Genomic DNA, 230,686 nt, shown 5'->3' on the forward strand with positions numbered 1-230,686 from the left:
TGCACTTTCTGGATCAGTTACAGCGTTAAAAATAATTGGAATTTCCTTTTCGCCATTTTTTGCACCTTGTGCTGCTGGAGTTGCTATTGCATAAATCAAATCAACTTTTTTATCTTGAAAAGACTTTATAATTGACGGAACAACTGTAAGATCTCCATTTGCATTTTTAGAAATAATTTCCACATCTGGATTTGTCTTCTCAAGTTCATCAACAAATCCCTCTCTTGCTCTTTCAAGGGCAATGTGGTCGGCAATTTGAATTATTCCAACTTTTTTTGCACCTTCTGCACTTTCTGTCGTAGTTTCTTCTGCTGGCTTTCCATTTTTCGCACCTGAGCAAGAAACCAAAAATAGTGACAATAAAACTAAAACAAATACTCTTCTAAATTTCATAAAAACCTCCATAAAATAAAAAAAATCTTTCATCCACATTGGGACGAAAGACTGACTTCGCGGTACCACCCGATTTTATAATCTAAAAAGATTACCTCATTTTAAGGTCTAACAACCTCTAGCCTCAGTTAACGGTGGCTTCCGTACTTGCCTACTAAATTCAACAAATAAGCTTTAGAGTGTATATTAAACTTCTGTGTATTGCCTCGCACCAAGCGGCAACTCTCTTAAATCATCAAAAATTCTTTTTTCTCTTTCAACGCTTTTTTTTAAATTAATATGATTATAATTTAGTAGCACAACAAAGTCAAGCCTTTTTTTATTTTTATCCCAAAATTTTTATTTAGTTTTAAATTTTTCTGTTATGAAAATTATTTTATAATCTCTGCATCCTTTAAATTTTCATTATTAAGGTCAAGTCCAAGTGCCTTAGCAGTTTTTTCATTTACTTTTTTCTTTGCAGTCTTATTGTCTTCCGCGTGAACATCTTTAATGTCTTCGCCCTTTAAAATTCTTATTGCAAGATCCGCTGCTTGTCTTCCATGCTCATAGTAGTCCACGCCTTCACTCATTAAAAGTCCCTTTGAAACTTGTCCTTCTTCCGCAGAAATTGATGGAATTTTAACCTTTAATAAGTTTTCAGCAACTATTGGTCCAGCTGAAGCAACAGTATTATCAGTAAGTGCATAATAAGCATCAATCTTTCCAGTTAAAGTTGAAAGAGCTTGACCAATGTCGTTAATATTATTTATTCCAACACTTTCAAGTTTAAGCCCAAGCTCATTGCAAGCACTTTCTAAAGCTTCAACTTGTACCTTTGAATTTGCTTCGTTAGTAGAAAAAATTGTACCAATAGTTTTTATATTTGGATAAATCCTTAGGAAGGATTCGATTTGATTCTTTGCAGAAACTGCATCATTTACTCCCGTGATATTTGTAATTTTATCTGGCGCTTCAATTAAACCAGCTTCCACTGGGTCTGTAACTGCAGAATAAATAATATTTTTATTTGGAAGAGCTGTCTTTGCTCCCTGTGCAGCTGGTGTTGAAATCGCATAAACTAATTTGTATTCGTCCTTTTCAAATTTTTTTGGCGCAGTAGTTGTTAAAGCTTGGTCTCCTTGCAAATTCTCCACTTCAACTTCTGCATCAATTCCCTCTTCTTTTAGTCTATCTTCAAAACCCTTAAGTGCATTGTCAAGAGACACGTGTTCAATATATTGGATAGCTCCAATTTTTATTTTTTCATCATTTTTTTCCGCCTTTTTATCTGTACTGCAAGCAACAAGAGATGCAGCAAGGGCACCTACCAAAACAATTTTAACCATTTTCTTTAAATTCTTCATTTTTATCCTCCAAAAAAAATTATTTAAAATAATAAAAAAATCCCTCGCCCAACATAGGGCGAAGGATTCGCGGTACCACCTAAATTCGAAATAAAAATATTTCCTCTTTAAAGATCTGACAATCTCTAGTCTATGATAACGGTGACTGCCGTAAAGATCTACTCGTGTTCAATCTTCATGCTTAAGAGTGAATATATGATACTAACTTATCTATGGGCTCTCACCATCCCCACTCTCTTTAAGACTCATTAAATATCTTTTTCTCTTTCATGGCATTTATTATTTTATAAATACTATTATAACTATACAAAAATTTAAAGTCAAGTGTTTTTTTCAAATTAATAAATATTTCATTATTTTCAGAATCTACCCTTTAAATTTATATAAAAATAGTGAGAATATAACGTATACTAACAGTATAAAAATATCATGTTTTATTAGGCTTATATTCAAAAAATCATTTCTATAAAAATAATAAATATTAAATATTAGCATTAATAAAGCTAAAAGGCTAAAAGTTTTAAATATTTTTCTCATTAACAATCACAATAATCTGTTATGCCTATTAATTCCTTTCTATTTGAATCTGAATAAAAGTATGTTTTATACCTATATTTATCACCTGAAATCCAACTTGGATAGATAGGACTGGTATCTCTAAAATTAAATGTCCATAATTTTTGAGTCCAATAAACTCTCGGCCAATGTTCCAAACTATTCTTTCTGCTACATACGCTATCCTGTAACTATTGTGCTACCTGTAGCTGCTCCCAACGAAATTTTTTACATAATATCATACTTATTTATTAAACAATATAATATTTAAGTCAAATCGCATTAAAAATAGTAGTAAATTTTTTGTAAATTTTAATAATTCAAATCCCTTAGCAGTTAATACCAGTTAATACTATTAAGAAAAATTTTAAATTTCTTTTTTATTTTTCTACTCCAAAGTAGGTTAAAAGGTACAAGGCAAAGACTATTAGGGTAACTACAAGTTTTTGTCCATCATAAGTACCAAATTTATAAATATAAAATTTCCTAACTAGAATTAATTAAACAAAAAAACTAAGAAACCTTTGATGTAATCTTTTAAATTAACCATTTCTCCTTGAAATTACATAAATGATAAAGCAAGTGATTAAGAATACTCCTATGACAAAAATATACTTGTAAATTAAATCTGAAACCACTATTCCAGAAGTAAAATATTTATAAATATCAAAAATCGCCATTATAATTAATAAAATTGACAAATTTCTAAGTTGATGATTTCCCATAAATAATCTCTCTTATAAAATTTTTAAAATTTAAAACTTGGAGCCATAGATCTTTTGTGAGCTGAATTTCTGTGCATTCTATCAATTTTTTCTTTTACTTCTTTTTCAGGAATTTTTTCTCCCCTTATATAGGAATCGAGAACTTCATAAGTAAAACCCATTTCATCTTCGTCAGTTTGTCCCACCCAAAGTCCTGCTGATGGTTTTTTATTTATTACAAATTCTGGAAGTCCAAGTTCCTTTGCGATTTCAAAAATATCTGTCTTTAAAATATTTGCAATAGGCATTAAATCTGCACCAGAGTCGCCGTATTTTGTCGAATAGCCCAGATACCATTCACTTGCATTTGATGGCCCAAGGACTAAATATCCAAGGTCTTGTGCATAATAATATAATGTTGTCATCCTAAGTCTTGGCTTAATATTTGATCTTGCCATCTTATTTTCTGATGTGAAGGATGCCTTCATTAGTTCATAAAAAGTGCTTGTAAGATCAACTGTCTTTGTTTCAAGATCAATTGCCTTTGCAACTTTTAGGGCGTCTTCTCTATCCTTATCAATGCTATCGCAGGGCATAATCAGTCCAAGAGAATCTTCTGGAAAAACTCTTTTTGCTATTGCCGCCACAACTGCCGAGTCAATTCCACCTGAAAGCCCAAAGACAAATCCCTTTGCGCCAACTTTTTTTGCATAATTTTCTGTCCACTTTACTAAATCTTCTGTAACTTTTTTATAATCCATAGTTTCTCCTAATAAATAATTTTTCCACCAATTGTTGGGAGTTCTATTTCTTTTAAGATTTCAATTTTAAAGTTTGCACTTGTCATATCTCTTATCTTATCTAAAATACTTTTATCTTCTCCAATGTCAATTGTAACTTCAACTTTATCTGTATAATTTTCTTCAATGATTTTATAGTTTTCATTGGCAAGTAAATTTATTATAGCACCGTGAAAAGTATAGTCGTAAATTATTTTTGTCCTTGTGAAAATTTTTCTCACAACTCTTTCCGATTCATCAAGTGCCTTTACAACTGCATCAGTGTAGGCACGGACAAGTCCACCTGCGCCAAGTTTTGTTCCGCCAAAATAACGAGTTACAATTACAAGTACATTTTTCATTTCTTCTTTTTTTAATACTTCAAGCATAGGAATGCCTGCTGTGCCACTAGGCTCACCGTCGTCAGAGTATCTCTGTGTAAGTCCATCTTCTCCAATAATGTAAGCGTGGCAATTATGCGTTGCAGATCTCTCTAATTCTTTAATATCTTTTAAAATTTCAAGGGCTTCATCTTCACTTTTTACAAAAAAAGCTCGTCCAATGAAAATAGATTTTTTTATTTCTATTTCAGCTTTGCCATTTTTTAAAATCGAATTATACATTTGCAACATAATCCTTTACTTTTTCATATTCGCCTTTATTAAGCCTTAATTCCAAATAAATAGCATCCTCTTCATAGATAGGCTTTGCATCAAATTTTTCTACTAGCTTATATAAAAGACCTGTATCGCCATAAGTAAATTTTAATTTTACATCAAAATATTTTTCCTCGAGATTTTTTTCTATAATTTTTAGCAGTTTATCCATGTTTTCATCTTTTTTTGCAGAAATATACACTTTTTTATCTGGAAGAACTCGAAGAGGTAAATTTATGTCATATACATTTACCTTGTCCACCTTGTTAAAAACCGTGATTATATTTTTATCCAATACGTCAATATCCTTTAATATATCCATAGTAGTTTTGTACTGAATTTCTAAATCTTCACTTGATGCGTCAATGACATGAAGAATTAAATCCGAATATTTTATTTCTTCAAGAGTTGATTTAAAAGCTTCAACGAGTTTTGTCGGAAGTTTTGAAACAAAACCAACGGTATCAGATATTATAAATTCACGTCCAGACAAAAGTCTCGCCTTTCTTGAAGATGGATCTAGAGTTTCAAAAAGCATATTTCTTACAGAAACCTCTCCAGAGTCTTCTTCCTTTAATCTATTTAAGATCGTGGACTTTCCTGCATTTGTATAGCCAACAAGTGACACAATGGGAGTGTTGCTATCAAGTCTTCTAGTTCTAGTAGTATCTCTAGTCTTTTTTGCCTTATCAAGTTTTTCCTTAATCTTGTCGATTTCTCTTCTTAACCTTCTTCTATCGGTTTCAATAATTTGCTCACCAGGACCTCTTGTACCAATTCCACCACCAGTTCTTGACCATCCGTCGATGCCAAGAAGTCTAGGTAATTGATACTCTAGCATTGCAAGTTCAACTTGAAGCTTTGCCTCGTAAGTTGTGGCTCGAAGTCCAAAAATATCTAATATTAGATTTGTCCTGTCGATTACCTTCTTTTTTATTCTCTTTTCCAAATTTCTTACTTGAATCCCAGAGAGTTCATCGTTAAAAACAACGGCATCGACTTCCAGGAGTTTAACCATTTCCTTTATCTCGTCAACCTTTCCAGATCCAATTAAATATTTTGGATTAAATTTATAAATATTTTGCGTAACTTCACCTACGACCTCTGCACCATCTGCAAAGACAAGATCGGACAACTCCTTCATTGACGTCTCTAAGCTGTGAGGGTAAGCGCCAATATTAGTACCCACAATAATTACTCTCTCTAATTTTTTATTTGAATTTAAATTCTCTAAATAAACATTATCCATATTTATATTATACTACATAATGCTAAGATTAAAAAACTCCCATAATAGTATTTGGCTCGCTAAAATGATATAATTAAAAAAAGGAGTAATTATGAAAAATTTTGCAATCTTAAAATATAATTTTAAAACTTTAAATAAAACTCAAAAAATTAAAATTGCACTTCTAATCCTGCTTTTAGTTTTTGTTTTATTTATTTCACTTTTTTCAGCACTTATTGTTTCAATAATTTCAAAAACTCCTACCACAAATTTAAATAATTTGAGTTCTTCCTTTAATCAGAGCTCCTATATTTATTCTAAGGATGGAAATTTAATTGAAAAAATTGAATCACTTGAATATAGAACTCTCGTGGATATAGATGACATCCCCGACAATGTAAAGAATGCCTTTATAGCAATTGAAGACCACAGGTTTTATAAACACAAAGGTCTAGACCCAATTGGCATTGCATCTTCTATTGCCGCAAATATAAAGTCAAGGTCCCTTATGCGTGGTGGCTCTACTATTACACAACAACTCGTTCGTTCAGTTTATTTAACAAATCAAAAAACTCTTGGCAGAAAAATTCAAGAAGCTTATTTGTCCTTAAGAGTGGAAGATGTGCTAGATAAAAATGAAATTTTAGAAGCTTACTTAAATAGAATAAATTTAGGACAAGGCGCCTATGGCATTGAAGCCGCTGCGCAAACTTATTTTTCAAAGGATGCCGTTGATTTAAACATTGCTGAGGCTGCACTACTTGCTGGAATACCAAAGTCCCCAACTAATTATTCTCCCTTTAAATCTGTTCCAGAAGAATACTTAAAGGACGATTTTAAAGTAATTGGCACTAGAGAAATCGACGGAAAAGATCTCTACATGGTACTAAACGACGATGCCTTCAAAAGGCAAAAAATTGTCTTAATGAGAATGCACGATTTAAGTTATATTAATGATAAAGAATATGAACGTGCTAAAAATTATGACATTGTAAGTGCCCTTAACCCTCGAAATTTTAAAAATCACACAATGAGTACCTACTCCACTGACTACATAAAAAAGGAAGCTTCAAGGTACTTAGCTGATTTTTACAAGACAACATTAGAAGAAGGCGAGCATAAACTTTTCACTGGCGGTTACAAAGTTTATTCTACAATTGATGAAGACATTCAAAAAGATTTAGAAGATAAATACGAAAATTTTAAGAACTTTTTGCTCAACAGATCATCGAGTGGCGGCAGCAGAATGTTGAATTTAAGTTTCGACAGCGTAAATAATATTGTTTTTGGCGACGAAATTTTATATTTTGCAAAAAATAATATTTTAGATGAAAATTTTAATTTTATAATTCCAAAATCATCTTATAGCATCTCCTCTCATGGTGATTTAAAAATAAAGAGCCTTTATTTTAAAGAATTGGGCCAAAAAATCGACATAATTGATGCCTATGTTCTTGACGAAAATAAAATTTTAAACACTTATGATATCGGTGCTCTAAAAATCGAAGAAGGTTCTTGTGAACTAAAAAATAATTATTTGATTATCGATGGTTCTTACTTAAAGGCCTTTCCCGATTTTTATAAAATTGAAAATGACAATTTAATTATTTCAAATAAATATTTTAACTTCAATCCAAATCCTGTAATGCAACCTCAATCTGCAATGATTGTAGTGAACAACAAAAGTGGTTTTGTCGAGGGAATAATTGGCGGACTAGATGTTAGGACTAAAAACGCAAAAATTTTAAATCGTGCAACAGAATCTTACAGACAACCTGGCTCTGCTCTTACTCCTTTTAGCGTATACCTCCCTGCTCTTATAGATGGTAAAACTCTTGGAGATGTCTATGACGATGTGCCAACTACCTATGATGGATTGTTCTGGCCACATAATTATTACAATTCCTTTAAGGGCTTAATGACTCTTCGACTTGCAATGGAAAATTCTTCCAATGTTATAGCGGCAAAAGTTCTAGATGAAATTGGAAAAGACAAGGCTATTGATGTATTAAAAAAATTTGAAATTATAAAAGATAATGGCGATGACTACTTTATAAATCACAGCGAAAATAAAAAGAAACATGACGAGAATTTAGAATCCCTTGCCCTTGGAAATATGCAAGTTGGCATAACACTTTCTGATTTATCAAAAATGTATCAAACAATTTCAAATGACGGAATATACAAAGAAGAAACTGCCATTTTAAAAATAGAAGATCCAAGTGGCAATATAATCATTGACAATAGTAACAAGGAGAAAAGACTTTTTGACGAAAAGGCATCTCATCTTTTAAAGGATGTATTTATTTCAAATAAAAATAGAGGTAACGCAATTGGCGCTCACATTGGTTCGTCGGAAACTGGAGCATATCTTGGTCAAAACAAAACTAATTCAGATTATTTTGTAAATGGCTTTACAAATAGCCATACAATTTCCCTTTGGATTGGTGCAGACTCGCCAAAAATTTCCCTCTCATCTGACAAGTCTTCTGCAATAGAATTATTTAATAGAATGGTAAAAAATTTAGGCAAGGGCGAAACTTTTAAAGAAGATCCATCCTATATTGTTACACGATCTATTTCATCAAAGAGCGGAAAACTTGCCACAAAAATGAGTGACTATGCCAACGCATCTTATAGAGAAAAATTTATTTCTGGTACAGAACCAACAGAACAAGACAATTTATTTAAGAAGTATTTAATCTGCAAAGACTCAAATAAACTTGCAACACAATTTTGTCCAAGTGAGTCCGTGCTATATTCAGTTCGCTTTGAAAGAGAAAAACCTTATGATGCAAAGGCTCACTATGGAATTTATCCAGATGATTACATGACTGTTCCAAAAGAACACTGTGATGTCCACACTAGAGAATGGTACAATGAATTTGGAGAGAATGAGGACAATTCATCAAATGTAAAATCAAAAAAACAAGCTAAAGAAAAAGTAAAAAAATCTACAGATATAACAAAGAAAAGTAAGAAAAAATAGGAGCAAATATGAAAAATTTATCAAGTTTAATAAAATTAATAGTTTTTATAAAATTAATAAAGCCAAAAAGAAGGAAGAGAAGAAAGCTAAAATTAATACCCCTCTTAAACCCAAAGAGAGCAGGAAAAGTTGCCTACCATGCGAGCAAAATACGAATGAGAAACGAAATAAAAAGATTGTTCTACTAAAATAAAAGATAGCTTGTCACAATGACGGCTATCTTTTATTTTGCCTTTAATTTTAAAGGATCTTATTCATAAGGCTCTTAATATGCTAAAATAAAACTTCTAATATAATAATGTGTTTGTAACCTTTCAAAATATAATTAATTAATAATATAGCAAAAGATATTAATAAAATTATATTTCTTATGTATGCAAAATCTCTCGTCTTAAAATATATAAGCTTTAGTAAAATAAAAATGCAGAGTTTATATACATCTCAAAAATAATACAAAATATTTTTATTTAACCTTCCAAAAAATTAATAAAAGTAATTTATAATAATTTTATTTTAAAACTCCATCAATTCTTTTCCAGTCTACATCTTCACATATACAATAAATTTACTATCTTTTAAATCACAAAAGCTAATCAATTTATTTTTCTAACCACTCTTTATTTTTCTTTTTTAAAACTTTTAAAACATTGTCATTGAGTACTGAAATGGAAACGTCTAAATCATGATTTTTCAAAAAATCCCTTATTGTAAATACTGCGACTTCTGCTGCTTCATCTAATGGATATCCATAAACTCCTGATGATAAAAGTGGAAATACTACACTCTCTAAATTCTTTTCCACAGCAAGCTCAAGTGCAGATCTATATGCAGCTTCAAGAATTTTCCTTTCATTTTGGTTTCCATCAAAATAAATTGGTCCAACAGCGTGAATAATATATTTTGCCTTTAAATTATAACCCTTTGTAATCACAGATTCACCAGGGTTTATAGGCGCAAGTTTATTGCATTCTTTTTCTAATTCTTCATCCCTTGCCTTTGCAAATATTTGTCCACATACTCCACCGCCTCTTTTAAGTTCTTTATTTGCTGCATTTACTATTGCGTCAACTTCGTAATCTAAAATATTTTTCTTTTCAATTTGAAAGCTCATAATGCACCCCTTGTATTTCTTATTTAAAATATATACCACATTAAAGAAATTTTTAAAGGATAAAATAAAAATTTTTCACAAAAATTAAGCCTTTATAAAACTAAATAAAAAAGACTAACTTCCCAGTTAGCCCTAAAAATTAATTTTCATTTTTTAAATATTTTTTTATCGTCATTTTTCTCAATACAAATACAATCACTGCAAGAACTAAAATTCCCATTGGAAGTGTAAGTGCTGGCTTTCCTATTATTCCTGATATTAAAAAGGCAAGTGCTGAGGATACACCAACGCTAATTGCGTAAGGTAATTGACTTGATACATGGGCGATGTGATCGCAACCCGCTCCTGCTGAGGACAAAATTGTTGTATCCGATATTGGCGAACAGTGATCTCCAAATACTGAACCAGAGAAAATTGCCGCAAGTACAATTGTCAAATAGTGCATGTGATTTGTGTGCATCAAAATTGGCACCATTATTGGAATTAAAATTCCAAAAGTTCCCCATGCTGTTCCTGTTGAAAATGATAAAAATGCTCCCACTACAAAAATTATTGCAGGCAAAAGCCACATAGGCATAGTTGAATTAGAAATAAGCGATGCTATATAAGATCCAGTATTTAAAAATTCATCACTTGTGATTCCTCCAATAGTCCATGCAAGAGAAAGAATTACTATTGCAGAAACCATTGTCTTCATTCCATCTACTATTGCCTTCATAAATTCTTCAAATTTTAAAAGTTTCCTTGGAATATATAGTAAAAAAGAAATTACTATTGCAAAAAAAGCTCCTATTACAAGAGACAAATTTACATTTGCATCTCCAAAGGCAGCTGCCGCTCCTACCCCATCAGTGAAAAATCCGCCAGTCTTTAGCATCATCATTATAGTTACAAAAATCAAAACTAAAATTGGAACCACAAGATCGTAAACTTTTCCATTTTTTGAATATTTATATCCAACATCTTCATTTTCAACAAGTCTTGATGTATCGTTAAGTTCATATTTTTCCATCACTCCAATTTCTATATCAGATGTGCAAAAATATAAAATTAAAAGAAGTGTAAGTATTGGATATACATTCATAGGGATTGTGCTAAGAAATACGCTCATGGGATTTTTTACTCCAGTATCTCCTATTACTGCAACAACAGATGCTGCCCAAGATGAAACTGGTGCAAGTATACATACAGGTGCTGCAGTCGAGTCAATAATATGTGCAAGTTTTGCCCTTGACACTTTATTTTCATCAATAATTGGTTTCATTACTGCGCCAACTGTTAGGCAGTTAAAATAATCATCGATAAAAATTAAAATTCCAAGAAAAGATGTTGCAAGCTTTGCCATTTTCTTGCTTTTAATTTTTTTACTAGCCCACTTACCATAGGCAAAGGATCCACCTGCCATGTTCATTACCATTACAAGGGATCCAAGCATAGCCAAAAAAACTAACATAAGCGCATTGTCGCCTAACTTTGTCCCCATTAAATCAAAAACTGTTTCTAAGGCGGCAACAATATTTCCACCAGTGTAGATAAGTCCTCCAGATAAAATTCCAATTAATAAAGAAGTGATTACTTCTTTAGTTATAAGTGCCAAAGCAATGGCAACTATTGGAGGAACTATCGATAAAATTCCAAATTCCATTTTTTCTCCTTATTATTGCTCCTTCTCTTTCATGTTAAGTCTATATTTTTCCATGACTTCTGAGAAAATTTCAGCACTCGACATAGGCGTGTAGGTTATTGCATTTGCACCTGCATCTATGGTTTCAAGAATATGCTCATCAGTGTGACCACCTGTTGCAATAATTGGAAACTCATCTCCAACTATCTGCCTTGTATACTTTACTAGTTCTGCAGTTTTTTTGCCACCTGCAATATTTAAAATTCTAGCTCCTGCATCTACTTTTCCCTTAATGTCGTCATATTCAGTAATAACAGTTGCTATGACAGCAATGTCTAACGCCCTTGAAATTACCTTTATATTATCATTGGACATAGGCGCATTAACTACTACTCCAGCTGCACCCATAAGTTCTGCCTGCAATCCAATATTCACTACTCTTAATCCAGATGTTGTTCCGCCACCTATACCAACAAATACTGGAACTGATGCAACTTCCATTATAGCAGATACTATTTTAAGTTGTGGAGTAAAGGGATACACAGACATAATTGCTTGAGCATTGTTGTTAACAATAATAGGGATATCATTAGTAAAAATGAGCGATTTTATTCTCTTTCCCATAAAATTTATTCCACTAGCCCTATAAGTTACTTCAGGAACAGATACTTGTCTTCTCCTAAGTTCTGTCTCAATACTTGGGACAAATTTCTTTTTCTTTTCAGAATTATCAAAATTTTCCATAATTCCTCCTTAATATAATATTATTATTTACATTTATTTAATAAAAAATTGCTTATAAAGTCAATTCAAATTTTATTAATTTATAAAAATAATTAGTATGCCTATACTTTCTTTAATATAAAATATTTTAATGGTATTATATAATGAACATATTTGTTGAGAGCTGCAAAAAAGATGCTCCTTAAAAAGGGTACAACCTATTTTATTAAATAAATTGTTAAAAAAATTCCAATAATATTTGCTATATAAAATTTTCTCTCGCGAGTTTTGTGATTAAAAATTTCCATCCCAAGAAAACCTCCAACTCCTGCAAAAATTGAAAGAGTTAACAAAGTTTTTTCTCTAATCCTCCACGAATTATTTTTCGCCCTGAACTTATCTACTCCATAGAGAATAAAATTTATAATATTGGCAAAAATTATTAAACGATTAATTTCCATCTTATCATCCCTGTATAATATTTGAGAATTATAACATAAAAAAGAAGTTATTTGTCTAAAATTTTATTTAATTTTCATCAATAAAAATCTGCCAAGTTTTCCTGGCAGAATTTTTTAAAATACTGAAACGTAAGCATCCTTTTTATCTAAGATTAACATATGCCCTGGAGCGTGAGTAATCATAATTTCTGGTTTAGATGCCATTGCAACTGCTTGAGGTGTTACTCCACAAGCCCAAAATACTGGCACTTCCCCTTCTTTAATTATACTTTTTTCACCAAAGTCCGGCTTGTCAATATCTTTTATTCCAATAATAGAAGGATCTCCAATGTGAATAGGTGCACCATGAGTTGCTGGGAATCTTGCTGTAACAGTTGTAGCTCTAACAATATCCTTGTAAGGAATTGGTCTCATAGATACAACTGTATTTCCGTGAAAAATTCCTGCAGGCAAAGTGGCAATATTTGTAATATACATTGGAACATTATGCTCGTCCTCAATATGTCTTACAGGTACATCTGCTTCTAGCATCGCCTTTTCAAAAGAGAAAGAGCATCCAATTACAAAAGTAACGAAATCATCTCGCCACAAATCCTTTAAATCTTTGACTTCTTTGACGTATTCTCCATCTTTATAAATCCTATATCTCGGGATATCAGTCCTAATGTCTGCCCCATCAGCCATAATTTTTGTAATGGGACTTCCTTCATCTAGTACTTCAAGAATTGGGCATGGCTTAGGATTTCTCTGTGCAAAAAGTAAAAAGTCATAGGCGTATTTTTTTGGGAGTATTGCGAGGTTAGCTTGCAAATATCCTTCACTTATTCCAGAAGTTGGAAGATCAACTTCACCCTTTCTTATGAGTTCTCTTACCTTCTTTGGATGCATCTTTGCAAGTTCACTTAATTTCATATTATTGACTCCTTCTTTATTACATCAAATTTATTTTTGTAATCAACAGTTAATTTTTGAGCTTCCTCAATTGTAACTTGTTGGAAAAGAACTTTGTCCAAGAAAGCCATTTGTGCAAGCTTGTAAAGATCTGGTGTAATCACATTTCCAATTTTTGTGTATCCGCCAGTAGTTTGTCTGTCCGCTAAAAGTATAATTGGTTGCCCATTTGCTGGCACTTGAATTGAACCAAAAGTTGTTCCGTCAGAAATAATATCTGCAGTTTCTTTATGTTCAATTTCTTCTCCCTTTAGTCTAATTCCCATTCTGTCAAAATCTTTAGTAACTTGATATCCACCTGATCTAAATAAATCGTGAATACCCTTTTCTGTGAAATAATCATCTTGAGGCCCAAGTACAACTCTTAAAATATTACAGTGAGAAAACTTTGGAAGATACTTTTCAGGAATCCTCCTCATAGTTTTTTCCTTAGACTTTTTAATATTAAGTTGGTCCTTAGGTTTTAAAGCTCTACCATTTAACCCTCCCATTTTTGTCTTTATATGAGTTGATTTAGACCCATTTACAACAGGTACATCAATTGAACCACCAAAGGCAATATAAGATCTTATTCCCTCATCAACTCTTCCAAATTGGAGAGTTTCTCCTGCTTTGACTTTTATAGTTTCAAACATTGGAACAGCTTTGCCATTTATCTTTGGACTCATATTAGAACCTGTTATTGCAATTGTTATTTCTTCATTAAATTTCAAAGTTGGCCCAAAATAAGTCATTTCAAGCACAGCTTCATCAAGCTTATTTCCAACTAATATATTTGAAAGTTTATAGTTATAATCGTCCATGACACCCGATGTAGGAATACCTAATTCTTGATAGCCATATCTACCACTATCTTGAATTGTCGTAAGAATTCCACCATTTATTACATCGATACTACTCATGAAGATCACCTCTCTTTACTTTCTTAATGGAAATTTTGTAAGAATCCTTTTCAACTTCTTTTTCTATTTCGTCATATTCTTCTTTAGTAATAGGTACATATCTAATATAGTCGCCTGCTTGAATGAAAACCGGCGGCTCTTTAGTGTCGTCATAAAGCTTAAGTGGTGTTCTTCCGATTAATTGCCATCCTCCCGGTGATTCTAGTGGATACATTCCCGTTTGATTTGCTGCAATACCTACAGAACCTGCTTCGATCTTAAGCCTTGGACTTTTAAGTCTTGGAGTGACAATTCTTTCATCAAGTCCACCTAAATAAGTGAAACCTGGCATAAAGCCCATCATATAAACTAAATAATCCGTACCCGAATGAATTTTTATAACTTCATCTACGCTAAGATTTGCGTTTTCAGCTACAAATTCAATATCCGGTCCATATTCTCTACCATAAAGAGTAGGGATCTCAATAAGTCTAACTTCGTCACTCTTGTTGTCTTTGTTTGACTTGTTAAGTCCCTTTAAAATCTCAACCATTTCGCCATAAGAAATTTTTACAGGATCGTAATTAATTAAAATAGATCTGTAAGTTGGCAAAATGTCTAAAATACCATCTATTTTTTTCTCTTTTAAATTTTCAACAACTGCGGAAATCTTTGCATTGATTTTCTTTTCAATTGTGTTGCCAAATTCCATGACAATGGCGGAATCGCCAGCCGTTAAAAACTTTATTTTATCATACATTTTTTACTCCTAACTTATCCTAATAGTTTGCCAACATTTGCTATTACAGTTTGAATTCCCATAAATGCAGTAACTGCAACTACTATCCATCCAAGGATAAAAAGTATATTTGAGTGTATATAATCTCCAACAATTTTTTTGTTTTTAGATGCAAACAAAATTACTGCAAGAGTTATTGGAAGAATGAAGCCATTTAAAGTTCCAACTAATACTAATAGAGTTTGAGGTTGTCCTATAAAGATAAACATAATTGTAGATAATACTATAAAAGCAATTGTAACCATGTTTTCGTGATCAGCTACAAATTTAAATAATGTTTTTAAAAATGATACTGATGTATAAGCTGCACCCACTACTGAAGTAAAAGCTGCTGCCGCAAATACGAAACCAAAAATCTTATATCCAACTACACCAGAAGCTGCTAAGAATGAAGAAGCTGCAATATTATCAGGATCTATCTCTGCTCCTTGCATTTTTGTAACTCCAAGAATTGCTAAAAATAGTAAAACTCTTACGATAAAAGCAACACCAATACCAAGTGATGCAGATTTCGTTACTTGCGAAAGATTTTCTTCGCCAGTAATTCCAGCATCAATAAGTCTATGTCCACCTGAGAATATAATGTATCCACCAACAGTTCCACCGATTAATGTAAGAGTGGGTTGTAAAATACTATTAAATCCACCTGCAGGTTCAACAGCAGATTTTAGAGCTTCGCCAACTGGTGGTTGTGTCTTAATTGCTACATAGGCAATTAGGATAATCATAAGTGCCCCGAGAATTTGTGTAACTTTATCCATAAGTGAACTTGCAGATTTAGAAGAGAAAAGAATAATTCCAATTACTCCACCTATTGCTGCCCCAATTTTTACATCAATTCCAAAAATTACATTAAGTCCAAGTCCTGCTCCACCAACATTACCAATGTTAAATGCCAAACCACCAATTGCAACTAAAAATGCAATTACATATCCAAGTCCTGGGAGTACATTATTTGCAATGTCCTGGCCTCTCATTTTTGATACTGCAATAACTCTCCACACATTAAGTTGTGCAATGTATGAAAAGATAATTGAAATTAGAATTACTGCTGCAAAATCTGCTCCAATTTTTGTAGTAAAGGTAGCAGTTTGTGTCATAAACCCTGGTCCAATAGCAGATGTTGCCATTAAAAAGGCTGCTCCTAAAAGAACAGATAAATTATTTTTATTTTTTTCCATATATTCCTCCTTATTTTAGGAAACTAGATAAAGATTTAATTTCAATACCTTCAGCTTTTAATCCCTCTCTAATGTTTTTTACAAATTCGAGAGCTTCTGGGTTATCGCCGTGAACACAAATTGAATCTGCAACTATGTCAATTTCCTTGCCATTAGCAGTTGTAACTTTGTTTTCTTTAATCATTTTTACAACCCTTGGAATTGCCTCCTTAGGATCTTTGACAAAAGCACCTGGAAGCGATCTATTTACTAGAGTTCCATCTTCGTTATATCCTCTGTCTGCAAAAACTTCTTGAGCTACTTTAAGTCCTCTTCTTTTGCCTTCTTTAGCTATGTAAGATCCACTTAATACCATAAGGATTAAATCTTTATCGTATTCTTCAATAGCATCTAAAACTGCATTTGCAAGCTTTTCATCGTTACAAGCAGTGTTGTAAAATGCTCCGTGAAGTTTCATGTGTTGAAGCTTTTTGCCATGTGCCTTTGCAAAAGCAGTAAGTGCTCCAACTTGATAAAGCATGTATGCTCTAGCTTCTTCTGGTTTAACGTCTATTTTTCTTCTGCCAAATCCCATTAAATCAGGATATCCTGGATGAGCCCCAATTTCTACTCCATTTTCCGCAGCTGCCTTGCAAGTTGCATCCATAATTAGTGGATCACCTGCGTGATAACCACAAGCACAGTTAATACTAGTTACATATTTTACAATTTCTGAATCCATACCTAATTTATAGGCACCAAAGGATTCACCAATATCGCTGTTTAAATCTACAAAGTATTGCATTAATTTCCTCCTTCTTTCTAAACAAACAATAGCAATAACTTAATATAATTATAATAAAAAGCAGCATAATATGCAAACATTATCAAAGCTACTTTAACCTCTCTTCATTAGTATTTTGTACAAAAAAACTCTATAAAATCTGTTTGGGAGTAAAATCTCTAAAAGATATTTTTATGTGAAAAATATTGCACTTATACTCACCAAGTCCTAAACTTTAAATAAAAAAACGGTCTAAGATGCATATAAGTGCAAAGAAATAATAATATAAATCTTTTTGCTTTTAAAGATGTACTTGTAAATAAGATAAAAGAAAATGATAAATTTGTCACTTAAAAGAAATTGTTCTAGTATGAGAAATTTTCAAAAATTTAGAAAAAGGATAATGCTTTCTTGTAAATGATTTTTATAGTAAAAAGAGACCCTATATTATCGAGTCTCCCCAAAATTTGACATAAAGCCAAAATTAATTTAGTTTTATTATGGGAAGGGTTAAAAATAGCGAATTATAGCAGCATAAATTTATTCACAAAATATTGATTTTATGACTCCTATGATAAAGCAAACCTTATTTTTATAATTTAATTAGTTTTTTATAGATATTTCCACTTTTAATTAACTCTTCATGACTTCCTCGTTCAACTATTTCTCCATTTTGTAATACTATTATTTTATCTACAATATTCACAATATTTAAAAATCTATGAGCGATAATTATACCAATTTTATTTTCTAAGATATCTTTATATAAATTTGAAATTTCTTTTTCTGTAATAGCATCCATTGCAGCATTTGGTTCGTCTAAAATATACATACTACTGTTTTTGGCAAAGGCTCTGGCAAGAGCAACTTTTTGCCACTGCCGCATAGATAGGTTAATTCCATCGTCAAACCACATTCCTAATTGAGTATCTAGTTTTTTATCATAAGAATTGATCAAATCTAAAAAATTAAATTTATTTGCTATGTTTTTTATTTTTTCATCTTCATTCATAATATCTAGATTACTATAAGATATATTTTCTCTAAAGCTTGCCTCATATTTAACAAAATCTTGAAATAGAGTTGAAATTTCTTTTAGCAAAGATTCTTTATCAATATCCCTAACTTCAATGCCGTTAATTAATATATTTCCCTCATAATTTCTATAAAATCCCATAATTAATTTTATTAAAGTTGTCTTTCCACTTCCATTCATTCCTAAAATCGCAATTTTTTCATTCTTACCTATATGTAAATTAATATTTCTAAGTACATATTCTCTTGAAGAAGTATATTTGTAATATAAATTTTTTATTTCTATTTCTTTTATTTTATCTATTTTTATCTTATTAGAAACGTCCTCTTCTTTCAAATCAAAAAACTCAAATAATTGACCTATAAATAAACTTTGATTGACCATATTTGATAGTCCTAAAAGAACCGAAGTTATATTAGATTTAGAATTTGAAATGGCCCTAATATAAGTAATAACATCTCCAATTAAAATGTGACCAAGAAATCCCAATGAAATTGTGAAATAAAAAATAAATCCATCTACTAGTGTTTCAACTATACTAATTAAGCTTGACCATTTTATTTGAGTTTTATTTATATCTAAATCTTCCTTATTAAATCTTTTAATAAGGTTTTTATATTTATTTATAAAATAAGAAAAAAGATTATATGTTTTAAGTTCTTTATAAAAATTTCCATAAGACAATAAATATGTTAAATACCAACTTTTTCTACTATCATTTGTCCTCCCTTTTATTATCTCAAATCTTTTTAAATTAAACTTATTATTTATAAAATACTTAAATATGGGAATAATCATAATAACTACTACAAGCCAAACTCTAAAATTTATTAAAATAAAAATATAAGAAGAAAGAGTAATCAGCTGAGTTATTACAGACATAAAATCACCATAATAAGACAAAAGATTATTTCCTCCTTGATTCTGTGCCCTATTCATTATGTCATAGGTCTTTGAATTTTCATAATCAGATAGAGATAATCTAGATGCCTTTAAATATATTTTTTCAGAAAAATATAAATTAAATTTCATGGTATATTTAGTATTATAGTACCCTAGAATGCTTGAATATATCGAGTTAAATAAGTCTATAGAAATATAAATTATAATATAAAAAATTATATTATTTAAGTTTTTTTCTACTTGAACTCCATTTATAATCTTCTGCATAATTACAAGAGAAATGGGAGAAATAATACCATTTATTATAGTAGATAGTATAGATATGAAAATATATTTATTATCTATTACCCTTATATTATGAACAATCCAAATTATATTTTTAAATATATTTTTATCATATTTTTTTCTTTCATTTTTAGTCCTAATATTTATCCTAGTTAAAAATTAAATAAACTAATCTTTTTAATCTATCATTATCAATTTTCCAAAATTGGAAATATAATTCATACTATTGTTGAGAGTTAAGTATACTCCAGTAAATCCTTGCAAGAAACTAATATCGCCAAAATATATATCATCTATATAAGAATTAAGCCCTTTTTTAGTTATTTCATTTATGATTAGCTCAATAAACTTATCTTTTATATCTAATTTTTCTTGTAAATATAATTTCCTAAAATATTTATCTGAAAAAGAATAATCAATTATTGATATTACAGAAGAATATCCATGGCACAAATTAGAAATGTTCAAGTTTAAGTCATCTTTACATAAAAGATTTATAAGTTCTCTTATGTAAAAATTTTTTTCTTCTTCATATCCTAAATATGAATAAGTTTTTATTAAGCCTCTTAAAATTCCCAAGTTACCATTACACCAACTCGACTTATAATTTTCTAAATCTAATTTATATTTTTTGTTGTATAAATCATCAAGATTTAATTTTACAGGCCAATAAAGTACATTATTTATTTTCCTACAAAAATTTTTGTAATAAGCTAATATTTTTTCTATAGCATTGTCTAAATCTTTAATATTATATCCTTTGCTTTTTGCTTTTGCTAACACTATAGCAATTGAAATAATTCCGTGGGCCATTCCAAAATTTAAATGTCCATGTGGAAAATTTATAGTTTCTAAATCATTTTTTTGCATTTCTCTTTTTATAAAAAATTTATTATCTTCAATTGTTATTGATACTAAATATTTAATTATATTTTCTATTCCTTTTTGTTCAAAATTATTATCTAGAAAATAGTACAAATCTCCTGATAATCCACCTGTAATATCATAAAAATTATAATGAATGCTTTTATATCCTTCATAATTTTTAAGTAAGTTCAGTGTGATTTTAAAAAATAAATTATCAACACTTTTTGAAAAATCTTTTAATAATCCTGTTATAATCGAAAATTCTTTCAACACAAAAGCAAATTGTCCTAATCCTCCAATCATACCACAATTATATATTATATTTCCTTTATTGAATTCATCTCTTATATCCTTATAATAATCATAAACTTTCCTTATATAAATTTCATTATAATTATTCAATAATAATTGATTTATTATCATAATATCATTTGAATCTATTATTTTATCTCTATTTATAAAATAATTTGACATTCTATCATTAATATTAGTAATCTTTTGCTCATAATTCTTAATCATAATAGGCACCCTTATTTTAATTCAAGTTAAAATTCAATTATACTTTTTATTTAATAAAAATGGAGTATATACAAGTATAGCTGTTATTACAGATACAAGTAAAAATTCTTTTGTAAAAATAAAATCTTGATTGTAATCTGCACTCGTTACATTAGTCATAAACATATTGTGCAAAAGATGAATGAAAGTTACCGCAAGAACACTTCTACTCTCCATATAAATGAGTCCAAGCACTATCCCAATAGTAATGCAAAATACAGTAATATCTATACCTGCATAAAGGCCTTCTATTCCAGAATAAAATACAAAAAAATACAAGGGCAAATGAGATAAGCCCCACATAATGCCAGTTAATAAAACTCCTATTCTATTACCATACAATGATTGAAATCTTGTCTGTAAAAAATATCTCCAACCATATTCTTCACCCATAGTAAATATTAAATTAATGATTGTGCTAAATAATCCTATGGTAAATGTACCTATTACTCTCGTTAAAAGATCAGTAACATCTACATCTGATTGAAAGTAAAAATTTAATATTCCCATTCTAAATGTATCTATTAAAATTACAACAAAAGCCCATTTAAGAAATAAAGCAAAATTAAATTTTCCTCTTAATCTTTTATCATCTATAGTTAATACATAAAGACTAATTAGCCAACCTAAATACACGACATAATCAATCTTATTTAAAACTTTTTCTGAAAAGAATGATAATATGTAAAAAAATATAAATATTATGAAGTATAAAGAATATATCAAGTTGAATTTATCCTTAAATAAATCTTTTAACTTAAAATCTTTTCTAATAATATAGCAATAAAAGCAGGAACTAAACTCGTAATAAGGGTTATAACCCCTGTATTATCTACTTTATAAAAATATTTACATGTAATTCCCAGTAAAAAATCTAGAAAAAAAACTATAAATAAGAAGTATTTTGTTTCTTTTTCTATACTCATATTAACCCTCCCTCTTTTACCATTTTTTAACTCATTGATTTATTTATACTCATGAAATATCTTATAATTAACAAAATCACTACCACTTTAAAGAATATAAATTGTTTTAAAATGGTAGTGTACATAAATATACGAAAAATGTAATCTTTATACCTTTATATTTTTTTTATTGAGAATTTAATCTATCTAGCAAATCTTATAATCTACAAAAATTAATTATGTGTAGACAAATTAATATGTGTTTATATAAAATTTAAATCATAATTAATATGTTTACTTTTTAAACTTATAAATTTTTATTTTGTAATCAATTTTTTTGATACTTCTAGTATAAAATCACTAACATTGTTATCAACTTTTCTATAAATATAGTTATCTAAATTTTTAATTCTCATTGATGTTTGTACTTGTTTTAAATACTCTGATACTTTTTGACCTCCTGTTTCAGATGTAGAAGTTATAGTAAATCCTAATTTTCCACCTAATTCTAAAGTGTGGCAATATAGTACACATCGACCTATTAGATTTTTCATTAACCCTGAAACAGACAAAACATAAACTGATGAGTACAATATTATTATATCTGCTGATTTTAATGTGTTTTTTATAAATGATAAATCATCTACTGAATCTAATGGGCATAATCCTGTGTTAAAACACGAACCACATCCAAGACAAAACCGTGTGTTTAAATTCTTTAAATCTAAAATTTCGTATGTATAATTATGCCCTAACGATTTTACTATATTTAAAATTATTTGTGCTCCAATTGATTTATCGTAATTACTTCCAATTACACAAACTATATGCATAATACCTCCTTTATATATTAATAAACTAATTGTAAATACTTTTTGTATTTAAATAAAAAATCTAAAAAACAGTACCATATTAAGTGGAAAAGTTTTTATAAGTTCAGGTAAATATTTAATCTGTTGCAATACCTTTTTTAGAAGTTCTTTTTCTTTTTGTCTAAAAGAATAAATATAATTACCTTTTAGTAGCAATTGTACAAGCATTAAAACAACTCCCAATAATAAACTTATAAATCCAGTAGTGTTATTTAATCCGTCTAATTCTACATTGGTTGCCATAAAAAAATTCTGTAAAAATACTACAATTCTTAATGATAATGTTGAGTTCAAAAAATAGTGAATTATGACGGTATATGTAATGTTTTCTGTCATTATGTAAACAATTCCTAATACTATTCCAAATAAAAAACCTGATTTATATTTTCCATAATGAAAGAATCCAAAAACTATTGCCATAAATAATATCCCATAGTCATTACAAACGTTCATTAATTTTGTTTGTATTAAATACCTAAAAATATATTCTTCAAATAAAACAAATAATATCATCATAATAATTAAATACAAATCAATAAATTCACTTGTTTCATTATTCGATTCTTGTAAAAAATTTAAATTTGTTGTTAAAATAATAATCCCTTGATAAATAAAAACATATTTGAAAAATAATATTAATTCTTTAATTTTTATATTTTTCATTCCTTTGATCAAATCTTTAAAAAAATCTGCAACATGAATGCCAAATAAACAACTAAATCCAATAAATATAGAAATAGGATTTAGAAGTGACCTAAATACTAAAAAAGAATCCGATGCCTCTTTAAACTTAATCGATGATAGAAAAATAAATATTATAAAAGAAACTATCATTGCCATTCCAATTTTCTCTAAAATTTTCTTTCCTTCTGCTTTCATTGTACCCCTCAATTATTTAATAAATTTTTTTATTATTCAAATTAATTTATTTTAACAGTATAAGGCTTTATTTTCTATTTAATTAGAACTGTTATTTTTACTTCTGAATTAACATCTTAAAGCATTGTCCATTCTTCCGTTGCAAACAGTTGTCATATCTCCAGGTGAACAGTCAGTAGACGGACAAGCTAAAGTTTTACATTTTTGTGTCATACAACCATCTCCTGTATTGATAAATGATTCAACTATCCAAGAACATACTGGAGTTGTCCCCATAGTTGATTCACTTTTTTCATCTTGCTTTATTTTAGTTAAATCTAAATCAAAATCTTTAAATCCACTCATAAGTTTCTCCTTTCTATGTTTGTGCCCTTATTTTTCTAAATTTATTTATATAAATATTTAAAGAATTTTTTATAAATTCCAATAAATTTTTTCTTATAAAAAATTTTTATGAAATATATTAATATTAATATAATAAATATGTTTATTATTCCTGTTATATTGTTATTATGTTTCATAATAAAGTTAATGTCTGGCGTATCCTTTAAAATAACATAGTAATATAACGCCGATGACATAGACAGTAAATTACTAAACCCATGAGTCAAAATCGAATATCTTAGTTTGCCAGTTACTATATAAAGTAATCCAGTGATAAAACCTATTAAAAATGAATATATTAAGGAACTAAGAATTGTAAAATGAAATAGTCCAAAAGAAAACGCAGATAATAAAATTGCATAGTTATTATTAAGACCCTTAGACTTTAAAAAAGTTATTCCTATTTTTCTAAAATATAATTCTTCCCCTATTGGTACTAAAATAATAGATGTAGAAATTATCTCTAATAGGGCAATTATATTTATATCATTTATTTGTAATTTTTCATTGAAATTCTTTAAATATCTTTGGTAATAAATAAAATTTAATTTATTTTCAATATTATAAATTAAAATGAAAAATATTGTTGATATTAAGATGTTTGAGAGAATAAATACATAAATATCAATTGTTTTTATATTTAAATCTTTAAAACAAGATTTTTTTATATCTCTTCTAGTTATTAAGTATGTTACTATAATAAATACAATAGAAGCTAATAAGTTTATATGATTTATATCAATTAAATTTAAATTTTTTAAAAATACAAAAATAATGTTAAAGATTATATTAAAAATCAAAAAATTTACGAAACAAAAAGAGATACAAAAGGCAATATTTTTTAAAAATTTTCCCATATTTCAATTATCCACCCCTTATATTAAAGCATTGTTTTTTTAATATCTTTATATAAAATTCAAAACCAATCCGAATTTACATATATAAAATTTATCTATATAAAACCATTAAACTTAAAATAAATGTATTTAAATAAATTCTAATTAATAGGTTTATTATAAAATAATCTAGTCAATACAAAATAAATAGCAAACCATATTAATGCTTCGTAAAATAAATTTAGATTTACAAATGTATCTATTACTATAACTATTAGCCAAGTAATCAAAGCAATTAATAACTCATTCTTCTTCATATTAGTTTTCCTCCTCATAAACTTAAATTAGCAAACTATATTATCTTAAAAATTTTTTTAATAATTTTTACTTATTTAGCATCCACTTAACTCCCTGATAGAATCTTTTTCATTGTTAACATTAATACAATTTCTAGCATCTGTAACTGAACATACTGCTGATGGACAAGTACAGGAATTACACTTTGTTAAAAAAGCACTTTCAAAAAGTTTAGACGATATATATGTGCAAACTGGTCCAAGAGAAAATTCCAAAGTCTCGCTACCACTATTTTCCTTTATCTTGTTTAAATCGAGATCAAAATCCTTATATTGTTTCATTTTATAATCCTCCTTTGAAATATAGTTTGCTAAATATCTAAATTATAATTTGCTAGCTATTTAATGTTTTTTGTATTCTAGTCTATTTATATCTCATATCACCAATCAGTATATCTAACAAAACCAAAAAGATTCCTCCAATCCCACATAAAAACTAAAGTCATTTTTATATCCCTGTATTTCAGTTATTCCTTTATTTGATTTTAAATCTATTTTATCTAAATCTAAAAAATGAAGTAAAATAAATCATTATATTTTATAAAATCTTTAGACTTGTCTTTAACTAAGCCTACAAGATTTGCAAATCTAATGCTACTTTCTTTAATTTCTTCTGTACTTTCTTTTAAATTTCCTCTATTTGTAAAATAAGGATTTTTCAGTCTATCTCCACTGACATAACAAATATCATTGAATTTTAAGGATAAGCTTTTAAGTATAGTTGAGTCATCTTCTAATTTTTTTATTAACCCATTTGCCCAATCTGTGTCTACTTTAGTATCTATTATTTCATCTTCTTTTTCGATATTTGTATTTAGCCCAAATTCTACAATGGATACGTTTGCAAAACATTCATAAGGAGTTGCCCTAGAGCTTGCTCGTATAAAATATTTTAGTAAGCCTTGACATAAATTTCTATATTTTTTTCTTCTTTAGGTTTATTAATATATGAATAATAGAGTGATTTAGAAGATACCAAGAGAGCATTTTTTAAAAAATTATCCAAAGTCTCATTTTCTGATATAAATGAATATATGTCTTTGTTTGAATTTCTATATTCTTCTAAGTAATAAAATGGTAAAGCTGGAGTTCTAATCATAAAATAATCCCAGATATTATAATCCATAACAACATCACTCCTTTATATAATAACGATATCATTTATATTTAATCTTTTCAAATTTATTTTGTGTGTTTGGCTGTAAAATAAAATGTGGAATTGCTAGCAACTAAAAACTCATACTAATTTTATATAAAATATTAATTACCAAAAAACAAATAGGTCTATTAATATGAGTTATAAAGATATTACATTAAATGAAGAAATTAAAAAATAGAAATAAGCTTCCAAATTTACCAACCAATATTAACTTTACAAATGAATAGTAAAGAAAATTTAAATGAATTACTTATTAAGTATTATCCAAAGAAATAGGTTTGACTAAAATCAAAGGATAATTGTAAAATTAAATGCGACACCAAATAAAAAACGAGGTATTTACCTCGTTTAAATAATTTTATCAAGTTTTTCAATAATGTGTTTTTTGTACTCAATAAATTTTTTATCTTCAAAAAAATTTTCTTTAAAATCTTCTTTTATTTCTATTTCATCAATTATTGTTCCTGGATTTTTCCCCAAAATATAAATCCTATCTGAAATTTTTACTGCCTCTTCAATATCATGAGTTATAAAAATCGTAGAAATTTTCATCTCTCCAATAATTTTTTTATACCACTTGTGAATCGACGCCTTAGTTATTGCATCAAGAGCAGAAAAGGGTTCATCAAGTAGTGCTACTTCATTTGAGAATACATAAGTTCTAAGAAGTGCTGCACGCTGTGCCATTCCTCCTGAAAGCTGTGAAGGGAACTTTTCCTGAGTTCCTTCAAGACCAAAATCTTTAAATAATCCGCTGACTTTTTCTCTTGCGACTTTTTTCTTGTTGCCTCGCAAAATTAATGGTAGAGATACATTGTCGATAATGGTCATATAAGGAAGTAGCAAATCCTTTTGCAACATATAGGAAACCTTGCCAGACCTTCCAGTGATATCCTCACCTTTTAAAAAAACTTTGCCCCTATCTGGCTTTAAAAGTCCCGCAATTATATTAAATAAAGTCGTCTTCCCACTTCCAGAAACGCCAACTAGCGAAACTAATTCTCCCTTATTCAATACGATGTTTATGCCCTTTAGGACTTCTTTGTCGCCAAAGGACTTATCTACATCACTTACTCTTAAAATCTCTAGTTTTTCACTCATTTTAATTTTTCAGGATTTACAAAATCATTAGTGAAACCAAAGTCCTTAGGAATTTCTCTATCAATTAATTTATTTTCCCACAACCAAGAGTAAAAATTATTCCATCTATCTGCATTTATTTCACCAAAATATTCAGCATCATCTTTGTATTTGTCATGGATATAATCCATTGCTTTAATTGTGTACTCTTTATCAAGTTCTGGATTTAATTTAACTAGAATTTCTGCAGCTTCCTTTGGGTTTTTTGCTGCGTATTCATATCCCTTAGAGAAAGCACGCATAAATCTCTTTGCTAAATCTTCTTTGTTTTTTAAAAAATCGTTATTTGCAATTAAAATTGGAGTGTAATAGTCAAAAGTTTTATTAATATCTTTAAAAGCAAAATAATTAATTGGCACATTTTCCATTTCAGCTCTAACTCCATCTACTGGATAGAAAATCCATACTGTGTCAATGTCTTTACCTTGAATTGCTGCAAGTGTGTTTGTAACATCACCAGGAATTAATTTTACTTTGGAAAAATCTCCTCCATCGTCTTCAACAACTTGTTTTAAAATTGCCTGTTCAATTGGAAGTCCCCAAGTTGAGTGATTGTGATTTTCCATATCCTTAGGCCTTGTGATGTTTTTGTCTTTAATTGATACAATACCAGAAGTATTGTGATTTATAATAGCAGCAACTGCTGTAACGGGAAGTGGCTTTTCACTTGCAAAGGCAGGAGCAATTGTATCTTGAAAAGATACTCCAAAATCAGCCTTGCCTGATGCAACAAGAGCTTCAGCTCCATTTGCCGGTGGTTGATTTACTTCAACTTCAATTCCTTCCTCTGCAAAAAATCCCTTGTCCATTGCCACATAAAGGCCTGCGTGATTAACATTTGGATCCCAGTCAAGTAAAAAGCTAACTTTTTCCATTGGCTTATCCTTTTCTTCTTCAACTTTTTTATTTTCAGTTTTACCACAAGCTGTAAGCATAATTCCCGCTAAAATTAAAACTAATAATTTTTTTAAACTTTTCATTCTTCCTCCATCCACGGCATCACCTTTTTTTGAATATAACTTACGAGTTTCATCAAAATAAGAGAAATAGCCGAAATTAAAAATATAACAGCAAACATTTTATCAAAGGAGTAATTTTTTTGGACTCTGATCATATATACTCCAAGCCCCTTAAAACCTCCAAGCCATTCAGCAATTACCGCACCTACAACAGAATATGAAACTGCAATTTTTAAAGCAGAGAAAAAGTTTCCCATGCTCTCAGGCAATTTAATGTATTTATAAATTTCAAACCTTCTTGCACCCATTGCCTTTAATAGTTTTATTTTATCTTGATCCACTTGTTTAAATGCCTCGAGAAGAGAAATTGCAACTGGAAAAAATGTTACAATTACAATAAGGGCAATTTTGGGAGCAATTCCATATCCCATCCACAATACAAGTAGTGGTGCAATTGCAACCGTTGGCACAGTTTGCGTCAAAACCAAAATGGGATACAGAGCAGAATAAACAAACTCTGACAAATCCATTAATAAAGCTGCAACAAAACCTAAACTAACTCCTACAAATAAGCCTAAAAAAGCTTCTATGAGAGTTGTGCCAAGATGAGATGCAATAGTAGAAAAATCTGTAACAAATGCCTTTATGACATCAAAGGGTTTAGGAAGCAAATAGGGTCCTACAATTCCCTTTGTAGTTACAAAATGCCAAATAGCTAAAATAATTATTATCAAGGAAGCTGCTGAGATATTATCCTTGATACTTGCCGATTTTTTCATCGATGGTCAATATTCCCTTCTCAGAATAAAATGTCTTAGAATAACAAGCAACTTGTTCTGAAATTTCTCCAGCTATTTTTACACAATTTTTCAAAATTTCAAAAGCCCTGTCGAAGTTATCTAATTCTATAACTGTTTCAAAGGGAGTTACAACATAGTTTACTTTCTCGCTCTTTATATATTCAATTACTTTGTCTACAACTTCTACAACAGATTCTGAAGTACCTTCTTTAGTTGTAGGAAGTATTTGTATTGCTACTGAAATCTTCATAAAACCTCCTCATTAAAAAATAAAATAAAATAAAAAAAACCTCTTCAAAGAGAGGCATTGTTCCCGTGACAGCATTACCTGTCCTGGTCCAAAGGGTTTAAGGATTAACCTAATCTCAGCAAAAGCTCCCCTGATACTCTTATTATAGTCATAAGAGATTTTTATTACAAGTATAAGTTAATAAAGAAAAGTAGACTCTCGCCTACTTTTCTTTATTTACTCAATAACTTTTAAAATTTCATCAATTGATTTTTTGTCTATTTTCTCCGGTTCTTCTTGGATTTTTCCAAAGGGGATTTCTGCAATGAGTTCCCATGAATCTGGTATTTCATATAAATCCTTAACCCATGAGTCAATATGTGGATTGTAATGTTGGTTACTTGCACCAATTTCTTCATCACGAAGTGCTTGCCAAATATTTAGCTGTACCATTGCTGCCGAATGTTGTCCCCAAGTTTCAAAATATTCTTTATATAATGGAATATTCTTTTCTTGCTCTTTAATTTCATCTTTGTCGATAAAAATTAGAGCTGTACCCTTTGCATGATAAAATCCGTGAAATTTTTCTTCATTTATTTTATTGTCATAAGTTTCATTTACTCTCTTCCAAAAGTCCTTTGATTTTTCATCAAAAAGCAATACTACTCTCGTAGTTTGCGAGTTCATATGAGATGGAGTTGTGTTTAAAACATCTTCTATCAAATATTTTATTTCTTCATTAGAAAGTGGTACATCTTCAGATAAATCGTAATAAGATCTTCTTTTTTTTATAATTTCTATATAATCTTGCATAATACACCTCTCAAAGTTTCTTTCTTGTTATGATATACCCTAAAATAAATTTATTATTCTAATCTGCCACCCTTTGTATAGAGGTTGTAATAATAACCTTTCTTTTCCATAAGTTCGCTGTGCTTTCCTCTTTCCACAATGCCCTCCTTTGTCATTACAATAATTAGATCTGCATTTTGTACAGTTGTAAGTCTATGAGCAATGGTAATAGTTGTCCTTCCCTTTGAAAGTTTTTCAATAGAATCCTGCACAACAATTTCACTTTTGTTGTCGAGAGCTGAAGTTGCTTCATCTAAAATTAAAATTGGTGGGTTTTTCAAAAAACTCTAGCAATGGAAATTCTCTGTTTTTGTCCTCCAGATAATTTTACTCCACGCTCGCCTACATAGGTATCAAAACCATCTGGTAGATTTCTGATGAATTCATAAGCTCCAGCCAACTTTGCAGCTTCAATAATTTCTTTATCACTTGCATCACTTTTTCCATAGCCAATGTTGTCCTTAACTGTTCCAGAAAATAAATACACATCTTGTTGAACTATGCCAATATTTTCTCTTAACGATTTTATTTTTATATCTCGCACATCAATTCCGTCTACTTTAACAGAACCGCTGTCCACATCGTAAAATCTTGGGATCAAATTACAAATTGTAGTCTTTCCTGCACCACTTGGTCCTACTATTGCAAGTTTTTCGCCTGGAATAATATCCACGCTAAAATTATTTAGGACCTTTTCTTCGCTCTTTCCGTAACTAAAGTCCACATTATTAAAGGAAATTTCTCCCCTTACATTTTTTATTTCAATTGCATTCTCTTTGTCCTTTATATCTGATTCAACAGACATAATTTCTGCAAATCTTTCGATACCTGTCATTCCCTTTTGAAACTGCTCTGTAAATTCAATAATTCTTCTAACCGTTGCAAGAAGTGACTGAATAAACATTACATAGACTATTAAATCTTCTGGACCAATTTCTCTTTTCATGAGAAAATAGCCGCCACTTGCAATTAAAATAAGATACATCAATCCGTCAAAAATTCTATTAATTGTATTAAAACCAGCCATTGACTTGTAGTATCTCTTTTTTATTCCTAAAAATTTATTGTTCTCATAGGTAAATTTTTCGCTCTCCACATCTTCATTGGCAAAAGACTTTACAACTTTTATCCCTAACAGAGAATCTTCAATGGCAGAATTTAGATTGCCAATATGAACTCTTTGATCCTTTTGTGCTTCTCGCATTTTATTTCTAAAATGACCAGAAAAATAAATCATTAGCGGAATCATAATATAAATTAAAAGAGTCATTTTTACATTAATAGTAAGAAGTATTATTAATGAAATAATAATTTTTAACACGCCGATAAAATATTCTTCAGGACAGTGATGTGCAAACTCCGTTATGTCAAAGAGGTCATTGGTAATTCGTGACATAATTACACCCACTTTTGTTTCATTATAAAAAGTGTCAGAAAGACTTTGAAGATGATAATAAAGATCCCTTCTCATGTCCGTTTCTATGCGTGCACCCATTATGTGACCAATGCTCGTCATAAAATATTGTGCAAAGACCTCAATAACCTTTATTGCAAAATATATCAATGAAAGTTTTAGCACAAATTCAAAGGTAATAGATGACAAATCTTTCATACCAAGATTTGTTAGTTTGCGGAGAATTAGTGGCAAAACCATTTCACTTGCAGTAGTAAGTCCTGCACAAAATAAATCTAAGAAAAGTGTAAATCTGTATTTATAAAAATAGGGCAAAACTTTTTTTATTAAATTTCTATTTTTCATTTTTCCTCCTTTGTTATTATTATAAAACAATAATAACACATAATTAAATTTCTTTAAAATAATAGATTTTAACCTCACTTGACATAAATTTTTAAACAAATTATAATTTGATAAGACTTATAAAGGAGATAATAAATTGGAAAATAAAGATAACGCAGGCTCACGAATTGCAAAGTCAACTCTCGCCATTACAGTATTTTTGTTAATAGGAAAGGTTTTTGGGTTTTTTAGAGAATCACTCACTGCCTATGTCTTTGGTGCAGGAACAGAAATGGACGCCTTTTCCCTTGCACAAGCTGCAACAGCAATGATATCTAGTTTTGTAACTCAAGCGATAGCGACAACCTATATACCTTCTGTACAAAAGGCTGAAATGGATCATGGAAAGAGCAGAAAGAATTATTTCACCAATAATTTACTACTTATATCATCTTTGGCATCCCTTGTTCTAATTGCACTAGGAATCCTTTTTCCAAATCAAATTGCACTATTGTCTGCATCACAAGCTGATCCAGAAACCTATGCAATTGTTGTTAAACTTATACAAGTTGGAATGCCCGTAGTTTTATTTTCATCGTGGGTTGGAGTAATGGAAGGATATCTTCAACATGGCGGCAAATTCGCAGCCACTGGTGCCATTGCCATTCCACTAAACTTAACTTATATAATTTACTTAGCACTATTTTCTAAACATGTTGGGATAATGGGGCTAACTATTGCATCAGTTCTTGGAATACTTGCAGAATTTTTATTTTTACTACCAAATGCAATAAAAATTGGCTACCGACCAAAATTTATTGCCGACTTTAAAGATCAATATGTAAGAGAGGCAATTCTCCTCGCCCTACCAGTTTTTGTATCAGTTTCTGTAAATGACATAAACACAATCGTAAATAGAAACTTAGCATCAGGCATGGGCAAAGGTGCTGCATCAATCTTATATTATTCAAACAAAATGAATACAATGATAATTGGAATTTTTATAACTGCAATAACTGCCATAGTATTTCCAATACTTACAAAAACTTTAGGTTCAGGAGATATGAAACTAGGCAAAAAAGTTATGAACGCTTCAATTAAAACAGTTTTATTTATAACAGTACCAGCAACTATTGGACTAATAATTTTAGCAAGACCAATTATAGAAATTGCCTTTGTACGTGGATCCTTTACTGCAACAGATGGTATTGCGGCTACATCTACACTTAGATGCTACTCTCTATCTTTAATTTCAATTTCTGTAATAAATGTGTTAAATAGAATTTATTATTCTATTAAAGATACAAAGACGCCTTTCTACGTAGGCGTAACTAATGTAATAATAAATGTTGGACTTAATCTTTTAGTCGCAAGACATTATGGAACTAATGGACTTGCTGCATCAGTTTCCATTGCAACGACAATTGCACTTCTCATTTCCTTTATACTTCTTAGAAGAAAAATTGGAAATCTCGGAACAAAGTCTTACATTAAGGCACTAATAAAAACATTGATGGCTTCCCTTGCCATGGGACTTGTTGCATTATCTTACTTCCCTTACGAAAAATTAATTATGTCCTTTACATCAGGTGCTTTTCAAACACTTTTAAGACTAACCCTTTTAATGATAATAGTTTTAATCGCAGCTTGCGTATACCTATTGTCTTTATATAAATTAGGTGTGCGTGAAGTGCGTGACGTTGTCGATATAATAAAAAATAAAAGAGAATCAAGAAAGAAATTAGCATAACAAATGAAAATAAAGGCTCAATAAGAACTGATCTCCCATAGTTAGACTTAGAACTAATTTAAGGAGATCAGTTTTTAATTGAGTATATTTATAGTATAATTTTATGCAAATAATTTTCCATTACATAAAATTATATTAACTAAAATAATGGTTTTTATTTGCTAAACTATTATTAAATAAAAATTCTAGAGGATTTTGACAAGATAAAAATTAATTTAAGCAAAAACTATCTATAAAGTGGTTATAAAATGAACATCAGTAAAGAACTTAAAGGTATTTTTCAAGCAATATTTTCGGCTATATTGTTTGGCTTAATGCCTCTTTTTACTAAAGTTATCTATAGCTTTGGCTCAAATTTTACTTCAACAGCATTTTACAGAACTAGCCTCTCTTTAATTTTAGTTTTTATATTATGTATTCTAGAGGATAAAAGTATCAGAATTAATTTTAAAGAATTTATTTATCTAATAATTGGCTCTATATTTTTTGTTGCAACATCATTAACTTTATATAGCTCTTATAATTACATATCTTCAGGCGTTGCAACTACTATTCACTTTGCATATCCAATTATTATTTTCATCATTAATACAATTATTTCTAAAAGTCGACCAAATAAAATTGACGTATTTTGCATTTTATCAGTTAGCCTTGGATTAGTTTTAATAATAGATTTAAAAAGTGGACATATAGATTTAAGAGGAGTAGTTTTAGCTGCTATCTCATCCTTTACTTATTCTTTCTACTCAATCTTTTTGGAAAGGAGTGTTTTAAAAAACTTAAATTCAATAAGAATTTTATTTTATATAAATTTAATTTCAAGTTTTTTAATATTTGTATTTGTCCATATAACGGGCAATAAACTAGTTTTATCCTATAACCCATTTCAATGGATATTTATATTTCTTTATTCCATTGTTATTACCATAGGAGCTACACTTTTGTATCAAAAATCACTTAGAAATATTGGAGCAACCTACACTTCCATTCTTTCTTGTCTAGAACCTGTAACTAGTGTAGTGTTTGGAATATTATTATTATTGTCAGAACTAATATTTTCTAAACAAGTATTGGCAATTATACTCATACTTTCATCCACTATAATTATCGTTATAAATCAAATTAAAAAATATAAAATAAATTAAAATATTAAAATCATTATTCTAAAGCCTTATATTTAATCTATTTCCCTGAGAAACACTTTAAAGGTCTCATAAAATTTAATTATAGAAGGGATGTTTGCCGATTCAGATGGACTGTGAAGTCCTGTGTGATTTGGACCAACGCTAATTATATCTAAATTAGGATTTTTTTCTAGCAAATAACCTGACTCCAATCCTGCTGCTGAAACCTTTACTTCTATTTTCTCGCCAAGTTCTCTTTCAAATATTTCTTTATAATCCCTTCTTAGTTTGCTTTCTGGGTCATATCTCCAGCCTGGATATTTTGCATATCCTTCTAAACTGCCTTTATATATATTGGCTATTTTCGAAATTTTATTAAGTGTATATTCAACTTGTGTTTTTTCTATAGCTCTTATTTCATTGACAAATTTAACAGTATTGTTTTCAATTCTCAATTCCCCTAGATTATTTGATGAAATAACTACATGCTTTATTGGATCAACTTCGAAGATTCCATTGGGATATAATTTAATAATATTAATTATTTTATTTAAATCTTCTGGGGATATTGCTTCTTTATCTAATTTAAAATCTTCAGAATTGACGTAGATAATATCTGAAAAGGCACTGTATTCGAAGTGAAGTTCTTCTTCAAACTCTTTAAGAATATTATCTAATTTATTTTTGTCTAGGTTAGTACTTATTATTGCATAAGCCTCTCTAGGAATTGCAAGTCTAAATGTTCCACCCTCTATATCTAAAATCTCAATTTCATCTTCCAATTTTTCTAATAATCTAGATAGTAGTATAATGGCATTTCCTCTACCTTTTTCTATGTCTTCGCCAGAGTGACCGCCTAGTAAACCTCCAATTTTAATTTTAAAAGTATTAAAAAGTTTCCTTTCTCGCCTATTTATATCTAATGAAAAAGTAACTCCCATTCCACCATTACTTCCAGCAATAATTTCATTATCCTTGCTATTGTCTATGTTGATAGCTCTATTGCCTATTAGCCAATCTTTTGAAAGATTTTTAACCCCACTGAAGTCATCTTCTTCAACAGTGGTAAATATTGCAGTTATTGGCGGATGTGAAATTTCTTTATCCTCTAACACAGACATTATTATGGCTACCCCTAGTCCATTATCTGCACCTAGTGTAGTTTTTCCACCTGTATTGAGTTCATCTCCATCAATTTGTACAGGTATAGGATCATTGTCAAAATCAAAATCAAAACCATCTTTTTTCTGACAAACCATATCCATATGAGCTTGTAAAATTAAGGGCTCTTTTTTTTCTCCGCTCTTTTGACCATCTTTCATTATTACTAAATTATATTTACCATCTTGTTTAACTTCTAAATTGTTTTTTTCAGCCCAATTTTTTAAAAAATCTGAAACCTTTTTTTCTTTAAAGGATGGTCTAGGTATTTCTGTAAGCATTAAAAAATTTCTTAAAACTTGCACTTCTTTTAGATCATCAATTGAATTAAATTTATTCATATCTCCTCCTAGAATGGTCCAAATCCAATATTTACTGCTATAATACAAGCAATTATTCCTATTAAATACCATAGTAAAACTAACTTCCAAAACCATTTAATCCACTTGCCATAGGATATTTTCATTAATCCCAAGGCTACCATTATTGTAGCTTCTGCTGGTGAAAGTAAATTAGTTATGCCATCTCCCATGTGATATGCAAGAGCAACAGTTTGCCTTGTTATTCCTAAAACATCTGCCATAGGAACTAAGATAGGCATTACAATTACAGCTTTGCCTGATCCTGATGGAACAAATAGATTTATTATTGATATTACAATAAAAGATAATGGTGCAGATACTATTGATGGTAGTTTTCCTAAAACTCCCGTTAAAGAATGAACTATAACATCAAGTATATGTCCTTCCATCATTATAATAGTTAAACCTCTTGCAAATCCTACACATAGACAAGGATAAAGTAAGTCAGCTGCTCCATTTACAAAAGCATTTACTGTTTCATTGACAGGCTTATCAGAAATACAAGCCATGACTATTGTTAATAAAATAAATACAGCTGCCATTTCTCCTAAATAAAATTGAAATACTATTACTCCATATACTATGCCTATAACTGCAAGTACAAAAGATATTAGAACTAATTTATGTCTAATTGAAAACTCGATATTTGAAGAAATTTCTTCTCTGTATTTACTAGTCTTATCCACTTCATAAGATAAAGATAATTGAGGATTTTTATGAATTTTGTCAGCATATCTGTATATGTAAACAATTGTTACAGTGAGAGTTGCAAGCCATAAAACTAATCTAAATCCAATGCCTGAATAGGGCGGTAGTTGTGCTATTTGTTGTGATATTCCTAAAGTAAAAGGATTCATTACACCACCTATGTAACCAACAGCAACACCACAAATTCCAATTACAACACCTGTTATTGAGTCAAAGCCTAAGGCAAGACATAGGGTTATTTGCATAGGTAAAAATGCAAGGCATTCTTCAAAATTTCCTAAGAAAGCACCTCCCAATGCCCACAATGTTACAAAAAATATAACTACTAGTTTTTCTTTTCCCTTTAATCTAGTAGCTGTTCTTGAAATTAATGCTTCTAAAGCTCCTGTAGAGTTGAGTACTCCAAAAGCTCCTCCTATAATAAATAGAAAGGAAGTAATTTCAGCTGATTCTACAAGCCCTTGATGAACTGAAGATAATACTTTCCAAGGTCCTACTGGAGTGTTTTCAATATAGTGGAATGAATTTGGATCAACCATTTCCTTGCCAGTCTCAGGGTCTAAGAATCTAGTATATTCTCCTGCTGGAATCAAATAAGTAAGTATTGATACCATTGCCATTAAAATGCATATTAATAGCAAAGCATCTGGTGCTTTAAAATTTTTTAGTCTTTTTTTAATCTTTCCCATAATAACCTCCCAAAAAAATATAGCATTTTGTGAAAACATTGTTAATCATGCTTCATATATTTAATATAATTTTAAAATTTAACAATTACTTTTCCCAATAGTCTAGTATAAATTATTCTAAGTATCAATTTAATAGATTTATAAGCTAAAATTAGTTTTTCTATAACTATTTACCAATATAGTTTTTCTCTTTATCTTGGTAATGAATAAATAACATTATATAACTAGCCTACTTTAAATTCAACTTTATTATTTAAACTAATAGCAAATAATTTTTTATTTTTTTAAAAATTAATGAATTAAAGTAGTTATTTTGTATTTAAGTGGTATAATATAAATAAATCGGAGGTGTTATTATGGGTGGCTTAATAATTGTTGTTGCCATTATTGTAATCGTTTGCTATATTATGTGGAGAAAAAATCAAAATAAAAATACTCCCACTGCTAAAAAATCTATTGAAACTAAAGAAAAACCTTCTGTTGAAAAAGTACATAAGACAGAAGAAATTAAAAATGATGATGTTATAAGAAAAGATGATTCTGTAAGGAATTCTAAAGTTAAGGAAGAAAATAAATACGATGCTTCCAGAAAAAAAGACCGTGCTAAAAAGAGAAGAGAAAAAAGAAATTCAGAATCAAAAGAAATATTTGAAGTTCCTTCTGAAAAAACTGAAGATAATAAAGTTGAACCTAAAGCTAACGTAACTAAAGATAAAGCTAAGGAACCAGTTAAAAAAGTTGAAACTAAGGCTGATGATTCTAATAATAAAACTAGTGAACCTGCTAAAAAGGTAGAGCCTAAAGATGATGATTCTATTAATAAAATTAGTAAACCTGCTAAAAAAGTAGAGCCTAAGGCTGATGATTCTAATAATAAAACTAATGAACCTGCTAAAAAAGTTGAAACTAAAGCTGAAAAAGTAAATTCTATAAATGAAAAATACTCACACATAATCAATGCTCTTGGTGAAAATCCATGGGACATAGATAAAGGTAAAATTAGCGTTAAGGTTGAAGATGTTAAAACTAAAAAATCTTTAGATGCCGAAGAATTTGAAAATATGGACTTTAAGGAATCACTTACAGTAGAAAAACTAATTGAATTTTTAAATTGTGTAAGTACAAATCCAACTATTTTAAAAAGAAAAGAAAATATTATTTACGATTTTACAACTAAAAAAGAAGATGAAATCAAAAAAATTGCCAAAAGATATTCTCTCGAAAATTATAATTTTGAAAAGGCAACTTCTGTATTAACTGTCCATAAGGAAAGTTCAAAGATTTTAGAAATCACAGATATTTTAACTTCAGAGGAAAAGAGAATTTACTTTGAAACAAAATTTTAGTAAAATATAAAAGTCATAGAAATATGGCTTTTATTTTTTTGCGAATTTTATGTTAAAAAATAAAATTTTAAACTCCTTTGCAATAGAAATATAAGATTTGCAATGTATTAAAAATTTAACACAAACTTTGAATTTTTTTTACTTTTATATAATAGAATAATACTCAGGAGATTATATGAATAACCAAAAAAAACTTGAAGAAATCATCGCTTTCTTAAATGAAAACACGAGATTTAAAGAAACAAAAAATTTCATACAACATGGAAATACTTCTGTCTATTATCACGTTATTTCTGTTGCAAAAAAATCAATTGAAATTGTAGAAAAATACAATTTAAATGTGGACATGGACTCCCTTATAAGGGGTGCCCTACTTCACGATTACTTTCTATACGATTGGCATGATGGCAAGAAAGAACGCTGGATCCATGGTTTCACTCATCCAATGAAGGCATACTTAAATGCAAAGAGTGAATTAAAGATAAATAGAATTGAAAAGGACATTATAATCAAGCACATGTTTCCTCTAACTATTCTTCCGCCAAAGTATTTGGAGTCTTGGATTGTAACTTATTCTGACAAATATGTTTCCATAGTGGAAACTGTTAGGAGAAAATCTATGAAAGTGGGTTTTGAAAATTTATGAAAATTGCAGAACTATACCTAATATTTTTTATCTACTCCTTTATAGGTTGGTTGTGGGAAAGTTTCCCTTGTTCCAAAATTGAGCTAGATAAAATTTATAACAGAGGCTTTTTAATTGGTCCTTTTTGTCCAATCTATGGCATTGGTGCAACTGTATCCTACTTAATATTAAAAAACTTTGACTCAAGCTTTTACATTTTTATTTATTCTGCACTTTTGTCCTGCACAATTGAGTATGTCATTGGTTACTTATTGGAAAGATTTTTTCACCAAAGATGGTGGGATTACGGTGCCTATCCTTTTCAAATTAAAAGAAGAGTGTGCCTTTACGGTTTAATAGTTTTTGGAATGGCAAATATAATTATTGTAAAATACTTAACACCAGTTATGTTATTATTTTTCTCTGCAGCTGAAGATAAAATTATTAACTCAGTAGCCTTTTTATTAACTTTCATCTTCGTAATAGATCTTCTTTTAACTCTAAACAATTTGCTTGGGCTTTCAAAGAGCCTCGACAAGATTTATTGTGCATTAGATGCGAGAAGCAAAATTTATTTTAATTATTTAAATGAATCTGACAGGATTTCAAATTTAAAATTAATGTCGGAGTCAAAAAAGTTTAAAGTAAAATTCGAAAACTTCAATTCAAATTTAAAGGAACGTGAAGAAATTTTAAAGAAAATCGATTATACAAAAATAAAAGACCTTTTTAGTGATAATTTTTAATCACAAAGGTCTTTTTTATAGTTTATAATTATCTTCTCACAGTTGCATCTATTGGATCAATTGTTATAATATCTCCTGTTTTTATCTTTTCTGTGATGTTTTTTACACCAACAATTGCAGTTTTGCCAAGAGAAATTGCCGCTACAGCCCCATTTGATGTAAAACCTGCTTCTTCTGTAATAAATCCTGAAGACTTTTCCATATAAGAAATCATTCTGCCATCAGTTCCATTGCAGACTATTATGTCCTTAGTTTTAAAGTTTTTTTCTAAATCTTCAATTCTATTAGCTACAACTGCTCGTGCCTTCTTTTTCTTTTTCCCAAGGGCAGTTCCTCGTCCCAAAATTTCTGAAACATTTTCGATCTTCAATAAATTTGTGGAACCAGCAATGCCTGCCGGTACTCCTGCTGTCAACACAACTAAGTCGCCAGATTTTATAAATCCCTTTGCAACTGCTACATCAATGGATGCATCTATTAAATTGTCCGTGTCTTTGAAGTTCAAAACTTTTACTGGCATAATGCCCCACACAATGCTCAATTGATTTTTAATTTTTTCGAAGGGTGTTGATGCGATTATTGGCGTCTCTGGTCTAAATTTTGCAATAGCTCTCGAAGTATTCCCTGAAGTTGTAGCAGTAATAATTGCCTCTGCGTGAAGATCTCTTGCAATTACACAGGCACTCTTGCCAATGGAGTTAGTCATAGAGTTTTCCACATCTCTTATTCTGTTTTTCAAAATTTCGTCGTGATCAATTGTATTTTCTGTGTACTCCAAAATTTTTCTCATTGTAACAACTGCTTCAATGGGATATTTTCCACTTGCAGTTTCTCCAGAAAGCATAACTGCACTTGTTCCATCTAAGACTGCATTTGCAACATCATTTGTCTCTGCACGAGTTGGCCTTGGATTTCTAATCATGGAATCAAGCATTTGCGTGGCAGTAATTACAGTTTTGCCGACGATATTGCATTTTTTTATAATTTCTTTTTGCACAATTGGAACGGCTTCTGTTTCAATTTCTACGCCAAGATCTCCCCTTGCCACCATTATCCCGTCAGAAACTTCGATTATTTCGTCGATTAATTCTACCGCCCTTTGGGACTCAATTTTTGAAATAATTTTTGTAGTGTAATCTTTTTCCTCTTCTAGAACCCTTCTTATTGCAAGTACATCTTCTCTACTTCTAATAAAAGATGCTGCAATAAAGTCAATATCTTCCCTTATTCCAAATTTTATATCTTCAATATCTCTTTCTGTTAGAGCAGGAAGATTTAAATTTGCTCCCGGCACATTTACTCCCTTGTGAGATGAAATTGCTCCAGAGTTTTTTACTTCTGTAATAATCTCTTCGCCTTGAATTTTTTTTACCTGTAGCTCCACAAGTCCGTCGTCAATTAATATTTTTTCGCCCTCTTTTAAATCTTTGTAAAGCTCCTTGTAGGAAATACTTGCAATCTTTTTGTCGCCTAATAGATCCTTTGTAGTTAAAATAAATTCATCGCCTGATTCTAGACTTACTTCTCCATCTATATCGCCTAGTCTAATTTCTGGTCCCTTTGTGTCAAGCATTATTCCAATGGGAAGATCCATTTCTCGCCTTATTTTTTTTATTCTGTCAATTTTTATTTTATGTTCTTCGTGGCTTCCGTGAGAAAAATTTAATCTCGCTACATTTACGCCTTCTGTGAATAATTTTTTTAAAATCTCTTCACTTTCACTTGAAGGTCCAATTGTAGCAACAATCTTTGTCCTTTTCATATTCACCTCATATTGAAACTATTTTTAGTATATCCAGTAGATCATGTCTAAAAACTTTTTTTATTTTAAAAATTTCCTCAAAACTCATTTTTATTGCAATTCCATCTTTAAAACCAAGGGCAAGAGAATTTCCAAGTTTTGCTTCTTTTACTGCCAAGTATCCAAGTTCTGATGCCAAAATTCTATCGAAAATACTTGGTGCTCCCCCTCTTTGGATGTAACCAAGAACAGTTACCCTTGTATCTATGCCCGTAAATTTTTCAAACTCTTTTGCAAAATCAAAAGCCGATCCACAGCCTTCAGCCATAATAATTATGTGATGCTTTTTGCCTCTGTTCTTTCCCATAATTGCCTTCTCTGCAATTTCATTCATATCTAGAGGTATTTCTGGCACAATAATTGATTCTGCACCAGAAGAAACTCCAGAATAAAGTGCGATATCGCCGCATTCTCTTCCCATTACTTCAACTATATTTGCACGACAATGTGCTTCTGTTGTGTCTCTAATATGACTTATCGCTTCAGTTACAGTTTCCACTGCGGTCATAAATCCAATAGTAAAATCCGTATAGGCAAGATCATTGTCAATAGAACAAGGAATTCCAATTACATTTATTCCACGATCTCTTAACATCTTTGCCCCTCTTAAACTCCCATCTCCTCCAAGTACAATAAGTGCATCTATTTCAAAAATTTTTAGAGAATTTATCGCCTTCTCCAAACCTTCTTCAGTCATAAATCTTTCAGACCTTGAAGTTGATAAAATTGTTCCTCCCCTTTGAATGATGTCGGCAACTGAAGACTGAACTAATTTTTCAAATTTTGCATCAATTAAACCTTCATAACCTCCACTTATGCCAAAAACTTCTATACCCTCGTAAATACAAGTCCTAGTAACTGCTCTTATTGTGGCATTCATGCCAGGAGCATCGCCTCCACTTGTTAAAATTGCAATTCTCATACACACCTACTTTAAAATAATTTTCTCTCTGCTCTTAGTATACACTGACAATTTATTTTGAATCTCATCAAAGGATGTAGAATCAACCCACATGTTTGAATCAGTTCCAAAGGCTCTTCTGCTTTTTTCTTCAAAAAATATTACTGGAGTGTTGCCTTCATAATCCCTTAATATTTTTTTTATTTCGCCTACATTTTCATTTTTTATGGAATCAACGGAAATATATAATTTATTTTTAGTCGGCATCTTTATCTTTGAGATGCTGTCCACTAAAATTTTTGGCTCTTCAACTTCTGATTCTTGGAAATGTCCTTCCACAAAAACTACATTTTCATCTTCGATTAAATCCCTGTATTTTGAAAAAACATTTGGGAAAATTACAAGTTCAATTGTGCCAAAGAGGTCTTCTAAAGCTGCAAAAGCCATCATTTTGTTGTTCTTTGTAATCATAGTCTTTTTTGATTTTAAAATTCCGCCAACTTTTACTTTACTTGATTTCAAAAGATTTTCTCTATACTTTTCAAAAATTTGATTTGTATTAATATTTGTGTTTTTCTCAATTAATTCTCTATAAGGATCAAGAGGATGACCGGAAATATACATTCCTATAACTTCTTTTTCCATGTCGAGTTTATCCTTTTGCTTAAAATCTTTTAGCTCAGGAAGATCCTCACTCACCTTTGTGTTTTCAAAAATAGAAAATTGTCCAAGTACATTGTTTTTCGCCGTGCTTGATGAAGAGGAGAGTACCGATTCATAAATTGCAAGGTACTGCGCTCTATTGCCTTCAAAGTCATCCATAGCACCACATCTTATTAATGACTCCACAGCTCTTTTGTTTAACACTGATTTATCAATTGCATTGATTCTATCTACGAAGTCTTTAAGTGATTTATATTCGCCCTTTTCACGTCCCTTAACTATTACATCTATTAAACTGTTTCCCACATTTTTTACTGCCTTTAGTCCAAACCTGATTTTATCATTTTCAACAGTGAAATTCTTGAAAGAATAGTTTATATTAGGTGGCAAAATTTCTATTCCCAGTCTTTTTATTTCTTCAATGTAAAGGCTAACTTGCTTTATATCATTTGTATAAGTTGAGATTTGTGCTGCCATAAATTCCCTTGGATAATAATATTTTAGCCAAGCAGTCCTATAAGCAACCACTGAATATGCAACTGAGTGAGATTTGTTAAAGGCATAATCTGCAAAATCTATTATTAAATCATAAATTTCATTTGCAGATTTTTCATCAACGCCATTTGCAATCGCACCGCAAACTCCTTCTTTTTCGTTGCCATAAATAAAGTTTTGCCTTTCCTCTTCCATTACCTTCATTTTTTTCTTAGAGATAGCACGTCTTACAATGTCGGCTCTACCTAGTGAATATCCACCAATTTGTTGTACAATTTGCATTACCTGTTCTTGATAAACTATACAACCATAAGTGGATTTTAGTATTGGCTCAAGTTTTGGGTGAATGTAAGAAATTTTGCTCTTGTCGTGTTTTGATGCCACGAATTTTGGAATTTGCTTCATTGGTCCTGGTCTAAAAAGCGCATTTGCTGCAACTAAATCAGAAAATTCATCAGGTTTTAATTCCTTTAAAAAAGCTCTCATTCCACTTGATTCAAATTGAAAAACGCCAAGAGTTTCCGATTTTGCAAACATCTCTAACACATTTGAGTCTTTATAATCTAGTTTTTCAAAGGAAATAGTCCTACCCTCATTTTCTTTTATTAAATTTATCGCATCTCTTATTACAGTCAAAGTTCTTAATCCCAAGAAGTCCATCTTTAATAGACCTAACTCTTCAAGCTCAATCATGTTAAATTGAGTTGCAATTATTTTGTCGTTTCGAGTTAGAGGAACATATTCAGTAAGTTCATCCTTTGAAATTACGACTCCAGCTGCATGAGTGGAAGTATGCCTTGGTAGACCTTCTAGCTTTAATGCCATGTCAATTAAAACTCTTGAATCCTCTTCACTTTCGTAAATTTCCTTAAATGTTTCAGAAATTTCCAGTGCCTTATCTATTGTCATATTTAATGCTTGTGGAACTTGTTTTGCAATATAGTCCACCTTTGCATAGCTCATGTCGAGGGCACGCCCAACATCCCTTATAGCATTTCTTGCAGCCATAGTTCCAAAAGTTACAATTTGTGCAACATGGGATTCACCATACTTTCTATTTACATACTCAATAACTTCTTCACGTCTTTCATAACAAAAGTCGATATCAATATCTGGCATGGAAACTCTCTCTGGATTTAAAAATCTTTCAAATAGAAGATCAAACTCTAGTGGATCCACATCTGTTATTCCAAGGCAATAAGAAATCATGCTACCTGCAGCTGAGCCTCTTCCCGGTCCAACCTGAATTTCATGTTTTCGTGCATATCTAATAAAATCCCATACTATTAAAAAATAATCCACATAACCCATGTTTTTTATTGTATTAAATTCAAATTCAAACCTTTTTTTTATTTCCTCTGTTATATTTTCGTAGCGAGAATACATCCCTTCGACTGCAAGCTTTTTTAAATACTCTTCGTGAGTGTATTCACTAGGCACATTAAATTCGGGAAGATGGAGGTCGTGGAATTTTATTTCAACATTGCATCTATTGGCGATTTTTACTGTGTTCTCAAGTGCAGACCTGTTTTCAGGGAAAAGTGCTGCCATTTCATCAGGTGATTTTAAATAAAATTCATCTGATGGGAATTTCATTCGATCTTCTTCATTAATTGTCTTTCCAGTTTGAATGCATAAAAGCACATCGTGACTCTTTGCATCATCTTTATCTAGGTAGTGAACATCATTTGAAGCAATAAGAGGAATATCTAGCTCCTCTGATATTTTCACAAGTTCACGGTTTACTCGAGCTTGCTCTGGCATTCCATGGTCTTGAAGTTCCAAGAAAAAATTATTTTCGCCAAAAATTTCTCTGTACTCCATTGCAGCAGATTTTGCAGCTTCCAAATTTCTGTCTAAAATAAATCTTTGAACTTCGCCTCCAAGGCAAGCTGAAGTTGCAATTACACCCTTGGAATATTTTTTTAAAACACCCTTGTCAACCCTTGGCTTGTAATAATATCCATCAACAAACCCAATGGAGACGATTTTCATAATATTTTTAAAACCCTCATTATTTTCTGCCAAAAGTATCAAGTGGTATCTCTTGTTGGACTTATCCTTAATGTTCAAATCCTTTTCTGAGATATAAACCTCACAGCCCAAAATTGGTTTTATGCCCACATCTTTACAAGCTTTATAAAAGGCAATGGCACCATACATATTTCCGTGATCAGTTAAGGCAACGGAATCCATTCCCAAATCCTTTACCCTCTTTGGCAAAAGACTTATTCTTGTGGAGCCATCAAGAAGAGAATACTCGCTGTGCAAATGCAAATGCACAAATTTATTCATAAAATCATCCTTTAATCTTTATACAAACATCAAATTATTTTAGAAATTTAAAATAATTTTTTCAACTTATTTTAAAAAATTATCTAACTATATTTTATCAAAGCCTTAGTTTAATTAAAAGGATATGAAAAAGGTTCTATAATATAGTGCCAATAATTTATCAACAAAAATATTTTACAAATTGCCGAATTTTCTTGTACTTTACTTATTTTTCATCAATACTGTTTAACAATTTGCATTCTTAGTCAAATAAATTCTAATACACATCTCTCTTTGCATCCTTACACTTTGTTCGCAGTCTAAAGCTGTATCTTACTACCTATAACTCACTATCCTTAGTCCTTAGAGCATAAAAACCCCTGAAGATATTATCTCCAAGGCTTATTTCATTATTCTTTTTCTATTATAACTATACTACAATTACTTACTTTCATTCTTTCAACTTTACTCTCCTTGACTTTTTAGAGGATAATGGAAAGATTGTTCTTATTCCAGTTGCCATTTATCCAAAGCATATCATAAAAAATTTAAAATCTGAAGTTAAAGAAATTAAAGAATCTATAAAAATAGAAAACAGTCTGTCTTTAATTCTATTGATTCTATCTTTATGGTCTAGGCAATAAACCATATCACTTTTATCTACCAACACTATTGACAAAGAGGCGAAAAAAAGAGCTTCGCCAAAGCAAAACTCTAAAAAGCATATTAAAGATTTATAAATTCTTTTTCAACTATGTTAGATAATCTCTCAACGGCTTCTTCTTCGTCAGCACCTTCAGCTTCAATGATAATCTCTTCACCACTAAAAGCTCCAAGAGACATAATTCCAATTATACTCTTGCCATTAACCCTGTCGCCATGCGCTTCTAAATTTATGTCAGAAGCAAATTTATTTGCTTCTCTCACAAAAAGTGCAGCCGCTCTTGCGTGAAGCCCTTCGCTATTATTAAGTACAACCTTTTTATTTATCATTTCATACACCCCTCAAATTGTTAGCAATTTTTCTAAGTTTTTTAAATCTATAATTAACAGTGGACTTTGAGACTTTAGGATCTATTGAATTAGCAATGTCATTTAAACTCATGGACCTATTATTAAGTCTTAATGTTGCAACCTTTTTAAGATCATCATCTATATTCTCCAAACCAATTTCTCTATCAATTAATTTAATGTCCTCCACTTGATCATAGGACGATTTAACAGTTTTATTTAAATTTGCAGTTTCGCAATTTACAATTCTGTTGACATTATTTCTCATTTCTTTTATAACCCTAATGTTTTCGTATTTCAAAACAGAGTTATAAGCACCAATAAGAGATAGAATATCCGAAATTTGTTCAGAATCCTTAATGTAGACTATGTATTTTTCCTTTCTCATAATAATCTTTGAAGTGAATCCAAATTCATTAATTACATCCATCAAAAAATATGCATTAGATTCGTTTTCAGAAACAAATTCCAAATGATATCCTTTTTTTGGATCTGTAATAGAACCTGCACCCAAAAAAGCACCGCGTATATATGCCTTCTTCTCATTCACAGTTTTTATGAGATCAGTGGGCACATAACTAATCATAAATACGCTTGCACCTTTTATATATTTTAACTCATCAAGCAATAACCTGCAAGACTCATCTTGAGAGATATATATAATAAATGCATTTTTTTTAAGTTGAGTGGATTTTGCATTTTTTACTTCCACATCAAAGCCAAAAGATCTTCTCAAAAAAGTAAAAACTCTTCTAGCCACTGATGCATTTTCTGTTATATACTCCATAGAAATCTTATTGTTTTTAAAATTTAAAACTCCACACATTGGCGTTATACCTGCAAGTTCAGAAAGAATGATTTCATAATTGTCAACTTTTATCTTCGCAACCTCATTCTTGACTTCAGATGAAAAGCTCATGACTTCACCTCACTATTGAAATAACTTTATTTTATTATAACAGATTTATAAAATTATATTTAATTATAAAGGATTAATTCTATATTTTTTTTAATTTACAAAAACTTAATAAAAGAAAAAACCTGAATGAGACTAGCTAAACTTTATTAGAATTTCTCAACACAGGTTTTTTAATTATAAATTAAAACTTATTAAATTTCAATAATTATTTAGTTTTATTTTCTACTTTAGCATTTTCCTTTTCTACAGTTTTATTTTCTGCCTTGGCATTTTCTTTTCCTGTAGTCTTGTTGTCTGCATTTGTCTTTGTATTTTCTGCACTATTAGCTTTTGAATTTTCTTCTTTTTCTATTTTTCCAAAGTTTTTAAATTCATCAGGAAGTTCAACTTCTTTTTTAGTATTAACATAAACTTTTATTTTTGCATCTTTCTTAACCTTATCTACATATTCTTTAAATTTTTCTTGTTGAAGTGTAGCCTTAACTTGATCTTTTACTGCGTCAAATTCAAGGGGAGTTTTTTCATCAAGTTTAATAATATGGTAGCCAAATTGAGTTTTAATTGGTTCAGAAATATCTCTTGCCTTCATCTTTGCAATTTCTTCGTCAAATTCTTTTACCATTTGACCACTTGTAAATTCGCCAAGTGATCCTCCATTTTTAGCACTTCCAGTATCCTTTGAATTTTCTTTTGCCACTTTAGCAAAATCTTCTCCCTTTAGGATTTGTTTTCTAAGAACATTAGCTTCTTTTAAATCATTAACTAAAATGTGAGATGCCTTAGCTTTAAAGTATTTATCTTTGTTGTCTTCATAATATTTTTTAACTTCATCATCACTTGGAGTTAATTCTTTAGTTTTTTCTTGAGTCCATTTTCCCACTAACATTTGATTTTTCATATTTTCAGCAACATAATCTCTTGGGAGTCCATTTTGTTTTAAAAATGTATCAAAAGCTTCTTTTCCACCAAGTTGTGTTTCAATTTCATTAATCTTTTCATTAACTTCATCATCACTTACTGTTATTTTTGATTTTTCAGCATCTTGCTTTAATGCTTCAGTAGTAGTTAAGTCAGTAATAGCTTGTTCTCTTAAAAGTTCATCAGTAGATTTTTGACCATCTTCTTTATTTTTAAGAATTTCTTCGCCATACATTGAAGTAAGTTGATTTACTCTTGCTGCATAAGATTTATAATATGCTTCCATTGGAATATCAACTCCGCCAACATTTGCTGCTACTCCTTTTTTTGCACCACAAGCTACTAGTGAACTTGCAAGTGTAATAGCCACTGCTATTTTACCTAATTTTTTAAAATTCATATTTCTCTCCTCATTTATATTTTAAATTAATAGTTTTATTATACACTACTTTTTAGATGATTTTGTGTCCTTTTTGTGTAAATGCAAAATAGTTACAAGTTTCTTTAACTCATCAAGGGGATATTTTAAATTGGTTAAAATAATCTCATTTTCATCTCCCATGGAATAGGAAATATTTTTAAATTCATTGTTGAGCTCCATGATTGCTTCAAGGGAAACTTCGCCTTCAACTTTTATTCTGTACTCGCCATTTTTTTCTATAATGGACTTTATATTTGCCTTTTGTGCCTTATTCTTCAAAAGTGCAATGTCCATTAAATTTGAAACTTCATCTGGAAAATCAGAAAATCTGTCGATTAATTCTTCAACTAAATCTGAATAAGCATCTTCATTATCAATTACGGAAATCTTTTTGTAAATTTCAAGCCTTGTTTTATCGTCTTCAATGTATTCCTTCGGTATAAAGGAATCTAATTTTAAATCAATTGTCGTGTCAATTTTTTCTTCCACTTCAAGCCCTCTCAACTTCATAATTGCTTCTCTTAAATACTTCATATAAAGGTCGTAACCAATTTTTTCCATATGACCCGATTGCCTTGATCCCAATATTGAACCTGAGCCCCTTATTTCCAAATCTCTTTCTGCAATTTTATGTCCAGAGCCAAATTCTGTAAATTCCTTTATAGCTTGAAGCCTCTTTTGTGCAACTTCAGAAATTGATGAAGATCTATCGTAGGTAAAATATGCATAGGCAATTCTAGAGGACCTTCCAATTCTTCCACGAAGCTGATAAAGTTGTGAAAGTCCAAGGCGATTCGAGTCTGTAATTATCATTGTATTTGCATTTTGAACGTCCATTCCCGTTTCTATAATAGTCGAGCATACTAAAACATCTATATTGCCTTCTATAAAATCAATCATTGTATCTTCTAAGGCTTTTTCACTCATCTGACCATTTGCCATAGCAAAAGTTACCTCTGGTACAAGTTTTCTAAGTTCTAATAATTTACTTTCCATATTTGAAACTTTATTGTATAAAAAGTAAACTTGTCCCCCTCTTTCAATTTCTTTTAAAATTGCTTCTCTAACCATTAAATTGTTGTATTCCAAGACATAAGTTTCTACGGGAAATCTCTCCTCAGGTGGCTCTTCAATTATAGACATATCCCTTATTCCAATCATGGACATTTGTAGCGTTCTAGGTATTGGAGTTGCAGTAAGAGTAAGTGTATCCACATTTTCCTTTAGCATTCTAAGCTTTTCTTTGTGTCGAACTCCAAATCTTTGCTCTTCATCTATTATCAAAAGTCCCAAGTCCTTAAAATGTACATCCTTTGATAAAAGCCTATGAGTTCCCACTATAATGTCAATATTTCCATTTTTTAAGCCTTCAAGATCTGCTTTTTGATCTTTTTTACTTCTAAATCTCGACAAAAGTCCAACGCCCACTGGAAAATTTTTAAATCTCTCTTTAATTGTATTGTAATGTTGTTGTGCTAAAATTGTAGTAGGCACAAGTAAGGCAACTTGTTTTCCATCGAGTATTGCCTTAAAGGCAGCTCGAAGTGCTACCTCAGTCTTGCCATAACCAACATCTGCACAAAGAAGTCTATCCATGGGAACTGGCTTTTCCATATCTTTTTTAATTTCTTCAGAAGAAGTTAGCTGCCCACTTGTCTCTTCGTAAATAAATGCATCTTCAAACTCTCTTTGATACTGACTGTCTTCGCTAAAGGCATAGCCCTTAGTGTTTTCACGAGTTGCATAGAGTTTTATTAACTCCTCTGCCATGTCGTCAATGGATTTTTTTGCGTGAGCTTTTTTCTTTTTCCACTCAAGAGAATTTAATTTATTTACTTTTGGTGCTCTTTTGCCCTCTTGCACATATTTATAAATCGAGTCTAAAGACTCAATTGGCAAAAATAATTTATCCTCTCCACCATATTCTATGACGATGTAATCCCTTTGTATTCCCGATACCGAAAGTCTTGTCGTGCCAATATACTTGCCAACGCCATGGGCCTCGTGAACTACATAATCGCCAATTTTTAAATCCTCAAAGTTAAGGGATTTTTTCTTAGAAACCTTAGCTTTTTTCTTTTTAGAAAATGTTCCATAAATTTCAGAATAATTTATAAAAACTGTTTTTGAATCAGAAAATTCAATTCCATCATTTAATGCACCCGTTGTAACAACTAAATCAGCATATTTTCTAAAATCTCCATGTTCCTTTGCAAACTCTGGCGAGTATCCAAGTTCCACTAAATGATCAAAAAGCCTCTTTGCTCTTTTTTCAGTAGCTCCAAGTAAAATTACCTTAAAATTATTTTTAGAATAATAGTCCAAGTCATCTTTAAATAACTTTATCTTTGACATATAATTTGTAACGCTCTTCACCTTGATGTTCACAATGTCCTTTGGATTAAACATCTTTGGAGGTTTTAAAAGTGCATTAAAGGTTATAATTTCATTTTCATTTAGCTTGTATACAATCTCTTTGTAATCGTAAAAAGTTTTTTCGTGAGACTTTGTAACTTCGCCATTTTCTATTAAAACCGCAAATTTTTCTCCATTTGCTACAACAAGTTCATCTTCTCTTTCAACAATTCTACTTGGTTCGTCAATTAGAAATATAAAATCATCTAAGTAATCTAAAAAAGATGAAAGTTCCTCTTCATCTACATAGGGCAAGATCAGATCTTTATTTAGTATATTTTCATCATTTTCAAGTCTGTCGACATATTTTAAAAACTTTTCTGTAAGTCTATCTTTATCTTTACCTATAAGCTTTGTCTTTGCAATATCTTTTTTGATCTTATCGGCAATTTTTTTCTTCTCGTCCCTTTTTAAAATCAAATCTTCTATGGGAAAGATATTTATCTCTTCGCACTTTTCAATGGACCTCTGGCTATCAATTTCAAAACTTCTTATGGAATCAACTTCATCGTCAAAAAGTTCAATTCTATAATTTGCATCAGAAGTCGCAATGTCAATTATAGAACCTCTTATGGAAAATTGTCCCACTCCTTCAACGCTTGGAAATCTTTCATATCCCATTTCTGTAAGCTTGTCCTTCAAGTCCTCTAAAGAAACTTGGGACTGAGACTTAATATTTATTTTATAACTTGAAAAAATTTCTTTTTTAGTGATCTTTGCTGTAAGTGCATTTAGCGTAGTTACGACAATACTTGCACTGCCCTTTGAAACTTCAGCCATTGCCTCTAGCCTTTTCTTTGTATTTTCCTTTGACTTTGAGTCTTTATCGTAGAAAAACACATCCTTTTCTGGATATAAAACGCAATTTTCACTAGAAATACTTGAAATATCTTCATAAGTTTTTCTCGCAGTCACTCTATTTTGTGAAATTACACATACTTTTTTGCCAATATCATTAAATGCAGGCGCAAAAAGAGAGAGCACCGCTTCCTCTGAACCAAAGACTGCAGTGTTCTTTGAGTTTTTTATTGAACTACTTAGCTCCTTAAAGGATTTTAAATTTTTAACACTATCTATTAAAAAATTCAACTTCCACCTCAATAAATATTGTTGTTATAAGAATTCATAGAAGCATCAATGCCTCTATCCACAGCCTCAATAATTGCATCGGCACAGGCATCTATTGCGTCTTCAATATGTTTTTTATCCTTTGAAGGGAAAGTGGACAGTACAAAACTTGCCAAATCCTCGTTGGGATGCTTTTTACCAACTCCAACTTTAAACCTGGCAAAATTTTTACTTCCTGTTAAATTTACAATTGACTTGAGCCCATTGTGTGTGCCAGCAGATCCATTCTTTTTTATTTTCAACTGTGCAAACTCAATGTCTATGTCGTCTACTACTACTATTAAATCCTCTGGTTTTAATTTGTAAAAATTTAAAATTTCAACTATTGACTCACCGGAATTGTTCATAAAAGTATGGGGCTTTAGGAGAATAACTCTCTCTGCTGCTATTCTCCCTTCACCCACAAGCCCCTTAAATTTAATCTTATTAACTTTTATATTTAATTTATCGGCAAGTGCATCAATAGTCTTAAATCCAATATTGTGTCTTGTATCCTCGTATTTTTTTCCAGGATTTCCAAGACCTGCTATTATATACACTAAATCACCCTATTCAAACATTTCACTAACTGATGTTGAAGTGTTAATTCTCCTAATTGCTGATGCAAAAATTGGAGCAACAGACACAACATCAATTTTGTCAATTTTCTTTTCTTCTGGAATTTCAATTGTATCAGTGATTACAAATTTTTCAAGAGATGAATTTTTAATCCTTTCAATTGCAGGACCAGATAATACGCCGTGAGTTGCAGCACCGTAAACATACTTTGCTCCTCTTGATTTTAATGCATCAGCTGCCTTAGTAATAGTTCCTGCAGTATCTGCTATATCGTCTACTAAAATAACAGATTTTCCATCAACATCGCCGATGATGTTCATAACTTCGGATACATTTGCCTTTGGTCTTCTCTTTTCTATAATTGCAATTGGAAGATTTAATTCATTTGCAAATTTTCTAGTTCTAGTAACTCCACCTAAATCTGGAGAAACGACAACAAAATCATCTTCTTTTACAATATCTTTAAAATATCTTGCAAGATAAGGAATTGCTGTCAAGTGGTCAACAGGAATATCAAAGTAACCTTGGATTTGTCCTGCGTGAAGGTCCATTGCAACAACTCTATCTGCTCCAGCCTTAGTCAATAGATCTGCAACAAGTTTTGACGTAATAGGTTCTCTCGCCTTAGTCTTTCTATCTTGTCTTGCATAACCATAATAAGGAATAACTGCATTAATTCTTCCAGCAGATGCTCTCTTTAATGCATCAATTAAAATTAAAAGTTCCATTAAATTAGTATTAACTGGTGAAGAAGTAGATTGTATAACAAAAATATCCTTACCCCTTACAGAAATACCAATATCAATAGAAATTTCTCCATCAGAAAAAGTTGAAACAGTGCAAGCACCCTTTTCAATTCCCAAGTTTTCACAAATTTTATCTACAAGACTCAAATTAGAATTGCCTGTAAATACTACAATATCTCCATTAACAGTACTCATTATTATGTCCTCCTATTTGACAAATCCCTTTCTTTTAACCCATCCATCTATATTTCTTTGAGTTGCCCTCTCTAGTGAAAGCTGACCCTTCAAAACATCTTTAGTTATTGTTGAACCCGCAGCAATATAGGCATTGTCTTCCACAACTATTGGCGCAACTAAATTAGAATTAGAACCTATAAAGGCATTGTCACCAACCTTTGTTCTAAACTTTTCCCTTCCATTGTAATTTACAAAAACAACACCACAACCAATATTTACACCACTGCCAATATCAGCATCACCTATATAAGCAAGGTGACTCATCTTAGAACCATTCCCAATATTTGAATTTTTAACTTCAACAAAATTTCCAATTTTACAAATTTCTCCAACCCTAGAATTTGGCCTAAGGTGAGCGTAAGGACCTACAGTAGTTCCTCTTCCAATAGTTGAATCCTCAATTTCAGAAGATCTAATAATTACATCTTCGCCAATTTCAGAATTTTTTATTGTAGAAGAATAAATTTCTACCCCTTCCCTTATTACAGAATATCTGTCAATATGAGTTCCAGGATAAATCATCACATCTCTTTCAATTTCTGCACCCCATTCAATATATGTAGACTTAGGATCAACTATCCCAACGCCCTTTAACATATATTCCTTGTTTATTTTTTCTTGCAGAATTTCCGTAGCAATGGAAAGTTCATATCTCGAGTTTACCCCAAGAATTTCTCTAGTATCCCTTAACTTAAAGGAATCAACCTTTCTGCCATCTTCTACTAAAATTTCAAGAGTCTTTGTAATATACATTTCATTTGCCGCATTATTTGTATCGATTTTTGAAAGAGCAAATTTAAGAGACGCACCTTTAAAGGCAAAAATTCCCGAATTAATTTCACGAATTAACTTTTGCTTTTCATTTGCATCCTTTTCTTCTACTATCGCAACAACATTTACATTTTCATCTCTTACGATTCTTCCATAATTTTTAGGATCCTTCATGTCTGCCGACAAAACTGTAACATCATTATTTCTCTCTTCATGGAATTTCAAAAAACAAGAAATAGTTGAACTAGAAATTATGGGAGTATCACCATTTAAAATAATAACTGTATCTTCGTCTTCTATTTTATCAAGAGCATTTAACACAGCAAAACCTGTTCCATAGGGTACATTATCGCCAATGGGTTGCTCAATAAATTCTACATCTTTATCTTCTTTAAAAGCGTCACATACCTTTTCCTTATTGTGTCCAACAACTATAAGATTCTTTTCTATTTGCGAATTCTTACAAGAATTTAGAACATAAAAAAGCATGGGTCTTCCAAGAATTTCATGAAGTACCTTTGGCTCTTTGGACTTCATTCTCGTTCCCTCTCCCGCTGCCAGGATTACTGAAACTTTCATAAAACACCTCTTTTTATTTACTTATTACATTATAACTAAGTTGTCCTATTATATTCAAGAAAATTCGAGAATTTATTTAATTTTAAAAATTTTTAGCATAAATATAAATTTAAAATCACATTTTACGTGAATCACTTTAAAATTAAAAAATTTTTCAGCTTGACAAAATAAATTTTTAATAGTATAGTTAACGCATATTGATGAGGCGATAAAAATGAAAAACTTTAAAAATTTTAAAAATTTCAAAAGCCAAACATTCTGTTGTTGTTCTATAAAAAATTTTATAGGACTTATTTGAATGTGAATCAATATATTAAAATTTTTAATTTTTAAGAAGATTTTGAGAGTATATGAATTCATGTACTCTCTTTTTTTATTTGTTTTTTAGGAGGAAAAAATGACAAAATTATTAGAAACAATTGGTAAATCAAAATTAGTACAGTTAGAAAAAATTGGCGATGGCAAAATTTTTGTCAAAATAGAAAAATCTAACCCTGCAGGTTCAATTAAAGATAGAGCTGCTCTTTATATGATAAAAGGAGCAATTAAAGATGGATCCTTAAAAGAAGGAATGGAAATAGTTGAGCCAACTAGCGGCAACACTGGAATTGCCCTTGCAATGATAGGACGAGCACTTGGCTACAAAGTAAATATTGTAATGCCTTCTTCCATGTCCATAGAAAGAAGAAAATTAATTGAAGCTTTTGGTGCAAACTTAATTTTAACTGGAGAAGGAGCGATGCAAGCAGCCGTTGATAAAGCAAAGGAACTAGTCGCAACAGGAAATTATTTTATGCCAAACCAATTTGAAAACAAATACAATGCCCTTGCTCACGAAGAAACTACTGGTCCTGAAATTTATAGTGAACTAAAAGAAATCAATGGCTTCGTAGCAGGAATTGGAACTGGCGGAACTGTAACTGGCGTTGGAAGATTTTTAAAATCAAAGGATGAATCTATAAAAATATGGGGACTTGAACCAGAAGAATCTCCAATGATTACAAAGGGAGAATCTGGCGGACACAAAATTCAAGGTATTGGGGCAAACTTTATTCCAAAAGTTTTAGACCAAAAAATCCTCGACAAAACTATTAGAGTAAAATCAGAAGAAGCAATTGAAATGGCAAAGAGGCTTTCCCGTGACGAGGGACTTTTAGTAGGTATATCTTCTGGAGCAAATGTCGTTGGTGCATTAAAAATGCAAAAAGAAATTGGCGGCAACATTGTAACCGTTGCACCTGACACCGCAGAAAGATATATGTCTACAGACTTATTTAAAAATGAATAACTTTTTTAAAGAATTAAAATCTTATGGTGAATTTATTTTAAAGAAAGACCCAGCCTGTAAAAGTTTATTTGAAGCAATATTTATGTATCCCATTGTCCCCGCAATGATCACCCACAGGATTGCTCATTATTTTTACGAAAAAAATCATACCACTCTAGCTAGATGGCTTTCACAAAAGGCAAGGAAAAAAACTGGAATCGAAATTCATCCCGGCGCAAAAATTGGCAAAAATCTCTTCATTGACCATGGCATGGCTGTGGTCATAGGAGAAACTGCAGAAATTGGCGACAACTGTCATATGTATCACAATATAACTCTTGGCGGAACAGGAAATGAAAAAGAAAAAAAGAGACATCCCACAGTCGGCAACAATGTTATAATAGGAACAGGTGCAACTGTCCTTGGACCAGTTGTCATTGGCGACGGTGCAAAGATCGGCGCAGGTGCCCTTGTTTTAGATAGCATCCCGCCGAACTCAACCGCAGTTGGAGTACCCGCCAAAGTTGTAAAATACCACGATCCCAGTGAAATAAATTTCACTAATTTTATTTAAGAGAGGTAATATGTTTAAAATAGGTCCCCATCTTTCCACATCAAAGGGTTATGCAAGCATGGGAGAAATAGCACTTTCAATTTCTGCCAACACTTTTCAATTTTTTTCACGAAACCCTAGAGGTTCCAAGATGAAAAAATTAGACAAAAATGACATAGATAAATTGATGACTATTGCAGGAGAAAATAATTTTGGTCCCCTGCTTGCCCATGCACCCTACACATTAAATCCATGTTCATCTAAAGAATCTGTGCGAGAATTTGCAAACCTAGTTTTAGCAGAAGATTTAGAAAGGCTAAAATATTTTAAAAACACTTATTACAATTTTCATCCCGGTTCGCACACTGGAATGGGAATTGAAAAAGCAATAGAAATAATTTCTGCACAGCTTAATTTTGTACTGAGAGAAGACCAAGAGACCATAGTCTTGCTAGAAACTATGTCTGGAAAGGGCACAGAAGTTGGTTCAAAATTTGAAGAAATCGCAAAAATAATCGAAGGAGTACATCTAAAAGAAAAAGTTGGAGTTTGTATGGACACTTGTCATATTCACGAAGCAGGTTACGACATAGTAAACAATTTAGATGACGTCCTCGATGAATTTGATAAAACAATTGGACTAGACAAACTCTATGCAATTCACTTAAACGATAGCAAAAACCAAAGATTTGCTCACAAAGATAGACATGAAAAAATTGGAGAAGGAAAAATTGGTCTTGAAGCAATAAAAAGAATAATAAATCATGAAAAGCTAAGAGATCTACCCTTCTATCTCGAAACACCAACAGATGTAGAAGGTCATAAAAGAGAAATAACACTTTTAAAATCCCTTAGAGAATAAATTTCATAGAATAAGAAACATGAAAATATTGATGCTATTTTAACAGCAAATGATTTGCAAGCTATGGGAGTTCTACGTGCTGCAAAAGATTGCGAATATGAAATTCCTGATGAACTAAAAATTCTAAGCCTTACTGGTTATTCAATGGGAGATCTTTTAGAAACACGAATATCTTCAATGGAAATGCCTCTTGAAGATATAGCAAATAAATCTCTTGAACTATTAATAAATAAAATCAAATGTAAATCTGATTATACTCAAGTTGAACACATAACTTTTAATACCTCATTAAATATTAGAGAAACTACTTGATGATAAATATTTAATTAATTTTTTGCATAAAAAAACTGCCACTAAGGCAGTTTTTATGATTAAAATTTAAATTACTTAACTTCTACAGTTGCTCCAACTTCTTCAAGTTTAGCTTTGATTTCTTCAGCTTCATCTTTTGAAACGCCTTCTTTAACAGCTTTAGGAGCTCCGTCAACTACAGCTTTTGCTTCTTTAAGTCCAAGTCCAGTAATATCTTTAACAACTTTGATTACTTTAACTTTTTCTTGTCCTGCTTCAGTAATTACTACATCAAATTCAGTTTTTTCTTCTTCTGCTGCTGGTGCTGCTCCGCCTGCTACTGGTGCTGCTACTACTGCTGCTGGTGCTGCTGCTGAAACTCCGAATTCTTCTTCAAGAGCTTTAACTACTTCTGATAGTTCTAATACTGTAAGTCCTTTAACTTCTTCAATTAATTTTTCTACTTTTTCTGACATTTTATTCCTCCGTAATTTTATTGTTTTAATTTTCTTTGCATAATTATGCTGCTTCATTTTCTTTCTTATCAGCTATTTGAGCAATAACTCTTGCAAATCCTGATAATGTTCCATTCAATACATTAGCAAATCCTTGGATTGGAGCATTCAAGCCGCCAAGTACTTGTGCAACAAGAACTTCCTTAGATGGTAATTTAGCAAGGGCATCAACTTCAGTTAAAGATAATACCTTTCCATCAACATAACCTGCTTTAATTTCTAATGCATTATGACTTTCTGCAAACTCTGATGAAATTTTTGCTGCAGATGCTGGATCTTCCATTCCGAAAGCTACAGCACTTGGTCCCTTTAAATATTCTTCAAGACCTTCAATGCCTAATTCTTCAAAAGCACGTCTCATCATTGTGTTTTTATAAACTTTATAGTCAACATTTGCTTCTCTGAATTTACTTCTAAGTTCAGTTGCTTCTTCAACTGTTAAGCCTCTATAATTTACAAGTACAATTGATTGTGCTCCTTGAATTCTTTCTTTAATTTCATCAACAAGGGCTTGTTTTGATTGTAATTTTTCTTCTTTCAATTTGTCACCCCCCAAATAAAAAAATCTCACGCCGCCGTGAGATGTGAAAATCAAATAAATCCGAATTTCAAACCTCGGTAGGACTTATGGCAATGCCACCTACTGTCTGCGGCTTAATAACATTAATATTATATACAGTCCTATCTAGTTTGTCAACATTTTCTTTTGATTTTTTAATTAAAATATGACCACAGATTTCTTTAAAAAGTCTGCGGTCAAAGGTGTTTTTATTTTTCCATTAATCTTGATCCGTTGATTTTAATTCCAGGACCCATTGTCGATGCAACTGTTACTGATTTTAAATAGCGACCCTTTGCAGCTGCCGGTTTTGCTTTTATAATGGCATCTGCAATTGTCTTAAAGTTTTCAGCAAGTTTTTCAACTCCAAAAGAAACTTTTCCAATTGGAACATTAATAATTGCAGCTTTGTCTACTCTATATTCAACTTTACCTGCTTTAGTTTCTTTTACGGCTTGTCCTACATCAAATGTAACTGTACCTGATTTTGGGTTTGGCATAAGTCCCTTAGGTCCAAGAACTCTACCGATTTTACCAACTACGCCCATCATGTCCGGTGTTGCAATAATTACGTCAAAGTCAAACCAGTTTTCATTTTGAATTTTTTCTACTAATTCTTCTCCACCTGCGTAGTCAGCCCCTGCTGCTTCAGCTTCTTTAATTTTTTCTCCCTTTGCAAGAACAAGTACTTTAATTTCTTTACCAGTTCCATTTGGAAGTACTACGGTACCTCTAACTTGTTGGTCAGCATGTCTTGGATCAACGCCAAGTCTTACTGCAAGTTCAACTGTTTCGTCAAAGTTTGCCTTAGCAGTTTTTGTAACTAAGTCAAGAGCTTCATTTACATCATATAAATTTGATCTATCTACTAGCTTTGCGCTATCTTGATATTTTTTACCTCTTTTTGGCATATTTACCTCCTTCGTGGTACTTGCGGCTTAGCCTCCCACTTATCTTTCTACTTCTATACCCATACTTCTAGCTGTGCCTGCGATCATTTCCATAGCAGCTTCTACACTTGCTGCGTTAAGATCTGGCATCTTTGTTTTAGCTATTTCTTCTACTTGAGACTTTGTCAATTTTCCAACTTTTTTCTTGTTAGGTTCACCACTTGCTTTAGCCATATTAAGAGCTTTCTTAATAAGAACTGCTGCTGGCGGAGTCTTTGTGATAAAAGTGAAAGAACGATCTTGATAAACTGTTAGAACAACAGGAATAATCATACCTGCTTGATCTTGAGTCTTTGCGTTAAATTCCTTTGTGAACTGCATGATGTTTACACCATGTGGTCCTAGTGCAGTACCAACTGGTGGAGCTGGTGTAGCTTTTCCTGCAGGAATTTGTAATTTTACTAATGCTATGACTTTTTTTGCCATTTTATTTCCTCCTTGTGGTAATGCGGGTTTACCCTCCCACACATTTCTTACTCTTTAATAATTTGATTGAAATCCAATTCAACGATTGTATCTCTTCCAAACATTGAGATACATACCTTAACTTTAGCTTTGTCGTAATTAAAGTCGTCAATTTTCCCCACCAAATTTTGGAAAGGTCCATTAATAACTTTTACAACTTCTCCAACTTCGTAGTTGTCGAATAACTCTTTGCTATCTGTAACTCCAAGTAGTAACACTTCTTCATCGGAAAGTGGCACAGGTTTTGAAGCTGGCCCAACGAAACCGGTAACTCCCCTTGTATTTCTAACAAGGTACCATGTTTCGTCATTCATAATCATGTTGACAAGGACATAGGAGGGAAACATCTTTCTTTCCTTTGCCTTTGATACGCCATCTTTATTTTCAACATATTCTTCCATAGGAATTCTAATATCGAAGATAAGATCCTCCATACCTCGATTGTGAACCATTGCTTCCATGTTTGCCTTTACTTTTTTTTCATAACCTGAATAAGTGTGTATCACATACCATTTTGAAGCTTCATTACTATTAAGTTCTTGTGTATCCAACTATAACACTCCAATCAATAAATAAAACCAAATAAAAACATTATGATTTTATCATATGCTAATAATAGTAATGAAGACAAAATAACTGCTATAATTACTATTATAGAATATTTGATTACAGTATCCTTAGTAGGCCATACAACTTTCTTGAATTCAGATTTCACACCTCTAAAGTATCTACCTAGACCGCCTTTTTTCTCTTCAGTCTTAGGTGTCGTTTTAGTAGCCATAAATCCTCCTTACTTAGTTTCTTTGTGAGTTGTATGTTCTCTACAAAATTTACAATACTTCTTTAGTTCCAATCTTTCAGTAGTGTTTTTCTTGTTTTTATATGTCACATAATTTCTGTTTTTACATTGTGTGCATTCAAGTACTACTCTATCTGCCATAAAAACACCTCCAGTGCTAAAAAAAAGAGCCGCCCTTGGCTCCTTCTAATTTACTAAGTAATACTACCATATAATAGCCTTTTTGTAAAGCTTTTAGTGATAAATTTTCTCTATTTTTTCTTAACTGTAAAGACCTATGTTACACTTTTTGTACTTTGATACAATTACTTCAAAAGCTTTATCTGCTTATTAAGATTTAATAAAGCTTTTTGAAGATTATATTATTTTATTATTTCATTTGGACTCTTGAAATTCAGTACATATTTTGCTGTGCTATTATATTTTATTTCATGTTCTTTTATTTCTTTTTTTAATTGTTTTTCGCTGGTAAATACTTCTCTTCCATATATTATTTTTTCATCTGTATTTTTTAACTGTCTATATACAAATTGACGATTAGTATGATATCTTCTTGCGGCTTTAGTAACGCCATGTTTAAGTGCATATTCACATAATATTTGACGAAATCTCATTTCTTCTGTTCTTATTGACATAGAGAGGACTTCTTTCGATACTTTTTATTCTTATTTATATTGTATCAAAAGTACCTCTCTATTTTTTTATTTCTGTAACATATGTCTTATCACATTACAAAAATATATAAATAATTATTGTAAATAACTTGTAATTTTTTGCAATCTTTGCTATACTATTGTTGTTATGGCGACATAGCCAAGTGGTAAGGCACGGGTCTGCAACACCCTTATCACCGGTTCAAATCCGGTTGTCGCCTCCAAAGCAGTCTACTGATCTTATTAGTGGTCAGTAGATTTTTTTATCAAAAAGAAAAAGCTTAGCTTTTGAAATCCTTAATTAAGATTTCTTAAAGTTAAGCTTTTTCTTTTTTACTTATTTTCCTCCAAAACCTCAATTGCCTTTTGAAGTTGTGTATCTGTATCCTTATAGTCTATGCCTATTCCTTTAATGTTTTCTGGCAAATCTACTTCTATATCTGGTTTTATTCCCTTTTTATTTATGGATTTGCCACTTGGTGTAAAATATTCTGATGTCGTTAATTTTAGTCCATCACCTTCTGGAAGTGCAATAACATTTTGCACGACACCCTTTCCGTAAGTTTTCTTTCCAATAATTTTTGCACGATCAAGATCTCTTATTGCTCCTGCCAAAATTTCTGATGCAGATGCTGAGCCTTCATTTACAAGTACGACCATTTTTATGTCATTGTACTTGTCGTCTAATTTATAATCGTCAATTATTTCGCCCTTGTTATTTTTTAATGTTACAAAACTTGTTTTAGGTAGAATTGCATCGCCTATTTCAACTGCTGCATCTACAACTCCTCCTGGATTTCCTCTCATGTCTAAAATTATTCCCTTGACACCTTCTCTTGTAAGTTCGTTTAAAGCCTTGAGGAAGTCCTTCCCTGTTTCTTCATCAAACATTGTTATTCCAATGTAGCCAAAATTTCCGATTTTATTTTTTATTATAGAGTCGATTTTAATCTCATCTCTTTTTATTTCAACTTCTTCTGTCTTTAAGTTTTTCTTTTTAAGAAGTAGAATTTTTACTTTTGTCCCCTTTTCTCCACGCATTTCCTTTGATGCTTCGTCAATTTTTTCTGCACTAAAATCCTTTCCATTAATTTTTAAGATTTTATCTCCTGACTGTACACCAGCTCTGTCTGCAGGTGAGCCTTTTATTGGCGAAATTACAGTTACACTTCCATCTTCGTCAGGTGAAATTAAAACTCCAATACCTTGGAATTTGCCAGTCGTAGTTTCAGATAATTTTTCCATCTCATCTTTTGTCAAATATTGTGAATAGGGATCGCCCAATCCTGCAACTAGACCTTTTAATAGACCTGATTCTAGATTTTCATCTTTAATATCTTTATTGTAAAGATAATTTTCTCTCAAGTATTTTTCTAATACTATTACTTTTCCAAAATTTTCATTGGAACTTACAACTTGTCTTATTGTTAGTATTCTAGTAACAAAAGCAGTTGTAATTACCAATAATACAACTGCTATAATTTTTAAAAATTTTTTCTTTTTCATTAAACATAACCTAATGGATTTACAGTAGCTCCATTTACTCTCACTTCGAAATGCAAATGCGGTCCTGTTGAAAGACCTGTTGTGCCAACAAAGGAAACTACATCTCCAGCATTTACAGCATCACCAACAGACACATTTATTGCTGAACAGTGAGCATAAACTGTAACAGTTTCGCCATGGTCAATCATTACTACATTTCCATAACCGCTCATCGCTTTTGCCATAATTACTGTGCCAGACTTTGCGGCAACTATTGGAGTTCCACTTGGTGCTGGTATATCGATGCCAGAGTGGAATTTTGTATATCCAAGGATTGGATGCACTCTATACCCATAAGGAGACGAAATAGAATAGTGTCCCGGAACTGGCCATGTATAACTTTGCCCATTTCTTGGCGCAGAAGACACAGAAATATCTGAATGAACTCTTGCTTCACTTGCCCTTTTTGCTCTTTCTTTTGCGGCTTCTTCAGCTTTTTTTTGAATAGCAATTTCTTTTTGAAGTCTCAATATTTCTAAATCCAAACTTTCCCAATTTGATTGAGCTTCTTCAAATTCAGCCTTATATAAATCTAAGTTTGACTCCAATACTTTCATATATTCATTTTTTGCATCTACTGCAGCTTGGTATGATTGTCTTTCATTTTCTACTGCTTCCTTATTTGCCGAAACTTTTGCTCTGTCAATTTTAAGTCTTTCTTCAGTATCTTTTATTGTGTCAATTTGTTCTTGTATAAATTCAATTAATTCTCTATCAGCCTTTGCAATAGATGAGATAATTTCGTTATTTCTAAGTAGTTCTTCTATATCTTTAGAGTTTAATATAACTTCAACATAATTTATATTGCCTCTCTTATACATTTCTCTAAGTCTAAGTCTAAGAATATCTGTGTTTTCAGCTAAATTTGCCTGAGCTTCTTCTAATTTAGCTTGATTTTCTTTTATGTCCTTGTTTAAATCTGAAATTTCCTTTTCTAAAGCTGAAATTTTAGAAGAAGTAACTTGAATTTTTTGATCTAAATTTTCAATTTCACTAGTTACTGACTTTTTTTCAGTTTGAGTATTTGAAATATTAGATTTTTGTTCCTTCATCTTATTATTTAATTGTATTTGCTCTTGCTTTTTTTTATCTCTTTCAATAGTTAAGCTTTTTGAACTCTTTGCAATAGTGCCTGTGGGCATGGCCATAGTGGCTATAAGACACATTGCAAGAATTTTTTTCTTACTATCCATTTCTATAATCACCTACACATCCAAAAATTTCTTAGTTGAAAATAAACTTCCAAAAAATCCTATTCCAACGCCAATGCATACAAATATTATATATAAATCCACTCTAATGGACAAGGCAGATATCATATCTACATTTATAATGTCGCAAATCTGAGGATTTAATCTATCAAATAAAATTTCATAAAGCTTTAAAGTTATAAATCCTGCTATAAGTGCCCCCATAATTCCAAAAATTATTCCATTAATCAAAAAAGGCCCTCTAATATAAGTGTTTGTAGCACCAAGATATTTCATAATGCTAATTTCTTTTCTTCTATTGGAAATCGCAATTCTAATAGTGTTGTGAATAATTAATACAGACACTAGCACTAGAATTAAAACAATGCCGGCTCCAACATATTTAACACCATTTTGTACCTTCATCATTTGAGTTACAAAGTCATAATAATAATTGCAGTCTTCAACTATTGGAAGGCTCTTATACTTATCTTCAACTTCCTTGCCATAGGATAACTCTTTCATTTCTACAGTTATTGAAGCAGGTAGAGGATTTCCTCCAGGAATATTTTCTAAAATTTTAGATTTTTCTCCAAAGTCTTCTTTAAATTCTTTTAAAGCTTCCTCTCTTGAAACATAGGAAACTTTTTTTACCTTTTTGTTGTTGTGAAGTTCATCAATAAAAGCATTTACGTCGATGGGACTTGCATCGTCCTTTAGGAAAAATACAACCTTATCTAACTTTTCTCCAGTTTGATAGACCATTCCATTCAAATTTAAAATCATTAGCATCACCACGCCAAAAAGTGTAAGCATGGCAGCAATGGAAATAATTGAAGTAAAGGACATAGTTCTATTTCTCCAGATACCTGAAAAAGATTCTTTAACAATATTAAAGAACTGTCGTATTATTTTCATAATAACCCCCCTCTTTAACATCAGAAACTATTTCTCCATTATCTAAAGTTACAACTCTTTTGTTAAATTTATTTACGATGTTAACTGCGTGAGTTGCCATAATAACAGTTTTACCATCATCGTTAATGTTTTTTAGTGCCTGCATAATATCCCATGCTGTGCTTTCATCAAGATTTCCCGTAGGTTCATCGCATACAAGATAGGGTGCTTTGTTTACTATGGCTCTCGCAATGGAAACTCTCTGTGATTCTCCTCCTGATAACTCAGACGGATAGTCCTTCTTCCTATCCCCTAAATTTACAAGATCAAGTGCATAATCAACTTTTTCATTTATTTTTCTTTTTGACTCCCCTAAAATTTCTAGGGCAAATGCTACATTTTCATATACAGTCTTTTTTTCCAATAATCTGTAATCTTGAAAGACAACAGAAATATTTCTTCTAAGTTTGGGTATCATATATTTAGATAATTTTGTTATTTCATTTTCAGCAATGTAAATTTTTCCACCACTAACTTTTTCTTCTCGAATAAGAAGTTTAATCATAGTTGATTTTCCAGCTCCTGATGGACCAACTAAAAACACGAAGTCACCACGAGGTATCTCTATATTTACATTTGAAAGTGCTATAACACCATTGTCATATTTCTTAAATACATTTTCAAATTTAATCATATCTAAACCTTTCTATCATCTTTAACATTATATTACAAAGTGGTTACAAATGTACAGTGAATTTATTAAAATTCTCTATTTTTTCAAATTTTCTGAATATTTTTAAAATAAAATAAAAAATTTTAAAAAATATTTTACATTTTGAAGGACTTCGTGTATAATTTTGAAGTAAAAAAGTAATTTATTCAAATGTAGTTTAATGTAGGAGGAATTATGCAAAGATACATTGGAACAGTAGTACGTGGAATCCGTACACCGATTGTAAAAAGTGGAGACAATTTAGTAGATATTGTCGTTGATTCCCTAGGAAAGGCTCTTGAATCAGAAAATATTTCCATGAGAGATAGAGATGTGGTAGCAGTTACTGAATCTTTAGTTGCAAGAGCTCAAAACAATTATGTTACTGTGGATGACATAGCAGAAGATATTAATAAAAAATATACTGGAGAAATTGGAATAGTTTTTCCTATTTTAAGTCGTAACAGATTTTCAACTATCTTAAGAGGAATCGCAAAATCAGGAAAGAAAATCCATTTTCTATTCTCCTACCCTTCTGATGAAGTTGGAAACTCATTAATGGATCCAAACCTTCTTTATGAAGCTAAGATCAATCCTTTCACAGATGTTTTAGAAGAAAAAGATTATAGAAGAATTTTTGGAGAAGTTGTTAAACACGAATTCACAGGAATTGACTATGTGAGCCTTTACAAAGAAATTTGTGATGGTAATTGTGAAATTCACTTCTCAAATGATCCTAAAACAATTTTAAATTATACAGACGAAATTCTTGTTGGATCAACTCACACAAGATTTAGCATCAAAAGAATCTTAAAAGACCAAGGAGCAAAAATTGTTCTAGGGCTTGACGATATTTTGACTGAATCTATTGATGGAAGTGGTTACAACCAAGAGTTTGGACTTCTTGGATCAAACTTTGCCTCTGAAACGAAATTAAAATTATTCCCAAGAGATGGCGAAAAATTTGTAAATGATGTTCAAAAAAAATTAATAGACAAGTATCACAAAGATATCGAAGTAATGATTTATGGCGACGGTGCTTTCAAAGATCCAGTTGGAAAAATTTGGGAACTTGCTGACCCAGTAGTTTCACCTGCTCACACTAAGGGACTTACTGGCACACCAAGTGAACTTAAAATAAAATATATTGCAGACACTGACCTTAAAGACATGGACTCTGAACACGCAACTGCTGCAATGAAAGAGAAAATTTCTCACAAAAATAAAGATCTAGTTGGAACTAATGAAACTCTTGGAACTACTCCAAGAATAATTACTGACTTACTTGGAAGTCTTTGCGACTTAACAAGTGGTTCAGGTGACAAAGGAACTCCAGTAATCTTAATTCAAGGCTACTTCGACAACTTTGCAACAGAATAAAAACTCAAGGGGCTTCGGCTCCTTTTTTTTTACTATTTTTTTATTTAGTTTCCCTTAATATTAAGTTTATTATTTATAAAATTTTGATAATCTAAAAATTGCATTATATAGCATTCACTTTTTATGCAAAAAATTCAAATAAACTAGCCTTTCAATGTTTATCTATATATAAAAAACCGCAACAAAAGTTGCGGCTTTTGTAATTTATTTAATTGTGTAGATTAATACCATCCTCTAAGTTTCATAGCTTTGTCGATAGATTGAATAGCGTACATGTAAACTCCTTCTCTAGGAACTACATCATATTCATCACAAACACCGAATACGCCTTTGATAGCTTTCATCATGTCAGCTTCTTGTTTCTCTTCAACTTCAGCTTCAGTCCAATACATTCCGTATTGGTTTTGAACCCATTCATAATAAGAAACAAGAACTCCACCAGAGTTAGTTAAAATATCTGGAGTTAGAGGAATTCCTCTTTCCATAAGAACTTTATCTCCTTCTGGAGTAGTAGGACCATTAGCAGCTTCACAAACTAATTTAACATTAAGTTTTTGAGCTACATCGCCAGTAATTACATTTTCAAGAGCAGCTGGAATTAAGATATCCCATTCGCCAGTCCAGAAATCATCAGAAGAAATTTGTTTTGCGTCTGGATAACCAATTAATGTGTGATGTTCGTTCTTATATTCAATAAGTTTTTTGAAATCTAGTCCATTTTCATTGTATAGAGCGTAGTTTCCTTCTTTTTTGTCCCATTCAGCTAGAGCGTAAACTTTTCCGCCTTGTCTTTCAATATTTTTAACTGTGAAAGATCCAACATTACCAAAGCCTTGAACTGCTATTTTAGCATGTTTGAAATCAATTCCTTCACGTTTAGCAGCTTCTCTAGTTACTACAGCAACACCAAAACCTGTTGCTTCGTTTCTTCCTTCAGATCCACCAAGTCCAACTGGCTTGCCTGTGAAAGTTCCTATATCTTGTCTGTCTCCGTTTAATTTGATGTATTCATCAATAAACCAAGACATAACTTGTCCATTAGTGTTAACGTCTGGTGCTGGAATATCAATTCTTTCACCAAGATATTTATAAAGTCCTCTTACCCAACCTCTTGAAAGTTGTTCTAATTCTCTATCAGATAATTCAGATGGATCTACACAAATTCCACCTTTTCCTCCACCATATGGAAGACCAAGTGCTCCACCTTTGAAAGTCATCCAAAGAGAAAGAGCTTTAACTTCATCAAGGTTTACATTTGGATGGAATCTAACTCCACCTTTTGCTGGACCAACTGCCGTTGAGTGAGCTGATCTCCAACCTTTAAAAGTTTTAACTGAACCATCATCCATTTTTACTGGAATAGAAATTTCAATAACTCTTTCAGGTTCTTTTAGAATTTCATAAACTGCTGGGTCGCAACCTAACTTGTCGCATGCAGCCTTAACTTTTTGTTGAGCTGCTACTAACGGATTTAAAGTATCTGTCATTTTTTTAACACTCTCCTTATGTATAATCATGGTAACCATTTCTTACAGTCTTAATTATATCAAATAGAAATATTAAGTTCAAGAAGTGGGGTTAAGTTTAACTATTTGTTTGGATTTGTACTTTTAGTTTTATGAATTATTTTTTTTTCGTAAAAAATAATCTAAATTGTAAACAATAGTAAATGTTTTTTTTTATTTTTTTATTTGATTATTTTTTTTTTGCATAACTTTCTTAAATATAATAAGATATTTTTGTCTGTAATCATTTTCACTAGTTCAAAAAGTATAAAATATAAATTTCAAAATCCTACTATAATCTGAATTTATAAAATTTTATTTTATTTTTAGCTTAATTTTCTCTTTGATATAGTGTATTATACCTTAAGAGGTGTTTTTATGAACTCAAGCATAATAAGTCTTAAAAAATGGATTTTTTCAAAAACTTTTGGTAGGAAACTTCTATCAGTCATAGTATGCAATATAATTCTTGCTTTTTCCGTAGTTTACATAATAAAACCAAATTTACTAATATCTGGAGGTCTAACAGGTACAAGTATATTGATTTCAAATGTTACAGGGCTAAGTCTTCCAATGTTAATATTTTTGCTAAATATACCTACTTCAATATTAAGCATGTTTTTCTTGGATAGAGACTTTACATTTTTCTCTACACTTTCAATTTTGTTGCTATCTATATTTGCATCCTTTTACCAAAAAATCGCTCCAGGGTTTTATTTAACTAAGGAGCCTATACTCGCTTGTGTCTTTGGCGGCATTTTAAACGGAGCTGGCATGGGTATTGCCTTCAGAAATGGAGCTTCAACTGGCGGTCTTGATATTGTCGCTGCAATTTTAAAGAAAAAATTTAACATCACTATTGGAAATGTCCTTATGGGAATTAATTTTATAATAGTTAGTTCCTTAGGTTATTTCTTTACCTTTGACAAAGTGCTCTTCACTTTGATTTTAATGTTTATAAATTACAATGTTGTAGATAAAATTCAACTTGGCGTTGGAAAACAAAAACAAATCTTCATAATTTCTGAAAAAAATGAAGATATTGCAAAAGAAATTCACAAAGAAATACATAGAGGATCAACTTTTATCAATGGTATAACTTCTTACAAGAAAAAGAATGTCTACATCTTATATGTTGTTTGCTCCTCGAGACAACTTGTGAGGGTTCGTCAAATTATTAAAGAACATGATCCCGAAGCCTTTGTTTCAGTTTCCGACACATCAGAAATTTTAGGCAATGGCTTTAAAGAACTTTCGATTTAAAATTTAATTTTGTAACGCTAAAAACTTTGTAATAAAAACCACGACAATGGAAATAAATCCAAAATCGTGGTTTATTTATTTTATCATTTGCCCCGCTGCCATATATATTCCGATTAAGCTCCAATCGTAAATTATATGGATAAGATAGGTTACTGTAAGATTTTTAGAAATAACATAGGACATAGATAACCCCGTTCTTATAATTGAAATAATCAAAACTGCTTGTAAAATATTATAATTATATGTGGAAAGGTGCATTGCTCCAAAAATCACCGATGAAAGTACTATTGCAAAAATTGTTTTTAAAATATTATTTTCAGATTTTATTTTATTTATCACAAATAAAAAGGGAATTATAAAAATTATTTCTTCTGCAATAAATTGTATTAGCGTCGATATAAAAAAACTCTTAAAATTGTCTGGAGTCAATACGTCAAAAATCGGATTAATATCTGCCTTTATTCCCAGCTTTTCTACTACAATTGATGATATTATAACTGCGATAATAGAAAAACCAAGCCCAATAATTATATAAAATAAGTCCCTCATTTTTAATCGCAAAAATATTTTAACTATAAAGTATTTATCTACAATTACTAGTGAAAGTAGAGAAATTATGCTAACTGCAAGAGCCATTATTATTTCATTTTTAATATCAAAAATATAAAATAAAAGACTTACTCCATAAAAAGAGCCTATGGAAATCATAAGTGCAAGTATCCACTTCCATGTCTTTGCTTCTATTTTAGGATATTCTCTTTTCATTTAGCACCAAACCTTATAAAACCCTCATCTGTCAAAAGATAATTTAGCGGTATATCATATTCTTCATGTGCTAATTTCCCTAAAATTTGCTCAGAATAACCAATACCCATTCTTATTGTTTCAACCTTTGCAAAAAATTTGTCGTAAAATCCTCCTCCATAGCCTAGTCTATAACCATCTTTGTCAAAGGCAAGTCCTGGTGTAATAGTTAAATCTACATCTACTACCTCTTTGCCCTCCTTAGGTTCCAAAATTCCCATTTTGTTTGGCTCTAAGTCATCTATCCCCTTAACTTCAACTGCAATCATCTCCCTATTCTTTACAAGTGGCACCAAAAGCTTTTTACCATCCTTTAAAATCATGTTTATAATTTCTTTTGTGTCAACTTCACTTTTATAAGATATAAAAATAAATACAGATTTTGCATTTTTATAAATTTCTAAATTTTTAAGACTTTCTCTAATCTTTTTATCTTTTTCATCTCTATTTTTAATTCCTTCTCTAAGTTTTGAATATTTTTTCCTAAGTTCCCCTTTATCCATTTAAATCTCCTTATTTTCACAAATTTCTGTATAATCACAATTTTTGCAGTCGCTCCTAGAATTATAATCACCAGAGGTAATACTATTTGTCATTGCAATTATTTCAGCTTCAACTTTTTTTAGAAGTTCACATAGTTCATCTTCTGTAAAGTAATTCCTCCTTTTGTCATCTCTCGGCAAAATGTCAGAATTTTTTATCACAGTTGTAAGTTCTGCTTTTTTTACAGATCCATAAATTGCACTTGCTATTTTTTTACCCACTTTTATTCTAGAAATAGCATAAATTGGCATTTGAAAAGATTTTAAATCTTCTATTTCCTTTTTAGTCCTAATATTTGACCTCTTATAGTCAATTAAAATCTCACTCTCGCCCAAGGAATCAATCCTATCAATTCTTCCCTTTATTTTTATTCCAGAAATATCTGTATCTATTTTTTCTTCAAAATATTTTGGCATAAAACCATATTTTTTTTGCTCCTCTAAATCACTTTTAATATATTCACTTAAAGTATTGAAGGAATTTATAACAGAAATTTTTTCTAAAAAAGAAAGATTATTAAAATCCCCCAAATTTTCTTCTTCTAAAATCAATTCCTTTAGAGTTTCAATCTTTAAATCCCTTTCCCTCTTGAAATATTTTTCTAAAATATGATGATACTTATCGCCAGTCCTCTGATAATATTTTTCATCATAGTCCTTTTCAAGTTTTTCAATTTTATAAACTTTCTCAAATAAAAATCTCCTTGGACACTCCTTTAAAGTGTCAAAATCTGTAACATAATAATTTCTCTCCCTTATTTTTTTGTTAATTCCAGCAAGTTCTTCCCTTGAAACATTATAATTTAACTCCTCACGTGAATTGTTAAAGTCAATATTTGAAGTAGAATAAATTTTTTCATGCTCTTGTATTTTTAACCCTAAATCAAAAATTAATTTGTTTAAAAGCTTTGAAAGGCCTTTATCATAATCATCTATTAAAATAAAAACTTTCTCTGACATAATTAAATCGTAGATGAGATAGATGTAATCCCTCGTAAAATTATCTTTGATTAGTCCAATTTCCCTCATGTCCTCTTCAGATTCTCTATTGTAAAGGAAGTTGTTTTTTACATTTCTCTCAAAATTTTGATCAAATCCAATTAAAAATAAATTTTTAAATTCTCTATAATAATTTGATGAATAGTTTGAAATTTCAATTCCCTCTAAGTTTTGAATCGCATCTGTCTTTGATTTTTCAATGTACTTTTTTGTGATCAACACAAAATCAAAGAGTGAAATCTCACTATAAAGCGAAGAAAGTTTTTTCATTTTTGAGAAACTTTCTTCCATTTTTTCGAGAAACCTTAAATCTCTAATTGCAAAAGTTTCGGGATTTGTTTCTACCTCATCTGCAATTTTTATTTTTACACAATCTAAATATTCGCCGAAAAAATTTAGGTAGTAATCTATATTTGCAGTCTCTTTTATGACTTCATCCTGTAAAATTTCAACTCCCCTTAAAAAATTATCTATTGAGTTAGAATTTACTGTAATACTTTTTACCTTGGAAAAATCTATATCATATAAATTATTAAAATCATAGGACAAAAAGGCCTTTTCAAGGTCGATCAAGTCGCATTCAAGGGGAAAATATGAAAGTCTCACGCGTTTTATTGTGTTTTCCCTGCTTTTATCTTTAAAATATTCCAACAAAGTCATAAATTCGCTTTCTAAAAGAGATCTCTCACTGCATTTCACATTAAACTCCAGATTTTCAAAATTTTCACGAGATTTTATTTTATAGGCAAGTCCTCTTGAACCAGTTAAAACTCCTATGTCCTCAACTTTTTTATTTTTAAGCGTCATTTTTATTTTAGAAAAAAATAAATTGTAGAAATCGCCCTTTGACGAAATTGCATATATTTCCTTGGCCTTTAAATACTCTTTATAGTCCAAAAATGTCTTTTCTTCTAAAATAAAATCAAGATCCTTTAAACTTTTTATAGTAGAAGAAACTAATTCTGACTTAAAAAAGTTAAAAGGAATATCAATGTAAATATTTTTATTGGAAATTTTAGATAATTTCTTTATAATTTCTTCTTCACTTTTTCTAAATTCCAAAAATCCTGAGATGATAAAAGTATCAAAAAGAGTTCCTTCCATTGACTGATCCTTTATCCTGCCATAAATATCATATCCTCTTTTTTCAAAATAATCTTTGTAAATTCGAAAAACTTTCCCAAGATTTTTAAAAATTTCACCATCTATCGTTAAAATATCTTCACTGCATAAATTATTTTCTACTATGTCGTCGAAAAAATCCAAGATGATATCCACAGTTTCAGGGAAAATTAACCTATCGCCAAAATTATCTTTTAAAATTTTAGAAAGAATTATGTATTTTAAAATTGAATCGGGTTTGTACCTGCGTATTTTCTTGCCAATGCCATCAAAAGTATCAAACTCGGTCTTTGTGATATCTACTTTATTTTCTAGCATATCTCTTATATAAAAATTTATTGCAGATTGAGAGGGCAAGATTATCAAAGTTTTCTTGCCCTTTAAATTTGCAAAATCAAATTTTTCCCTTGGATTTCTAAAAATTATTTTTTTCATTTAAAATCTCACCTAAATTCACGTCAAAAATTTCTTCTGCAATATGCATCATTTTTTCTCCCGGAAGGTAAATAAATTTCTTTCCTAACAAATTTTTTAGCTTATCGCTCTCAAAGACAAGAGCGTAATTGTGCAAAAATTGACTGTTCAATCCCTTTTCTATAAAAATTTTATTAGCTTTATCATCTCCATACTTTCTATCGCCAATAATAAACAAGTTTTTTTCCTTTAATGAAGCCCTAATCTGATGCGTCCTTCCCGTAATTAAATTCACAGAAAGAAGAGAATAACCACCTCTATTTTTTAGCACGTGGAATTTTGTAATTGACCTCTTGCCTTGGTCGCTAGATTTTTTCATCACATTGTTTTTTGTCTTAACTAAGTTTATATCCACATCAAAATCACTTTTCACATTTCCAGAAACAATGGTGATATAATACTTTTTTATCTCGCGATTTTTTATAGCTTCATTTAAAATTTGTAAAGTTTTTAAATTTTTAGCTCCAATTAAAATTCCAGAAGTATTTCTATCAAGTCTATTCACAAAGGCAGGTCTAAAGGATTTTTCAAGTCTTGGACTGTATTCCCCCTTTTCAATTAAATAGTCCACCATTCTGTCGAGAGCATTATCTTGATAGATGCTGATATCGTTGTGAGTTAGCATATTCACTGGCTTTTTTACCAATATTATATCCTCATCTTCATATAAAATATTGGGAAGCTTTGAATTCTTAGATTTTTTTATATCTTTTTTAAATTTATTAATTGTATCTTCTGACAAGAATAATTTTATCCTGTCCCCTTCATCAATAATATCCTCTGGTTTTGCCCTTTTGCCATTTAACACAATATTTTTCTTCCTTAAATTTTTATATATAAAGGAAAGTGGCGCCTTCTCAAAATAAATTTTAAGAAACCTATCTAGCCTTCTTCCACCATCATTTTTATTTACAATAATTTCTCTCATAATTTCTCCAACTTTTATTTTTTCAACTTTACTGTTATAATTATATCAAAACAAGATGAAAAGAGGTTTATTTTGAATAATTTTAATAGAGGCAAGCTCTTTTTTATTAAATTTTTACAAATTTTATTGTCAATTTTGTTTTTCTTAGCCTTGGTTTTCATAATCAAGTGGAGAATTGACTCTCTTTATCTAAACTCAATTTCAAGTCGCAAGGTACGAATAAGCATTATAGACGAGTTTACAAATACCGCAAATGAAATTTTCATTGCAACTGGACTTAAAGATGAAAAATCTGTAAAGCCAATTGTTGCTTTAGACGAGAGCAAAGAAAAAGAAAAGAAAGAATCTGACAATACCACAACAAAAATCACAGTTCCTGAAGGCACAAATGTTGATGAACTTGGCGAAATTTTAATGTCAAAGGGTTTAATAAAAGATTTGAATGCTTATAAAACATTAGTTGACGATATGCAAATTGGAAATAAAATTGTTCCCGGCACTTACGATTTAAACAAAGGATTAAAGGTAAGGGAAGTTCTTGCTAAAATTTCTAACACAAATTTAAAGACCTACAACATAAATATTGACACAGGCGCAACTCCAGCCGATGTTGCAAAAACACTTATGGAAAATGGAGTAATAGTTTCACAACAAGCCTTTGTAGATTCCTGCAACAACCTTGGCGTAACTGCCTTTGCACCTGGAACACACGAAATTTTAATGCCATCAAAAGTGGCAAATATAATTAAATCACTTACTAAAAATTAATCTGCGGGAAACTGCAGATTAATTTATTTTTACCAATGGATATTATAGATAAGTTGTGATATATTTTAAAAAAGAATGGAGGATATTATGCACAAAAGTAGAATTAATAGACTAATAAAAAATATGGAAGAAAATAATCTGGCTCACATGATAATAAGCGACCCTTATGCAATTTTTTATTTTTTAGGCAAAAAAATTGAACCTGGAGAAAGAGCCCTTGCACTTTACATTCATAAAGACGGAGACATTGAGCTTTTAATAAACGAATTATTTCCACAAGATGACGAAATTGGAGCACATCTAATTTGGTATAACGACATTGAAGATGGTATCGAAAAGCTTTCAAAATACATTAAAGACGACAAGACAATTGGCATAGACAAGTTTTGGTCTGCTAAATTTTTGCTTCGCCTTCAAGAAATTTTCCCCGACAAAAAATACATTAACGGTTCAAACATTGTAGACGCAGTAAGACGCATTAAGGACAAAGAAGAAATAAAATTGATGCGTGAATCTTCTATGATAAATGACAAGGTTATGGAAGAACTTATACCTTGGGTTTCAAAGGGACTTAACGAAAGACAACTTAGTGCAAAGCTAAAAGAAATATATAAATCACATGGAATTGAAGAAGTTTCCTTTGAACCAATCACAGCTTACGGAAGATCAGCTGCAGACCCTCACCACTCCACAGATGACACTTATGGCAAGCTTGGCGACTGCGTAGTTTTAGATATTGGCGGAATGTATAAAAATTACGCATCTGACATGACGCGCACAGTTTTCATAGGAGAGGTAAGTGACAGAGCAAGAGAAATCTATGAAATCGTGAAAGAAGCCAATCTTCGTGGTATTGCAGCGGCAAAACCTGGCAACAAAATGTCTGATGTGGACAAAGCTGCAAGAAATTATATCGAAGAAAGGGGTTACGGAAAATATTTCACTCACAGAACTGGTCACTCCATTGGACTTGAAACTCACGAAGCTGGCGATGTTTCATCTGTAAATGATAGCATAATAGAAATTGGACAAATTTTTTCTGTTGAACCTGGAATATATTTATTAGACGAAGGCATTGGTGTACGAATCGAAGACTTGGTGCTAATAACAGAAGATGGTTGCGAAGTTTTAAACCACGTTTCAAAGGATTTAAAAGTAGTACCAGTAGAATAAACTTTATATAAATAGGCTCTATAATATCTGTTAGAGATTACTCACAGCAAATATTATAGAGCCTTTATTTTAAGTCTACTCAATGTTTAACATAAAGTCTTTTAGAATGGTGACCCATGCGCGATTCGAACGCGCGACACCTTGATTAAAAGTCAAGTGCTCTGCCGACTGAGCTAATGGGTCTAAAAAATATTAAATTTTCAACAAAAAATCTGTGATAATCACAGATTAAAAAATGGCGGAGAGGAAGGGATTCGAACCCTTGTGGGCTTGCACCCTAACGGTTTTCAAGACCGCCCCGTTATGACCACTTCGGTACCTCTCCATAAATATAAATTTTTAAAATGGTGACCCATGCGCGATTCGAACGCGCGACACCTTGATTAAAAGTCAAGTGCTCTGCCGACTGAGCTAATGGGTCTAACTAATTTGGCTGGGGTGGCAGGACTCGAACCTACGCATGCCAGAGTCAAAGTCTGGTGCCTTACCGACTTGGCTACACCCCAATATCATTGGGTTTGGCGCACCTAGGAGGATTCGAACCCCCGGCACACGGATTAGAAGTCCGTTGCTCTATCCTACTGAGCTATAGGTGCTTATATGGAGCGGGTGAAGGGAATCGAACCCTCGCAACCAGCTTGGAAGGCTGGGGCTCTACCACTGAGCTACACCCGCATAGGATTTTTAGTTTTATTGGTGGAGGAGAGTGGATTTGAACCACTGAAAGCTAAGCTAACGGATTTACAGTCCGTCCCCTTTGGCCAACTCGGGAACTCCTCCATGAAATCCCCTACAAGTCTTTTGGAGCTGGTGGGAGGACTTGAACCCCTAACCTACTGATTACAAGTCAGTTGCTCTACCAATTGAGCTACACCAGCATCTCTTGCTTACATAATATATTTATACTATATTGGCGACCTGGATCGGGCTCGAACCGACGACCTCCAGCGTGACAGGCTGGCATTCTAACCAACTGAACTACCAGGCCATTTTGGTGGACACAATAGGGCTCGAACCTATGACCCCCTGCTTGTAAGGCAGATGCTCTCCCAACTGAGCTATGCGTCCATCTGGTGACCCTGCCGAGAATCGAACTCGGGATACCACCGTGAAAGGGTGGTGTCTTAACCGCTTGACCACAGGGCCTTATATGGTAGCGGTTTATGTAACACAAACCGTATTTTAAAATGGTAGCGGCGAAGAGATTTGAACTCCTGACACTACGGGTATGAACCGTATGCTCTAGCCAACTGAGCTACGCCGCCATATGTTTTTATGGTAGCGGGAGAAGGATTTGAACCTCCGGCCTTCGGGTTATGAGCCCGACGAGCTACCAGACTGCTCCATCCCGCGTCATTTTTTACCCGGCTACTATTCTTCTTTTTGGTGCCGAGAATCGGAATCGAACCGATACGGTGTTTTACCACCGCAGGATTTTAAGTCCTGTGCGTCTGCCAGTTCCGCCACCCCGGCTTATCTTTTTTACTGGCTCTCAGGGTGGGACTCGAACCCACAGCCTACCGGTTAACAGCCGGTTGCTCCACCATTGAGCTACCTAAGACTATTGGGACTTTTGTCCCTTTCTGGCGATAACTTACTCTCCCAGGTCGTTGCCAACCAAGTACCATCAGCGGACTAATGCTTAACTTCTGTGTTCGGCATGGTTACAGGTGTGTCCATTGTCCTATTCTCACCAGATTTCCTTAAAACTAATCGCCTTTCTTTTTTGGTCAAGTCTTCGACCTATTAGTACTCGCTAGCTTAATGTATTGCTACACTTACACTTTGAGCCTATCTACCTCGTTTTCTTCAAGGGGTCTTATCTTTCGAGGGAAATCTCATCTCGAGGGGGGCTTCGTGCTTAGATGCCTTCAGCTCTTATCCCTTCCAAACTTAGCTTCCCAGCTATGCACTTGGCAGTACAACTGGTTCACCAGCGGTTTGTCCATCCCGGTCCTCTCGTACTAAGGACAGCTCCTCTCAAATTTCCTACGCCCACGACGGATAGGGACCGAACTGTCTCGCGACGTTCTGAACCCAGCTCGCGTGCCTCTTTAATGGGCGAACAGCCCAACCCTTGGGACCTACTTCAGCCCCAGGATGAGACGAGCCGACATCGAGGTGCCAAACCTCCCCGTCGATGTGGACTCTTGGGGGAGATAAGCCTGTTATCCCCGGGGTAGCTTTTATCCGTTGAGCGATGGCCCTTCCACTCGGTACCACCGGATCACTAAGTCCTGCTTTCGCATCTGCTCGACTTGTTGGTCTCGCAGTTAAGCTCCCTTCTGCCTTTATACTCTTCGCACGATTTCCATCCGTGCTGAGGGAACCTTTGAACGCCTCCGTTACTCTTTCGGAGGCGACCGCCCCAGTCAAACTGTCCAACTGAGAGTGTCCCTTCCCCAGATTCATGGGGTTAGGTTAGAATTCTAGCATTAAAAGAGTGGTATCCCAACGGCGGCTCCTAAGATACTGGCGTACCTTATTCTTTGCCTCCCACCTATTCTGTACATTTAATCCCAAAATTCAATCTCAGCCTACAGTAAAGCTCCACGGGGTCTTTCCGTCCTGTCGTGGGTAAGCGGCATCTTTACCGCTACTACAATTTCACCGGATCCTTTGTTGAGACAGTGCCCAAATCGTTACACCTTTCGTGCGGGTCGGAACTTACCCGACAAGGAATTTCGCTACCTTAGGACCGTTATAGTTACGGCCGCCGTTTACTGGGGCTTCAGTTCTAAGCTTCGCTTGCGCTTACTCTTTCCCTTAACCTTCCAGCACCGGGCAGGTGTCAGCTCCTATACTTCGTTTTTCAACTTAGCAGAAACTTGTGTTTTTGGTAAACAGTCGCTTGGGCCTTTTCACTGCGACCCCCTTTTACAGGGGTTCCCCTTCTCCCGAAGTTACGGGGTCATTTTGCCGAGTTCCTTAACAAAGGTTTTTCCGCTCGTCTTAGGATTCTCTCCTCACCTACCTGTGTCGGTTTGCGGTACGGGCGATACTTCTCTTGTAGTGGCTTTTCTTGGCAGTGTGGAGTCTTAAGCTTCTCTACTTGTTTTCGATCCGCATCACGCTTCATCTTTTTCGAAAAGCGGTTTTGCCTACTTTTCAGACTTTGCGCTTGCACGCCTCACCAACTGGGCGCTCTTATTATCCTCCTGCGTCCCCACTTCCTTTTTGACGATTGTATCGGTACAGGATTTTCCACCTGTTGTCCATCGACTACGCTTTTCAGCCTCGCCTTAGGTCCCGACTTACCCTGAGTGGACGAGCCTTGCTCAGGAATCCTTAGGTTTTCGACGGGTGAGATTCTCACTCACCTCTCGCTACTCATGCCAGCATTCTCTCTTGTATGTTGTCCACAATGGCTTTCGCCTTTTGCTTCTTCCTTCATACATTGCTCCTCTACCAACGTTTGACGTTCCATAGCTTCGGTATATAGTTTAGCCCCGGTTATCTTCGGCGCAGAGTCACTTGACTAGTGAGCTATTACGCACTCTTTAAATGAGTGGCTGCTTCTAAGCCAACATCCTAGTTGTCTCAGTAACTCCACATCCTTTCCCACTTAACTATTATTTTGGGACCTTAGCTGATGGTCTGGGCTCTTTCCCTTTCGACTATGAAGCTCATCCCACATAGTCTGACTCCCTAGTTTGTGATATGGTATTCGGAGTTTGATAGGTCTTGGTAACATATGCATGCCCCTTGACCATTCAGTGCTCTACCCCCTTTTCACTTATCTAGAGGCTAGCCCTAAAGCTATTTCGAGGAGAACCAGCTATCTCCGTGTTCGTTTGGCTTTTCACCCCTATCCACAGGTCATCCGATAGCTTTTAAACGCTACCCGGTTCGAGCCTCCATTGAATTTTACTTCAACTTCACTCTGCCCATGGATAGATCACACGGTTTCGGGTCTACGACTACTAACTTTTGCCCTCTTTAGACTCGCTTTCGCTTCGGCTCCACATCTGTAATGTTTAACCTTGCTAATAATCGTAACTCGCTGGCCCGTTCTACAAAAAGTACGCGATCGTAGTTCTTGTCTACTTTCGCTGCTTGTAAACACTAGGTTTCAGATTCTTTTTCACTCCCCTCTCGGGGTTCTTTTCACCTTTCCCTCACGGTACTTGTTCGCTATCGGTCACCAAGTAGTATTTAGCCTTAGGGGGTGGTCCCCCATATTCCCACGGAATTCCTCGTGTTCTGTGGTACTCTTTTGTGCTAGATATCTTCGCTTTCGTCTACGGGACTTTTACCCTCTTTGGTTCTTCTTCCCAGATGATTCGACTGGCTATTTTTTCTTTCTGCACTTTGGGCTCTTCCCTGTTCGCTCGCCGCTACTTTGGGAATCGAGTTTTCTTTCTTTTCCTCAGGTTACTTAGATGTTTCAGTTCACCTGGTTCGCTTCCTATACTTATTTATTGGGTATGGGATACCTCTTACGAGGTGGGTTTCCCCATTCGGATATCTACGGTTCTTAGGATATTTGCTCCTACCCGTAGCTTTTCGCAGCTTGTCACGTCCTTCTTCGCCTCTTGGTGCCTAGGCATTCTCCTAGTGCTCTTCTTAACTTGACCTTTGTTTTAAACATTTCTGTTTTTCCAGTTCATTGTTTTTTTTGAAATTTTGATTAGTTTTAAGTTGTTATGGTTCAAAACTTAGTAAAACTAAGTTGTGGTGGACCTGGGTGGACTCGAACCACCGACCTCACGCTTATCAGGCGTGCGCTCTAACCAGCTGAGCTACAGGTCCATATATAATTAAAATAGTGTGAAGCTTTTTCCTTAGAAAGGAGGTGATCCAGCCGCACCTTCCGATACGGCTACCTTGTTACGACTTCACCCCAGTCACTTATCCTACCTTCGACTGCTGCTCCCTTGCGGTTTGCTCACAGGCTTCGGGTATTACAAGCTCCCATGGTGTGACGGGCGGTGTGTACAAGACCCGGGAACGCATTCACCGCAGCATTCTGATCTGCGATTACTAGCAACTCCATCTTCATGTACTCGAGTTGCAGAGTACAATCCGAACTGAGAGAGGCTTTTTGAGGTTTGCTTAATATCTCTATTTCGCTTCCCTTTGTACCTCCCATTGTAGCACGTGTGTAGCCCAGGACATATAGGGCATGATGATTTGACGTCATCCCCACCTTCCTCCGATTTGTCATCGGCAGTCTCTTTAGAGTCCCCATCCTAAATGCTGGCAACTAAAGATAAGGGTTGCGCTCGTTGCGGGACTTAACCCAACATCTCACGACACGAGCTGACGACAACCATGCACCACCTGTATTGAGGCTTCCGAAGAAGACGGTATATCTCTATACTTGTCCTCAGTATGTCAAGCCCTGGTAAGGTTCTTCGCGTTGCTTCGAATTAAACCACATGCTCCGCTGCTTGTGCGGGTCCCCGTCAATTCCTTTGAGTTTCATGCTTGCGCACGTACTCCCCAGGCGGAGTGCTTATTGTGTTAACTGCGGCACCGACTTCTGCCGACACCTAGCACTCATCGTTTACAGCGTGGACTACCAGGGTATCTAATCCTGTTTGCTACCCACGCTTTCGTTCCTCAGCGTCAGAATGAGCCCAGTAAGTCGCCTTCGCCACCGGTATTCTTTTTAATATCTACGCATTTCACCGCTACACTAAAAATTCCACTTACCTCTACTCTTCTCAAGATATGCAGTTTCAAATGCTTACAGTAGTTAAGCTACTGCCTTTTACACCTGACTTGCATTTCCGCCTGCGAACCCTTTACGCCCAGTGATTCCGGACAACGCTAGCCCCCTACGTATTACCGCGGCTGCTGGCACGTAGTTAGCCGGGGCTTTTTCTTATGGTACCGTCATTATCTTCCCATATAAAAGAACTTTACGACTCGAAAGCCTTCTTCGTTCACGCGGCGTCGCTGCATCAGAGTTCCCTCCATTGTGCAATATTCCCCACTGCTGCCTCCCGTAGGAGTTTGGACCGTTTCTCAGTTCCAATGTGGCCGTTCACCCTCTCAGGCCGGCTACCCATCGTCGCCTTGGTAAGCCTTTACCTTACCAACTAGCTAATGGGACGCGAGTCCATCTTAGACCACCGGAGTTTTGATCATTGTTGCATGTGCTTCTATGATTTTATTTGGTATTAATCCCAGTTTCCCGAGGCTATCCCAATGTCTAAGGTAGGTTACTCACGTGTTACTCACCCGTCCGCCGCTAATCCATTTTTGCTTCTCCCCGAAGAAAGTTGCTAAAATTTCATCGCTCGACTTGCATGTGTTAAGCGCGCCGCCAGCGTTCGTCCTGAGCCAGGATCAAACTCTCAATTAAAATTTGTATGACTCATTTGTTTTTTCAACTAAACGAATTTCTGGTTTGCTTTGTGATTCTTTTACGAATCTTGATTCTTTATGAATCTTTTATCTTCACACTATTTAATTATCATGTTTCTCGCTACTCTTTTGAAGTAGCTTATTTATTGTACTCTTGTAAGATTTTTTTGTCAAGTATTTTTTTACATTTTTTCAAATTCTTTTTTACTCAACTTTTACAAAAGTTTGCTGTATTGCGATACAACTATTATAGTTTAGCATCTTATTTTTTTAATGTCAACTGTTTTTTGGTTTTTTATTTTAATTTTTTTTAAAAAATAACAGCTGAATTGATTACAGCTGTTATATGTTACTACTTTTATTTTTTTATGTCAAGTATTTTCTTATAAATATTTACTGATTTCTTTTACACTGCTTTTACATTATAGTTTAGTTCTTTAAATCTTTCCATGTCTTCTTCTATGCTTATTCCCTTTGTTGTTAGAAGTACTCCAGATATTGCAGCATTTGCTCCTGATTTTAATGTTGATGTGCCAAAGTCTTCCATTAAAGCTCTTCCTCCAGCTAGTCTAATTAAAGCTTTAGGGAGAATAAATCTAAATGTGGCACAAGTTCTATTTACTTCTTCCATAGAAAGTGGTTGATTGTTTTCTAAGGGTGTGTTTTTTATTGGATTAAGTAAGTTTACTGGAAGGGAGTGTACCTTTAATTTTCTTAGTTCTAATGCCATGTCTATTCTGTCTTCATAATCTTCTCCAAGTCCTATTAATCCACCTGAACATATTTCCATTCCCGCTTTTTGCGCTGCTTTTATTGTCTCAATCTTTTGATCATAAGTATGTGTTGTGCATATTTCCGGGAAAAATTTCCTTGATGTTTCAAGGTTATTGTGTATTCTTTTTATTCCTGCATCTTTTAGTTTTTCAAAGGATTCTTCAGAAATTATACCTCCTGACAGGCATATTTTAATGTCTGGTGCTTTTTCATATATTTTTCTAGTAATGCTGCATACTTTGTCTATGTCTTTTGGAGTTAGTCCCTTTCCACTTGCTACCATTGAGTATCTTGGAATACCTCTGTTGTATTTATCTAGAGCGTCCTTTACAATTGTTTCTTCATCTAATAGATCATATTCTTTTATATTTGTGTTGTAATGTGCTGATTGTGCACAAAATTTGCAATTCTCAGAACATCTGCCACTCTTTGCATTTATTATGGTACAAACATCAAAGTCGTTACCACAGAAGTACTCTCTAATTTCGTCTGCAGCTTCTGTCAACTTAACATAATCGCTATTATAAACTTCAATAGCTTCATCCCTTGTTATAACATATCCTTTTTTTACTTTTTCTTTTAATTCAATAATATCCATCTCTTCAGCTCCTGAAGTAATTATATGTTTTACATGGTTTATTGTCAATTAAAAATAAATACTAGTTAACATAATGCTCGAATACGCCAAATTTTATTTTTTGATTTAATTTTCTAAATTTTCTTTCATATTCTGTCACTATATTTTGTGGATATTCATCGAGTTTCATATCAAAATCTTCTACTAATGTAGAAAAGCCACAGTCCTTAAAGTAATCGAGACTCTCTTCAAATAGCTCTAGGTCATCTGTCTTAAAATATATCTGTGATTTTGGCCTTAATATTATTTTATATTTTTCCAAAAATCTCGGATAAGTTAATCTTCTCTTTTTATGTTTTAGTTTTGGCCAAGGATTGCAAAAATTTATATAGATTCTACTTATCTCTTCTTTGTCAAAATAATCTAAAATATTTTCCGCATTTATCGGCATTGCCCTTACATTTGTTAAATCTTCATCTAAAATTTTTCTAGTTGCGTAAATAAGGGCATTAGTTTCAATGTCCACCATTATATAATTTATATCTTTATTTCTCTTTGCTGACTCTATAGTAAATGTACCCTTTCCTGCGCCTATTTCAAGATAAATTGGATTGTCGTTGCCAAAAACTTCACTCCATTTTCCTTTATTTTTTTGTCCGTCAAAAAATACATAAGGATTTTCACGCATTTCAGGGATTGCAAAATGTTTTTTTCTAAGTCTCATAATACTCTCCTTTTTTTGCTTTAAGCATTATAACACAAGTTATACAACTGTCAATAAGTCTTATGATTTTTATCAAACTTTATTATTTTGCAAAAATCAACTATTATAAATACATAAAAATAAAAGCCACAGTGGGCTTTTTAAAATTTTTCTTATTATTTAATAATATTATTTTTATCAATTTTTGTCCTTCCAGTTTTATAGTCTATTTTTACGCCTTCTTCAATATTTCTTACAAAAACTCTGAAGTTAATTTTTTTGCCTCCATCTTCAATGCTATAGGCTTCCATAATTACACCACGTGCCACTAATTCGTCATCGACAAAAATCGGCGTTACTCTATATCTAACCTTTTTCCCAGTGTCTCTTATATAATTTGCAACAGAGTTTTCAAAGGGAAGCATTCCTTTAGTATTAAATGATCTCGTACCCGTCATTAGATTTTTCCAATTGTCATTTTCTCCCGTTAACTGATATGCGATTAAGTGACATCTATTGTAAACTGCTCCACCATCCACAAATTTATAAAATTTTTGATGCCAACCAGTTGGATAAACTTTTGAAATATCTCCTCTTGGAGCCTTTGGCATGGAGTCTGGCCCAATAAGGGCATTGGCTTGTCCAACTCTATTGAGTTCATCTAATTCCGAGTAATTTGAAAAATCAGGACTCATTTTTAAATCGTCTTCTGAAAACTGTGGTGGATTCTTGTCTATTTTATAGTAGGGACTATTAGCAGTTACTTCATATTCATTCCCAAAAATATCCAGAAATTCTTCAATTTTATTTAAAAAACTTTCATTATAGTTACTATCATGTTGAATAAAATTTTCGTCAACAAATAAAAATCCAACAAATAGGAAAAGTATAGTAGCAATAAATTTTAAGTTTTTGTTTTTCTTCAATAGCTACACTCCCAAAATTCAATATAAATGCCGCCTTTGCTTTAAACAACAGCTTTTCTATAATGTATGCTAGGTTCAAAATTTTTAAGGTCGGTTTAAAAAAGTAAAACCCTCTACTAAACTATTTGTTAAGAGGGTCTTGGTCATCAAATTAAATATTAAATTAAAATTCACAAATTATAATTTTTCCTATTCCCTTTATCTCAACTTTTTCCCCTTCAAGATATATTGCAGAAAATTTCTCAAAAGCTTTTTCATCTACTTTTAAATTTGCGTCATAATTAAATATTACTGCTCGAGCTCTTGTGGTAAATTCAAAGTTGTTGATGTTTAGGGCATACATTTTTGCTTCAAGTCCTTTTTTATAAATTAAGTTAAAATCTCTAACATCGCCTGATGATTTTGTATCATCATCTCCATTAAAGAATAAAACTTCAAAGGGGTTTAATTTGAACTTTTCACCAGCAGTTTCTATGTTCATCACATTATCTATTGGCGTGATATATCTGTTAAATCCTTTGTAAGGTGTGTAATTTGAAACTTTTTCATTACAAGTTGCACTGGATATTCTAAAATCAAAATTTTTTTCGCCAACACTTGCATTTTCTGGGTATATAAAAACTTCTGTAGTAACTCCCGCAGACCATTTTGAATCTTTGAATTCTTCTTTTTTTAGAAATTTCATTTAGCCCTCCAATAATTCTTTTAGCTTTCCAGTAACTTTATAGTCAACTTTTTGTAATTCAGCTATGTTTTTTGCACCTGAAAGCATCATTAACATCTTTGTTTTTTCGATTATTCCGTCGACATATTTTAATGTATATTCATAACCGCCACGAACGATATAAGAAAGTACTTCTCCACTAATTGCAGCCATAGAAGCTCCTGCTACTATACTTTTTACTATGTCCATAGAATTTTTTAATCCACCTGCAGAAATTATACATAAATCTTTTAGGTTAAGTCTTTTTGCTTCTATTAGCGACAAAGCAGTAGGTATTCCCCATGAAAATAAATCTGATATATCGGAGTTTGGGTCTCTTAGGTTTTCTATTTCAAAAAAGTTTGTACCTCCATAGCCAGATATGTCCACATATCTAACTCCTATGTCATATAATTTTTTTACAGTTTTTGGAGACATACCAAATCCAACTTCTTTTACTATAACTGGTACTTCAGATTTTTTTACGATTTCTTCAACATTTTTAAGTATTCCACAAAAATTTCTTTCCCCTTCTGTTTGAACCAATTCTTGTGCAGGGTTTAAATGAATTTGAATTGCATCTGCTCGCAAAAGTTCTATAGCTTTTTTAGCGTCTTCAACACTTGAAAAACCACTTAAATTTGAGATTACAATCCCGTCTTTTATAATTTCTCTTACTATTTCAAAGGATTTTCTAGAATCCTCATCTTCTAGTGCAATTGTCTGTGAACCAACAGCCATTGGCAAGTCAAATTCTAATGCAACATTTGCAAGATTTCTATTTATTTCCTCTGAAAGATTGCTGCCACCTGTCATGGCATTAATCATTAATGGGAATTTTACTCTTTTATTTAAAAAATCAACACTTGTATCAATTTCGTCGTAATTTATCTCTGGAATAGAGTCATTATACAAAAAGATATCAGAAAAAAGTGCATCGCCGACATAAGTGGAGCGAAGAAAGTTTTCTATATGTTCTGTCTTTCTATATTTCCTCATTGTATCCTCCTTTAACAAATAAATCATATCATTTTATAATTTTTTTTACAACAATGAAGCTTTAAAAATACTGGCTCCTATTTTGTTTCCATCATGTCTAATAAATCCATCCTTTATTTCGATAAAGTCTCCCTCAGTTAACTCTACATTTTTCTCTTTGAAATAAGTCCTGTCATCATCTGTTGCAAAAATTGGCGTGGATTCTTCTTTAGTATAATAATACTGATATACATCATTAGTTGCTCTAAAGTCGTTGGCAATTACTTCGTCTATAAATTCATAATTTGAATGTTTTAAAATTGCATCGAAATGATCCTTTAATGAATAATTTTTTGTCTCTCCCCTTTGTGTCATTGCATTGGCAATATAAATTACATGAGCCTTTGTATCTCTTAATGCTTCATCTATTCCTGCAATCAAAAAATTTGGAATAATAGATGTGTAAAGTGAACCGGGTCCAATAATTACTATGTCGGCATCTAAAATCGCCCTTAAAGCCTCTTTGTTTGCCCTTGGGTAATGAGGAATCATGCTCATTTTTTCGATTTTAGTATTAAGTCTATAACACATTTTCGGGATATAAGACTCACCAACAACTTTGTCTTTAGAAAGAAATTCTGCCACTAGATGAGTTTCGTCTAAGGTAACAGGTATAATTTTCCCAGTAACATTAAATACACTGCTCATTTCGATAAGAGCCCTATCAAAGGATCCAAAAATATCAGTCAAGGCTGCAATCAAAATATTTCCAACATTTTGATTTTTTAAAGTTCCTGAATTAAATCTATAATTTAATAAGTCTTTTAAAGTTTCATCGGTGTTTGAAAGTGCTATGAGGCATCTCCTTACATCACCTGGTGGCAAAATATTAAGTTCTTCTCTCAAAATTCCACTTCCGCCTCCGTCATCAGACATAGATACAATTGCAGAAATGTTTTTTGTATGATGTTTTAGTCCACGCAAAATAGTGGAGATTCCTGTACCTCCACCAAGAACTGCTATCTTTTTTTCCATAAATTTTTCTCCATATCTCTGTGAGATATATAAGTAGATTTATATTCCTCTTTCAAAATTCTTCCAATTTCTTCAGCAATTACTACTGATCTATGAAAGCCACCAGTACAACCAATTCCAATTGTAAGGACCCTCTTTTGCTCCGCCATATAATTTGGAATCAAAAATTCAAGTAAATCAATAGTCTTTTTGATAAACTCTTTTGTAACATCCCTTTTCATTACATAATTTTTTACTTCTTCGCTTTTGCCATTTAAACTTTTTAGTTCTTCGACATAAAAAGGATTTGGCAAAAATCTAACATCTAAAACAATGTCAGCATCTTTTAAAATTCCTCTTTTATAACCAAAACTAGAAACTTCAATAGCAAAATTATCCTTTTCATCATAAGATATAAATGCCATAAGTTGTGTTCTCAAATTTTTAGTAGAAAGACCCGTTGTATCAATTACAAAATCGGCATCTTTTTTTACTTTTTCAAGGGTCTTTTCTTCAAATTTATAACCTTGGACAATGGAACTACTCATTGGATGAGGTCTTCTAAGTTCCTTATATCTTGCAATAATAGTTTCCATGTCTGCGTAGAGGAATAAAAGCTTAGTCTTTACATTCATTCCCTTTAAATCTTCACAGGCAGAGAAAAAAGAATTAAAAAACTCCCCGCTTCTAAGATCGACAACAGCAGCAACTTTATCAAAGTTTTTGTTCTTTGCATCTAGAGCCATTTCACAAAATTTTGGAAGTAGCGCTGGCGCTAGATTATCCATTGCATAATATCCCAAATCTTCAAAAACATCTAGAGCATAGGACTTGCCCGATCCACTCATCCCAGTAATAATTATAAGTTCCATTTAATCACCAAAATTCAAATCAATCACCAATGATTTTAACTTCTCGCTCCATCTTTACGCCGAATTTATCCTGCACAACTTTTTGCACAATTTCAATAGTTTCAAGGACATCTTTTGCACTTGCATTGTCTTTATTCACAACAAATCCACAGTGTTTTTCACTAATACCTGCACCATTGTGAGTAAATCCTCTGAGACCAGAATCATCAATTAGTTTCCCGGCAAAATATCCCTTTGGCCTCTTAAAAGTTGAACCCGCTGAAGGCTTGTCGAGAGGTTGTTTCTCTGCACGCCTTCTGTCAAATTCCTCATACTTTTCTTTTATCTCATCTTTGTCGCCATGGGAAAGAGCAAAGGTTGCTCCTAGAACAATTAAATCCCTTTCTTGTACTAAAGAATGCCTATAAGAAAAATTCATGTCTTCGCCTGAGAGTTCAATAATCCTTAAATTTTCATCAAGAAGTCTCACGCTTTTAATCACATTTTTCATCTCGCCATCGTAGGCACCAGCATTCATGACAACACCACCGCCTAGAGAACCAGGTATGCCATGTGCAAATTCAAGACCCGTTAAAGAATTTTCCATTGCAAATTCACTCACTTTTTTTAGGCTCACTCCAGCACCTGCATAAATTTCTGTATTTCCAACTTTTTTTATATCCCTTAACTTGTTTTTAAGTTTAATAATAATGCCATCAAATCCATTGTCCTTTACAATTACATTTGTGCAATTTCCAAGAATATAAAATTTATAATTATTTCTTTTAATTTCCTTTATAATTTCAACCAGGGAATCCTCGTCCTTTGGCTTTATCAACAACTTAGCAGGCCCACCAACACAAAAGGATGTATGATTTAGCATTGGCTCGTCATAAAAAAAATCTCCCAAATCTTCATTTATATTAAAATCCATAAAACACCTCAAAGTATTATTAAATTCATTATATCATTAAAGAAGATAAATAATAAACCTTAAAGGAACATGGAGTTTAAATTTATCTCAAAATAATATTTCTTTTCTTTTATAAACTATGGATTTTGCTACAATCTTTCTAATTATTGAATTAAATAGAGAGATTAAAATTTTATTTTTCCATTAATTTTTCAAATTCTTTTTTCAAAGAAATTTTCGTTTTAATGCCAAGTTCTTTAAACACTTCATCTAGCTTTTCATAAAGTTCCAAGAAATTTTCATAAGAGATATTATTTCCCATATGCCCTATTCTAAAAACTTTTTCAAAGATATTTCCTGCTCCCTTTGATATTAGTATTCCCCTTTTTCTCAATGCTTCTAATATGTCTTCTGCTATAAAACCTTCTGGCACCATTACTGCCGTTAATGTATTAGCTCTTGAATCCTTTGCATAAAGTTCAAAACCTGCATCTTCAAATATTTTTCTAGTTACTTCTGCGTATTTTTGTGTAACGCTACAGAGTCCCTTTCAAAGAGCTTATCAAGCGCAAGATCTAATGCATAAGTTAGATTTTCATTCATTGTATAGGGAAAGGCAAACCCGTCGGAATAATCATAATAGTTTAAAAAATTCATGTAGTAGCTTGGCACTGGTTTTTTTCTATTTGCTATCACCTTTTTTGCATCTTTAGATATTGTTACAAGTGTTAGCCCAGTAGGTGCTGATATACATTTTTGACTTCCGCCAATTGCTATGTCCACTTTATAATCGTCAAAATCAAAATCTTCTCCACCCATGCCTGATACCGTGTCTACAACTGTGAGTATTCCGTAGGAATTTAGTAGGTTGCAAATGCTCTTTACATCATTTGTTATCCCTGATGGAGTTTCACAATGCACCATTGTAGCAACTTTAAAGTCGTGATCCTTTGCTAAAAAATTTTTTAATTTTTCTATATCAAAACCACGCCTAAAGTCATCTTCATAAATTTGTGCTACACCATCATAAAATTTTACGAAATCGGCAAAACCTGCTCCAAAAACTCCATTGTTTAGCACAAGCACTCTATCTCCTGCTTCCACTAGGTTGCATATAGCTGCTTCAAGTCCAATCATGCCTTCTCCAAGCATTATAAAAGAAGTTGCTTCCGTCTTTAAAAGTTTAGATATCTTTCTTTCCACTCTCCTATGTATTTTTTCATACTCGGGATCGATGTCTGGGTTTGTAAAAGATTTTCCCATTAATGCCATTACTTCATCGTCGATTGATGTTGGACCTGCACATAAAATTTTCATTTTTATACCTCTCCTTTTCCTTTTGATTAAATTATATTATATGAAGACAAAAAAACAAGTTGTCAAAAGACAACTTGCATAAACTTTATTAAAAACCAATTAGTTTTTAAATAATGGGCTAACTTTTTTATAAACTAACATCATCACAGCTGATGTTGTAAATCCCTTAATTAAATTAAAAGGTAGCACAGAATAAATCATCATTGTAAAAAGTCCTGTGATTTTCGATGTTATGGCTGAACCCATTGCTATTATAGCTTCCATTGGCATTACCTTGCCATAAAGTGGAAATACTATAAAGTAATTTGACATCATGGCAAGTACTGTCATAAAAAGAACTCCTACTGTTAGTGAGACAACTGCCCAATTATATGTTTTATGTTTTCTATAAATATAGCTTGATACAAAAGCAAAAGTTGCTGAAACTATAAAGTTTGATAGTTCGCCAACGCCCGCTGTAATTGTTCCCTTAAATATTAATGCAAGAATGTTTTTCAATGCTGCAATTATTATTCCAAAAACTGGTCCCATAGTAAAGGCACCAAGGAGAACTGGCAAATCTGATATATCTAGCTTCATAAATGGTGGTGCTACAAAGGTAAGTGGCAATTGAAAATACATTAATATAAAACCAATTACAGATAACATTCCAATTTTTGTCATGTCTTTCGTTCTTATCATTGTGCTTGAGTTTACTTTATTCATTTTACCTCCTGTTGGGGCATAAAAAAACCCCGAACCTTCGGGGTGTGAAAGTTTAAATCATTCTCTCATCCAGACTCTACTGTCGGTATTGGAATCTCACCAATTCGGCTTTCGCTCGCGGACTTTACCGCCGGTTGGGATTTGCACCCTTCCCTGAAGATTTAAAATTATTATTTATTTCTTAAATTAATTATAACACTTGTTAAATTTTTTGCAAGGATTTTATGTTCAATCTATATTAATTATCAATTGACTTTTATAATTGTCATTGTACCTGTCCTTGATTTGTTTGTGTCCCTTCCTGTGTAGCTATTGTATCAGGAACTTTTTGCGTTGCTGAATTATAAACTATAACTGGCATTCCATTAAAAGTTTTGTCAAAAAGATTTTTCATAACTGCTGGTGGAATATTTATACAGCCATGAGATCCACTAGATAAATAAATATTTCCTCCAAAGTTTGATCTCCATGTCGCATCGTGAAGTCCTATTCCAGACCAATTTATTGGAAGCCAATAATTTACCTTAGAACGATAATTTTCTCCCGTTAGAAATCTGTCTCTTTCACGAGACCAAATTCTATCTGTACCCGTTGGCGTTCCATTTCCAAGAGTTGGATTTCCCGAAACTATATTAGTTTCTAACTCAAGATTGCCCTTGTTGTAATACCATAACTTTTGTCTCGCAAGATCCACTTCAATATAAGTGTTTCCTATATCGTTTACTGTTCTTGAAACTGCATCTTGTCTATAAATTGGTTTTATTGTAACAACTTCATCTTTATTCAGTGCCGCAATAACTTCAGCTCTTGTCTTTGGCCTATCTGTCAACCAACCATAAATTCCCCCATCGACTTTTACCTTGCCAATGCCAGTTGTGTTAAAAATTCTTGAAGTTCTAAAAGTGTCGTACTTTGCTGCAAGATTTTCCACAAATTTCGCAACTTTGTTTTCATCAATAACAAGTGTTCCATCATCAGATTTTGAGTACATTGCTATAATACTCTGTCCCGTAACTTCCTCTTTCCTATCGTCAAAGTCAAAAATTATTTTCTTTGTAAAAAGATTTTTATAGGATTCCAATTGATTTTTGATGTACTGGCTATCAGCTATAATGCTTGGTTCTATATAAAGATTTTCTTTTTCAAGATTTAACTTTTCTTTTTTGTCTGCGAAATGAGATATTATTGCCCTTCTTAATTCAGCCTGCTTTACGAAATCTCCATGAACTTCTTTCTCTACCTTAAATTCACCCTTGTCAAAAACAACTTTCGCATCTTTAGAATGAATTGATTCGTTTTTAACTGGATTTAAATTATTTAGTCTTTCAGTAAGTGCCACATCATCATATTTTAAATTTGTGTCCAACTGATATTTTTTGTCGACTAAAGATGCCACTGGCCAATAAAGCGGAGTTTGTTTTATAGATCCACCGCCAATATTATCTTCAAATTTTATTTCTTCTGCTGTGATTTTGTCGTTATTTTTCTTGTCCTTTGCGACAATATCTAACACAAAATTTTTAGAAAGTTCGCTATAATTTTTCTCAAATTCAGAAATTTTCGTAAGTCCAAAATCGTATCCATTGATGTAAGTTCTCGGCATAAATCTATCTCTAAAAAAATACAATCCCGAAATATATATGAAAATTAAAATTATAATTATAAATGCAAAAAATATTTTAAATGTCTTCCTCATGATTCCTCCCATTACCTTTATATTATACTCCATAGAAAATTTTAAAAAAGATATTTTAGTAGATTGTTATAAATGTAATTGAATTGTAAATATTTATAATTATATGTTTTCGCCAACTTTCTCAATATTTTAAAAGATTTTATCGACAAAATAATCTATAAAGACAAAAAAATAACAGTCCAACTAAAAATGTTAGACTGTGTGGATATTGATGGTGCGGGAAAGAGGACTTGAACCCCCACTCCGTTGGAACTAGATCCTAAGTCTAGCGCGTCTGCCAATTCCGCCATTCCCGCATGAAGTTTTAACAACAAAATATATTATACGCACCAAATAAAATTTTGTCAATACTTTTTTATAAAAATTTTATAAACTTTTTACAATTTACATAAATTTTAATTTTATTTTTATTTTTAATGTATTATAATATGAAATTAAAAGATAAGCGGATTTATTAAGATTAAATGGATTTTTTTAAATTTAGATAAATTTTGTATGATTTTTAAAAATCTAAAATCTGTAATCCAAAGGAACTGATAAGGAAGGAAAAAGATGAAACTAGGAATAATTGGAGCGGGATCTGTTGGAGAAATTGTTGCTTATACTTCTGCTTTAAGAGGGATAGCAACTGATGTTATTTTAAATGATATAATAAAAGAAAAAGCCATTTCTCAAGCAATTGATCTTAATGACGGAAGACCTTTTTACCCAAAGGATGTGAAATTTAGAGCTGGAGAATATGAAGATATGAAAGACAGGGATGTTGTCGTAGTATGTACTGGCAAAATTCCAGAAAAAGACAGACTTCAAGAACTTGAGGGAAATAAAAGGGAAGTTGCAAATTTTACAAAGAGGATTGTTAATGCAGGTTTCAAAGGAATTTTTGTAGTTGTTACAAATCCCGTCGATATTATTACTTATGAAATTTATAAAGTTTCCGGTTTTGATGAAAAAAGAGTAATTGGATCTGGTACTGCTCTTGACAGTGCAAGATTAGAAGTTATAATTGCAAATAAACTTGGCATCTCTCCAAAATCTATAAATGCAACTGTCTTAGGCGAACATGGTGAAAGTCAGTTTGTCCCATGGTCCCAAGTAAAAATAGATTCCCTTACTATTGATATGTACGAAGAAATACATCCAGAACTTTTTGAAAATTTCAATAGAGATGAAATTGAAGATGAAACTCGCCGTCGTGGTTGGGATATTTTTACAGGAAAGGGTTCAACACAATATGGTATAGCAAATACAGTTAATAACATTATCCAAGCAATAGCAAATGATGAGAAAATTGTTCTAAAGGGTTCTTGTCTTCTAAGTGGTGAATATGGGTTAAAAGATCTTTATATTTCAACTCCAATAAAAATTGGAAAAGATGGAATCGAAGAAAAGCTAGAATTAAGTTTAACCGATAAAGAAATGGGTAGATTAAAGGAAACGGCAGATGTAATTAAAAAACATATAAAAGTTTTAGATTTGTGATTTAGAAAGAGTGATTTTTTGAATTTTAAAGAAAAGATTAGAAGTTTTATGCTTGGGAGATATGGTCAAGATGAGTTGGGCAAATTTATTTTGTTTCTATCCTTAATTCTTCTAATAATTAATCTCTTTACAAAAACTGCTGCCCTTTCCTTTGCAGCTTTGATTTTAATATCATATTCCTATTATAGAGCTTTTTCACGTGATATAAGTGCAAGATACTCTGAAAATAAAAAGTTTTTGGACAGCACCTATCCTTTAAGAAGAAAGTTTTTTTCATCAAAAAGTAAATATGATAATAGAAAAATTTACAAGTACATAAAATGTCCAAATTGTAAATTAGAAATGAAAGTTCCAAAGGGAAAGGGCAAAATTAGAGTTACTTGTAAAGAATGTGGCAATAAATTTGTCGTAAAAAGTTAAAGCTTCCCGAGATCTTCTCAGGAAGCTTTTTATTACATATTTGATTTGTATTCTTTGAAATCTTCAATCGATTTTTCAATCAATTTTGGATCTTCAATTAAATCATAAACTGTTGTTGCAATAATTTTTGCACCATATTCTATACAATCATGGGCTTCTTTAGCCTTCCCTAAGTCTAAAAATTCTTGTGAATGTGATGATGTGCCTTCTGGTACAAAGGCAATTCTCGCACAGGATCCCGGCATTAGATATGTTACATTTCCAAAATCTGTAGACCCTGTTTTTTCTCTTGCACCTTTTATTCTTGGTGCTCCAAGTTCTTCTGCATTTTTCATTATCAAGTCATTTAAAATATAGGCTGGTATTTTTGATTCAAGTCTTCTATCTTCTTTTATTTCATAAGTTGTTCCCGTCATAAGAGCTGCCCCTTTTACTATATTGTCAAATCTTTCTACAACTTCATCTAAATATTTTGAATTATAAGATCTCAAAGAGAAGTGCCCTTCTGCTTCACTTGGAACTACATTTGCAGGTCCTGGAAGTGTTTGTACTGTGTAGTGCATTCTAGTATCCTCTTTTACATGCTCTCTTAAAAATTCTAATCCTTGAAATGTCAGTAACAATGCATCAAAGGCTGATCTACCATCTTCTGGTTTCAATGCTGCGTGAGATGATTTCCCAAAAAATTTTACAAATCTTGATGACAATGCCATTGACTTTACATCTACTTGCGTAGCTGGCCCAGCATGCATCATAAGAGCTATGTCGATGTCTTTTATATATCCTTCCTTTAACATTATCATCTTTCCGCCGCCACCTTCTTCGGCTGGAGTTCCATAGACGATTAAATTAAAGGGGAGATTTTTTACAGCATTTTTTATAGCTACTGCGGCACCAATTATTGAAGGTCCTTGCATTTGATGTCCACAACCATGACCCATGGGAAGTGCATCGTATTCACATAAAAGTCCAATATTGTATTTTGCATCGCCCTTAGAATATTTTGCTCTAAAAGCTGTGTCAAGGCTTCCCAAGCCTCTTTCTACAACAAAGCCCTTTTCTTCAAGATAATCTTCTAGTAGATTGCTTGCAAAGTGTTCTTCAAAACATAATTCTGGCTTGTCGTAGATTTCATCTGACATTTCAAATAATTTTTCTTTTATTTTATCTATTTCTTCTACTACTAAATTTTTCATTTTTCTCCTTTACATAGGTCCTAAATGAATGACTTGAGCTCCAATCATCAATATCGATCCTACTAAAACCCAAATTCCAAATAATTTGCCCATAAATATCATCCACTTGTCGTATGGAATATCTGTTGCACCTAAAATTCCCATTAAAGCCGTTGATGTTGGAAGGATATAATTACAGAATCCATCGCCAAAGTTGAAAGCTAAAACTGCCGCTTGTCTTGTAATTCCAATTGTGTCTGCAAGTGGTGCAAATATTGGCATAATTGCTGCTGCTTGTCCACTACCTGATGTTATAAACATATTTACTATTATATTTACAATAAACATAACAGGTCCCTTTAATAGTTGTGGGAAAAAGTTAAGCCAACCTGTCATTGCGTGGATACTTGTATCCATAATATTGCCTGCATCAAGAACTCCTGAAACTGTTCTTGCAAGCCCGATTATAAGAGCAGCTCCCACCATTTTTTTAGCACCTTCAACAAAGTATTTTGCTATTTGTGATGGATTAAATCCTGCCACAAGTCCTGCGATAATAGATAGCCAAATAAATACTACTGCCGTTTCTTCTAACTTCCACTCTAATTTTACTCCGCCATAAACTATGACTCCTAATGCAGCAAATAAAGTTAAAATAACTAGCCACTTTCTTCCATTCATTGGAGAATTAAATTCGTCATGAGAATCAGTGTCTTTGATTCTTATTTTGTCTATTTCATACATAGGACTTAGTTCTGGACTCTTTTTAACTTTTAGGGCATATTTTACTAAATACAAATTTGTTACTATATAAAAAACTAGAAAACAAAATGCTCTGTAACTTAATCCTGAATAAGGCGGAAGCCCTGCAATTTCTTGTGCAACTATTGTCGTGTTTACATTTAATGTACCCGTTGAAAATCCAACTGCTCCTCCAAGTAAAATTATTGAAGCTCCCACAATTGAATCAAATCCCATTGCCAAGGAAATCATGACCATTATTGGAGCAAATCCTATAAAAGTATTAACACCTTGAGTCGTACATATAAGTCCAAATATAAAAGTTAAGATTGGAATAAATAGATATTCTTTGCTTTCAGTCTTCTTTGATACTACCCCTATAAGAGATTGTAATGCTCCACTTCTTGTAATGATGTTAAAAGACGCTCCTGAAAATAATATTAAATATATCAAAGTTGCAGCTTTTTTAAATCCATCTAATCCAATATTAAAAATCTTCAAAGGATTTACTGGACTTTTTTCTATGTAGTGAAAAGTTTCGGGATCGATTACTTTTACACCTTGAGCATTTTCCACCCTTTCATAAGCACCAGCTGGAATAATCCAAGTTAATGCAACTGCACACAGTATAATTACTAAAAGAATTACCAATGTGTGGGGAACTTTCTTTTTCTTTACTTTTTCCATAAAACACCTCATTAATAATAAAATATAAAACCAATTACAGCTAGATATGAAAATAATAAGTAAACATTTTCATTATCCTTAAATTGATATTATCACGCCTTGCTTTAATACAGCAAATACATAATATGCTATAGTTATTATATAATTTATGATATAATATCCATGGTGATATAATGCTAGATAATAAAAAAATTAATATTTTAAAAACTATTGAAAAATACAATAACATAAGCAAAGCCTCTGAAATATTATACACTGCTCAACCTAATTTAAGCAGGTCACTAAAACAAATCGAAGATGAACTTGGCTTTAAAGTTTTTGAAAGATCAAGATCCCCCCTTTATTTAACTAAGGAAGGTAAAATTTTATTTGAATACATAGAAAAGTTTGAAGACCTTGAAAAAGAAATGAAGGAAAAAATCAAAGAATCAAATAATTTAAAAGATTCTTATCTTCGCATAGGTGCACTAACTTTTATGTCTCAATATATTATTCCAAATATCCTTCCAAAGTTAACGCAGCTCTATCCAAATTTAGAATTAAGCCTTACAAAATATGATTCTACTTCCTTTGAAGATGCACTAATAAAAAATGAAATTGATTTATTTATAACTAATAGAAATATAAATAATAGCAAGCTAAGTTCCATTTATTCACTAAATGACAAGATCTACCTCATGATACCAAAGGCAATTTACTACAAAGGCAAGGATAAACTAGAAGATTATTCTAATGAAACTTTTTTCCTGTTAAAACCTCAAAAAAATTTGCGAAAATCTGTTGAAGATATTTTTAAATTTACTAATTTTTATCCACAAAAAATTAAGCTAACATCAAGCATTATGGATTCTGTCAGTTTTGTAAGGGCAAACAAGGGCGTAACTTTTATTTATGGTTCATCTATTAAAATGATAAACTCAACTTCTTGTTGTGAATTTATAGAAATAGAGGGGAATTATGCAACTATAAACGTAATTTATAAAGACTTGTCTTTTAAGTCAATTGCAGAAAATTTAAGCACTATTATTAAAAATTATATATCAAATTCATTGGTAAATTTAATCTAGATAAGTGAAATTGTCGATAAAACTTATATTTTACTAATGTTTTACCAATAATTAATATTACAAACTTATTAAGAATATAAAAATAAATCTAGATTTAACAGATTGTAATTGAATTGTAATTGATTTCCAATAGATTTCTTGTATAATAAATTTAACTTATATTTTTAGGAGGAATAAAAATGAATAAGAAAATTATATCACTATCTTTAGCAGGAGTTATGCTTCTATCTACAGCAAGCCCTGTTTTTGCAACTACTGAAGCTAAGGCTGAAGTTAAAGAACCTACTAAGGCAGAAAAAATTGTAAAAGATGCTAAAGAAGCTACGACTGAAGCTAAGGCTGAAGTTAAAGAAGAAAAAGTTGCTCTTACACTTGAAGAAACAAAGGAAGCTATTAAAAAAGAAATAGCTCAAGAAAAGACTGTTCGTGAATCTGAAGCATACAAAAATGCAAAAGATGATGTAATTACTAATTACGAAAATGCAATTGCAGCTGGAAAATCACTTCTTGATGACGACAAAGCTACTAAAGAACAATTTGAAAACGAGCTTTTCAATCTTAAAGATGCAGTTAAACAACTTGGTCTTAAAGCAGATAAAAAAGTAGAAGAAACTAAAACTGTTGACGTTAAAGCTACTACACAAAAAGTTAAACTTGACGGTAAAGATGTTGTTATCTACGGATACAATATTGAGGGTTACAATTACTTCAAATTAAGAGATTTAGCTAGCGTATTAAAAGACACTAAAGCAAAATTTGGCGTTGAATACAAAGATGATGTTGTTACTTTAACTAAAGGCGGCGACTACAAAGTTACTGAATCTGATCAAAAAGAAGTTAAAGCTGAATCTAAGGGTATGCTTACTAATGATAAAGTTTTAGTTGGAGATAAAGCTCTTACTGCTACTGCTTACAAAATTGATGATAGCAATTATTACAAATTGAGAGATCTTGGTGAAGCTCTTGGATTTGGTGTTGACTTTGACAAAACAAATAACACTGTTCTACTAGTTTCAGAAAAAGAAGAAAAAGCTGCTCTTACACTTGAAGAAACAAAGGAAGCTATTAAAAAAGAAATAGCTCAAGAAAAGACTGTTCGTGAATCTGAAGCATACAAAAATGCAAAAGAAGATGTAATTACTAATTACGAAAATGCAATTGCAGCTGGAAAATCACTTCTTGATGACGATAAAGCTACTAAAGAACAATTTGAAAATGAACTTTCTAATCTTAAAGACGCAGTAGCAAAACTTGGCTTTAAAGCAGATAAAAAAGTAGAAGAAAAAGCTGAAGAAAGCAAAAAAGACACTAAAGAAACAAAAGAAGAAGTTAAAGAAACAAAAGAAGAAGTTAAAGAAACAAAATAATTTTAATATTTTGCAAAAAAGCCATGGATTCTCTTTGAATTCACGGCTTTTTTTATGCTGTTTTCAGTAAGTTTCAATATCATATGTGCCTTTGTTTGAAAAATTCTATGTTCTCAATCCTTGTTATCTGCTTATTGCATACCTATAATTAGTTTTCCAATAATTAGCAAATAAAATTATATCCATTGTTTTATTCTTTGCTAACAGCCCATGCTCCTTTTATCTGCTTTTTTATTTTTTCATAATTCCATTTATTTATTGAATTATAAACTGAATTTGGATCATTTAAAATCATCCTACCTGCATCATCTAACCCACATGCCAAGAGTATATGCCCCTTATCTGTAAAATATCCTGGTCCTAGAGACAAAATTACATAATTTCCCTTTTCAAGTTCCTTTAATATTTCACTTTTCATAATTCCATATACATTTACACCTTGATCCTTAAGATAATCACAAACAAGACTCCAGGAGCTCATGCCACTATCCACATATCCATTTTCCTCAGCATACTTTGCAATTTCTTTTGGGCTTTTATCTATCCCACATCCACTTAGAACCATTGATAGAGTAGTTGGCATACAACCTCTTGTGCCGATTATTCCGCCTGCATATTTATAATATCCCCAACGTTCATCATATTGAAGATAAAATTTTACAGGATTATCGACACCAAATTCCTCGCTTTTCTTTGCAAGGCTCTTATCGTCTTTTAAATACCCAATAATAAAACTCTGTGCCTCTTCTCTTTTTGATGCAAGCTTGACTAAATCATCTGGCAATTTATCTATATTTTCATAGATATATTCATAATCTTTATTGTCCTTTGCCTTGTCTTTTATCACTTCAATGTTACTAGAAAGGTCATAATACCTTTCAAAATTCTCATCTTTCTCTAAATTAACTTCATTTGAATTGTTTTCTTTTAGATGAACAAATCCCCTAGCAAAAAAATTATTAAAAAAATAATGATTACAGTTCTAATCTTTTTCATATCATCACCATAATCATTATATAAAATCATTTATACAACTTTATTTCAAATTTCTTACAAATTTTCTAAATACTATATTCATAATTTAAAATTTTTGCTCTTGCCTCGCTTACAAAGTAAAGAGATCCTGTTATTAAAATTAAATCGCCCTCTTCATATTTTTCTTTGTAATAATTTATTGCATCTTCCACTTTCATTGTTTCTGCTTTTAGTCCATAATTCAATGCCTCTTTTTTAAGTTCCTCTGGATTTGTTCCCCTTTTGTAATCTAAATTCACAAAAATAACTTCATCTGTAAAATTTGAAATTTCCTCAAGCATTTTTTTATGCTCCTTGTCAGATAAAATTGACATTATGAGAAAAAGTTTTTTGAATTTAAAATTGTCAATTGCTTCTACTAGCTTTCTTATTCCGTCAAAGTTATGCGCACCGTCTAAAATAATTAGTGGGTCTTTTGATACAATTTCCATTCTTCCCTTCCATCTTGAAGATTTTATTCTCTCCCTAATTTTTTCTGTGGAAATTTTTAAAATTCCCCTTTTATTTAAAAGGTAGAGGGCATAAATTGCTCCAAGGGCATTTTCAACTTGGTAATCGCCAATTTGTGTGAGGGAAAAGTCTTCCCAATTATCTAATTTTACCTTGAAATCTATTCCTTTTAAATCAGATTTTAAAATCTCACTCTCTAAATCCTTTGTGTAATAAATTTCTGCTGACCTTTCTTTTGCTTCCTTATCTATCACGCTGAGGATTCTTTCGTCTTTATTTGTAGTTACTACAAGCCCCTTTTCTGTAATTATTCCTGCCTTTGCCTTTGCAATTTCCTCTATGCTGTTGCCAAGGTATTCCATATGGTCCATGGAAATTGATGTGATTATGGAAATTAATTTTTCACGACTTGTAAAAATATTTGTGGAGTCGGCACGACCTCCCATGCCAACTTCCAAAACTGCTACATCAACCTTTTCTCTTTCAAAATAAATTATTGCCATAATTGTCAAGAATTCAAATAGGTTTAACTCGCCATACTCATCGATTATTTCTGGCTCTCTATCAATTATAAATTCTCCAATTTCTGCAAAATCTTCTCGTGAAATTTCCTCGTCGCCAATTTTTATTCTGTCGCAATAGCTTATCAAATGAGGCGAAACAAAAGAGCCAATTTTATAATCTTCCTTTAAGATGTCCTTTATAAAATTAACTGTAGATCCCTTGCCATTTGTACCTGCAACGTGAATTACTTTTAAATTCTTATGGGGCGAGTCATTTTTTTCTAAGAACTTTTTTATTCTAACATTGCCCTTAGACTTAAATTTGCCAATTCTATGCTCAATATTCTTTACAACTTCAAGATATGTCATAGATTTTTTTCTACCTTTGCAATTTGTGCTTCCACTGTCTTTAATATTTCTTCGTACTTTGTAACTTTTTCTTTTTCTTCTTCAATTAATTTTTCTGGAGCTTTTGAAACAAATCCTTCATTTGAAAGCTTGCCCTTTGCTCTTTTTAATTCAGCCTCTGCTTCTTTTTTATCCTTTTGAAGCCTCTTTAATTCTTTTTCAAAATCCACAAGTTCCTTTAGTGGAAGTTGTATTTCTGCTTTATCTAAAACAATGGCGATATTTTCTGAATTTTTTCTTCCTTCATCATCAGTTATCTCAACAGAATTTGAATAGCCAAGATTTAGTAAAATTCCCTTCATTTCCTCAAAGATTTTTTTCACTTCATCGTCCTTTGTGTAGACAATGGTATTAGATTTCTTTGAATTTTCGATATTCATTTCACTTCTTGCATTTCTAATTTCCCTAATTGCATTTTCAATATATTCCGTTGCTGCCTCTTCCTCTTCAAATACAAATTTTTCATTGTACTCTGGCCATCTAGAAACAATTAAAGCATCCTCTCTATTAGGAAGTGCCTGCCAAATTTCTTCTGTAATATATGGCATAAAGGGATGAAGAAGTTTCAAAATATTTTCTAGTACATATAATAAAACCTTTACTGTATTAGTTTTTTCACAAACATCCTCAGAATATAAAACTGGCTTTACAATTTCAATATACCAGTCACAGAAGTCAGACCAAATAAAGTCATAAATATCACTTGCAGCAAGTCCAATTTCGTATTTTTCTATTTTATCAGTAATTTTTCTTATAACCTTTTGTAATTTTGAAATTATCCACTTGTCTTCATAGCGAAGTTTTTCTAGATCAAATTTTGAATCCTCAATTTCATCAGACATATTCATCATCAAAAATCTTGTAGCATTCCACAATTTATTGGCAAAGTTTCTATTTGCCTCAACTCTTTTTGTATAGAACCTCATGTCATTACCTGGAGTATTTCCAGTTACAAGTGTAAATCTTAAAGCATCTGCACCATAATCTCTTATAATGTCAAGAGGATCAATTCCATTGCCAAGAGATTTTGACATTTTTCTTCCTTGAGAATCTCTTACGAGCCCATTTAAAAGAACATCTTTAAAGGGAAGTTTTCCCGTTTGTTCAAGTGCAGAGAATACCATTCTAATTACCCAGAAGAAAATTATGTCGTAACCCGTTACAAGTACATTTGTTGGATAAAAATAATTGTATTCAGGAGTGTCCTCTGGCCAACCCATAGTCGAGAAAGGCCATAGTGCAGATGAAAACCATGTATCCAATGTGTCTTGATCTTGCGTGTAAGTTTTGTTTTCATGTCCCTTAGTATTTGATGGATCTTCTCTAGAAATTACAATTTCATCGTCAGAATCAGAATACCAAACTGGAAGTCTGTGTCCCCACCAAAGTTGCCTTGAAATATTCCAGTCACGAATATTTTCTAGCCAATTCTCATAAATTTTTCCAAATCTTTCAGGAATAATATTTAAATTTCCCTTTCTATACTCTTCAAGAGCTGGCTTTGCAAGTGGTTCCATTTTTACAAACCATTGCTTTGATATAAGCGGCTCTATTACAGTTTTACATCTTTCACAATGACCAACCGCATTGTGATGATGTTTCTTGCCAATGTAGAAGCCAAGTTTTTCAAAATCTTCAATTATTTTCTCTCTCGCTTCATATCTCTCCATGCCTGCATAAGCACCTGCATTTTCATTTAGATAACCCTTGCCATCCATAATGACTAATTGACCAAGATCATGGCGAGCTCCAACTTCAAAGTCGTTGGGATCGTGAGATGGAGTGATTTTTACTGCACCAGAACCAAAGTCCATTTCAACATATTCATCGGCGATAATTGGAATCTTTTTATTTTCCATTACTGGAATCATTACATATTCACCAATTAAGTCAGTGTATCTTTCGTCCTTAGGATTTACTGCAATGGCAAGATCTCCCGGTATTGTCTCCGGTCTTGTAGTTGCAATTTCAATTCCACCTTCTCTATTTGCAAAAGGATATTTGAAATACCAAATATTTGAATCTGTTTCAATATGCTCCACTTCCGCATCGGAAATTGAAGTTTCACAAGATGGGCACCAGTTTATAATTCTATTTCCTCGATAAATAAGTCCCTTTTCGTAAAGTTCAATAAAAACTTCTTCCACTGCATGAGATAAATTGTCATCAAGCGTAAAACTTTGTCTCGACCAGTCGCAAGAAATTCCCAACTTCTTGAGTTGATTTACAATATTTCCGCCGTATTCACGAGTCCATTCCCATGCACGCTCCAAAAATTTTTCTCTACCAATATCTTCCTTATTAATTCCTTCAGACCTTAATTTTTCTACAACTTTTGCTTCTGTGGAAATAGACGCGTGGTCAGTTCCCGGAATCCAAAGTGTAGAATAGCCTTGCATTCTCTTTGTTCTAATTAAAACATCTTGAATTGTATTGTTTAGCGCATGACCCATGTGAAGATTTCCCGTTACATTTGGAGGTGGCATTACTATTGAATAAGGTTTTTTATTCTCGTCTACCTCTGCCCTAAAATAATTATTTTCCATCCAATAATCGTAGATCTTTTCTTCAAAATCCTTTGGATCATAAGTTTTATTTAACTCTTTCATCTTTCCTCCTAAATTATTTTTATTTATTATTTATATTTTAAAAATAAAAAAGCGTCCTCCATCCATAAGGACGAAAGACGCGGTACCACCTTAATTTTTATTTTTCAATAAACACTTTAAAATCTTTAACGAGATAAGTCGTCTCTGGCTACTAAATTCACCAAAGAAGCAAAAAAGCTACAATCGTAAAGTTTATAAAGACCTTCCAGCAAATGGTCTCTCTCTAAATATAAATTTTTACAATCCTCTTTTTTATTGCTTGTTTTCTATTATCAAATTTTGTATAGGAGTGAGGTAACTTGTACAATCATTGTCTTCTACAACTTCTACTTGCTTGAAAAATATGATTACCTTTTCGTACTTATCAATCCCACCAATTTCCTCTCTTACATTTTGATGATCTTCTGGCTCTGAAGAATTTATTCTCACCTTTAGTTCTTTGATTTCTTTTCCATTTTCATCTTCAAATCCTAAAATGTAAGTAGATTTCATTAAACTTTTAACATTGGAATAGGTGTTAATATCTAAGACTAATTTGTCACCACTAAACCCCTTTGAGTTTATGACTGCTCCAATAATTGTCGCATCTTCTATCTTGTCAGCCTCTTCTGGTTCTTTGGATTCACTTCCAAAGCCAAAAGCTCTTGCTGCATTGTCATAATTTTTTTCAAGGTCACTTTTTACTGATGAAGATTCAAAAATAAAATCCTTGACCCTTAAAAAATCAGAAGCTTGGAAGGTAAGTTCAGTATCTGGATCCACCTTTGGATATAAGACCTTAGAATCGTCAGCTCCACCAATTATTCCTATAGCACTTGCTTGGTCTGCTTTTTGATTATTATCTTTTTCTCCATCTTTATCTTTGTCTGTCTTTTTATTCTTTGTGGTAAAAATAGCTGTCGGTCCATCTGCCCTGCCAATAATTTCTACTCCAGGGTTTTGCCTCTTAAATTCTGCTTCTAGCATTTTGTTTCGAATCTGTGGATAGGCAAAAATTCCTCCCACAATAAGGACTCCCAATAAGATTATAATTTTCTTCTTCATTGAGCACCTCCCAATTAATATAAAAGATACCACAAAAATCCTTTGAAATCAATAAAAATTCGATTATCTAGGGATAAAGCCAACCTTTTTATAAACTTTTCTTAGAGTTTTGTTGGCAAGGTAGGATGCCTTTTCTGCTCCTTCCTTGTAGACAGATTCAAGATAAGCCTTGTCATCTCTAATTTCTTTAAATCTCTCTCTAAGTGGTCTTAGTCCTTCAACTACAACTTCCCCCAAGTCTTCCTTAAATTCTCCGTAACCAAGATTTTCGTATTTCTTGACAATTTCTTCTGGACTCATGCCGGAGAAGGAAGCGTGAATGTTGATGAGGTTCTTTAGTCCAGCTTGCTCGTCAGAATATCTAAATTCGCCAGAGGAATCTGTAACTGCTCTTTTTATTTTCTTTCTAGTGTTCTCTTCTGAATCTAAAATTAAAATAAAGGCGTCCTTATTTGAATCTGACTTAGACATTTTTGATGAGGGATCTTTAAGGGACATAATTCTAGCACCAACTTTTGGCGTCAAAATTTCTGGAATAGTAAAAGTTTCAGAATATCTTGAGTTAAATCTTTGTGCCAAATCTCTCGTAATCTCAATATGTTGCCTTTGATCTTCTCCCACTGGCACATAAGATGCTTGGTATAATAAAATATCTGCAGCCATAAGCACAGGATAATTCAAAAGACCTGCTTGCACATCAGTATATTTTTTTGCCTTGTCCTTAAATTGTGTCATCCTTTGAAGTTGTCCAAGCCCTGTCATTGTGTTTAATACCCAACCAAGTTCAGCATGAGCTGGCACATGAGATTGAATGTAAATTATGCTCTTCTTAGGATCAAGCCCTGCTGCAAGATAAAGTGCAAGAACATCTAGGGTATTTTTCCTAAGTTCCTTTGGCTCTTGTGCCACAGTTATTGCGTGCATATCAACTATACAGTATAAACAATTGTATTCATCTTGAAGCTCGATAAAGTTTTTAAGTGCTCCAATATAATTTCCAATTGTTAGAGAACCAGAAGGTTGAATTCCAGAATAAACTATTTTTTTCTCATCCATTTTTAACTCCCTTTCTTTTTTCTAAATAAAATATAATAAAAATGCTTATGATTTCAATAAAAGTTACTACTATGCTGCCCTCTGGCCCATAGGTTTTGTCGTACAAGTTATAACTTAAAATTTTAAAATTAAGTAGGCTGTCAAAGCCACTAAAGCCACTTACATTTAAGCCGTAAATCATTGCCATGGAAAAGTTCCAGCCTGCGTGGGCTCCAGAGGTCACCATGATATTGTCTGTGTAAAATAATAGTTTTGCAAAAAATATTCCCACTAATATTGTATTTAAGGTAGATAAAACTGTCACGCCCTCATTGCCAAGATGCAAAAGTCCAAAGAAAATTGATGGCAAAATTATTGCAATTTTCTTTCCAAATTTATCAAATAAGGCTCTTGTTAAAAGACCTCTCACCAAAACTTCTTCTGATGTTGATTGGATGAAAAAGGCTATGAAGTAGGCTAAGAAAAACAAGTTAAGATTTCCCAGATTCATGCCTTGGTAGCCAAGGACTCCCCTTCCTAAATCTACTAATACATAGATGGAAATTTGCAAAAATCCAAAAAATAAGCCAAGAGCAATGTTTTTTGCAAGCTTATCTCTTTTGAAAAAGATGTAATCAAGCCTCTTCTTTAAAATAAATCTCACAAATAATATTGCTGCAAACAACTGACCCGTAGTTCCCATTAACATTACTAGGTTTGCATTCTTATAGTCGCTGTTAAAGTAGGTCTGTCTATAAAAAAATAATGACAGGGCAAGCATAATGCCACCAGTGAAGATGGCAATCATCACAATCAGAATCAAAAGCTTTAAAATAATTTTAAAAAAATTTTTTACCTTATCTTTTTCTTCCATAATTTATCTGCTTTTTATATCTTCCCATCTCTTATTTACAATTTCTCTAACCTTTTTTTCATCTACATTTACAAGCTTTCTATCTTTCATAATAAATTTTCCGTCACAAATTACTGACTCAACATCATATGAATTTGCTGAGTAGACAAGCGCTGAAATTAAATTGTTTTTAGGTGTAAAGGAATTTGATTCTAAATCAAAAATCGTCAAATCGGCGATGTAATCTTCCTTTACTAGCCCAAGTTTTTCAAAGCCAAGGGCTTTTGCACCATTTACAGTTGCCATTTTTAAAATTTCAATTGCTGGAACAGCTTTTTCCTTCATGGTAACAGCTTTATTTACAATCCCACCAAGGTGCATTTCTTCTACAAAGTCTTGATTATTATTTGATGAATCACCATCAGTTCCCATTGCCAATTTCATATTATTTTTTAGCATCTTATCCACTGGCGTAAATCCACTTGCAAGTTTTAAATTTGATGATGGATTGTAAACTGGGTAAAATTTTTTATTTTTTACAATTTCTATTTCTTCATCGGTTATGTGCACACAGTGGGCTGCAATTACTTGACTGTCCAAAAGTCCCAGCGTGTTTACATATTCAATTGGCGTCATGCCGTATTCTTTTTTTGAATTTTCTACTTCAGTTATTGTTTCCGACAAGTGAATGTGAATTAAACTGTCGTAATTTTCCCTTGCTCTTTTTGCAATTTCTTTTAAAAATTCTGTAGAACAAGTGTATATTGCGTGAGGTGCAGGCACGACTTTTATTCTACCGCCACATTTATTTTGATAGTTTTTGTAAAGGTCGTCAAATTCCTTTAACTTTTCTTCGCCCTTGCCATCCACATCTGTCATTCCACGAGTTAAAACTCCACGAATTCCAGATTCAATTGCCGCATCTCCAACTCTATCCATTTCATAATACATGTCACAAAAAGTTGTAACCCCTGACTTTATATTTTCTATAATAGAAAGCATTGACGACCAATAGATGTCTTCTCTATTTAATTTTGCTTCAATGGGCCAAATTTTATTTTCAAGCCAGTCCATCAGCGCCAAGTCGTCGGCATAATTTCTAAAATAGCTCATGCCGAGATGAGTGTGTGCATTGACAAATCCAGGTGTCAAAAGTTTATCCTCGCCATTAATTATTTCATCTGAATCTAAATTTAGATTTTCGCCGATTTTTTTTATTTTATTGCCTTCAATAAAAACATCTGCATTATCTACTATTTTTTCCTCTTCTAGATCTAAATAGGAAATATTTTTTATTAATACGCTCATAATTCCTCCAATAGTATTATTATAACAAAGATTAAAAAAAATTTTTAATTTATTGAAATTTATGCCCTATAAAAATAAACTTTGATATAATAATTTCATGAATGGAAATTATTTAGAATTTAATGTGTTTTTCGACATCATTGGCACAATTGCCTTTGCAATTTCAGGCGCCATACTTGGATGCAAAAAGAAAATGGACATTCTTGGTGTAATCGTTTTGGGACTTGTTACGGCACTTGGAGGTGGATTTATTCGTGACCTTGTCCTTGGAATAACGCCGCCAAAGATGTTTCAAAACTCCACTAACGCTATTATATCCACCTTATTTTCAATTTTAGTTTTTATTTTTTATTTACAAAAATCTGGATTTAAAAACAAAAACTGGATTAAAATAATGAATAAATTTATGATTATTACAGATACCATTGGACTTGCCTCCTTTACCATAACGGGAATGGCTACGGCAATCTCCCTTGGCCACCATCAAAAATTTCTTTTGATTTTTGTAGGATCAATAACTGGCGTTGGTGGCGGAATGATTCGCGATGTATTAGCAGGGACTATTCCCTTTATCTTTCGTGAACAAATTTATGCCGGTGCCTGCATATTAGGTGCCACAGTTTTTTTAATAGCAAGGCATTTTTTAAGTTATCAAATTTCAATGATAATTTGTTTTTTCACAGTTTTAATATTTAGACTTTTAGCCGTGAAGAAAAATTGGAATTTGCCCAGAATAGTAGATTAGGAGGAAAAAATGGCAGTAGCAGAATTAACCCTTGTACCTATAGGAACAAATACCACATCTGTTAGTAAGTACATTGCAAATGCCCTTGATTCAATTGGTGAAATTAAAGGGCTTACTTATGAACTTAACCCAATGGGAACAGTTATATCTCATAGCGATCTATCAGTTCTTTATGATGTTATAAGAAGAATGCAAGAATCAGTTTTTGAAGCTGGAGCAAATAGAGTTTACTCTGTTATTAAAATTGACGACAGACGTGATAAAAATTATACCTTTAAAGATAAAGTAAAGTCTGTAAATGAAAAGAGAAGAAATTAGATTATGTACTTTAAAAAAGTGTTGGCAAAAGACCAACACTTTTCGGTTTTATATATTTCTTATTATAATTTTTACTTAGAATATCATTTTTCACGTATTTTTTTTACTAAAAAAATTATTATTAACACTATTACAATTATTTTTAATATTAAAAGAATAATTGGTATGTAGAAAATAAACAACTTAGAGTCCTCCTCTTGTTTCAGTCCATATTCTATTTCCATTTACATGTGCTCGTACCCACATAAGTAAGATATAATAAAAATTTTTTATCTAATTATAATTTTAATATATTAAAGTTTATTTTTCAAATAAAAAATTAATTATTATTAAACTAAGAAGAGAACTCATATAAATAAAATCATTAATTTTTATAACTTCATTTCTATGTTAAAATATTTTATAATATTTATAATTTTTAGGAGGAAAAATATGTACGATGGATTTTTAACTGATGTCAAGGGAATAAAACTTGGTCACGCAGAAGATTCTCATGCTCTTACTGGCACAAGCGTGGTCTTGTGTGAAGATGGTTTTACTGCAGGAGTAGATGTTCGTGGCGCTGGGCCAGGCACTCGTGAAACTGATCTTTTGCGTGCAGAAAATTTAGTGCAACAAGTTCACGCAGTTTTTTTAACTGGTGGCTCTGCCTACGGACTTGATGTTGGCGGCGGTATTATGAAATTTTTAGAAGAAAAAAATTGTGGCTTTGATGTTGGAGTAGGTGTCGTGCCCATAGTTCCCGGTGCAGTTTTATTTGATCTTGCAATAGGTGATGCAAAAGTCCGCCCTGACTTTAATATGGGTTATATTGCAGCAAAAAAGGCAAGGGATAAAGATAAAACAATGGGCAACTTTGGTGCAGGTTGTGGTGCAAGCGTTGGAAAAATCTTAGGCAATGATTTTGCAATGAAATCGGGCATAGGTCAATCCTCTGTAAAAGTTGGCGAGCTTGTCGTATCCTCCATAGTCGCACTAAATGCCTTGGGAGATATTTTTGACTATGAAGTGGGAAAAAGAATTGGAGGAGTTTACGACAAAGAAAATAAAAAATTTTTAGACACAAATACCCTTTACGAAAGCAAATTTAAAGACTATAATCTATTTAGCCCAGCCAATACAACAATATCTGTAATTGCAACAAATGCAAAACTCACTAAAGCAAATTGTAATAAGATCTCACAAATGGCTCATGACGGCTATGCAAGGAGCATAAATCCAGTGCATACAATGAACGATGGAGATACTATTTTTACACTTTCTAATGGTGAAATCGAAGCAGATATAAATTTAGTTGGCATACTTGCTGCAAAAACTATTTCAAGATCTATTGCAAATGCAATTTATTCTACAAAGGATGCAGGCGGGCTTGTAAGTTATAATAGCATCAAATGATGCGTGAAGGGTATCTTTTTGAACCCTATCTGGAGGTAAAAATGAATAAAAGTATTGAACGTAACAGAAAGCTAGTAATAGCTGCTATGCTCGGTGCAATAACTGTTGTGCTTAGTATGACACCACTTGGACTAATTCCCCTTGGCGTTATCAACGCAACGACTATGCACATACCAGTAATTATTGCAGCTATCGCAGAAGGACCTGTTGTTGGTGCACTTGTTGGACTTATCTTTGGAGTTTCTTCACTATTAAATGCAATTTTAAGAAATGCCAGTCCCGTTGCCTTTGTCTTCTACAATCCACTCATCTCAGTTGTACCTAGAGTTTTAATTGGGATAACTTCTTATTACAGTTACACTGCAATGAAAAAACTTGAAGACAAAAATTTGAGAACTCTTACAAAAGTTTTGTGGGGACTTGTTACCCTATTCTTGGCATATCTACTTTATAAAAATATTAAAACTGGTGGAACAACTCTTAACATTACTTTTGTAATAATACTACTTGTATTATGTCTAGGATTTTTAATCTATTCCTTTAAGTCAAGCGAAAAAGACTTTCCTATCGCCATAGGAGCCTTTGTAGGTTCAATGACTAACACAATTTTAGTGCTTGGCGGAATTTATTTAATCTATGCAAAAAAATATGTAGAAGCACTAAACATTCCAATGGAAAGTGCAAAATCAGCAATACTTGGAGTATCTGTAACATCAGGAATACCTGAAGCAATTCTATCTGTTATAATCACTACAGCAGTTATAAAAGCATTAAAATCAAGAAGGGGTTAATATGTTACTTGCAATTGATATAGATAATAAAAATACTGACTTTGGCATATTCGATGAAGATAAACTTGTTACGAAATTTTCCATAATGACTGACAAAAATAGATCTGCTGAAGAAATTAAACTAACTATTAAACTTATATTAATGGACAAAAAAATTGAATTATCTGATATAAAGGACATGATTCTTTCGACAGTAGTTCCTGAACTCAACTCAAACTACGAAAATATTTCCATGGACCTACTTGGCAAAAGTCCAATAGTTATTTCTGCCGGAGTAAAAACTGGCTTAAATATAAAATGTGAAAGTCCAAGAGAAGTTGGCACAGACAGAATTATAAAAGCAGTGGCTGCTACTAATAAGTATAAAGAAAATATTATAATTATTTCTGCCTCATCAGTTACTACGATCGACTATATCAATTCAAAAAAAGAATTTCTCGGCGGACTAATTCTCCCAGGTATAAATCTTCTTCAAGAATCACTAGTTAAGGGCAGCGCAAAACTACCTCATGTAGAAATAAAACAACCCCAAGACATAATTGGCAAAAACACAGAAAAAGCCATCCAAAGAGGAATTTATTTTGGATATAAAAAGGCTGTGCTTGGAATAGTCGACGAAATTGTAAACAACTATTCCCTAAAAAAAGAAAACACAAAATTTTTAATCACAGGTTCCTTTGCCAGTCTATTAAAAAATGAAACTTATATCTTTGAAGAAGATCAGACTCTTGGAATTGTTGGATTAAAAATAATTTATGACCTTAACAAAAAAAGGGCTTCCTAACAAAGGGAAGCCTATTTTTTATACTTTTCTAAATCTTCAATTTTAACATGATGAAAACTAACATCGAAATCACTTAAATCTGCTATTTTATCCATTGTGAAGTGAAACTTGTCGACATCACCAGTAATATAGAAATCAATAGTCCTATTTTGAATTTCTTCCTTATCATTATCTATATTTAAAATATTAGTAGCATCTAAAACAGTTTTGTAAGCTGGGTCCACCACAAAAACCTCTCTGCCTTGCCTTTTAAAAATCCTATTAAAAGAATCTTCAACAATGGGATAATGAGTACAGCCAAGGATCATAGTATCAAAATCATAATCTCCAAACTCCCTTAAATAACTTTTAACAATTTCATCTATATGATCCTCTTCCAACTCCCCTCTTTCAATAGCAAGGGTAAGATCTGGGCAGTAGACTGACTTTAGTTCAATAGATGGATCTATATTTTTTAAAACCCTATCATAAATTCCACTTTGTACACAAGACTTTGTAGCCACTAAAGCAACCTTCTTGTTCTTAGTCCTTTCAATAGCATTCACGCTTCCAGGTTCAACCACACCAATAATTGGATAATTATAAATAGAATTTGCCTCTTTAAGTCCATAACTTGTAGCAGTGTTGCAAGCGATGATAGAAAGATCCACGCCTAAATTTTCAAAGAAACCCATAACTTCAATCGTGTATTCTCTTATTTCCTCATCTTTTCTCGCACCATAGGGCATTCTCAAGGTATCGCCAAAAAAGACAAAATTTTTATTTTTTATTTTATTTAAAGCAACTTTTAAAACAGAAAGACCACCTACGCCACTATCATAAAAGCCAATCAAATCTTTTTTCATTGAATCACCAACTCTTTTATTATAATACTATAAATGATGAAAAACAAAAATAATATAATAATTGCTAAAATATATAATTCTTCTTTAAAAAAAGTCTGTAAACATTGAATTTACAGACTTCTAAGTGGTGCACCTTTACGGACTCGAACCGTAGGCCCACTGATTAAGAGTCAGTTGCTCTACCAACTGAGCTAAAGGTGCAAAATTTACAATTCAACTATGGAATTTTTACATTGCCGATGCAACAGAAATAATTATAAATAAAAAAATTTACATTGTCAAGTGTTTTTTTAATTTCTAAACATTTTGTAATCTGCTTGTTCTTCAAACATGCAATATAAATTCTCAATAGTTTTTTCACTTGCCCTTTTCGCCTCAGCAGGCTTCTTTTCCTCTATTAGTTTATAAATTTTTTGTAAATTATCATAATGCTTTCTATAATTTTTATTTTCCTTAAATATGAAATTTCCAAATCTATAAAGTCGCTTGTTAATCATATTCATGACTTCAATTAAAACTTCATTGTTGAGAGAACTAACAAGTGCCATATTCCACTCGATAATTAATTTTTGAGCTAGCTCATCATCTTCATTGTCAATTGCAATTCTAAGATCCTCATTAACCTTTTGAAAATACTCAGTTTTTTCATTAAAACCCTTACTCGCAAGAAGTTCCACTGCAAGAGGTTCCAATGACTTTCTGACAATATAAAGATTTTTTGCCTCTTTCACAGAAATTTTAGAAACAATAAAAGACTTTCTCGGAAAACTTGTTACAAGGCCATCTTCCTCTAATTTTTTTAACGCTTCTCTAACTGGAGTCCTGCTGACACCAAGATTAGAAGCAATTTCCATTTCTATTAACTTATCACCTGGAAGTAATATATTTTTTAAAATTTTTTCCTTTAAATTTCTATAGACCAAATTGCTAAGAGATTTTTTATTGTTTCGAAGATCCAAAAAATTCACTCTCCCATTCCTTAAAATGCTTTTCTTTATGTCGATATAACTTTTTTTAATTATATCACAAAAATGTATTTTTAAACTAAAATAATTATAAAATTTACAAAAAGTTTACTAATTTACTTATTGGGTAAAATAAAAATATTAACAATAGGAGGAAATTTAATAATATGAAAAAGAAATTTTTAGTTACAACTTTAGGACTTGCCTTATTGCTCATGTTATCAGCATGTTCTGGCGGAAAAAATAAAACTACAGGAGAAACAAAAAATAACGCAACAGTAAACACTAATAATAAATTAGAAAAAAATGAAAAAGCAGAAGATGCTAATAAAAATAACACAAAAGCAGCTCCAAACAATAGCAAAATGAAATCTCTTTCAGATGCAATAATGACAAAGGAAGAAGCCTTTGACGAATTTAAAAAATTGCACGCTGACGCAAAAATTGAATCTCTAAAATTAAAAACTGAAGGTACAAATTTATATTATGAAATTGACGGATACGATGCAGAAAAAGAATACGAAGTTACAATTAATGCAGAAACTAAAGAAATCATTAAAGACGAATTTGAAGCAGAAAAGAAACATGACAATGTATCTGACCTTCAAAAAAACCTATTATCATCAGTTGACGGATTAATAGAAAAATCAGCAGCAGAAGCAGGCGAAGGCTATATTTCAAAAGAGTATTCAGTTGATTACGACGATGGTAGATATGTAGTTGAAGTTGAAGTTGAAAAAGATGGCAATGATATTTCCTACAAGTATGACATAGCATCTGGCGAATTAATTGAAAAAGATATGTAAAATAAAAAGAGGGGTTGCCCTCTTTTTTACTTTAAATAATAGGATGTAAAAACCCTCCACAAAAAGTAGAGGGCAATACATTACTTTAACTTTTTATATCTCTGCAAGGCATCTTTATAAGCTGTAATTATTGCCTTAGTAGAAGACGCATTATATCTTTTTAAAATTTCATCCGTAATTAAATCTTCATCAGCAATATTTTTGCCAATGAAAATTCCCCTTATAAAATCACGAGTAAGTCTAAGAGTAGCATTACTGTCCATATTGACAATAACTCCATTTTTTTCTATTTCAAAAGCCATATAAAAAGTTCCGTATATCTTTGTAATGGCATTGTCTAAATTTGTCCTAGCTTCTCCTGTGAGATACAATGTGTTTTTCATTTTATACTCCAATACTATTATAAATTTTTAGAGAAATTTTACCAATTAATTCTTTTGCAAGAATATTGGATTTTGCTTGGTTTACCAAAACTACGAGAATATAATTTTTATTTTCTGTAAAAAATATACCTCCATCATTTTCCAAATTATCTAAATCTCCAGTCTTATTTGCAATTTTTAGATCTTCTTTTAGATACCTTTGTAGTCGATCTCTTTCCTGTTGTTTCAAAAGAATATCAATAGCAAGCTTAGACATGTCTTCACCTAAAAAATTTTTTTCATAAATACTTTTTAGGATTTTCAAAATATCATCTGAAGATGTATAATTATCAAGTCCTCTTTCTTTGGCATCTAAATCCATCATATTTCTTTGAAGTATTGTTTTTTTTAGTCCAAAATCTTTTGCAGTTCTGTTTATTTCGTCCATTCCAATTTTTCCAATCAAAATATTTGTGGCAAAGTTGTCGCTTATTATTATCATAAGCGTCAAAAGCTCTCTTATAGAAAATAAATGATCGTAGGAAAGTTCCTTTAATATTCCAGATCCTTCTACTCTTTTTTCTTTTTCAAGTTTTATCTTTTCGTCAAGAGAAATTTCCCCTTCTTCAACCTTTTTCAAAAGAGTAAGCATTATCAAAAGTTTTATCATGCTTGCTGATTGCATTCTTTTATCTCCTTCAACAGAAAAATGCTCTCCATTATCCAAGTCACAAAAACTTATAGATACATTAAAAAAACTTTCATTTATAATATTTTTTACTTCATCTTTTAATTTATTATAGTTTATCATATCATTTCTTTCTTTTCTATTAAACTTAGCTTAAAAGCTTTAATATTTGTCCCATTCCTATCCCAAAGAAGTTTCCAATTGCCGCTCCCAGTACTCCCATTAGTACTCCTATACCTGCATAAGATGCGTCATAAGCACTGGCAACTATTGGAGCTGATGCTGAACCGCCTATGTTTGCAAGTGACGCTGTGGATACCATACATAGATCCCAGTGGAAAATTTTTGAAAGTATATACATAAGTATTACGTGAATTGTTAGGATAAATAATCCGTACACTACCCACATTGGAGCAGAAATCAAATCTACAACTGATGCTGTTGATGCTAATAGTGATACTACTGCGTATAGATATACGTTTGATAATTCTTCTACTGCGGGTAATTTTCCTATTGGCGATAATGCACAAATAAGCCCTAATATTGTTACAAACAATGTTGTTATTGTCCCTTTGTCGAACATTGCTAACCCAATATTTGTAAAAGAATCTGATAATTTTTCTCCAACTAATTGAGATAGTGCTGATACCATTAGCGATAACCCTATTAAAAAAATCCAATCTGCTGAGTTAGCAGTTTTTCTGTCCTTTGATACTTCTTCTGCTGCTGCATCTGCTACTGCTTGTAATTTTGTTGTGTCTGCTTTTGTTGATTTATTCCACTTTGGTGCATATCTTACTGCAAGTAATAGTAATGCAATCCATAGTGAATAACATACTGTATCAAGTGCTAATGCACAAGAATAAGCTCCTGCATCTACTGGTAGTGCGGCTTGCATAGCTGCCATGTTTGCTGATCCTCCCACCCATGATGCAAATAATGCTGCTACTGCTGCCCATGTGTCCGTTCCCAATGTATGCTTAAATATTGGATATCCAATTACAAATCCTACAAATAGCGTTAGTGAACATCCTAAAAATATTGTTATCATTCTTCCGCCAAGTTTTGCTAATTTTCTAAAATCGCAACGAAGTAACATTACGAAAATCATTGCATAAAGTAAGTTGTTTTTTAATGCTGAGTATGCGTTGGAACATTCTTCTGATGCATATAGTCCAATTGTACAGAAAATCATATTTAATACGTAAATGAATACTAGTGGTGGAATTACGTTAAATATTTTCCATTTTGTGTATTTTTCTAATGCTAGTAATGATCCTGCAATGAACATTAGAAATGCTATATAAGTAAATCCATTAGTTATTACCATAATTTTCCCCCTTCAATTTTATTCTTAAACATTTTAAATATCTAAATACTTTATACCCTTTACAGATTTTATTCCTAGTCCAATGTCCTTTGAAACTGTGATTTCTTTTTCATTGAAAATTGCTCCGCCTTCTATTGGATCTTCCGAACAAAGCACTGGTCCATCCAAGTCTATCTTTGTTATTATCTGTTTTGCACATGCTAGATGAACCGCTGCATTCACTGATATTTTTGCTTCTAACATACATCCTATCATGCATTCTATTCCGCAAAGTTCTGCTATGCTAATTATTTTTAACGCATTGTAGAGTCCTCCGCACTTCATCAATTTTATGTTTATTAAATCTGCTGCCTTCATATTTAGTATTGTCATTGCATCTTCTGGTGAAAATACGCTTTCATCTGCCAATACTGGCACTATTGAGTGATCTGTTACATATTTTAATCCTTCATAATCATGTGCCTTTACTGGTTGTTCTACTAATTCTATATCTAGTTGTTTTTCTTGCATTGAGTCTAAAATTCTAACTGCTTCTTTAGGCTTCCATGCTTGATTTGCATCAATTCTTATTCTAACATTTGGTCCAACTGCTTTTCTTATGGCTTCAAGTCTTTTTACATCAAGTGTTGAATCTATCCCCACTTTTACTTTTAAAGTATCATACTTCCTTTTTACTGCATCTATAGCATCTCTTGCCATTTCTTCGGGATCGTTTACAGAAATTGTTATGTCTGTTACTATTTTATTTCTTGATCCACCCATTAATTTATAAACTGGTATTTTATAAAGTTGTCCATATAAATCCCAAAGTGCCATATCACAAGCTGCTTTTGCACTTGTGTTTTTTACTATGCATGAATTTAAATCTTTCATCAAATTTTCAAAATCATCTACATCTCTTCCAACTATTGCTTTTATTATGTGATCTTTAAAAGCACCAATAATTGAATCTTGTGTTTCGCCTGTTACTGCTCCTGTTGGAGGTGCTTCTCCATATCCTACTTCCCCAGTATCTGTATGTATCTCCACTATTATGTCTTCAACACTATTTACAGATCTTAGTGCTGTCTTAAAGGGTACTCGTAGTGGTACTGATAAAATCCCCAATTTTACTTTCGTTATTTTCATTTTTACCTCCTTCTAAATTTTCATCTTAAATTTAAAAAATTATACTTCTAAATAAAAAGACCCAGCAAAATAAAAGTTATTTATTTACTGGGTCTCAAATTGTTTCTTGAGCTACTGTAATAGCTCATGCAAAATGAAGCAGTTGTTATTTATTTGTGAAAACATTTTATAATATATAAAATATTTTGTCAATATATTATCGTGTTAAAGTTAAGAAAGCAAAATAAATAAAAATTTGCCAACAAAAAGACTCTGGCATTATAGCAGAGCCAGAGCAAAGATAAAACTACGGAACAATCCATTATTTTAATTTTTCCTAAATCAATAATCTATTTTTTCAAGTATACCCTTAAAATATGCAATGGCAATGCCATAATTTGTGATGGGAATACTTTTTTCTTTTGCAATTTTTATCCTATTTCTTATATTTTTCGCATTTAACATACAGCCGCCGCACTGAATAATCAAATCATAGTCTGAAATATTTTCAGGGAAAGCCGATCCGCTACTTACATCAACTTTTAAATTTTCTCCAACTTTTTTACGAATCATATTTGGTATTTTTATCCTTCCAATATCTTCTTCTGCTGGAGCATGAGTGCAACATTCGGCGATTAAAATTTTTGAATTTTCATCTAAAGTTTTAAGGGCTTCTACTCCCCTTAAATACTCCTCAATGTCGCCCTTTAACTTTGCAAATAAAACTGAAAATGAAGTGAGTTTTACATCCTCAGGTTTCTTTTCATAAACTTCCAAGAAAACGGAAGAATCAGCAATGATTAAGTCCGGTTTTTTATTTAAAATTAAAAGTACATCGGAAAGTTCCTCTAGCTTTACCATCATTACAATCGCATTTCTGTCCAAAAGTTCACGAATTGATTGCACTTGTGGCAAAATCAATCTATTTTTTGGTGCTGCAATATCCTGAGGAATTACAAGTAGTACTAAATCTTTTTCCTTCACCCTTCCATCAAAAAGTTTTTCTTCTTTTTTTGGTTTGAATTTTAAAAGTTCTTCTAAAAATATATCAAAGCCAATTTTCGCAGTTGCAGAAACTTCCACCACGGGAAAATCCCTAAAATTTTCTCTAATTTTTTTAACTTCACTTTCACGCAAAATATCAATTTTATTTATCAATATAATAACGGGCGTGTCCTTAAATTTTTTTATCAGCTCTTTTTCCCTTGAATTATCGGTATCAGTCACTACCACAACTGCTATATCAGTCTTTAAAATTACCTCTTCAGTCCTCTTTAGCCTTTTTTCTCCAAGCTCCGTTGTATCAGTTATGCCAGCTGTGTCCATTAAAAGACAAGGCCCTAAAGATTTTATTTCCATAGATTTGTACACAGGATCAGTTGTAGTTCCCTCTTTATTTGACACAATAGATATATCTCTATTTGCAAAGGCATTTATTACAGAACTCTTCCCCGCATTTACTTTCCCAAAAAAACCAATGTGAATTCTATTTCCAGAATTAGTTTTGTTAAGCTCCATTAAAATCTAAAATCTCTCTTTCCCACAGTTTCCATTTCATTGATGTATTCTGTCGCCCTTTTCTTCACAACTTCATTGGGAATTTTTTTAAGCTCTTCCTCGATTAACTTCTCGCTAAGCCCTTTAGTCCTTTCATTTCCGTAATCTAGCATATATTCCTTTAAAGTCATAAGAGCATTAGGTTGACAACAATTTAAAATTTGACCTGACTTGCAAAGTTTCATAAATCTGTCGCCAGTCCTTCCCTCTCTATAACAAGCTGTACAAAAACTTGGAATGTAACCAAGTTCAATTAACCAGTCTATAACCTCCTCCAAAGTTCTATTGTCGGAAACATCAAATTGTTGTGAATTATCCTCTTCTTTTTCCTCTTCAACATAACCACCAACAGAAGTTTTTGAACCGCCAGAAATTTGACTTACCCCTAGTTGAAGCACACGCTCCCTTACCCTTTTTGACTCTCTTGTAGATATAATCATTCCAGTGTAGGGAACGGAAACCCTTATAAGTGCAACTATTTTTTCAAAAATATCATCAGAAAGTTGATTTTTAAACTCATGAGGGTCGATGTCGTCAGCTGGTTGTATCCTTGGCACAGAAATAGTATGAGGTCCCACTCCAAAAGTCGCTTCCAAATGTTCCGCATGCATTAAAAGTCCCACGAGTTCATATTTATAAGTTTCAAGCCCAAATAAAACTCCCATGCCAACATCGTCTATGCCAGCTTCCATAGCTCTATCCATTGCCTCAGTATGATAATCGTAATTGTGTTTAGGTCCCGTTGGGTGCAGCTCTTCGTAGGATTTTTTGTTGTAAGTTTCTTGGAACAAAATATAAGTTCCAATTCCAGCATCCTTAAGCTTCTTATAATTTTCCACAGTAGTCGCTGCAATATTGACATTGACTCTTCTTATTTGACCATTTTTATGCTTAATAGAATAAATAGTTTTTATAGAATCTAAAACATATTCTATGGGATTGTTCACAGGGTCTTCTCCAAGTTCAATGGCAAGTCTTTTGTGTCCCATGTCTTGAAGAGCAATTACTTCTTTTTTTATCTCTTCTTGAGTTAATTTTTTTCTTCTAATATTTTTATTTTTTGAGTGATAGGGACAATAAGTGCAACCATTTATGCAATAATTTGAAAGATAAAGTGGCGCAAAAAGTACAATTCTATTGCCATAATGGTCTTCCTTTATTTTCTTTGCCAATTTATAAATTTCATCTTGTATAGCATCATCTTCACTTAGAAGAAGGACAGCCGCCTCTCTATGACTTAACCCCTTTTCCTTTTTTGCCTTCTCTAGAATTTTTTCAAGCACCTCTCTATTGTTTTTGTTTTCTTCAGCAAAAGCAATAGTGTCCATAATCTCATCGTGATTAATAAATTCTTCTGCAACTCTTGAATCTACCTTATACATTTCTGCCTTCTTTCTTTTCTACCTATAATCTCCCCTTGAAGAAGAGATCTTATAACCAATCCTCTTTAATTTATCCTCTAAACCTTTAAAATCATCAGAGTTTTCAACTTGTGTCCCAATTTTATTGTCATAAAGTTTATAATTTTTCCTGAGCTTTTCTGCCCCTACATTTGGCATCAAGACATTTGCCCCTGCTAGTATTCCCTTTTCTCTGCCAAAATCATCAATGCTTCCAAGAGCAGTAGTCGCTGGCAAAAGCAATTTTTCATCTGAAATTCTAATAATAGCGAGCATTTTTAAAACATCGGAAAGCTTTCCCCTCTCATAATTTCTAAAGGGAGTGTCCTGCTGTGGTATGAAAGGCCCAATACCAACCATTTGAGGTTTTAACTTTAAAATAAAATTTAAGTCGTCATATAAATTTTCTAAAATTTGAAAGGGCGAACCAATCATCATTCCACAACCCGTTTGAAATCCCAGTTCCTTTAATTTAAAAATAGAGCTAATCCTATTTTCAAAACTCATGGACTTTGGATGCAGCTTTTCATAATGACTTTTAGAAAAAGTTTCGTGACGAAGAAGATACCTATCAGCACCCATGTCCTTGAGTTCTTCAAAATCGCAAAAATCTCTCTCTCCAAGGGAAAGAGTAATTGCAACATCTCCAAACCTGTCCTTGATTTCTCCAATAATTTTCTTTAGATAGCTAAGAGTATAAAAATCATCCTCGCCACCTTGCATGACAATGGTCTTAATGCCAAGAGAAACAGAATGCTGTGCCAAATTTAAAATTTCTTCCTTGGACAATCTAATTCTCGTAGCATTTTTATTTGCATTTCTAAGGCCACAATAAAAGCAATTATTTTTGCAATAAGTGCTTATCTCTATTAGACCTCTTATGTAGATTTCCCTGCCAAAGTTTTTTACTGCCAAATTTCTCGCAAAGGCATAAAGCTCTTCTGCATCTTCATCCTTTAAATTCATCAAAAAAGAAAAATCATCAAAGGAAATATTTTTAGTTTTATAAAAGTTTTTGCAAATTTCTTGTATTTTTTCCATAATATCCTATCTTGGTTAAAAAGTTCACAATCTATTATAATACTTATAAAATTAATATCAAGTAAATAGCACAAATTTATTAAATTACATTTTTTTGATGTATTATAAAAAAATTTTTGAAATAAAAAATTAAAAAATAAAAATTGTAAAGCATTGCATAAAAAAACATTGATTGAATTCAACCAATGTTTTTTCTATTATTTATTTTCTTTAAAACCTTCGTATAAGTTTCCTTCTTCTTCGTCAATGTATTTTTGAGCATTCATAGCGGCAACAGCACCGTCGCCCGCAGCATTTACAACTTGTCGAACGCTTTTCTTTCTAATGTCGCCTGCCGCAAAAACTCCCTTCACATTTGTCCTCATCTCATCGTCAGTCTTAATGTATCCATCATCAGTGATTTCAAGCTTTCCCTTAAACATTTCAGTCTTGGGAATATATCCTATAAACACAAAAATTCCAAAGGGGTCATGAGACTTAATTGACCTTTCTTCACCAGTTTTAGTATCCTTTAAAATCATTTCCTCGACAATTTTGTCGCCCTTGATTTCCTTAACAGTTGAATTCCAAATAAAATCAATTTTATCATTATTAAATGCCTTTTCTTGAAGAGCCTTTGTCGCTCTAAGTTCATCCCTTCTGTGAATGATGTAAACTTTTTTTGCAAAATTAGCAATAAAAAGTGCCTCTTGAATAGCAGAGTCCCCTCCACCAACTACATAAACAGTTTCATCTTCATAAAAAGCAGCATCACAAGTAGAACAATAGCTTACACCACGTCCCTTGTATTCTTTTTCACCAGGTGCACCAATTTCTCGTGGAGAAGCACCTGTCGCAATAATAATTGCCTTTGCTTCATAAGTATCGATGTAACCCTTAATCTTTTTAACTTCGCCTTCTAGTTCAATATCTACAACTTCATCCATGACAATTTTTGCACCAAACTTTTTAGCTTGGTCTGCCATTTTCTTTCCAAGTTCAACACCAGTAATAGAATCAATGCCGGGATAATTTTCCACATTAGTAGTTTCAGCTATTTGACCGCCTTCGATTCCCTTTTCTATAATTAAAGTTTTCTTTTTACTTCTCGCTGCATAAAGACCCGCAGATAAACCTGCTGGACCTCCGCCAATTATAATAATATCGTACATTGTATCCCTCCATTACATTTATTATACCCAAAATATTTTTTTTGTATATAATATAAATAGGTGATCACATGGATTTTAAAATAAATTTATCAAGCACATACTTTTTACTAACAAATATCTTACTAATAATTTTATCCTTTATCATGAGCTATCTCCTCATGAAAAAAAAGCCAAAGTCCCAGAAAACAAAAACATCGACTTAAAATTTTACGAGAAGGGCTACCTCTACAAAGGACCTAATTTTATTTACAACACAATTATTGCCATGATACTAAAAGTCTATGAAAAGGGAAATTTAGAAATCGAAAAAAATTTTTACAAAAATAAAAAAAATGAAGAAAAAGTAGAATTTAAACTTAAAAATATAAACTTTCCTGCCCTTGATATTGCAGAAAAAAAACTTTTTGACATACTTTTATCCTTTGGCAAGGATGAAATCTCAACGAGAACCCTCGACAAAGTAAGAAGAAGAGAACCAGACGATTACAACAAAAAATTTAACGACTTTATTTGCTTTTTAGAAGATGAAATGATTGCAAAAAAACTTTTTACAAGAGAAAAGAAGACCTTCAAAATTCTACTTTCCTTTGTCATCTTTTCCCTACTATTTTTCCTTGGAATTATCACAGTCTATAATAAAAACTTTTTTGGAATTGCAAGCATAATTCTATCACTATTTTTTTACGCAACATTAATAACAAGCTTTTCCAAAATGACTGAACTTGGCAATGAAAAATTTAGAGAACTAGAAAAAATAGAAAATAAACTTTTAAAATCCTGTGGAGATACAGAAGAAGAATTTCTCCTCGCAATATGCTTTGGACTAAAAAAAGAAAATATAAAAATAATTTATAAAAATTTTATAGCAAAAACCAAGGACGAAAACTGCTATAAAATATTTTTTGACCCCGACTTTTACAAAACCTTTAAAGTAGCACTAGTTGGCGACCATCTATTAATTAGAAACTAAATAAAAAAGCCTTATATTTGCACAAAAAAATAAGGCTTTCGCCTATGTAAAAATTTAATTAAATAAATCAATTAAATTAAATAGCATTACTTGCTAAACTTTTCAATAGCATTACTTAACTTCACAATAACTTCCCTTAGTTCCTCCATTTTTTTCTCTAACCTAACTAAAAGGTAACAAGAAATAGCAATGGGAAAACCAATATTTGAAATACTAGTCAATAGATCTTCCATAATTAAAGATCTCTTTCAGTTCTAGTAATCATAGTAGCACCATTGAAAGTTTTCACAAAACCTTGCTTGCCATTGATGAGATCATTATTAGTGATAACATCTCCAACCTTCTTTGCTTCCTCTCTTGTAACCTCAGCTTTAGGATTTAAAATAGAAAGATTGTAAGGATTGCCACCCTCATCAGCAAAAGCAATTCTTAGTGTATTTGTACTTTTCATTGACCTTCTCCTTTCTCAATAAATAAAATTATACTTGCTCTTCAAAAACTTCTTCAGTAACCTTAGAAGCAGAAGCAAATACACCATCAACTAAATTGCCAATACCCTTGGATAAGTCATAAAGAACCTCATTAGCAGCATCAGCATTAATATTTCTAATAGTAACACTTCTCTTCTTCATACTACCGTCATCATTAGTCTTAGTAGTAACAGTCTTTAACATTGCCTTCTTTTCGCTAACTCCAACTGCCATTATTTTCACCTCCTACTATATATATAGAAAAAATAGTCAAAAGTTGCTATGACAAAAATAAAAAATTTTAAACTACAAACTTTCCTTGAATTCCCACCACTTTTTCCAATTATTATCACTCATAGAACGAGGACAAATCTTGTGGGAAGCATCAAAATGCCTTACCACTCCTCGCCACAGGAATATTATAAAAAGCTATGAGAAACCTAATGACAATGCGTGCATTCTCAAGAGCTTTCTCATAATTGCCGTCACTATTCACGCAGATTTCCACACCAATGGAATTAGAATTAGTGATGCCGTACTTGCCATAGCCATCGCCACAATGCCACGAAGCATTAGTAGTCTCCACAGTTTCCACAATCCTCTTGTCGTCCACAAAATAATGAGCAGAGGCCTTTCTATTGCCACCATTAAAATACCTATAATGAGCCATGGCATCAGCACCAGCGTTGACATTACCAGTATCGTGCACCACAATATAGATAGGCTTTACCATGCCCCTTCTCTTAGAATAATTAAAACTAATAAGTCGCTTTTCAATTAACATAATTCACCTCCTAGAATATAATCCTAATAAAACTAAAATATCCCTACTTATAATAACAAGAAATAAAATTACGCATATTATTAATAGCATTTCTCTTGAGATTTATCACAGTCCATTTAGAAATACCTAGAAAATTTGCAATCTCAGAAAGACCAAATCCCTCGTAGAAAAAAAGCCTAACCACAGTCTCCTGCCTTGGAGTAAGAGAATCCATAGCTTTCTTCAAAATTCCAAGCCTCTCACCCTCCAAATAGTCGCCCTCAATATCCACACCAGCATCAATAGAATCGAAAATATTTAAACTCTCTTCCTCATCATATGTAACACCCTCGTGGACATCGCTATTCACCTTCAAAAGATATTTATAAGTGTCGAGATAATAATATCTGAGATAGGACTCTACATATCTTAAAAAAGATCTCTTGTTGTCAAAACTTTCGATGCAAGAAAGCACAATTGCCCTCCCATCAGAATAAAGATCCTCAAACTCATTAAACACTGGACAATACCTTTTAATAGAAGATCTAATTAGAGGATCAAGCATATCAAGAAGCTTTACCTTTGACCTCTCTTCACCCACAAGGGCAGACCTCAAAACTCTATTAAAATCTTTATAATCATTCATCATAGCTCCCTCCTATTTAATCTATGATGTAATTATAATTCTTTTCTTACACTTTGTCAAACGAATATTTAAACTTTTTTTTAATTTTCCCCGTTTTTTACTAAAAAAATTTTTGTTGGAATAGAGATAATAGAATAAAAAAATTTTTTCAAAAAGATAAAGACAGGTACATGCAAAGGATTTATGTTAATTAAATGTGTAAAATATTGAAAATAATGTGTAATACTTATATAATTACATTGAGAGGTGATGAAATGAGCAAAGTTAATTTAACAATAAGCATTGACGATAAAGATAAAGAGTCCTTTAACAAATTAGTTGCAGAAATTGGGATAAATACATCTTCGGCAATAAATATGTTTATAAAACAAGCTATAAGAGAACAAAGACTGCCCTTAAATTTATCGCTAAATGAGAAAGAGAAAAATTTTATAGACACAGAAAAAGTTTCTGAAAAAATTATGGATAAGTATGATTTTGCCTTTAAGGAATTAGCAAAATGAGGTATATAAGTGCAAAAGAAGTTATAAAAATCCAAGAAAAATTAATTAAAAGATATGGGGGTTCTTATGGCATTAGAGAAATGAATTTATTAAATTCATCAATAGAAAGTGTATTTCAAACCTTTGACGGAGAAGAATTATATCCAAACATATTAGATAAAATAATACAAATTTCTTATTCTCTTATAAAAAATCACTGTTTTATAGATGGAAATAAGAGAATTGGAATAATGATTTTATTGTATTTATTAGAAATAAATGAAGTAAAACATAACTTAACTAATGAAGATCTGATTGAGATAGGTTTGAAAGTTGCAAGTGGTGAAATGGACAAAACAAATTTTAAAAAGATTATTGAAGATAATATTAGGTAAAAATAAAATTATTAATTTTTACAAAAATGAAAAAAGTAAAAGAGCAAAATATGTAAAAAAAGAAAACCCGAGGTTTCCCTCGAGTTTTTTCTTTTATTTAACATTTAGACTAATTATTTAAAATTAACAGTATAAATGTCAGTTGCTGTAGCTTTATCTGTTGCAAGATAAACTTTTACACTAATAGTTTTACCTTTAAGATCAGATAGAGTATCTAAGTTTCCATCATCAGCTTTAAGGGCTTCAGCAGCAAATAATGTGATAGCTTCTTTAAGTTCATCAGTTGATCTTCCTGCAGTTTCAACTTTTTTACCATTTACTTCAAATGCAGTAAGATTCTTAGCAGTTGCTAACTCTTGTAAAGCAACCATAGCTCCAGTATTTTTGATTTCGCTAATTTTAGCATTTCCATCAAGAACTGTTACTGTTAATGTTTTATTATCTTTATTATAGTCTTTTTCAGCTAATTGTTGTAAATTAATTCTTTCAATTGCTGGTTCAACTGAATCAGCTAGTTTATCTCTTAAAAGTTGTGCGTCAACTCTTGGTTGATCAACACTGTTGATGTGGAAATCATAAGCATAGTCTTTGTTTTGGTATTTATTTAAATCTACTTTGAAAGTAACATCCATACCAGCTTTTAATTGTTCAAGATCTGCCTTATCAACTTCAAAGAATCTAACTGTGTGAGCTAAACCTTCATCCCAGTTAGCTTCTTCAACTCTAACTTCGATACTGCTATCTTTAACTGCAAGAATTGTACCTGTTACAGTTTTTCCTTCAATTCCTTTTACTACGTTTAGTAAAGAACCAGATTCATCAAATAGATTTCTTGTATCTTTTGTATCATCAAGAATTGAAACTATGTCCATTATTCTAGACATTTTTTCTGCTGGTTTGAATTGTAGATAATCACCCTTAGCTAAATCTTTGTATTGTTTAGCATTAAAGATGTCTGCATCGCCAAAGTATAGAAGTGTTTCATTATTAAATCTATCTTCTACTCTAACTTCATCATTGTCAAATATTTCAACAACTCTAACTACAGGGAATGCTCTCTTATCGCTGTGGTCAAGAAGTCTTTCAATAACATCTCCACGAATTTCGATAACGTCAAGTAGGTCACCATAGTTTAGTGGGAATTTAGCTTTATTAAGAACATTGTCTCTGTCATAAAGTTTTCCATCAGTATCTTCTAATGTAGTAGAGAACTTTGAAGAAGAAGAGTTAATTACTCTGTAACGATCTCCATCATTATCTTTAGATACTACATTAAATACGATAACTTTAGCAGTATTTCTTTCAGAATCAAATCCTTTAACAGCTGATTTGTGATCATCTGTGTCAAATCCTGCATATACATTAGGAATCTTGTATCCATTATAGTTGTGGAAACCGATTAATGAAAGTGCTTCGTTAATGTCTTTTACTTCTCTCATAATGTTGTTATAAGGGTTAGCAACATAAACTTCAGTTTTGTCATTAATCTTAAGAGTTACATCTTTTTGACCATCAAGGTTTCTGAAAATGATAGAGTCACCTTTAGTGTTTGTAGAATTTAATTTAACTTCAGCATAAGCTTTGTTAACTTCTTTTTGATCAACATCCTTTAAAGATTTGATATTTCCATAGTAGTTTGTTTCTACTGTAGCATCAGCAACGCCTTCCCAAACTGAGTTGTCAACTGCTCTTGCATATGGGTTGTTCATAGCAAGTTCTTCTGGATTACCTAGTTCGATAATGTGAGTAACTTCGTTTTTGTCGTTAGTAAGAATTCTTACTAGAGATCCTTTGTAAAGATTAAGGTTGTTAAGGCTGCTAACTTTAACAATTTGTCTTCTTTCGTTGATACCATCAACGATAACTGTAGAGTTAGTTATATCATAAACTTTGTCGTTGTCTTGGTTAAGAGTAAGTTTTCCGCTAGTTAAGTTAGAAACAATACCTCTAGTTTCGTTAGCAGGTACTCTCTTGAATTCTTGCATTTTGTATAGAGCATTGTAAACCATTGTGAATGCATCTGCTCTGTTAGCTGCTTTGTTAGAATCAGTGATTGTTACATCGTCAAGAATTCCAAGTTCAGCTGCCCAAGTCATCCAAGAAGATGCCCAAACTGCATTTTTAACCATGTCAGCAGTTAAATCTTTTTTAGCAAGAACTACTAACATTTTTGCTAATTCAGCGTAAGTTACGTCGTTTTCAGGTTTGAAAGATCCATCTGGATATCCTGCTAACATAGCAATTCCGTTAGCATCAGAAGGAACTGTTGTACCTACTGTGATAACTCCGTTAGCCCAGTGTTTAGCATCTACGTCAGAGTAGATTTTCATTGAACCTTGAAGTTTTTTAGATAGTTCTTCATTACCATTAGCTAATACAAGTAATCTTGTAATTTCGGATCTCTTGATGTTTTTATCAAGTCCGTAGCTTCCATCTTCGTAGCCTTCAACAAGTTTTTTGTCGATAACGTATTGGATTTTATTATCTTTTCCAACTACTTTTTCAACTTTTTCAGAAGCTTCTGGTTTTTTAGCTTCTTCTTTCTTTGTTGGTTCAGCCGCGAAGACACTTGTGAATGTTCCTAGTACCATTACTAGTGCTAGTACTAAGGAAATAATTTTTTTGTTCATTTGTCTTTCGACCTCCTTAAAAATTTTGTAGATTCTACAAAAGTCTCAAACTTTTGTCGCCGAGACTGAACAATCTCGACTCAGAGGTGACAAATAAATATCGCCTTACTTTTGGTTTTATTTAATTGTCATGTTCCTCTTATGTTTCTATTATACACTAGAAACTTCCTTTGTAAAATTACAATTACATTACATAAATTTAGTGCGTGATATTGTTCTGAAATATTTATGTAATATTGATTTTACTTTAGTTGTTTTTAGCGATAATAAAAAGGGTCCTTCGACCGTAAGTAAAATTATAACAAAAGGGTTACTTTTTTGCAATTTCTTTTTTGTAAAGGGGTAATTTTAAGGATTTTTTTAATATTTAGTCTTTATTTTTAATAAAATGCTCTATAAAAATAATAAAAAAAGATACCCTAGGGTACCTTTTAATTTCAAATTATTTATATTATTATCTTCTGCCAAGTTCTCCATCGTAGATATATAGTCCTGCCCAACTTTCGCCAATTCTTTCAAGTCTTTCGATAATTCCTCTAAAGTTATCTTCTTCTTCAACTTGTTCGTCGACATACCATTGTAGGAGTGATGTTACTCTGTGGTCCTTTTCTTCTGCTGCTAAGTCTACAAGTTCATTGATTCTTCTTGTTACTTCTTGTTCATGCTCATAGGCTGTCTTGAAAGTTTCTGTGAAGTTTCCAAATTCTACTTGAGGTTTTTCTATACTTTCAAGTTCTGGTCTTACATCTACTTCAAATAAGAATTGTCTTAATTTTTCTGCGTGTTCAAATTCTTCTTCTGCTTGTTTGTTGAAGAAGTGAGCAAAGCCGTCCATGCCCTTGTCCTTCATGTAATTAGCCATTGAATAATAAATATATCCTGAAGATATTTCAAAATTGTATTGTTCGTTTAATTTTTTTAATAGTTTTCCCATATTAAAACCTCCTATGTTTATATTGTTTTAGTTTCAACTCTATTACTCATGCTTTTATATTACCCTTTTTTTCCCTTTTTAAACAATTAGTTGGAAATACCCAAGTTATCTATTGATATTTTTGCATTGTCTTTAATTTGAAATTCTATTTTATTTATTTCATCTAATTTTATGTTGCTATTTTGCTTTTTAAAATCTTCCATTGGGATTAATACTGTTTGTGGGCTATATCTCTTTAGATAGTCATCTGTGAGATAATCTGTCTTGTAGATAAAGGCTTTTGTCATTGGTGTAATATTTTTGTATTTTGATAGGTTTAGCAAGGCACTGCTGCCCCAAGTGTCCTGAATTTCTATGTCAATTGACTCAGAATTCTCTATTAGGTTTAAATTTTCTATGTCAAATTGCAAAAACTTTCCAGTTGGTATTTTTTCTGTAAATCTTATTCCATAGGTTGATTTTTCTTTGCCCTCTAAAAAAACTGCCGTTGTATTGGATTTGCTTTCGCCATATTCGTGGCTGTGTTCATAGATATCCTTTAAGTTGTCAAAATTTATTATTCCGCCCCTTATTGATGTTGTGGTCAAGTCATAGTCTTCTTCAAAATCTGCGATTTTCAAAAAGGTTGAGTCCATGTATCTATTGTAGTAATTTGTTTTTGGCAAATCTCCGTAATCCTTTGGTCCTTCTCTAAAAATTTCTCTGTTGTAACTTTGTTCAAAGACATTTTCTAAAAAGTTTAGAGTATATATTGAAAGAATTTCTCTTTGGTCATCTCCGTCTAAGAGTTCTCTTCGATTTAAGAAAAATCCCTCAACTGGGTCTATGTCGTAGTCGCCCCAAAGTGAATTGAAGTTGCCGTGATTGCCATAGCCGAGATATATTGCCGCCTTAAATTTGTCCTTTTCTCCCGAAAAAAACACATTGTCGTAGAGTAACATACCTTCAAAGCCATCTACGTCAGCATCGTTGCTGCCGCCAATTGTGAGATAGTCCACATCCTTTAAGATTATGCTCTTGTCTGATGGTTCGTATTGGTCGTAAGTTGGCGAAACTGTTATTATTCCCTTGATGTTAAAGTTATATTTGTGGGAAATGCTTCCATCGTCAGGGTGAAAATGGAGCTGGTTAAAATTATAGGCTATTGCTGCTGCTTCTCCGCCACGAGAATGTCCAAGTAATGCAATATTTTCTGGGTCAAATCTATTGTAGAGGATGCTATCTTCTCTTTTATTTCTCGTCAAAATATTTTTTATGTTTTCAAGTAATAGGACTGCTCTTGCGTCATTTTCGTTGGAAAGTCCAAATTTTAAAAATCCATTTAACATATTTTCGTCCACTGATACTACTGCAATACCTCTCTGTGCGAGATAATGACCAAGATAATCGTAGCCCAAATAATTTTTTGTTGTAAATCTGTGATTGCCGTGAAGGACAAATAAAAGTGGTGCTCTCTTTAAATCCTTTGGTGCATAAATTCTGCCCTTGACTTCTGTTTCTTTTAAAGTTTTGCCAAAAAATCTATCTCTAACTTTTTTTGTGTTGCCGCTATAATTTACAAAGTCACGTAAATTTACGGGCTTGCCTTCATAATCTATTACTTCTACTTTGTATTTTTCTGGTTCTGATGCAATTTTATTTTTTTCGCCCTTTATTTCATATATTTCTCCGCTGTCAAATCCTGGAAAAAACATAAAGTAAAGGGATGCAAGAATTATTATTGTGCTAGGCATTAGAAATAGTAGTGCTTTTTTCTTTTTGTTTTTTGTTAAGCTAATTAGGGACTTTGAAAAGGCAAGGATTGTTAAAAAAGTCCCTAGTGTGAATATTATTTCAAAGTGTTTTAGGTCTACATAGTATAGGCATTGGTCGTAAAAATATTTTATTCCGTAAATTAATATTGCATAAAGAGCTAGATTTTTGGCTCTAATTCTTTTTATCAAGATAATTATAATTTTTAGCAAAAATTCTGCTATGGTGTAATTTATAAAAAATAATGCTATAAAGATAAGAAGAGCTAGCACCCTTGGTACATTAAAGTCCTCTATGTAGTAATAAAAAAACATTGCTGAAAAGAAAGACATTATCGCCAATACTATTAGGCTAAATCCCCTCGCCCTTCCAAAATGTTTTTTGAAAAAATTATTTATTTTGTTTGATATTTTTATTAAAAAATTATTTATTTTCATAATAATAGGATAAGCTCTCACTTATCCTTAATCCCTCTCTAATTCTACAAGTTCACTCTCGTCATATTCTTCGACATTAAGTGATATTGATTCAGCTATAAAAGTTTTGTTAAACTCACGAGTTCGCTTTATTTCATCAAGTTCTAAATAGGCTATTTCTTTTTCTTCTTCAAATTCATACATGACTTTTACAAGTTCTTGTATTGTGTAAGTTGAAACTACTGTCGCCTTGCCTCTATTTGTCTTTACAATTTCGCCGGCTCTTGGCATTTTCTTGTTAATACATTCGTAACCCTCTTGTTCGTATTTTAGACAACACATAAGCCTGCCACAAATGCCAGAAATTTTTGTGGGATTTAAGCTTAAATTTTGGTCCTTTGCCATTTTTATTGAAACTGGTGAAAATTCGCTTAAAAATGTGGAGCAACAAGTTTGTCTGCCACAGCATCCAAGTCCACCCACGAATTTTGCTTGGTCACGAACTCCAATTTGTCTAAGTTCAATTCTTGTTTTAAAAATTGCGGCTAGATCTCTTACTAATTCTCTAAAGTCCACTCTGCCCTCTGATGTGAAATAAAACAATAGTTTTGAGCGGTCAAAGGTGTATTCGCAGGAGATTAGTTTCATATCAAGTCCATGTTCTTTTACCTTTTGCTCGCAAATTATAATTGCTTCTTTTGCTTTATTTCTATTTTCCACATTGATATTTTCGTCTTCTTGATTTGCAATTCGTATTACTGGTTTAAGCTCGCCCTTAATGCTTTCTTCTTCTACTTTTTTTAAAAGTTTTACTGTGCCAAATTCAAGTCCACGCACAGTTTCTACTATTACATAATCGTCAATTTTTAAATCTATATCAATGGGATCAAAATAATAGATTTTGCCAGTTCTTTTAAATCTAATTCCAGCTATTTCTATCATCTAATTCCCCCTAATTCCATTAAAAGTGTTTCTACATTTAAGTCAAAATTTATATTATTTTCATTGCGTTTAAGTGCATTTATAATTGCGTCATAGGATTTTATTATTTGCGATACATTGACATCTTCTATTTTTAATAAGTCTATTTTATCTATATTTGCAATTTTTTCTTCTCTGCCACTTTTTATATATATTAAGTCCATGTACCATGTGAGCATAAAATTCAAAATATTTTCAAATTCATTTTTATTATCCTTGAAAAATTTTATTTCGTCAAAAATAAATTCTGTCTTTCTTATAATTTTGTCAATTAATTTTATTACATCTTCTCTCTTGGACAGAAGTTCAGGATCTTCGTAATATCTAAGGGCAAGGCTTACACTCCCCTTGGAAAGTCGTGAGAAAAGTTTTGCATTTTTTTCTGTAATATTTTTTTTAATCAAAAAGTCTTCTATTCTATCTCTTGTTACATCTGCAAATTTTAAAATTCTGCATCTTGAAATAATTGTGGGAAGAATTTTTTTCATGTTGCTTGAAATTAATATTAAAATCAAGTAATCCATTGGCTCTTCCAAGGTTTTTAAAAGTGCATTTTGTCCTTCTACTGTTACTTTGTCAAAATCGTCTATGATTACAACTTTGTGGCTACTGTTATAGGGTTTTGAGAAGGAATTTTCGATGATTTCTTCGATTTCTTCTTTTTTTATTATGCCTCCTCCCTTTACTATGAAAAGGTCGGAGTCTTCGTATTGATTTATTCCACTAAAAAATCTGAGGGATTCGCTATTGTCCTTTAAGATTGCTCTTGCAAAATTTTTTGCATGTGAAAATTTCCCTATTCCCTTTGAGCCGCAAAAAAGATAGGCGTGGCTATAAGATTTCTCTTGTAAATCTCTTTCTAAGCTATTTATTATTTCTGGGTTTTCTAAAAACATTAAATTCTCTTTGAGTCTTCCAAGTCAACTACAAATATTGTGGCTCCAGAAACCTTGAAGTCCCCTTCCTTTATGTGAATGTCTTCGGGTTTAGTGAGTTCCTTAAAAATTGCGTAAATCCTATCTAGTTCCCTTTCTTCGCAGCCTAACAAAAGTGTGGTATTTCCCGATTTGAAAAAACCACCTGTTGAACTTAGCCTTGTAACATATATATCTTCGTCTAAAAATTTATCTATTAGTGCATCTGTGTATTTTTCTTGCACTATTGCTATTATCATTTTCATAATATCACCTAAAACTTTTTAAAATCAAATACTTCAACTACAAAAATTGTCGCTCCACCAACTTTTACGCTTATTGGCACTGGAATCATGGCTTGACCAGGAATATTAATTGGTTGGATAGTTCTTTTTACTTCTCTTGTTTTTGAGTTTTCTTCTAAAATCTTCATGAACTTATCTTTGTCTTCATCGTCAATCCCTGAAAGGATTGTAACATTTCCCGATTTTAAAAATCCACCAGTGGAACTTATTTTTGTAACTTTAAAATTATTCTCGTTAAGAGTTTTTATTAAATTTTCGCTATCTTCATCTTGAATTATTGCGATTACAAGTTTCACACAACCATCCTCTCTTTTAGAACTTTCATGCAGTCGCAAAAAACTTCTTCTATACTTTTATTTACATCTATAAAATAATAATTGTCTTCTTTTTCTAAATTATTGTAGTAGTCTCGAACTTTTTTGTGAAATTCGTCTGGTTCTCTCTCTAATCTGTCATAGCAGGATTTATCTTTTCTGTGAAGAGTTACGCCACTGCTTCTAAAGATAAATACAATGTCGGGTTTAATCCTTCCCGTTGCAAAATTATTTATGCTTAAAATGTCTTCTATTTTTTGTCCCCTTGCATATCCTTGGTAGGCAAGAGATGAGAGTACGTACCTCTCACAGAGAACTGTGATTCCCCTTTCTAAAGCGGGAATTATTTTTTCGTAAGTATGCTGGGCTCGTGATGCAGAGTATAAAAGTGCTTCTGTCCTCATGTCCATTTCCCTTAAATCTTCGTCTAAGATAATTTCTCTTATTTTTTCAGAAATTCTCGTGCCACCGGGTTCTCTTGTCTTTATTGTATTTACTTTCTTCTTTAAAAGTTCTTCATAAATTAAATTGCAAATTGTTGATTTTCCAGACCCGTCTGGTCCTTCAAATGTAATAAATGCACTCATTTAACTACCTCAATTTTATCTTCGTGAAGTCCTATTATTTCAATTCCTTCATTTAAAAACCTATCTATACTTTCTATAATTTTATCGTCAATAATCTCGCCAAAACTCACTAGGGGTACTCCTGGTGGATAGGCTGCTATTATCTCTTTGGAAATTCTGCCCTTTGCATCCTTATATGCAAGGTATTCGCCCCTTGCTAAAAAAGCTTTTTTTGGCATCATTTTTCTTTTTGGGATTTCAATTTTTAAGGGCGAAATCTCCTTGTATTCATTGTTTTTGTAACTTAAAATTGCATCTTTTAATTTTTCTATTTCAGCTTTAGAATTTATTGGAGAAATTAGGGCAAGAGCATAGTATAAATCGCCCATTTCAAGCCTAATGTTTTTGTTTTTTAAAAAGTCCTTTAGGACTTCTTCGCCACTCATGTTGCCAATTCTAAATATAAATTTCATTGGATCTAGTGCTATTATAGAGTCGTGGCTTAAGTCTAGGTTATAATTTATTTCTCTTTTTAGGCTCTCAATATCTTCTATTCTATTTTTTAACTCAAATCGTCCAACTTCGTCCATGTATTTTAGCCCCGCTTCGATGGAAAGCATAAATAAATAGGAGGGCGATGTGCTATTATAAATATTTATAAATTTTAAAAGTTCATCGTGAGAAAATCTATTTGTACCTCTGTGAATTAATGCAGTCTGCGTAAGCGAAGGTATCATCTTATGCGTTGAGTTTATAACTAAGTCGGCACCTACTTCTATTGCTGAATATTTTTTTAAGTCTGAAAAATATAAATGTGCTCCATGGGCTTCATCGACAATCACTGCAATGTCATTGTCATGCAAAATTTTTACGATTTCCTTTAATTTTAAAATTCCGCCAAAATAATTTGGGCTTACTAGTACGCAAGCTTTTATATTATTTTTTTTGATTTTATATTTTAGTTCTTCTTGGTCTATGCCAAAATACATGGCACGATTTTCATCGTAAATTGTATTTAAGTAAATTGGGTCTAAGTCATTTAAAAGAAGGGCGTTGTAAATGGACTTGTGTGCGTTTCTCTGTATTAAAATTTTGTCGCCCGAGGATGTAGCCATGGAAATTGCAATGTGAAGTGCTCCCGTAGATCCATTTGTCGTCATAAAGGATTCTTTTGAGCCAAATATTTTTTTTATCTCTAAGTGCAAGTCCTTTATTGCTCCCCTTGGATTTAGGAGATTGTCTGTGTCTAATATCTCAGTCAAATCACTTTTTATATCCAAATCAAAAAAGTTCTTGCCTTTGTGAGCGGGCATTCCAAAAGAGATTACATCTTTAATTTTATTGATTTCATTTTTTAAAGGGCTCTTCATATTTTCCTCAACTTCCTTTAATTATACTATAATTTATAATCATTTAAAAGTTAGGCCTTTTCATAAAAATCTCCCTTAATTGAAACTTCGCCACTTGAAATGGTGATCTTTTCTTCTCCAGTATCCACTATTAAATTGCCCTTTTCGTTTATGTCGATCCCCTTTGCCGAATATTTTTTGCCATTTAATTCAAAGGAAAGTTCCCTTCCAATTACTAGTGAATGTTTTTTGTAATAGTCTATAATTTCGTGGTCTTTTTTTCTATAATTATTTTCATAAAAGGCATTTAAGATGCTAGATAAAATTTCATTTCTTATGGTATCAGTTTCAATATATCCTGCAATGTCCTTTAATTCTTTGAAACTATCGTCCTCTGGTTTGTTGACATTTATCCCAATGCCAACAATTACGGACTTCACGCTCCTTGATTCAAAGTCTGCATCAAGTTCTGATAAAATTCCACAAATCTTTTTGCCCTTTAAAAATAAATCGTTGACCCATTTTATTTGAGGTTCTTTCCCCGTAGACTCTTTTATACCTTGAAGAACGGAAACTGCCGCCTTCACTGTGATTAAATCAAAAAAAGAAAAATCAAAAAATTCCTTTGGATGTAAAATTATGCTAAAGTAAACTCCGCTTCCCTTTGGCGATTTAAAAGTTTTGCCCGTTCTTCCACGTCCTCCCCTTTGCATATCAGATACAATTACTGTAAAATCCTTGACCTCGCTAGAATATAGCCTTCGCTTTGCTTCGGTATTAGTTGAATCAATTTCATCAAATACAATTATGTCAATGTCCTTTAATTCTTCACGAAGTCCCTTTCTTATTCCTTCTTCAGATAATTTATCGTCTGTTTCTAAAAGTTTATAGCCAAGTTTTGTTTGAGCTTCAATTTGAAATCCGCTTTCCTTTAAGCTATTTATTGCCTTCCAAATTGCCGTTCTTGAAATATTTAATTTTTCTGCCAATTCTTGACCAGAAATATAATTTGCTCTGTTTTTTTCTAATTCTCTTAATACAATATCCTTTGTTTTCAATATATCACCTTCTTGACATTTTTATAAATCTACTGTAAAATGATTTTCTAGGCTATGGAGAGATGTCCGAGTGGCTGAAGGAGCCCGCCTGGAAAGCGAGTATACATGAAAGTGTATCGGGGGTTCGAATCCCCCTCTCTCCGCCATCGCCATGCTAAGCGGGAAATTAGCGATGTCCTGTACCTGCAATTCGCTACAGCAGGGCTGAATTCCCTATCTAGGATTTTAATTTTATCGCCTGCCCCATATAAGTGGTGTTGATGATTGGGTCCTGCGCAACAGAAACTTATGAACCGTGTCAGATCTTGATCGAAGCAGCACTAAGTAAGATCTTTTGTGTGCCGCAAGGGTCGCCTGATTTGAGCTAACTGTATGGGTAACGGATGAGGTTAACTTTCGACATAGGGTGCATGGCTACATATTAGTCCCATTTATTTAGGACTTTTTTCTTTTTTAATTTTGATACATTTAAGATTTCTTTATCCTTCAAAACCCCTTTTTCTCTCAAGTATTTTTCACTTCTAGAATAAAAGCCTCTCTTTGAATTTGTTACATAGAAATAATCTCTTATGTAATTTTCCTTTTTATACTTATAATCCTCTAAAAGGGCATCTGTGTTTGAAAAAATTTCTATTCCCTTAAAATATTTTTTGAAAAAATCTTTTTTTAGGTGAAGTCCACTTGACGCCAGAAAAATTAAATCGTAGCCATTAAAATCAAAATCTTGGAAATATTCATCGCAAATTTTTTTTATAATTTCATCTGCTATTGTGTCATTACATGCGTTTATAAGTAGTGGAGCGTTAAAGTATTTTACATAGGATTTTGTGAAATTATCTAGAGTTTTTTCTTCTAAGGTAAGCTTTGATGAAAGACACAAAATTTTTCTGTGGGCAAGTTTATTTTTTAAAGATTTTTCTCCAAATTCCGCATTTTTAAAATCTTTAAAATAATTTATGGCGTCAAAGTCCATGACATAGACTTTTTTGTCCTTTTTAAAAAATTTTTTTATATATTCAATTCGTTCATTTACGGCGTCCCTTTTGTAAAGCCCGTAGTATTCAAACTTGTCGTCAATATAATAGTTTAAAAAGTCACGATGTTCTTGGTATAGACCTACTATGCCAGGCCCCGTGTCAAAAACTGCCAAATTCTTCACCTACTCTCACTTTGTATACTTGTTTATAAATTTTACTAAAATAAAAATATGCTTCCTCTAAAGATTTTTTGTCTTCAAATATTCCAAAAATTGTTGCGCCGCTTCCACTCATTAATGCCGCAGATTTAAAGTCAATTAATTTGTTTTTAATCTCCAATAAATCTCTGTGCATATTAAAAACTACATCTTCCATTTTATTTCTCAGAAGAAAATTTAGTTTTTCTATGTCTAATTTATAAATTGCATCTAAAATTTTTTGAAAATCTATTCGCTCATCATCTATCTTTGCTTTTTTGTAGACCTCCTGTGTTGAGATGCCATATCCGGGATTTATGATTAAAATATTTTCAAGATATATTGGCCTTACATCTTCTAAAATATCGCCAATGCCACTGGCAATTTTTGTCCCACTAGTCATCATATATGTAAAATCTGCTCCAAGATCCTTTGCCATTTCTATTAGCTCCTCCCTTTGAAAATTTAAGTCATAAAGTTCATTTAGTGCGTAAAAAGTAGCTGCTCCATTGGAAGTACCGCCAGCAAGCCCTGCTGCAATTGGAATTTTTTTATTTATTTGAACTTTAAAGGGAAGGTCATGTCCAGCTTTATTTTTTAAGGTTTCATAAGCTTTGTAAATTAAATTGTCCTTTATGTCAAAGTTAAAGTCTTGTGAGATTTCTACTTTATTGCTTTTTGAAAAATTCATCTCATCGTAAAGATCTGTCATTACCATTAGGGTTTTTATGTCGTGGTATCCATTTTCCCTTTTGCCAATTATATCCAGTGATAAATTTAATTTTGCGTGGGCATTTTTTTTAATCATAATACACCTCAAATTAATTATAATTCATAATTTATTTTTTTGCATCAATGTATATTAAGGCTTCTTGCTTTATTTTTCTTTTATTATAAAATTTAATCTTCTCTTAAAATTTTTCGATAAATTTAGGCAAAAAAATAAGCTGCCTAAGCAGCTAATATTTTATGAAATCATCTTTGCATCTTTATAGCTTACATCTTCGTCTAAAACTGTAACTTTCACAGTTGATGTCAGTACATCAGAATATGTGTAGCTTGCAGTTACAAGTTCCTCTCCGTTAAAAACTTCAAGTACAAAAAGACTTGGATAAATTGCTTTTAATACTCCTTTGCGAGTAACAATTTTTTTTCTGCCCTTGTTGGCTTGTACAATAACTTTCTTTCCAATATGATTTTCAAGTTCTTTCTTGATTAATTGCATTTGATTCATTTGATATCCATTCCTTCCAAATACTTTTAATACTAATTTATTATATTATAAAAGTCTAACTATGTCAAATAAATTTATTATTTTACTCCATAAAAAATTTTTTGTCAATGAATATTTCAACAATTTTGAAATATTTTTTTTCCCTAATTTTTATTCTATAACAATAATTTTTATTTCAAAGTTATTTTATAATTTTTTTATTTCTTATTCAAAAAGCCCCTAGAACTTGTATTTTTTAAATAAGTCTAGATTTTTCAACTCAACTATTGTATAATTATGTATTGTTATTAAGTGGATTGGAGGTATTGATGCAAAAAAACAAAAAAGTCATTCTAGGAATGAGTGGCGGCGTAGATTCGTCTGTTTCTGCAATTCTCTTAAAAGAAGCTGGCTACGATGTTACAGCTGTTTTTATGAGAAACTGGGCTGAAGATGACGGAATGTGCACGGCAAGAGAAGATTACATTGATGTAGTTTCTGTATGTTCTCAACTTGATATAAAATACTTTACTGTCAATTTTGAAAAAGAATATAGAGATAGAGTTTTTTCTTACTTCCTTAGTGAATACAAAAAGGGCAGAACTCCCAATCCAGATGTAATGTGCAATACTGAAATTAAGTTCAAGGCATTTCTCGACTATGCAATGGATTTTGATGCTGATTATATTGCAATGGGTCATTATGCTCGTACAAAAAATATCCATGGTAAAACTTATCTTTTAAGGGGAGCCGATCCTAATAAGGATCAGTCTTATTTTTTGTCAAGGGTTAGGTCTGATGCACTTGCAAAGACTCTCTTTCCCGTTGGCGAGTTAAAAAAGGACGAGGTAAGGAGCATTGCAAAAAAGTATAATCTTTCTACTGCTTCAAAAAAGGATTCTACTGGAATCTGTTTTATTGGCGAAAGAGATTTTAATGAATTTTTAGACCAATTCCTTTTTACTAAACCTGGCAAGATTGTGGACGAAAGGGGCAATGTAATTGGAGAACATTCTGGTCTTATGCACTACACAATTGGTCAAAGGCGTGGAATTGGCATAGGTGGCGTTGGAAGTGGTGAACCCTTCTTCGTTGCCGACAAAGATTTGAAAAATAATCTTTTAATTGTAGCACAGGGAATTAATAACCCTGCACTCTATAAAGATGAGTTTGAAGTTGAAGATGTTTTTTGGATTACAGAAATTCCTTCTCTTCCCGTTGATTTATCTGTTAAAATAAGATATAGAGCAAGCGATGAAGATGCGATGCTTGAAAATAATAATGGTAAATATATTGTTAAATTGAAAAAATCACTCAAGGGTGTTACGCCTGGTCAAGTATGTGTTTTTTATCAAGGCGATGTATGTCTTGGTTCAGGTATTATAAAATAATTTTGGAGGTATATATGAAATTAGTTTTAAACAAAAGAGATGCAAAGGGCAAAAACAAAGTTGATAAACTTAGAGTTAAGGGTGAAGTTCCTGGAGTTCTTTATTCAAAGGGAGAGGAAGCAAAGTTAGTATCTGGTCTTGAAAAAGATTTACTTAAGGTTTTTTCTGATGAGGGATTTTCAAATATTTTTGAAATCGAAGTTGATGGAGAAACTGTTTCCGTTCTTTTTAAAGAAGTTCAAATGCACCATATTAAAAATGCAATGGTTCACTTTGACCTATTTGAAGTTGATATGAACACTGAACTTACTGTTGCAGTTCCTGTTGTTCTTGAAGGTAGAGAAGAAGTTAAGGTTCAACCATCTTCATTAATCCAAGTATTAAACGAAGTTGAAGTAACTTGCCTTCCAAAATATCTTCCTTCTGAAGCTATTGTAAATGTTGTTGAAATGCAAATTGGCGATGTTAAAACTGTTGCTGACCTTGACATTTATGGCGACGAAAATATTAAAATTGACATTGATGCTGAAGAAACTGTTGCAACTCTTGTTGAACCAACAGAAGAAAAAGAACCTGAAGAAGGTGAGGAAGAAGTTTCTGCAGAAGTTCCTACTGTTTCTGAAACTGAAGAGGACGCTGAATAATAATTTGTATTTTAAAAGGGCTCGAGAAGCCCTTGTTTTTTTGTCAATTTTTAGTTTTTTACTCTATAAAAATTTTAAGACTCCCCTTGGATCTTCTAAAATATTTTCAGTGTATTTTTCTAACATCTCTCTGGAGCCAGTGCCACATAGTACGCCTAATTTTAGGGTGTCCCTTCCAAAAATCATATCTACTTTTGAATCTCCAACAATTATAATTTCATCATCTTTAAGGGAATACTTGTCCTTAAAAATTTCTAGGCTTTCTGTACTAGGTTTCTTTTCATATAAATCTGCTGCTGCATAAAAGTCAATAAATTTGTCAAGTTCTAAATACTCCATAGAAAATTTCGCCTGCCTATAATTATCGGAAGTGAAAAGTCCTATAAGAATTCCTCTTTCTTTTAAGTCCGCAAATAAACTTTTTAGGTCGCAAGTTTCCTTTATTCCATCTTTATTGTTTTTTAAAAATTCTAGCAGAAAATCGTCAATTTCTTTGTAAATTTCCTCTATGCTTTCCTCCATAAATTCTGAAAATATAATCGCCAAATCCTTTACAGTTTCAGAAGAAAGAATAGAGTTTTCATCTACTTTTTTATTTTCTTTTACTCCTATTTTTTTTAAAAGTTTTTTCTTTGAATCTTCGCTTAAATTTTTCACCTTTAAAAATTCTACAATTGATTCCACCCAAATTTTAGAAAATTTAAGTAGAGTTCCATCTTTATCAAATAAAATTGCCTTGATCATACTAATTTTTGAAGTTCCTTCCACCTTTTTATCTTTTTAACACTTTTTTCTAAATTATAGAAGTAGGGATTAGTGAATCCGTAGAGTTCTCCATCCTCACATCTTACATTTGCCCTCACATAGTGATAATTTTTATCTAATTTTAGCTTTACATGCAAATTATCTTCGTAAGTTTCATAAATTTCTCCATCTACTATTAATTCTATATGAATTTTTTTATTGTGAAAAGTGTTTTCTTCCAATTTCATAGTAAATTCATATTTGCCTATTTTTTTTAGTTCAATTAATTTTTCACGAGATACAGAAATTTTTCCTTGGAGCATGGCTTTTTTTATTTCATCTTTTGAAAGATTTTTTGCAAATATAAAGGTCTTTGGATCTCCAAGAAGCGATGGATAATTTGAATTTTCATATTTTTCATAGGGATAAAGGTGTGAATCACTGCCGCCAATTCCATAAACTACGTAGCCATTTTTTAGAAGAATGTCCCAAGCAAGAAGTGCTTTTTCCATTGCGTCAATTGAAGTCAAATATGTTGGGTCATTTATAATTTCCATAAATTTTAAGTCAGACAAATTATAATCAGAAACTAAAAATTCAAAGGTTTCCATAAAGGGATGATTTATAGAGTAAATTTCCCCTTTAATATTTTTTAAAACTTCCTTTAGCCAATCTTCTGTATTTAAACCTTTAACTGAAAATTTAGAAAAAATAGATTCATTTGTGAAAAATAAATTTATATGCCCAAACTTTGACGTGATTTCCGTTCCTTCGATAATTAGCAAATCACTTTTTGGAAATTTGCTATGATTAAAATTGTGATCCGTTGGAGCAAAAAAGGAAAGTCCTCTATCCTTTGCAATTTTTATATTTTCTTCTCTTGAAAGTTTTCCGTCAGAGTAAAAAGTGTGGGTGTGAAAATCTCCTGCGTACCATTTTTCCTCTTCACACTTAACTTCATCTTCTGTGATTGAAATTTCATCCTTTGAATTTAGGTCGCTATTTTTTTCTTCAATTTTTAAAATTACGTCACTTTTTTTATGAAGAATATAGGCTATTTTGTAGTCGCCACTTTTTAAGGCTTTAAAGCCATTTGAAGATTTTAAAATATTTTTCGACATATATCTTTCGGTATCTCTATTTGTAGTGATGCTACCCACAATTTCATCTTCTGCATATACAAATAAAGTTATAAAAAAATCTTCTCCTTTTATGCTAAGCTTTAGTGAATTTTCTTTTAAATCTTCTAAATTTATTCTTAAAATCAATTCATTGTAGCCATCTTTTAAATTTTTTGTAATGTTTTTCATTTTTCTCCTTAAAAAAGCTCTGGGCTTTAACCCAAAGCTTTTTTTTAATTTTATTATTTGTTAATTTCATCAAGTGCTGCTTGTGCAGTCTTTGCTGCTTCATCAAGAGCAGTTTTTGCATCTACATTTTGAAGTTCGACTTTATCCGCTGCAATTGAAAGTGCGTCTGTGATTTTTCCATCTGTTGGGTCAATAAAGGCAGGTGAAGCGTGCATTGCTTGTTCATAGGGAACTCTTGCATAAGGATTTTCTTCTATAAATTTCTTGTATTCATCGACATCTTTTGCAGACTTTCTTACAGGAATATATCCAATTTTTTCTGACCATTTTGCTGAAACTTCTGGGCTTGTGAAGTATGCAATCCATTCGTAAGCTGCCTTCTTTTGTTCTTCACTTGCAGCTTCTGGCACAAGAAGTGAGTGAGCTCCTGCAACTGGTCTTGCTGGATTTCCATTTAAGCCCGGTTGTGGAAGTGATGCAATTTTTGTAAAGTCAAGGTCTCCCTTATCTCCCGATGAACCTGTGTAGGACATCGCTTCACCATTCATTACATTGTCAATAGTTCTATACCAATATTCCCAACCTTGTCCTCCTGATTCGATTTTTGTAGTTTTGTTTTCAAAAATTTGTTGTCTTATAAAATTCCAAGAGTCAACCCATTCTTTACTATTTATTAAAACTTTTTTGCCATCGTCAGATAAAATTTTTCCTCCATTTGATAGAGCTATATCCCTTAAATTTTCGTGATTGTACATTACAAGATGTCCCCATTTTGCGATTTTCTTGTCTTGTATTTCCTTTGATGCTTTAAATGTGTTTTCCCAAGTGCTGTAAACTTCCTTTGGATCCATGCCCGCTTTTTCAAGGAGATCTTTTCTATAATAGATTACTTGTGTAGTTCCATAAGCTGGGAAGCCGTAAACTTTTCCATCAATCATTGCTGGTTTCATAAATACATCTAGATAGTCGTCAATTGGAGTTCTGTCGTCCATGTATTTTGTTAAATCAGCTAACATTCCATCTTTAACTCTAAGTTCAATATTTGATCCAATATAAACTGCTGGTGGTTCATTAGCTGCAATAGCTGCTTGTACTTTTTGGAAGGTTTCGTCATAGTCAGCTTGTTGAACTCCAACTACCTTTACTTTATCTTGCGATTCGTTAAATTCTTTGATGATTTCTTCCATAGTTTCGCCGGCAACTGAGCCAAGTCCGTACCAAAATTGAATTTCAGTTTTACCCTTGGATTCTTCTGTTTTTTCTTCTGTCTTCATTGCATTTTTCGCAGAACTTGAACATCCTGTAAAAAGTATAAGTGCGCATAGCATAATTAATACTGTCTTAAATGTTTTTTTCATTTCTTCTCCTTTAAATATTTTTTATTAAAATTAAAATTTTAACCTTTAATGCCGCTATCAGAAATTCCCTTTATAAACCACTTTTGTAAAACTATAAATAAAATTAAAAGTGGAAGAACTGATATGGTGTTTCCTGCCATTAGAAGTGGTAAATTCTCGCCAAAATTCCCCTGTGATGTGAAAAATTTATTTAGACCAACGCTTATTAGATACTTTGATTTTGAATTTGTGATAAGTGATGGCCACATATAATTGTTATACATTGTAACAAACTGGATCAACGCATTTGTAAGTATTGTAGATTTTGAGATTGGAAGTACAACTTTTAAAAGTATGTCCATATCACTTGCGCCATCCATTTCGGCAGCCTCAATTAATTCCTTTGGAACTTCTTTAAAGGTGTTGTAGAGCATATAAATTGTAAAAACTGCCACTGCATTGGAAATTATAATCCCTGAAAGGGTGTCGATTAAATTTAATTTTGCAATTATTACATAACTTGGCACATAAGTTGTGGCAGCTGGAAGCATATAAGTCAATAAAATTGCCTTAAACATAAAGCCCTTTAGTTTAAAGGAAAATCTATACATTCCATAGGCAAGCAGAACTCCTGTTATAATTTGCAAAATAACTATTACAATTGATGTTACAATGGAATTTATGATGTATAAGTCAAAGGGTGCTAAATTCAATGCTCCCACAAAATTCCTAAAATCTAAAAAATCTGGCATAAAACTAAGAGGCTTGCGCATAATAGATTCTGTACTTTTAAAAGAATTTGACATCATCCACATTAGTGGAAAAAAAGTAATTACCGATAAAATTATTAGCACAAAATGTCTTCCTATTTTTTTCATCATGATTCCATCTTCCTTCTCATAAAAATCATAAATAGTGAAAGCATTGCAGTGATTATCACTATAATTAGGGATATTGCACTTGCCTTTCCCATGTTAAACTCTTCAAAGGCCATTTGATAAAACATATATAGAAGAGTTCTAGTTGAACCAGCAGGCCCTCCTCTCGTCAAAACTGAAAACTGATCATAAGCTTGAATTGATGTTATTAAATTCATAATCAATAAGAAAAAAGTTGTGTTTTTAGTCATTGGAAAGTAAATATATTTTATTTTTTCAAAAATATTTATCCCTTCAAGCTCGCCAACTTCAAATAAACTACTTGGGATTTTGCTCATGGCATCTGTGTAAAATAACATCGCCCATCCAGAATTTTTCCAGATAGTTACCATAATTACTGCAATCATAGCTGTGTTTTCATTTGATAACCATTCGGGGCCATTTATTCCCACCATGGCAAGACATCTATTTATTAAACCGACATCGCCCCTTAACATCCAAGACCACACAATGGACATCGCAACCATGGGAGTAACCCACGGTGAAAATAAAAATCCTTGATAAATTAATTTACCCCTGAAATTTCCTTGCAAGAAAAGCGCAAAGACAAAGCCGAAAAATAATACAGGAATAACTGTGCCAATGCCAAAGACAATTGTATTTTTTAAAGCTTGCCAAAAGAAATTACTTCGCAAAATATATTTGTAATTATCTACGCCAACTACATCAAAGTTTGGACTTACATAATTCCAATTCGTAAAGGAAATTAGAAATGATGCAATCATTGGCAAAAACCAAAAAATTATCAGTGGAGCCAAGGGAATTAAAAAATAAATTAAAAATTCCTTAAATCCAAGCTTTCTCTCGTAACTTTTTCTTGCACTAATCTTCATGCTTTTCACCTACAAAAATTCTATCTCCTGAATCTCTGTCAAATAAATAAGTTTTTTCCAATGGAATTTTTACAAATAATTCTCCATTATTCTTTGGATTTTTTTCAAGATCACATTTTAAAACAATTTTATTTTCAAAAATTTTTCCAGAAATATCATAATTAGATCCCAAAAGTTCAATTAAATTTATATTAAAGGGAAGATCCCCCTCTTTAGAAAGTTCAATTGACTCAGGTCTAATTCCAAGAGTTACCCTTCCGTCATGTGAATTTACTCCACTTATAATTTTATTATTGTCATCATCATAAAAAATTTTATCCTTAACTTTACCTTCAATAAAATTCATAGATGGTGAACCTAAAAATCCTGCCACAAAAGCATTTATTGGATTAGTATAAAGTTCTCTCGGTGTTCCAATTTGTTGGATTATGCCATTATTTAAACAGACAATTCTACTTGCCATTGTCATAGCTTCTGTTTGGTCATGAGTTACATAAATTACTGTGGAACCTAATTTATTTTTTAAATTTAAAATTTCCTTTCGCATTTCAACTCTAAGTTTTGCATCTAAATTTGAAAGTGGTTCATCCATTAAGAAGATATCACTTTCCTTTACAATTGCTCTTCCAAGGGCAACTCTTTGCATTTGACCACCAGATAGCTCCTTTGGCTTTTTCTTTAAGTAATTAGTCAAATTTAAAATTTCTGCAGTCTTTTTAACTTTATAATCAATTGTTTTTTTGTCTAGTTTTCTAATTTTCAATCCAAAAGCTATGTTGTCGTAAACGGTTAAATGAGGATAAAGTGCATAGGATTGAAAAACCATTGCTATGTTTCTATCCTTTGGTGGCACATTATTTGATAATTTTCCGTCGATGTAAAGCTCACCACTAGTTATATCTTCAAGACCTGCAATCATCCTAAGGCTAGTGGACTTCCCGCAACCTGAAGGGCCAACGAAAACAATAAATTCACTTTCATTAATTTCTATAGAAAAATCCTTTACTGAATAGTCCTCATTCTCCTCGTATCTTTTACATATATTATTTAAGCTGATTTTGGACAACTTTCCTCCTCCTTTCGCTCCAACTATTTTACTTATAAATTAAATAAAAGCTATGTATTGTGAGTAAAAAACTTGTAAAGTGGAGAAATTATTTTAAAAATAAAAATTCCCAATAAAATGAACTGACCTTCTTAGTTAGTTTATAAGTCTAACTCTCAGTGTCAGTTCAAAAATCAGCTGTAATAAAATATTTGTATTATTTCTTTTCAAACCATTCTTTCATAGTCCTCATGACTTTTATAAGCTCTTCTTCTCCAATTACATAGGGGTGGAGTAAATATATTTATATTTAATTTTTTATAAATTGAGTAGGACTAATTTAATAGCTCTATCACCACATAATGAGAATAACCTTCTTTTCTCCTGCATATCGCCATGTAAAACTTGCTAGTCGCTATGGTATTCGTCGACAACTACGCTCCTTAGGGAATTCATCCAGCATTAAGACATTCCGTCATACAATAAAAAAGTCCATGAGAAAATCCCATGAACTTTAAAAAATTCTTATTAACTTACTGAAATTCTATTTTTGTGAAAATAGTACACTCCAAGGAGAAATAATATAGTTTCTACTACTAATAGCATTAAAAATCCTACTCCTCTAAAATTAACAAATACATCTCCATTATTCATAACTAATTCCATTTTTGTGAAGAGGTCAAAAGTGTCTAGCAATTTAATTGCAAATCCTTCTAATACTCCTAGAATTATAAACGCTAGAACTGAACCGCCAAATCCAAATCTTCTTAGTTTTTTGCCACCACCAAGGCTTATTGAAAATACTATTCTCGCAATGCAATTAAATAAGAATATTATTGCTATGCCTATTGATATTAATAAATTCTTTGCTCCAATCTCATTTATTACACTTGATATTTCCTTCCACGGAATTGTAGAAATTCCTGTGCTAGCTAATGTTAATATTACAAAAATTGCTACAAGATACAAGGAATAAATTGTAAACATCACAAAGTAATATATAAATCTCGAAAATGTCTTTGCCAAAGGACTAATTGGTATTGATTCATAAAATAATGCACTGTCGCCAAAAAACATATTGTAGTCGCCAACTATTACTGTTACTGCTGCTACAATGTATCCACAGGACAATGCCGTAATGCCAATAGTAACTGAATGCATTGCTAAATTGTAATAATTAATACTACTAAATAGCAATCCAAACACTATGAGTACAAGGGGCAAAACTGGTATGAACCAATTATTTTTAAAATGACTTTTTATTTGATGTCCTAATAATTTTCCCATTAAAATACCTCCGTAAAATAATCTTCTATGCTCATGTTTTCTTCACTTCTTATCTCGTCAACTCTTTTATTTATCGTAATTTTTCCATCGGATAGGAATAATACTCTATCGAGAAGTGGTTCAATTTGATTTATTAGATGAGTTGACAGGATTATTAAATTGTCTTCTTTAAAATTATTTAGTATAGTTTGTATAATCATCTTTCTAGCTGATGGATCAACGCCAGAAATTGGCTCGTCTAGTAGAAATATTTCAGCATTTCTTGAAAGACTTAGGGCAATTTGCATCTTTTCTCTCATTCCCTTACTCATTTCCTTTACTTTAGACTTAATTGGCAATTTAAATTCTTCGTAAATTTTGTAAAACTTATCCTCGTCAAAATCTTTGAAGAATAATTTATAAGTATTGACAACTTCTTTTACTGATAGTCTATCACTTAATGCAAATTTGTCCGGTTGATAAGACAAGATGTCTGCCGTCTTATATGATATTTCTTCGCCATCTATCAATACCTCTCCTTTATAAGTTTTTTCGAGTCCTGCAAGTATTCTAAGTAATGTAGATTTTCCCGTGCCATTTGGCCCAACTAGTCCAACTATTTGTCCCTTATCTAACTCTAGGTTTAAATCGTCAAGTACTTTATTTTTGTAGTTAATATTTAAATTTTTTATTTCTAATTTGCTCATGACTCCCTCCAATATTCATCTAAAAGCGTAAGTGATTTTTCCTTTGTCAAGTTGAGTTCTTCTGCAACTTCAATTAATTCATCGCAGGATTTATAAAAAGCTCCCCTTGCAATTTCTTCTATTAAACTCTCGTCATCAGTTATAAATCTTCCCATAGTCCTATTTGATTTTGCTAGTCCTTCTCTTTCTAGGTCTTGAAGTGCTCTTTGCACTGTATTTGGATTTACGCCATAAATTTTTGCCAAATTCCTTACAGTGTCCATCTTTTCTCCACTTTTCCACTGACCGCTTGAAATTTTTAATTTAAAGTCTTCGAGAAGTTGTAGATAAATAGGTCTGTTGTTATCAAATTCCATAAAACCCTCCTTATATGTAGAGTTATTGATTTTACTTTAGTCTTGACTCCATAAATTTTCTTATTTTTAATCTTATAATTTTAAGTTTAATTAAATCAAAGATAAATCTTAAACTTAATAATATTAAAATAATTTTTGTATCGTTGTATCAACTCCTTAATACAATAATTATTATATAGTTACCTTTTTAAAATTGCAATAGAAATTTTAAAAAATTAAAATTTTTATTTTATAATCCCTCTTTATTTAATATTGTGATTAAATAAATTTTTATTTGGATAAATATAATTTGTATGTATAATGCTTTTATGGTAATATACTAAAATCATTTATTTAGGAGGTATTATTTTGGAATTATTTACAATTTTTTTAGTCATGTCCTTAGGTTATCTAATTGGACGAATTAATTTTTTTGGAATTAAGTTTGGAGCTTCAGCGATTTTGATTGTCGCACTATTCTTTGGTCATTATGGATTTGAAGTACCTGCTTTTTTATCTAAAATTGGTCTTGTTTTATTCTTAACGCCTATTGGTCTTATGGCTGGCCCCGATTTTGTAGAAAATATTAAAAAAAATGGAGTATCTTTTCTTTTAATATCTATTGTCGCTGCAATAGTAGGAGGCCTTACAATTATAGCATCTGTTAAGATTTTTAAACTCCCTGTTTCTCTTTCTCTTGGATTAGCAACAGGAGCTCTTACTTCAACTTCTATGTTGGGAACAGTAAATGAATTGACAGATTCTATTTTACCAGGCGTTGGTTATGGTATTGCTTATGTTTTTGGAGTTGTTGGCGTTGTGCTCTTCGTTCAAATTGTTCCTAAACTTTTAGGTGCAGATAGAGAAGTTGAAAATGCAAAACTTGAAATTCATAGTTCTAAATCTTCCAACAAAAAAATCGTTGATGCTTCTAAACTCATCACAATTGAAAAAAGTGGACTTTTCTCAATTGCAATTGCAGCATTTCTTGGCATTTTAATTGGAATGATTAAAATTAAAGCTGGCTCTGCTAAAATTTCCCTTGGAAGTGGTGGAGGTTCTTTAATAGGTGGTCTTATTTTAGGACATATTGGCAATATTGGTAAAATTAATCTTCGTGCTGATAAGGGTATATTATCTGCTATTCGTGACTTAGGACTTGCATTTTTCCTTCTCCCTTCAGGTTTAAAAGCTGGGGCTGGATTTATTGAAGTTGTAAGTCAATATGGTATAAAACTATTCTTTGTAGGAGTTCTCATGACTCTTATTACTACAATCGTGTCATTTTTACTTTCATATAAAGTATTTAAACTTCCTTTGTTTGGAGCACTGGGAGCAACTACTGGAGCTATGACAAGTGCACCATCTCTTGGAGCTCTTTTAACAGTTACAGAAGATGATAGAGTATCTTCTTTTTATGCTGCAACTCAACCAACTGCAACAATTTTTATGGTATTCTTACCACAAATAATTGCACTTCTTATTGGAATTGATTAAAAATATATTAAAAATATATGGAAGACAAAATATTTTATTGAACTTAAAAAATTTTGCAAAAAGAAAACTCCCAAAGCTTTAAAACTTTAGGAGCTTTTTTATTTATTAACTTTTTCTTTATTTTTTCTATTCTTTTTATTCTTTACTTTTTTAAGTCTAAAGAAATCTTCTCTTTCCTTTTCTGCTAAAGTGTCTTCAATTTCCTTGATAATGTGATTGTACTTAGGTATTTGAATTTTATCAAGGGCATTTGCCCTCTTGGCAGTCTTTTTTATTTCATTTGCAAGTCTAAAGACTGATGTTTCAATCTCTGCAAGCTCATAGATAACTGGCAGAATTTCTGAAATATTTATCTTTGCCCTGTCAAAGGCTGCATTTGATTGATGAAGGGAATAATCTGCCTTAACTACTTTTTTTTCATATTTTATTTTTGGAAGTTCAAGTCCCATGACTGAACGAGATATTATTTCATATTCCTTTTCCAAGGGAGCAGATTCTCCCATGTCTTTTAAGGAAAGTGCTCCCATGGAAATAGTTGCCATTACAAGTTCAGAGTAGGAATCTGCGAATTTACCTTCTATCTCAGATTGAAGTTTCTTTGCATTTTTATTTAAGTCCATCATTTCTTTAATTAGGACAGTCCTCTTTTTGTCGAGAAGGTCATAACCCTTTTCTGCGAGGACAAGTGCATTTTTTGATGCGATTAAATTTGCCTTAGTTGGAGTAACTTTAATTGCCATTCTTATCACCTAAATATTTTTCTTTTAACTTAGGATCAATTCTATCAATCATTTCAGGTGGAAGAATCTTCAATAATTCCCAACCTAAATTTAGTGTTTCTTCTATATCTCTGTTTTCATTTTGGTCTTGCGTCAAAAATCTTTTTTCAAATTCATCTCCAAATTTTAAAACTAATTTTTCGTCATCGGAAATATCATCTTCGCCAATTATTTGTGCAAGGGCTCTAGTTTCTTGTACCTTTGAGTATGATGCAAAAAGTTGTGAAGATAGATCTGGGTGGTCTTCTCTAGTATATCCTTCTCCAATGCCATCCTTCATAAGTCTTGAAAGTGATGGAAGTACGTCTATCGGAGGATAAACTCCCTTTGAGAATAGATCACGACTTACTACAATTTGACCTTCTGTGATATAACCTGTGAGGTCAGGGATCGGATGGGTAATATCGTCATTTGGCATTGTTAAAATTGGTATAAGTGTTACAGAACCCTTGGAGTCCTTAATCATCCCTGCTCTTTCATATAGTGATGCAAGGTCAGAGTACAAGTGTCCTGGATAGCCCTTTCTTGAAGGCACTTCTTCTCTAGATGATGAAACTTCTCTCAATGCTTCTGCATAGGATGTGATGTCAGTCATTATTACAAGAACTTGCATATTCTTTTCAAATGCTAAATATTCCGCAGCTGTAAGAGCACATTTTGGCGCAATTAGTCTTTCCATAATTGGATCGTCAGCATAATTTATATACATTACTACCTTGTCTATTACTCCAGAGTTTTTAAAGCTTTCCCTAAAGAAATCGGCTTCGTCATGCTTTACACCAATGGCTGCAAAGACAATGGCAAAGTTATTTTCTCCACCTTCGTCGACAATTTTTGCTTGTCTAACTATTTGAGCAGCGACTTCGTTGTGAGGAAGTCCTGATCCAGAAAATATTGGTAACTTTTGACCTCTAATAAGAGTCATTAGTGCATCAATTGAGGATATACCTGTTTGGATAAAGTTTCTTGGGTATTCTCTAGCTGACGGATTAATCGGTCTTCCATTTATGTTATATACATTCTTGGAATAAATTGCACCGCCCTTGTCAATGGGCTTTGCCGTTCCATTAAATACTCTTCCTAAAATTTCTTCTGAAAGTGGAATTTCAAAGGGATGTGCAGAAAATTCTACCTTGGTATTTTTTGTCGAAACACCTAAGTTATTGCCAAAAACTTGAACAATTGCCTTATCCTCGTCAATTTTTATAACTTGCCCAATTTCTGAACTCTTGCCATCCTTTGACATTATTTTTACAACTTCACCATAACTAACTCTGTGAAGATTTGAAAGTTCTAGTAATGATCCTTCAATTCTATCAAGTGTTAAATATTCTTTTTTCATTCTACATCACCATAAGTTGTGCTAAGCTCTAAATAAAAATCGTTGATTTCATTGTTTAAGCTTACAAATTTCTTTAAATCTTCATTTTCTATATCGTATTTCATGTTAATTACTTTTCCGTAAATAGCATCGTTCTTTATTACTGAAATTGGAATTTTTAGTTTTAAGGCTTCCTTGCCTCTTTCGTAAAGATTGTCTATTGTCTTTAACATTTCAAATTGTTTTTCAAGTGGCACAAAAGTGTCAATTGGGTTAAAGGCATTTTGTTGTAAAAATCCAACTTTTACAACACGACAAATTTCAAGAACAAGCCTTTCTTCGTCAGGAAGCACATCTTCTCCAACTAACATTACAATTTCATTTAACTTAGCTTCTTTGTGAAGTAAATCTAAATATTTTATTCTAAGTTCTGGCAAATCTCCATCAAGTCTCATGTCGTAGTAATTTTTTAATAATGGTATATAACCTGAATAGGAATTCATCCAGTTAATTGCAGGATAGTGTCTTGAATAGGCAAGTTCTTTATCCAATGCTAAAAATACATTTACGAATCTCTTTGTATTTTCTGTTACTGGTTCGGAGAAATCTCCACCAGCTGGTGAAACTGCACCGATAAGAGTTACAGAACCTTCCTTGCCTGATAAAGTCTTTACATAACCAGCCCTTTCGTAAAAACCTGCAATCCTTGATGGAAGGTAAGCGGGGTATCCTTCTTCTGCTGGCATTTCTTCAAGACGACCAGAAATTTCACGAAGTGCTTCTGCCCAACGAGATGTTGAATCTCCCATTAATGCAACGTGATATCCCATATCTCTAAAGTATTCAGCCATAGTTACGCCTGTGTAAATTGATGCTTCACGAGCTGCAACTGGCATATTAGATGTGTTGGCAATGAGAATAGTCCTATCCATAAGAGCCTTGCCCGTATTTGGGTCAATTAGCTTTGGAAAATCTTCCAAAACTTCTGTCATTTCGTTACCTCTTTCACCACATCCAATGTATATGATTATGTCGGCATCACAATATTTTGCGATTTGATGTTGTGTCATAGTTTTTCCAGTACCAAAGCCTCCTGGAATTGCAGTTGTACCTCCCTTGGCAATTGGGAAAAATACATCGAAGACTCTTTGTCCAGTTACAAGTAATTTATCAATTGGAAGTCTTTCCTTAACGGGTCTAGGAATTCTTACTGGCCAGTTTTGGTACATCTTGACTTCATTGATTTTTCCTAATTCATCCTTTACCTTTAATAAAACTGTTTCAATATTGTATTTACCATCTTCAAGGATTTCTACAATTTCTCCCTCTACTCCTGGTGGAATCATAACTTTGTGAGTTATAATATCAGTTTCTGGAACTTCTGCAAAAATTTGTCCTTGGTGAACTTTGTCGTGTAGCGAAACTTTAAAGTTTACATCCCAAAGTTTTTCTTCATCGAGGGAAATAAGCCCAATACCTTCTGGCATAAAGGATCCATGTTCTTTTTTTATAACTTCAAGGGGTCTTTCAATCCCATCGAAGATTCCTCTAATCATCCCAGGTCCAAGTTTTACAGAAAGAGGTGCACCAGTGGAAATAATGTCTTCATCTCTTTTTAGTCCTTCAGTTTCTTCGTAAACTTGAACTGTACCAAGATCTCCATCAATTGAAATAACTTCACCAATTAATTTTTTTTCGCCAACAAGAACCATTTCTCTGATTTTATAATCTGCCATGTTCTTTCCAATTACTACTGGTCCGTCAACTGATTTAATTGTTGCCCTTTCCAATGACTTCACCTCTTTCTTTTAATTTTTCGTGTAGCATTGATCCAATTTCATATATCATGTCTTCCAATTTATTTTTTAAAGACATATTGATGTTATAAGTTTGTTCTATATCAGAAATTATAAATCCGCCAATATGATATTCAAAAAGCTCGTCGATTTTTAACTCAACTCCCCTTTTTTTTGCAATTTCTTTAAATTTTTTAATGAGTTCTTCATTTTCATTGTTTTTTACATAGAGATAAATGCTTTTTTCATCTATTTCTTCTAAAATATTTTTAAAGTTTTCAGTTTCCATATTCACATATTCTTCTGTTTTAGTAAATTCTAAAAGCTTTTGTGAAAGTGTTTCAAGGAGTTCTTTTAATAGCTTTTCATCTTCTTCTAAAAATAAAACTCTCTTTTGCTCCTCAACAGAGGCAATGAGTTCATATCCTCTCCTATTTGCAAGAGTTATTCTCCTATCTATAAAAGCTTCTTCAGCTTTTTTTAGAGATTCAATTTTTTCAGATAAAATCTTTTCAGCCCTTTCTTTTTCTTCTCGAATCCTCTTTTCACATTCTTCCTTTTGCTTTAAAAAAACAATTTTGTTAAATATGGCAATTTTGTTTTCAAGTAAAATCATTTAATCACCTACAGCTTTCACACCGACAGCTTCTCTGACATATTTTAAAATAAAATCATCTTCCATTTGTCCATCTAAATCGGGAATAGTTACCACTAGTGGAAGTTCTCCACTAAGTTTAAATTCCAAGACTTCTTCCTTGATTTCTTTGAAGGAAGAATATGTCAAAATAATTATTCCTATATTTTCAGTCTTTGTATATATTTTAAAATTTTTTAAAAGTTCAGATCTGTCATTACATTTAACAGACCTTACACCTGCAAGGCGAAGGCCGTTAATAATATCTTCGTTGGATGTTAAAAGAATTGATCTCATTATAGTCTTCCAAGAATCATAATTGAAATGATAAGACCATAAATAGCAATACCTTCTGCAAGTCCTAGGTAGATCATTGACTTACCAAGAATATTTGGATCTTCTGATACAGCTCCTATTGCTGCAGAGCCTACATTTGATACAGCGACACCAGCTCCAAGTGATGCAAGTCCAGTTGAAAGACCTGCTGCTAAAAATCCAAGTCCATTACCACCTGTTGAAGCAGTTGCTGCAGATGCCATTTGTGGCACAAGAGATATTAATCCAAAAACAAAAATTGGTGCAAAAACAAATAGGTTTAATTTCATAAAGGCACGTGCAAACTTTCTATTTGCATCTGTTCCTTTGTAAATAAAATAAAAACCTGAAACTACCATTGAAAAAACTGTCAACACTGCGAAAATAATAATTTTTTCCATCTTTAAACTCCTCTTCCTCTTTAATAAATTCTATCGGCTTCAAAAAGTACGCCGTCACCACTATAATACTTGCTAAACATTTCATAATACTCAAGTCTTAGAGATTGAATAAATACAATTAGACCTTCTAGTCCCAAAATCAAAATATTTCCAAAAATTAAAACTGCAATATTTCCTCCACTTGAACCAACCATTTCTCCAAGGGTCTTAAATGCCAAGAACAAACCAACGTGGTTTATGGCAAAGGCACCAACTCTTATAAAAGAAATAATTGAACTCATGGTAGATAATAAAGCCTCTAATAGTCCAAAGGAGGACTCAATATAATAATCTGCGGCAGAACCCTCTGCCTCTTTATTAAATAAAATTTTAAGAATAGGCCTTTTTAGTAGCATGATTATTAGACTTATCACCAATATTCCTAAAGAAATATTCATAGGTATAAGTGATTTTGCTCCCATTACATTCATTCCAATATTAATCATCGCTACAAAAATTAGAACTCCCAAAAAACCTTCTTTAGAGAAAAAGGCTTCATCAGGTTTTCCACTTTTTAATCTATTGTAAATACCTATACCATAAGCTATGGCAAGTAGAATAATGCCAAAATATATTGCAATTACAAGAGTGTCGTTTATATTCTCAAAGGGTCTAAACCACATTGCCTGAATGATTTCTTCACTTCCAAAAACTGATCCATACATCAAACCAAAAAACATTGAGGATGCACCCATTCTAAGAAGAAGTCCGCCAAAATCCTTGTTCTTCTTTCTTAATATTAGTCCGGCAATTGCAAATACAGCCCCTTGACCCAAGTCGCCAAACATTGCTCCAAAAAGAATCATGTAGGTAATTCCAAAAATTACAGTTGGATCAAATTCGCCATAATTCGGCGTTCCGTACATATTTATTAATAGCTCAAAGGGCTTGAAAAAATTTGCATTTTTTAACTTTGTCGGTGTCTTCATGTTTTCGCTTTTTGGGTCGAAATACTTAATATCAATGTCTCTATATTTGGATAATTTTTTTTCTAATTTGCTCTTATCAGAGTCACCAATCCAGCCTGAAAGATAGAAGTACTTGTTTGATTTAAGCATATATCTCTTAGCTTTTTCAATTCCTTCATAGCTAAGCATGTGAGCGAGGGTAGTCTTTAACTCCTCATTTCTACTTTCCAAAAGATTTTTTTTATACTCTTCTATTTCAAAAATCTTTCTCTTTACATTTTCCTCTTCTTCTTCAAGGTTCTTATAAATTAAGTTTGCAGTACCCTCTACATTTTCACCAAGAAGTTCCACTTCTGTAAAGTTTAAGCTATTTAGCAGTCTATCGACATCTTTTTCAGCTTCCCTTGGATAGATTACAAGGAAAAGTTCACGATTATCCACAGTACCTGTGTGATAAATCATGGCAAGGATATTGCCATAGTTTTTCTTTAATCTTTGTCTAGCATCTTTGTCCAAGAAACCAAATCTAGAGTTGAAATATTTTAAATCTGCAATGTCTTTTAAGTCAATATCAACATTTTTAAATAATTCATAATTCTCTTTTAAAGTATCAAGTATTTTTAAATTTTCCTTAGTCTTTTCGTACTCATTGATTTTATCACTGATGTTTTTTACGAAAGAATCTATGTCTTCCTTTACATTTACCTTTTCAAAGTAAGACTCATCAATCTTGTCAAAGCCTAAGAAATCCATAATTTCAGTGGCTTTCTTAGCTGTGGATTTATGGGATTGATCTTCTTCAATAGGAGAAATATAATTAAGTTCAAGATTTCTCTCTAAGTTTTCTTCATTGTCCAAACTAAAGGTGAATTTATTTTCTGCTATATTCGCTTCAGTGGACATAAATTGCATACATTTTAAATTCAAAATGTCTAGGACAACTGAATCCATATCACTAATATTGCCAATGATATTAGCGACCTTCATTTTTTCAACGGCCAATTTCTTCACTTCCCTCTCTATCAACAATCATGTATTTTAACTTTTCCTTTTTATTAAGACCAAATCTAGTGCCTTCAAGAATTCTTTCGATATTGGCAATTTCATAATCTAAAAGAACCAAAAAACTCATAAACTTACCTATACCATCGGTCCTTCTAAAATTTTTCCTTACAATAGAATACATAATCTTTTTAGCAGTTCTACCAGTAACAATAACTCTTCCCTGTGCAAAAAGGGCTCCATATTTTGAATTTCTTATTTCTTCTTCAAATTCCCTTTCATCTAAATAAGAAAGTTTAAGAAGTTTTTCTGAATTATAATTTCCACCAAAAATAGTGAAGTTGAAAATTTCTTCAGGTGAAATATTATAATATTTCTTTGCTCTATAAATCCAAATAATATTGAGCAAATCAATTTTTACGCCAAAAATTTTTTTAAACTCTTCTACATCCTCTTTGGAAAAAGATTTTGTTGTCTCAGTTAAATTTCTGTAATAAAATTTTTCTAAATTCATCTCAATAGAAAAAAGAGCATCTTCGTCCTTAGATGACTTATAGTTTTTTAGATACTCATAATAATGTGTGTCCTTTAAATTGTCTATAAAAGATTCAAAGGTTTCCTCTTTAAAGTTGATTTTTTTACCTAAAATAACAAGTTTATCAACCTTTGGTTCTTTATTCATCCTCAAAGACCTCAAAATCTTGACGATCTTTTCAATATTTATTCTCTCCAAGTAGGCCTTCAAAAAATCTGCATATCTCAGCGGCAAAAATCCACGAAGTTTTGCAATTTCACTTCTTCTGTACTCTTCCAAAAAGACTTCAATTTCATAAATATCCGAAAAAGAATCTATATTAGGAAATTTTTTTTCTTTTAAATAGGAAAGGCAGAATCTAACATTGTCACCATCTGCCATTTTTTCAAAATCCTCATAGGCTAAAAATTCTGAATACATTTTTGAGATTTTAGCATTTAAAGCCTTTAAACCATCAAACATTTGATTTACTTCCAATCACCATTTCAAAGGCATTTTGAATGAGTTTATCGGAATTTTCACTGTAAAATTCTTCAATTCTCTCTAAATTCTTTTCATTTTCTTTTTTTAAATCTTCAGCTTTTTTTTCAAAATCAGCTAAAATTTCATCACTTTTTTCTTTTCCAATAGCCTTCGCCCTTTCTATTGATTCATTTTCAATATCAGTTAACTTTTCTCTCAAGTCTTTTTTAATATTTTCAATTTCTTTTTCAGTGCTGTCGACAAGTTCTCTAGTTTTTTTATCTATTGCTAAAATACTATCTATACTTTCTTTCAAAAATATCACCACTCTTTTCATTACCTTGTGCATTTCTCATTATATTACTTTGAAATTCTAATTCAAGGGATTTGCTTTAGATTTACAAATTTCACTAAAGTTTCACATTTCATATGATGAATAAAATTTTTATATAGTGAAAATCATTATTTATAAATTTTTTCCAATGATTCGAAAAATAATTTTCTATTAAAATATATTTTTTATTCTAATTTTCCTTGTTTTAAAATTTGTAATAAGGAATTTATAAAAAGCTAAATTTTTATTACAAATTTAAAATTTATTTAAGGAAAGATTTTAATTAGGAAAGATTTTAATTAAAAAAACCACAAAAAAAGAATACCTGCTAAGAGGTATTCTTAAAATTTATTTTTTCTTTTCACCTAATGAACATGCACTGTGACATGAATTGCATCCACAATCGCATCCACCTTTTTTACTTATTACCCTTTTTGCAGCAAAGACAATTGCTAAAATTATTACAAGGGCAACTACAACATTAATTGGATTCATACTTTACCACCTTGTCCCTTTTCTTTTTAAATTCTTCACCTTGTAATTTTGATCTATCTTTTCTAAACAAAAGATAGATATATACCAATAAAACAAGTACTGCAATTCCTGTCATTATATTAAAGGATCCTCCTTCTAACAATCTTCCAAATTGATAAATCATAAAAGCAATTGTGTAAGAAAATACAATTTGATACCCTACAGCAAATCCAAACCATTTTTTAGATCCCATTTCTTCTTTTATTGCTCCCATGGCTGCAAAGCAAGGAACTGTAAGTTGATTGAAAAATACAAAGGCAAAAGCTGATGCAACGGAAAATTGTGAAGCTACAAGTGATATCATGCCGCTATCCTCTGCTCCTACTTCTCCAATTCCTGCTAAGACTCCATAAGTTCCAACGACAACTTCCTTTGCAACAAGTCCAAGAATTGTAGCAACACTTGCAATCCAATTTCCAAAACCAAGAGGCGCAAATATTGGTGCAATGGCTCTACCTATTGCTGCTAGAATTGAGTCCTTTGCATCTGATTCAAAGTCCACAAATTGTCCTGTAACTGATATACTCTTTAGTACCCAAATTACAACTGTTGCAAGAAGGATAATTGTTCCAGCTTTTACTACGAAGGCCTTACATCTATTCCAAGTTGCTTTAAAAACATTGTGAGCACTTGGCATGTGATATTCAGGAAGCTCCATTACAAAAGGAGCAGGATCTCCTGAAAAATATTTTGTCTTCTTTAAAATTATTCCTGATACTACTACTGCAATAATTCCACCAAAGTACCATATAGGTGCATACCACCAGCTGCCACCTAAGAAAGCCGCAAACATTGCAATTATATCAAGCTTTGCACCACATGGCATAAAGGATGCAGTCATAATAGTCATTCTTCTGTCATTGTCTGACTCAATAGTTCTAGTTCCCATAATTGCAGGTACTGAACAACCAGTTCCCATTAAAATTGGAATAAAGGATTTACCGGATAAACCAAATTTTCTGAAAATTCTATCTAGTATAAAGGCTATTCTTGCCATATAACCAATGTCTTCTAAAATTGCTATAAATAAAAATAGTACAGCGATTACTGGTAAAAATCCTAATACTGCTCCAACTCCTCCTATGATTCCATCAACTAATAATGATGTCAATACAGGTGATGTGCCAGCATTTTCTAAAAATCCCCTAAAGTTTTCTCCAATTATTTCTCCAAAGAAAGTATCATTGACCCAATCAGTAACTGGTCCTCCAACATAATTTATTGCTAAAATATAAACTAGGGTAATAACTCCAACGAAAATTGGAATTGCCAAAAATCTATTTGTAACAACTCTGTCGATTTTGTCAGAAGTGGTCATTCCCTTTCTACCTTTTTTAACAGAATCTTTTGTAACTTCTGATACAAAATTATACCTTTCATCTGTGATTATGCCTTCGCCATCGTCGTCGTATTTTTCTTCAGCTTCTTCTATAATCTCATTTAATCTTCTAATTTCTTTTCCATAGAGAGGAAATTCCTTTAAGATTTTTTCATCTTGTTCAAAAAATTTAACGGCAAGCCATCTCTTTGCAGGATTGTCTTTTATAACGCTAAAGTTTTCTATTTCTGTAATATATTTTTCTATTTCACTGTTAAATTCATAGCAACAATTTGTGTTTGAATTAACAGCTCCCTTTGCCGTCTCAATTAATTTTTCAATGTTTTCATTTTTTAGTGCAGAAATCTCAACAACCTTGCATCCAAAGTTTTTCTCTAATTTCTTAATGTCGATGAAGTCATTGTTTTTTCTAACTACATCCATCATGTTAAGTGCAATTACAACTGGAATGCCAAGTTCTACAAGTTGTGTAGCCAAAAATAAATTTCTTTCAATATTTGTACCATCTACAACGTCAATTATTACATCAGGTCTTTCATTTACAAGGTAATCTCTTGATACAACTTCTTCCAAAGTATAAGGAGAAAGAGAATAAATACCCGGCAAATCTGTAAAATGTACTTCCTTGTCTTTTTTATACTTACCAGTCTTTTTTTCAACAGTTACTCCAGGCCAGTTTCCAACGTATTGGTTTGAACCAGTTAAATTGTTGAATAAAGTAGACTTACCACTATTGGGATTCCCGGCAAGTGCAATAGTTATAGCCAATTAGATCTCCTCCTTTTCTATTTCTTCAATTAAAATTAACTCAGCATCTGCACGCCTTATGCTAAGTTCATAATTTCTAATATTAATTTGAACCGGATCGCCAAGAGGTGCCACCTTCCTTATGTAGATTTTCGAATTTTTTGTAATGCCCATGTCCATTATTCTTCTTTTTAAAGGCCCAGAACCATTTATTTTTTTTACAATATAATATCTACCAACAACTGCATCTTTTAATGTTTGCAATTCTACATCTCCTCTACTAAAATTTTTTTTGCAATGTCTTTACCAATTGCAACCCTTGCATCTTTAATAGAAACTATTAAATTGCCATCATTCTCGCTTATAACTTTTATAATCGCCCCTTTAACAAACCCAAGATTTGCAAGGTGCGATTCAGTTACGTCACTATTTCTTAAACTTTTAACTTTAAAAACTTTAAAATTTATATTTAGAGGCGCCATTATTAAACTAAGCATCTTAACACCTACCTACTTTTATAAATACTTTTCAATATTTGAATTTGATTATCAATTTCTCAATTAATTATACCATATCTAATTGAAAAATTAAATCAATTTGAGTATATTTTTAATTTAATTATATTAAGATTTATTTTTTAATTTTTATATTTCATATTAATCGGCAAACTATTTGAATTTTCACACTTTAAATTTTGTATCTACTGTTCACACTTTTCTTTCTAGTTTAAAATTTTTAAAGTTTTAAATAATAAAAAGTATTAATTTTTTGCAAAAAAAGACAGCTCTTCGATAATAATTCAAAGTAAACTGTCTTAAAATTTTATTTTATTTCGCCATTCAATGTCCTATAACTAATCCATCCATTTCCAATATTGCACCAAGTTCTGCCATTTGCTCTCCTAGTGTCGTATACGTAAACAGAGTCGCCCTTGTAAAGAGTAAATTCAATTCCATAATCAAAGCCCGGTCCACTTCTTACATTGGCCTTTCCCGCAGTTACAAATTGGTAAGTGTCGATTAAACTTGATGCTTCTACTCTTTTTAATCTTACAATTTGTGCTTCCAATTCATCAGCTCTCGCCTTTTCTTTTAAAATTTCACTATTGTCCTCATCTTTTTTGTCGCTGTTTTCCTTTTGTGAATTTACATCTTCAAGCATTCTTTTAAATTCACCATTTTCGGGATCAACTGCTATATAAGAATTTAATCTATTAATTGCGCCGCTAAAATTATTATTTGCTACTAATTGTGCAATTTCAGATTTAATTGCAGAATAATTCTTTTCAACAAGTGCGTCCTTCTTTGACTTTAGCTCCTCGTCATCACTTTCAAAATCCTTTAAATAAGCAAGTGAGGATTCGTAATTCCTCCCTTCAAATTTTTGATTTGCCTTGTTTATTAAATCTTTGGATTCCATGCTCTTGTCTATTTTATTTATTTCATCTAAATATTTTTTATCTGAAGACTTTTCGTAGAGTTGACTGTATTTTTCTCTTGCCTCTTTGTAATTTTTTGCTTCTAAATTCGCCCTTGCAGAATTTTCCAATTGTTTAATTTTATATTTTCCAAATCCAAAATTAAATATTAGAGAAAAGGCAATAAGTCCAATTACCACAAAGACGAAAACTATTCCCTTCTCTTTTAAGCCCATGGAATTATCATTAATGGAATTATTATTTACAATTTTTTCTTCATCTTCATAGTCATAATCTCTTTTTATTTTTTGAGTTCTTGAAAAATCTAAATCTTCCCGCAAGTCGTGTCCACATTCCATGCAAAATGAGGCATCCTCTGCATTTTCTTTCCCGCAATTTTTACATTTCATTTAAGACCTCCTAATTATTTTCATTAGATATATCTCTTTTAAATTCTTTAAGCTGATGGATAATCTCTTCGTCAAGAGCACTGACTTTTTCTTCCTTTAATTTTTTTGCAACGTGAATAATTTTGTTTTTTGAGTTTTCAACTTCAGCTTCAAGTTCTCTTGCAGAAATTCTAGTGCCACCACGAGATAAAATAATTTGCTGCTCCACATTGTCGCTTGTGGCAACACGCACATTAGTGAGCTTTCCTATTTCGTCAAGCTGTCTTTCGATGTAATGATCCGCCGTCTCAAATTCTTTAGTAAAAATAATGTCAATTCCATCTCTGTGATAAGTCTTGCCTCCTGATTTTTTCACCAAGTAAGCATCAAAAACTAATATTATATGTTCCTTCGTGCTATGAGAAAATTCAATCATTACATCTATTAATTCCTTTCTCGCATCTTCTAGAGAAATATTTTTTAATTTTATTAAATTTTGCCAGGAATTTATAATATTGTATCCATCTACAAAGAGATAATTTACATCCCTTTTGTACCTGTTTGCCTGCCTTTTCATTTTTATTATCTAAACATTTCGTACATTACAATTGCCGCTGCAACTGATGCGTTTAAGGAATCGAAATCAGAAAAATTTGGAATGGTGATAATTTTATCAGAATTTTTTAAAACATTTTTGGAAACTCCCTTGCCTTCGTTTCCTATAATTATGGCAACTTTGCCCGAGAAATCGCAACTTCTTATGTCTTCACCTTCTAGGTCTGTTGCGTAAATCCAAAACCCTGCGTCCTTTAATTTTTCTATAGCTTGAGAAATATTTGTAACCTTTGAGACATCTATGTCGTAAATTGCTCCAGCCGATGCCTTTACCACTGTGTCGTTAACTGTGGATGCCCTTCTATTTGGAAAAATAATTGCATCTACTCCAAAAAAGTTTGAGCTCCTTGCAATTGCACCAAAATTGTGAGGGTCTTCAATTTTATCTAAAATAAAAATTTTCGCATTTTCTTTGCCTTCAAGTTTATTTATAAGTTCTTCCAGTTCAATGTATTCAAAATCACTTACTAGAGCCACAACTGCTTGGTGATTTTTTGTGCCAGCAAGTTCTTCCAATTTTTCATTATCACTTGTAACTGTGGGAACTTTTAAATCTCTTGCCATTCCAATAATTTTTTTTATGGAACCAGTGGCATTTTTACCAATATAAACTTTTTCTACTTCTTCATTTTTTAAAGCCTCAATAACGGGGCCTCTTCCATAAATATATTTCATTTTAAATTCTTAAACTTCTCTCTAATTTCTGTTGCTTTGCCGCAAGTCATTTTGCCTTCTGGGCATGGACCTGTAACACATGCTGGTCCCTCGTCTTTAAATAAAAGGGGTGCAACTTCCTTTACCTCTCTTAACATCTCTGTGGCAAGTTCTCTTATTTCCCACTGAGCTCTTTCGCAACATCTAACTGCAAAGAAGTGTTGAAGTGTTCTCACATTCATCGTTACAACAATTTTTGTCTCACAAGCATTTGGAAATACATATCTCGCATCTTCAATAGACATTTTTTCCACAGATTTTTTTGCCTTTTCTTCATCCATTCCCTTTTCTATAAGAGGTTTTGCATTTTCGTTTACGAGAATTTCTACTAATTTATCGTAATCTTCTTGGTCTCTTTTCATTGCTTCTATGAAAATTTTTTTTGCCTCTTTATTTTTTTCGATTTGTGGCGGAATAATGTATTCAAAGCTATCGAGTTTTACATATCTTTGTGATTGTTGTGAATAGGATGCAATTCTATGTCTTACAAGTTGATGGGTAAGTGTCCTAGAAACACCTTCAATTGCAAAGGTAAAGCTGACATGTTCAAGTGGCGAAAGGTGAGAAAAAGACATAAGTCTATTTAAAAATTTTTCCGTAGATTCTTCTGTCAAATTTTCTGTAATTTCTTCAACTCCAACTCTTGAATAGCAAAGTTTTGCTGCTGCAGCAATGGTCTTATCTGGGTCCATTGTGTGCGAAATAATTTTTACCTTCATTTAGTCATCTCCTTAAATATTTCCCTAATTCTTTCGTATTTCTTTAAAAGATAGAGATATCCAAAAAGCGCTTCAACTCCTGTTGCTATCCTATAATCTATTGGGTCAGCATTTTTAGGAATTGTATGAGATTTAGCATTTCTCCCTCTTTTAAAGATTTTCATTTCTTCTTCTGTAAGTTTGTCTTCTATATTTTTAAAAAGTTCTCTCTGTGATTTTGCACGGACAAATTTAATGCTTTCTCTGTGGAGTTTATTTGGATTTTTACGAGCATCTAGTATTTCACTTCTAACTAAAATTTCAAAACAAGCATCGCCAATATATGCAAGTGCAAGGGGACTAAGCTCTCTAACTTCGCCCTCTGTATAATTTTTAACCTCTAAAAAACTTAAATTCTCTTCCAAGTTGTTCCACTTCTCGTATCTTCTATTTCAATTCCCATTTTCTTTAACTTATCTCTAATTTCATCGGATTTAGCAAAATCTTTATTCTTTCTCGCATCATTTCTCTCTTTAATTAGATTTTCGATGTCCTCAGAAATTTCTTCTCTCTCACCTTCCATAATTCCCAAAACTCTTGTAAGCTTCTTCAAAAGTTCTAAAGTTTTTTCTAACATTTCTTTAGAATTATTTTCATCAAGATTTAAGTTAATGTCCTTTACCAAGTCGAAAATTGCAGTAATAGCATCAGCTGTATTTAAATCATCATCCATTGCATTTTCAAACTTTTCAACATGTCTGTCAAAGGATTTATATAATTTTTCTTCCTCTGCCGAAATTTTTTCTACACTTGACTTTTCAATTGCATCTTCAAGTTTATACTTTGCATTGTAAAGTCTCTTGCTTGAATTTTTTGTTTGTTCCATAACTTCTCTTGAAAAATTAATTGGCGAACGATATTGAGTTGTCAAAAGGAAAAATCTCAAAACCTCTAGGTCAAATTCCTCTGCAATTTCCCTTACTGTAAAGAAATTGCCCTTGGATTTAGACATTTTTTCGTTATCAACTGTGATCATGCCATTGTGCAGCCAATAATTTGCAAAGGGTACTCCATTGCAAGTTTCTGATTGTGCAATTTCATTTTCATGGTGAGGAAATTGTAAATCTTCACCTCCAGTATGAATGTCAATATTGTCGCCAATAAGTGTTTTTGCCATTACTGAACATTCAATATGCCAACCAGGTCTACCTTCACCCCAAGGTGCTTCCCAGAAAGGTTCCCCCTCCTTTTTATTTTTCCAAAGTGCAAAGTCCATTGGATTTTTTTTGTTGTCGTTGATGTCGACTCTGTGTCCAGAAATTAAATCTTCAATATTTTTCTTTGAAAGCTTGCCATAATCCTTGGCATAACTTATGTCAAAGTAAACATCGCCATTGGATACATAGGCAGCTTTCTTGTCTATTAAAGTTTTAATAAAAGCAATGATTTCATTTATATGTTCTGTTGCCCTTGGATTTAGTGTTTCATAATCGTAAAGGTGAAGTCCCTTTGCATCTTTTTTAAATTCTTTTATATATCTTTCTGAAATGTCAGAAACTGTTACACCTTCGTCCTTTGCCTTATTTATAATTTTATCGTCAATATCTGTAAAATTAACAACAAATTTTACCTTTAAACCTTTATACTCAAAATGTCTTCTCAAAGTATCAAATACAACAAGGGGTCTAGCATTGCCCACGTGAATAAAATTATATACAGTTGGACCACAAGTATATATTCCAACTTCGCCCTCTTTAATTGGAACAAAATCTTCTTTTTTTCTAGTTAAAGTATTGTATAGTTTCATAAATCCTCCTATAAAAAAACGCCTCAATTGAGACGATTATTTAAAAATACCTCCGAAAAATTTTTCGTAGTAATCCAGTCCTATAAAAGTTTTGTCTTCAACCATTTTCTTTATCTTTATTGGATCCGCAATATCAACGTCCATTACCTCTTCAGCTTGAAGGGTAATGTCATCTAGGGAAATGTTCTTGTGTACTAGAAAAATATAAAAAATCGTATTTTTATCTATTATGATCCTCTTTAAACGAAGCTCATCAACATCTATGTCGATGCCAAGTTCCTCCTTAAACTCCCGAACCATGCCTTCCTTTGGCGTTTCCCCTGAAATAACTGAACCACCTGCAGAGCAGTACCACATTCCCGAAAAGGATTTTTTCTCAAGAGCTCTTCTTTGAATTATAAAATTACCATCATCTCTTAAAATCCAACCTTCAACAATAATATGGTATTCATTGTTTTTTAGCCGCTCGCCCTTTCTTATGGCACGCCTCTTCCATTTTCCCTTTTTATTATATACATCCCAATATTCCACGACAAAACTCCTTATAATTATTTTACACTATTTGATGGCTTTTTAAAAGATTAAGAATTCTTTATTTAACTAAAATCCCGCAGCCAAATAAAAAAATGCTGCAAAGTCTTTACTAAGCAGCATTAAAATTATTGTTCTTTATTAAAGTAGATAAGGATCACTTTCCCAATCAATTAAAGTCTTGGGATCTTTTGCATTTGTATCTCTTCCTTCTGGCGGAAGATTCTTTGCAGACTCTGGCTCTGCCGGTTTAGTAGGGTAGTTAAGTTCCTTGTCCCTTGCATTTAATTTTTCCCACTCTTCACGAGATTTTGGTGCCTTAATTTCAAGGTCAACTGTGTCGATGTCAATTCCAAGAGCCTCTGCAACTCCTTTGCCATATTTTGGGTCAGCTGCATAACAATTTCTGATATACCTATGCTTAATTTGCATAGTTGAATCGCCCATATTTCTGGCAGTGTTTTCGAATAAAACTAATTTTTGTTCATCAGTCATTCTATTAAATAGCATACCTGGTTGAGTGAAATAATCGCTGTCGTCAGCTCTATAATCGTATCTCTTAGTTTCTCCACCTTCATCGTGTGGAATTTCAAGTGAAGGATCATCTTGCCATGCTCCATAAGAATTAGGTCTGTAATGAAGTTCCGCTCCCTTATTGCCGTCTACTCTCATTTGACCATCTCTGTGAAAATCGTGGGGATGTTCTACTCCAAGTGGAGAATTTACAGGAATTTGGTGATGATTTACGCCAAGTCTATATCTCTGTGCATCAGAATAGAAAAATGCCCTCGCTTGAAGAACTCTATCTGGTGAAAGCGCAATTCCCGGAACTATATTTGCTGGTGAAAAAGCAACTTGTTCAACATCTTGAAAGAAGTTATCAGGATATTTGTTTAACACATATTCTCCAACTGGAATAAGTGGATAATCTTCCTTTAGCCACATTTTTGTAAGGTCAAAAGGATTTGTTGGATGATTTTTAGCTTGTTCTTCAGTCATAACTTGAATATACATTTTCCACTTTGGAAAATTTCCATTTTCAATTGCTTCATATAAATCACGTCCAGAAGATTCTCTGTCCTTTCCATTTACCATTTCAGCTTCTTGATCTGTATAGTTTTGGATACCTTGTTGACTTCTAAAGTGAAACTTAACCCAAACTCTTGTGCCTTTTTCGTTATACATAGAATAAGTGTGCGATCCAAATCCGTGCATATATCTAAAGGAAGATGGGATTCCTCTATCACTATTTATAATTGTAGTTTGAAGTAATGATTCAGGAAGAGATGACCAATAGTCGAAATTTGTGTTTGGACTTCTTAAATGAGATTTTGGATCTCTCTTTACTGCGTGGTTTAAGTCGATAAACTTCATTGGATCTCTAAAGAAAAATACTGGAGTATTATTTCCTACAACATCCCAATTTCCCTCTTCAGTATAAAATCTTATAGCAAAACCACGAATATCTCTTTCAGCATCAGCTGCTCCACGTTCCCCTGCTACAGTCGACATTCTTGAAAATACTTTGCATTTATTTCCAATTTTGCTAAAAATTTTTGCTTTAGTATATTTTGTAATGTCGTGAGTTACAGTAAATTCTCCCCAAGCACCCCAACCCTTGGCGTGCATTCTTCTTTCAGGAATTACTTCTCTATTAAAATGTGCTTGTTTTTCAAAAAGCCATAAATCTTGAACTGAAAGATGCCCATTCATGCCTGCTGTCATGGAATCTTCGTCATTGTCGACTACTTGTCCACCAGCACGTCTCATTGTGGGATCGTCACTTACATTTTGATTTCTACTTGGAATGGGATCTCCTGCCATATTTTTTTCAGTAGGGTCTAACTTTTTCTTATTTTCTGCCATTGTTACCTCCTGTTTGTAGTTGTGATTAATGTTCTTTTTAATTAAATACCCATTTATATTCAAAATTAATTAAAATTTAATATTTAGTATATTTTGTAATACATAAATTTAATAAGATAATTTACTTTTATTTTTTACAACATCTTTTATAATCTAATTGTAAGTTTTAAGAAATTTTTTGGGTGTTTATTTTTTAATATATTTTTGGAACTGATTAAAAGAAGGGTTAATCTTTGTAGTATTTTCTATTATTTATTACTTTTTACATAAATAATAGAAAAGGGCTTTTAAATTAAAGAAAAATTGGCTTTAGAAGATGTCAAAAATAAGCACAAGCTCATAAAAATAAAAAAACATACTATGCTCTTTAGTCTATTGCTAATTATTTTATATAAAGTATCTATACTTAGCCTTTACCTTTACAAAATAAAGTAATAAAAAACTCTTCGCTGCAAATTTTAACAGCAAAGAGTTTAATTTTCTTTTAGCGACCGCCTCCGCCGCCTCCGCCGAAGGATCCACCGCCTCCTCCAACAGAAGTTGCGCCACCAAAACCTGCACTATTAAAGCCAGTTGCAGCTTGGTAAGAATTATTGATGTCCTTTGAAAACTTCCTTGAAGTCATTATGTGAGTGTTGTAGAGGGCATAATTATTAATATATGCCGGGTAGGCTGATGCTCCCCTTACAAATTCTTCATCTAGGAAAAATATTGATGAGTATATTAAAAAGTCCTGCCACTTTTCAAATTCAACTTCATCTGTAACTTGGTCTTTATAATCTTTCAAATAATTTTTGAATTTTATGAGATTTTCCCAAAGGTCTTTCCCCTTTTCAGTGACTCTAAGTTCTGTTCCAGTTTTCTTAGAGAATAAAAATCTCTTTTCGTATTTGTAATTCTCTAAATATCCTCCAGCCTTTAGGGCTTCAATAGACTTATTTTCAAATTCATCGTAATAATTTTCCATGTCTTCCTTGTTTGCCTTTACATATTTTTTGAAGTCCTTGGCTGTCATGTAGTCCTTGCCATTATCTTCATTGGCTCCAGCAATCATATCAAAAAGTTCTTCTTCAAGGGGACCCATATCCTTTGGTCTAGAAATAATTTTTATTTTATTTTTAGAAAAAATTTCATCATCTTCAATAAATTCTATAGCTCCATGGAGACTCCACTTTAAGATAAAGGCGTTTATATAATTTCCCACTAAGTCACTTATCACCAAAGAGGATTGACTAATGAAAAATGCTAAATCTTCAAGGGGACCATGGTAGGGCAAGTCCTTGTAATATTCTCCCTTTAAATCCTTTATACTTGCAAGTTCTTTTTTATTTTCAATTTTCTTCTTGCTAAAGCCAAGAGCAATCAAACGCCCTACAAAATAAATCACGCCAAGTACAGCTAAGCCAACTATGACAAGACTTGTCTTTGCCACATTTGACATTGGCTTTTGGTAAGCTTCCCCTTCTCTATCTTCCCATTCAGTACCTTTTGCTGCCTGGTTGGCATAGTCCTGAAAGTCCTTATCGATCTTATAGGTCGTGTTAAAGTATCCCTTTGGGAATTTTAGCATAACCGTTGCATAGTCAACATAGCCTGATGAAGTCATGAGGATTTCTCCATCAACATTGTGGATTTCTCCTTCCATGCCAAATCCCCACATTTTAACATCCTTAAAGGGTTCAAAGCCTTTAATTTTTATTTTCACGCTTTTAGGTTTCGGATCAAAATTTTCTCCCATGAATTTAAAAAACAACATGTCGCTGTCATTAAGTCCCACTACAAGAGGATTTATCTTGTAGTACAAGTTATAAGTGTTGTCACTAAATTCACTGATGCCCCAAGTTAGTTCAACCTCATCATCTCCATCGATCCTTCCATAGTGGTATGCCTTGTCCTCAAAACTTGCATCAATATTCCAGGGCATAATCTCTGTAAAATCTCTTCCAAGAGCATTAACAGAAAAATCTTCAATTTTAATTCCTTGCAAATTGTTTATGGCTTTATATCTCTCTGTGTAATCTTCATTGTCTTCGTCAATTTTCCAAACTTCCTTAACTTCTCCTATGCCCTTTTTATCTATACTTACATCAAGGTTCATTTCTTTAAAATCTTCTGCAAATACAAAAGCTGGCATGAAGAAAAGCAAAAGTGTTAAGGCAAAAATTTTTCTAAATTTCATAAAAACCTCCCAATTTTTTATACCCAAAATAATTATTTCAGTAAAAAATAAATTTTTCAAGAAGATTTTATTCTTTCAAAAATTTTTTATTGCAAGAAAAAGAAGTTCCATAATGGCAACTTCTTTTTTATTTTATATTTCTTCTAAATATTTATTTAATAATTTGTAGGAAGCTTCTTCGTCTACGGTACTAATTAGTCCAGCTGATGATAAAATATATCTTTTATCTAAATAATACTTTATCTTCCTATTGATTAGATATTTATCGTCTAAATCCTCTATTGCTGAGAGAATTTTTTTCGGCTCATTAGAATTAATAAGCGATCCACCAGTTCCGATAAACATTTCAGCTGGTCTTAAATCCTTTCCGTATTGTTCATAAATAGTTCTAGTAGGAGTTTTAACTTTTTTTATGTGGCCAATATGTCTCATAAGTGAAGTGTGAGTAGCAATATAACATAGGACATTGTCAAAGAATAAATCTTCGTCATTATCTGGAATATAGCTTGTGTGATTAAAGCGATACTCCGTCTTTTCCTTTGCATCCTTTATTCCAAAGGCAAGGAAAGGTTCTTCGCCAACTGATTCATAAAGAGCAGTTGCAGAATACCTCATGCCCATGTCGCCTTCTACAGTTCTCTTTTCAAAGGGTTCTTCAATTGGAGGTGAGATTACATTTTCTTCTCCATAATATGTTTTGCCAATTGAATGAATGTCTGTCGTTGCCCCTCCAATATCCACAGATAAAATAACTTTATCCAAATATTTTGCGTAGACTGACATCGCCTTTTGAACTGCAACTGGAGTTGGCAAAAGTATTTCAAAATTTTTGCTTAGTAAATCAATTCCCTTAGCGTGAGCAATTGTCTTTATAAAAAGATCGCCTATTGTCTTTCTAAGAGGTCTATAATTTATTGTATTTGTAGTTGGCATTACATTTTCTGTGAATTTACAAGGAACATTTCCTCTTTGGAAGATGTCCCTTATTTCTTCATGAGCGTCAATATTACCTGCCACTACAACTGGCGTTTTAATACATCCCTTTGCAAGTTTTTTTGCATTAAAAATGATATTGTCACTATTTCCGTGATCAGTGCCTCCACATAAAACTATTATGTCCGCACCAGAATTTTTGATCTCATCTACATACTCGTCTGTGAGTTCATAAGAATATACTTTTAAAATTCTAGCGCCACTTGATAGTGATGCAAGCCTTGCAGCATCAGTAGTAAGATTTTTTGAAAACCCTATTGCCACAACTTTTAGTCCTCCAGATGCTGAAGAGCAACCTAGTATTTTATCATATTTTACTTCAGTAACTTCACTTAATTTTTTAAAGGCATTGTTAAAGCCTTCTCTGACATCAGTTTCTACAGTAGTGTAGCTCGATGCACTCCCGAGAATTTCATTTTTATCAGTATCCACTAAATTAAGCTTAGTATAAGTTGATCCAACATCGACTAAAAGATATTTCATATCAATTTTTCATCTACCACTTTCATTATTTCATTGTGATTTTTTTCTACAACTTTTCTTGTAGCAGCCATTTTTTCTTCTAATTCATGTCTGTAATCTTGGTCTTTAAGTGAGTTTAAGTTGATGATTACATTTAAGAAAGCTCCGTGAACTGCAGCTTCAATATTTAATAAAGCCACTGCAACGTCTGTGATTGCATTTGAATTTCCCTTTTCAGCTAATTCTCTTGCATAGTCATAAAGTTCTGTAACTTTAACTCCAAGTCCTAGAGGTACATCAATTGCATTTCTGTAACCTTCTTGAATTTTTTCAGATCTAGCTTTCTTTTCTTCTTCAGTTTCCTTAGGAAGTTTCATAGCGTCCATAACTCCGTTAAAAGAGTTGGCATCTTTATCAATACCACTTACAAATTCGTCTTTATACTTTAATAATTCAGCTTGAATTTCTTCCATTCTATCGGAAACATCTATATATTTTTTCTTTCCAATAGTTAAGCTTGCAACCATTGCAAGAAGTGAAGCCGCCATTGATGCATTAAGTGCAGCAATGGATCCACCTCCTGGTGCTGGTGAATTTGATGCAGTTTCATCTGCAAATTCTACTATAGTTAAATCTTTAAGCATTTTTCCTCCTAGAATAATCCAGTGATAACTCCGTCATTATCTATATCCATCTTGTTTGCTGCTGGAATCTTTGGAAGCCCAGGCATTACCATGATGTTAGAAGTTTGAACAACTATAAATCCTGCTCCTGCGGAAACTCTTACATCTTGTATTTCGATGTCAAAGTCAGTAGGTGCTCCCATTATGTCTTTATCATCAGTAAATGAGAATTGTGTCTTAGCAACACATATAGGAAGTTTATCAAGTCCAAGCTCTTCAAGCTTTTTAACTTGCTTTTTAGCAGCTGTAGTAAATTTAGCTTGTCTACCTCTATAAATTTCTCTAACAATTGTATTTACTTTATCAACTATGCTGTCATTTTCATCATAAATAGGTTTGAAATCAGCTTTTTCTTCGTCGATTAATTCAACGACTTGTTTAGCTAAATCTTCTGCACCTTCTCCACCCTTTGCGAAACATTCACAAAGTGAAATTCTAACGCCAAGTTCTTTACAAAGTTCTTCTAATTTTGCTATTTCAGCTTCAGTGTCATCAGCAAATCTGTTTATTGCAACGATAGCTGGTACACCAAATTTTTTGACATTTTCAACATGACGTCTTAAATTAGCAAATCCCTTTTCAAGAGCTTCAACATTTTCAGTCTTTAGTTCTTTTTTGTCTACTCCACCATGCATCTTAAGAGCTTTTATTGTAGCCACTATAACTACAGCATCTGGAGAAAGACCAGACATTCTGCATTTAATGTCCATAAATTTTTCTGCACCAAGGTCAGCACCGAAACCTGCTTCTGTAACAGCATAATCACTAGTATTAAGTGCAAGTTTTGTAGCTAATATTGAGTTACATCCATGAGCAATGTTTGCAAAAGGTCCACCATGAATAAATGCTGGTGTGTTTTCAAGAGTTTGAACTAGGTTTGGTTTTAATGCGTCTTTAAGAAGCATTGCAACTGCTCCTTGGATTTCAAGATCTGCAACTGTAATAGGATTTCCATCTAGATTGTATCCAATGATCATTCTAGCCAATCTATTTTTTAAGTCTTCAATGTTTTCAGAAAGACAAAGAACAGCCATAATTTCAGATGCAACTGTTATCATGAAGTGATCTTCTCTAGGGAAGCCATCAGCTTTCTTACCAAGAGAAATAACTACATTTCTAAGAGCTCTGTCGTTCATATCTATAACTCTCTTCCAAGTAATTTGTCTTGCATCAATTCTTAAAGCATTTCCTTGGTGGATGTGATTGTCAATACAAGCGGAAATAAGGTTATTTGCAGCTGTCATTGCGTGAAGATCTCCAGTAAAGTGTAGATTGATATCTTCCATTGGAACTACTTGTGAATATCCGCCGCCTGCTGCTCCACCTTTAACTCCAAATACTGGTCCAAGAGATGGTTCACGAAGTGCTACTGCAGATTTTTTTCCAATTCTATTAAGACCTTGAGTAAGTCCAATGGAAACTGTTGATTTACCTTCTCCAGCTGGTGTTGGACTGATTGCAGAAACTAGAATTAGTTTTCCATATTCGTTTTCTTTATCAATTTTTTTGATAGCTTCCCAAGAAATTTTTGCTTTATATTTTCCATATTGTTCTAGATCGTCTTTTTCTAGACCGATTTTAGCAGCAACTTCTTCAATAGGAAGCATTGTCGCTTCATCAGCTATTTGTATGTCTGTTTTAAATGCCATATATTTAATTACTCCTCAATTAATAATGTTTCAAGAACTTGTTCTTGTTTAAATCCTTCAATTTGCATATAGTAAGCTGCTGAATCAACTAGAGCTTGTAGTGGAAGAAGACCGATAAGCTCAGTGTTAACAACAGTTACACCGTATCTCTTAGCTTCTGATTTTACCATTTCAAGAGCTTGATAAATTGCAGTTTTTTCAAAGTTTACAAGGTTCATTGATACTTGAGTTTGACCCTTTTCTTCAAGTTCAAGTCCAATAGCCTTAACAAATCTGAGTCCTCCACCAATGTGACGAACAGTTTTTGCGATTTTATCAGCAATAGCTAAATCGCTAGTGTTTAAATTAACATTGAATGCAATTAAGTGGAATCTTGCTGCAACAGCAGTAGCTCCTGATTTAACATTCATTTCTTGAGGACCAAAGTCAGGTTTCCATTCTTCTTCCTTAATTTTCTCGAAGAATCCTTCGTATTGTCCTTTTCTAACTTTTGCTAGATTTTTTCTTTCTGGAGTGGAAGCCGCATCTTCATATAGATAAACAGGAATTCCCATATCGCCAATTGCTTTGCCAACTCTTTTAGCATATTCAATACATTCTTCAGTAGTACATTCAGTTACAGGAACGAAAGGCACAACGTCAACAGCTCCCATTCTTGGGTGAGCTCCCTTGTGTTTTGACATATCAATAATTTCAGTAGCAACTTTTACAGATTCAATAACTGCATCGATAACTGCTTCTGGTTCACCAATTACTTCAACAACTAGTCTGTTGTGGTCAGCATCTGGTTGATAATCGATTAATTTAATATTTTCTTTTGCTCTAAAGCATTCAGTGATTTGTTCAACTTTCTTAAGGTCTCTGCCTTCAGAATAGTTTGGAATACACATTACTCTTTTCAACTGATTTCCTCCTATTGGTTATCTAAACTTTTTTCTTACCGTTATATTATATATTATATTTTTTAATTATTAAAGTTCTACTACTTTTTCTACTTCTTCAAGAAGTTTTCCAGAGTTAACTAATTCTTGAGCTTTTTCAAGTTCTTCGTAAATTTCAATCTTAGAATCTTCTTCTATAAATTCAACTTTATTTCTAATTACATCGTGAGCAACTTTTGTACCCTTGCCAAGTTCAAATTTGTTTTCTTCCATTTCCATTCTGAAGTCAAGAGCTTGAGCAGCTATCATAAGTTCAGTAGTTAAAATCCTTGCAGTGTTTTTAACAACTTCTCTTGCCTTTCTTGAACCCCAATTACCCATAGAAACAAAGTCTTCTTGATTTTCACAAGATGTTATAGAGTCAACACTTGCTGGGTGAGATAGTGTTTTGTTTTCAGATGCTAAAGCAGCTGCAGCATATTGAGTAATCATAAATCCTGAGTTAAGTCCTGGGTGTTTAACTAAAAATGAAGGCATTCCAGAAAGTGTAGTATTAACCATTCTTTCAATTCTTCTTTCAGAAATATTGCCAAGCTCAGAAACTGCAATTGCTAAAAAGTCAAAAGGTTGAGCCATTAGTTCTCCATGGAAGTTACCTCCAGAAATTACTTTTCCATCATGAGTGATAATTGGGTTGTCAGTTGCAGAATTAAGTTCGATTTCAACTTTTTCTTTAACATATTCAAGAGTATCCTTAGAAGCTCCGTGAACTTGTGGCATACATCTAAATGTATAGGCATCTTGAACTCTAAGCTCAGCAGTGTGAGTTACATAAGTTGAGCCTTCAAGAATATTTCTTAAATTTTCAGCAGTTTTAAGTGAACCTGCATGTGGTCTAATTGTATGAAGTTCTTCCCAGAATGCATCGATAATTCCCCTTGAAGATTCACAAGACATAGCTCCTGCGATGTCAGCGATTTTAGAAAGTTGAAGTGCATCGTAAAGTGCAAGTGCTCCAGTTGCAGTAAGAACTGTAGTACCGTTGATTAATGCAAGACCTTCTTTTGCTGCAAGTGCAATTGGTTCAAGACCTGCTCTTTGCATAGCTTCTTTACCTGGAAGAAGTTCACCTTCATAATAAGCTTTGCCAAGTCCAAGCATTGGTAGAACCATATGTGCAAGTGGAGCTAAGTCTCCTGATGCTCCAAGAGATCCTTTTTCAGGAATAAATGGAACAACATTTCTATTTAACATTTCAAGAAGTAATTCAACAGTAGAAAGTCTAATACCTGAAACTCCCTTTAACAATGAATTAATTCTAATAAGCATAACTGCTCTTACTTCGTCTTCAGGAAGTGGATTGCCAAATCCAGAAGCGTGAGTTCTAATAATATTTTCTTGAAGCTGAGCGGAATCTTCTTTAGAGATACTTACTCTTGAAAGAGAACCAAATCCTGTGTTTATTCCATATACTACTCTTTCTTCTTCTACAATTTCTTCAACGTATTTTCTTGATTTTTCTACATCAGCAATTGCTTTTTCGTCAATTTCAGCCTTTACATGATTTCTAGTTACGGCTACCAATTGTTCTAGGTCTAGATCATTACCTGTTAATACTACTTTGTTCATAATTGTACTTCCTTTCCTTTAATTGATTACATTTTACTTACTAATTCAAAAGAAAATATAAGATGAAAAATTATGTCATCCTTTGAAAAGCAGCTCCTATAAAAAATTTCCTCCCATAAGCAAATCTCATTTGTTTGCAAATGTTTTCTATCATGATTTTATTCCAAATATAAATCATTGTCAATAATTTTACCAAATTTTAAACTCTTTCATTTAAAAAAATACAATGTTTTATCTCTTTTTTTTAGTAATATGCTCCTCTGATTTCTAGCTTGAAACAATACTCAATCAATATTTATAATGAATATTTATATTTTAAAAAATAATTTAAAAAAAACTAAAATATTTTAGTAAATATTTTAGTTTGATTTATTTTAATCTATATATTGATTATTTTAATTTTATCAAAATTATTGCAATAAAAAATGACCTAGCCTCCTAAGTCATCTTAATTAAAAGTTTTAAAGCACTTTTGCTAAAAAATTTTTAGTTCTTTCATTTTTTGGATTGCCAAAAACTTCTTCTGGGCTTCCTTCTTCAACGATGTATCCATCGTCCATGAATAAAATTCTATCGCCAACTTCTCTCGCAAATCCCATTTCATGAGTTACAACTACCATGGTCATCCCTTTTTTTGCAAGATCTTTCATTATATCGAGGACTTCTCCTACCATTTCTGGATCAAGAGCAGATGTGGGTTCGTCAAAAAGCATTACTTTTGGATTCATAGCAAGTGCCCTTGCAATTGCAATTCTTTGTTTTTGTCCACCAGATAAGGCTTTTGGATAGGAATCTCTTTTATCTGGAAGCCCAACACTTTCTAAAAGTTCCATCGCTTTTTTTTCTGCTTCATCTTTTTCAATTTTCTTGACAAGAGTTGGCGCAAGAGTTATGTTGTCAATTATATTTAAGTTGTTAAATAGATTAAAGGATTGGAATACCATTCCCATTTCTTCACGTACTTTATTTATATTGATATTTTTTGAAGTAATTTCTTCATCATCGACAAAAATTTTGCCACCTGTTGGCTCCTCTAAAAGATTTAAACATCTAAGAAAAGTTGATTTGCCCGAACCTGATGGCCCTATTACAACTACTACTTCTCCATCTTCTATAACTTGATTTATTCCCTTTAGAACTTCAAGTTTTCCAAAGGATTTAGTCAAATTTTCTACCTTAATCATTTGCAAGTCTCCTTTCCAAAAGTCCCATTGCCTTAGACAAACTAAAGGTCATTATGAAATAAATGCAAGCTGTAAATATGAAAGGTCTTACAAGATCAAAGGTAGCCGAAGATATGCTTTTGCCTGCGTACATCAATTCTCCAACACCAACTGTGTAGGTTATTGAGGATTCTTTAATAAGAGTTATAAATTCATTTACAAGTGCAGGCAAGATATTTTTTATTGCTTGGGGCATTATTACATTGATCATCGCTTGTTTTTTATTAAGTCCAAGTGACCTTGCAGCTTCCATTTGTCCTGAGTCAACTGAAGATATTCCAGATCTTATAATTTCTGCAACATAGGCTGCTGAGTTTAAGCTTATTGATAATGCACATAAAAACATCGGTGCAGTTAAAAGTGTAAATTGTTCTGGTATTATTTTTTTAAGTCCAAAATAAACTATCATAATTTGCACTAACATTGGTGTACCTCTTACGATTTCTATATAGATGCTCGAAAGTATATTTAATATTTTTATTCTTGATATCTTCATTAGTGCAAGTATTATCCCTATGGTAAAACCTAAGAGAACGCCAATTATCGAAAGTTCAACTGTGGTTACTGCTCCCTTTAAATAGGTTGGAAGATATCTACTTGCGAAGGCAAATTGTTTTGCTATAATTTCCATATTATTCCTTTCTATTTTAAAAATAAAAATTCCCCACAAATGTAGGGAATATTTAATTACTATTTAATAGCTTCTTTGTTAGATAGTTCAATATACTCATCAAACCATTTTTCCATTTGGCCTGAATCTTTTAATCCTTTAACAATTTCGTCAACGGCTTTTGTCAAATCGTCATTGCCTTTTTTTATAGCTACTGCAAAACCACTTTCATCTGGAATTCCTAAATTGTCTATAATAACAAGTCCATCTGTTATTGAAGCAAATTGTTTTGCTGGAAGTTCTGATAAGAAAGCTGCATCAATTGATTTGTTTTTAAGTTGTTCGATGATTACATTGTTTAAATCAAATCCCTTGCAGTTATCTCCAAACTTTTCTTCAGCAAATTTTTGTTGAAGTGTACCAAGTTGTGTACCAATAATTTTGCCCTCTAAATCGTCAAAAGTTTTGAATTTATCTTTGTTTTCTTCAGTTACTAGTAAAACTTGCTTTCCCTTTGAATATTCTTCAGAAAAGTCGACTTGTTTCTTTCTTTCTTCATCTGCACCCATTCCTGCAATAACCATGTCGACATCTCCAGCTTTAAGAGATCCAAGAAGTCCTTCAAAAGCCATGTTCTTTACCTCAAGTTCAACTCCTAGTGAATCGGCAATTGCTTGTGCAAGTGCAATGTCCACACCTTGATATTTTTCTGAACCATCTTGGTAAGATGTCCATTCCATTGGTGGAAAATCTGCTGAAGTTCCAAGAACTATTTTTCCCTTTTCTTTAATAGAATCAATTGTAGGTCCAGTAGTTGCCACTTCAACCTTTACTGCTTCCTTTGCTTCTTCCTTTTCTGAATCTTCTTTTTTTCCACAACCGAATAAAAATAAAGCTGCCATTGCTACAATCACAATATTAAAAATTTTCTTTTTCATAAGTCCTCCGATTTCATAAATATATTTAAAACTCTCGCTTTAATTTTAAAAAACATTATAACTCAAAAACTATTCAATTTCAATTGCTTTTATTGCTTTATTTAATTAAAATTCTAAAAGATCCTGTGCTGGAATTTTTTCTATAGATTGAGTTGGATTTTCTTCTGCTGGTTTTTTCTCTTCTTTAGGTTTTTGTTTTGCCGGCGGACTTACCTCTTCTTTTTTAATTCTTGAATATTGATAAACTCCCCAACTTTCAAGCTCATCATCTGTTCCTATCCAAACTGGTGCACCTACATACATATTTGGAAACACATAGTTTTCTACATCGTAGTTAAACATTCTTATGCAGCCATTAGAATAATAGCCTCCAATTTGATTAGGTTTAATATTGCCGTGAATTCCATATCCATTTGCTCCAGTAATGTTTAAACCCATCCACCTTTCTCCTAGAGGATTGTTGGGATCATCCGCTTTTGCAGGTTGGTATTTTCCATTCATTCCACCCCACGCTGGGTTTTTGTGCATATTTTGAATTTTACCCTTAGCCGATGGAGTTGGTGTGGCATTTGTCCCCAAGGTTACGGGATATTTTCCAAGGGATTTATCCCCGATATACATAGTAAGAATTCTTCTTGATTTATTTATTGCAATCCATTTGCCTTTAGTAGGTGGATTGGTAATCATGTCGTAAGCTTCATAATTTTCAGTATATAAAGCCTCCTTAGTCTTTTCATTAATTATTCCAGTAACAGGCAAATTCATACTAGCTTGCCATCTTTTTAATTCATCTCTTTTTTCCACGCCACTTTTATTCATAAAATTATTTTGTCTAACAAAGCCCTTTGCAAATACAAAATTTGGCAATAGACTTGCAGCTAAAATAAAAATTCCTATTTTTTTAATTTTATTCAAATTAATCCTCCAATTTATTTTTTAAGAATTTTCCAGTATATGAATTTTTGCATTTTATAATTTCTTCAGGTGTTCCAGTGAATATAACTTCTCCTCCACCTTCACCGCCTTCAGGTCCAAGATCTATAATGTAGTCAGCACATTTAATTACATCTAAATTATGTTCAATTGTAATTACAGTGTTCCCTCTGTCTACAAGTTCCTCTAAAACTTTTATAAGTTTATTTATATCTTCAGAGTGAAGACCTGTCGTTGGCTCATCTAAAATGTAAAGAGTTCTGCCCGTAGCTTTTTTAGAAAGTTCTGTTGCAAGTTTAATTCTTTGTGCTTCTCCACCTGACAAAAGTGTAGAGCTTTGTCCAAGCTTAATATAGGATAATCCAACATCTCTTAGAGTTTCCAATTTTCGCAAAACTCTATCGTAATTTTGAAAATAGTCAATGGCTTCTTCCACAGTCATGTCAAGCACATCGTAAATATTTTTGCCCTTGTACTTAACTTCAAGAGTTTCACGATTGTATCTCTTTCCGTTACAAACTTCACAAGGAACATACACATCGGATAAAAAGTGCATTTCAACTTTTAATATTCCATCACCCTTACAAGCTTCACATCTTCCACCCTTTACATTAAAGGAAAATCTTCCCTTTTTGTATCCACGAATCTTTGCTTCGTTAGTGTTTGCAAAAATATCTCTTATTATGTCAAAGGCACCAGTATATGTGGCAGGATTTGATCTCGGAGTTCTACCTATTGGAGATTGGTCTATGTCTACGACTTTGTCAATATTCTCCAATCCCTCGATTCTTTTGTGCTTTCCTGGTTTTATTCTCGATTTATTTATTTTTTGCGCAAGACTTTTATATAAAATTTCATTTATAAGTGAGGATTTACCTGAACCGGAAACTCCAGTTACGCAAATAAATTCACCAATGGGAAATTCTACATCTATATTTTTTAAATTATTTTCACTTGCACCAATTACCTTTATTGATTTGCCCTTGGACTTTCTTCTCACCTTTGGAACTTCAATTTTCTTTCTCCCACTTAAATAGGCTCCAGTAATTGATTCCTCCACTTTCATAATTTCTTCAGCAGTCCCCTGTGCAACGACTCTTCCACCATTTACTCCTGCAAGTGGTCCAATATCCACTATTTCATCGGCGGCAAACATTGTGTCCTCGTCGTGTTCCACAACTATTAAAGTATTTCCTATATCTGTTAAATTTCTCAGTGATTCCAAAAGTTTTGCATTATCCCTTTGATGAAGTCCAATGCTTGGCTCATCGAGTACATAAATAACTCCCACGAGCTGTGAACCAATTTGTGTTGCTAGTCTAATTCTTTGAGCCTCTCCTCCAGAAAGAGTTCCCGCCATTCGTGAAAGTGATAAATATTCAAGACCAACATTTACCAAGAATTCAAGTCGTGATTTTATTTCCTTCAATAATTCTTCGGCAATGATCCTTTCGTTTTTTGTGAGTTTTAGCTCTTCAAAAAATTCCAATGCCTTGCTAATTGAAAGTTCTGTGAGTTCAAAAATATTTAATCCACCAACTTTTATGGCAAGAGAAGAATCTTTAAGTCTTGTTCCATGGCATTTTGGACAAGGCACTTCTTCCAAAAATTCATCTATTCTATCGAGCATTCTATCTGAGCTTGATTCTGTGTATCTTCTCTTTAAATTTTTTAAAATTCCTTCGAATCCTCCAGAATATTTTTTCTCTCCCGAAAAAAAAGAATTAAAAGAAAAACTTAATTTACCACTATAACCATTAAATATTGCATCTATAAATTCTTCTGGTGCATTTTTTATCGGTTCCTTAGTTGAAAATTTAAACTTTTTTGCAATTCCAGAAATTATTTCATAATAATATGTTCCCTTGGAATTTGAATAACAAGCAATGGCTCCTTCATCTATTGAAAGTTCCTTGTTTGGAATTACTAAATCCCTTGAAACTTCTTTAGAAAATCCTAGTCCCTTACACTCGTCACAAGCACCAAGTGGCGAGTTAAAGGAAAAGGACCTTGGAGTAACTTCTTCTATTATAATGTTGCAGTGAGGACAAGCAAATTTTGTTGAGAAAATTAAATCTTCTCCATCAATTACATTTATTTTTGCAATTCCGTCGCTTAAATTCGTTGCAATTTCAAGTGAATCCGCAAGCCTAGACTCAATTTTTTCTTTTATAATTATTCTGTCGACAACAATATCTATGTCGTGGTTTTTGTTTTTATCCAGGTCAAATTCTTCAGAAATATCATGCATTTCTCCATCGACAATTACTCTTAAAAAGCCTTCTTTTTTTATCTTTTCAAAAACTTTTTTATGTTGCCCCTTTCTATGTCTTACAACTGGTGAAAGAATTTGAATTTTAGTTCTTTCATCTAATTTCATAATTTCGTCTACCATTTGGTCAATTGTGTAGGAAGAAATTTCCCTGCCACATTTAGGGCAATAGGCATGTCCTACTCTTGCGTAGAGCAATCTTAGATAATCGTAAATTTCTGTAACTGTCCCTACTGTTGACCTTGGGTTTTTTGATGTCGTCTTTTGGTCAATGGAAATTGACGGACTCATTCCTTCAATATAATCCACTTCTGGTTTATCCATTTGTCCCAAAAATTGTCTCGCATAGGAAGACAGTGACTCAACATATCTCCTTTGACCTTCGGCATAAATTGTGTCAAAGGCAAGGGACGACTTTCCCGAGCCAGAAAGTCCAGTGAAAACTACAAATTTATTTCTCGGGATCTTTAAGTCAACATTTTTTAAATTATTGACTCTCGCTCCCTTTACTATTATTTCATCTTTCAATATAACACCTCATTAAAGAAGGGCAGTCTTTTTCTTTTCTTTTAAATCCTTTATCTTATCCCTAATTTCAGCAGCTTTTTCAAAGTCTAATTCCTCTGCCGCCCTATACATTTCAGGTTTTAAAGCATTGATCATTTCATCAATTTCATCTCTTGTAAATTCATTTTCTTGATCTTCAATACTTTTAAAGTCCACTACATCTTCTGCTGCAATAGTTGTATTTATTACTTCACGCACACTTTTTACTATTGTCTTTGGAGTAATGTTATGCTCCTTATTGTACTCCTCTTGGATTTTTCTTCTTCTAAAAGTTTCATCTATTGTTATCCTCATTGATTGAGTAATATTATCGGCATACATTATAACTTTTCCACCGGCATTTCTTGCAGCACGACCTGTGGTTTGAATAAGAGAAGTTACAGAGCGAAGAAAGCCTTCCTTGTCTGCATCAAGTATGCAAACTCTTGAAACTTCTGGTAGATCAAGTCCTTCTCTAAGAAGGTTAATTCCAACAAGGACATCCACCTTTCCAAGCCTTAAATCTCTTATAATTTTCATCCTCTCCAAAGTATCAATATCGGAGTGCATGTAGGTTACATTATACCCAATTTCTTTTAAATGTCTCGATAAATCTTCGGACATTCTCTTAGTTAGAGTTGTAATTAAAACTCTTTCCTCTCTCTCGATAGCTCCATTTATTTCATTTATTATGTCGTCAATTTGATTTTTTATCGGTCTAACTTCGATTAATGGATCGAGAAGTCCAGTAGGTCTAATGATTTGTTCTACTTGTTGTTCAGTGTGTTCAAGTTCATAAGGTCCAGGAGTGGCAGAAACATAGACACATTGATGCATCATTTCTTCAAATTCCTCAAACCTTAGAGGCCTATTGTCAAGAGCAGAGGGAAGCCTAAACCCATATTCTACAAGAGTTTGTTTACGAGATCTATCTCCGTTAAACATCCCTCTAATTTGTGGAATGGTTTGATGAGATTCATCTATTATAGTCAAAAAATCCTTTGGAAAATAGTCTATTAGCGTGTAAGGCCTTGAACCTGGAGCTCTGCCAGAAAGATGTCTAGAATAATTTTCTATTCCAGAGCAAAAGCCCATCTCAGAAAGCATCTCCAAGTCGTATCTAGTCCTTTGTTCAAGTCTTTGAGCTTCCAAAAGTTTTTCTTGATCCTTTAAAACCCTTAATCTTTCTTCAAGCTCCTCTTCTATTGTTACAATTGCCCTCTTTACCTTCTCCTCTGAAGTAGCAAAGTGAGATGCCGGCGTGATATAGGCATGATTTAAGTATGCAATCACTTGACCTGTTAAGGCATTTACTTCCGTAATTCTATCTATTTCATCGCCAAAAAATTCGATGCGAAGGGAATTTTCAGATGAAGCTGCTGGAAAAATTTCTAAAATATCGCCTCGAACTCTAAAAGTTCCACGTTTAAATTCATAATCATTTCTCACATATTGAATGTCAACGAGTTTACTCATTACATCATTTCTATCCTTTATCATTCCCGGTCTAAGTGAAATGGCAAGTTTTTCGTAATCAATTGGATCTCCCAAACCATAGATACAGGAAACTGATGCTACAATAATTACATCCTTTCTCTCGAAAAGTGCCATAGTTGCAGAGTGACGAAGTTTATCTATCTCATCATTTATAGAAGAATCCTTCTCTATAAAAGTATCTGTTCCCGGCACATAGGCCTCTGGTTGATAATAATCATAGTAGGATACGAAAAATTCCACTGCATTCTCCGGAAAAAATTCCTTTAATTCAGAACAAAGTTGGTAGGCAAGAGTTTTGTTATGTGCAATTACAAGAGTTGGCTTTTGCACTTTTTCAATCACATTTGCCATGGTAAAAGTCTTGCCAGATCCAGTAACCCCCAAAAGATTTTGATGCTTGTATCCCTTTTTTATACCTTCCACTAATTTATCTATCGCCTGAGGCTGATCTCCCGTAGGCTTATAATCTGAATGAATTTTAAATTTCACTTAACCACCTTCTAAAAAGCAAAAATATTGGAGTCTGTCCTCTTTTCTGTTCCACCAATATATACATCATCCTTTTTCAAAATAATTTGTCCACGACCCATGTCTTTAAAATCACTTACTATATTTACATCATGTCCAAGTTTCTTTAGACCATCAATTATATCACTATCAAAGTCGCATTCAACATCTATTTTTTTATCATTAATCCACATAATTCTCGGTGCATCAAGTGCAGCTTGTGGATTTAAGTTAAAATCAATCATATTCATAAGGACTTGAACATGAGCTTGTGGCTGCATAAAAGCTCCCATTATTCCAAAAGCTCCAAGAGCCTTTCCATCCCTTGTCAAAAATCCCGGTATAATCGTGTGATAAGGAAGCTTTCCTCCTTCAAGGGAGTTCGCAAGCCCCTCTTCAAAATAAAAGTTTTCAATGCGATTATTTAGTGCAATGCCAGTTTTTGGCACAACTATCCCTGAACCAAAATCAGAATAATTTGACTGAATCATGGATACCATGTTTCCAAATTTATCCGCAGTTGCAAAATAAACTGTATCCGATGATTTTATGGCATAGGACTTTGGCAGAATTGCAAAATCTTCTATATCCTTTCGCCTTTTTTCTGCATATTCATCTGATAAAAGCTCCTCTATTTTTATCTTCATAAAGTCCTTATCTGCCACAAAAGTTTTTGCATCAGTTAAAGATAGCTTTATTGCCTCAATGACTTTATGAATAGTTGACACATCGCTTCTATCTTTTATTTCCATTTTACTTAAAATATTTAGTGCCATTAAAACAGAAATTCCATGACCATTTGGAGGTATCTCCCATACATCTATACCCTTGTAATTTGTAGAAATTGGATCTACATATTTAGGCTCAAAATTTTTTAAGTCTTCTGCATTTAAAAAACCTCCAAGTCTTTCTACTTCCTGCGAAATTTTTTCTGCAATACTTCCCTTGTAAAAGGAATCTCCCCTTGTGTCGCAAATTTCTCTCAAAGTTTCTGCCATGTCAGGACACTTAAATACTTCTCCCGCCTTTGGTGCTCTTTTATCTATTGTAAAAGTTCTAAAAAATTCATCAAACTCATCTCTAGCTATTTTTTTATATTTTTCTACACTTTCTTCCCAAAGCTTGGCAATTTGTGGAGTAACTGCAAATCCTTCTTCAGCGTAAGAAATTGCAGGCTCAAAAATTTTTTCAATTGGCATTGTTGCAAAATCTCTATAAAGTTTCATTGCACCTCCAATTAGTCCTGGCGTGTTAATTACATTTACGCCACAACTTGGCATTTTAAGATGTCCTTTGTTTTTCAATGCTTTAATTGAAATACTCTTTGGACTTCTACCACTTGCATTCATTGCATAAAGTTTGCCCTCAAAATAAATGATTGCAAACATATCTGAACCAAGACCATTGCCTGTTGGTTCAACGACTGGTAGAGTCATAGAAATTGCCAAGGCGGCGTCAATTGCATTTCCGCCATTAAGTAAAATTTTTGCACCAGCACTTGTGGCATAGGGAGATGATGTAGCCACCATTCCATTTTTCCCAAAAATTACTCTTCTAGTTGAAGGATGTGGATAATCATTATAATCAAATTTCATTTTTTACCTCATTTATTTTATACAAAAGAAAATTTACAACTTTCTATTATAAATATTTAACTAAAGATAATTCTATAATTAAACATAAAATAATTCAACTTTTACATCTTTACAAAAGCACCAATAATTTTTAATAAAAAAAGGCATAGATGCTTTGATCCATACCTTTAATCTTTGAGATTTAGTTAAAAGGAAAATTTTTCCCTTAAAAATTAATTTTATGATAGTACTACTGCGCCAATAACTCCTCCAATAACTAGGAATACGTCAAAGGCTATAAATGTTGGCACGCAAGTGTCCCAAATGTGATCGTGTTGACCGTCTGCATTAAGTCCTGAAGTAGGTCCCATAGTTGAGTCTGAAGCTGGTGAACCTGCATCTCCAAGAGCTGCTGCTATACCTATTAATAAGATGATAGCTGACTTACTAAATCCTAATTGTTGTGCCAATGGAACGTAAATTGCTGCAACTACAGGAATAGTTCCAAAGGAAGTACCAATACCCATAGTAATTACAAGACCAATTGCTAAAAGAACTATCGCTGAAACTACAAGGGATGCACCTTCCATTAGTACAGCTGTATCGTTTACTAAGTGAACTACTGCACCTGATGTATTAAGAACATTTGCATATCCACCTGCAATTAACATTACAAAAGCAATGAACGCCATTAAATCAAGTCCGCCATTAACCATTTCGTCAATCTCTTTCCATTTAATAGAACGAGTGATTAGCAAGAAAATAATACCAACTAAAGCTGAGAATGGTAAACTTTTAGTTATGATTTGTGCAATAAGCATTGCAAGAGCAGCTACAAGAGCACCCCAAGCTTGTGGTGTCATGTGAACTTCTGCATCTAGTGGAACAACACCTGGGATTTCTACATCTTTATATTCTCTGTCCTTTCCATAGAGAGCAAATACAACAAAAATTAAACCAACTAACATTGAAAGTCCGCCGATCCACATTACCTTTTGTGTTTCTGCTACAGTTGTAGGCATGCCTGCATCTGTCATATTTGACGCAATGATTTTGTGGAATATAAGTCCAAAACCTGCTGGAATAGAAATATAAGGTGCTTTTAATCCAAAGCAAAGGGCTGATGCAACAGCACGTCTATCAATCTTTAACTTATTCATAAGTCCTAGAAGTGGTGGAATTAGAATAGGTATAAAGGAAATATGCACTGGTAAAAGGTTTTGAGAAAAAATAGATATAAATGCTATCAAGAAAATTAAATAAAATTTGTTTTTTCCTACAATTTTAGAAATTTTTTGAGCAAGTATAGTTATAAGCCCTGATTTCCCAATTGCATAAGCAAACATACCTATCAGTATATAGGCAAGTGCCGTTTCTGCCATTGAACCCATGCCGCCGATGATAGTATTTATAATACCTTCACCTTCAGTGCCAAAACCTGGTAGACTGCCTAAAATATTTGCTTGCCAAGTTCCTTGTTCAAAAACCCATATTGGCATTCCTGCAGTAAGACCTGCCACAATACCTGCAACAAGTAAAGAAAGTAGTACATTTAATTTAAACATACATAGTACTACAAGTAGTAATACGGATACTACTACGGGGTTAAATAATAACATATTATTCCTCCTTATTGAAAATGTTTTCTTTATTTTCTCATATTAATTTATTTTTGTCAATGCGTTGATTTAATTTTATAAAAAATATTCTATAGTACCGTATATATTAGGTATTTGTTTACTACGATAATTTGTTATCTAGTATTCTATTTCTAACATTCTTTATGCTTATAGATAGCTTTTAAATTACTCCTTTTTATAAATGAATATATTTCTACAAGGATTTTAATATTCATAATTATTAATAGTACATTTCCTTGAGGCTTGATTTATAAAGCTTCACTAATTTTATTAAGTTCCTTTAAAATATTTAAGGGAGTTTAAAATTTTCGACAAAAAAAAGACAAGATTTTCTCTCGTCTTTAAAAATTTAAATATTCAAAAAATAAAAGTCATTTCTTTTTATTTTTGCGACCTATTCTATTGGAAATTTTCATTTCTTTTTTAAATTTCTTGAGATTTTGTTTGTATTCCCAAGCATCGTAAATTTTTATCTTTTTATTGTGCTTGCGAGCTACTTCAAAAACTCTTTCTTTGTCTTCTTCAGTAAAGAAAAATCTTTTTGTAATATCTCCCTTTGTGAAATACAAAAGTGTAAGCTTGGGCTGCTCAGGTTTTTTCTCATAAGTAATTGCTTCAATCTCTGACCAATCCCAGACATTGTAGGTCTTTGTAATCTTCATATCCGTATACATTTCCAGACCTTTGGCACTTGCTGCCACATATCTTTTAGTCAGTAAAGATAAGAGAAGGAGTCCTGCAAGGACAATTGTAAGTTTGTACTTTGTAAAAATACCCAACAAAATCAAAATAGAAGTGATTATGTAGGCATATTTTTCAGAAAAGCTTTTTCTAGGATTAACATATACATATTTAATTGCTTCGCTGTCATCATCCCAAGGTAGTTTTATATCTGACACATAATCACTTCTTTCTCTTTTAAAATTTTTAATTTGTTAATTTTTTATCGTCAATTAAGCTGTAACCTTTGGTGCTTTTCCCTCAGTCCTTAATTTTTCAAGTTGAGAAACAGCATATTTATGTGCTTCTTCAGGAGCTGCAGCAGCTTTCTTCATAACAGTTTTGCCAAATAAATTTGTGTAAGCACCGTCAGCCCAGAATATATTTTTGCCCATAAATGCAGTTATGCAAGCATAAATAGGGTTTAATAGATTAACAAATGCATATGGGAAATATACAAATGGATTCATTCCAAGTACACCGCTTTGATAAGCTCCGCAAGCTGTCCATGGGAACATACAAGCCCAAAGTGTACCGGCATCTTCAAGTGTTCTTGAAAGCATATTTCTTGCAAGTCCAAGTTCGTCATATTTGTCATCATAAAGTGGAGCAGGAACTCCAATTCCTAAAAATTGGTCACACATTGCTGCATCACAGAAAATTGATGTAAGCATTGTTGCTAAAACAAGTCCTCCAACAGAGTGAATCTTGTGTTTAATATTTCCAAAGATTCTTTCAACAGTACCACATTTTTCAAGAGCACCACCAAAGGATACTGCAAGTAAAATTAGGTTAATTGTCCACATTTGATTGTCCATACCACCCTTAGCAAGAGCCTTATCTACAAATTCGTTTCCTGTTTCAATAGATGGTCCATAGTGAAGAATACTAAAAATATCTGCAACATTATGTTGTCCTTGGAAAATAACTGCAAACAATACACCAGTTACAACTGAGATAAGAACTCCAGGAAGTCCAGGAACTCTTAGAATACATACTACAACAATTACGACTATTGGTAGAAGTACAAGTGGATTTAAATTGAAATTAGCTGCAAGTGCTTCTTCTATACCTTGTGCAATTGTAGGATCATAATTTACAACATTAATTCTTGAACCGAGAATTGCATAAATAATAAGTGAAATTAAAAATACGGGTCCTGTAGTAGAAACCATTGCCGTTACGTGATCAAATAATCCAGTATTTGAAACACCAGCTGCAAGGTTTGTAGTATCAGATAATGGAGAGAATTTATCTCCAACATAGGCTCCAGAAATTACCATACCTGCTGTAAGTGCAGGTTTGATTCCAAGACCAACTCCTATTGTCATAAATGCGATACCAATTGTACCTGTTGCTGTCCATGATGAACCACAAGCTAGTGAAACAATTGCTATAAGTATACAACCTATAGGCAAAAATAATTGTGGTGTAAGTAATCTCAATCCATAATAAATAACTGCTGGGATTGTTCCTGAAATCATGAAAGCTGAAATTAAAAGACCTACTGTAAGTAAAATTAAAATTGCTTCAAGAGTAGCTGTAAGTCTTTCGATCATTCCTTCTAACATTTCAGAAAAGCTGTGTCCACATGCTGCTCCAACTGCACATGCAACACAGATTGCAATTATTAGTGGCATATGAGCTGCGTCATATTTTTCGTCACTAAAGTTGAAAACATATACCATTAAACAAACCATTGTAATGATCGGCAAAAATGCTTCAACAAGACTAGGTAGTCTAACAGTCCTTTGACCGTCGTTCTTCATATAATTACCTCCTCGACATATCATTTAAGCATATTAACTTTACATAAATTTTTCTAATATGCTTAGGATACAATTTTAAAAATTTTTGTATCTTTGAAAATGTTTTCTGAGTAAATTTTAACTCTGAGTAATAAACAAGTCAATCAATTAATTTTAAAAATGGCAGAATTACAAGAAAAAATACAATTTATTAATATCGTTACATGATAACTCATTATCATGGGTAATAATCTTTCTTGTGAAAATTTATTTTATCGCAAGTCCCATAATTATTTAATTAATAGCATTAAATAATTGAATTTACAAAAAACCCTTTAAGAAAATAAGAGTCTAAAGTGTTTTTTGTAAATTTATTTAATTCTTCCCCTTCATTAAAGATAAAGTTTTTACAATTAAATAAAATGCAAGTAGAATTTTCCACCTGCATTTTATAAATCATAGCTTTACAAAAATTATTTAACTAATTTTCTATCTTCAACTACAAGTTCTCCATCTACATAAACTTGTTTGCATAAATTTGTTGCAAAGAAGTAAAGCGTGTAGTCTATGTTGTGAGCATCAAAAATTGTTATATTTGCTCTCTTGCCCTTGTCAAAAGATCCAATAGTCTTTGCTCTGTCAACTGAATATGCAGCATTAATAGTTACTGCGTTAAATACTTCAATTGGTGTTAATTTCATTTCAAGACAGCCAAGTTGCATAATGAATTGTAAATTTGCTGTTGGACAAGATCCTGGGTTTGAGTCTGTACAAAGTGTAATAGCCATTCCCTTCTCGAGCATTTTTCTTGCAGGTGCATAAGTGTCAAGCATTAGTGAGAAAGTTGTTCCCGGAAGTAAGTTTCCAATTACATTTGCCTTAGAAAGTGTTTCAATTTCTTCTTCATCTACCACCATTAAATGTTCCGCAGAAACTGCTCCAACTTTTGCTGCAACATCTACTCCACCAATATTTTCAATTTCATCAGAGTGAATTCTTAATTTGAAGCCTTGTTTTTTTGCAGCTTCTAAAATTCTTTCAGATTGCTCGGCAGTGAATACTCCCTTTTCGCAAAATACATCACAAAACTCGGCAAGATTTCTTTTTGCAATTTCTGGCATCATGTCTATTACAACATCAACATATTCATCAGAATTGTCTTTGTATTTTTCGTGGATTACGTGAGCTGCCATAAAAGTTCTTACAAGTTCTACTGGAAAGTCTTTGTTTAGCTTTTCAAGAACTTCAAGTTCTTTAAGCTCAGTTTCAAGAGTAATCCCATATCCGCTTTTTGCTTCAACAGTAGTTACACCATGAACTAGCATATGTTCAAGTAAATCTCTAGTCTTATCATAAAGTTCATCAAAACTTGCAGATTCAGTTGCCTTTAGCGTAGAAAGAATCCCTCCACCTGCTTCAAGAATTTCAAGATATTCCATTCCATTGAGTTTCATTGCAAATTCATTTTCACGACTTCCACCATAGACTAGGTGAGTATGAGCATCAATAAGACCTGGAGTTGCAACTTTTCCTGTAAGATCAATTATTTCCGTATTGTCGTCTTTTAGTTTTTCGTAGCCCTTGCCTTCGCCAACTTCTAAAATTTTTCCGTCTTTAATTGCAATATAAGCATTTTCTAAAATATCCGCTTCATTCATTTCTTCGCCTCTTAAAGGTCTGCCAATATCCTTAGGTGAAAAAACTTGGTTTAGATTAATTAATAATTTATCCGCTTTCATAAATCCTCCTTATTTTTCAAACATCGTATTTTTATTATACCCTAGTTGATTTTAAAATAAAGAAAAACTGTATTTTTAATTTTATAAGTTTTAATATTTAAGATATTTCTATATCGATGTTTTTATTATAATTTTATGATGAATTAATTTTCTTTCTTTTGGACTTTTTGCAAAGGTTTTATTTTTAATTTAGTTTGATAAACTTATCAATCGATAATCTGATTTTTAGTTGCTCCATTTGCTTTAAAATAGTAAATTTCTCTATTTTAATTAGTATTACTAAAAATTTTTATTTTTTTAGGAAATTAATTTCCCTATGTATTTACTTTTTAAAAATTTTAATTTATAATGGCTTATAAATGGAGGTTGATAAAAGTGATAAATAATCATAATGCAGAAGTTCAAAAGATCATGAAGGTACAAATTACGAATCTTCCAGAAAAAAAATCTTTTGAACAAGGAATTAGGAGAGCTCCTGATAGAGGATTTAGACTTTCAAAGGCACAAACTAAAATTGCCCTTAGAAATGCTCTAAGATATATCCCAGAAGAATATCACGAAGAACTAATTCCCGAATTTTTAGAAGAACTTACTACTAGAGGAAGAATCTATGGATACAGATTCAGACCAGAAGGAAGAATTTACGGCAAACCAATTGACGAATATAAGGGAAATTGCTTAGCTGGAAAAGCTTTCCAAGTAATGATTGATAATAACCTAGACTTTGATGTTGCCCTTTATCCATATGAACTTGTAACTTACGGAGAAACTGGTTCAGTTTGTCACGACTGGATGCAATACAACTTAATCAAGCAATATCTTGAAATTATGCATGATGATGAAACTCTTGTAATGGAATCTGGACATCCCCTTGGACTATTTAAATCAAGAAAAAATTCTCCAAGAGTTATAATCACTAATGGACTTATGGTTGGCGAATATGACAATCTTGAAGATTGGGAAATTGCAGAAGAAATGGGAGTTGCTAACTACGGACAAATGACTGCTGGTGGTTGGATGTACATTGGACCACAAGGTATTGTCCACGGAACTTACAACACTATCCTAAACGCTGGTAGACTAAAATTAGGTCTAAGCGAAAAAGATAACCTAGCTGGAAAATTATTCGTTTCATCTGGACTCGGTGGAATGAGTGGTGCTCAAGGTAAAGCTGGAGACATCGCTGGCGCTGTTTCCATCATCGCTGAAGTTGATATCTCAAGAATAGAAACTAGACTTGAACAAGGATGGATTAAAAAACTTGCTGAATCTCCTGAAGAAGCTTGCAAACTTGCTAAAGACGCTCTTGAAAAGAAAGAACCCCTTTCAATTGCCTTCCACGGAAATATTGTTGATCTTCTTCACTATATGGATAAAAATAACATCCACATTGACCTACTTTCTGACCAAACTTCTTGCCACAATGTATACAATGGTGGATATTGCCCAGTAGGTATTACTTTTGAAGAAAGAACTGAATTATTAAGAACTGATATTGATAAATTCCACAAACTTGTCGATAAAACTCTTAAAGAACACTTTGAAGTTATTAAAAATCTTACTGCTAAGGGAACTTACTTCTTTGACTATGGTAACTCTTTCTTAAAAGCTATTTACGATTCTGGAGTTAAAGAAATTTCAAAGAATGGTAAAGACGACAAAGACGGATTTATTTGGCCTTCTTATGTAGAAGACATTATGGGACCACTTCTATTTGACTATGGATATGGACCATTTAGATGGGTTTGCCTAAGTGGTAAACACGAAGACTTAATTGCAACTGACCACGCTGCAATGGAATGTATAGATAAAGACAGAAGATATCAAGATATGGATAACTATATCTGGATTAGAGATGCTGAAAAGAACCAATTAGTAGTTGGAACTCAAGCAAGAATCCTTTACCAAGATGCTAAGGGCAGAGTTGACATTGCTCTTAAATTCAATGAACTTGTTAGAGAAGGAAAAATTGGTCCTGTTATGATGGGTCGTGACCACCACGATGTATCTGGTACAGACTCTCCATTTAGAGAAACTTCTAATATCAAAGACGGTTCTAACGTAATGGCTGATATGGCTACTCAATGTTTCGCAGGAAACTGTGCTAGAGGTATGTCACTTGTTGCTCTTCACAACGGTGGTGGAGTTGGTATTGGTAAATCAATCAATGGTGGATTTGGTCTAGTACTTGACGGATCTGAAATGGTTGACGAAATCATCAAACTTTCACTTACTTGGGATGTAATGAGTGGCGTTGCTAGACGTAACTGGGCTAGAAACGAACACGCAATTGAAGTAACTAAAGAATTTAATGAAGACAATAAATACGGACACATTACAATTCCTTATCTTGTAAAAGATGAATTAATTGACAATGCTGTTGACGCACTTGACATTGACTAAGTTTGAATAAAAATTGCCCTGCATATCATGGAAAGCAGGGCTTTTTTCATTTTTTTAGGCTCTATAATATCTGTTTGGGAGTAAATCTCTAACAGATATTATAGAGCCTCTTTTAATAACAATACTTACAGACAAATAAATAAAATAAACTAAAAAACATAATTGCCATAAATTATTTCACACCAGTTAATTACATAATATAATATAATTAAAAATAAACTTTAATGCAGAAATATATGATATTATTTTAATATGAGTTTTCACACATAAACTATTTCAAAGTCTCATTTAATAAAAAAGTGATTACACAATAGGGTTATCTATTGTACAACACTACTCCAAACTATTTTATAATAGTCTTTTATATTTAGTAATTCCATATAAAATATACGCTAAAATTTTAATTATTAATTTCAAAATCTTTTAAAATAACTTCGTTATACGCATTAATTACTTTAAAAAAAGATGAAATATCATCTTTACTAACTTTTTCTTGCAAACTATTTAATGTTTTAGAAACATCAACTATATCAAATTTTCTATGTTCTTCATTAACCTTTTTTCCTTTTTCTGTAACATATAATAATTTAAAGCGTTTGTTTTTAACGGATGCTTCTTTTCTAATAAGCTTGTGTTCTTCCAATCGTTTTAATATTTGAGAAATAGAACTTTTACTCTTATGCCAATATTCAACTAATTCTGTAGAAGTAATTCCAGGATTATCTTCAATATATGTCAAAGTATGAACTTCTATCATTGAAAATTTAATATCTACTCCGTAAGAATGAGTTGAAAATATATAATCATTATATAAAAGAACAAATTTATACATTTCTGAATAGACATTATTTATAGAGTGAAAAACTTCATTAACGCTAATTTCACTAAATTCAAACCCTTTAGATTTAATGTCAGAAATATTATTAAATAATATTTTTAGTAATTCATTAAATTTATCATTATCCATAAATTGCCTACTTTCTAAATATTATAAGGACATTTAAGTAATTTAACATGGATATAAATAAAAGTCAAGAAAAAGAAAATAAGCATTGACAAAATAAAAAAAGTTGTTAAAATGAATCATAGTATAGTTTATTAACTAAACTATTATAAGGAGGTTTATATGAAAAAATATAATTTTGACGAAATAATTGATAGAAGAGGAACCAGTTCATTAAAATATGATTTTGGCATTCAAAGAAAAGGAAGAGATGATTTATTGCCTCTGTGGGTTGCTGATATGGATTTCAAACTTCCTAGTGTTGTTTTGGATGATCTACATAAAAGAATCTCTCACGGAATTTTTGGATATACAGACCCAGATGAAGAATATTTTGAAGCTCTTAATTATTGGTTTAAAAAATATCATAATTATACTGTTGACCCTAATACCGTTACACTTGGTTGTGGCATTGTATACGGAATTGCAACTGCTGTAAAATCGTTTACAAATAAAGGTGATTCTGTTATTATCCAACAACCTGTGTACTATCCTTTTAGAGAATGTATAGAAGACAACGATAGACTGTTTGTTAACAATCAATTAATACTGGAAAATAATAAGTATAAAATTGATTTTAAGGATTTTGAAGAAAAAATTATAGATAATAATGTTAAGATGTTTATTTTATGCAACCCTCACAATCCTGTGGGTAGAGTTTGGAATAGGGATGAATTAACAAAATTACTTGATATCTGTTATAAACATAAAGTTGTTGTTCTATCTGATGAAATCCATTGTGATTTAATATACAAGGGAAATAAATTTACTTCGGTATTTAATTTAGACGATAAATATAAGGAAATAATTGTTTTAATGACATCTCCTTCAAAAACTTTCAACATTGCAGGATTTCAACCTTCTAATATAATTATTCCCAACGAAAATTTAAGGATGAAATTTCGCAAAGAAAAAGCTAAAACAGGTTACAGTCAAGGTTCTCTTATGGGTCAAGTGGCATTAATTGCTTGTTATAAAAAGGGTGAAGAATGGTATTTAGAGTTATTAGATTATTTAGAAGATAATTTAAATTATTTTAGAAAATTTATTAAAGAAAAACTACCTATGGCAAATTTAATTGAGCCTGAGGGAACTTACTTATTATGGGTTGACTTTTCAAACTATAATTTTACTGCAGATGAATTAGATGACATTATAATTAACGATGCTAAATTATGGCTAGATTCAGGAAAAATTTTTGGAGTTGAGTCTGAGAAATTTCAACGTTTTAATATTGCTTGTCCTCGTTCTACCCTTGAGAAAGCACTTGAAAGCCTTCAAGTTGCAATAAATACAAAAAAATAATATTTAGTTAGATTTTAGGAGATAAAAAATGAAAAAAATATGGAGTGTATATGGTTCTTCGTTAATTTTATTTTTTTCAATGGTGTTTGGAGGTGTTATTGGATATTTTGTTGGTCCAGAGATAAAATTCTTACAGCCATTTGCTGACATTTTTCTTAATTTATTATATGTAAGTGTAGTCCCTCTTATCTTTTTTTCTTTGACAACTTCAATTGCAAAGATGACAGATATGTCTAAATTAAAAAAATACTAGTCTATTTTATTATCGGTGTATTCATTACAGGAATATGTGCTTGTTTGTCAATGGTTCTTCCAATGATGTTTATAGATCCTATTGGAAATGCTGAAATTTCATTAACTCAAAATGACATTGAATTAAACGCTTCATTTAACGTATTATCAATGTTTACCGTTAATGATTTTCCTCTGCTTTTTTCAAAAAATAATTTAATGGCTTTAATTGTATTTTCAGTAATTTTATCTTTTTCATTAATACGTTCTGGAGATAGAGGAAAAAACATTATTGCCTTATTTGATGATGCAACGGAAATGATTTCGCAATTTATAAGCATTGTAATGAAAATAGCTCCAATAGGATTAGGTTCATATTTTGCAATCTTAATAGGAGAAAATGGGTCAAATTTAATTGGTCCTATGGCGAAGGCTATATTAATTTATTCAATAGTTGTTGTTATTTATTATATAATTTCTCAAACATTATATGCCTATATTGGAGCTGGTTCTGAGGGAGTCAAGGCATGGTGGAAAACTGGAATTACACCAACATTAACCGCACTTGGAACTTGTTCATCAGCAGCAACATTACCTTCAAATTTAAATCAAGCAAAACAACTTGGAATCCCTGATGAGATAGCAGATTTAGTCGTTCCACTAGGAGCTAACCTTCATAAAGACGGAGCCTGTATTATACAAATTTTAAAAGTTGCATTTCTGTGTTCATTATTTGATGTTAATTTTGTTACAGTTGAAAACATATTTTTATCAATACTAGTAGCTGTTATTGCATCCATTGTAATGGGAGGAATCCCCGCTGGAGGTTACGTCGCAGAAATATTTATTATATCAGCTTTTGGATTTCCACAATCAGCAATACCAATTATGGTACTAATTGGAACTATAACTGATGCTCCAGCAACAGTAATAAATGTTACAGGAGACACTGGCTTGGCAATGGTAATTGCAAGGCTTGTTGATGGCAAAGACTGGTTTTCAAGAAATTATGATAATAATAAATTATAAACTTTACAATTTTGATATTTTTATTATTCTATAAAAATTTATTGGATATAAATATTTCTAATGCTAAGTCTTAAAAGGAATAAAATTGGCTCTATTTCAAATTTGGGGGAGGCTCGATAATATCGGGTCTCTTTTTACCATAAAAATTAATAAATATACACAAAATAATTCTAAACTATAAATAAAAATTATATATTTTTAAGCATTGCAAATAAAACCAATAGGAGTTTCAAAATTCTTTCTTTGCACTTATATGCACCTCCAAGCTTTTTGTTATTTAAGTTTAGGACTTAGTGAGTTTAAGTGCAATTTTTTTACATAAAAATATCTGTTAGAAATTACTCTCCAACAGATATTATAGAGGCTTTTAAACAACTCCTTATTTTATAATAGAATATGGAGTTGTTTAATGTTTATGGCTTTTTATTTTTTAAGAATTTTTTCTAAATTGCTAATTATCTGTACAATTTCTGCCCTTGTTGCTGGCTTTTTAGGAAGTACTCTTCCCTGTTCGTCGCCTTTTATAAGCCCAAGATTATATGCTATCTTCATATCTTCTATTGCCCAGTCTGAAATAGTATTTACATCTTTAAATTTCATCTTAGAATCAGATTTTATATCTACATTTTTCATCTTTAGATATCTAACAATCATAGTAATTACTTCTTCTCTTGTTATATTACTATTAGGTGAAAATTCATCTTCCATTCTACCCTTTACTATATTATTTAGGACTAGTTTTTTTACATCCTTATAGTACCAGTCAGATTTATTTACATCTTTAAACTTGATATCTCCTGCTACATCATCTAAATCAAAGGCTCTATTCAAAATAGATACATATTCTGCCCTTGTTGCCGGATTGTCAGGTCTAAAGGTATTGTCAGGGTAACCACTTACAATTTTTCTTTCGACTGCTTTCAGTATAATATATTTCGCCCAATGATTGTCTATATCCGTTAATTGTACAGAAATATTCTCCTTCTTGCTACTTTCTTTAGTTGTTTTTTTGTTCTCAACTGCTCTTACTTCATTTACCTTTGAAGGTTGCCTATATCCACTCATTCTTGAATAAGTGTGGTCTGAATAATAACTATCACTATCTAATTTTTCATCTTTTGAGATAGGTGTTATTGGAGTGCTTGGTTTTTCCGTAGGTGTCGAAGGCGTTTTTAAAATATTAAGAGTATACTCTTTTTCTACTTCATTTCCGTAGCTATCACTTATTATAACTATTATTTTCTTCTTGTTCGGTCCTTCATTTTCACTGCTCTTTAAGGAAACCTTTATTCCCTCAGGTATTTCAAATAAATTGGCTATATTGTTTAATTCTTCCTCATTAACATTTAGTTTGATCAATTTCGCATCAGGAATTGGAAGAATTTCAATATTATATTCTTGTCTATAAGTGTTTCCGTCTTTTGTAAATTCAACTTTTACAAGAGTTTTACCAACTGTTTTAGCGTCTATAGGCTCTACAAGTTTTGCACTTACTCCTTCAGGTAAATCAAATAATACATCTATTCCTCTTAATTCTTTTGCTAAAAACTTGTCTTTTTTAAGTGCTATATCCAAAGTTTTTTCGCCATAACGACCTGGACGTTTTTTAGCCTTTAAATTTTCTTCTGTCTTAATTCCAGAAGCAACTCCTTCTACTTCCTCATAAATAGCTTGTTTAATAGGAAGTGTATATTCTCTTGTCTTATAGATGTTTTCTTCATTCTTTATTCTTATTTTAACCTTTGCTACTTGCTTATTTCCTTCTACTTGTTCAATTTTTGCTTTCTCTAAAACTTCGGCGCTATAACCTTCAGGAAGTTGAAGGATGGCATTTGCATCGGTCAAGTCACTAAAATCAAAGGCTTCTTTTTTCGCTGGTATTTCAGGGAATTGAACTTCCTTATCTTCTTTTTTGCTTGCGTCAATAATCTTTTCAGAAGTATTTCCCGCTCTGTCGGTAGCTATTACTTGGATGATATATTCATCTCCATATTTTGAAAGCTGGCTTCCACTTTCGTAAGGCTTACCATTTACAAGGATAATCTTTGCCTCATCTGCTATACTTCTATCGTCTTTGATTTCAATATCGAGTACATCGCTGCCATTAAATGTTTGATTCTTGACATTTATTGTCGGAGGAACATTATCAAAGGCAACTCTATATTTTAAATTCTCAGTCTTGTTGTGATGTCTATCCTCTGCATATAATGTTATTAAATCGCCATCTTGTACAGATATTTCACGATTAAATTCTGCCTTATTATCTCCCATCATACCTGGTAAATTTGCACTTGCTACATTATCTCCATTAATATACATAGACCAATTGTCATTAGAATCCCTTACCGTACCCTTTATAGTGATAGTGTCTGAATTTGTAAATATATACTCACTAGAGTCAAAAATATTTGAATCGTCTCTTCCAATTCTTGACTTGTCTATTTTAAATTCTGGTGCTTCACTATCTAGTAGTATAATATGTCCCCTACTATATAAAATCTCATCAGGATTATCTTTCTTATAGACAGTGACATTTATAATATTAAATCCTTCTTGAATTTCAAGACGCTGACTTGGAACTCTTCCACTTGTTCCCAAACCTAAAATATCTGTCATTGGATTATATCCATTTTTGCCATAATTATAAGATGTCAATCTCATTCTATAGTCTTTAGTACCCTCAGGCATGTTGAAAAACTCTGTATTAAAATAAATTTTATCTTCGATTTTTGATATATCTTTTATACTTAAATTTACTTCACGCCAATTATACATTATTTTTGATAATTCTGGTCTAAACTTAGCTTCAGTATCATCGTCAAGCTCCGTATAGACTAAAGCACCTGGTCTTGTATCTGCTTTATGAGAACCCGATGTGCTTTCTTCTGTACTTTCTGCAACATTTTTATTTAAGTCTACATTGTAGCCTTCCATAATATTTCCTGCAGTATCCATTGCCTCTATGCGCAGTGTAGATCTAGTTAAATTATTGATATGCTCGTCTAGATTTTCAATTTTATATTCATCATCACTAATTTTTTGAACTGGAATTATTTTTCCATCTATACTTGCTCCAACAAAAGCAAGTCCATGTTCGTCGTTGATTTTAAAGCTAGCTGTATTTGATCCAAAGGTTGGCATCATTGTCATCTTAGGACCTGTATTGTCAATTCTAACAGGCATATATAACTCTTGATAAGGTGCATTTTCCTTAACGCGAGCCCTTATTCTAAAATAGTATTGTCCTTCATCGGCAGGAGTCATTATTCCCTGATATGCTTCTTCATCTTCAAATTGACCATCTCTACTTACATATACCTCGCCATCCCATTGTAAAAGTGGATTTGGCGCTAAGAATTTATTATCATATTGCCATTTATTTTCTAGTGGAAAATGTCCAAAAAACTTTCTGAAATATTTAGATGTGGACAATGTCCTCACATGTTTCTTATCTTTATCAACTATTGCAACTTCTAAATCTCTAGCTTCTCTTAACGGAATGATCCTTGCGGCTACTCCGTCCCATGCTCTTATCCCTTTATTTGAAAAAGCAATTTTACTAGGATCTATATTCCCATTCTCATCTTTTCCAAGCTCAATGAAACCTTGTGAATCATCGTGATGTGCTTCCTTTGTAGCGATTACTGTCGTTAATTTATAAATGGAATCTGCTTCCCATGCTGGTGAATCGATGATTTTACCTGCATTCCAATCGCCCTTATATCCAAAATAAGGAATTGATAATCCTGGTTGTTTTTCTGGATTTTCGGCATCGAGATAGATAAAGCCTTCTACAAATTCATCCTTTGATTTTCCTGTATTTAATGTTACAGTTATATTTTTTTCTTCCTTAGGCTTTAACTCTACATATTCCATATTTGAGTTTATACTTGCATCTACTATTGCCTTTGAACGTGTTTCATAAATAGTATGGTTCTCAAATTCATCTTCAAAATCTTTATATTTTCTCGCCGAATCTGCCATATTAGGCTTTGACATCTCTTTTACTGTTTCTCCAAGCACAGGTCCAAAGTTCACTTGAAATTTTTGAGCTTCATTGGAATAGTTTTTAATTTTTAAGTTAAATTGTACAGTGTTTTTTTGAATCTCCTTTAGTTCAACAGCACCCTTATCATTGTGCGTAACTAAAACATTGGTCCTTAGTGCATCATAGGCATTTACCATGCCCGCACCCTGTCTACGAGGAGAGGATTCCGTGCTGGAGTTTGCTGTGTCCATAAGAGGCTCTGCAGTATTCATCAGTAGAATCTTGTTTAGTTTTACCCTGCCTCCCTCATAATTAGCTCCACTATTTATAAGTTCTGTTACCTTATTTTTAAGAATTGCTGAAATTCCCGCAATATGAGGTGTTGACATTGATGTCCCTGACATTAGTCCGTATTTCCCATTGTGGTAGGTTGAATAGACGTTTTCACCCGGCGCTACTATTTCCGGTTTTAATTCTAATTCTGCATTAGGTCCCCAACCCGAGAAACCTGATATCTTTGTATCTTTGTTAATAGATACCAGTGTTTTTTCCTCTTTAAATTCTACTTTTTGTTTCGGAGATTTTTTTATCATTTCCCTAAGGATATCTCCTTGCGTGCCGTCAATACTCGTAATCCACATTTTAGATGTATTGATTCTATCTATTGTCAGCTTGTCTGTATCATAATCCATTATCGGATATTGTTTGTAGTGATCTCTACTATAATATATAGGTGCATTTATAAGAATATATCCTACTGCTCCCTTTTCTGCTGCATTTTCAAACTTATCATATATAGTTCCGCCACCTCTAAGACCAACAGCAACCTTTCCCTTTAAATCGAGATCCTTTACGGCTGTTTTTCTGCCATTGCCGACAAAGACAAATTCATACTCCTGATTTCTTATAAATTTCTTATTGTCTTCATCACTTCCCATGTATTTATGATGGAAATCTGTACCACCAATTTTTACAGTATCTAGTGGAACTTTATTATTAGTTGTAGAACCAACAGAAAGTCCTTCGCCAACAGATGCAATATATGTCATAGCAGAGTTGTCGATCAATTTAGCATTATTATCTGGATAAAAACCATAAGTGTCTCCTGATGCCGATGAACTGTAGTTTCCAATAGCCGATACGACGACAACGCCCTTTTCTGCTGCATTTCTAACGGCTTTGTAATAAATATCTCCCACATAGCCATTGCCCGCCTGACCTATGGACATACTGATGACATCGGCTCCATTGTTTACAGCATCTTCCATAGCATGGTAGACTGCATCGTCGCCACCATATTCGAATTGTGCATAATCTTGTGTCCATTCTCCTTCTTTATCCTTAATTGGGAAGGTTCTATCTGAAAATATTCTATACATAAATAATTGTGCATTTGGTGCTACTCCTTTAAAATCTTCTGAATTAGCAGCCACAATACCAGATACGTGCATACCGTGAGCTCTTGGAGTTCTTTCCATTAAATCAAAGGATCCCCCGAGATAATTAAAACCATGGGGTACTTTTAATGTAAATCCCTTTTGTATTTTATTTTCTTTTATTTTCACAAAGGGTTTGGCATCATCATCTATTTTCATTGCAGGATGATTAATATCCATGCCAGAGTCTATTACCGCAACTACCGTTCCACGACCGTCAAGCTTTTCACCCCTAACTTCCTCTGCATATTTTACCGCCTCATTTACCTTTGTCATATCTCTTGCATTTAAATTTTGCGGTACAAAAGTCCCATTTTCTTGGATGTTTTTTATTCCATCAATTGCTTTCACTTTTTCAAGTGTATCAGTAGATATTTCTACAGATACACCATCGAAAAGGGAATTATAATTATATTTTATCTTTAATCCTTCAATTTGATTAAGTTTTGCTATTATAGTATCTCTCTTGCCCTTTTCAAATTCTAGTATATATACTCTTCTCTGTATATCTTTTGCAGTATCTACCTTTCCGTCTAAAAATGCCTCTACTAGAGGATAATTTTCTTTAATTGAATTACTTGAGCCTTCACTTTCAGGGCTCTTTGCCATAACTGAATATGGAATAGTCCCCAAAAATAAAACAAGTGCTAAAATAAAGCTTAAAGCTCTTTTTGATATACTTTTCATACTTCTCCCTTCGAGTGTAGTATTTCACTTTTATAAAATATTATTTTATAATTCTATACTTAGTTTAAACCAACCTCCAATTATTGAAGGTTGGTAATTTTATTTGTTTTTATCTTGTCTTCTAATTTACTACTTTTACAGCTTCAATTAAGACATCACTTGCCGGCATAATAAAATAAGTCTTGCCTTGTCCGTCTGTCTTAACTTCTACAGTTTTACCCTTTGCAGTTATTTTCAACTTGTACTTAGTTTTTCCAAAATTAACTGCTTCTACATAGATTTTAGAACCTGAAATACCTTCATCTAACCATTCATTTTTACCAAAGGTAATTGAACCCTTAGTTTCAATTTTATATGTTTTAGATTCTGAATTTGAATTTTCATCCACAGGCTTGCTGCTACCTTCGCCTGGATTTCCTATACCGGCATAGATAAAAATATGAGCCTTGAAGTTTGTTTCATTATACTGATCAGACTCCCTAGATACATAATCTAAAAGTTCTTGATAACTATTTGCCGTCTTATTGAATAAAACATCATTATGCTTCTGAGTCTCATTTGTCTTCTCTCTTGCAATATAGAAATATCTAAAACCAGGTGTTTCAGATAATTCTTTTAGTTTATCTAACATATTTTGGTTTAATAAGGCATATTTTTGACCCGTTTTGAAGTTTTCCTGAGTCAAATGATAAGTTTGCTCTTTTTTTACAATATTCCAATCATAAATACGAACTTCGGCATCAATAGCTTTTTCATCTACTAGCTCTGGTTCTTCCGGATCATTTTCATCTACATAATTTGGATCTATGCTGGCATAAATATAGACTTGACCTTTATATTGATCTTCATCATATTCATCAGATTCTTTCAAGCTATAAGCTAATAATTTTTCCAAATTTCCAATAATTGTGTCATTTCTTGTGGCAGAAGATATAGGTTCTCTATGGATATAGAAATACTTAAATCCCGGTTTATTCGCCAACTTTGTCAATGTCTCTTTCATGTTTTCATTTAGATTAGACAAGGGTTGATCCGTCATAAACTCGTCCTGAACATTTTCTTGGTCAACTGAAAATATAAATACTTTCATCGGCACAGACTGTTTTACTTCTTCTTCCTGTTCATCTACAAATATAGTTTTAATTGTAGTATCCTTATCTATTTTAATTTTAATAGGTTTAGTCTCATAGCCTGCTATGCCAGTTATCGGATCTTTTTCCCCTTCAAATACTATTGGTTCATTATTTACCAGAATTTGTTTTAAAGTTTTCCCATCTCCAGTATTCAAAGCTACCCTAATATAGATAGAACTTTCAGGGCTTACATCTAGTGTAGTCCCTCTCATAAAGGACATTTCTTTATAGTGAGCCGTTCTATATTCTCCAGCAGGACCTCCTGAATACTCAACATTGGATTTTTTGTCGTCATTTATCTCATAGGAAGCATCCTTCCACTTTCCTATATAATCATCGCTTCCATATAGACAATAGGTATATGGATTCATTTCTGTCGAAGTGAATCTAATTGTATGTTTATTGTCTTTACTTACTAAAGATTTTTCAAATTGTTCCAAGTTAAAGAGCTCTACACCTATTTCTGTAATTGCAGGTTTCTCAAGCTTAAGAATTTTTTCTGCTCTTTTAATTGTTTCTACTAGTCTATTTGCACTATCTGATGTGTATCCACTTAAATCCAGACTTTTAGCGCTTTTAACTTTAGCTTCTAATGTCGCCTTATCTGCTTTTTGTCCCTTTGCTTTAATCTGTGGATTAAGATTCATTACATAATCATCATAATTATCTAACACAACCATATCCTTTGTAACTTTTAGGTTTAATAATTCTTCCGTCGTATATGTTTTGCCCGTCTTTTCTATTTGCCAAGCAGCTACTTCCATGCCCTCTCCTGCTTCAAAATTTAGAATGGCATTTTTAACCTTGTCAACATCAGAAAATTTTTGGTTGATTCGGATTTCTAAATTTTTGTTAATATTAGGATCTATGCCGCCGTATATATAGACAGTTTCGCCTAACTCTACGTCTTCACCTGGTTCAGGTTGTGGTTCAGGCTGAGGTGCCGGTTCTGGTTGTGGTTCAGGCTGAGGTGCCGGTTCTGGTTGTGGCTCTGGTTCTGGTTGTGGTTGTGGCTCCGGTGTGGAATTTTCATCTATTAATATCGGACTTATTGTTACATCAGATTTCGGCATGATGAAATATGGCAAATCTCCTTCAGGATATTCCACTTTAATATCTCTACCATCTGCATTAACTACTTTCCAACCGTCAACTTTCTTTCCGAAAGCTGTCATATTGGAACCAAATTTTATCAAAATCTTAGAGCCAGCTTGATAATCAAACTTTCCTTGTATATAATTTGTCTCATAATCAGCCTGGATAGTGAACATTATCCCTTTTCCATCTATCTCTATATTGAATTTTTCTCCATCGGCTATTTCCGGTGGTATAACTGGTGCTACAGGATCTCCTTTATTGTCTAGGTTTGCATTATATGGGTTATCATAGAAGTATATATAGATGTTAGGATTTCCCGCTCCATATCTATGTTCATTACTTGATGTCATTGCCAATAGTTCCTTGAGATTTGCAGGTCCATTTCCTAAAGATTCAAATCTTATATCTCTATACTCTCCATTAGGACCTTTAGCTCTTGCAATATAGATACTGTGATGTCTATATTGTTTAGATAATTTATCCATTACTGCTAATGTCTTTTGATCTAATTGACTATATGGCTTGCCTATAATGAATTTATCCTGAACATAGATTTCACCACTGTCATAATGGCTACATCCTGCACGTGTTGTTCTCCAAATGTTGACAGATACCTCGTTGGATAATTTATCCGTCTCTAATTCTGGTGCCACATAGTTTTGATCTTTTTCAGTCACCATTTCTATATTGATATACTTAAATCCAGTTGGGCAATCCTGAATCATATTGGATGTCAATGTTAATTGTAAAATTTCATCTATGGTATATTCTCTACCGGTTTCTTTTAATTTCCATTTAACAAATTTATATCCCGGTGCCGGTTTTGGATTTTTTAAAGCGGTTTTGACATCTTCTCTTGAATCAAATTTGTCCCCTAAATCCAATCTTAGCCCATCGAGGCCCGCGCCATTAAATGCTGGTTTGCCTTTTTCGAATTTTGATTTTATTTCAGTAGAAATTTCAGTAGGATCTTTTTTGTCTGTTCCTGTAGGATCTTTTTTGTCTGTTCCTGTAGGATCTTTTTTGTCTGTTCCTGTAGGATCTTTTTTCTCCGGTTTCTTTAATGTATTATCATAGGCATAAATGTAAATATCTGTATAGCCTCCACCATATCTATGGTCTTCTGTAGATTCCATTGCTTTTAATTCAGCTAAAGTCTTAACTTCAATATCCATATTTCCCTCAGATGGATATCTTCCAATATAGAAGTTTTTATGTCCTTCTACTTTGGATAGTTTTTCTAGCTCTGTTAAAACCTCTGAATTTAATTCACCATATTTTTTACCTATTTTAAAATCCTTTTGAAGAGCTTTTTCTTTTATCGCAAAGTGTTTGCAACCCAATCTACTATAGCTATAGACATGGACTGACGCTTTTCCTTCAAGGTCTTGATCTTTATAGTTCGGGTCAGCCTTGGTAATAGGCTTTAACTCTACATAATGGAAGCCATAGGGACATTCATAAACCATGTCCTTAGTTAGCTTTGTACCTAATAGCTCCTCTATTGTGTATTGCTCTCCTGTTTTTACCGATTGCCATTTTTCAAAAATTTGTCCCCTTCCAACTTTTGGATTTGATAGGGCTTCTTTGATTGCTTTTACGTCTCCAAATTTTTGATCTATGTCAATTCTCAACCCATCTAAGCCTTTAATTCCTGTGCCTAGTAGTGCAGACTTCCCTTTTTCATATTTACCTGTCTGGTCTAGTCTTGGACTTATCGATTTTTGTATTTTATCCCTATCTTCCTTTGGCTCCACTGGTATTGGCTTTGGATCTGGTTTTTTTATTTTTGAGTCCTTTGAACTACTACCACTATTATAATCTCTAGATCCACTGCTACTTATAATACTAAAAGATGATGCTCTTTTCCCCAGTGTTTTTTTAGAAACATCGCTCTCCTTTTTTATTTCTTGGTCTTGTTTATTCAAGAGTTCTTTACAATTATATAAAGCTACAAAAGCATTTTCTCTAGTTGCCGCTTGATTGAAATCTTTTATTTCAAGTCCAACATCATTTCCAATGATTTTTTCTTCTTTAGCCCAATTAATATAAGAATCAGGCCATTTGGCATTTTTTATCATCTGATCACTGAGATCTCTTTTGCTAGCCACTACTAATATCTTGATTAGTTCCGCATAAGTAATATTATTCTCTGGTTTGAAAGTCCCATCTGGGTAACCTTCTATCAAATATTGACCATTTGGCATTTTTATTTTGCTTGCTGCTTGAATCACTCCCTTTGCCCAGTGATTTGAATTAACATCTGAATATTTAGATTTTTCTGATTGAAATTTTGCCGCCTCGTCTTTATATCCCAAGGAATATATTAGGATTTTTGTAATCTCACTTCTCTTAATTGGATCGCCAAGGTTTAAATTTCCTCTTTCATCTCCTTCAACTATTTTTGCACTAACTAATTTGTCAACTTTTTGTTTATTAGTTAATTCTTCTTTAGCAAAGACCTCAAGAGGCACAGTGCCAATCATCATTAACATTGCCATCATTAGCACAATTAATTTCCTTTTCATATCTACCTCCTAAATAGAATTAATGACACAAAATATCATTTTATAGTAATCTTGCTTATCATAGCCTTGTTTTGCTATATGTTTTTATCATAAGTTCTACTCTCTTTTGAATTAATTCCATTTTTTTGCAAAATTTTATTATTGCAAATATTTTATTGTGAAAATGTTTATCTCTTTTGACTACCTCCCTTTAAAAAATAAAATCCCAATCAAAATCTTCATTCATGGACATGCTATAGCTTGTAAAGACTTTGATTTAATAGAAATATCCCTCATTAGAGTATAATATAATTGATTATTATTATCATATAGATAATTATCGTTATTTTTTTAATTCTTGAAGATAAAATTAGTTTTTATTTCTCCACAATTGATTGCAATATGTGTAAATTTTTTAATTTGCCTTTTTACTTTAATTTAAATTTTAATAGCAAATGTTTTTACCTATGACTTAATGTGTGAGTGTCTTTTTGCTCCACATGATGGTACAAGAAATTGAAAATTCTTAAAAAATAAGTTTAAAGAAGTTTATGTATGTGAAAATGTCTTTAGAATTTATTTTAAAAAATACGTACTTTTTCGATTATGTTTTAATTATTGTCTATTTAATTAAACTCATACAAAAATTAAGAGAGTTACAAGAAATTATTTCGATAGGATAAATTTTCCAGAATTTGAAAAGGAATAATACTTGTTTATAAATATTTTGAAGAAAAGAAATCTGCAAAACATTATGCTTTTGTTTTTATGCTAAAAACATCTAATCTTTATTTATAGCTTAGAATTGTTTTATGTATTTATTTTTAAACAAAAAAAAGACTCGACATATCGAGCCTCCCCAAAATTTGGCATAAAGCCAAAAATCTCCTATAAAATTATAGCATTAAATTGCTTTTCCCTGTCAAGGCATTATCCTAACAGGTAGAATGATCGAGTCTTAACTCCCCTCAGCATTTGCTCCCATAATCTTATTATAAATTTTTAATAAAAATATAATAGTGGTTTTTCAAATCAAATATCCAATAATTTTTAGATTAAAATTATTCCTTAATATTTTATAATTGATTCCACTTTTACGCCCTTTAAGGTTTCTCTTCCCTTTAAATCTAATAACTCAATTAAGAAAACTATAGAAGACACTTCGCCCTTTAATCTTTTTACAAGATCAACACATGCCTTAGATGTACCACCAGTTGCAAGAAGGTCATCTACTATTACAATTTTTTCACCAGGGTTAATTGCATCCTTGTGAATTTCTATAGAATCTTTTCCATATTCAAGCTCATAGGATTCTATCAATTTGTCGTAAGGAAGTTTGCCTGGCTTTCTTGCTGGCACAAAACCCTTGTTTAATTTATAGGCAAGTGCCGCACCAAAAATGAATCCCCTAGCTTCCACACCAATAATTTTATCCACATCTTTGTCAATTTTTGTTGCCATTTCATCCACTGCTTTTTTAAAAGCATCTTTGTCCTTTAAAAGGGTAGTAATATCTCTAAAGATAACTTTCTCTTTTGGATAATTTTCTATTGCACGAATTGTGTCTTTTAATTCCATAATTTCCTCCATTCCTTTATAGTATAACATCTTTGTTAATTAACTAAAACTTTTATTATTTTAATTTTAATGATATAATATGTTAAATTTTTAAATTTACACGAGGTGTTAAATGAATAATAAAAATATTAAAAATATTAAAAAATATGATAAAGATATAAGAAAAGCAAATTTTGGCGAGGCAATTTTTACTTTCCTTTCTCTTGTAATAATTATGTTTGTGAGCATTATAAAATATGAAGAAAGTCCTCATATCCCCATGTTAATTGGTGTTTTTATAGCATCTCTCGTTGCATTAAAAATAGGCTATAGTTGGAAGTTTATTGAAAACTCAATGATAAAGGGAATCTCTCAAGCCATGCAATCTATTATAATTTTGGCAATTATTGGAGTTTTAATTGGCATTTGGATTTTAGCCGGAGTTGTTCCAACTATGATTTACTACGGACTTTTAATTTTAAAACCTTCAATTTTTCTTGTAGCTACAGTTTTAATAACTTCTATAACTTCACTTGCTACGGGAACTAGTTGGGGAACAGCTGGCACAATGGGCATTGCCCTTATGGGAATTGCAAAGGGTTTAGGCATACCTGCTCCAATAACTGCAGGTGCAGTTTTATCTGGATCCTACTTTGGCGACAAAATGAGTCCCCTATCTGATACTACAAATCTAGCACCAGCAATGGCTGGCACCGATGTATTTACGCATATCAAGGCAATGTTTAAGCCAACTGTTATAACATATATTTTAACTCTTGTAATCTTCGGATTTTTATCAATGAAATACAGCGGAAGTTCTGCCGATTTATCTAGTGTAAATGTAATTACTAATGGTTTGAAAAATAATTTTAATATATCTCCCCTTCTTTTAATTGCACCTTTAATTGTAATACTTTCCATTGCAAAAAAGATTCCCGCAGTCCCTGGAATAAGCCTTGGCATAATTGCAGCTGCCATCTTAGGGCCAATATATCAAAATATAAATTTTGGAGATATCTTGTCTGCTGCACTAAATGGTTTTGTTTCGGAAACTGGAGTTGAGTCTGTGGACAAGCTTTTGACAACTGGCGGACTTAACAACATGATGTCTTCTATTTCACTTACTATTATCGCCATGATGTTTGGTGGCATTGCAGAAGAAACTGGAATCCTAGAAGCAATAGTGAAAAAGTTCCTTCACAAAATAAAGTCCACTGTTGGAATAGTAACGGCTACAATTTTAACTTGCTTTTTTACAAATGCAACTATGCCCGAGCAGTACATCTCCATAGTTGTGCCTGGAAGAATGTTTAAAAATGAATATAAAGATAGAAACTTAGATCCAAAACTTTTATCTTCAACTCTTGAATCAGGTGGAACTGTTACATCTGCAATGATACCATGGAACACTTGCGGTACTTATATGACATCTGTACTTGGAGTTCCAACAGTACATTATCTTCCCTTTTTGTTTTTCAATCTATTGATGCCAATTGTACAAATAATAATTACAGCAATTGACGCAAAAAAATTCAAGCTTTCTACTGACAAAGATACTTTCACCAATTGAAAAACTGCCTCTTTTTGATATAATGTTTAGTGAAATAAAAAGAGGTGTAATATGTATAAAGATATAATAACTGGACTTATAAATTCTGCAAGCAATAAGAAAAATTTACTTGAAGCTTCTTTCTTCAAGTACATAATTTCCTCAATGCTTGCAGGATTTTTTATTGGTATAGGAATGCTCATAATGATACTTTCGACAAATGTATTTTCTCCCCTACCAATTGCAGCTGTAAAATTTATTAATGGGTTTTTCTTCTCTCTTGCATTATCCTTTGTAGTTTTTGCAGGCGGCGAACTCTTCACTGGAAATGTCCTCGTTACAACCCTTGGAAGGCTAAATAAAAAAATTGAAACGTCTACATTTTTAAAAATTTTAATATTTTCCTATATTGGAAATCTTTTGGGCTCAATTTTAATCGCATTCTTATTTAAAATGACTGGTGTATCCCCTGAATACAATGAAACTCTATTAAAACTTGTAGCCGGGAAAACAAATTTCGACTTCACTGCACTTTTATTTAAGGGAATTATGTGCAATATCTTAGTATGTATAGCAGTTTTAATATGCTCAAGAAAAATCTCTGACTCAGCAAAATTAATTTTAATTTTTTGGTGTATCCTAGCCTTTGTAAGTCTCGGTTTCGAACATAGCGTGGCAAATATGACTTGCTTTGCCCTTGCAAAAATATTAAATCCAGAATTTAGCTTTGCATTAATTCTTAAAAATTTAATACCAGTTACAATTGGAAATATTGTTGGTGGTGTGCTCGTTGCAATAACTTATAATATTATAGGTAAAGACAAATAAAGAAGACAGGTTTTTATTTTCCTGCCTTCTTCTTATATCTTTAATTTTAAAATTAATTTGTAGATAAAAAAGGTCATCACCATTACAAAAATTGTAACTGTAAAAAGTCCCAAAATATAATTTGGAAATACATTTTTTATCACTTCAAGAGGAGAACCAATATAAGGTTCTTCAATAAAAAAATAATTTGCACTTAACTTTTTATTTAAAATTCTTATAATAGGCAACATGGCAATTATAAAAATTGCTGGATAAATAATATCAATAAGCTTTGGTTTGTATTTCTTTGAAAGAACAAGATATATGGGATAAAAGGAATTAGCTCCGTGAATTATCCACGAAATAATTGCAACATAGGAATACCTATTTACACTAGTCCACCCTGGTGTAATTAAACTTAAAATGGCAGCCGGCATAAATAAAAAGAAAAGCGATGCCCTTATAAATTTACTTTTGAAAAAAACATCTAATGACATAAACTGTGCTCCAAACAAACAAAGATGAAAGGGTAAGTAGGAGCTGTCATAATGTCCCATTATTAAAACTATAATAAGCCTTATTATCTCCAGTGTAATTGGCATTATCGCAAAAACTTTTCTAAAGTTTTTATTATTTTTCCAAGGTTTATATAAAATTATTGCAAAAATAAAAATAATAAATATGCAGGTGAAGTGATACCTTCCAAAAAACTCAAAGCCAACTTCACCATAATTTAAATCCCAAAAATTTCTCATTTAATTAAAATCCTTTATAATTTTCTTTAGAATATTTTATCATAGAACTTTAAAAGTTTTTTTATTTTGAAATTAATTTTCTAAAAATTCCCTTCCAGTGATTTCAACTTTATCCAAGATAAAAAGCGTGAAACTTCCCTTTGCAATTATTTTGTTCTTGCACATGGCGACAACTTCAATCACTTCTGTGCTTTTTCCCACGTGAATTATTTTTGTATTAGAGTAAATTTCTTCTCCATAGCTTATGGAGGAAATAAAATTGACACTCGAATCTAATGTAACAGCTTTTTTTCCATTTATGATAGAAAGGCAACCTGCAGCTGTATCCATTAATGCAAAAATTTCTGCTCCGTGAAGTATATTATAGGCATTAAATTGATTTTTCTCTGGTTTCATTTTTAAAACTAAATTATCGCCATCTAGTTCAAAAAATTTTATATTACTTTTTTTAACATATTCATCATCTTTAAATAAATTTTTTAAATTAATTTTTTTCATTTTTCCTCCTACTAAAAAAAGAAAGCTGTCTTATGTTTAGATCTACTAAATTTGAAACTGTGATGCCAATAAGCCTTAGCTTCTCGCCTTCATAAGCTTCATCAAAAATCTCCATACTTTTATTTAGTATATCTCCTTCTTCATAAATTGCATTGTCATAAGTTTTTGACCTAGTCTTAACTTTAAATTTTTCATTTTTCATCTTTAAAGTTAAAGTGTATCCAGAAATCTCCTTTACAATTAAATCTTCTGAAACTTCTTTAGAAAATTCTTTTAAATAATTTATGAGTTCTTCTTTGTTTTTTGTAGCTTCAAAGGTTGATTCCGTGCCAAGACTTTTTCTCATAGTGTTTGGCGTTACTTCCCTATTATCCACTCCTCGAATTCTATTGTAAATTTCTTCGCCACTTTTCTTAAACATATTTGCTAAAAATTCATAGGAAAGTTCATAAAGATCCTCAACTTTATTTATTCCAATATTGCGCAGTTTTTCCTCCGATTTTCTCCCAATACCGTGAACCTTTCTTATATCCAGTGGAAATAAAATTTCTGGAATATCGGACTCTCTAATAACCATTACGCCACTAGGTTTGTTCCAGTCGCTTGCAAGTTTTGCTAAAAATTTATTATAACTAAGGCCAACACTCACGCTTAACCCTGTTTTATTAAAGACATCTTTTTGTAGTTCGTAAACAATATTTTCGTCATAACCAAGTCCTGTTACATCGAGATAGGACTCATCTATGGAAACTTTTTCGATTTTGTCTGTATAAGTCCTTAAAACTTCAAATACTTCTCTCGATTTTTCCAGATACCTATCTCTTCTCATGGGCTTAATTATTAAATGATCGCAAAGATTTTTCGCCATATACATGGGCATGGCAGAATGAATGCCATATTTCCTCGCAACGTAATTAGCCGTTGTTACAACTCCATGATTGGATTTACCCCCTACAACTACTGGCTTGCCTATTATTCTATTGTCGTCAAGTTCTTCTACTGATGCATAGAAAGCATCTATGTCAACATGTATAATAATCCCCATAAATATCACTACTTTAGTATATCATATTAACTTTTTATAATGAAGAAAATTTGATATAATTACATTGAGGTGAAATCTTGAAAAAAAAGTTGCACTCTATGATTTTGACAAAACTATTGTTGACTGTGAGTCTATATTGGAACTTTATAAATACGCATACAAAAATAAAAAAATAAATATTTTTAAAACTCTTTGGAATTTAATTTCTGCATATATCAAGTCAAAAATTAATTCCGACTTTGAAATAATGAAAAATGAAATGGTCTCTGTTATAAAATATTTTTCAGAAGATGAACTCAAAAGCTTCGTTACAAATTTTCTCTACCCCAAATTTTTCTTTAAAGAATTTGAAAGTGAATTTAATTCCTATGACGAAGACACTGTTAAAATCCTCTGCTCTGCTTCTGCCACAAATTATTTAATCTATGTAGGTGAACTCTTTTGCTTTGACTACATAATTGGAACGGATCTAGACGAAGATTATAAATTAATTCGTGGCAATAATAAAAAGCAAATCAAGGTAAAAAATATCAACGAAATTTTAAAAAGAGATGGAATAGATATTGATTACGAAAATTCCCTTGGCTACTCCGATTCTTATAATGACGATAAATATATGCTCAGGCTTGTAAAAAATAGATTTTTAATCAACTCTAAAGTAAAGAAAAAGGGATATACAAATTTAACTTGGCATAAAAAAACTGAGGGTTAATTTTCCTCAGCTTTTTTTAAATTTCTAAAATATATTTTTCAATTAGCTTGGCAATTTCGTCATAGGATTTTTCTCCAATAAACTCGTAAACTTTTTCGCCCTCTTTATAGAAAGAAACTCTAGGCAATTGGAAGATTTCATATTTTTCTGCAAAGTCTTTATTTTTGTCGAGATCCATGTAGTAACAGCTAATCTCTTTGAATTCTTCTTCTAGGAGAACTTGCATTACTTCCATAAGTGGTTCACAGTGAGAACATCTATCTGCACCAAAGATAACTATGGCTGCTTTTTGTGATTTTATCGTGTCGCCAAAATAATTTTGCATTACATATTTTATTACTGATTCATTTCTCTTAATTACTTTCTTATTTTCTTCAAGATCTAAAACTGATTCTGATTCTTGTGAAAGTGGATCTATATCGTTATTTAGTTCACTTCCATTTACATTTGTAACAGCAACAGACTTGAAACTTCCTGCTCCCTTTAGCTTGTAATAAGATGCATCTTCAATCTCTTCAATTTCATTTTCACTTTCATCTACGTCTAGATAATCGTAGGGATATCTATAAACTCTGTAAATCATGTTATTTTTCAAAACATTTTCTGTCGTAGTTCTATAAGGGCAGGTCCATTGCCAAACTATTTCCTTTGAAGGTGTGATTTCAATAACCATACCCTCTGTCGCAAGGGTTATTAGAGTGTTTCCATTGGGAAGTCTTTGAAGATTTCCGCCATAGGGTGAATAAAATTTGTAGCCATTCATTGGAATTGAAAAACCAAAATCCCTTGGATCTACGGACCAATTTACAGAAAGTGTTACTGGATTTATCTCTAATATTCTGGAATAATTTCTAACAAAGGGCAGTAGTCCTGAAGGTGATGTGAGTGTTGGTGAGCCGTAGCCACATCTTCCTCCATTGTCAAAAATCAATAGATTGCCCTCGCCTTCCAAACCTCTTGGAATTATACTTGCAAAGGCAGAGCCAACTACTGGATCTATTTTCTTGAAGTCTGAAAATTTTGGTCCCAGCTTGTAACAAATTCGTGACCTCTTTTTGTCGATTATGCCAATAATATTTGCAGCTCTCGCAGTAAATAAAATATTGTCTGGATGAAATCGTGGATCGCCCTGATCGTACCACTTGTTTTCGCCAATTGTAGAAATTGATGTCACGTCTAAATAATTTCCAAGAGGTCTTTCCGTAATCCTAAGATTTGGATTTCTGTATAAAACATTTTTTGCCTCTTCGGAAAATCCAAGTTGGTCAAAGTGTTCACTAAAGGAAAATTTCCAAATAATATTTCCCCTTTTGTCTACTTCTAAGATTACATCGTCAAGCAAAGTCTTGTCAGAAATTCTATTGTCCACGATGGCATCGTGAACTAATATAAGCGTATTGCCACCTTGGATGATTTTTTCTCCAGGGTAATAATATCCAAGTGAGTTTCCTTCTCTTTGAAAATCAGAATGTGCTCTAGCCATCCACTTTGGTCGATAACCTCTGTCCTCTGTGAACTTAAATTTGTCGAAGTCAAATACAACTCTTCCATCTTTGTCAAATTCAACTAATTTTATACCGTCACTGACTCCAAAATCTGATGATCTAAAAGAAGAAATACTCATAATATTTTTATTTGGAAGCATCTTTGCAGGCATTGGGTTCACAGAATACCTCTTAAGCTCCCTGCCGTCCATTTTTGTAATTAGTGCTCCGTCCTTTGCCGTTGAAATTAAATTTATACCATTGTATGCCTTTTCTTTATTGTAGACTACAGTTCCCCTTGGATAAACTCTCATCTCACACCCCTATTTCTAATGTATCTCTCTGCATAAACAGTAGCCACTGCACCATCACTTGCTGCTGTAACAATTTGTCTAAGAGGTTTTTGTCTTATATCTCCTGCAGCATAAATTCCTTCTATAGATGTCCTCATGCAGTCGTCCGTTACAATAAAGCCAAAATCATCTAAATCTAAATAATCCTTTACAAATTCTGAATTTGGACTCATCCCCGCAAAAATAAAAACTCCATCAGAAGTCACTCTAGTATTTGTATTGTCAGATAAATCTAAAATATCAAGACTATTTACTCTGTCATCGCCGTAAATTCCCTCGAGTTTTGAGTGCCATGTGTAAGAAATTTTTGGGTTCTCCTTAATTTTTTTAACTTCCAATTCATTTCCATCGAAATTTCCTTCTTCGTGAATAATAATCATATTAATTGAGTTTGCATAATTAGAGAGATAATCTGCCTCTTCTAGTGCAAGATCACCTGAACCTAAAATATGTATGTCTTTGTCCTTAAAATAATCTGCATCACAAGTTGAACAATAGGACACACCACGACCAGCAAATTCAATTTCTCCAGGAACATTTATCATCTTTGCATAAGTTCCCGTTGCAATAATAATTGCCTTTGCAAAAAATTCTCTTCTCCTTGAAGTAATAAGCTTGAAACCCTCGTCTATCTTTTCGATCTTTGAAACAGTTCCATAAGTAAACTCGTTAGTATTAAAATTTTCTGCTTGCCTTCTAAATTCATTTATCAAATCTCTCCCAGAAATTTCTTTGAATCCTGGATAATTAATAACCCTAGGAGTATCGTTAACCCTGCCGCCAAAGGAAAATTTTTCGATTACCAAAGTGTTTAAAAGAGATCTCCCCGCATAAATAGCAGCACTCAAGCCAGCTGCACCTGCGCCAATTATAATTAAATCATAATTCTTCATTTAATCACCTCAAATAGAATCCACAGGATTTTGTGGTGCCTTTTTTATAATTTTAAATTTACCATCGTGATAATCGGCGATATTAAACTCTCCATTTCGCCTAACTCTATTTATCCAAAACTTTTCCATGGGAATATCTTCCATAATAGAAAACATAGCTACAATAGTTACGCCGTGAGCCACAACTAAAATAGTGTTGTCAAGTTCTGGATAAATAGCAAATTCAAAGAATTTTTCCACACGTTTTCTAAGATCGTATAAACTTTCACCATCAATGCGGTTGTATCTATGTGGCTTATTAAAATAAAGTTTGTGAAGCCATCTATCACTGTCTTTAACATCCTTAATGTTTTTGCCTGACCAATAACCCACATCAATTTCACGAAGGAGTGAGGTCTTTATAATATGCCTGTTGGGACAAATTAATTTTGCAGTATCATAGGCACGACCAAGGTCAGAAGAATAAATCTTATCGAAGTGAATATTCTTTGACTTATCGTGAAGCGCCTTTCCCATCTCAATACCTTCTTTAGTAAGGGGCGAATCATCTTGCCCTTGAATTATATTAAGCTTGTTCCATTCAGTCTCACCATGTCTTGTAAAATAAATCCTCATACTACCCTCACAATCTGTATAAAAAATATATTCTTAATAATATTATATATTATTAAGAATAACAATTAAAGAAAGAAAAAATTACTCCTTAAAGAAACCACTGAATAAAGCAGTCTATCTGTTTTCCATTTCCTTTGAAAGAATTCTTGCCTCATTTATTATTTCTTCTGGGTAGTTTAGACTATCCAAAATTGCTATGGCATTCCTCGTAGTGGCAGGTCCTTCTTTTATTAAATAATCAAACTTTATGTCGCCATCTTCTATTTTTTCTTCAAAGTGTTTATTATTAAATTCATCCTTCAATAAAATTGTAAGCTCTATATCATGAGTCGCTGCCACCACATGATTTTTCTTTGCCAGGTATTTTAATGTCGATGTAGCAGATGCAATTCTATCAATAGTATTAGTTCCTCTAAAAATCTCATCTAGCAAAATTAACTTTTCTTCCTCATCTTCTATCATCTCTCCAATTGCCTTGGACTCTGCCATAAAATAGGAAAGATTTTTCATTATTGAGTCGCTAATGTCAATAGCCGATGTTACTTTAAGAGGTTTTATTTCAAATTTTTCGCCAAAGAAAATGCCAAAGCTAAGTGCAAAAACTGCATTGATGCCAATGGTTCTAAGATATGTCGACTTACCCGATGCATTAGAACCCGTTAAAATTATTGATTTTTCCAAATTCAAGTCATTTGGCACAGCATCTTTTAATAATGGATTGTACAAATTTTTGCCACAAATTTTCTCACTAAAAATTGCCTCTCCTGTTTTATATGCCCTTTCAATGGAAATAATTCCTATTTCACAGTCGATTTTTCCCAATAGATAATATAGTCTAAAAATTTCATCTTTATACTCTTTAAAGTATTTTTGTGACTTCGAAAATTTTCTAGCTTCCGATAAAAATAATACATTTTTGTAAGTTTCTGCAAAATCCATTTCCGCATTGCCCGTCAAAAAACCAAAGGATTTCAAAGTTTTCTTTAGTGGAGAAATCCTTTTTAAAATATTTTCTATCTCTTCTAACTCTTCTATAAAGACTTTTCTTTTATTTTTCATCAAATTTTCTGAAACAAATAAAATGCTTTTAAACCTAACTAAAGTTTCTAATTTACCAAGGGTTATGTCATTAAATTTTTTATAAATGTAAATATTTATTCCAAGTAGGACAAAAATAAATAGAAGCGATCCAGCTCTTAAAAAGATAAAAAGAATTAAAATATAAAGTGCTGTAAAGGAAAAAATTCTCGCTCCAATTTCAAGCTCTCTATCTATTTCAATTTCTTCTTCAACTAAACTTAACACATCTTCTTTGAAAAATCCAATTTTGCCAAGCTGAAACTGAAGATCTAATAACTCATCTTCCTGCTTTTTATAAATATTTCTATTGTTTTGAGACTTTATCAACTCATCCTTATCTAAAATTAAATTTCTAAGTCTGTGATAAAAATATTCAAGCCCAAGCCTCGACACATTGTGATTTATTTTCTCCGTTATTTTGTCAAAATTCAAATCATTGGCTGTGATTTCTGTTAAATTTCCACCAATCCTTTTATGTAATCCGTCAATTTTCCCCTTAAATTTTTTTGAGTGAACCTTTCCAAAGTCTTTTATTATTTCTTCTCTCAAAATTTTTTCATTTCTCACTTTTATATAATAATTGTAGAAAAAAATTATTGCAGTAAATACAAGTAGTAAAATAATGGGTACATAATAATCCTTCATATCAACCTCCCCCTTTAATATATTATAAAAAATTTTAAAGAGCAATGTTATTTTGCATAAAAAACCTGCCCACAATTGTGAGCAGGTTTCTAATTTATTTTAGTCTTAACTCTATATGCTATCTTAAATTAGCTATTGTATTCTTATTTTCCGAAAAGTTCATCAAAATTTCTTAGTACTACATGTCCAATATCGTCTTGAGCATCGATAGTAGAGCCACCAATATGTGGTGTTACATAAAATCTATCTAGTTCAAATAATTTACTTTCAACTGGAACATCTTGAGTGTCAAGTCCACCAGAGCCAAGTTCATTAGAAAGTGTATCTAAGTTAGCTCCACCTAATTTACCATTTTTAAGGTAATCATAAAGTGCATCTTCATTAACAATTCCACCACGTGCAGCATTGATTATGCAAGCTCCATCTTTCATCTTTTCGAATTCATCACTAGAGAATAAATCCTTAGTATCTGGAGTAAGTGGCATGTGAAGAGTGATAATGTCAGACTCTTTTACTATTCTATCAAAATCAACAAGTTCAACATAATCGACTTTAATATCTTCTGGCTTTAAGAATGGATCATAAGCAAGAACATTCATGTGGAATACCTTGGCGATTTCTGCAACTCTTCTACCAATTGCACCAAAACCACAAATTCCTAGAGTTTTATTTCTAAGTTCTCTACCAATCCATCTGTACTTATTCCAAATTCCGCTCTTAACTTCATTTTGAGCTTGTACAGAGTTTCTATAAAGATCTAACATTTTTGCAAAAACAAGTTCAGCAACTGCATTTGCATTTTGTCCTGGAGAGTTTTTAACTGGAATATTTTTTTCCTTTGCATACTCAAGATCAATGTGATTAGTTCCTGTTGAACCAACAAAAATTGCCTTTAAATTTTTAGCCGCATCGAGAACCTCTTTGTTGATGAATGGATCAACTCTCATAAATAAGAAATCATAAGGTTCAATAATTTCTGCTAGCTTTTCAGAAGTTGGAAGCATAACCTTATCGAGTTCAATACCTCTTTCTTCAAGTCCCTTATCAATTACATCTGACATATAATCTACCATTAACGCTTTCATTTACATCCTCCTTAAAATTTTATGTACTTTGCTACATCTATATTGTAGTTGAAATCATACTCTTTTTCAAGTTCATTTGTAGCCTTAATATAATTAACACTTTTTTTTAAAAAAACCCTTTCAAAATTGGCGTATATTTACTTTAAGTTAATATTTTTGTCAAAGGCTTTTTTATTTTTATATAATTTTAAATTTTCAATTAAGGCTTAATTAGTCCAAGTATAAATAGATGCAAAGACAAGTTTTAAGTGGCTTTAGCTTACTATTTGCTCTGACTTTTTCACTGGCTTTTCTTTTCTATATTTTAATTCTTTTCTTTAAAACTTCTCTTTAACTTTTCGTATTCCTTCATTATATTTTCGATTATTTCTCTTGCACTCTCAATTTTATTTAGGT

206 protein-coding genes, 20 tRNA genes, 3 rRNA genes, 1 other RNA gene, 3 pseudogenes, 1 riboswitch and 4 other annotated features (2 of these 238 only partly in view) are annotated in these 230,686 nt (G+C 32.2%); of the genes and pseudogenes, 40 read left to right on the forward strand and 193 right to left on the reverse strand.

What is annotated here, in order from left to right; translation table 11 throughout:
- From BIV18_RS03355 to hflX, 6 genes are all read right to left on the reverse strand, one after another.
- Positions 1-393: the start of an ABC transporter substrate-binding protein gene (locus BIV18_RS03355; RefSeq protein WP_075659294.1), read on the reverse strand. It extends 597 nt beyond the left edge of the window; only the first 393 of its 990 coding nucleotides appear in the window; the start codon lies at positions 391-393; its stop codon lies beyond the left edge, outside the window.
- A 36-nt stretch (positions 394-429) separates the two neighbouring features.
- Positions 430-662: a binding site (T-box leader), on the reverse strand.
- Between the two features lie 102 nt (positions 663-764).
- Positions 765-1,739, reverse strand: coding sequence for an ABC transporter substrate-binding protein (locus BIV18_RS03360; protein WP_075659295.1), 975 nt, complete (start codon positions 1,737-1,739; stop codon positions 765-767).
- Between the two features lie 51 nt (positions 1,740-1,790).
- Positions 1,791-2,019 (reverse strand) — a binding site (T-box leader).
- An 817-nt stretch (positions 2,020-2,836) separates the two neighbouring features.
- A complete protein-coding gene (locus BIV18_RS03365; RefSeq protein ID WP_075659296.1) occupies positions 2,837-3,019 on the reverse strand; it encodes a hypothetical protein in 183 nt (60 codons plus the stop codon).
- Positions 3,020-3,042: 23 nt separating this feature from the next.
- Positions 3,043-3,759, reverse strand: a complete 717-nt coding sequence (gene nadE / locus BIV18_RS03370) for an NAD(+) synthase (RefSeq protein WP_075659297.1) — start codon at positions 3,757-3,759, stop codon at positions 3,043-3,045.
- A gap of 8 nt (positions 3,760-3,767) precedes the next feature.
- Positions 3,768-4,400, reverse strand: coding sequence for a YigZ family protein (locus tag BIV18_RS03375; protein ID WP_075659298.1), 633 nt, complete (start codon positions 4,398-4,400; stop codon positions 3,768-3,770).
- Entirely contained in the window at positions 4,393-5,682 is a 1,290-nt protein-coding gene (gene hflX / locus BIV18_RS03380; protein ID WP_075659299.1) for a GTPase HflX, read from the reverse strand. The genes BIV18_RS03375 and hflX overlap by 8 nt, the downstream gene beginning before the upstream one ends.
- A gap of 91 nt (positions 5,683-5,773) precedes the next feature.
- Between hflX and BIV18_RS03385 the strand changes: the two genes are divergently transcribed.
- Both BIV18_RS03385 and BIV18_RS03390 read left to right on the forward strand, forming a co-directional pair.
- The gene (locus tag BIV18_RS03385; protein WP_075659300.1) at positions 5,774-8,650 is read left to right on the forward strand and encodes a transglycosylase domain-containing protein; all 2,877 of its coding nucleotides are present in this window, start codon (positions 5,774-5,776) and stop codon (positions 8,648-8,650) included.
- An 8-nt stretch (positions 8,651-8,658) separates the two neighbouring features.
- A complete protein-coding gene (locus BIV18_RS03390) occupies positions 8,659-8,838 on the forward strand; it encodes a hypothetical protein (protein WP_075659301.1) in 180 nt (59 codons plus the stop codon).
- 410 nt (positions 8,839-9,248) lie between these two features.
- On the opposite strand, the gene BIV18_RS03395 is transcribed toward BIV18_RS03390, so the two are convergent.
- The 27 genes and pseudogenes from BIV18_RS03395 to BIV18_RS03515 form a co-directional block, all read right to left on the reverse strand.
- Positions 9,249-9,761, reverse strand: a complete 513-nt coding sequence (locus tag BIV18_RS03395; protein WP_075659302.1) for a macro domain-containing protein — start codon at positions 9,759-9,761, stop codon at positions 9,249-9,251.
- A 139-nt stretch (positions 9,762-9,900) separates the two neighbouring features.
- Positions 9,901-11,406, reverse strand: coding sequence for a Na+/H+ antiporter NhaC family protein (locus tag BIV18_RS03400; protein ID WP_075659303.1), 1,506 nt, complete (start codon positions 11,404-11,406; stop codon positions 9,901-9,903).
- A 12-nt stretch (positions 11,407-11,418) separates the two neighbouring features.
- A complete protein-coding gene (locus tag BIV18_RS03405) occupies positions 11,419-12,129 on the reverse strand; it encodes a beta/alpha barrel domain-containing protein (protein WP_075659304.1) in 711 nt (236 codons plus the stop codon).
- Positions 12,130-12,326: 197 nt separating this feature from the next.
- Positions 12,327-12,569 carry a DUF1294 domain-containing protein gene (locus BIV18_RS03410; protein WP_075659305.1) on the reverse strand — a complete coding sequence of 81 codons (243 nt, stop codon included), beginning with the start codon at positions 12,567-12,569 and terminating at the stop codon, positions 12,327-12,329.
- A gap of 114 nt (positions 12,570-12,683) precedes the next feature.
- On the reverse strand, positions 12,684-13,481 hold the full coding sequence (locus tag BIV18_RS03415) for a putative hydro-lyase (RefSeq protein ID WP_075659306.1): 798 nt from the start codon (positions 13,479-13,481) through the stop codon (positions 12,684-12,686).
- Positions 13,478-14,422: a 5-oxoprolinase subunit C family protein gene (locus BIV18_RS03420; RefSeq protein WP_075659307.1), complete on the reverse strand. Its 945-nt coding sequence runs from the start codon at positions 14,420-14,422 to the stop codon at positions 13,478-13,480. Before BIV18_RS03420 ends, BIV18_RS03415 begins: the two co-directional genes overlap by 4 nt.
- Positions 14,415-15,161, reverse strand: a complete 747-nt coding sequence (pxpB, locus tag BIV18_RS03425; protein WP_075659308.1) for a 5-oxoprolinase subunit PxpB — start codon at positions 15,159-15,161, stop codon at positions 14,415-14,417. The genes BIV18_RS03420 and pxpB overlap by 8 nt, the downstream gene beginning before the upstream one ends.
- A gap of 14 nt (positions 15,162-15,175) precedes the next feature.
- Complete coding sequence (locus BIV18_RS03430) at positions 15,176-16,381, reverse strand: NRAMP family divalent metal transporter (RefSeq protein WP_075659309.1); 1,206 nt, start codon at positions 16,379-16,381, stop codon at positions 15,176-15,178.
- A 10-nt stretch (positions 16,382-16,391) separates the two neighbouring features.
- Positions 16,392-17,165, reverse strand: coding sequence for a LamB/YcsF family protein (locus BIV18_RS03435; protein ID WP_075659310.1), 774 nt, complete (start codon positions 17,163-17,165; stop codon positions 16,392-16,394).
- 571 nt (positions 17,166-17,736) lie between these two features.
- Positions 17,737-19,515, reverse strand: coding sequence for an ABC transporter ATP-binding protein (locus tag BIV18_RS03440; RefSeq protein WP_328585303.1), 1,779 nt, complete (start codon positions 19,513-19,515; stop codon positions 17,737-17,739).
- Positions 19,516-19,545: 30 nt separating this feature from the next.
- Positions 19,546-20,754, reverse strand: a complete 1,209-nt coding sequence (locus BIV18_RS03445) for a lanthionine synthetase LanC family protein (protein ID WP_075659312.1) — start codon at positions 20,752-20,754, stop codon at positions 19,546-19,548.
- A 33-nt stretch (positions 20,755-20,787) separates the two neighbouring features.
- Complete coding sequence (locus tag BIV18_RS03450) at positions 20,788-21,429, reverse strand: CPBP family intramembrane glutamic endopeptidase (RefSeq protein ID WP_235860775.1); 642 nt, start codon at positions 21,427-21,429, stop codon at positions 20,788-20,790.
- Positions 21,430-21,545: 116 nt separating this feature from the next.
- Positions 21,546-21,719 (reverse strand): hypothetical protein, encoded by a 174-nt coding sequence (locus tag BIV18_RS10925; protein WP_235860776.1) that lies wholly within the window; start codon positions 21,717-21,719, stop codon positions 21,546-21,548.
- Between the two features lie 296 nt (positions 21,720-22,015).
- Entirely contained in the window at positions 22,016-22,531 is a 516-nt protein-coding gene (locus tag BIV18_RS03455) for a flavodoxin family protein (RefSeq protein WP_075659313.1), read from the reverse strand.
- A 48-nt stretch (positions 22,532-22,579) separates the two neighbouring features.
- Positions 22,580-23,449 carry a CPBP family intramembrane glutamic endopeptidase gene (locus tag BIV18_RS03460; protein WP_075659314.1) on the reverse strand — a complete coding sequence of 290 codons (870 nt, stop codon included), beginning with the start codon at positions 23,447-23,449 and terminating at the stop codon, positions 22,580-22,582.
- Between the two features lie 108 nt (positions 23,450-23,557).
- Positions 23,558-23,794 (reverse strand): hypothetical protein, encoded by a 237-nt coding sequence (locus BIV18_RS03465; protein ID WP_075659315.1) that lies wholly within the window; start codon positions 23,792-23,794, stop codon positions 23,558-23,560.
- Positions 23,795-23,835: 41 nt separating this feature from the next.
- On the reverse strand, positions 23,836-24,690 hold the full coding sequence (locus tag BIV18_RS03470; RefSeq protein ID WP_075659316.1) for a CPBP family intramembrane glutamic endopeptidase: 855 nt from the start codon (positions 24,688-24,690) through the stop codon (positions 23,836-23,838).
- A 140-nt stretch (positions 24,691-24,830) separates the two neighbouring features.
- A complete protein-coding gene (locus tag BIV18_RS10625) occupies positions 24,831-24,986 on the reverse strand; it encodes a hypothetical protein (RefSeq protein WP_169970424.1) in 156 nt (51 codons plus the stop codon).
- 75 nt (positions 24,987-25,061) lie between these two features.
- Positions 25,062-25,307 carry a hypothetical protein gene (locus BIV18_RS03475; protein ID WP_075659317.1) on the reverse strand — a complete coding sequence of 82 codons (246 nt, stop codon included), beginning with the start codon at positions 25,305-25,307 and terminating at the stop codon, positions 25,062-25,064.
- 224 nt (positions 25,308-25,531) lie between these two features.
- Positions 25,532-25,909 (reverse strand): lantibiotic dehydratase, encoded by a 378-nt coding sequence (locus BIV18_RS11420; protein ID WP_083635575.1) that lies wholly within the window; start codon positions 25,907-25,909, stop codon positions 25,532-25,534.
- An 8-nt stretch (positions 25,910-25,917) separates the two neighbouring features.
- Positions 25,918-26,151 (reverse strand): hypothetical protein, encoded by a 234-nt coding sequence (locus BIV18_RS03485; protein WP_075659318.1) that lies wholly within the window; start codon positions 26,149-26,151, stop codon positions 25,918-25,920.
- A 381-nt stretch (positions 26,152-26,532) separates the two neighbouring features.
- Positions 26,533-27,285 (reverse strand): ABC transporter ATP-binding protein, encoded by a 753-nt coding sequence (locus tag BIV18_RS03490; RefSeq protein WP_075659319.1) that lies wholly within the window; start codon positions 27,283-27,285, stop codon positions 26,533-26,535.
- Positions 27,282-28,304 carry an ABC transporter substrate-binding protein gene (locus BIV18_RS03495; RefSeq protein WP_075659320.1) on the reverse strand — a complete coding sequence of 341 codons (1,023 nt, stop codon included), beginning with the start codon at positions 28,302-28,304 and terminating at the stop codon, positions 27,282-27,284. The genes BIV18_RS03490 and BIV18_RS03495 overlap by 4 nt, the downstream gene beginning before the upstream one ends.
- The gene (locus BIV18_RS03500) at positions 28,301-29,062 is read right to left on the reverse strand and encodes an ABC transporter permease (protein ID WP_075659321.1); all 762 of its coding nucleotides are present in this window, start codon (positions 29,060-29,062) and stop codon (positions 28,301-28,303) included. The genes BIV18_RS03495 and BIV18_RS03500 overlap by 4 nt, the downstream gene beginning before the upstream one ends.
- Entirely contained in the window at positions 29,034-29,333 is a 300-nt protein-coding gene (locus BIV18_RS03505; protein ID WP_075659322.1) for a thiamine-binding protein, read from the reverse strand. Before BIV18_RS03505 ends, BIV18_RS03500 begins: the two co-directional genes overlap by 29 nt.
- Positions 29,334-29,549: 216 nt before the next feature.
- On the reverse strand, positions 29,550-30,125 hold the full coding sequence (locus BIV18_RS03510; protein WP_075659323.1) for a nitroreductase family protein: 576 nt from the start codon (positions 30,123-30,125) through the stop codon (positions 29,550-29,552).
- Positions 30,126-30,178: 53 nt separating this feature from the next.
- Positions 30,179-31,923: pseudogene (locus BIV18_RS03515) on the reverse strand (ABC transporter ATP-binding protein).
- Positions 31,924-32,059: 136 nt separating this feature from the next.
- Between BIV18_RS03515 and murJ the strand changes: the two are divergent.
- Both murJ and BIV18_RS03525 read left to right on the forward strand, forming a co-directional pair.
- Positions 32,060-33,652: a murein biosynthesis integral membrane protein MurJ gene (gene murJ, locus BIV18_RS03520; protein ID WP_075659324.1), complete on the forward strand. Its 1,593-nt coding sequence runs from the start codon at positions 32,060-32,062 to the stop codon at positions 33,650-33,652.
- Positions 33,653-33,900: 248 nt separating this feature from the next.
- Entirely contained in the window at positions 33,901-34,797 is an 897-nt protein-coding gene (locus BIV18_RS03525) for a DMT family transporter (protein WP_075659325.1), read from the forward strand.
- A gap of 32 nt (positions 34,798-34,829) precedes the next feature.
- Here BIV18_RS03525 and pepD read toward each other — a convergent pair whose 3' ends face one another.
- Positions 34,830-36,278: a beta-Ala-His dipeptidase gene (gene pepD / locus BIV18_RS03530; protein ID WP_075659326.1), complete on the reverse strand. Its 1,449-nt coding sequence runs from the start codon at positions 36,276-36,278 to the stop codon at positions 34,830-34,832.
- Positions 36,279-36,286: 8 nt separating this feature from the next.
- A complete protein-coding gene (locus BIV18_RS03535) occupies positions 36,287-37,696 on the reverse strand; it encodes a YfcC family protein (protein WP_083635519.1) in 1,410 nt (469 codons plus the stop codon).
- A gap of 356 nt (positions 37,697-38,052) precedes the next feature.
- On the opposite strand from BIV18_RS03535, the gene BIV18_RS03540 reads away from it, so the two are divergent.
- The 3 genes from BIV18_RS03540 to BIV18_RS03550 all read left to right on the forward strand — a co-directional run bounded on the left by BIV18_RS03540 (position 38,053) and on the right by BIV18_RS03550 (position 40,413).
- Positions 38,053-39,042, forward strand: a complete 990-nt coding sequence (locus BIV18_RS03540; RefSeq protein WP_075659327.1) for a hypothetical protein — start codon at positions 38,053-38,055, stop codon at positions 39,040-39,042.
- 175 nt (positions 39,043-39,217) lie between these two features.
- Positions 39,218-39,688 (forward strand): HD domain-containing protein, encoded by a 471-nt coding sequence (locus tag BIV18_RS03545; protein ID WP_075659328.1) that lies wholly within the window; start codon positions 39,218-39,220, stop codon positions 39,686-39,688.
- Entirely contained in the window at positions 39,685-40,413 is a 729-nt protein-coding gene (locus BIV18_RS03550) for a putative ABC transporter permease (RefSeq protein WP_075659329.1), read from the forward strand. The genes BIV18_RS03545 and BIV18_RS03550 overlap by 4 nt, the downstream gene beginning before the upstream one ends.
- Before the next feature lie 28 nt (positions 40,414-40,441).
- Here BIV18_RS03550 and pyk read toward each other — a convergent pair whose 3' ends face one another.
- From pyk to glmU, 11 genes are all read right to left on the reverse strand, one after another.
- The gene (gene pyk, locus BIV18_RS03555) at positions 40,442-42,175 is read right to left on the reverse strand and encodes a pyruvate kinase (protein WP_075659330.1); all 1,734 of its coding nucleotides are present in this window, start codon (positions 42,173-42,175) and stop codon (positions 40,442-40,444) included.
- A gap of 7 nt (positions 42,176-42,182) precedes the next feature.
- The gene (locus BIV18_RS03560; RefSeq protein WP_075659331.1) at positions 42,183-43,136 is read right to left on the reverse strand and encodes an ATP-dependent 6-phosphofructokinase; all 954 of its coding nucleotides are present in this window, start codon (positions 43,134-43,136) and stop codon (positions 42,183-42,185) included.
- A 6-nt stretch (positions 43,137-43,142) separates the two neighbouring features.
- Positions 43,143-46,568 (reverse strand): DNA polymerase III subunit alpha, encoded by a 3,426-nt coding sequence (locus BIV18_RS03565; RefSeq protein WP_075659332.1) that lies wholly within the window; start codon positions 46,566-46,568, stop codon positions 43,143-43,145.
- A gap of 502 nt (positions 46,569-47,070) precedes the next feature.
- Positions 47,071-47,217, reverse strand: coding sequence for a hypothetical protein (locus tag BIV18_RS10630; protein ID WP_178385767.1), 147 nt, complete (start codon positions 47,215-47,217; stop codon positions 47,071-47,073).
- 56 nt (positions 47,218-47,273) lie between these two features.
- The gene (locus BIV18_RS03575) at positions 47,274-47,540 is read right to left on the reverse strand and encodes an HPr family phosphocarrier protein (RefSeq protein ID WP_075659333.1); all 267 of its coding nucleotides are present in this window, start codon (positions 47,538-47,540) and stop codon (positions 47,274-47,276) included.
- Position 47,541: 1 nt separating this feature from the next.
- On the reverse strand, positions 47,542-48,477 hold the full coding sequence (gene whiA, locus BIV18_RS03580) for a DNA-binding protein WhiA (protein WP_075659334.1): 936 nt from the start codon (positions 48,475-48,477) through the stop codon (positions 47,542-47,544).
- A 205-nt stretch (positions 48,478-48,682) separates the two neighbouring features.
- Positions 48,683-49,795, reverse strand: coding sequence for a peptidylprolyl isomerase (locus BIV18_RS03585; RefSeq protein ID WP_075659335.1), 1,113 nt, complete (start codon positions 49,793-49,795; stop codon positions 48,683-48,685).
- 45 nt (positions 49,796-49,840) lie between these two features.
- Entirely contained in the window at positions 49,841-53,320 is a 3,480-nt protein-coding gene (gene mfd / locus BIV18_RS03590; protein WP_075659336.1) for a transcription-repair coupling factor, read from the reverse strand.
- An 8-nt stretch (positions 53,321-53,328) separates the two neighbouring features.
- Positions 53,329-53,898 (reverse strand): aminoacyl-tRNA hydrolase, encoded by a 570-nt coding sequence (gene pth, locus BIV18_RS03595; RefSeq protein WP_075659337.1) that lies wholly within the window; start codon positions 53,896-53,898, stop codon positions 53,329-53,331.
- A 9-nt stretch (positions 53,899-53,907) separates the two neighbouring features.
- A complete protein-coding gene (locus tag BIV18_RS03600; protein ID WP_075659338.1) occupies positions 53,908-54,858 on the reverse strand; it encodes a ribose-phosphate diphosphokinase in 951 nt (316 codons plus the stop codon).
- Positions 54,859-54,870: 12 nt separating this feature from the next.
- On the reverse strand, positions 54,871-56,250 hold the full coding sequence (glmU, locus tag BIV18_RS03605; protein WP_075659339.1) for a bifunctional UDP-N-acetylglucosamine diphosphorylase/glucosamine-1-phosphate N-acetyltransferase GlmU: 1,380 nt from the start codon (positions 56,248-56,250) through the stop codon (positions 54,871-54,873).
- 397 nt (positions 56,251-56,647) lie between these two features.
- Between glmU and cysK the strand changes: the two genes are divergently transcribed.
- Genes cysK through BIV18_RS03630 form a run of 4 tightly spaced genes read left to right on the forward strand, consistent with a single transcriptional unit; the run spans position 56,648 to position 59,244 of the window.
- Positions 56,648-57,538, forward strand: a complete 891-nt coding sequence (gene cysK, locus BIV18_RS03615) for a cysteine synthase A (RefSeq protein WP_075659341.1) — start codon at positions 56,648-56,650, stop codon at positions 57,536-57,538.
- A complete protein-coding gene (gene epsC / locus BIV18_RS03620; protein WP_075659342.1) occupies positions 57,531-58,091 on the forward strand; it encodes a serine O-acetyltransferase EpsC in 561 nt (186 codons plus the stop codon). Before cysK ends, epsC begins: the two co-directional genes overlap by 8 nt.
- Positions 58,092-58,101: 10 nt before the next feature.
- Positions 58,102-58,932: a deoxyribonuclease IV gene (locus tag BIV18_RS03625; RefSeq protein ID WP_075659343.1), complete on the forward strand. Its 831-nt coding sequence runs from the start codon at positions 58,102-58,104 to the stop codon at positions 58,930-58,932.
- 36 nt (positions 58,933-58,968) lie between these two features.
- The gene (locus BIV18_RS03630; RefSeq protein ID WP_268875184.1) at positions 58,969-59,244 is read left to right on the forward strand and encodes a substrate-binding domain-containing protein; all 276 of its coding nucleotides are present in this window, start codon (positions 58,969-58,971) and stop codon (positions 59,242-59,244) included.
- Between the two features lie 71 nt (positions 59,245-59,315).
- On the opposite strand, the gene rplL is transcribed toward BIV18_RS03630, so the two are convergent.
- The 8 genes from rplL to BIV18_RS10755 all read right to left on the reverse strand — a co-directional run bounded on the left by rplL (position 59,316) and on the right by BIV18_RS10755 (position 63,146).
- Positions 59,316-59,699 carry a 50S ribosomal protein L7/L12 gene (rplL, locus tag BIV18_RS03635; RefSeq protein ID WP_075659345.1) on the reverse strand — a complete coding sequence of 128 codons (384 nt, stop codon included), beginning with the start codon at positions 59,697-59,699 and terminating at the stop codon, positions 59,316-59,318.
- 43 nt (positions 59,700-59,742) lie between these two features.
- Positions 59,743-60,279 (reverse strand): 50S ribosomal protein L10, encoded by a 537-nt coding sequence (gene rplJ / locus BIV18_RS03640; RefSeq protein ID WP_075659346.1) that lies wholly within the window; start codon positions 60,277-60,279, stop codon positions 59,743-59,745.
- Between the two features lie 8 nt (positions 60,280-60,287).
- Positions 60,288-60,409 (reverse strand) — a sequence feature (ribosomal protein L10 leader region).
- A 97-nt stretch (positions 60,410-60,506) separates the two neighbouring features.
- Positions 60,507-61,208, reverse strand: coding sequence for a 50S ribosomal protein L1 (gene rplA, locus BIV18_RS03645; RefSeq protein ID WP_075659347.1), 702 nt, complete (start codon positions 61,206-61,208; stop codon positions 60,507-60,509).
- Between the two features lie 39 nt (positions 61,209-61,247).
- A complete protein-coding gene (gene rplK / locus BIV18_RS03650) occupies positions 61,248-61,673 on the reverse strand; it encodes a 50S ribosomal protein L11 (protein WP_075659348.1) in 426 nt (141 codons plus the stop codon).
- Positions 61,674-61,720: 47 nt separating this feature from the next.
- Positions 61,721-62,263, reverse strand: a complete 543-nt coding sequence (nusG, locus tag BIV18_RS03655) for a transcription termination/antitermination protein NusG (RefSeq protein ID WP_075659349.1) — start codon at positions 62,261-62,263, stop codon at positions 61,721-61,723.
- Positions 62,264-62,277: 14 nt separating this feature from the next.
- Positions 62,278-62,493: a preprotein translocase subunit SecE gene (gene secE, locus BIV18_RS03660; protein WP_075659350.1), complete on the reverse strand. Its 216-nt coding sequence runs from the start codon at positions 62,491-62,493 to the stop codon at positions 62,278-62,280.
- A gap of 9 nt (positions 62,494-62,502) precedes the next feature.
- A complete protein-coding gene (gene rpmG / locus BIV18_RS03665; protein WP_075659351.1) occupies positions 62,503-62,652 on the reverse strand; it encodes a 50S ribosomal protein L33 in 150 nt (49 codons plus the stop codon).
- A gap of 221 nt (positions 62,653-62,873) precedes the next feature.
- Positions 62,874-63,146 (reverse strand): hypothetical protein, encoded by a 273-nt coding sequence (locus tag BIV18_RS10755; protein WP_075659352.1) that lies wholly within the window; start codon positions 63,144-63,146, stop codon positions 62,874-62,876.
- Positions 63,147-63,314: 168 nt separating this feature from the next.
- Here BIV18_RS10755 and BIV18_RS03675 point away from each other — a divergent pair.
- Positions 63,315-63,388, forward strand: a tRNA-Cys gene (locus BIV18_RS03675).
- A gap of 109 nt (positions 63,389-63,497) precedes the next feature.
- Here the strand turns inward: BIV18_RS03675 and BIV18_RS03680 are convergent.
- From BIV18_RS03680 to ftsE, 4 genes are read right to left on the reverse strand one after another with little or no spacing between them, the layout of a single operon-like run.
- Entirely contained in the window at positions 63,498-64,670 is a 1,173-nt protein-coding gene (locus tag BIV18_RS03680; protein WP_075659353.1) for a S41 family peptidase, read from the reverse strand.
- Positions 64,670-65,902 carry a murein hydrolase activator EnvC family protein gene (locus BIV18_RS03685; protein WP_075659354.1) on the reverse strand — a complete coding sequence of 411 codons (1,233 nt, stop codon included), beginning with the start codon at positions 65,900-65,902 and terminating at the stop codon, positions 64,670-64,672. Before BIV18_RS03685 ends, BIV18_RS03680 begins: the two co-directional genes overlap by 1 nt.
- A gap of 12 nt (positions 65,903-65,914) precedes the next feature.
- Positions 65,915-66,817 carry a permease-like cell division protein FtsX gene (gene ftsX / locus BIV18_RS03690; protein WP_075659355.1) on the reverse strand — a complete coding sequence of 301 codons (903 nt, stop codon included), beginning with the start codon at positions 66,815-66,817 and terminating at the stop codon, positions 65,915-65,917.
- A complete protein-coding gene (gene ftsE, locus BIV18_RS03695; RefSeq protein WP_075659356.1) occupies positions 66,792-67,490 on the reverse strand; it encodes a cell division ATP-binding protein FtsE in 699 nt (232 codons plus the stop codon). The genes ftsX and ftsE overlap by 26 nt, the downstream gene beginning before the upstream one ends.
- A gap of 213 nt (positions 67,491-67,703) precedes the next feature.
- On the opposite strand from ftsE, the gene BIV18_RS03700 reads away from it, so the two are divergent.
- Entirely contained in the window at positions 67,704-68,888 is a 1,185-nt protein-coding gene (locus tag BIV18_RS03700) for a coenzyme F420-0:L-glutamate ligase (protein ID WP_075659357.1), read from the forward strand.
- Between the two features lie 221 nt (positions 68,889-69,109).
- Here BIV18_RS03700 and BIV18_RS03705 read toward each other — a convergent pair whose 3' ends face one another.
- Positions 69,110-70,375, reverse strand: a complete 1,266-nt coding sequence (locus BIV18_RS03705) for a Glu/Leu/Phe/Val family dehydrogenase (protein WP_075659358.1) — start codon at positions 70,373-70,375, stop codon at positions 69,110-69,112.
- A 396-nt stretch (positions 70,376-70,771) separates the two neighbouring features.
- Between BIV18_RS03705 and BIV18_RS03710 the strand changes: the two genes are divergently transcribed.
- Positions 70,772-71,656, forward strand: a complete 885-nt coding sequence (locus BIV18_RS03710) for a YitT family protein (protein ID WP_075659359.1) — start codon at positions 70,772-70,774, stop codon at positions 71,654-71,656.
- A gap of 75 nt (positions 71,657-71,731) precedes the next feature.
- On the opposite strand, the gene BIV18_RS03715 is transcribed toward BIV18_RS03710, so the two are convergent.
- The 4 genes from BIV18_RS03715 to BIV18_RS03730 are packed head-to-tail and all read right to left on the reverse strand — an operon-like array spanning position 71,732 to position 76,525.
- Positions 71,732-72,421 (reverse strand): CPBP family intramembrane glutamic endopeptidase, encoded by a 690-nt coding sequence (locus BIV18_RS03715; protein WP_075659360.1) that lies wholly within the window; start codon positions 72,419-72,421, stop codon positions 71,732-71,734.
- Positions 72,418-72,963: a 5-formyltetrahydrofolate cyclo-ligase gene (locus tag BIV18_RS03720; RefSeq protein WP_075659361.1), complete on the reverse strand. Its 546-nt coding sequence runs from the start codon at positions 72,961-72,963 to the stop codon at positions 72,418-72,420. Before BIV18_RS03720 ends, BIV18_RS03715 begins: the two co-directional genes overlap by 4 nt.
- A complete protein-coding gene (locus BIV18_RS03725; protein ID WP_075659362.1) occupies positions 72,964-75,558 on the reverse strand; it encodes a PD-(D/E)XK nuclease family protein in 2,595 nt (864 codons plus the stop codon). It lies immediately after the preceding gene.
- A complete protein-coding gene (locus BIV18_RS03730; protein ID WP_075659363.1) occupies positions 75,539-76,525 on the reverse strand; it encodes an RluA family pseudouridine synthase in 987 nt (328 codons plus the stop codon). The genes BIV18_RS03725 and BIV18_RS03730 overlap by 20 nt, the downstream gene beginning before the upstream one ends.
- 72 nt (positions 76,526-76,597) lie before the next feature.
- Here BIV18_RS03730 and BIV18_RS03735 point away from each other — a divergent pair, with 72 nt between their 5' ends.
- Both BIV18_RS03735 and BIV18_RS03740 read left to right on the forward strand, forming a co-directional pair.
- Positions 76,598-77,293: an endolytic transglycosylase MltG gene (locus BIV18_RS03735; RefSeq protein WP_075659364.1), complete on the forward strand. Its 696-nt coding sequence runs from the start codon at positions 76,598-76,600 to the stop codon at positions 77,291-77,293.
- Between the two features lie 87 nt (positions 77,294-77,380).
- A complete protein-coding gene (locus BIV18_RS03740; RefSeq protein ID WP_075659365.1) occupies positions 77,381-78,466 on the forward strand; it encodes a M24 family metallopeptidase in 1,086 nt (361 codons plus the stop codon).
- Positions 78,467-78,573: 107 nt separating this feature from the next.
- Here the strand turns inward: BIV18_RS03740 and BIV18_RS03745 are convergent.
- The 32 genes from BIV18_RS03745 to BIV18_RS03895 all read right to left on the reverse strand — a co-directional run bounded on the left by BIV18_RS03745 (position 78,574) and on the right by BIV18_RS03895 (position 96,234).
- Positions 78,574-78,649, reverse strand: a tRNA-Lys gene (locus BIV18_RS03745).
- A gap of 53 nt (positions 78,650-78,702) precedes the next feature.
- Positions 78,703-78,791: transfer RNA gene (locus tag BIV18_RS03750), tRNA-Ser, on the reverse strand.
- Positions 78,792-78,811: 20 nt separating this feature from the next.
- Positions 78,812-78,887, reverse strand: a tRNA-Lys gene (locus BIV18_RS03755).
- A gap of 9 nt (positions 78,888-78,896) precedes the next feature.
- Positions 78,897-78,972, reverse strand: a tRNA-Gln gene (locus tag BIV18_RS03760).
- Positions 78,973-78,985: 13 nt separating this feature from the next.
- A tRNA-Arg gene (locus tag BIV18_RS03765) sits at positions 78,986-79,062 on the reverse strand.
- Positions 79,063-79,067: 5 nt separating this feature from the next.
- Positions 79,068-79,141, reverse strand: a tRNA-Gly gene (locus tag BIV18_RS03770).
- Positions 79,142-79,160: 19 nt separating this feature from the next.
- Positions 79,161-79,246 (reverse strand) — tRNA-Tyr (locus BIV18_RS03775).
- 22 nt (positions 79,247-79,268) lie between these two features.
- Positions 79,269-79,344, reverse strand: a tRNA-Thr gene (locus BIV18_RS03780).
- A 33-nt stretch (positions 79,345-79,377) separates the two neighbouring features.
- A tRNA-Asp gene (locus BIV18_RS03785) sits at positions 79,378-79,454 on the reverse strand.
- Between the two features lie 4 nt (positions 79,455-79,458).
- Positions 79,459-79,534: transfer RNA gene (locus tag BIV18_RS03790), tRNA-Val, on the reverse strand.
- A gap of 3 nt (positions 79,535-79,537) precedes the next feature.
- A tRNA-Glu gene (locus tag BIV18_RS03795) sits at positions 79,538-79,612 on the reverse strand.
- Positions 79,613-79,654: 42 nt separating this feature from the next.
- Positions 79,655-79,731, reverse strand: a tRNA-Met gene (locus tag BIV18_RS03800).
- 11 nt (positions 79,732-79,742) lie between these two features.
- Positions 79,743-79,819 (reverse strand) — tRNA-Met (locus BIV18_RS03805).
- 31 nt (positions 79,820-79,850) lie between these two features.
- Positions 79,851-79,939 (reverse strand) — tRNA-Leu (locus tag BIV18_RS03810).
- Positions 79,940-79,952: 13 nt separating this feature from the next.
- Positions 79,953-80,027, reverse strand: a tRNA-Asn gene (locus tag BIV18_RS03815).
- Positions 80,028-80,047: 20 nt separating this feature from the next.
- Positions 80,048-80,164: ribosomal RNA gene (rrf, locus tag BIV18_RS03820) — 5S ribosomal RNA — on the reverse strand.
- A gap of 28 nt (positions 80,165-80,192) precedes the next feature.
- A 23S ribosomal RNA gene (locus BIV18_RS03825) occupies positions 80,193-83,043 on the reverse strand.
- A 98-nt stretch (positions 83,044-83,141) separates the two neighbouring features.
- Positions 83,142-83,218: transfer RNA gene (locus BIV18_RS03830), tRNA-Ile, on the reverse strand.
- Positions 83,219-83,254: 36 nt separating this feature from the next.
- Positions 83,255-84,779, reverse strand: a 16S ribosomal RNA gene (locus BIV18_RS03835).
- The 16S, 23S and 5S rRNA genes sit together here with 16 tRNA genes alongside, the layout of an rRNA operon.
- A 408-nt stretch (positions 84,780-85,187) precedes the next feature.
- Positions 85,188-86,153 carry a biotin synthase BioB gene (gene bioB, locus BIV18_RS03840; protein ID WP_075659366.1) on the reverse strand — a complete coding sequence of 322 codons (966 nt, stop codon included), beginning with the start codon at positions 86,151-86,153 and terminating at the stop codon, positions 85,188-85,190.
- Positions 86,154-86,214: 61 nt separating this feature from the next.
- Positions 86,215-86,856, reverse strand: coding sequence for a tRNA (guanosine(46)-N7)-methyltransferase TrmB (trmB, locus tag BIV18_RS03845; protein WP_075659367.1), 642 nt, complete (start codon positions 86,854-86,856; stop codon positions 86,215-86,217).
- Between the two features lie 155 nt (positions 86,857-87,011).
- Positions 87,012-87,761 carry a DNA/RNA non-specific endonuclease gene (locus tag BIV18_RS03850; RefSeq protein ID WP_075659368.1) on the reverse strand — a complete coding sequence of 250 codons (750 nt, stop codon included), beginning with the start codon at positions 87,759-87,761 and terminating at the stop codon, positions 87,012-87,014.
- 163 nt (positions 87,762-87,924) lie between these two features.
- Positions 87,925-88,446, reverse strand: a complete 522-nt coding sequence (locus BIV18_RS03855; RefSeq protein ID WP_075659369.1) for a HutD family protein — start codon at positions 88,444-88,446, stop codon at positions 87,925-87,927.
- Positions 88,447-89,463 carry a type 2 isopentenyl-diphosphate Delta-isomerase gene (gene fni, locus BIV18_RS03860; protein ID WP_075659370.1) on the reverse strand — a complete coding sequence of 339 codons (1,017 nt, stop codon included), beginning with the start codon at positions 89,461-89,463 and terminating at the stop codon, positions 88,447-88,449.
- Between the two features lie 45 nt (positions 89,464-89,508).
- Entirely contained in the window at positions 89,509-90,477 is a 969-nt protein-coding gene (locus BIV18_RS03865) for a gluconeogenesis factor YvcK family protein (protein WP_075659371.1), read from the reverse strand.
- Positions 90,462-91,328 carry an RNase adapter RapZ gene (rapZ, locus tag BIV18_RS03870; protein ID WP_075659372.1) on the reverse strand — a complete coding sequence of 289 codons (867 nt, stop codon included), beginning with the start codon at positions 91,326-91,328 and terminating at the stop codon, positions 90,462-90,464. Before rapZ ends, BIV18_RS03865 begins: the two co-directional genes overlap by 16 nt.
- Positions 91,329-91,347: 19 nt before the next feature.
- Positions 91,348-92,241, reverse strand: coding sequence for a UDP-N-acetylmuramate dehydrogenase (gene murB / locus BIV18_RS03875; protein WP_075659373.1), 894 nt, complete (start codon positions 92,239-92,241; stop codon positions 91,348-91,350).
- Between the two features lie 172 nt (positions 92,242-92,413).
- Positions 92,414-92,656 carry a hypothetical protein gene (locus BIV18_RS10930; protein ID WP_235860777.1) on the reverse strand — a complete coding sequence of 81 codons (243 nt, stop codon included), beginning with the start codon at positions 92,654-92,656 and terminating at the stop codon, positions 92,414-92,416.
- Between the two features lie 74 nt (positions 92,657-92,730).
- On the reverse strand, positions 92,731-93,537 hold the full coding sequence (locus tag BIV18_RS03880) for a pyridoxal-phosphate-dependent aminotransferase family protein (RefSeq protein ID WP_235860778.1): 807 nt from the start codon (positions 93,535-93,537) through the stop codon (positions 92,731-92,733).
- A gap of 99 nt (positions 93,538-93,636) precedes the next feature.
- On the reverse strand, positions 93,637-94,242 hold the full coding sequence (locus BIV18_RS03885; RefSeq protein WP_075659374.1) for an ECF transporter S component: 606 nt from the start codon (positions 94,240-94,242) through the stop codon (positions 93,637-93,639).
- A 52-nt stretch (positions 94,243-94,294) separates the two neighbouring features.
- Positions 94,295-94,407, reverse strand: a riboswitch (FMN riboswitch).
- Between the two features lie 100 nt (positions 94,408-94,507).
- Positions 94,508-95,938, reverse strand: coding sequence for a L,D-transpeptidase family protein (locus BIV18_RS03890; RefSeq protein WP_075659375.1), 1,431 nt, complete (start codon positions 95,936-95,938; stop codon positions 94,508-94,510).
- A 212-nt stretch (positions 95,939-96,150) separates the two neighbouring features.
- Positions 96,151-96,234: transfer RNA gene (locus BIV18_RS03895), tRNA-Leu, on the reverse strand.
- Positions 96,235-96,490: 256 nt separating this feature from the next.
- On the opposite strand from BIV18_RS03895, the gene BIV18_RS03900 reads away from it, so the two are divergent.
- Entirely contained in the window at positions 96,491-97,420 is a 930-nt protein-coding gene (locus tag BIV18_RS03900) for an L-lactate dehydrogenase (protein ID WP_075659376.1), read from the forward strand.
- An 18-nt stretch (positions 97,421-97,438) separates the two neighbouring features.
- A complete protein-coding gene (locus BIV18_RS03905) occupies positions 97,439-97,840 on the forward strand; it encodes a zinc ribbon domain-containing protein (RefSeq protein WP_083635521.1) in 402 nt (133 codons plus the stop codon).
- Positions 97,841-97,872: 32 nt separating this feature from the next.
- On the opposite strand, the gene BIV18_RS03910 is transcribed toward BIV18_RS03905, so the two are convergent.
- Together BIV18_RS03910 and BIV18_RS03915 are read right to left on the reverse strand one after the other, a co-directional pair.
- The gene (locus tag BIV18_RS03910; protein WP_075659377.1) at positions 97,873-99,036 is read right to left on the reverse strand and encodes a M20 family metallopeptidase; all 1,164 of its coding nucleotides are present in this window, start codon (positions 99,034-99,036) and stop codon (positions 97,873-97,875) included.
- Between the two features lie 9 nt (positions 99,037-99,045).
- Entirely contained in the window at positions 99,046-100,443 is a 1,398-nt protein-coding gene (locus BIV18_RS03915) for a YfcC family protein (protein ID WP_144015197.1), read from the reverse strand.
- A gap of 173 nt (positions 100,444-100,616) precedes the next feature.
- Between BIV18_RS03915 and BIV18_RS03920 the strand changes: the two genes are divergently transcribed.
- Both BIV18_RS03920 and BIV18_RS03925 read left to right on the forward strand, forming a co-directional pair.
- Positions 100,617-101,510, forward strand: a complete 894-nt coding sequence (locus tag BIV18_RS03920; protein ID WP_075659379.1) for a LysR family transcriptional regulator — start codon at positions 100,617-100,619, stop codon at positions 101,508-101,510.
- Between the two features lie 179 nt (positions 101,511-101,689).
- Positions 101,690-102,877: an FIVAR domain-containing protein gene (locus tag BIV18_RS03925; RefSeq protein WP_075659380.1), complete on the forward strand. Its 1,188-nt coding sequence runs from the start codon at positions 101,690-101,692 to the stop codon at positions 102,875-102,877.
- Positions 102,878-103,067: 190 nt separating this feature from the next.
- On the opposite strand, the gene BIV18_RS03930 is transcribed toward BIV18_RS03925, so the two are convergent.
- The 7 genes from BIV18_RS03930 to BIV18_RS03960 form a co-directional block, all read right to left on the reverse strand.
- A complete protein-coding gene (locus tag BIV18_RS03930) occupies positions 103,068-103,724 on the reverse strand; it encodes a C39 family peptidase (RefSeq protein WP_075659381.1) in 657 nt (218 codons plus the stop codon).
- A 214-nt stretch (positions 103,725-103,938) separates the two neighbouring features.
- On the reverse strand, positions 103,939-105,234 hold the full coding sequence (locus BIV18_RS03935; RefSeq protein WP_075659382.1) for a bifunctional folylpolyglutamate synthase/dihydrofolate synthase: 1,296 nt from the start codon (positions 105,232-105,234) through the stop codon (positions 103,939-103,941).
- Positions 105,231-107,882 carry a valine--tRNA ligase gene (locus tag BIV18_RS03940; RefSeq protein ID WP_075659383.1) on the reverse strand — a complete coding sequence of 884 codons (2,652 nt, stop codon included), beginning with the start codon at positions 107,880-107,882 and terminating at the stop codon, positions 105,231-105,233. The genes BIV18_RS03935 and BIV18_RS03940 overlap by 4 nt, the downstream gene beginning before the upstream one ends.
- A gap of 63 nt (positions 107,883-107,945) precedes the next feature.
- Positions 107,946-108,147: a binding site (T-box leader), on the reverse strand.
- On the reverse strand, positions 108,135-108,926 hold the full coding sequence (locus BIV18_RS03945) for a hypothetical protein (RefSeq protein WP_075659384.1): 792 nt from the start codon (positions 108,924-108,926) through the stop codon (positions 108,135-108,137). Its footprint overlaps the feature before it by 13 nt.
- A gap of 63 nt (positions 108,927-108,989) precedes the next feature.
- Positions 108,990-109,982 (reverse strand): tryptophan--tRNA ligase, encoded by a 993-nt coding sequence (gene trpS / locus BIV18_RS03950; protein WP_075659385.1) that lies wholly within the window; start codon positions 109,980-109,982, stop codon positions 108,990-108,992.
- Entirely contained in the window at positions 109,975-110,835 is an 861-nt protein-coding gene (locus BIV18_RS03955; RefSeq protein WP_075659386.1) for a CPBP family intramembrane glutamic endopeptidase, read from the reverse strand. Before BIV18_RS03955 ends, trpS begins: the two co-directional genes overlap by 8 nt.
- 3 nt (positions 110,836-110,838) lie before the next feature.
- Positions 110,839-112,122 carry an amidohydrolase gene (locus BIV18_RS03960; RefSeq protein ID WP_075659387.1) on the reverse strand — a complete coding sequence of 428 codons (1,284 nt, stop codon included), beginning with the start codon at positions 112,120-112,122 and terminating at the stop codon, positions 110,839-110,841.
- Between the two features lie 97 nt (positions 112,123-112,219).
- On the opposite strand from BIV18_RS03960, the gene BIV18_RS03965 reads away from it, so the two are divergent.
- From BIV18_RS03965 to BIV18_RS03985, 5 genes are all read left to right on the forward strand, one after another.
- A complete protein-coding gene (locus tag BIV18_RS03965; protein ID WP_075659388.1) occupies positions 112,220-112,867 on the forward strand; it encodes a trimeric intracellular cation channel family protein in 648 nt (215 codons plus the stop codon).
- Between the two features lie 9 nt (positions 112,868-112,876).
- Complete coding sequence (locus BIV18_RS03970) at positions 112,877-113,185, forward strand: MTH1187 family thiamine-binding protein (protein ID WP_075659389.1); 309 nt, start codon at positions 112,877-112,879, stop codon at positions 113,183-113,185.
- Positions 113,186-113,617: 432 nt separating this feature from the next.
- On the forward strand, positions 113,618-114,580 hold the full coding sequence (locus BIV18_RS03975; protein WP_075659390.1) for a P1 family peptidase: 963 nt from the start codon (positions 113,618-113,620) through the stop codon (positions 114,578-114,580).
- Between the two features lie 41 nt (positions 114,581-114,621).
- Positions 114,622-115,371, forward strand: a complete 750-nt coding sequence (locus tag BIV18_RS03980; protein WP_075659391.1) for an ECF transporter S component — start codon at positions 114,622-114,624, stop codon at positions 115,369-115,371.
- 1 nt (position 115,372) lies between these two features.
- The gene (locus tag BIV18_RS03985; RefSeq protein WP_075659392.1) at positions 115,373-116,155 is read left to right on the forward strand and encodes a type III pantothenate kinase; all 783 of its coding nucleotides are present in this window, start codon (positions 115,373-115,375) and stop codon (positions 116,153-116,155) included.
- Between the two features lie 11 nt (positions 116,156-116,166).
- Here the strand turns inward: BIV18_RS03985 and murI are convergent, their stop codons facing one another.
- From murI to BIV18_RS04000, 3 genes are all read right to left on the reverse strand, one after another.
- Complete coding sequence (murI, locus tag BIV18_RS03990; RefSeq protein WP_075659393.1) at positions 116,167-117,000, reverse strand: glutamate racemase; 834 nt, start codon at positions 116,998-117,000, stop codon at positions 116,167-116,169.
- Between the two features lie 125 nt (positions 117,001-117,125).
- Positions 117,126-117,201 (reverse strand) — tRNA-Lys (locus BIV18_RS03995).
- A gap of 89 nt (positions 117,202-117,290) precedes the next feature.
- Complete coding sequence (locus BIV18_RS04000) at positions 117,291-117,968, reverse strand: GntR family transcriptional regulator (RefSeq protein ID WP_235860779.1); 678 nt, start codon at positions 117,966-117,968, stop codon at positions 117,291-117,293.
- Positions 117,969-118,132: 164 nt separating this feature from the next.
- Between BIV18_RS04000 and BIV18_RS04005 the strand changes: the two genes are divergently transcribed.
- Positions 118,133-118,771 carry a PepSY domain-containing protein gene (locus tag BIV18_RS04005; protein ID WP_075659395.1) on the forward strand — a complete coding sequence of 213 codons (639 nt, stop codon included), beginning with the start codon at positions 118,133-118,135 and terminating at the stop codon, positions 118,769-118,771.
- An 80-nt stretch (positions 118,772-118,851) separates the two neighbouring features.
- Here the strand turns inward: BIV18_RS04005 and BIV18_RS04010 are convergent, their stop codons facing one another.
- From BIV18_RS04010 to trxB, 8 genes are all read right to left on the reverse strand, one after another.
- Entirely contained in the window at positions 118,852-119,154 is a 303-nt protein-coding gene (locus tag BIV18_RS04010; RefSeq protein WP_075659396.1) for a DUF3870 domain-containing protein, read from the reverse strand.
- A gap of 1 nt (position 119,155) precedes the next feature.
- Positions 119,156-119,944, reverse strand: a complete 789-nt coding sequence (locus BIV18_RS04015; protein WP_075659397.1) for a serine hydrolase — start codon at positions 119,942-119,944, stop codon at positions 119,156-119,158.
- A gap of 25 nt (positions 119,945-119,969) precedes the next feature.
- Positions 119,970-121,151, reverse strand: a complete 1,182-nt coding sequence (locus tag BIV18_RS04020) for a DUF819 family protein (protein ID WP_075659398.1) — start codon at positions 121,149-121,151, stop codon at positions 119,970-119,972.
- Between the two features lie 33 nt (positions 121,152-121,184).
- Positions 121,185-122,279, reverse strand: coding sequence for a dipeptide epimerase (locus BIV18_RS04025; RefSeq protein ID WP_075659399.1), 1,095 nt, complete (start codon positions 122,277-122,279; stop codon positions 121,185-121,187).
- 321 nt (positions 122,280-122,600) lie between these two features.
- A complete protein-coding gene (gene hydF / locus BIV18_RS04030) occupies positions 122,601-123,776 on the reverse strand; it encodes a [FeFe] hydrogenase H-cluster maturation GTPase HydF (RefSeq protein WP_075659400.1) in 1,176 nt (391 codons plus the stop codon).
- The gene (gene hydG / locus BIV18_RS04035) at positions 123,776-125,197 is read right to left on the reverse strand and encodes a [FeFe] hydrogenase H-cluster radical SAM maturase HydG (protein ID WP_075659401.1); all 1,422 of its coding nucleotides are present in this window, start codon (positions 125,195-125,197) and stop codon (positions 123,776-123,778) included. Before hydG ends, hydF begins: the two co-directional genes overlap by 1 nt.
- A gap of 18 nt (positions 125,198-125,215) precedes the next feature.
- Entirely contained in the window at positions 125,216-126,256 is a 1,041-nt protein-coding gene (gene hydE / locus BIV18_RS04040; protein ID WP_075659402.1) for a [FeFe] hydrogenase H-cluster radical SAM maturase HydE, read from the reverse strand.
- A 197-nt stretch (positions 126,257-126,453) separates the two neighbouring features.
- Positions 126,454-127,407, reverse strand: coding sequence for a thioredoxin-disulfide reductase (trxB, locus tag BIV18_RS04045; RefSeq protein ID WP_075659403.1), 954 nt, complete (start codon positions 127,405-127,407; stop codon positions 126,454-126,456).
- A 265-nt stretch (positions 127,408-127,672) separates the two neighbouring features.
- Between trxB and BIV18_RS04050 the strand changes: the two genes are divergently transcribed.
- Complete coding sequence (locus tag BIV18_RS04050) at positions 127,673-128,377, forward strand: DUF2207 family protein (protein WP_075659404.1); 705 nt, start codon at positions 127,673-127,675, stop codon at positions 128,375-128,377.
- A gap of 86 nt (positions 128,378-128,463) precedes the next feature.
- On the opposite strand, the gene BIV18_RS04055 is transcribed toward BIV18_RS04050, so the two are convergent.
- The 5 genes from BIV18_RS04055 to BIV18_RS04075 all read right to left on the reverse strand — a co-directional run bounded on the left by BIV18_RS04055 (position 128,464) and on the right by BIV18_RS04075 (position 130,259).
- Positions 128,464-128,610, reverse strand: a complete 147-nt coding sequence (locus BIV18_RS04055) for a YvrJ family protein (RefSeq protein ID WP_075659405.1) — start codon at positions 128,608-128,610, stop codon at positions 128,464-128,466.
- A 2-nt stretch (positions 128,611-128,612) separates the two neighbouring features.
- Positions 128,613-128,828 (reverse strand): DUF2922 family protein, encoded by a 216-nt coding sequence (locus tag BIV18_RS04060; protein ID WP_075659406.1) that lies wholly within the window; start codon positions 128,826-128,828, stop codon positions 128,613-128,615.
- Positions 128,829-128,856: 28 nt separating this feature from the next.
- Positions 128,857-129,081 carry a DUF1659 domain-containing protein gene (locus BIV18_RS04065; protein ID WP_075659407.1) on the reverse strand — a complete coding sequence of 75 codons (225 nt, stop codon included), beginning with the start codon at positions 129,079-129,081 and terminating at the stop codon, positions 128,857-128,859.
- 151 nt (positions 129,082-129,232) lie between these two features.
- The gene (locus BIV18_RS04070) at positions 129,233-129,631 is read right to left on the reverse strand and encodes a peptidoglycan recognition protein family protein (RefSeq protein WP_235860780.1); all 399 of its coding nucleotides are present in this window, start codon (positions 129,629-129,631) and stop codon (positions 129,233-129,235) included.
- A 43-nt stretch (positions 129,632-129,674) separates the two neighbouring features.
- Entirely contained in the window at positions 129,675-130,259 is a 585-nt protein-coding gene (locus tag BIV18_RS04075) for a sigma-70 family RNA polymerase sigma factor (RefSeq protein ID WP_075659408.1), read from the reverse strand.
- 251 nt (positions 130,260-130,510) lie between these two features.
- Between BIV18_RS04075 and BIV18_RS04080 the strand changes: the two genes are divergently transcribed.
- Positions 130,511-130,759 (forward strand): type II toxin-antitoxin system RelB/DinJ family antitoxin, encoded by a 249-nt coding sequence (locus BIV18_RS04080; protein WP_075659409.1) that lies wholly within the window; start codon positions 130,511-130,513, stop codon positions 130,757-130,759.
- On the forward strand, positions 130,756-131,133 hold the full coding sequence (locus tag BIV18_RS04085) for a type II toxin-antitoxin system death-on-curing family toxin (protein ID WP_075659410.1): 378 nt from the start codon (positions 130,756-130,758) through the stop codon (positions 131,131-131,133). The genes BIV18_RS04080 and BIV18_RS04085 overlap by 4 nt, the downstream gene beginning before the upstream one ends.
- 113 nt (positions 131,134-131,246) lie before the next feature.
- Here BIV18_RS04085 and BIV18_RS04090 read toward each other — a convergent pair whose 3' ends face one another.
- From BIV18_RS04090 to BIV18_RS04135, 10 genes are all read right to left on the reverse strand, one after another.
- Positions 131,247-133,763: an S-layer homology domain-containing protein gene (locus tag BIV18_RS04090; RefSeq protein ID WP_083635523.1), complete on the reverse strand. Its 2,517-nt coding sequence runs from the start codon at positions 133,761-133,763 to the stop codon at positions 131,247-131,249.
- Positions 133,764-134,217: 454 nt separating this feature from the next.
- A complete protein-coding gene (locus tag BIV18_RS04095) occupies positions 134,218-134,697 on the reverse strand; it encodes a ferritin (protein ID WP_075659411.1) in 480 nt (159 codons plus the stop codon).
- 86 nt (positions 134,698-134,783) lie between these two features.
- Entirely contained in the window at positions 134,784-136,886 is a 2,103-nt protein-coding gene (locus tag BIV18_RS04100) for an alpha/beta hydrolase family protein (protein ID WP_075659412.1), read from the reverse strand.
- A gap of 27 nt (positions 136,887-136,913) precedes the next feature.
- Complete coding sequence (locus BIV18_RS04105; protein WP_075659413.1) at positions 136,914-137,807, reverse strand: PSP1 domain-containing protein; 894 nt, start codon at positions 137,805-137,807, stop codon at positions 136,914-136,916.
- Complete coding sequence (locus BIV18_RS04110) at positions 137,804-138,742, reverse strand: DNA polymerase III subunit (RefSeq protein ID WP_075659414.1); 939 nt, start codon at positions 138,740-138,742, stop codon at positions 137,804-137,806. The genes BIV18_RS04105 and BIV18_RS04110 overlap by 4 nt, the downstream gene beginning before the upstream one ends.
- Entirely contained in the window at positions 138,742-139,026 is a 285-nt protein-coding gene (locus BIV18_RS04115; protein ID WP_075659415.1) for a cyclic-di-AMP receptor, read from the reverse strand. The genes BIV18_RS04110 and BIV18_RS04115 overlap by 1 nt, the downstream gene beginning before the upstream one ends.
- 8 nt (positions 139,027-139,034) lie before the next feature.
- On the reverse strand, positions 139,035-139,361 hold the full coding sequence (locus BIV18_RS04120; RefSeq protein WP_075659416.1) for a cyclic-di-AMP receptor: 327 nt from the start codon (positions 139,359-139,361) through the stop codon (positions 139,035-139,037).
- Positions 139,358-139,966, reverse strand: coding sequence for a dTMP kinase (gene tmk, locus BIV18_RS04125; protein ID WP_075659417.1), 609 nt, complete (start codon positions 139,964-139,966; stop codon positions 139,358-139,360). The genes BIV18_RS04120 and tmk overlap by 4 nt, the downstream gene beginning before the upstream one ends.
- Positions 139,963-141,315, reverse strand: a complete 1,353-nt coding sequence (locus BIV18_RS04130; RefSeq protein WP_075659418.1) for an aminotransferase class I/II-fold pyridoxal phosphate-dependent enzyme — start codon at positions 141,313-141,315, stop codon at positions 139,963-139,965. The genes tmk and BIV18_RS04130 overlap by 4 nt, the downstream gene beginning before the upstream one ends.
- 50 nt (positions 141,316-141,365) lie before the next feature.
- Positions 141,366-142,352, reverse strand: a complete 987-nt coding sequence (locus tag BIV18_RS04135; protein ID WP_075659419.1) for a biotin--[acetyl-CoA-carboxylase] ligase — start codon at positions 142,350-142,352, stop codon at positions 141,366-141,368.
- Positions 142,353-142,408: 56 nt separating this feature from the next.
- On the opposite strand from BIV18_RS04135, the gene BIV18_RS04140 reads away from it, so the two are divergent.
- Together BIV18_RS04140 and ffs are read left to right on the forward strand one after the other, a co-directional pair.
- A tRNA-Ser gene (locus BIV18_RS04140) sits at positions 142,409-142,498 on the forward strand.
- A 3-nt stretch (positions 142,499-142,501) separates the two neighbouring features.
- An RNA gene (gene ffs, locus BIV18_RS04145) (signal recognition particle sRNA large type) lies at positions 142,502-142,766 on the forward strand.
- Positions 142,767-142,773: 7 nt separating this feature from the next.
- On the opposite strand, the gene BIV18_RS04150 is transcribed toward ffs, so the two are convergent.
- The 3 genes from BIV18_RS04150 to BIV18_RS04160 all read right to left on the reverse strand — a co-directional run bounded on the left by BIV18_RS04150 (position 142,774) and on the right by BIV18_RS04160 (position 144,760).
- Positions 142,774-143,511, reverse strand: coding sequence for a hypothetical protein (locus BIV18_RS04150; protein ID WP_235860781.1), 738 nt, complete (start codon positions 143,509-143,511; stop codon positions 142,774-142,776).
- The gene (gene ispE / locus BIV18_RS04155) at positions 143,489-144,334 is read right to left on the reverse strand and encodes a 4-(cytidine 5'-diphospho)-2-C-methyl-D-erythritol kinase (RefSeq protein ID WP_075659421.1); all 846 of its coding nucleotides are present in this window, start codon (positions 144,332-144,334) and stop codon (positions 143,489-143,491) included. The genes BIV18_RS04150 and ispE overlap by 23 nt, the downstream gene beginning before the upstream one ends.
- 159 nt (positions 144,335-144,493) lie before the next feature.
- Positions 144,494-144,760: a Veg family protein gene (locus BIV18_RS04160; RefSeq protein WP_075659422.1), complete on the reverse strand. Its 267-nt coding sequence runs from the start codon at positions 144,758-144,760 to the stop codon at positions 144,494-144,496.
- A 308-nt stretch (positions 144,761-145,068) separates the two neighbouring features.
- Between BIV18_RS04160 and mnmA the strand changes: the two genes are divergently transcribed.
- Together mnmA and BIV18_RS04170 are read left to right on the forward strand one after the other, a co-directional pair.
- Positions 145,069-146,130 (forward strand): tRNA 2-thiouridine(34) synthase MnmA, encoded by a 1,062-nt coding sequence (gene mnmA, locus BIV18_RS04165; protein ID WP_075659423.1) that lies wholly within the window; start codon positions 145,069-145,071, stop codon positions 146,128-146,130.
- 14 nt (positions 146,131-146,144) lie between these two features.
- The gene (locus BIV18_RS04170; protein ID WP_075659424.1) at positions 146,145-146,774 is read left to right on the forward strand and encodes a 50S ribosomal protein L25; all 630 of its coding nucleotides are present in this window, start codon (positions 146,145-146,147) and stop codon (positions 146,772-146,774) included.
- A gap of 63 nt (positions 146,775-146,837) precedes the next feature.
- Here the strand turns inward: BIV18_RS04170 and BIV18_RS04175 are convergent, their stop codons facing one another.
- The 9 genes from BIV18_RS04175 to BIV18_RS04215 all read right to left on the reverse strand — a co-directional run bounded on the left by BIV18_RS04175 (position 146,838) and on the right by BIV18_RS04215 (position 155,310).
- Positions 146,838-147,518, reverse strand: a complete 681-nt coding sequence (locus BIV18_RS04175; RefSeq protein WP_075659425.1) for an HAD family hydrolase — start codon at positions 147,516-147,518, stop codon at positions 146,838-146,840.
- The gene (locus tag BIV18_RS04180; RefSeq protein WP_075659426.1) at positions 147,515-148,828 is read right to left on the reverse strand and encodes a CehA/McbA family metallohydrolase; all 1,314 of its coding nucleotides are present in this window, start codon (positions 148,826-148,828) and stop codon (positions 147,515-147,517) included. The genes BIV18_RS04175 and BIV18_RS04180 overlap by 4 nt, the downstream gene beginning before the upstream one ends.
- A gap of 53 nt (positions 148,829-148,881) precedes the next feature.
- Positions 148,882-150,186 (reverse strand): ABC transporter substrate-binding protein, encoded by a 1,305-nt coding sequence (locus tag BIV18_RS04185; RefSeq protein WP_075659427.1) that lies wholly within the window; start codon positions 150,184-150,186, stop codon positions 148,882-148,884.
- 38 nt (positions 150,187-150,224) lie between these two features.
- On the reverse strand, positions 150,225-151,046 hold the full coding sequence (locus BIV18_RS04190) for a carbohydrate ABC transporter permease (RefSeq protein ID WP_075659428.1): 822 nt from the start codon (positions 151,044-151,046) through the stop codon (positions 150,225-150,227).
- Positions 151,043-151,936, reverse strand: coding sequence for a carbohydrate ABC transporter permease (locus tag BIV18_RS04195; RefSeq protein WP_075659429.1), 894 nt, complete (start codon positions 151,934-151,936; stop codon positions 151,043-151,045). Before BIV18_RS04195 ends, BIV18_RS04190 begins: the two co-directional genes overlap by 4 nt.
- Complete coding sequence (locus tag BIV18_RS04200; protein ID WP_075659430.1) at positions 151,926-153,002, reverse strand: ABC transporter ATP-binding protein; 1,077 nt, start codon at positions 153,000-153,002, stop codon at positions 151,926-151,928. The genes BIV18_RS04195 and BIV18_RS04200 overlap by 11 nt, the downstream gene beginning before the upstream one ends.
- Positions 153,003-153,509: 507 nt before the next feature.
- Positions 153,510-154,268, reverse strand: coding sequence for a hypothetical protein (locus BIV18_RS04205; protein WP_075659431.1), 759 nt, complete (start codon positions 154,266-154,268; stop codon positions 153,510-153,512).
- Entirely contained in the window at positions 154,268-154,954 is a 687-nt protein-coding gene (locus BIV18_RS04210; protein ID WP_075659432.1) for an ABC transporter ATP-binding protein, read from the reverse strand. The genes BIV18_RS04205 and BIV18_RS04210 overlap by 1 nt, the downstream gene beginning before the upstream one ends.
- Positions 154,951-155,310, reverse strand: a complete 360-nt coding sequence (locus BIV18_RS04215; RefSeq protein WP_075659433.1) for a GntR family transcriptional regulator — start codon at positions 155,308-155,310, stop codon at positions 154,951-154,953. Before BIV18_RS04215 ends, BIV18_RS04210 begins: the two co-directional genes overlap by 4 nt.
- Before the next feature lie 348 nt (positions 155,311-155,658).
- Between BIV18_RS04215 and BIV18_RS04220 the strand changes: the two genes are divergently transcribed.
- Positions 155,659-156,786, forward strand: a complete 1,128-nt coding sequence (locus tag BIV18_RS04220; protein WP_235860782.1) for an aspartate-alanine antiporter-like transporter — start codon at positions 155,659-155,661, stop codon at positions 156,784-156,786.
- 98 nt (positions 156,787-156,884) lie between these two features.
- Here BIV18_RS04220 and BIV18_RS04225 read toward each other — a convergent pair whose 3' ends face one another.
- The 38 genes from BIV18_RS04225 to hutI all read right to left on the reverse strand — a co-directional run bounded on the left by BIV18_RS04225 (position 156,885) and on the right by hutI (position 200,392).
- Positions 156,885-157,526, reverse strand: a complete 642-nt coding sequence (locus BIV18_RS04225; protein WP_075659434.1) for a V-type ATP synthase subunit D — start codon at positions 157,524-157,526, stop codon at positions 156,885-156,887.
- A complete protein-coding gene (locus BIV18_RS04230; protein ID WP_075659435.1) occupies positions 157,516-158,907 on the reverse strand; it encodes a V-type ATP synthase subunit B in 1,392 nt (463 codons plus the stop codon). The genes BIV18_RS04225 and BIV18_RS04230 overlap by 11 nt, the downstream gene beginning before the upstream one ends.
- Positions 158,904-160,676, reverse strand: a complete 1,773-nt coding sequence (locus tag BIV18_RS04235) for a V-type ATP synthase subunit A (RefSeq protein WP_075659436.1) — start codon at positions 160,674-160,676, stop codon at positions 158,904-158,906. The genes BIV18_RS04230 and BIV18_RS04235 overlap by 4 nt, the downstream gene beginning before the upstream one ends.
- On the reverse strand, positions 160,657-161,298 hold the full coding sequence (locus tag BIV18_RS04240) for a hypothetical protein (protein ID WP_075659437.1): 642 nt from the start codon (positions 161,296-161,298) through the stop codon (positions 160,657-160,659). The genes BIV18_RS04235 and BIV18_RS04240 overlap by 20 nt, the downstream gene beginning before the upstream one ends.
- The gene (locus tag BIV18_RS04245; protein ID WP_075659438.1) at positions 161,299-161,613 is read right to left on the reverse strand and encodes a V-type ATP synthase subunit F; all 315 of its coding nucleotides are present in this window, start codon (positions 161,611-161,613) and stop codon (positions 161,299-161,301) included. It abuts the gene before it with no gap.
- Complete coding sequence (locus BIV18_RS04250) at positions 161,613-162,032, reverse strand: ATP synthase subunit C (RefSeq protein ID WP_075659439.1); 420 nt, start codon at positions 162,030-162,032, stop codon at positions 161,613-161,615. The genes BIV18_RS04245 and BIV18_RS04250 overlap by 1 nt, the downstream gene beginning before the upstream one ends.
- A 20-nt stretch (positions 162,033-162,052) precedes the next feature.
- Positions 162,053-163,990 carry a V-type ATP synthase subunit I gene (locus BIV18_RS04255; protein ID WP_178385768.1) on the reverse strand — a complete coding sequence of 646 codons (1,938 nt, stop codon included), beginning with the start codon at positions 163,988-163,990 and terminating at the stop codon, positions 162,053-162,055.
- Entirely contained in the window at positions 163,971-164,978 is a 1,008-nt protein-coding gene (locus tag BIV18_RS04260) for a V0D/AC39 family V-type ATPase subunit (RefSeq protein WP_075659441.1), read from the reverse strand. The genes BIV18_RS04255 and BIV18_RS04260 overlap by 20 nt, the downstream gene beginning before the upstream one ends.
- Positions 164,971-165,294 (reverse strand): hypothetical protein, encoded by a 324-nt coding sequence (locus BIV18_RS04265; protein WP_075659442.1) that lies wholly within the window; start codon positions 165,292-165,294, stop codon positions 164,971-164,973. The genes BIV18_RS04260 and BIV18_RS04265 overlap by 8 nt, the downstream gene beginning before the upstream one ends.
- A gap of 366 nt (positions 165,295-165,660) precedes the next feature.
- Positions 165,661-165,807, reverse strand: a complete 147-nt coding sequence (locus tag BIV18_RS04270) for a FeoB-associated Cys-rich membrane protein (RefSeq protein WP_075659443.1) — start codon at positions 165,805-165,807, stop codon at positions 165,661-165,663.
- Positions 165,794-167,953, reverse strand: a complete 2,160-nt coding sequence (gene feoB / locus BIV18_RS04275; protein WP_075659444.1) for a ferrous iron transport protein B — start codon at positions 167,951-167,953, stop codon at positions 165,794-165,796. Before feoB ends, BIV18_RS04270 begins: the two co-directional genes overlap by 14 nt.
- Positions 167,954-168,196: a FeoA family protein gene (locus BIV18_RS04280; RefSeq protein ID WP_075659445.1), complete on the reverse strand. Its 243-nt coding sequence runs from the start codon at positions 168,194-168,196 to the stop codon at positions 167,954-167,956.
- 2 nt (positions 168,197-168,198) lie between these two features.
- On the reverse strand, positions 168,199-168,429 hold the full coding sequence (locus BIV18_RS04285; protein WP_075659446.1) for a FeoA family protein: 231 nt from the start codon (positions 168,427-168,429) through the stop codon (positions 168,199-168,201).
- Between the two features lie 325 nt (positions 168,430-168,754).
- The gene (locus tag BIV18_RS04290; protein WP_075659447.1) at positions 168,755-169,759 is read right to left on the reverse strand and encodes a zinc-ribbon domain-containing protein; all 1,005 of its coding nucleotides are present in this window, start codon (positions 169,757-169,759) and stop codon (positions 168,755-168,757) included.
- 10 nt (positions 169,760-169,769) lie between these two features.
- Complete coding sequence (locus BIV18_RS04295) at positions 169,770-170,315, reverse strand: NYN domain-containing protein (protein WP_075659448.1); 546 nt, start codon at positions 170,313-170,315, stop codon at positions 169,770-169,772.
- A gap of 5 nt (positions 170,316-170,320) precedes the next feature.
- The gene (rlmB, locus tag BIV18_RS04300; protein ID WP_075659449.1) at positions 170,321-171,028 is read right to left on the reverse strand and encodes a 23S rRNA (guanosine(2251)-2'-O)-methyltransferase RlmB; all 708 of its coding nucleotides are present in this window, start codon (positions 171,026-171,028) and stop codon (positions 170,321-170,323) included.
- Positions 171,025-171,786 carry an FAD-dependent thymidylate synthase gene (gene thyX, locus BIV18_RS04305; protein ID WP_075659450.1) on the reverse strand — a complete coding sequence of 254 codons (762 nt, stop codon included), beginning with the start codon at positions 171,784-171,786 and terminating at the stop codon, positions 171,025-171,027. The genes rlmB and thyX overlap by 4 nt, the downstream gene beginning before the upstream one ends.
- The gene (locus BIV18_RS04310; protein WP_075659451.1) at positions 171,783-172,190 is read right to left on the reverse strand and encodes a Mini-ribonuclease 3; all 408 of its coding nucleotides are present in this window, start codon (positions 172,188-172,190) and stop codon (positions 171,783-171,785) included. Before BIV18_RS04310 ends, thyX begins: the two co-directional genes overlap by 4 nt.
- Positions 172,175-173,572: a cysteine--tRNA ligase gene (cysS, locus tag BIV18_RS04315; protein ID WP_075659452.1), complete on the reverse strand. Its 1,398-nt coding sequence runs from the start codon at positions 173,570-173,572 to the stop codon at positions 172,175-172,177. The genes BIV18_RS04310 and cysS overlap by 16 nt, the downstream gene beginning before the upstream one ends.
- A gap of 36 nt (positions 173,573-173,608) precedes the next feature.
- A complete protein-coding gene (locus BIV18_RS04320; protein ID WP_075659453.1) occupies positions 173,609-174,103 on the reverse strand; it encodes an NUDIX hydrolase in 495 nt (164 codons plus the stop codon).
- Between the two features lie 141 nt (positions 174,104-174,244).
- On the reverse strand, positions 174,245-175,969 hold the full coding sequence (locus BIV18_RS04325; RefSeq protein WP_083635525.1) for a catalase: 1,725 nt from the start codon (positions 175,967-175,969) through the stop codon (positions 174,245-174,247).
- A 484-nt stretch (positions 175,970-176,453) separates the two neighbouring features.
- Complete coding sequence (locus BIV18_RS04330; RefSeq protein WP_075659454.1) at positions 176,454-178,148, reverse strand: DUF2207 domain-containing protein; 1,695 nt, start codon at positions 178,146-178,148, stop codon at positions 176,454-176,456.
- Positions 178,149-178,280: 132 nt separating this feature from the next.
- Positions 178,281-179,624 (reverse strand): methylaspartate mutase accessory protein GlmL, encoded by a 1,344-nt coding sequence (gene glmL, locus BIV18_RS04335; protein ID WP_075659455.1) that lies wholly within the window; start codon positions 179,622-179,624, stop codon positions 178,281-178,283.
- On the reverse strand, positions 179,621-180,247 hold the full coding sequence (locus BIV18_RS04340) for a cyclodeaminase/cyclohydrolase family protein (RefSeq protein ID WP_075659456.1): 627 nt from the start codon (positions 180,245-180,247) through the stop codon (positions 179,621-179,623). The genes glmL and BIV18_RS04340 overlap by 4 nt, the downstream gene beginning before the upstream one ends.
- Positions 180,248-180,255: 8 nt before the next feature.
- Positions 180,256-181,935 carry a formate--tetrahydrofolate ligase gene (locus BIV18_RS04345; protein ID WP_075659457.1) on the reverse strand — a complete coding sequence of 560 codons (1,680 nt, stop codon included), beginning with the start codon at positions 181,933-181,935 and terminating at the stop codon, positions 180,256-180,258.
- An 8-nt stretch (positions 181,936-181,943) separates the two neighbouring features.
- On the reverse strand, positions 181,944-182,837 hold the full coding sequence (gene ftcD, locus BIV18_RS04350; RefSeq protein ID WP_075659458.1) for a glutamate formimidoyltransferase: 894 nt from the start codon (positions 182,835-182,837) through the stop codon (positions 181,944-181,946).
- Between the two features lie 69 nt (positions 182,838-182,906).
- Positions 182,907-184,445: a histidine ammonia-lyase gene (hutH, locus tag BIV18_RS04355; protein ID WP_075659459.1), complete on the reverse strand. Its 1,539-nt coding sequence runs from the start codon at positions 184,443-184,445 to the stop codon at positions 182,907-182,909.
- A gap of 461 nt (positions 184,446-184,906) precedes the next feature.
- Positions 184,907-185,629: an amino acid ABC transporter ATP-binding protein gene (locus BIV18_RS04360; protein WP_075659460.1), complete on the reverse strand. Its 723-nt coding sequence runs from the start codon at positions 185,627-185,629 to the stop codon at positions 184,907-184,909.
- A complete protein-coding gene (locus BIV18_RS04365) occupies positions 185,622-186,299 on the reverse strand; it encodes an amino acid ABC transporter permease (RefSeq protein WP_075659461.1) in 678 nt (225 codons plus the stop codon). The genes BIV18_RS04360 and BIV18_RS04365 overlap by 8 nt, the downstream gene beginning before the upstream one ends.
- 59 nt (positions 186,300-186,358) lie before the next feature.
- Positions 186,359-187,216 carry a transporter substrate-binding domain-containing protein gene (locus BIV18_RS04370; RefSeq protein WP_075659462.1) on the reverse strand — a complete coding sequence of 286 codons (858 nt, stop codon included), beginning with the start codon at positions 187,214-187,216 and terminating at the stop codon, positions 186,359-186,361.
- Between the two features lie 105 nt (positions 187,217-187,321).
- Entirely contained in the window at positions 187,322-188,131 is an 810-nt protein-coding gene (locus BIV18_RS04375) for a L,D-transpeptidase family protein (protein WP_075659463.1), read from the reverse strand.
- 1 nt (position 188,132) lies between these two features.
- A complete protein-coding gene (uvrA, locus tag BIV18_RS04380; protein ID WP_075659464.1) occupies positions 188,133-190,949 on the reverse strand; it encodes an excinuclease ABC subunit UvrA in 2,817 nt (938 codons plus the stop codon).
- Positions 190,950-190,961: 12 nt separating this feature from the next.
- Complete coding sequence (uvrB, locus tag BIV18_RS04385; protein WP_075659465.1) at positions 190,962-192,953, reverse strand: excinuclease ABC subunit UvrB; 1,992 nt, start codon at positions 192,951-192,953, stop codon at positions 190,962-190,964.
- Between the two features lie 11 nt (positions 192,954-192,964).
- Positions 192,965-194,566, reverse strand: coding sequence for a gamma-glutamyltransferase family protein (locus BIV18_RS04390; RefSeq protein ID WP_075659466.1), 1,602 nt, complete (start codon positions 194,564-194,566; stop codon positions 192,965-192,967).
- A 218-nt stretch (positions 194,567-194,784) separates the two neighbouring features.
- Complete coding sequence (locus BIV18_RS04395) at positions 194,785-196,164, reverse strand: Na+/H+ antiporter family protein (protein ID WP_075659467.1); 1,380 nt, start codon at positions 196,162-196,164, stop codon at positions 194,785-194,787.
- A 392-nt stretch (positions 196,165-196,556) separates the two neighbouring features.
- Positions 196,557-197,084 carry a PH domain-containing protein gene (locus BIV18_RS04400; RefSeq protein WP_075659468.1) on the reverse strand — a complete coding sequence of 176 codons (528 nt, stop codon included), beginning with the start codon at positions 197,082-197,084 and terminating at the stop codon, positions 196,557-196,559.
- A 54-nt stretch (positions 197,085-197,138) separates the two neighbouring features.
- A complete protein-coding gene (nhaC, locus tag BIV18_RS04405; protein WP_075659469.1) occupies positions 197,139-198,674 on the reverse strand; it encodes a Na+/H+ antiporter NhaC in 1,536 nt (511 codons plus the stop codon).
- Between the two features lie 452 nt (positions 198,675-199,126).
- Positions 199,127-200,392, reverse strand: coding sequence for an imidazolonepropionase (hutI, locus tag BIV18_RS04410; RefSeq protein WP_075659470.1), 1,266 nt, complete (start codon positions 200,390-200,392; stop codon positions 199,127-199,129).
- Positions 200,393-200,803: 411 nt separating this feature from the next.
- On the opposite strand from hutI, the gene BIV18_RS04415 reads away from it, so the two are divergent.
- A complete protein-coding gene (locus BIV18_RS04415; protein ID WP_202968698.1) occupies positions 200,804-202,795 on the forward strand; it encodes a urocanate hydratase in 1,992 nt (663 codons plus the stop codon).
- A 400-nt stretch (positions 202,796-203,195) separates the two neighbouring features.
- Here BIV18_RS04415 and BIV18_RS04420 read toward each other — a convergent pair whose 3' ends face one another.
- Positions 203,196-203,762: a MarR family winged helix-turn-helix transcriptional regulator gene (locus BIV18_RS04420; protein ID WP_083635526.1), complete on the reverse strand. Its 567-nt coding sequence runs from the start codon at positions 203,760-203,762 to the stop codon at positions 203,196-203,198.
- Positions 203,763-203,921: 159 nt separating this feature from the next.
- On the opposite strand from BIV18_RS04420, the gene BIV18_RS04425 reads away from it, so the two are divergent.
- Entirely contained in the window at positions 203,922-205,103 is a 1,182-nt protein-coding gene (locus BIV18_RS04425; RefSeq protein WP_075659472.1) for a MalY/PatB family protein, read from the forward strand.
- A gap of 79 nt (positions 205,104-205,182) precedes the next feature.
- Positions 205,183-206,363 (forward strand): annotated as a pseudogene (locus BIV18_RS04430) (dicarboxylate/amino acid:cation symporter).
- Positions 206,364-206,786: 423 nt separating this feature from the next.
- Here BIV18_RS04430 and BIV18_RS04435 read toward each other — a convergent pair.
- From BIV18_RS04435 to BIV18_RS04445, 3 genes are all read right to left on the reverse strand, one after another.
- Positions 206,787-212,474: a S8 family serine peptidase gene (locus BIV18_RS04435; RefSeq protein WP_075659473.1), complete on the reverse strand. Its 5,688-nt coding sequence runs from the start codon at positions 212,472-212,474 to the stop codon at positions 206,787-206,789.
- Between the two features lie 121 nt (positions 212,475-212,595).
- Positions 212,596-217,233 carry an S-layer homology domain-containing protein gene (locus tag BIV18_RS04440; protein ID WP_075659474.1) on the reverse strand — a complete coding sequence of 1,546 codons (4,638 nt, stop codon included), beginning with the start codon at positions 217,231-217,233 and terminating at the stop codon, positions 212,596-212,598.
- A 1,047-nt stretch (positions 217,234-218,280) separates the two neighbouring features.
- Complete coding sequence (locus BIV18_RS04445) at positions 218,281-218,790, reverse strand: adenine phosphoribosyltransferase (protein WP_075659475.1); 510 nt, start codon at positions 218,788-218,790, stop codon at positions 218,281-218,283.
- Between the two features lie 112 nt (positions 218,791-218,902).
- Here BIV18_RS04445 and nhaC (BIV18_RS04450) point away from each other — a divergent pair, with 112 nt between their 5' ends.
- Both nhaC (BIV18_RS04450) and BIV18_RS04455 read left to right on the forward strand, forming a co-directional pair.
- Entirely contained in the window at positions 218,903-220,339 is a 1,437-nt protein-coding gene (gene nhaC / locus BIV18_RS04450) for a Na+/H+ antiporter NhaC (protein ID WP_075659476.1), read from the forward strand.
- A gap of 51 nt (positions 220,340-220,390) precedes the next feature.
- Positions 220,391-221,146 (forward strand): formate/nitrite transporter family protein, encoded by a 756-nt coding sequence (locus BIV18_RS04455; RefSeq protein ID WP_075659477.1) that lies wholly within the window; start codon positions 220,391-220,393, stop codon positions 221,144-221,146.
- A 32-nt stretch (positions 221,147-221,178) separates the two neighbouring features.
- Here the strand turns inward: BIV18_RS04455 and BIV18_RS04460 are convergent, their stop codons facing one another.
- From BIV18_RS04460 to BIV18_RS04470, 3 genes are all read right to left on the reverse strand, one after another.
- Positions 221,179-221,880 carry a YwaF family protein gene (locus BIV18_RS04460; RefSeq protein ID WP_075659478.1) on the reverse strand — a complete coding sequence of 234 codons (702 nt, stop codon included), beginning with the start codon at positions 221,878-221,880 and terminating at the stop codon, positions 221,179-221,181.
- 72 nt (positions 221,881-221,952) lie between these two features.
- On the reverse strand, positions 221,953-222,378 hold the full coding sequence (locus BIV18_RS04465; protein WP_075659479.1) for a PaaI family thioesterase: 426 nt from the start codon (positions 222,376-222,378) through the stop codon (positions 221,953-221,955).
- On the reverse strand, positions 222,365-223,423 hold the full coding sequence (locus BIV18_RS04470) for a DNA polymerase IV (protein ID WP_075659480.1): 1,059 nt from the start codon (positions 223,421-223,423) through the stop codon (positions 222,365-222,367). The genes BIV18_RS04465 and BIV18_RS04470 overlap by 14 nt, the downstream gene beginning before the upstream one ends.
- A 103-nt stretch (positions 223,424-223,526) precedes the next feature.
- Here BIV18_RS04470 and BIV18_RS04475 point away from each other — a divergent pair.
- A pseudogene (locus BIV18_RS04475) lies at positions 223,527-224,135 on the forward strand (haloacid dehalogenase-like hydrolase); the annotation flags it as partial.
- Between the two features lie 16 nt (positions 224,136-224,151).
- Here BIV18_RS04475 and BIV18_RS04480 read toward each other — a convergent pair.
- The 6 genes from BIV18_RS04480 to BIV18_RS04505 form a co-directional block, all read right to left on the reverse strand.
- Complete coding sequence (locus tag BIV18_RS04480) at positions 224,152-225,933, reverse strand: thioredoxin domain-containing protein (protein WP_075659482.1); 1,782 nt, start codon at positions 225,931-225,933, stop codon at positions 224,152-224,154.
- Complete coding sequence (locus tag BIV18_RS04485) at positions 225,930-226,865, reverse strand: NAD(P)/FAD-dependent oxidoreductase (protein WP_075659483.1); 936 nt, start codon at positions 226,863-226,865, stop codon at positions 225,930-225,932. Before BIV18_RS04485 ends, BIV18_RS04480 begins: the two co-directional genes overlap by 4 nt.
- Positions 226,866-226,874: 9 nt before the next feature.
- Positions 226,875-227,480 carry a histidine phosphatase family protein gene (locus BIV18_RS04490; RefSeq protein ID WP_075659484.1) on the reverse strand — a complete coding sequence of 202 codons (606 nt, stop codon included), beginning with the start codon at positions 227,478-227,480 and terminating at the stop codon, positions 226,875-226,877.
- A gap of 114 nt (positions 227,481-227,594) precedes the next feature.
- Positions 227,595-229,205 (reverse strand): MutS-related protein, encoded by a 1,611-nt coding sequence (locus tag BIV18_RS04495; RefSeq protein WP_075659485.1) that lies wholly within the window; start codon positions 229,203-229,205, stop codon positions 227,595-227,597.
- 143 nt (positions 229,206-229,348) lie between these two features.
- Positions 229,349-230,290: a D-2-hydroxyacid dehydrogenase gene (locus BIV18_RS04500; protein ID WP_075659486.1), complete on the reverse strand. Its 942-nt coding sequence runs from the start codon at positions 230,288-230,290 to the stop codon at positions 229,349-229,351.
- A gap of 304 nt (positions 230,291-230,594) precedes the next feature.
- On the reverse strand, positions 230,595-230,686 hold the end of the coding sequence (locus BIV18_RS04505; protein ID WP_075659487.1) for a nitronate monooxygenase. Its footprint extends 841 nt past the window's final position; the window shows 92 of its 933 coding nt (coding positions 842-933); the start codon falls outside the window, past its right edge — the gene reads right to left on this strand; it ends in the stop codon at positions 230,595-230,597.

Origin of the sequence: Peptoniphilus grossensis, assembly GCF_001940285.1 — a bacterium.
In the GTDB taxonomy this organism is placed as follows: domain Bacteria; phylum Bacillota; class Clostridia; order Tissierellales; family Peptoniphilaceae; genus Peptoniphilus_A; species Peptoniphilus_A faecalis.

Coding starts and splice junctions, on each gene's coding strand:
- BIV18_RS03890 (WP_075659375.1), bottom strand. CDS start 95,938: ATGAGGAAGACATTTAAAATATTTTTTGCATTTATAATTATAATTTTA.
- cysS (WP_075659452.1), bottom strand. CDS start 173,572: ATGAAACTATACAATACTTTAACTAGAAAAAAAGAAGATTTTGTTCCA.
- BIV18_RS03715 (WP_075659360.1), bottom strand. CDS start 72,421: ATGAAAAGAGAATATCCTAAAATAGAAGCAAAGACATGGAAGTGGATA.
- BIV18_RS03505 (WP_075659322.1), bottom strand. CDS start 29,333: ATGAAGATTTCAGTAGCAATACAAATACTTCCTACAACTAAAGAAGGT.
- BIV18_RS10925 (WP_235860776.1), bottom strand. CDS start 21,719: ATGAGTATAGAAAAAGAAACAAAATACTTCTTATTTATAGTTTTTTTT.
- BIV18_RS03465 (WP_075659315.1), bottom strand. CDS start 23,794: ATGAGTGGATTTAAAGATTTTGATTTAGATTTAACTAAAATAAAGCAA.
- BIV18_RS04080 (WP_075659409.1), top strand. CDS start 130,511: ATGAGCAAAGTTAATTTAACAATAAGCATTGACGATAAAGATAAAGAG.
- rapZ (WP_075659372.1), bottom strand. CDS start 91,328: ATGGAACTTATAATTATTACTGGGATGAGTGGATCGGGCAAGTCCTAT.
- BIV18_RS04445 (WP_075659475.1), bottom strand. CDS start 218,790: ATGGAATTAAAAGACACAATTCGTGCAATAGAAAATTATCCAAAAGAG.
- BIV18_RS03730 (WP_075659363.1), bottom strand. CDS start 76,525: ATGAGAGAAATTATTGTAAATAAAAATGATGGTGGAAGAAGGCTAGAT.
- hutI (WP_075659470.1), bottom strand. CDS start 200,392: ATGAAAGCGGATAAATTATTAATTAATCTAAACCAAGTTTTTTCACCT.
- BIV18_RS03410 (WP_075659305.1), bottom strand. CDS start 12,569: ATGGAAATTAATCGTTTAATAATTTTTGCCAATATTATAAATTTTATT.
- BIV18_RS03390 (WP_075659301.1), top strand. CDS start 8,659: ATGAAAAATTTATCAAGTTTAATAAAATTAATAGTTTTTATAAAATTA.
- BIV18_RS04460 (WP_075659478.1), bottom strand. CDS start 221,880: ATGAGAAATTTTTGGGATTTAAATTATGGTGAAGTTGGCTTTGAGTTT.
- BIV18_RS04480 (WP_075659482.1), bottom strand. CDS start 225,933: ATGAGAGTTTATCCAAGGGGAACTGTAGTCTACAATAAAGAAAAGGCA.
- nhaC (WP_075659469.1), bottom strand. CDS start 198,674: ATGAAGAACGACGGTCAAAGGACTGTTAGACTACCTAGTCTTGTTGAA.
- whiA (WP_075659334.1), bottom strand. CDS start 48,477: ATGAGCTTTTCATCTGAAGTCAAGAATGAGGTTGCGAAGATAAAAGTT.
- BIV18_RS04490 (WP_075659484.1), bottom strand. CDS start 227,480: ATGAGGATTTATTTTACAAGACATGGTGAGACTGAATGGAACAAGCTT.
- BIV18_RS04470 (WP_075659480.1), bottom strand. CDS start 223,423: ATGGGGATTATTATACATGTTGACATAGATGCTTTCTATGCATCAGTA.
- BIV18_RS04325 (WP_083635525.1), bottom strand. CDS start 175,969: ATGGCAGAAAATAAGAAAAAGTTAGACCCTACTGAAAAAAATATGGCA.
- BIV18_RS03490 (WP_075659319.1), bottom strand. CDS start 27,285: ATGAGTGAAAAACTAGAGATTTTAAGAGTAAGTGATGTAGATAAGTCC.
- BIV18_RS03725 (WP_075659362.1), bottom strand. CDS start 75,558: ATGAAAAAAATAATTTTTAGAAATCCAAGGGAAAAATTTGATTTTGCA.
- BIV18_RS04260 (WP_075659441.1), bottom strand. CDS start 164,978: ATGTTTGATGGTTTAAAGGCTTTAAATGCTAAAATCTCAAAAATGTAT.
- BIV18_RS03525 (WP_075659325.1), top strand. CDS start 33,901: ATGAACATCAGTAAAGAACTTAAAGGTATTTTTCAAGCAATATTTTCG.
- BIV18_RS04115 (WP_075659415.1), bottom strand. CDS start 139,026: ATGAAAATGATAATAGCAATAGTGCAAGAAAAATACACAGATGCACTA.
- BIV18_RS04105 (WP_075659413.1), bottom strand. CDS start 137,807: ATGATAGAAATAGCTGGAATTAGATTTAAAAGAACTGGCAAAATCTAT.
- BIV18_RS03470 (WP_075659316.1), bottom strand. CDS start 24,690: ATGGGAAAATTTTTAAAAAATATTGCCTTTTGTATCTCTTTTTGTTTC.
- BIV18_RS03700 (WP_075659357.1), top strand. CDS start 67,704: ATGCAAAGATACATTGGAACAGTAGTACGTGGAATCCGTACACCGATT.
- BIV18_RS04360 (WP_075659460.1), bottom strand. CDS start 185,629: ATGATTAAGGTAGAAAATTTGACTAAATCCTTTGGAAAACTTGAAGTT.
- BIV18_RS03980 (WP_075659391.1), top strand. CDS start 114,622: ATGAATAAAAGTATTGAACGTAACAGAAAGCTAGTAATAGCTGCTATG.
- BIV18_RS03535 (WP_083635519.1), bottom strand. CDS start 37,696: ATGGGAAAGATTAAAAAAAGACTAAAAAATTTTAAAGCACCAGATGCT.
- BIV18_RS04455 (WP_075659477.1), top strand. CDS start 220,391: ATGTATAAAGATATAATAACTGGACTTATAAATTCTGCAAGCAATAAG.
- BIV18_RS03475 (WP_075659317.1), bottom strand. CDS start 25,307: ATGAAACAATATAAGGATTTTGATCTCGATTTAAACAAGATAAAGGAA.
- tmk (WP_075659417.1), bottom strand. CDS start 139,966: ATGAGTGCATTTATTACATTTGAAGGACCAGACGGGTCTGGAAAATCA.
- BIV18_RS03495 (WP_075659320.1), bottom strand. CDS start 28,304: ATGAAAAGTTTAAAAAAATTATTAGTTTTAATTTTAGCGGGAATTATG.
- trmB (WP_075659367.1), bottom strand. CDS start 86,856: ATGAGACTTAGAAAAAAACATTTTGCAATCCCTGAAATGCGTGAAAAT.
- BIV18_RS04485 (WP_075659483.1), bottom strand. CDS start 226,865: ATGAAGAATTATGATTTAATTATAATTGGCGCAGGTGCAGCTGGCTTG.
- BIV18_RS03435 (WP_075659310.1), bottom strand. CDS start 17,165: ATGCAATACTTTGTAGATTTAAACAGCGATATTGGTGAATCCTTTGGT.
- BIV18_RS04370 (WP_075659462.1), bottom strand. CDS start 187,216: ATGAAAAAGAAAATTTTTAATATTGTGATTGTAGCAATGGCAGCTTTA.
- BIV18_RS04420 (WP_083635526.1), bottom strand. CDS start 203,762: ATGGATAATGATAAATTTAATGAATTACTAAAAATATTATTTAATAAT.
- BIV18_RS04170 (WP_075659424.1), top strand. CDS start 146,145: ATGAAATTAGTTTTAAACAAAAGAGATGCAAAGGGCAAAAACAAAGTT.
- BIV18_RS04050 (WP_075659404.1), top strand. CDS start 127,673: ATGATACTAAAAGTCTATGAAAAGGGAAATTTAGAAATCGAAAAAAAT.
- BIV18_RS04015 (WP_075659397.1), bottom strand. CDS start 119,944: ATGATAAACTATAATAAATTAAAAGATGAAGTAAAAAATATTATAAAT.
- hydF (WP_075659400.1), bottom strand. CDS start 123,776: ATGGAGCTTAACAAAACTAATTCTGGAAATAGAATTCACATTGGTTTT.
- pepD (WP_075659326.1), bottom strand. CDS start 36,278: ATGAATAAATTTAATTCAATTGATGATCTAAAAGAAGTGCAAGTTTTA.
- trpS (WP_075659385.1), bottom strand. CDS start 109,982: ATGGATGAGAAAAAAATAGTTTATTCTGGAATTCAACCTTCTGGTTCT.
- BIV18_RS03540 (WP_075659327.1), top strand. CDS start 38,053: ATGGGTGGCTTAATAATTGTTGTTGCCATTATTGTAATCGTTTGCTAT.
- BIV18_RS04500 (WP_075659486.1), bottom strand. CDS start 230,290: ATGAAAGCGTTAATGGTAGATTATATGTCAGATGTAATTGATAAGGGA.
- BIV18_RS04085 (WP_075659410.1), top strand. CDS start 130,756: ATGAGGTATATAAGTGCAAAAGAAGTTATAAAAATCCAAGAAAAATTA.
- BIV18_RS03935 (WP_075659382.1), bottom strand. CDS start 105,234: ATGACATATCTTGAAGTTGTAAAGAATATTGAGCATAGAATTGGCAAA.
- BIV18_RS03880 (WP_235860778.1), bottom strand. CDS start 93,537: ATGAAAATTTTATGTGCAGGTCCAACATCAATCGACGATGAAGTAATG.
- ftsX (WP_075659355.1), bottom strand. CDS start 66,817: ATGAAAATAATACGACAGTTCTTTAATATTGTTAAAGAATCTTTTTCA.
- BIV18_RS03420 (WP_075659307.1), bottom strand. CDS start 14,422: ATGAGTAGTATCGATGTAATAAATGGTGGAATTCTTACGACAATTCAA.
- BIV18_RS03360 (WP_075659295.1), bottom strand. CDS start 1,739: ATGAAGAATTTAAAGAAAATGGTTAAAATTGTTTTGGTAGGTGCCCTT.
- BIV18_RS03960 (WP_075659387.1), bottom strand. CDS start 112,122: ATGAGCGTATTAATAAAAAATATTTCCTATTTAGATCTAGAAGAGGAA.
- BIV18_RS03415 (WP_075659306.1), bottom strand. CDS start 13,481: ATGAAATTAAGTGAACTTGCAAAGATGCATCCAAAGAAGGTAAGAGAA.
- BIV18_RS03710 (WP_075659359.1), top strand. CDS start 70,772: ATGAACTCAAGCATAATAAGTCTTAAAAAATGGATTTTTTCAAAAACT.
- BIV18_RS04025 (WP_075659399.1), bottom strand. CDS start 122,279: ATGAAAATAACGAAAGTAAAATTGGGGATTTTATCAGTACCACTACGA.
- BIV18_RS03970 (WP_075659389.1), top strand. CDS start 112,877: ATGGCAGTAGCAGAATTAACCCTTGTACCTATAGGAACAAATACCACA.
- BIV18_RS04020 (WP_075659398.1), bottom strand. CDS start 121,151: ATGGTAATAACTAATGGATTTACTTATATAGCATTTCTAATGTTCATT.
- BIV18_RS03865 (WP_075659371.1), bottom strand. CDS start 90,477: ATGGAAAAAAAGATAGCAGTTCTTGGTGGAGGTACAGGAATCTCCACT.
- murI (WP_075659393.1), bottom strand. CDS start 117,000: ATGAAAAAAGATTTGATTGGCTTTTATGATAGTGGCGTAGGTGGTCTT.
- BIV18_RS03910 (WP_075659377.1), bottom strand. CDS start 99,036: ATGAAAAATTTAGTAGTAGAAGAAATAGATAAAATAAAAGAAAAATTA.
- BIV18_RS04065 (WP_075659407.1), bottom strand. CDS start 129,081: ATGGCAGTTGGAGTTAGCGAAAAGAAGGCAATGTTAAAGACTGTTACT.
- BIV18_RS04215 (WP_075659433.1), bottom strand. CDS start 155,310: ATGGAATTTGATAACAACAGACCTATTTATCTACAACTTCTCGAAGAC.
- BIV18_RS04070 (WP_235860780.1), bottom strand. CDS start 129,631: ATGTTAATTGAAAAGCGACTTATTAGTTTTAATTATTCTAAGAGAAGG.
- BIV18_RS04290 (WP_075659447.1), bottom strand. CDS start 169,759: ATGAAATGTAAAAATTGCGGGAAAGAAAATGCAGAGGATGCCTCATTT.
- BIV18_RS04440 (WP_075659474.1), bottom strand. CDS start 217,233: ATGAAAAGGAAATTAATTGTGCTAATGATGGCAATGTTAATGATGATT.
- BIV18_RS03395 (WP_075659302.1), bottom strand. CDS start 9,761: ATGAGCTTTCAAATTGAAAAGAAAAATATTTTAGATTACGAAGTTGAC.
- nhaC (WP_075659476.1), top strand. CDS start 218,903: ATGAATAATAAAAATATTAAAAATATTAAAAAATATGATAAAGATATA.
- BIV18_RS04435 (WP_075659473.1), bottom strand. CDS start 212,474: ATGAAAAGTATATCAAAAAGAGCTTTAAGCTTTATTTTAGCACTTGTT.
- hydE (WP_075659402.1), bottom strand. CDS start 126,256: ATGGAAAAAATACAAGAAATTTGCAAAAACTTTTATAAAACTAAAAAT.
- BIV18_RS03560 (WP_075659331.1), bottom strand. CDS start 43,136: ATGAGAATTGCAATTTTAACAAGTGGAGGCGATGCTCCTGGCATGAAT.
- BIV18_RS03585 (WP_075659335.1), bottom strand. CDS start 49,795: ATGAATTTTAAAAAATTAGGTAAAATAGCAGTGGCTATTACACTTGCA.
- bioB (WP_075659366.1), bottom strand. CDS start 86,153: ATGGATATTATTGAATTAAAAGAAAAAGTAAAAAAAGGATATGTTATA.
- BIV18_RS03375 (WP_075659298.1), bottom strand. CDS start 4,400: ATGTATAATTCGATTTTAAAAAATGGCAAAGCTGAAATAGAAATAAAA.
- BIV18_RS04210 (WP_075659432.1), bottom strand. CDS start 154,954: ATGAGCAAATTAGAAATAAAAAATTTAAATATTAACTACAAAAATAAA.
- BIV18_RS04230 (WP_075659435.1), bottom strand. CDS start 158,907: ATGAAAAAAGAATATTTAACACTTGATAGAATTGAAGGATCATTACTA.
- BIV18_RS04295 (WP_075659448.1), bottom strand. CDS start 170,315: ATGAAAAGGCAGGCAAACAGGTACAAAAGGGATGTAAATTATCTCTTT.
- cysK (WP_075659341.1), top strand. CDS start 56,648: ATGACAAAATTATTAGAAACAATTGGTAAATCAAAATTAGTACAGTTA.
- rplA (WP_075659347.1), bottom strand. CDS start 61,208: ATGCCAAAAAGAGGTAAAAAATATCAAGATAGCGCAAAGCTAGTAGAT.
- rpmG (WP_075659351.1), bottom strand. CDS start 62,652: ATGGCAGATAGAGTAGTACTTGAATGCACACAATGTAAAAACAGAAAT.
- BIV18_RS04010 (WP_075659396.1), bottom strand. CDS start 119,154: ATGAAAAACACATTGTATCTCACAGGAGAAGCTAGGACAAATTTAGAC.
- BIV18_RS04100 (WP_075659412.1), bottom strand. CDS start 136,886: ATGAAAATAAATAATTTTTTAATAAAAATATCAAACAAAATAAATAAT.
- BIV18_RS04345 (WP_075659457.1), bottom strand. CDS start 181,935: ATGGCATTTAAAACAGACATACAAATAGCTGATGAAGCGACAATGCTT.
- BIV18_RS04190 (WP_075659428.1), bottom strand. CDS start 151,046: ATGATGAAAAAAATAGGAAGACATTTTGTGCTAATAATTTTATCGGTA.
- glmL (WP_075659455.1), bottom strand. CDS start 179,624: ATGAAATATCTTTTAGTCGATGTTGGATCAACTTATACTAAGCTTAAT.
- BIV18_RS03945 (WP_075659384.1), bottom strand. CDS start 108,926: ATGAAGAAGAAAATTATAATCTTATTGGGAGTCCTTATTGTGGGAGGA.
- mnmA (WP_075659423.1), top strand. CDS start 145,069: ATGCAAAAAAACAAAAAAGTCATTCTAGGAATGAGTGGCGGCGTAGAT.
- BIV18_RS03400 (WP_075659303.1), bottom strand. CDS start 11,406: ATGGAATTTGGAATTTTATCGATAGTTCCTCCAATAGTTGCCATTGCT.
- BIV18_RS03940 (WP_075659383.1), bottom strand. CDS start 107,882: ATGAAAGAGTTAAATAAAACTTATGATCCAAAGGATTTTGAAGAAAAG.
- BIV18_RS04160 (WP_075659422.1), bottom strand. CDS start 144,760: ATGAATCAAATGCAATTAATCAAGAAAGAACTTGAAAATCATATTGGA.
- BIV18_RS04110 (WP_075659414.1), bottom strand. CDS start 138,742: ATGTTTTTAGAAAACCCAGAAATAATAAATAGCTTAGAAAGAGATTTA.
- BIV18_RS03460 (WP_075659314.1), bottom strand. CDS start 23,449: ATGAAAGCAGAAGGAAAGAAAATTTTAGAGAAAATTGGAATGGCAATG.
- BIV18_RS04185 (WP_075659427.1), bottom strand. CDS start 150,186: ATGAAAAAAACATTTAAGACAGTATTAATTATGCTATGCGCACTTATA.
- BIV18_RS04270 (WP_075659443.1), bottom strand. CDS start 165,807: ATGAATCCAATTAATGTTGTAGTTGCCCTTGTAATAATTTTAGCAATT.
- BIV18_RS04095 (WP_075659411.1), bottom strand. CDS start 134,697: ATGGGAAAACTATTAAAAAAATTAAACGAACAATACAATTTTGAAATA.
- BIV18_RS03385 (WP_075659300.1), top strand. CDS start 5,774: ATGAAAAATTTTGCAATCTTAAAATATAATTTTAAAACTTTAAATAAA.
- BIV18_RS03545 (WP_075659328.1), top strand. CDS start 39,218: ATGAATAACCAAAAAAAACTTGAAGAAATCATCGCTTTCTTAAATGAA.
- BIV18_RS04415 (WP_202968698.1), top strand. CDS start 200,804: ATGAAGGTACAAATTACGAATCTTCCAGAAAAAAAATCTTTTGAACAA.
- hflX (WP_075659299.1), bottom strand. CDS start 5,682: ATGGATAATGTTTATTTAGAGAATTTAAATTCAAATAAAAAATTAGAG.
- BIV18_RS03485 (WP_075659318.1), bottom strand. CDS start 26,151: ATGGATTATAATATCTGGGATTATTTTATGATTAGAACTCCAGCTTTA.
- pxpB (WP_075659308.1), bottom strand. CDS start 15,161: ATGTATGATAAAATAAAGTTTTTAACGGCTGGCGATTCCGCCATTGTC.
- BIV18_RS03510 (WP_075659323.1), bottom strand. CDS start 30,125: ATGCAAGATTATATAGAAATTATAAAAAAAAGAAGATCTTATTACGAT.
- BIV18_RS10755 (WP_075659352.1), bottom strand. CDS start 63,146: ATGTCAATAAGAACAGAAGAAATGAGATTTCGTCAAATATTATGTGAA.
- BIV18_RS03985 (WP_075659392.1), top strand. CDS start 115,373: ATGTTACTTGCAATTGATATAGATAATAAAAATACTGACTTTGGCATA.
- BIV18_RS04245 (WP_075659438.1), bottom strand. CDS start 161,613: ATGAGATCAATTCTTTTAACATCCAACGAAGATATTATTAACGGCCTT.
- ftsE (WP_075659356.1), bottom strand. CDS start 67,490: ATGATTAAATTTGAAAATGTATTTAAGAAATATGACAATGGTGTTATA.
- BIV18_RS04495 (WP_075659485.1), bottom strand. CDS start 229,205: ATGAAGGATTATTATGTACCCATTATTTTACTACTTGTATTTACTGCA.
- BIV18_RS03600 (WP_075659338.1), bottom strand. CDS start 54,858: ATGAGTACTGTTAATGGAGATATTGTAGTATTTACAGGCAATTCTAAT.
- BIV18_RS03720 (WP_075659361.1), bottom strand. CDS start 72,963: ATGGATAAAGGGGAACTTAGGAAAAAATATTCAAAACTTAGAGAAGGA.
- BIV18_RS03625 (WP_075659343.1), top strand. CDS start 58,102: ATGTTTAAAATAGGTCCCCATCTTTCCACATCAAAGGGTTATGCAAGC.
- BIV18_RS04250 (WP_075659439.1), bottom strand. CDS start 162,032: ATGGAAAAAATTATTATTTTCGCAGTGTTGACAGTTTTTTCAATGGTA.
- BIV18_RS03405 (WP_075659304.1), bottom strand. CDS start 12,129: ATGGAAAATTTTGATAATTCTGAAAAGAAAAAGAAATTTGTCCCAAGT.
- trxB (WP_075659403.1), bottom strand. CDS start 127,407: ATGTACGATATTATTATAATTGGCGGAGGTCCAGCAGGTTTATCTGCG.
- BIV18_RS04365 (WP_075659461.1), bottom strand. CDS start 186,299: ATGGAAATTATAGCAAAACAATTTGCCTTCGCAAGTAGATATCTTCCA.
- glmU (WP_075659339.1), bottom strand. CDS start 56,250: ATGAAAGTTTCAGTAATCCTGGCAGCGGGAGAGGGAACGAGAATGAAG.
- BIV18_RS04195 (WP_075659429.1), bottom strand. CDS start 151,936: ATGAAGATTAGTGCAAGAAAAAGTTACGAGAGAAAGCTTGGATTTAAG.
- BIV18_RS04465 (WP_075659479.1), bottom strand. CDS start 222,378: ATGAAAAAAATTAATTTAAAAAATTTATTTAAAGATGATGAATATGTT.
- BIV18_RS04225 (WP_075659434.1), bottom strand. CDS start 157,526: ATGGCAATTAAAGTTACTCCAACTAAGGCAAATTTAATCGCATCAAAA.
- rplL (WP_075659345.1), bottom strand. CDS start 59,699: ATGTCAGAAAAAGTAGAAAAATTAATTGAAGAAGTTAAAGGACTTACA.
- BIV18_RS03680 (WP_075659353.1), bottom strand. CDS start 64,670: ATGAAAAAGAAAAAATTTTTAAAAATTATAGCAGTTGTATTATTGGTA.
- BIV18_RS03925 (WP_075659380.1), top strand. CDS start 101,690: ATGAATAAGAAAATTATATCACTATCTTTAGCAGGAGTTATGCTTCTA.
- BIV18_RS03920 (WP_075659379.1), top strand. CDS start 100,617: ATGCTAGATAATAAAAAAATTAATATTTTAAAAACTATTGAAAAATAC.
- BIV18_RS04205 (WP_075659431.1), bottom strand. CDS start 154,268: ATGGGAAAATTATTAGGACATCAAATAAAAAGTCATTTTAAAAATAAT.
- secE (WP_075659350.1), bottom strand. CDS start 62,493: ATGGCTACTAAAACGACACCTAAGACTGAAGAGAAAAAAGGCGGTCTA.
- murB (WP_075659373.1), bottom strand. CDS start 92,241: ATGGATTTTAATATAAATGAAGATTTGGGAGATTTTTTTTATGACGAG.
- BIV18_RS03575 (WP_075659333.1), bottom strand. CDS start 47,540: ATGATAAATAAAAAGGTTGTACTTAATAATAGCGAAGGGCTTCACGCA.
- BIV18_RS04340 (WP_075659456.1), bottom strand. CDS start 180,247: ATGCTTAAAGATTTAACTATAGTAGAATTTGCAGATGAAACTGCATCA.
- epsC (WP_075659342.1), top strand. CDS start 57,531: ATGAATAACTTTTTTAAAGAATTAAAATCTTATGGTGAATTTATTTTA.
- BIV18_RS03705 (WP_075659358.1), bottom strand. CDS start 70,375: ATGACAGATACTTTAAATCCGTTAGTAGCAGCTCAACAAAAAGTTAAG.
- BIV18_RS03965 (WP_075659388.1), top strand. CDS start 112,220: ATGAATGGAAATTATTTAGAATTTAATGTGTTTTTCGACATCATTGGC.
- BIV18_RS03550 (WP_075659329.1), top strand. CDS start 39,685: ATGAAAATTGCAGAACTATACCTAATATTTTTTATCTACTCCTTTATA.
- BIV18_RS03685 (WP_075659354.1), bottom strand. CDS start 65,902: ATGGATAGTAAGAAAAAAATTCTTGCAATGTGTCTTATAGCCACTATG.
- BIV18_RS03885 (WP_075659374.1), bottom strand. CDS start 94,242: ATGAATAAAGTAAACTCAAGCACAATGATAAGAACGAAAGACATGACA.
- nadE (WP_075659297.1), bottom strand. CDS start 3,759: ATGGATTATAAAAAAGTTACAGAAGATTTAGTAAAGTGGACAGAAAAT.
- BIV18_RS04425 (WP_075659472.1), top strand. CDS start 203,922: ATGAAAAAATATAATTTTGACGAAATAATTGATAGAAGAGGAACCAGT.
- hydG (WP_075659401.1), bottom strand. CDS start 125,197: ATGTATAAGGTAGATTCAAGAGTTGCAGAAGAATTTATTAATCACGAT.
- BIV18_RS03855 (WP_075659369.1), bottom strand. CDS start 88,446: ATGAAATTTCTAAAAAAAGAAGAATTCAAAGATTCAAAATGGTCTGCG.
- ispE (WP_075659421.1), bottom strand. CDS start 144,334: ATGATTAAAAAAAATGCCCACGCAAAATTAAATTTATCACTGGATATA.
- BIV18_RS04395 (WP_075659467.1), bottom strand. CDS start 196,164: ATGTTATTATTTAACCCCGTAGTAGTATCCGTATTACTACTTGTAGTA.
- fni (WP_075659370.1), bottom strand. CDS start 89,463: ATGAGGAAATATAGAAAGACAGAACATATAGAAAACTTTCTTCGCTCC.
- BIV18_RS04240 (WP_075659437.1), bottom strand. CDS start 161,298: ATGATTTTACTTGAAAACAAAATTGCCATATTTAACAAAATTGTTTTT.
- BIV18_RS04330 (WP_075659454.1), bottom strand. CDS start 178,148: ATGAAATTTAGAAAAATTTTTGCCTTAACACTTTTGCTTTTCTTCATG.
- BIV18_RS04285 (WP_075659446.1), bottom strand. CDS start 168,429: ATGCTTAGTTTAATAATGGCGCCTCTAAATATAAATTTTAAAGTTTTT.
- BIV18_RS10930 (WP_235860777.1), bottom strand. CDS start 92,656: ATGGTGCCAGAAGGTTTTATAGCAGAAGACATATTAGAAGCATTGAGA.
- rplK (WP_075659348.1), bottom strand. CDS start 61,673: ATGGCAAAAAAAGTCATAGCATTAGTAAAATTACAAATTCCTGCAGGA.
- BIV18_RS04005 (WP_075659395.1), top strand. CDS start 118,133: ATGAAAAAGAAATTTTTAGTTACAACTTTAGGACTTGCCTTATTGCTC.
- BIV18_RS03565 (WP_075659332.1), bottom strand. CDS start 46,568: ATGAATAAATTTGTGCATTTGCATTTGCACAGCGAGTATTCTCTTCTT.
- BIV18_RS03455 (WP_075659313.1), bottom strand. CDS start 22,531: ATGCATATAGTTTGTGTAATTGGAAGTAATTACGATAAATCAATTGGA.
- BIV18_RS03500 (WP_075659321.1), bottom strand. CDS start 29,062: ATGAAAAAATCGGCAAGTATCAAGGATAATATCTCAGCAGCTTCCTTG.
- BIV18_RS04130 (WP_075659418.1), bottom strand. CDS start 141,315: ATGAAGAGCCCTTTAAAAAATGAAATCAATAAAATTAAAGATGTAATC.
- rlmB (WP_075659449.1), bottom strand. CDS start 171,028: ATGAAATATATTTATGGAAGAGGCCCCGTTATTGAGGCTTTAAAAAAT.
- BIV18_RS04090 (WP_083635523.1), bottom strand. CDS start 133,763: ATGAACAAAAAAATTATTTCCTTAGTACTAGCACTAGTAATGGTACTA.
- BIV18_RS04060 (WP_075659406.1), bottom strand. CDS start 128,828: ATGAAAAGTACAAATACACTAAGAATTGCTTTTGCTGATGAGGGTGGC.
- hutH (WP_075659459.1), bottom strand. CDS start 184,445: ATGAACAAAGTAGTATTAACAGGTAATGATCTAGACCTAGAACAATTG.
- BIV18_RS03430 (WP_075659309.1), bottom strand. CDS start 16,381: ATGGAAAAAAATAAAAATAATTTATCTGTTCTTTTAGGAGCAGCCTTT.
- BIV18_RS03955 (WP_075659386.1), bottom strand. CDS start 110,835: ATGGAAGAAAAAGATAAGGTAAAAAATTTTTTTAAAATTATTTTAAAG.
- BIV18_RS03915 (WP_144015197.1), bottom strand. CDS start 100,443: ATGGAAAAAGTAAAGAAAAAGAAAGTTCCCCACACATTGGTAATTCTT.
- BIV18_RS04175 (WP_075659425.1), bottom strand. CDS start 147,518: ATGATCAAGGCAATTTTATTTGATAAAGATGGAACTCTACTTAAATTT.
- BIV18_RS04390 (WP_075659466.1), bottom strand. CDS start 194,566: ATGAAATTTGATTATAATGATTATCCACATCCTTCAACTAGAAGAGTA.
- BIV18_RS03740 (WP_075659365.1), top strand. CDS start 77,381: ATGCACAAAAGTAGAATTAATAGACTAATAAAAAATATGGAAGAAAAT.
- BIV18_RS04075 (WP_075659408.1), bottom strand. CDS start 130,259: ATGATGAATGATTATAAAGATTTTAATAGAGTTTTGAGGTCTGCCCTT.
- BIV18_RS03900 (WP_075659376.1), top strand. CDS start 96,491: ATGAAACTAGGAATAATTGGAGCGGGATCTGTTGGAGAAATTGTTGCT.
- BIV18_RS03365 (WP_075659296.1), bottom strand. CDS start 3,019: ATGGGAAATCATCAACTTAGAAATTTGTCAATTTTATTAATTATAATG.
- thyX (WP_075659450.1), bottom strand. CDS start 171,786: ATGAAGGTAAAAATTATTTCGCACACAATGGACCCAGATAAGACCATT.
- BIV18_RS04055 (WP_075659405.1), bottom strand. CDS start 128,610: ATGGAAGATCTATTGACTAGTATTTCAAATATTGGTTTTCCCATTGCT.
- BIV18_RS03445 (WP_075659312.1), bottom strand. CDS start 20,754: ATGATTAAGAATTATGAGCAAAAGATTACTAATATTAATGATAGAATG.
- BIV18_RS04180 (WP_075659426.1), bottom strand. CDS start 148,828: ATGAAAAACATTACAAAAAATTTAAAAGATGGCTACAATGAATTGATT.
- BIV18_RS10625 (WP_169970424.1), bottom strand. CDS start 24,986: ATGAAGAAGAATGAGTTATTAATTGCTTTGATTACTTGGCTAATAGTT.
- pyk (WP_075659330.1), bottom strand. CDS start 42,175: ATGAAAAGGACAAAGATTGTTGCTACAATTGGACCTTCAAGTGAAAGT.
- BIV18_RS03975 (WP_075659390.1), top strand. CDS start 113,618: ATGTACGATGGATTTTTAACTGATGTCAAGGGAATAAAACTTGGTCAC.